This window comes from Ectothiorhodospira shaposhnikovii (genome assembly GCF_047222355.1).
In the GTDB taxonomy this organism is placed as follows: Bacteria; Pseudomonadota; Gammaproteobacteria; order Ectothiorhodospirales; family Ectothiorhodospiraceae; genus Ectothiorhodospira.
Map to the genome: position 1 here is coordinate 3,002,219 of NZ_CP178333.1, position 225,136 is coordinate 3,227,354.

Genomic DNA, 225,136 nt, shown 5'->3' on the forward strand with positions numbered 1-225,136 from the left:
AGCTGGAGGTGCCGTAGGAGATGATGCGCTCCTCCCCGGCGTACCGCACCTGCCCCGGCTCGAAGGGTTCGATCATGCCCTGCGCCGCCATGCGGCGGATCCACTTGTCCGATTTGATCGACATGAAACGACCTGCCTTTACTGGATGACGATGTTGGGGAACTTGGCGCTGTAGTCCCGGGCCTGGGCGGCTAGGCGCGCGGCGGTGCGGCGGGCGATCTCCCGGTAGATCTCTGCGATGCGGCTATCGGGCTGGGCAATCACGGTGGGGCGGCCACCGTCGGCCTGCTCACGGATATGGATATCCAGCGGCAGGGCGCCGAGGAACTCCACGCCGTAGTCCCGGGCCATGCGCTCGCCGCCGCCCTGGCCGAAGATGTATTCCTCGTGACCGCAGTTGGAACAGATGTGGATGCTCATGTTCTCCACCACCCCCAGCACCGGCACGTCCACCTTCTCGAACATCTTCAGACCCTTGCGGGCATCCAGCAGGGCGATGTCCTGGGGCGTGGTGACGATGACGGCACCGCTCACCGGAATCTTCTGGGCCAGGGTAAGCTGAGTGTCGCCGGTGCCCGGCGGCAGGTCGATGACCAGATAATCCAGCGCCTTCCAGTTGGTGTCCCGCAACAGCTGCTCCAGGGCCTGGGTGACCATGGGGCCACGCCAGATCATGGGGGTATCCTCATCGATGAGAAAACCGATGGACATGGCCTGGATGCCGTGGTTTTCCATCGGCTCCATGGTCTTGCCGTCGCGGGTCTCCGGCTTGCCGGAGATGCCCAGCATGCGGGGCTGGCTGGGGCCGTAGATGTCGGCATCCAGGATACCCACGCTGGCCCCCTCCCCCGCCAGGGCCAGGGCCAGGTTGACGGCGGTGGTGGACTTGCCCACCCCGCCCTTGCCGGAGGCCACTGCGATGATGTTCTTGATCCCCTGAAGGGGTTTGAGATTCTTCTGTACCGCATGGGAGACGATGCGAGTCTCCACCTGCACCTCCACTGCGGCGACGCCCGGGATGCGTCCCACCCGCTCGGTCACCGCCCGGCGCAGCGCATCGTGCCAGCCGGCGGCGGCATAGCCCAGGGTCAGCCGGATGCCGACCTTGTCACCATCCACCTGGATATCCTTGACGGCCTTGGTGGACATCAGGTCCTTGTCCATGTAGGGATCCTGGATCTCCTTGAGAGCCGTTTCAACCTGCAAGCGGGACACCTGGGACATCAAGCCTTCCTCGGGGAATTTCATTGGGGGGATTCATAGTGCAATCCTGGGATTCTACACCATGGGATCAGAGAAGGCTGAATCCCCCTGCCGATGAAGGGTTTGCCGTGGAGCGCGTCCACGTCACGGCCGTAACTGAAGTATCATTTCCCCCATGAACCCCCCCGAACTCCTCGCCCCCGCCGGCACCCTGAAGAACCTGCGCTATGCCCTGGCCTACGGCGCCGATGCGGTGTATGCCGGCCTGCCTCGCTACTCCCTGCGGGTGCGCAACAACGACTTTTCCACCCTGGAACGACTGCAGACCGGGATCGAGGCCACCCACGCCGCGGGCCGCCGATTTTTCCTGGCCGCCAATATTGCCGCCCATCCCACCAAGGTGCAGACCTTCCTCAAGGATCTGACCCCGGTGGTGGCCCTGGCACCGGATGCGCTGATCATGTCGGATCCGGGCCTGATCCTGATGGTCCGTGAAACCTGGCCGCAGATCCCGGTGCACCTGTCGGTGCAGGCCAATACGGTGAACCAGGCCTCGGTACGCTTCTGGCGGGGGCTGGGCCTATCCCGGGTGATCCTGTCCCGGGAGCTGTCCCTGGAGGAGATCAGCAGGATCCGTCAGGACTGCCCGGACACGGAACTGGAAGTGATGGTGCACGGGGCCATGTGCATCGCCTATTCCGGGCGCTGCCTGCTGTCGGGCTACTTCAATCACCGGGATGCCAACCAGGGGGCCTGCACCAATTCCTGCCGCTGGCGCTACCGCCTGCACCCCGCCCGGGCCGATGACACCGGCGACCTGCTGCCGATGGAGGAAGCCGCCGGGGGACGTCATCCACGGGCGAACGAGGCATTCCTGCTGGAGGAAGGGGAACGGCCCGGACAGCTCATGCCGGTGGAGGAGGATGAGCACGGCACCTACATTCTCAATTCCATGGACCTGCGGGCGGTGGAGCATGTGCGGCGACTGACGGAGATCGGGGTGGACGCGCTGAAGATCGAGGGCCGGACCAAATCCCACTACTACGCCGCCCGCGCCACCCAGGTGTATCGCCGTGCCATCGACGATGCGGCGGCGGGCCGGGACTTCGATCCGCGACTGCTGGATCACCTGGAGGGGCTGGCCAACCGGGGCTATACCGACGGCTTCCTCACCCGCAACAAGGACCGCACCGCACAGAATTATGAACGGGGACACTCGGAATCCGCCCGCCAGCTGTTCGTGGGAGAGATCCTGGGCTTTGATCCCGACACCGGGCTGGCGGAGATCGAGGTAAAGAACAAGTTTGCGGTGGGAGATCGTTTGGAGGTGATGACCCCGGCGGGCAGCCGCGAACTGATCCTGGAAGCCCTGTTCAGCCTTGCGGGAGAGGCAATGGCGGAGGCGCCGGGCGCGGGCTACCGGGTCCGGATCCCCCTGCCCGAGGGGGATTACCACCTGGGTCTGGTGGTACGGTACATGGACTCGCGGACCTCTCAAACACCTTGCGACGCCTCCTCCTTTCAATCCTGATCCTGCTGGCCGCGGGACTGGCCGGCCCGGCCCTGGCCCTGGACGGTCTGCGCCTGGGCATCGGGGACATTCAGGGCGACGGCTGGTCCATGGCAGGCGTCAGCCTGGACCTGAGCCTGGGGCAGCGGGACACCCTGGATCTCCAGGTGGAACGACTCCGGCTCCCGGAACCCCTGGGGGCACTGCGGCAGGTCCGGCTGCAGTGCCGGGGAGGCGGGCTGGACAACATCACCCTGGATTGCCCGCAATTGCAGGTCACATGGCGACACCCGGCATTGGGATATGGCAGCGGTACGGGCCGCATGGCCCTGCGCCTGGACGGTCGGCTGGATCTGGATCTGGCCCTTGAACTGGAACGGATGGACGGGCTTCGAGTACGCCTCTTGCTGGGTCCGGGACACTGGCAGGCGACGGCAACCCTGCAGGCCCTGCCCGTGGCGGAGTTGCCGGGTCTGCTCGCGGCCCTGTCCTCGCCCGCACCAGATATTCCCCTGGACGACCTTATGCTGCAGGGCGTCCTATCCGGCCACCTGCAGGCCACCGGTGGTGACGACGGCCTGGGGCATCTTTCATCCCGACTGTCCTGGCGCTCCGGCGCCTTCAGCGCCGCCGACGGCACCCTGGCGGGAGAAGACCTGGCCATGGACCTGGCCATGGAAGCCCGACAGCAGGCCGGTGGCTGGCGGGGCCGGCTGGATCTGACCTGGTCCGAGGGAGGCAGCTACATCCACCCGGTCTATGCCGAGTCCTCGCCCGAGGCCCCCGGCCGGGTGGGACTGACTTTCAACGGCTCACCGCAACGTGGCGAACTGCGGGTGGAACAGCTGGATCTGACCTGGGGGGAGGCCCTGCAGGTGGTGGGCAGGCTGCATCTGGATACCCGGCGGGATCCACCCCTGCGGGAGGCCGACCTGATCCTGAGCCGAGGGCGTCTGCCGGTCCTGTACGAAACCTTTCTCCAACCCTTTCTCCACGGCACGGTGCTGGAAGACCTGGAAACCCTGGGACTGGTCTCGGCCCGGCTGCAGGTCCGGGAGGGCGAGCTGTCCCAGGCGGCACTGACCGCCGTGGACGTCTACCTGGACGACCGACTGGGACGCCTGGGCCTCTACGGCCTGGACGGTCGCTTCCTGTGGAGCGCGGCACAGATCCCACCCACCAGCAGCCTGGGCTTTGTGGGCGGACACGTCTATCGCATCCCCCTGGGCAATACCCGCCTGCGACTGCAACTGGAACAGGACGGCCTGCGACTGCTGGAACCGGCCCGGATTCCGATCCTGGACGGCGCGCTGGAAGTGGAGACACTCAAGGCGCAGGCCCTCTCCACCGATGACCCGGTGATGGAATTCGATGGCCGGATCACCCCCATTGCCATGGAACTGCTGGCCGCCGCGGTGGACCGCCCCCTGTTCACCGGCACCCTGGCCGGGGTCATCCCCCGGGTGCGCTACCAGGGGGGCGAACTGAGCGTCGGCGGACGACTGCTGATCCATGCCTTCGACGGCCTGATCATGATGCGCAACCTGCGCCTGCGGGACCCGTTCGGCGTGGCACCGGTGCTCTCCGGCGACCTGGACATCAACCACCTGGATCTGGCCGCCATCACCGGCACCTTTGCCTTCGGCAGGATCGAGGGGCGACTGCAGGGCCACGTGCATGACCTGGTGCTGGTGAACTGGGAGCCGGTCCGTTTCGATGCCGCCCTCCACACCCCCCTGGAGGGTCATTTCCGGCGTCGCATCAGCCAACGGGCGGTGGACAATCTGGTGAGTCTGGGCGGCGGCGTGGGTGGGGCGCTGGGCACCGGCTTCCTGCGCTTCTTCGAGTCCTTCTCCTACCGCCAACTGGGCCTGTCCTGCCGCCTGCGCGGGGATGTATGCGAGATGAGCGGGGTGGCACCGGCGCCCATGGGAGGGTATTTCATCGTCCAGGGGTCGGGACTGCCCCGAATCCAGGTGGTTGGCTTCACCCGCCAGGTGGCCTGGCGGGATCTGGTGCACCGGCTGGTCAGCGCGGTGCAGTCCGGGGAGTTCTCGACGGGTGAGGACGATTGAAACCGAGGCTCAGCGATACCTGAACCGGTACCAGACCATGCCCAGATACTCGTGCAGGGCAAAGCGGGTGCGTTCCAGGGCAGCCGCCTGGGGAATCAGGCCCCGTCCGTCGAACCCCTCCGTCGACCGCGGGTCCGGGCGGCGGGAATAGGTCGGCATGGCGGATACGGTCAACCCGGTCTGCTCGAAGCACCAGCGCGCCCGGGGCACATGCACCGCGTGGGTGACAAGGACGGCATGCCCGATGCCTTCGGCCAGCAGCAGTTCGGCACTGAACAGGGCGTTTTCACAGGTATTACGGCTTCGATCCTCCACCCAGCGCACGGGCACGCCCCATTCCCCGGTGAGCACCTGCTGTATCAGCTCCGCCTCGCTCAGGGGTTCTTCCCCCCCCACCCGTCCACCGCTGACCAGGATCGGCAGACCGGTCTGTCGATGCACCCAGGCACCATACCTGGCCCGCTCCAGGGAAAAGTGGTTCACCGTGTCGCCGCCGTATTCCGGGGCATCCGCGCGCCTTCCACCGGCCAGGATGACGACAGCACCGGCCTCATCCGGTGCGGCCTGCACGGCACGGGCCCGGTCTTCAAGGGCACCGGTGAGCGCATGGGACACCATCGGCAGCGAGGCCAGATAAAGTAACAGCAGGCCCAGCACCACCAGGGTCCGCCCCATCCACGTCCGCCGGAACAACACCCCCGCCAGTACGAGCAGCAGGGGGCTTGCAGGCGGCATCAGCAACAGTTCCAGGGCCACGCTTCTCTCCACGGACTTGGCAAATCATCGGGCCGACGACCGGCAGCACGACGGCTTCGGCAGCGGCCTCCGGACACGGTATGATCAACACGGCATTCTACAGAAAAGGAGACCTCGCCCATGACCGCCCTCGATCCCGGTCGGCGTCGCGCCCTCAAGGCCCTGATGGCCGCCACCCTCGTGCCCGCCCTTGCCGGTCTGCCCGGTCCGGCCGCCGCGGGCCGGACACCCCGCGTCGGACTGGCGCTGGGCAGCGGCGGCGCCCGGGGCCTGTCCCATGTGCTCATCTTCGAAGTGCTGGAGGAACTGGGCGTGGTCCCGCACCGCATCGCCGGTTCCAGCATCGGCGCCATCATGGGGGCGCTCTACGCGGCGGGCCTGTCGTCCCGGGATATCCATGATGCCATCGACACCCTCACCGTGGCCCACGACGAATCCTGGTTCGAGTCCCTGCTGAACCGGGAATGGACTCGCTGGATCAAGTTCCTGGAGCCCTTCGGCGCCAAGGGCGGGCTGATGAAGTCGGACGCCTTCATCAAGTTCCTTAAGGATATCGCCGGCGTGGGTCGTTTCGAGGAACTCCAGATCCCCCTGCAGGTGGTGGCCACCGACTTCTGGGAACGGCGCATGGCGGTGTTCGACAGCGGTGATCTCTGGCCCGCCGTCCAGGGCAGCATGGCCATGCCCGGGCTGTTCAGCCCGGTCACCGTGGGCGACAGGGTGCTGGTGGACGGCGGTCTCACCAACCCCGTCCCCTATGATCTGTTGCTGGAGGATTGCGACATCACCATCGCCGTGGACGTGCTGGGCACGCGGGAGCCGAACCACGATAACGGTAACGGCGGCGTCAACGGTGCGGGCAACGGCAACCCGTCCTACTTCGACAACAGCTTCAACACCTTCCAGATCATGCAGTTCTCGATCCTGGAAGAAAAGCTCAGGCGGGTCCGACCGGACATCCTGATCCGCCCAAAGATCAGCAATGTGCGGGTATTGGAGTTCTACCGTTTCGAGACCATTTTCGAACAGTCCCGGCCGGCGGCGGAACAACTGCACAAGGAGTTGAAGGCGCTGCTCGGGAAGCACTGAACAGCAGCGGACCACCATGACCTCCCGACTCCCGATCCGTTATGATCAGAAGCCCCGAACCACGGATTGCCATTGATCAAATCATGACCCCAGAACAGGTACAAGCGCTCATCGCCGCCGGGCTGCCCGACGCCCAAGTCACCGTCAGCGGCCAGGAAGGCCATTTCGAGGCCGTGGTCATCTGCGAATCCTTCGCCGGACTCAGCCGCCTCAAGCGGGAACAGAGGGTCAACGCCACCGTCAGGCGGGAGATCACCAGCGGTGCCCTGCACGCCCTGTCCATTCGCCCCATGACCCCGGAAGAATGGGCGCAAAAGCACCCGAACGCCTGATTTTTCATCGACCGCCGAAAAACTTACGGAACCCCCCCATGAAATTCGAGACCCAGGCCATTCACGCCGGCTTCAGCCCCGACCCCACCACCAAGGCCGTGGCGGTGCCCATCTACCAGACCACGTCCTATGCCTTCGACGACACCCAGCATGGGGCCGACCTGTTCGACCTGAAGGTGGCGGGCAACATCTACACCCGCATCATGAACCCCACCACCGACGTGCTGGAAAAACGCCTGGCCGCCCTGGAAGGCGGCGTGGGCGCCCTGGCCCTGGCCTCGGGCATGGCCGCCGTCACCTATGCCATCATGACCATCGCCGAGGCGGGACATAACATCGTCACCACCAGTACCCTCTACGGCGGCACCTACAACTTGTTCGCCCATACCCTGCCCCGCTACGGCATTGAGGTCCGCTTCGCCGCCCCCGGCGACATTGATGGCATGCGCGCCCTGATGGACGACAACACCCGGGCGGTATTCTGCGAATCCGTCGGCAACCCGGCCGGCAACGTGGCGGACCTGCGGGCTCTGGCGGACATGGCCCACGCCCACGGCGTGCCGCTGATCGTGGACAATACCGTGCCCACCCCCTACCTGTGCCGCCCCTTCGAGCACGGTGCCGACATCGTGGTGCATGCCCTCACCAAGTACATGGGCGGACACGGCACCACCGTGGCCGGGGCCATCGTGGATTCGGGCAATTTCCCCTGGGCGGAACACAAGGATCGCTTCATCCGCCTGTGCGAGCCGGACCGGTCCTACCATGGCGTGGTCTACACCGAGGCCTTCGGTGCCGCCGCCTATATCGGCCGCGCCCGGGTGGTCCCCCTGCGCAACATGGGCGCCGCCCTGTCCCCATTCAACAGCTTCCTGATCCTGCAAGGCATCGAGACCCTGGCGGTGCGCATGGACCGGCACTGCGAGAACGCCTTGCGGGTGGCCCGATTCCTCAAGGCGCACCCCGGCGTGAGCTGGGTGCGCTTTGCCGGCCTGGAAGACCATCCCGATCACGCCCTGGCGCAAAAATACATGGACGGCCGCGCCGCCAGCATCCTGTCCTTCGGCATCAAGGGCGGCCGCGAGGCCGGTGCCCGCTTCATCGACGCCCTGAACCTGGCCGTGCGTCTGGTGAACATCGGCGATACGAAGACCCTGGCCTGCCATCCAGCCACCACCACCCATCGTCAGCTGTCGCCGGAAGAGCTGCAAAAAGCCGGCGTTTCCGAGGACATGGTCAGGCTTTCCATTGGCATCGAGCACGTGGATGATATCCTTGCAGACTTGGACCAGGCCCTGGCGGCCGCCGGCTGAATGCGGCTACCGGCCCGGTCCGCATCCAATCCGCCATCAGGAATCACGTCACCATGGCAGCCAGCATCGATGCCCCCCGCTTCGAGGATCTCGTCCCCATCAACGAGCTGTCAGAAGCCGGGCGCAACCAGCTCAGGATCCATCTGCGCAAGGGCGTCCTGCGCGCCGGCAACAAACTCAGCCCCGGCCATGACGCGGCGGATCTGGTGTACCTGCTGTCCGGTCGCCTGAGCCTGGTGTCCCGCGGCGTGCCCGAAGAGGTGCGCGGCGGGATGGAGCGGGCCTGCCAGCCCCTGTTCTCCGACCGTCACCAGGGGGAGTTTGCCGTGGCGGAAACCGACTGCATTCTCCTGCGCGTCAACCGGCAGGTCTTCACGGCCCTGCTGAGCCGGGAGCGCACGGCCGGCGTCGAGGTGGTGGACGTGGACGTGGACGAGACCCAGAGCTCCATCTTCCGGGATCTCTACCAGGCCACCATCAATGGCCGCCTGGAGCTGCCGCCGATGCCCGAAGTGGCCATGCGCATCCAGCGCATGGCCCAGGATCCGGACGTGGGGGTCAGCGAGATCACCCAGGTGATCCAGACCGACCCGGTGGTGGCGGGCGCCATCATGCACGCCACCAACAGCCCCCTGTTCCGGGCCGGCAAGCCCATCAACAACATCCGCGACGCGGTCATACGCTTGGGGTTCAACGCCACCCAGAAACTGGCGTTCAACATTGCCATGCGGCAGGCCTTCCAGGCCCGCTCCCCCAAAACCCGCCAACACATGCGCGAACTGTGGGACCGCAGCGTCGACATCTCCGCGATCGCCTATGTGCTGGGCAGACACCTCAAGGGTTTCGACCCGGACCGGGCCCAGTTGGCGGGCCTGATGCACGAGATCGGCACCATCCCGATCCTGAACTACCTGGACCGTCACGAGATCCATCTCAATGATGAACAACTGGAACACACCATCACCAAGCTGCGCGGCATGACCGGCGTCATGGTACTGAACTACTGGGGCATGGACCCTGAACTGGTGAGCGTGGCGGAACATGCGGGCAACTGGCAGCGGGAACACCCGAATCCCGGCGACTACTGCGATCTGGTGATCGTGTCACGCCTGCTCAGCGGGCGGGATGCCGGCACCGGCGCGGGATTGCCCCCCCTCGATCAGGTTCCCGCCTTCCAGAAACTGGATCTGGGCCCGCTCGACGATGACATGAGCCTGGGATTGCTCAAGGAAACCGAACAGGAAATCGCCGCCCTCAGGAACATACTCCATGGCTGACAGCATCTCCGCAGATACACTGACCGGCCTGCAGCCACTGCAGGAACTGGGCGAACAGTCCCGAGGCAGTCTGGCCAGCAAGGCCACCGTGAGAACCCTCAAACCAGGCACACGGATCACGGCCGCGGAAGAGAACCGCTGGATGCTCTACGTCCTGGCCGGACGCATCACCTTCGTGGCCAATGACAAGCCGATACTGATCGAGGCAGGCAGCCCGCGGGCGCAACACCCTCTGTTCAGCGCGAAAAACCTGCGGGAGTTTGCCGTATGCGCCACCCCGGCACAGATCCTGTGCATTGACCGCAACATGTACGAGTCCCTCAGCCAACAGCAACGGGATGCCAATTTCGAGGTGCAGGAAACCATTCTCAGCCCCACCGAGAGCGCCCTTTTCGCCAGGATCTACCAGCATATCGTCACCGGACGCCTGGATCTGCCGGCCATGCCCGAAGTGGCCGTCAAGATTCAGGGCGCGATCAATGCCTCCGACGCGGACGCCTACCGGCTGTCGCGGATCATCCAGATGGACCTGGCCGTGACCGGCGGCCTGGTCAAGGCCGCCAACAGCGCCCTTTACGGCGGTGCAAGCCCGGTCAGCAGCGTGCGGGATGCCATTGTCAGACTGGGTTTTGATGTCACCCGACAGTTGGTGATCAGCATCGCCATGAAACAGGTCTTCAGCACGGACATACCCGCCCTGAAAAAGCGCATGCGGACACTGTGGGACCGCAGCGTGCACGTCTCCGCCCTGAGCTACGTGCTGGCCCGCCACAGTCAGCGTTTCGATCCGGAACATGCCATGCTTGCCGGGCTGCTCTATCAGGTCGGCATGGTCCCCCTGCTGGACCATATCGGGCGCCGGTACAGCGACATCCCGGAAACCGAGATCGACAGCATCCTCACCCGACTGCATCCGGTGGTGGGGGAACTGGTGATCAATTACTGGGGGCTTGGTCCCGATATCTGTCAGGTGGTGCGGGAGTGCGGCAACCTGGAACGCAACGGCCACAACACCCCGGATTACTGTGACGTGGTGCTGGTCGCCGACCTCTACCGCAGAGCCCACGACCGCAACGACACCCATGCGCCGAGTTATCACCAGGTACCCGCCTACGAAAAGCTGGGACTCCCCGAACCCGACGACGATTTGAAGATCAACATCATCAGCGAGGCCGAGGAAGAAATCCGCGAGGTCATGGACTTCCTCAAGGGCATCAAAGTGGTCTGAGCACCTTGGTCAGTCGCACGCCCATCCCAGCCCTACAGGATATGCCATGAGTCATCCCCCCCAGCGCCCGGTTCAGGGTGAAAAGCTGCGCGCCGCCGACAAGGTGGCCCGCATCCCGGTCAAGGTGGCCCCCACCGTGCAAGTCCAGCGCAAGCCGCCGTGGATTCGCGCCCGGGCCCAGGGCAGCCCGGAAGTTCAACGCCTCAAGCGGGTACTGCGGGACAGTCACTTGCATACCGTCTGCGAAGAAGCCGCCTGCCCCAATCTGGGGGAATGTTTCGGCCACGGCACCGCCACTTTCATCATCATGGGTGACATCTGCACCCGGCGTTGTCCTTTTTGCGACGTGGCCCACGGCCGCCCCAATCCCCTGGATCCGGAAGAACCCGTGAACCTGGCCCGCACGGTGCGGGCCATGGGCCTGCGCTACGTAGTCATCACTTCGGTGGACCGGGACGACCTGCGGGATGGCGGCGCCGCCCATTTCGTCGACTGCATCCGCGAGACCCGCGCCCTGTGCCCCGAGATCCGCATCGAGATCCTGGTGCCGGACTTTCGCGGTCGTATGGAGATCGCCCTGGAGATCCTGGATCAGGCCCCGCCGGACGTCTTCAACCACAACATGGAGACCGTTCCACGACTGTATCGGCAGGCCCGTCCCGGCGCCGACTATGCCTGGTCCCTGGCCCTGCTCAAGGCCTTCAAGGCCCGACACCCGGACATCCCCACCAAGTCCGGACTCATGCTGGGGCTGGGTGAAACGTCGGCGGAAGTGGAAGCCGCGCTCAGGGACCTTAGGGACCATGACTGCGAGATGCTGACCCTGGGCCAGTACCTGCAACCTTCCCGGCACCATCTGCCGGTGAGCCGATTCGTCACCCCGGAGGAATTCGAGCGTCTGGCCCAGGTGGCCTACGGGCTGGGCTTCTCTCAGGTGGCCAGCGGCCCCATGGTGCGCTCCTCCTACCATGCGGACCAGCAGGCAGCCGCCTATGGCCTGGACGCCGGCGCCCGGGAACCCGCCGGTCATGGATGACCCGATTCTGCTGCGCTACAGTCGCCAGATCCTGTTGCCCCAGGTGGGCTACGAGGGTCAGGAACGGCTGGGGCAATCCCATGCCCTGATCATCGGCCTGGGGGGGCTGGGCAGTCCCGTGGCCCTGTACCTGGCCGCCGCCGGCGTGGGCCGGCTCACCCTGGTGGACTTCGACCGGGTGGATCTGTCCAACCTGCAGCGCCAGATCATCCATCGTACCGACCGCATCGGTCGGCCCAAGGTGACCTCGGCCGAGGAATCCATTGCCGGGATCAATCCCCTGGTGCGGGTGACCTGCATCGACCAGGCCCTGACAGGGGATGCCCTGGCCCAGGCCATGGCCGATGTGGACGTGGTGCTGGACTGTTCCGACAACTTCGCCACCCGCTTTGCGGTCAACCGGGCCTGTGTGGCCACGGGCACCCCCCTGGTATCGGCGGCGGTGATCCGGCTGGAGGGGCAGCTGTCGGTATTCGAGCCCCGGGTCGCGGACAGCCCCTGCTACCACTGTCTCTACGGAGAAGGCGAGGAGACCGCCGAGACCTGCAGCCGCAACGGGGTCCTGGCCAGCCTGCCGGGGGTGATGGGGACACTACAGGCCACCGAGGCCCTGAAACTACTGCTGGGCCTGCCCACGGTGCGGGGGCGGCTGCTGCTGCTGGATGCCCTGGCGATGGAGTGGCGCAGCATCCGGGTGAGGAAGGACCCGGGCTGCGCCGTCTGTGGGAAGGGGGGATGAGGGAGGAGGGGCGTCAGGACAGCTTCTGCTTGAGCAGATCGTTCACCTGCGCGGGGTTGGCTTTGCCGCCGGTGCGCTTCATCACCTGACCGACGAAGAAGCCGAACAGCTTGTCCTTGCCGCTGCGGTACTGCTCCAGCTGGGAAGGATTGTCGGCAATCACCTGATCGATCACTTGCTCGATGGCACCGGTATCGGTGATCTGCTTGAGCCCCTTGCGCTCGATCACTTGATCCGCATCGCCTTCACCGGCCCACATGGCCTCGAAGACCTCCTTGGCGATCTTGCCGGAGATGGTGTTGTCCTGGATGCGTCGCAGCAGTCCCCCCAGGGCCTCGGCGGAGACGGGGCTGTCGGTGATCTCCCGGCCTTCCCGGTTGAGAGCGCCGGTCAGTTCCCCCATCACCCAGTTGGCCGCCAGCTTGGCCTGACCTTCCACGGCGACCGCCACCTGTTCGAAGTATTCAGCCATTTCCCGGCTGGCGGTAAGTACGCCGGCATCATAGGCGGACAGGCCGTGATCGTTCATGAAACGGTGCTTCTTCTCGTCCGGCAGCTCCGGCAGGGAACCCCGGACCTGTTCGATGAAGGCGGGCTCGATGTCCAGGGGCAACAGATCGGGATCCGGGAAATAGCGATAGTCGTTGGCCTCTTCCTTGGAACGCATGGAGCGGGTTTCACCCTTGTCCGGGTCGAACAGGCGGGTCTCCTGCACCACCGCGCCACCGCCTTCCAGGATGTCGATCTGACGCTCCACCTCGAAGTGAATGGCCCGCTCCAGGAACCGGAAGGAGTTGAGGTTCTTGATCTCGGTCCGGGTGCCGAACTTCTCGGTACCCTTGCGGCGCACGGACACATTGGCGTCGCAACGGAAGGAGCCTTCCTGCATGTTGCCGTCACAGATCTCCAGATAACGCACCAGGGCGTGGATCTTCTTCATGTAGGCCACCGCTTCGCGGGCGGAGCGCATGTCCGGCTCGGAGACGATCTCCAGCAAGGGGGTGCCGGCACGGTTCAGGTCCACCCCGGTCATGCCGTGGTAATCCTCGTGCAGACTCTTGCCCGCGTCTTCTTCCAGGTGAGCCCGGGTGACACCGATGGTACGGGTCTCGCCATCTTCCAGCTCGATTTCCACCTGCCCACGCCCCACCACGGGCAGCTCATACTGGGAGATCTGATACCCCTTGGGCAGGTCCGGATAGAAGTAATTCTTGCGGGCGAAGATCGAGCGGGGCGCAATGGGCGCACCGATGGCCAGGCCGAACTTGACGGCCATGCGCACCGCTTCCCGGTTCAGCACCGGCAGCACGCCGGGCAGCCCCAGGTCCACCGCGCAGGCCTGGGTGTTGGGCTCGGCGCCGTAGGCGGTGGAAGCGCCGGAAAAGATCTTGGATTTCGTGGACAGCTGGGCGTGGATTTCCAGCCCGATGACCGTTTCCCATTCCATCATTATCAGACCCCAGGTCTAAACAGTTATTCAAAGCCCGCGGGGGCCATCTGATGCCACTCGGTGCCCAGCTGGTACTGGTGAGCCACTCCCAGCAGGCGAGCCTCGTCGAAATAGTTGCCGATCAACTGCATGCCCACGGGCAGTCCCTCCGAAAAACCGGCGGGCAGGGACATGGCCGGCAGTCCGGCCAGATTGACCGCGATGGTGTAGACGTCCGACAGGTACATGGTCACCGGGTCGGCGGTCTTCTCGCCCAGGCGGAAGGCCGTGGTCGGGGTGGTGGGCGCCAGGATCACATCCACCTGCTCGAAGGCCTGGCGAAAATCGTCGGCGATCAGGCGGCGGATCTTCTGGGCCTTGAGGTAATAGGCATCAAAATACCCGGCCGAAAGGGCATAGGTACCCACCATGATGCGGCGCTGCACCTCGGGTCCGAAGCCTTCCCCCCGGGAGCGCATGTAGAGGTCCATCAGGTCCTTGGGGTCCTCGCAGCGGTAACCGTAGCGAACGCCGTCAAAACGCGCCAGGTTGGAGGAACACTCCGCCGGCGCCACCACATAGTAAACCGGCACCGACAGACCGGAATGGGGCAACGCCACCTCGACGAACTCGGCCCCCAGCTTCTTGTAGAAATCAATGGCCTCATCGATCACCCGGGCCACGCCCGGATCCATGCCCTCACCGAAGAACTCCCGCGGCAGGCCGATCCTCAGGCCCTTGAGGGTGGTATTGAGGCGGGCATTGAAGTCTTCAGCCGGGCGCTCCAGGCTGGTGGAATCCCGCTCGTCGAAACCGGCCATGACGTTGAGCATCAGGCCGCAGTCCTCGGCGGTACGGGCCATGGGGCCGCCCTGGTCCAGACTGGAGGCAAAGGCGATCATGCCCCAGCGGGAGACCCGTCCGTAGGTGGGCTTGAGGCCGGTAATACCGGTCAGGGCCGCCGGCTGGCGGATGGAGCCGCCGGTATCGGTCCCCGTCGCCCCCGGGGCGAGGCGGGCCGCCACCGCGGCGGCGGAACCCCCGGAGGAGCCACCGGGCACCCGCTGGGTGTCCCAGGGATTGTTCACCGGACCGTAGTAACTGGTCTCGTTGGAAGACCCCATGGCGAACTCGTCCATGTTGGTCTTGCCCAGCACCGGGCAGCCGACGGCCTTGAAGCGCTCCACCACCCCCGCATCGTAGGGGGAGATGAAGTTGTCCAGCATGCGGGAGGCGCAGGAGGTGCGTACGCCTTCGGTGCAGAAGATGTCCTTGTGAACGATGGGCACGCCGGTCAGCGGCCCGGCCTCGCCTCTGGCCCGGGCGGCGTCGGCGGCCCGGGCCGTCTCAAGGGCCTGCTCCGCGGTGACGGTGATCAGGCTGTTGAGACGATTATCCAGGGATTCGATGCGCCGCAGAAAGTGCTCGGTGAGTTCAACACTGGACACTTTGCCGTCCCCGAGGGCGGCGGCAAGTTCAGCGAGGGTCTTGTCGTGCATGGGAAATTCCGTGTTTGAAGGCCGTTGTGCAGGTCAGGCTGGCCGCGGCGGGCGACCCACCCCTGATCATTCTATGACCCTGGGCACCAGGTAGAGGCCGTCCTCCACCGCCGGGGCGATACGCTGGAAATGCGCCCGCCGGTCCGGCTCGGTGGGCGCGTCGGCACGCAGGCGCTGGGACAGTTCCAGGGGATGGGCCATCGGCTCCACGCCCTCGGTATCCACGCCTTCCATCTGCTCCACGAAGTCAAGGATGTCCGACAGGGTGCGGGCGTAGGTGTCCAGGTCCTCTTCCCGCACGTTCAGACGTGCCAGGTGGGCGATCTTCTTGACCTGTTCTTGTGACAGGGACATGGCGCGCTCCGGAATGTGTCCGATATTCATTGTGAAGCCGATTAAAGTAGCATAGTCCATGCCTTGCCCAAAGCCTCCCCCGGTTGCTAGAGTAGCGCCTTTCGCAGGCGACGCCCAAAAACCATCATGCTCAGCCGCATACTCGGTCTCCTTTCCAACGACATCTCCATTGATCTTGGTACCGCCAACACGCTGATCTACATGCGCGGCAAGGGTATCGTGCTCAACGAGCCATCCGTCGTGGCCATCCGTCAGGACCGTGGTCCCGGCGGCCCCCGCTCCATCGAGGCGGTGGGCTCGGCGGCCAAGAAGATGATCGGTCGGACGCCGGAGAACATTCAGGCCATCCGCCCGATGAAGGACGGCGTCATCGCCGACTTCACCACCACCGAGAAGATGCTGCAGCACTTCATCCGCAAGGTGCACAGCAACCATCTGTTCCGGCCCAGCCCGCGCGTACTGGTGTGCGTGCCCTGCGGCGCCACCCAGGTGGAGCGACGCGCCATCCGCGAGTCCGCCGCCGGCGCCGGTGCCCGCAAGGTCTACCTGATGGAAGAACCCATGGCCGCCGCCGTGGGCGCGGGGATCCCGGTGGACGAGGCTCGCGGCGCCATGGTGCTGGACATCGGCGGCGGGACCTCCGAAGTGGCCGTGCTGTCCCTCAACGGCATTGTCTATTCCGCCTCCGTGCGCATCGGCGGGGACACCTTCGATGACGCCATCATTTCCTATGTGCGTCGCAACTACGGCATCCTCATCGGCGAGGCCACCGCCGAGCGCATCAAGCACGAGATCGGCTCCGCCTACCCGGGCAAGGAACTGCTGGAAATCGAGGTCAAGGGCCGCAATCTGGCCGAGGGCGTGCCCCGCGCATTCACCCTCAACAGCAACGAGATCCTCGAATCCCTGCAGGAACCCCTGCACGGTATCGTCAGTGCCGTGCGCACGGCCCTGGAACAGACCCCGCCGGAACTGGGTTCCGACGTGGCGGAAAGGGGCATCGTGCTCACCGGCGGCGGCGCCCTGCTGCGGGATCTGGACCGCCTGCTGATGGAGGAGACCGGCATCCCCGTGGTGGTGGCCGACGACCCGCTCACCTGTGTCGCCCGCGGCGGCGGCAAGGTGCTGGAGATGCTGGACGAACACGGTGCCGATTTCCTGTCCATCGAATAGTCCCGACACCCGGCGCCGCCACTCCCCCTTCACCCGGCGGACCCTGACGGGTCCGTCCCGTCGCACCCCATGGATTCATTGCCGCAGGAGGGCCTGCTATCAAACAGCCGCTCTTCAACCTGGGGCCGTCTCCCGCTTTTCGGCTGGCACTGTGTGTGATCCTGTCCCTGGTGATCATGACCCTGGATCATCGCCACGACCACCTGCAGCAGGCCAGGACCACCCTCGCCCTGCTGGTGTATCCCGTGCAGTATCTGGCGGACCTGCCGGTGCGGACCGGTGACTGGATACGGGAACAGTTCTCCACCCACCAGACCCTGATCGCCGAAAACCGCGCCCTGCGCGAAGAACAGTTCCGGATGCGCAGCCTGCTGCTGCGCTTCGAAGCCCTGGAAACGGAGAATGCCCGGCTACGGGAACTGCTCGACACTTCCACGCGCCTGCGGGAGGAAGTGGTGATCGCGGAACTGCTGTCCGTGGATCTGGACCCGTTCCGACAGCAGGTTCTGGTCAACAAGGGGCATTTTCACGGCGTCTACGCGGGCCAGCCCCTGATCAATGCCGCCGGCGTGGTGGGGCAGATCCTGGAAGTCAACGCCCTGCACAGTGTCGCCCTGCTGATCTCCGATCCCAGCCACGCCCTGCCCGTCCAGGTCAACCGCACCGGCCTGCGCACACTGGCGGTCGGCACCGGCAATCCCGAACGCCTGTCGCTGCGCTTCATCCCCCCCAGCGAGGACATCGAGCCCGGCGACATCATCAGCACCTCGGGGCTGGGCGGACGTTTCCCCGCCGACTATCCGGTGGCGCGGGTCGTCCGGGTCGAACGCCCTTCCGGCGAACCCTTCGCCGTGGTGGAGGCGAGGCCGATGGCCAGACTGGACCGCTCCCGGGAGGTGCTGCTGCTGTGGCCGGCCGACGGGGGGCGCCGGAACGGGCCGACCTCGCCCGCTGACACGGACACCCCGGCAGCCACGGAGGAGGACCATGGATAAAATCCGCGGCCTGCTGTTGGTCATCCCCCTGACCCTCCTTGCAGCCTTTGTGCTGACCATCCTGCCGCTGCCGGACTGGGCCATCCACTGGCGTCCGGAATGGGTGGCCATGACGGTCATCTACTGGAACATGGCTCTGCCGCGACGGGTGGGCGTGGGTACCGCCTGGCTCCTCGGCCTGCTGCTGGACGTGACCAAGGGTGCTCTGCTGGGTCAGCACGCCTTGGCCATGGCGCTGATCGCCTGGATCAGCATCCGCCTGCATCAGCGAATCCGGGTCTACCCCCTGTGGCAGCAGGCCATCACCGTCGGCGCCCTGCTGGCCCTGTTCAAGCTGATGGTGCTATGGGTCTACGGCATCACCGGACATGCGCCGGGCACCTGGCTGTACTGGGCCCCGCTGGCCGCCAGCATCCTGCTGTGGCCGCTGATTTTCGTGCTCCTGCGACGGATACGTCGCCGCTGGTGCCTGAGCCTGGCCTGAGTGCCCCGGGTCAACCCGACCGCATCCGCTCCAGTTGTTCACGAAAGTCATCACAGGGATCGGTGATGCGCAGCCTCGGCGTGAACCAGACCCAGTGATGGACCTGGGGCGTGGCGGAGGCATAGTCGGCCATCGACGCCGCCTCTTCCCTCACCTCCACAAAGGCAAGACTCAGCACCGTCCGCTCCGGGGCCTGCCGATGCAGATAGAGGGGCACCCCATGGTCCAGCCGGACATGACCACTGCCGGCAATGAGAATGGCCGGCCGCCCCGTCACGGCCGCCATGCGCCGGGCCATGTAGGCATCCCGGGCGCGCTGGGCGTTGACCATGCCCGCCGCCCGGGTCTCGGGCAGATAACCACAGTGTGCATCCAGGATGCGTCGGGTCAGGGTCGACAGGGCCTCATCGGGCAACGGTGCGTCCAACCCCAGATCCGACAGGGCCTCATCCAGCACCTGGAAGCCCTCGCGGGCCACCGCCAGGGCGGCACTGCCGGAGAGATTCCCGGCGATGATCGGCAGCCCGTGGTTCAGGGCATGCTGCACCAGCGCCCGGTACTCGTCCCAGGGCCATTGCCGCCCCATCACCCCGGTCCGCTCCGCCAGCCCATTCGCGTCACGCCCTCCCTCGGCCCGATAGGCATCGATGGCCGGCTGATCCTCCAGGTCGAAGATCTCGAACACCAGAGCCGGCTTGCGATCCGTCATCGCCTCCACCAGGGTCAGCTGCAGGCGGTGGTGATCCGGATTGCCGTGGACTTCTCCCAGCAGCAGGAAATCCGCCCGTCGCAGATCGTCGATCAGGTCCGCGCCGTCATCACCGAGTGAATCATGATGGGACCAGCGCTGCCCCACCAGCGGGTGATCCTGAAGATGGGGCGCCAGCCACGGCTGTCCGGACCAAGCCGGCAAGGGCAGGATCAGGGCGATCAGCAACAGGCAGTGGAACAACCATCGATGCAAAGACATGGGTGGGATCCTTGTGCAACCGAAGGGAGTGTGATGGTGTCAACGGTATACTATCGACCCGAAGGCCCGCCAGGCCAAGCCCACAGACCGGAGCCAAGACCCGCCTCCGGCAGGAGACCGTGACCCATCCATGGACCATGCACGCTTTATCGACACCCCCGAGGCCCTCGAAGCCCTTTGCCGCGACCTGGAGTCCTGCTCCTGGCTTGCCCTGGACACGGAGTTCATCCGCGAAAAGACCTACTATCCCCAACTCTGCCTGATCCAGGTCGCCACCCCCGATCTGGTGGCCTGCATCGACCCGTTGGCCCTGGAAGACCTGGCCCCGCTCGACAGGCTGCTCCGGCGGCCCGATCTGCTCAAGGTTCTGCACGCCGCGGGACAGGATCTGGAGATCTTCTACCACCGGGACGGTACCGTGCCCGCGCCGATATTCGATACCCAGGTGGCCGCCTCCCTGCTGGGTCATGGTGATCAGATCGGTTACGGCAAGCTGATCCAGGCCGTGCTGGGGGTGGAACTGGAAAAGGGCCATTCCCGCACCGACTGGGCCCGTCGTCCACTGGACCCCGAGCAACTGGCCTATGCGGCGGATGACGTCCGCTATCTGGCCCAGGCCTACCCCCGGATCCGTGACGCCCTGGAACGCAGTGGCCGCCTGACCTGGCTGGAGGAGGATTTCCGGCGCCTCGCCGATCCGGCCGGCTACGAGCCGGCTCCTGACGCCATGTGGCGCCGCCTGAAGGGCATCAACACCCTGCGCGGCATCCAGCTGGCGATCGCCCGGGAACTGGCCCGCTGGCGCGAGCAGGAGGCCATGCGGGCGGACCGGCCCCGCCGCTGGCTGCTGCAGGACGAGGTGATCCTGGATCTGGCTCGCCGCAAGCCCTCCACCCCGGCAGACCTGGAGCGCATCCGGGGCCTGCAGGAACAGACCCTGCGCCGGCACAGCCAGACCCTGCTGGATCTGGTGCGCGCGGGCCTGTCCTGCCCGCAAGAGGCATGGCCCGTATTGCCGCCCCGGGTCCAGCTGTCACCGGCCCAGGAGGCCTTGGCGGACGTGGCCATGGGACTGCTGCGCCATCAGGCCCAGCTGAACGATATCAGCCCGGCGGCCATCGCCACCCGCAAGGATGTGGAAAGCCTGGTCGCCGGCAATGCCGACTGCGCCCTGCTCAAGGGCTGGCGCGCCCGCCTGGCGGGCAAGACCCTGCTGCAATGGTTGCAGGGAGAACGCGCCATGCGGGTGGAGTCGGGACAATTGCACCTGGACTGACGGAGTTCTTGTGTTCCGCGGGTGATCTATACATGCCAGGCGCGTTAGACTGGCGCTTCATTCATAAAGAATCAGAGGATCGGCCTCATGCAGATCGGCAGCAACAAGGTAGTCAGCATCGCGTACACGCTTACCGACGAAGAAGGCCGCGTGATCGACCAGTCATCCGAACAGGCGCCTTTCGCCTATCTCCACGGTGCCAGCAACATCATTCCCGGGCTGGAAAAGGCCTTGGAGGGAAAGCAGGCCGGTGATGAACTGGAAGTGAAAGTGGCCCCCGAACAGGCCTATGGAGAGCGGGACGACAGCCTTGTTCACACCCTCAACCGCAGTCAGTTCCAGGGGGTGGATGAGCTGGAGGTGGGGATGCAGTTCCATGCCGGCGGTGACAATGGCGGCATGCAGGTGGTCACCATCACCGCCATCGACGGGGACGACGTGGTCATCGATGCCAATCATCCACTGGCCGGCGTCACCCTGAATTTCCAGGTGAAGATCCATGAGGTACGGGACGCCACCCCGGAAGAGCTGGACCACGGCCATGCCCATGGCCCTGGTGCCGCCAACGATCACTGAATGGCGAACACCAAGGGCGCAGGGAAGCGCCCTCGGCACTTTGCGGGGAGATGTTCAAAGGTACGGGAAGAACGTCCCTGTCCGGCGAAAATCAGAGGCGTGTCATCGGATGACTGCCGGTACAGGCCCGGAGGATAGCTGGAGAAAAGACCGAGCGGACGGGCCAAAAAAAAAGAGCTGGGACCCTCATGCAAGGATCCCAGCTCTAGCAGGGACAGAACTCAGGCGTCGATGGTCACATTGACGGCCTGCAGGCCCTTGGGACCCTGCTGAACCTGGTAGTTGACCTTCTGGCCTTCAGCCAGGGTCTTGAAGCCATCGGAGTTGATGGCAGAGTAATGCACGAACACGTCGGCACCACCGTCTGCAGGGGCGATAAAGCCAAAACCCTTCGTTTCATTGAACCACTTAACAGTACCGGTAGACATTGACTAAACCTCAATCTGATCTTTCAAGTTAACTACAGCTCCATGCAGCGGTTCCCGTGCCGACGTTAAACGGACAACCCGCACCACCACACAGGAGCCAGTCTATCCGCTTAGTGGCTCACATGCTATAGCGTTATGCATGCCCAACCCCGCCCGAGCCGGAAAAGCCCCTCGGGAAAAACGGGATTTTTTCCATTGCATCAAATCGTTGCCGAAATCAGGGCTGATCCGAAATACCTCCCGTGAAGGGCAAAAAAAATGCGCCGACGGCGGTCTCAAGCCCTGGGAAGGCCCTTGCGGGCACCCGTGACCGGGTGCCCGACAGTGCCGGAGCCTCAGGCGGCGGCGTAGATTCCCCGTCCGGTGTTGCGCAGGCGGCCGTTGCGCTTGAGGTAAGCCAGGGTCTGGCTGATGTTACGGGTTTCGACGCCCTGGGAAGCCAGTCGACTCTTCAATTCCTTGGTGCTCATCTCGCCCTGCTCGTTGATGATATCAACCACCATGCGACTGAGATTGGCATTGCCGTTGCCGGCGCCTGCACCGCCCTTGGCGGAAGCCTTGCGGCGTGACGCGGTACGACCGCCCAGCGCCTTGATTTCCTTGTCGATGGCGGCCAGCTCGGCGGCCTGGCGGGCCACCACTTCCTTGCGCCGGGCCTGCAGGGCTTCCAGCTGTTCGCGCCGGGCCTTGGCTTCACGCTCCTTCTCCTGCTCCTCCCGCTGACGGGCCAGCACATAGAGCTCTTCGGCAGACATGCTGTCCAGGATATTATTCATTCTTAACAACTCCCAAAAATTTCAGAGATTCAAATAACGTTTTTTTTGAAAACAAAAAGTGCATCGGGTTCCAAGAACCCGATGCACTTTGGGCATACATGATTAGTAAAGCCGGAAAGGACTCTTCCTGAGTGGCGCCATTTTCCGCGACCCCATTGAAAATGTCAAAACCACGAAATACTCAATTCAGTTCGGAAAAACCGGTGACCGCCTCGCAACGACACAGCTGTCAAAACTCAAGATGCGGGAGAGATACAGGATTAAGTCACCCCATGTTCCGGAACACGGACAACCCGCCGATGTCGAAACCAGTCGTTGCGATCCGACCAACCCCGCTTCACAATCGGTCCTCGAATCATCCGAATGCTGACTGCCCATGCCCCTCAATCCCGAACAACAACAAAACATCCAGGACAAGGCCCGAGAGCTGTACGCCCGCGCGGCACGACTCTACCGGCTTCAGGAAACACCTCCCGAAGTACGCCTGGATCTGCGTGGACGGGCGGCGGGTCAATGGCGGGTGACGGCGGGTCGGGAGTCGCTGCGTTTCAATCCCCACATCTTTGCCCTCGACTGGCACAATCATTTTCCAGACACCATCGCCCACGAGGTGGCCCATAGCGTGATCTACCGCCGTTTCGGCCTGGGCGCCGGACGTCGCCGCCCCCATGGCCCGGAATGGCAGGAAGTGATGACGAGACTGGGATTCGAGCCCCGTGTCACCCATGATACCGATCTCAGCCTGATCCCCACCCGCCAGGTCAGGACCTATCCCTACCGCTGTACCTGCCGGGTTTATGCCCTGGGGGTGCGACGACATGGCAACGCCCAGCGGGGAGAGCGGATCTACTACTGCCGCAGCTGTGGCGACAAGCTCCGGTTCGACCCCGACGCGAACACGGACACGCCGAAGAAGAAGTCGGCCTGATGCACACTATCCCCTGGAACGCCCTTCCAGGTCTTCCCAGCGGGCATAGGCGGTATTGAGTTCCGCTTCCTTGTCCGCCAGGGCCGACTGCATGGCGGCAATCTCGTCACCGCCGCGCTGATAGAAGGCGGGATCGCCCAGGGTGGTCTGAATCCCCGCCAGTTCCTCTTCCAGGGTCTCGATCCGCTGGGGCAGCGCCTCCAGTTCACGCTGTTCCTTGTAACTGAGTTTCACCACCCGTGGCGCCGGTTTCGATGCCGGCGCCGGGGCAGCCGCCGGCCGCGCCGGCTCGGCGGGCGCCCCCCTGGGAGCCGGGCGCTGGCGCAGCCAGTCACTGTAACCGCCCACATACTCCCGGAAACGCCCCTCCCCTTCCCAGGCGATGACGCTGGTGGCCACGTTATCCAGGAAGTCCCGGTCATGGCTCACCACCAGCACCGTGCCGTCAAACTCCACCAGGCGGGACTCCAGCATCTCCAGGGTATCCGCATCCAGATCATTGGTGGGTTCGTCGAGCACCAGCACGTTGGCGGGCCGGGTGAACAGCTTGGCCAGCAGCAGGCGGTTGCGTTCGCCTCCGGAAAGGGCCTTCACCGGCTGGCGGGCACGGGCCGGCTCGAACAGGAAATCCTGCAACCAGGACAGCACATGGCGACTCTCGCCGCCCACGGTGACCCGGTCACGACCCTCGCCCACGTTGTCCACCACGCTGGCCTCCTCATCCAGGGCGGACCGGTGCTGATCGAAATAGGCCACTTCCAGGTGTGTTCCCTGGCGCACCGTGCCCGCATCGGGCTGCAACTGCCCCAGCAAGAGCCGCAGCAACGTGGTCTTGCCGACGCCGTTGGGGCCGATGATGCCCACCTTGTCACCCCGCAGGATCAGGCTGGAGAAGTCACGGATCACCGGTTTCCCGGCGTAGCTGAAGCACAGGTTCTCGGCTTCCACCACGATGCGTCCGGATGGGGCCGCCGACTGGGTCTGCAGGCGGGCGGTGCCCAGACGCTCCCGACGTTCGGCCCGCTCCGCCCGCAGGGCCTTGAGGGCACGCACCCGGCCCTCGTTGCGGGTCCGCCGGGCCTTGATCCCCTGGCGGATCCAGACCTCCTCCTGGGCCAGTTTCTTGTCGAACAGGGCGTTCTGGCGCTCTTCCGCCTCCAGGGCCTCGGCCTTGCGCTGCAGGTAGGTGTCATAGTCGCCGGGCCAGCTGGTGAGCCGGCCCCGATCCAGCTCGATGATGCGGGTCGCCAGACGACGCAGAAAAGCCCGGTCATGGGTGATGAACAGCAGGCTGCCCTCGAACCCTAGCAAAAAACCTTCCAGCCACTGGATCGCATCCACGTCGAGATGGTTGGTGGGTTCGTCCAGCAGCAGAAGATCCGGCGCCGTCACCAGGGCGCGGGCCAGCAGCACGCGGCGCTTGAGCCCGCCGGAAAGACTGTCGAAGGGCGCCTCCCCCCGCAGTTCCAGGCGTGACAGCACCGTCTCCACCCGCTGCTCCAGGGTCCAGCCGCCCACCGCCTCCAGTTCATGCTGGCAACGCTCCAGGGCCTGCAACGCCTGGGGGTCGTCGGGCCGCTCGCCCAGGTCATGCACCAGCCGGTGATAGCGACGCACCAGTTCGCCCACATGGCCCAGCCCGTCGGCCACCACGTCGAAGACACTGCCGCCAAGCCCCTCCGGCACCGCCTGCTCCAGCATGGCCACCCTGAGACCGTCTCGACGCACGATCTCGCCGTCGTCGGCCTGCATGTCGCCGGTGATCAGGCGCATGAAGGTGGATTTGCCCACCCCGTTGCGTCCCACCAGGCACAGGCGCTCCCCCGGCTCGATGGACAGATCCACGCCGTCCAGCAGGTGATGCTGACCGAAACCGAGCTTGATATTGCGAAAGACGAGCAGAGGCATGGGGAATATCCGGTAAAATAAAGTCCCATTGTAACGCAGGGCAGATACGGGGATCGGGGCGGCGAGGATCGCCACTTTGCGGGCGTATCCCGTAAAATGCGGCCCGATCCATTCATCAATGACGGAATCCCCCCTTGAGACTCACGGCCTCCGAATACCGGCACTGGAAGAACAAGTCCATCACCCTGCTGGGCATGTCCGGCGTGGGCAAGACCCGCCTCGCCCACCAGCTCCGCCGCGCCCACTGGTTTCACTTCTCCGGGGACTACCGTATCGGCAGCCGCTATCTGGATGAGCCGATCCTGGACAACATCAAGCGCCAGGTGATGCACATTCCCTTTCTCAAGGAACTGCTGCGCTCCGACTCCATCAGCATCGTCAATAACCTGTCGGTGGACAACCTGCAGCCGGTCTCCAGCTTTCTCGGCAAGCTGGGCAATCCCGAACGGGGAGGCCTCTCCCTGAGGGAGTTCAAGCGCCGCCAGCGTCTGCATCATGACGCCGAAGTGGCCGCCATGCGCGATGTGCCCGAGTTCATCCTCAAGGCCCAGGATATCTATGGTTTCGATCACGTCATCAACGACGCCGGCGGCAGCGTCTGCGAACTGGATGACCCCGGTGTCATGGAACTGCTGGCGGAACACACCCTGATCATCTACATCAAGGCCACCGAGGCCAACGAGCAGGAACTGATCCGCCGCGCCGAGGAAAGCCCCAAGCCCCTGTATTACCGGGAAGACTTCCTGGACCGGGAACTGGCCCGCTATCTGGAAGAGAAGCAACTGGAATACGTGGCCCAGATGGATCCGGACGATTTTGTGCGCTGGACCTTCCCACGCCTGTTCCGGGATCGTCTACCCCGCTACGAGGCCCTGGCCAGGCGTTATGGCTACACCATCAATTCCGATGCCATCGCCCAGGTCCGCACCGAAGCGGATTTCAACAGTCTGATCGAACAGGCCCTGGACAGCCAGCGCCCGGAGCGCTGACGCCACGGCCTTCGACCCTTCCCGTCAAACCCGCAGTCAGGACACCCGCCATGCCGCTCGTTGCCCATTCGGAACTGCCCACCTTCTCGCGCCTGAAGCAGGAAGGTCAGACGGTACTGCCTTCGGACTATGCCCTCAAGCAGGACATCCGCGCCATGCACATCGGGCTGCTGAACATGATGCCCGATGCCGCCCTGGCGGCCACGGAGCGCCAGTTCTGCCGTCTGGTGGGGGAAAGCAACCAGATTGCCCAGTTCTACATCCATCCCTTCACCCTGGACGCCCTGGAACGGGGTCCCCAGGGTCGGGCGCACGTGGCCCGGTACTATGAGCCGCTGGAAAAGATCCAGGAACAGGGGCTGGACGCCCTCATCATCACCGGCGCCAATGTCACCCAGCCGGACCTGTCCCTGGAGCCCTTCTGGGAGCCGCTGGCCCAGGTCATCGACTGGGCCTACGCCAATGTCACCTCCACCCTGTGCTCCTGCCTGGCCACCCACGCGGTGATGCAGTTCCGCTACGGCCAGACCCGCAGTCCGCTGGGTTTCAAGCGCTGGGGGGTCTACCCCCACCGGGTGGTGGATCGTACCCACCCCCTGGTGGCCGGGGTCAATACCCGCTTCGACGTGCCCCACTCCCGTTTCAACCACATCTCACGGAAGCAGTTCGAGGCCGCCGGACTCAAGGTGCTGGTGGAAAGCGAGGAGGCCGGGGTGCATCTGGCGGTGAGCGAGGACGAGTTCCGCATCGTCTTCTTCCAGGGGCATCCGGAGTACGACATCATCAGCCTGCTCAAGGAATACAAGCGGGAGGTGGCCCGCTATGCCCGGGGCGAGCGCAAGGACTACCCGCCCTTCGTGGACAACTACTTCTGCCCCCGCAGCCAGGCGATCCTGGAAGAATACCGGGACCGCCTGGACCTGGCCCTGAAACGGGGCACCACACCCCCCGACTTCCCGGAACAGCTCATCTGCGAGCATCTGGACAACACTTGGCACGACACCGCCGAGGCCGTCATCAACAACTGGATGGGCAACGTCTACCAGTACACCCACATCGACCGCAAGAAACCGTTTCGCGACGAGGTGGACCCGGATGATCCGCTGGGGCGTGTGAAGGCCTGAGCCGTAGCCGCTCCCGGCTACGCCGCGCTCACCCGGCCCAGGGACTCGCGGGCCTCCGGCGCCGCCTGCAGGGCCGCCAGGTGTTCCACATCCCACAGCTTTTCCAACTGCCGGGCCAGCATCCCCGGGTCCCGCCGACCAGCCACCCGCAGGCGCACGTGGTAACGCCCGCCCTCCAGGCGCACGTTCATGTCCTGCACCTCGAACCCGCGGGCACGCACGGTGCGCAGGATCCGCTCAAGGCTGCCCTCGGCCGGGCGGGCGAACAACTGGAACTGATGGCTCATGCCACATCCTCCTGAATCATCTGGTCATTGGACATGCCCGGCCCGACGATGGGCCAGACATTCTGTTCACGTTCAATGGGCAGGTGCAGCAGCAACGGCCCGGGGGTTTCCAGACAGGCCCGGATGGCCGCCTCCATGGCATCCGCGCCCTCGAAGCGGCGGGCCGGAATGCCGAAGGCCCTGGCCACCTGAACGAAATCCGGGTTGTCGGACAGATCCACCGAGGACAGGCGGCCCTCGTAGAACAGTTCCTGCTGCTGACGCACCATGCCCAGGTACTGGTTGTCGAACAGCACGATCTTCACCGGCAGTCCGTAACGACCCAGGGTGGCCAACTCCTGCACGTTCATCATGAAGGAGCCGTCACCGCTGACGTTGATCACCCGGGCGTCGGGGTGGGCCAGCTGGGCACCGATGGCCGCCGGCAGGCCGAAGCCCATGGCACCCAGGCCACCACTGGTCAGGTGCCGGCGGGGATGATGGAAGCCGTAATACTGGGCCACCCACATCTGGTGCTGCCCCACGTCACAGGCCACATAGGTCTGATCCCCGGCCCGGCGGGACAGGGCATCCAGGAACCGCAGGGCCGGGAAACCGCCCTCGGGCCGCTCCGGCGGCAGCCTGAACCCTTCCGTCCGGCGGGAGCGGGCACACCGCTCGCGCCAGTCATCAATGGACAGCGGCAGGGCCAGGCGCGGCAGCCACTGATTGAGATCTCCCACCAGGGCCACTTCGGGCGCCCGCAGTTTTGCCATTTCCGCCGCATCCACATCCAGGTGGATCACCCGGGCGTCGGGGGCGAAGGCCGCCAGGCGGCCGGTGGCACGGTCATCGAAACGGGCACCCACCACCAGCAACAGGTCCGAGGCCTGCACCGCCCGGTTGGCACAGGGGGCGCCATGCATGCCCAACATGCCCAGGTTGAGGGGATCATCGGGCGGCAGCAGACCGACCCCCTTCAGGGTGGTCACCACCGGCGCGCCGGTACGGGCGACGAAATCACGAAATGCCGCCACCCCATGGCCCAGGGCGACACCGCCACCGGCATAGATCACCGGTCGCCGGGCGGCACCCAGCAGGTCGAGGGCGCGGGCCAGTGCCGCCTCGTCCGGTGTCTCGGCCTCGCCGGATGTCCGGTGCCCGAGAGCCGAACCGGAGGACAGCTGGGCGGGGGCCAGCTGCACATCCTTGGGGATATCCACCCACACCGGACCGGGGCGCCCTTCCTGCGCCAGATGAATGGCCTCTTCCAGGACGGCTTCCAACTCGTCCACATGACGCACCAGGTAGCTGTGCTTGGTGATGGGTAAGGTCAGACCCAGGACGTCGGTCTCCTGGAAGGCATCGGTGCCCAGCAGGCCGGTGGGTACCTGGCCGGTAATCACCAGCAGGGGAATGGAGTCCATGTGGGCGTCGGCCACGGCGGTGATGAGGTTGGTGGCACCGGGTCCGGAGGTGGCGATACAGACCCCCAGACGACCGCTGGCGCGGGCATGGCCGTTGGCGGCAAATGCCGCCCCCTGCTCGTGGCGGGTGAGAATATGGCGGATGGGGGCGGCATCCTGGGCCATGGCATCGTAGAGGGGCATGATGGCGCCGCCGGGATAGCCGAACACCGTCTCCACCCGATGTCGCTTGAGCACCTCCAGAACCACCCAGGCACCATTTCGGGTGGGGCTGTCCGACATTGGGTGGGGTGAAGCGGTGTCGGCGTCGGCGGGCATGGGCGATATCTCCTGCGGTGATGTCGGTTGACGAAAAAGTCATGGGCAATAAAAAACCCCGGGTTTCAAGGCCCGGGGTTTTTTGGATTCTGATCAGTGTTGCTGGATCGTCAGCGCAACAAGCCCCCGGGCCGTGGTGTGTCCACGACTACCAGTACCAGGAAGCTGACTACGCTGTGAATCATGTGTCTGGAGTGCTCGGGGTTTGTTGAGAGCTTGAGTCCGATATTAGGCAGACGCGACGAAGATCGCAAGAAAAAATCCGCCGCTCAACCATCATCAGGCAGACCGGCGACGGCACGGCGCAGCACCGTGATCACCGGCTTGCGTCCGGACACCCCCAGATGCCGTGCCACCGTTTCCCAGGGGCGCTGCTGGATCACCCGCATCACCAGGGCATCCCTGTGGTCTTCCTCCAGGGATTTGGTGGACGCCGCCAGGCCGCGAATCACACCGGCATGCAGGGCGGGCAGGCAGGCCTCATAGACCCGCCGCCCCCGGGCAAAGGCGGCAATCACCCGGCGATCCTCACCGGACAGGGGCGGAAGCTTCAGGCCCTGGAACAGGCCGGCCGCCAGATCCGGCGCCATCCCCCGCAGGGGATCGGACAACAGCATCGGCAGGGTGCGGCCAAACCCGGCCCGCACCGGGTCCAGCACCCCCTGCCCCTCCGTGGTCAGGGCCTGCAGCACGGTCACCGCCCAGCCCCCGCTGCTCACTTCCGGCTTCACCCCCACCCGCACCGGACAAAAACCCTGCCCGGTCCAGAAACGCAGCAACGGGTCCGTTCCGCCGAAACCGGCCCCGATCAGGTCGATGCCCGCCTCCCGTGCCTCCTCGACCAGGGCCTGCAACAGGGCAGTGCCCAACCCCCGTCCCTGGGCGGCGGGATGGACGGCGATACGCACCACGCGGCGATAGCGCAGCATCCCCCCCGAGGGCGGCATGTCGCCGTAAAGCATCAGACTCACGGGCAGAAAATGCCCCTGGGGACGACGCTCTCCCGCCCAGACGGACCGGCACAGCCCCGCCACCAGTTCACCTTCATCCGCCAGCAGGGCCACGGCGGCCACCCGCCCCCGGTGCATCAGGCCGACCACCTTCAGGGCCGGGTCATCCAGCATCCGCTGCAGATCCGACGGACGGGTGCGGTAATGGGCCAGGCTCAGCAGACCGAAAATATCGCCAAGCAGGGCCTCGTCCCCGGCCAGCCGCCCGCGGGAAAAGGCTTTGCGCTCACAGGTCACGGGCCGGGCGTCGGTCATGGACGCATCCTCCGCCGCCTCCGCGTCCAGCATCAGACCGCGGGCCATGAGGGCCTCCAGCGGATCATCCACGGCCCAGCGCACCGGGGTTTCCAGATGCAGATAACGGGTATCGGGCACGCGCCGCGCCAGGGTGCGGCGAAAGCGCACGGCAAATCCCCGCCCTCCCCCCTCGTAGCCGTGAATGGTCCCCGTGAAGGCGATGGGGCGGCGGGCCGCCAGACAGGCGGTGAGCCACTGATCCAGCCACTGCATGGGGATGCCCGCGGCCTCGTCCACCAGCATCAGATCCGGGACCGGGTCGGGGACGCCATCGGGCGGGACATATTGCAGCGTCGACGCCCCCAGGCGCAGTCGCCCCGGCTCGTGTACCGCAACGGGGGGAAGCAGCCCCCTGGCCTGCTCGAACAGCGGTCCCAGGGCCGAGAGCCGGGGTGCGGTCACGCCGATATGAATGCCATCGCCATCGGGCCGGGAGGCCGTCATGAGTCGTGCCGCGGCAATGCCCAGAGCCGCGGTCTTGCCGCGGCCGCGATCGGCCGTGATCACCAGCACGGGCGCGGCCCGTCCTTCGGCAAGATCCCTGACGGCCTGCACGGCATCGCGCTGATCTTCGGTCAGGCAGGGGTCCCCAGTCGGATCTGGAGGTGGCCGGTCCCGGGGCACGGGCCATGATGACACCGCCGTATCCGGTCCAAGGAACGGCACGGCGGCACGTTGCAGTTGTTGCCGGAAACGGTGCAGGAACAGGGAGTCTGGAGGGTTCTTGGCGGCAGGCAGGATCAGCAGCAGGACGCCCCCACCCCGCAGTGCCCCGGAGGCGGCGCCCAGGGCATCGGCGGACAGCCCGGCGGCGGCATCGAAGACCAGGGCATCCAGATCCCTGCCCAGCAGGCTGTCGGCCCGGGACAGCGGCACATGCTCGACAGCCACCGGAGGCGCCCCCCCGACCCAGGCCACCCGGCTGCCGGCAGGCAGGTCGGCGCACCACTGCGCCACCTTGACATTCCCTGAAACCTCAAGGGCTTCCAGGCAGATCAGGCGGCGATGGAGAATAAAAGTTGGCGGCATGGGAACAGTTCCGGTGAAGCAGGAAGCAACGGGGTAACCGTCCTGTTTGTGACGGAGTTTGCAATTTCCGCACATACATCACGAAATTGAAAAACAATCAGGGCAAATTAGTGATGGCGCCCCGCCAAGGCCGGGCGTATGATGAGAGGCGCAGTTGCCCTGTTAATCACCATGCACGGAAGTCCGCCTGTCTTTTCAAGGCAATCGACCGCCGCCGGTTTCAGCAGGAACGCTGCGAGTATATTTTTTCCTACGAGGTAATACGCAGTGCTGACCGGTACCGTGAAGTGGTTCAATGAAGGCAAGGGCTTTGGTTTCATCACGCCCGACGACGGTGGCAAGGATATCTTTGTCCACTTCTCCGCAATCGAGGGGAGCGGTTTCAAGACCCTGGCCGAAGGCCAGAAGGTGACCTTTGAAACCCAGAAGACCCCGAAGGGGTTGGCGGCTTCCAACGTCAAGCCCGCCTGACGTCAGGGATGGCTGGATCCTGATCCGTACGGGTCCCGTTCGACCCGTCGGGTTGGCATGCACCGAATCCGCAGACAGGAACCCCGCCATCGGCGGGGTTCTTTGTATGTAGCTTATCGATTCAGCAGCTTCTCGATCTGGGCAAAGCTCTGCACCGGCCCCTCGGCGGAGATCTCCACCCCCAGCTGACGCCCGATCTGGGTCAGCGAGAACACGCCACGCACCACTTCGCGGCCATTCTCGAATTCCACCACCAGACCATGCTGACGCCCGGCCTCCCGCAGGGTGGCAACGATGTCCCCGACCCGGGCCAGCACCACGTCGTAATGATCGATGGCGCTGATGTCGTTGCGGTGAGTCATCACGTGCTTGACCGCCAGCGCGTTGTGGGCGATGCGCTCGTCGGACACCACCTTCACCGGGCGCTCGCCCAGGATGTCACGGGCGGTGACCACACCCTGGATCTGATCGTCGTCGGAGACCACGATCAGCAGACGCACCCCGGAGTGGATCATCTTCTGCAGCGCGGCATCCATGGCGGTTTCGGGAGAGACGGTGACGGCCTCCACCCGACGAAAGTCCGTCATCACGTCCACGGCCGGGTCTTCCATGGTGACCCGCTGCGGTAGCCCCTGACGGAAGCGATGCACCACCGCATCGTCGGTGAGGGCATGGGAGGGAACGAGAGTGTATCGAGCCATCAAAACCTCCTGATCATGGGGCGGGAAACCCGACCTTGTTGTTATGTCGCCTGTCACAGCGAGTCTAGCACGGCCCCGGGATCAGGCATCGAACAGGGCACTCAGCTGAAGACCCGGGTCCGGCGCCTTCATCAGGGCCTCGCCCACCAGGAAGGCATGCACCCCGGCCCGGCGCATCCGCGCCACGTCCTCCGTCGTGTGGATGCCGCTCTCCGTCACCACCAGTCGATTCTTCGGCATCATCGCCAGCAGACCCAGCGTGGTTTCCAGGCGGGTTTCAAAGGTCCGCAGGCTGCGATTGTTGATACCGATGATGCAGGCATCCAGGGCCAGGGCACGCTCCAGTTCGGGGGCATCGTGGACCTCCACCAGGACATTCATGCCCAGGTCATGGGAGAGCTTGAGCAATTCGGACAACTGGGTATCGTCCAGGGCGGACACGATCAGGAGCACACAGTCTGCGCCCATCACCCGAGCCTCGTAGACCTGGTAGGGGTCGATGATGAAGTCCTTGCGCAGCACCGGCAGGGCGCAGGCGGCGCGGGCATCTTCCAGATAGGCCTCATGCCCCTGGAAAAAGTCATGATCCGTCAGCACCGACAGACAGGCGGCACCGTGCTGCTCATAGGTGCGGGCGATGGCCACCGGGTCGAAGTCCTCCCGCAGCAGGCCCTTGCTGGGGCTGGCCTTCTTGATCTCGGCGATCACCGCGGGGCGCCCGGCATTCACCCGATCCTCCAGGGCCCGCAGGAAGGGACGCACCGCCGGCGCGGCGTCCACGAAACGGGCCAGATCCTCCAGGGAGGTCCGGGCGCTGCGCTCTGCCACCTCCTCGCGCTTGCGGGCCAGGATCTTCTTGAGGATATCGGGGGTATCGGTCATGGGGTTCACGCCTTCAGGGATTGGGAGACACGGGCCAGTTCGTCCATGCGGGCCGCGGCGGCTCCGCTGTCGATCACCTCGCCGGCGCGGCGGATTCCCGCCTCCATGGAGTCCGCCAGGCCCGCCACGTGGATGGCGGCCCCGGCATTGAGCATGACGATGTCACGGGCCGGACCCGGCTCGCCGGCAAAGATCCGACGGATCAGGGCCAGGCTCTCCTCGGCGCCATCCACCCGGATGGCATCCAGGGGGGTGCGCGGCATGCCGAACTGCTCGGGGGCGATGATACGGCTGGTCACCTCGCCGTCGCGCAGTTCCGCCACCCGGGTCGGTGCGCCGATACTGATCTCGTCCAGGCCGTCCTCCGCGTGCACCACCATCACATGCCGGCTGCCCAGCAGCTTGAGTACCTGGGCCAGGGGCTCCAGCCAGTGGGTGCTGAACACCCCCAGCACCTGATTGGGGGCACCAGCGGGATTGGTCAGCGGTCCCAGCACATTGAACAGGGTGCGCACTCCCATCTCCCGGCGGGGACCCACCGCATGCTTCATGGCACCATGGTGCCTGGGAGCAAACAGGAAACCCACGCCCACCTGGTTGATGCACTGGGCCACCTGCTCCGGCCCCAGATCCAGATTGACCCCGGCCGCCTCCAGCACGTCGGCACTGCCGGACTTGCTGGACACGGAGCGGTTGCCGTGCTTGGCCACCCGCCCACCGGCGGCCGCCACCACGAAGGCGGAGGCGGTGGAGATGTTGAAGCTGCCGGAGGCATCCCCCCCGGTGCCGCAGGTATCCACCAGATGCCCGGCCTCCACCTCCACCCGGGTGGCCAGTTCCCGCATCACCGAGGCGGCGGCGGCCACTTCATCCACCGTCTCCCCCTTCATGCGCAGGCCCACCAGGAAGCCGCCGATCTGGGCCGGAGTGGCCTCGCCGGTCATGATTTGGCGCATCACATGGACCATCTCGGGTCCGGTGAGATCACGCTGCTCGGTGACTGCGCGAATGGCTTCCTGCATGTTCATGGTATGGCCCGCCCCCTGTCGTCGTGTGTGATCGGATTGTTGCGGCCACCCGGAGAGGGGTCAACCCTCGGCGGGGCCTCCAGGAAATTCCTCAGCAGGTCGTGGCCATGTTGGGTGAGGATGGATTCCGGGTGGAACTGGACGCCCTCCACGTCCAGGGTGCGATGACGCACCCCCATGATCTCGTCCAGGGTCCCATCCGGGGTCTCGGTCCAGGCGGTAACCTCCAGACAGTCCGGCAGGGAGGACTTCTCGATCACCAGGGAGTGGTAGCGGGTGGCCTCGAAGGGATCGGTCAGACCCCGGAACACCCCCATGTCCTTGTGGTGAATCAGGGAAGTCTTGCCGTGCATGATCTCGCGGGCATGGACGATGCGGCCACCGAAGGCCTGGCCGATGGACTGATGCCCCAGACAGACCCCAAGGATTGGGACCCTGCCGGCAAAATGGCGGATGGCGGCCAGGGAAATGCCCGCCTGATCCGGGGCGCAGGGACCGGGGGAGATGAAGATCCGCTCCGGCGCCATGGCCTCGATCTCGTCCAGGGTGATGGCGTCGTTGCGCCGCACCTCCACATCGGCCCCCAGCTCACCCAGATACTGGACCAGGTTGTAGGTGAAGGAGTCGTAGTTGTCGATCATCAGGATCATGTGTGCCGTACCGTAATGAGGTTGGCTGGACTCGGGAAAAGGCCGCGGGAAGCGGCGTCAGGATCGCCCCTTCCCGCGCAACGAGGCAGGCTGTATCTCCAGTCCCGACTCCGCCATGGCCACGGCGCGAAACACGGCGCGGCCCTTGTTCATGGTTTCCGCCCACTCATTGTCGGGCACGGAGTCATGGACCACCCCGGCACCGGCCTGGATATGCAGGGTCTGGTCCTTGATGACAGCGGTGCGGATGGCGATGGCGGTGTCCATGTTGCCCTGCCAGGACAGGTAGCCCACGGCGCCGGAGTAGATACCCCGCTTCACCGGTTCGAGCTCGTCGATGATCTCCATGGCGCGGATCTTGGGGGCGCCGCTCACGGTGCCCGCCGGGAAGGTGGCCCGCAGCACGTCCATGGCGGTCATGCCGGGGCGCAACCGGCCCACCACGTTGGAGACGATGTGCATGACGTGGGAGTAGCGCTCCACCACCATGCGCTCGGTGAGTTGCACACTGCCGACGCGGGAGACCCGGCCGGCGTCGTTGCGGCCCAGGTCGATCAGCATGAGGTGTTCGGCGATCTCCTTGGGATCGGCCAACAGGTCCTGCTCCAGGGCCCGGTCGCTGGCCTCGTCCTCGCCCCGGGGCCGGGTGCCGGCGATGGGACGCACGGTGACCACTTCGTCCTCCAGACGTACCAGGATCTCCGGCGAGGAACCCACCACATGGTGGTCGCCCAGGTCCAGGTAGAACATGTAGGGGGAAGGATTGAGACTGCGCAGGGCCCGATAGAGGTCCAGGGGACGGGCGCCGTAGGGGATGGATAGACGCTGGGACAGCACCACCTGCATCACGTCGCCGTCGACGATGTACTGCTTGCAGCGATCCACCGCCGCCTTGAAGCCTTCCTCGGTGAAGCCGGAGATGAAATCCGACTCGCTGACCTTGCGGGGGGCGGGATGGGCCGGTGGCAGATGGGTGATCCGGCGCAGTTGATCCTGCAGTTCATCCAGGCGACGCTCGGCGGACTCGCGCTCACCGGCACCAGCATGGACCACCAGGTAGAGCCGTCCCGCCAGGTTGTCGTAGACCACCACCTCGTCGGACACCATGAGCAGGATGTCGGGCACGCCCAGGGGATCGGGTTTTTCACCGCCACCCAGGCGGGGCTCGATGTAGCGGATGGTGTCATAGCCGAAGTAGCCCACCAGCCCCCCGGTGAAGCGGGGCTGATCCGGCAGGTCCGGTACCCGGAAACGGGTCTGGAAGGTCTCGATCCAGGCCAGCGGGTCATCCACCCGGGCCTCTTCCACCACCCGGCCGGACTCCTCCACGCAGATCTGGTGTCCACGGACCCGGACCACGGTACGGGCGGGCAGACCGACAAAGGAATAGCGGCCCCATTTCTCGCCCCCCTGTACGGACTCCAGCAGGTAGGAATAGGGACCGGAGCCCAGCTTCAGGTAGGTGCTCAGGGGGGTGTCGAGATCGGCCAGCACTTCACGGACCAGGGGGATGCGGTTGTAGCCCTGGCGGATCAGATCATCGAATTGTTCGGGACTCATGGGACGTTTCCGGTGGACAGATTGGCACGGCGGGTGAACGGGCTGCTGTCACCCACGCCATCGCGTCGACCGGACTAGAATGAGAATCCCAGGCATCAGGCTATCTGCTCCATGAGCCCCGGCAGTTGTTCGAGGCTGTCGATGACCGAATCCGGCTTTTGCTCCCGGATATCCTGGCCGTGATTATAACCATAAGTGACGCACACAATGCCAAATCCGGCAGCCCGGGCGGCCTTCACGTCGCTGCGGGAGTCCCCCACCATGAGGGCATCCTTGGGATGGACGTCGAACTGATGGGCGGCGTACAGCAGAGGGGCCGGATCGGGCTTCTTCCGCGGCAGGGTATCACCGGCCACCACCAGTTCGAAGAAGTGGTCGATGTCCATGGCCCGCAGCAGGGGCGCCGTGAACCGGGCCGGCTTGTTGGTCACGCAGCCCAGGCGCATGCCGGCTTCCGCCAGGGCCTCCAGGCCTTCGCGCACCCCCGGATAGAGCCGGCTACGGCCGGTATTGTTGTCCCGGTAGATGTCCATGAACAGGGCCAGCGCCCGTTCATACAGGTCCGGCTCGGGCTCGGCCTCCATGTCGCCGGTGAGGGCGCGCTTGACCAGGCGCTCCACCCCGTTACCTACCCAGAGCCGCACATTGGCCTCGCCCCGGGTGGGCATGCCCAGGGCCTCCATCATGCGGTCCACACTGAAACTCAGGTCCGGCACGCTGTCCACCAGGGTACCGTCCAGGTCGATGAGCACCATCTTGGGCTGCGGAATCGTCATCGGCTTCACACCTTGGCCAGTTCAGCCCGCATGGCGGTGACGATGCTGTCATAGCGGTTGGGATCTTCCGCCCGGGCGGCACCGAAGATGGCGGAACCGGCGACGAAGGTATCGGCGCCGGCGGCCTTGATCTCGGCGATGTTGTCCACCTTCACGCCGCCATCGATCTCCAGACGGATGTCCAGCCCGGATTCGTCGATGCGACGGCGGGCCTCCCTGAGTTTGTCCAGGGTGGCGGGGATGAAGCTCTGACCGCCGAAACCCGGGTTCACGGACATGAGCAGGATCATGTCCACCTTGTCCATCACATAGTCCAGATAGGACAGCGGGGTGGCGGGATTGAACACCAGGCCGGCCTTGCAGCCCTCGTTGCGGATCAGTTGCAGGGTGCGGTCGATGTGCTCGGAGGCCTCCGGGTGAAAGGTGATGTAGTCGGCACCGGCCTTGGCAAAATCGGGAATGATGCGGTCCACCGGCTTGACCATCAGATGGACGTCGATGGGGGCGGTGACGCCGTGCTTGCGCAGGGCCTCGCACACCAGGGGGCCGATGGTCAGGTTGGGGACATAGTGATTGTCCATGACATCGAAATGGACGATGTCCGCGCCGGCGGCCAGCACCTGAGTGACTTCCTCGCCCAGCCGGGCGAAATCGGCGGAGAGGATGGAGGGCGCGATCAGATCAGGTTTTGCCATGGGTCTTTGCCTCGTTATTGTCGGCCATCCCGGCACCCGGCGGGAGCCGGGGCGGAGATAACGTTATTCGGTTTGCTTCCTTGGGTGGTGGAGGCAATGTAACCCAAGGCGCCGGGAAAATTAAGCATGGGGTGATACGGTGGGAGTCCATGCCGCCACCCGGAAACCGCTCAATCAATACTCCCCGCCCGACGGCCACATCTCCGGCGTGAAGCGCACCACCTGATTGCGGCCGTTCTCCTTGGCGGCATACAGTGCCACATCGGCGTATTTCAGCACCTGCCAGAAGGCCTGGGCATCATCCGGATAGGCGGCCAGGCCGATGGAGAGGGTCTTGTGAAGCTCTGCGCCGGCCACCCTGAAGGGATGGGCCTGCACCGCCTCGCGGATCTTGTTGGCCACGTCCAGCGCCGCCTCCGCGCCGGTGTCCAGCAGGATGATCATGAACTCCTCGCCACCATAGCGGATGACCAGATCGGATTCACGCAGATGGGCCTGGAAGATGCCGGCCAGTTCCCGCAGGATCTGGTCGCCCACATCGTGCCCGTAGGTGTCGTTCACGGTCTTGAAGTAGTCCAGATCCAGCATCATCAGGGTCATGGGCATCTGACGGCGCTTGCACTGCGCCACCAGGCTGTCGGAATACTCTTCCAGAAAACGGCGGTTGCGCAGGCCGGTCATGGCGTCCTTGAGGCTGGATTCGCGCAGGCTGGCCATCAGGCCCTTGGCCTGCAGTACCGGCGCCGCTTCCCGCAGATAGGCGCTGATCAGGGGACGGGCACGGATCAGCGCCGGTATGTTCTGGGGCGGCACCACCAATTGCACCACACTGCCCACGCCGCCGGACTGGATGATGGGCAGGCACAGATAGCTGCGCCCGTCGGCCAGGGCCTCGCTGTCGAAGGCACGACACAGGTGACGGTTCTCCAGGCCATCGATGGCGTGGCCGGTGCGCACCGCCCTGCAAATGGTGCTCTGTTCCAGGATGTCGGGACGGCACCAGCGGATCTCCTCGTGAAGCACCCCGTCCACTACCACCGTATCCATCAGACGCTTGTCCCGGTCCACCTGATAGATGGAGAAATGCGCCATGCCGAACTCGGTACGCAGGACTTCGCTGATGCGGAAGAAAACTTCCTCGGTGGTCTGGTCCTCCTCGATGGCCTGCTTGAACTGGGCCACCTTCACCAACCCCGAAACCGTGGTGGCGGTCTCCTCCAGCAGATTGGCCCTGGGGTCGGGCGCGGTATTCACCAGCCGGGCCACATGGTCGCGGATCTCGGTCAACTTGTGGGTGATGGCGTCGGCCATTTCATTGAAATGGTTTGCGATCTGCCCGATCTCGTCGCGACTGCGACTGTGAACCCGCTGGCTGAAATCCCCGCCGCTGGCCAGTCTGGCGGCCTTGCGGACTTCTTGGGTGGTCTCCACCAAAGGGCGAAGCAGACGCCCCAGAAAGACCATGGACAGCACGCCGAACAGCCCCATGATGACCACCAGGAACAGGGCCGTGACCATGCCGGCGGTCTTCATGTGGCCCACGGAGACGGTCAGTGTGACGGCGCCCAGGGCGACACCCTCGGGGGCCTGATGGCAGGCCATGCAGTTGATGTCTCCGTTGGAGGAGGCGATGTAGGGAATGGTGGCGCGGAACTCCTCGCCGAACAGTCCGCCGACCAACCCGAAGTAGGGCTCGCCGCTTGCCAGCACCTGCCGGTCGATGTCATCGGCCGGTGTCTCCATCGGCAGGCCTTCGCCGTGCTGCGCGATGACCCGTTCCCCGCGGATCACCCGCGCCTCGTTGAGGCTGTTCACCTCCGCCAATCGCCGCAACATGGAGGCCCGACGGTCAATGGTGTCGTTGAGCATGGCCTCGGTGAGGGAAACACGGATCATCTCCGCCGCCGTGCGGGTATGTTCCGTGGCCGAACGGACTGAAAAATCCCGGATCAGCGCCATGCTGGACAGGCCGACGACCAGCATCATGGTGAGCATGACCACAAGCAGTGCGCCCATGGCCTTGGTTTGCAAGCGGCTGCTGCTGGTCACTGGAAACCTCGCGACCCCATAGCGGGGTAAATCCCCACATTGTACGCCCTCAAGGCCCGGTTGGCCCGGGGCTGTCGGAATCGCAAGCCGGAGTATAGGACGAATAAACGCCGTTTTTCCGTCCGGGCCAGGGCCTGTCCAAGGTCCAATACATTCTACCGCCGTGACAGCGGTCGCCCCAGTCGTGCTTCAGGTGTCCAAGCGGAAATAAATAAAGGGGGTTAAAAGTTGTTGCAAGGCCCTTAACCTACCATTCCAGTCGGATATGGCGCGGAATGCCTGCTATACTCGGAATGAAGCCACCGCACCGACTCCCTCACCGGGGGAATAATTCGCTCCGAATCGGGCGGTGATCAGCGATTAGGGGTGGGAAACAACAGTATGGGTTGAGGAACTACCGGAAAAAACTGGACGAAGCCTTGAAGAAGGACGCGACACATGACGTACCGGATTGAATCAGGCTATCCGCTGGAAAGCGATTGGCTGCCCGCCAGTGTTTTCGCGCAACACCACGAAATCCTATCGGCTGCGGTGGCGATCGCCATAGAAGGCGTAGACGATCCTGAAGCACAGGAAGTTCGCGTAATTTGCGTGGAAACCGGCGAAGTGGTCTGGCGTTCGACCGAAGAACGATATGAGTGACGTGCCATGCAACTAACCCACAAGATCGCGCTGTGCCCGACACCGGAACAGACCGACTACTTCAAGCGTGCCTGTGGTACCGCGCGGCGCGTCTGGAACTGGGCGCTGGCCGAGTGGAACGGGCAATATGCGGCCGGTCTCAAGCCCGAGGCGATGGCGCTCAAGAAGCAGTTCAACGCTATCAAGTACCGTGACCCGCAATGGCTGGACAAAGACGGGCAGCCGTGGCTCAAGACCATCCATCGCGACGCCCATGCCCAGCCGTTTGCGCATCTGGCCAGGGCATGGGATCGGTTCTTCAAGGACACCAAGGTAGGCAAGCCGGCCCATGCGCCCAGGTTCAAGAAAAAAGGGCGCTGCCGTGATAGCTTCTATGTGGCCAACGACAAGTTTCGCATGACAGACAAGACGATCCGGCTACCCAAGGTCGGGGACGTAGCGATGGCCGAAGCGTTGCGCTTTGAGGGCAAAATCCTGGGCGCGACCGTCTCGCGCACGGCTGATCGCTGGTTTGTTGCGGTGCAGGTCGAAGTCAAAGACAGCGACTTTTACCGCCAGTGCACAGGCGATGGTGTGGTTGGGGTGGATGTCGGCGTCAAGGCCGCTGCCACGCTGTCTACCGGCGAAGTGATTGAGGCGCCCAAGCCGCTCAAACGCGCACTACGACGGCTCAAGATTCGCAGCCGTCGGCTCAGCCGCAAGCTCACGGCGGCCAAGATCAAGGCCGGACTTAAGCCGAACCAATCCATCCCTAAAGGCACGAAGCTGCCAGCCTCGAACAACCGTCAGAAGTCTGCTGCGACATTGGCAAGGCTGCACAAGCGCATTGCCAATATCCGAGCGGATTTCACCCACAAGCTCACCACGCGGCTCTGCCGCGAGAACCAAGCGGTGGTGATCGAGGATTTGCACGTCAAGGGCATGCTGGCCAACGACCGGCTGGCGCGTGCCATCAGCGACGTGGGCTTTGGGATGTTCCGCTCGCAGATCGAATACAAGACGGTGCGCTACGGCACCCAGCTGATCGTGGCGGATCGCTGGTATCCGAGTAGCCGCCTGTGCTCGGTCTGTGGTTGGAAGCATGAGGCGCTGACGTTGAAGGATCGGGAATGGACGTGTCCGCAGTGCGGAACACGCCATGACCGTGATCACAACGCAGCGCTCAATCTTGAACGGCTGGCAACCGCAACTGCCCTACCCGTGGCGAGTCCGTCCGGCAACGGTGGCGCTATGTCTGGAATGGTTCCAGACGTAGTCGGGAAAGTCACGCCTGTCAGATACGATTCCGGTAAGGGTTCGGGGCAGGAAGGGAACAGTGCGCACTTTCGCGCACGTTTTTGATAGCAGACCGAGGATCAAGTGGATTCCCTGAGGCGTTACCACTGCGACGAGTTGCAGGGCTTCCTGATCAGCCGGCCGTTGCCAGCAGAACAAGTGCCGGCGTTTCTGCACAATCGCTGCTCAGAACCCTCCACCGCCCCAAACTCGTACGGGTAGCCCGCCGCGTCATATCTATCCCGGAATTCCGAGGCTCCGATCGACGACGCGAGCGTCGGCTGTCCGGCCGGTTTTCGCCCTGGAGACCGTGGTCTCCCTTATTCGGGCTTGACGGCCATGGCCACCGTGTATTCCCGCCCCTGCTTGACCTTGTCGTAGTTGCCGAAGACTTCCTTGAAGGCCCGCTCGATGAAGCGCCGTAATCCGGTGATGGTCACCACGTAGATCCGGCCGCCGGGGTGCATGTGATTGAGGGCATCGTACAGATACAGGTACAGCATCTCCTTGCCCACCTTGGCCGGCAGATTGGAGGTCACCAGATGGAAGCGGCGATCGCCGACGGCGGAAAAGCCGTTGCTCAGGAAGGCCTCGGTGTTCACGATGCCGTTCAGGCGGGCATTCCTTGCCGCATACTCCACCGCGACGAAGTCCTTGTCCACCAGGCAGGTATGCCCCCGGGGCGCCAGACGGGCCAGGGTCAGGCCGATGGGGCCGTAACCACAGCCCAGATCCAGGCAGTCATCGGTCTCGTTCACTTCGATGAAATCCAGCAGCAGATGGGTGCCGGCATCGATGCCCCGGGGTGAGAACAGACCCCAGGTGGTGTGGAAATTCAGGGACTGGCCCCGCAGGGTATCGGCAAAGACGATGTCTTCCCGCAGAGAGCGGATGTAGGCGTCACGTTCCATGGGTCAGGATCCCGGTTCCAGCGCGGCAAACAGGGTCTCGGCATCGGCGATGGCCTTTTCCGGATCATCGTCCAGCACGCAAAAATGGCCCATCTTGCGACCGGGTCGGGCCTCGCTCTTACCGTAGAGATGCAACTTGGCGCCGGGATGATCCAGTAATTCGGCCCAGCGGGGCTCCCCTCCGGCCCACAGGTCGCCCAGCAGATTCACCATCACCACCGGTGACAGCAACCGCGTGTCGCCGAAGGGCAACCCGCAGACCGCCCTCACCTGCTGTTCGAACTGGGAAGTGACGCAGGCGTCCAGGGTGTAATGGCCGCTGTTATGGGGACGAGGTGCGATCTCGTTCACCCGCAACTCACCGGCCGTGGTGATGAAGAATTCCACCGCCATCACACCGCAGTAATCCAGGGCATCGGCCAGGTGGGTGGCGGCACGGCGGGCCGCCTCCGCCATCTCTCCAGGGATGCGCGCCGGCACAATGCTCATGTGCAGGATGCCGTGCCGGTGGATATTCTCGGCCACGGGGTAGCAGAGGGTTTCGCCCTCGGCACTGCGGGCCAGCACCACGGAGATCTCCCGCTCCAGGTCAAGACGCCGTTCCAGCACACAGGGCACCTGCCCCAGCTGGTCGAAGGCATCACGGGCCGCCTGTGCCGAATCCACGCCGATCTGGCCCTTGCCGTCATACCCTAGCGCGGCACGCTTGAGGATGGCCGGCCCGCCCACGGCCGCGAAGGCAGACTCGACCTCGTCCAGGGCCGTCACCACCCGGAAAGGGGCCGTATCCAGACCGCAGGACTGGATCATGGCCTTTTCCCGCGCCCGATCCTGGGTACGCTCCAGGGCCTCGGCACCGGGACGGACCGGAATGAAGCCGGCCAGGGTACGCAGGGTGTCCGCCGGGATGTTCTCGAACTCGGTGGTGACGACGGCACAACGGGTGGCCATCTGCTCCAGCGCCCAGGCATCCCCGTAGGCGGCATGCAGATGCTCGTCGGCCATGCGGCCGGCGGGACTGCCTGTGTCCGGATCCAACACCAATACCCGGTAACCCAGGGTACGGGCAGCCACTGTAAACATACGGCCCAGCTGGCCGCCTCCCAACATTCCCAGAGTATTACCCGGCAGGATCATGACGGTTCAGGCAGGCTCATGGCCAGTACCGAGTCGCGCTGGCGACGACGGAACTGTTCCAGTTGATCGGCAAGGGCGGCATCCTGATTGGCCAGCATGGCCACCGCGAACAGACCCGCGTTGGCGGCCCCGGCCTCGCCGATGGCGAAGGTGGCCACGGGAATGCCCTTGGGCATCTGCACGATGGACAGCAGCGAATCCTGCCCCTTGAGATACCGGGACGGCACGGGCACGCCCAGCACCGGCACGGTGGTCTTGGCCGCCAGCATGCCCGGCAGATGGGCGGCACCGCCGGCACCGGCGATAATGCAGCGGATACCCCGCGCGGCCGCCTGTTCGGCATACTCGAACAACAGGTCCGGAGTACGGTGAGCCGAGACCACGCGAGCCTCGAAGGGCACGCCGAAGTCTTCCAGTTGCGAGACGGCGTGCTGCATCACGGGCCAGTCGCTCTGACTGCCCATGACCACGCCTACGAGAGGGGATTGATTTTTCATCGGCGAAGCTTAAGTGAAGCGGCCATGGGGGACAAGTTCACAGGGTGTGAAAGCCCCTGTCTATAGTAGAATGACCGATTGTTCAGCCATTTTTCGGTAGCCTGCCATGACCGCCGCCCTCTTTGAAAGCCAGATCAAGAGCCTGCCCCTGATCCACCGGGGCAAGGTGCGGGATATCTATGCCGTGGACGAGCAGCACATGCTCATCGTCACCACCGACCGGCTCTCGGCCTTCGACGTGATCCTGCCCACCCCCATCCCGGACAAGGGCCGGGTCCTGACGCAGATCTCCCAGTTCTGGTTCGAGCGGCTGGCCCATGTGGTGCCCAACCAGCTCTGCGACCTGACCCTGGCCGACGTGATCCCCGATCCGGTGGAGCGGGCGCCGCTGGAGGGTCGCAGCATCGTGGTCAAACGCCTCAAGGCCCTGCCGGTGGAAGCCGTGGTGCGAGGCTATCTGATCGGCTCCGGCTGGAAGAGCTACCAGGCCGACGGCAGTGTCTGCGGCATCGCCCTGCCTCCGGGCCTGCGCATGGCCGATCGCCTGCCGGAACCCATCTACACCCCCTCCACCAAGGCCGCCGTGGGCGAACACGACGAAAACGTGGACTTTGCCCATACCGAGCGCACGCTGGGTCCGGCGGTGGCGGCACAGGTCAGGGATACGGCCCTGCGTCTGTACCAGGAGGCCGCCGCCTACGCCCTGGAGCGAGGCATCATCATCGCCGACACCAAGTTCGAGTTCGGCCTGGACGAGCGCGGCGTCCTGCACCTGATTGACGAGGCGCTGACCCCGGATTCCTCCCGCTTCTGGCCGGCTGACACCTATGCCCCCGGGATGAGTCCACCCTCTTTCGACAAGCAATACCTGCGGGATTATCTGGAGACCCTGGACTGGAACAAGGCCGACCCCGGCCCGGCACTGCCGGAAGACGTGGTGAGGCAGGTGGCGGATAAATACCGGGAGGCCCTGGAACGCCTCACCGGCTCGGGCCTGAGCTGATGTCCGCCTCCCCATCCAGCGGCCTGTTCATCACGGGGACCGACACCGGCGTCGGTAAGACCGTGGTGGGGTGTGCCCTGGTCCGTGCGCTGGCGCGGGAGGGCCGGAAGGTGATCGTGCGCAAGCCTGCCGAGTCCGGCTGTGAGCGGCGCGACGGGGCGCTTTGGCCCGCCGACGGGGCCCACCTGATGGCAGCGGCAGGCGGGCAGGGACTGGACCGGATCACCCCCTATCGTTTCGAACACGCCCTGGCTCCGGACCGGGCGGCCCGGCTGGCGGGCAATCCCTTGTTCCTGGCGGATCTGATCAGGGCCTGTCACGCCCCGGATGAGGATAGGAAGGGAGACTGTCTGCTGGTGGAAGGCGCCGGCGGGTTCTACTCTCCCCTGACCGAAGACGGGCTGAACGCCGACCTGGCCCAAGCCCTGGCCATGCCCGTCGTGCTGGTGGCGCCGGACCGTCTGGGGGTCATCAACCATGTCCTACTGATCGCGGAGGCCATCCGGCATCGGAACCTGTCACTGGCGGCGGTGGTACTCAATCACAGCGAAGGCCCCGCGCCCGTCGGCATGGACAACGCGGCCGACATCGGCAGGCGCCTGCCGGTGCCCGTCCTGGGTTTCCCGCGGGAAACGGATCCGGAGGCCGAAACGTCCGCCGACCGGATCGCCCAGGCCGTCATGCCCCGGATTCGCAAGGCGTGAACAATTCCTCCAGACGTCGCCCCAGCGCCCGATAGATCTCCAGAGCGGCCTTTTCCTGCAGGCAACGGGCAAACCGTGGCACCCAGCCGCACAGATGCTCCCACAGGTCACGCCAACCGTAGGGTGAGTTGGGCAGATCCTGCTCCAGGTACCAGGCCGCATAGATGAGCTGCATGGCCAGGGAGTCCGGCGCCCGCCCCTGAAGGGCGATGCCGGCCTGCCGGTACAGGACCAACAGATTGTGAGTACCGCCCGCCATCACCTGATCGGACCAGGCCGACTCCCGGGCCGGACACGCCTCATCAGTGAAGAGCCGCTGATATTCATGACGCAGCACCGGCAGTCCCAGCATCCGCAGTTCCGGCAGGGCCGGCTTGAGCCAGCTCCAGCTGTCCGCCATCTCCTCCATCGCTTCCAGCGTATCCATGGTGGGAGGTGACAACAGCCCGCTCAGAATGCAGAGCTCATCGACATCAAGCTGATCTCCTGGCAAGGGATTTTCCATGACAGCCCCGATTGATACGCCCCCAAATCGCAATTTCATTGTCTCAGCATCTTCACAGGATTGGACTATGACCTCGGGGATGGGCTCAAGAAACGGAAAATCTTCGCTAAGTTGAGCCGAGTCAATTAAAACCTTCACCCCGGAAACAGGCTCGGAAAAACCACGCTCAGGGCAGCGGTCGCCAGAACTCCACATAGGCATTCCCCAGCCCCTGAATCGCCTTGATGCGCTGGTTACGCTCCAGCTCCCAGGCATCGGGAGGATACCGGTTGTTCCAGGCGTAATAGCGGCGTTCATCCCAGCGGCTCAGGTGAAAACCGTAGGTATCGCGCATGTAGAGCATGGTGCGGGCGATGCTGCCCTTGGCCGCATCGGGCGGCTCGGCACGGCGCAGCCAGCGACTGATGCGGATCTCGCAGTCTCCATAGCGGTCCCCGAACCAGAACACCCGCCCCCAGTCGTAATTGGATCGGCGCCCATTGATGTAGCCGACGCTGGGATAGAGATTGTGCAGATCATTGTGGGCCGCCAAAAAACCGGGATCGACCCGCTGACAGCATTCACGCCCCGACAGGGTCCGCCCCGATGCGGAACGGCAGGCCTCATAACGCTCCGGCTCCTGCCAGCAACGCCGGAACTGACCGAACCAGGAGGCGGGAAAGACATGCTCGGCCTCGACCCTCAAGGCCCGTGACTCGGTCACCAGGGACTCAAGGCCGCAACTGCCCAGATCCACACGCAGGTCGCCGTCATACCGACAACCGCAGTAGAAGGTTTGGGGCTGGTCCGCATGGACGCGCTCATAAAGGGCTCTGCGGGCCAGGCTCCAGTTGGCTGCCGTCACGGGCAGCACCTCCGCCGGCACCGGGTCGCGGCGGTAACGCCAGGCCTCCGGCAGCAGGGGCTCCACCATGGCTCGGGTCTGATGGATACCCTGACGCAACTCCGGCGGCAGCAGATCCAGCGCCCAGTGGGGCATCTGGAACACGCCCAGCAAGGATGCACAGGCCAGGACCGCGCCCAGCAACCAGAGCCGGGAGCGGCGCGGGACGGGACGGGACCCGGCGGACTTGCGCGGAGAGGAATGACGGCGGGTCATGGATCAGAAATCAGACGAAGCGGAAAACGACGCACGCGAAACACCGGCATCAATCCTGGGCAGCCTCGGAACAAGGCTGCCCGTGATAATGCCGGGATCATGCCGCGACTGCATCACATGCAGACCCGGACGCCCGCGGGGCAGACCCGAAGGCCGTGCCACGACAGCGGATTACTTGGCGGCGGCAGCCTGTTCGATGGCCTCGAGCAGCTGGGCATCCAGCTCGGGCAGCGCCGGGGCTTCGTCGCCGGCGGCGCCCTTGGCCTGGTCCAGCAACTGCTCGGAAACCTTGCGCAGCTCCCGATACTGCTCCACCAGCTTGGCGCTGCTTTCCAGGGCGGCCTGCAGGGTACTCACCTTTTCATCCAGTTCACGCTTTTCCTTGCGCAGACCGGAAAGCTGGGTTTCCAACTGCTTGCGGGCGGTGGCTTCGTCATGTTTCTGCTTCTTGAGCTGCCGCAGTTTCTTCATGACGTTTTCAGGCGTATCGGCCAGGGCCTTGTTGATGGCCTTGAGGGCCTTGTCCTTCTCGGCCAGCTGCTCCTTGATGGATTTCATTTCCTTGGTGTGAGCCACGCGCTCCGCGGCCATGTCCTGCTCACCGCTCTGCAGCCGGGAAAGGGCCTCTTCGCGGGCGGCATCCGCCAGGATCTGCGCCTTCTCGCTGGCCTTGACCTTCTTTTCCATGGCGTCGATGGCCTGCCGGGCCTGCTCGTTGGCCTGCTTGATCTTTACATCCGCCTCGTTGCCCCTCTGGATGGCAACGTCAAGGGCAGCCTTGAGTTCCTCGGTGCTGCACTCAGGGTCCAGACCCAGGGCATCCGTGGCCCCCTTCATCAGCATCTGCTTGCTGATGGCAAGTTCTTTCCAGACCTTCAACTGCAGTTCTGCTTCAGCTTGATTCACATATGACTCCTGCACGGGTATTTCAGATGGTAGGGGTAGAGATTTTGGGCGCGCATTCTACATGACTTGAGGACCAAATGCTGCACCCAAAGTCAAGCGCCCGCGAATGGCATCGCGGGCACGGGAAAGGCAGGGCCCTCAACAAGAAGGACGAGATGCCGGGAACACCGTTCAGGCGGCCCGATAGACACCGCGCCGGGGCGAGTCCAGACGCCCCTGCTTTTTGAGGTAACCCAGGGTTTGGCTGATGTTCTTCACATTCAGACCTGCCGCTGCGGCACGTTCCCGAATCTCACCGATGGACATCTCGGGCTCGGAGGCCACGATCTCACAAATCACCTGACTGGGGCCGGCATCATCGACGGTACGGGAGGCACGCCCCGCGGACACCTTGCCGCCCAGCTTGCTGATCTCGCGATCCAGGGCCGCCAGTTCCTTGCGATGCCGACGCACCAGTTCCCGACGTTGTTCACGCAGGGCCTGGCGCTGCTCACGCACCGCCTCCTCCTTGGCCGCGGCCTCCTGCTCTTCCCGCTTGCGCGCCAGGGCATAGAGTTCCTGGGCGGACATTTCCATAGGGTTTTTCATGGTCTCGGTCATTCATCTCTCCGGAAAATCATACGGCAGGCCGATGATTCTAAATATTGGCCCACACACTTCTATTATTTTGACGACAAAACAATCCATACCGGAAACAACCACCCCATCGCATCACGGCCATGCAGCGGTGAAGTTACGACGGGAACCGGAATACGGATATATTCAGCCCACACCCTGAATGAGGCAAATCACACATACTACGTGTGTCGTGATTATGACATAAGCGCAGCATGGTTTTCACATCGCTCAAGGAAATTATTGTATATTTCGCCATTCCGGATTCGGCCTTGAAAGAGGATCTTCCGCCGTCTCCGGATCGGCATGTACTTATCAGCATCAGACAAAAGAATGCACATCCAGGCCCGCGACTACCGATCTCGCCCGGCAGTCCGACACACATCAACAATTCACTCCACGCCACATGCAAAGACCTGGATAAACAGTTTTCAGGACAGAGACTTGCAAAGCCACTTCGACCAGGCCCGAAGAATCGAGCCCATCCGCCAAATCCCGCAAGCACCGTAAAGATGATGAGGGATCACCGGCGAACCGAGCCTGAACTCCCGCGCCATACTCAACCGGCAGTGCAAGCCGGCCCAGAGCAGAGTCAACAGATTCAAGGCCGAAGATCCGTCCGCATCCCCAGCCCCCGCGGACGACCTGACTCAAAGCCGACCCGAACCAAACATCAGCAGATACTCATGATTTAGATATGAGTCAAACCGCGGATCATTCATGCCCAGGAAACTTCATACCCGGATCACCATGATCCGATACGGGCCCGGGTGAAAAGGAAAAAGGGCCGATCGGCCATACCGAACCATCGCCAGGGCATGAATCGACCGCGCCCGACCCAGATTGAATCCGGTCGACGGAGCAGAACGGCGAGGGAGCGGGCACACATGCCACCGATGCAAAGCCCCGACGCTTCCCCTATAATACCCAGTTCAGTCTGAGGAGCGCTGCAACGGACCCTTCGGTCCGCCAGGCTCAGACACCTCCTAAAACGGCGCTCGCTGTATCCGCGATGGCGGTCGGCGAGTTGCGTTATTTCCCCCGGCCCCATCGCACCCTCGCCCCAACGCTTTTTGAGGAGTGTGTTGAATGAATGCCGTGGTAGATACCAAGAACCAGGATTTCTTTGTCAAGGACATGTCCCTGGCCGACTTCGGTCGCAAGGAAATCGCCATCGCCGAGACCGAAATGCCCGGTCTGATGGCCACCCGGGAGGAATTCTCCAAGTCCCAGCCGCTCAAGGGCGCCCGCATTGCCGGCAGCCTGCACATGACCATCCAGACGGCGGTGCTGATCGAGACCCTCCAGGCCCTGGGCGCCGATGTGCGCTGGGCCTCCTGCAACATCTTCTCCACCCAGGACCACGCCGCCGCCGCCATCGCGGCCACCGGCACGCCCGTGTTCGCCTTCAAGGGTGAAACCCTGGAAGAGTACTGGGACTTCTGCCACCGGATCTTCGAGTGGTCCGACAGCGGCACTCCCAACATGATCCTGGACGACGGCGGTGACGCCACCCTGCTGATCCACCTGGGCGCCCGCGCCGAGCAGGACCTGTCCGTGGTGGAAAACCCCACCAACGAGGAGGAGCAGGTACTGTTTGCCCAGATCAAGGAGCGGGTCAAGCAGCAGCCCGGCTGGTACTCCAACATCCTGAAGAACATCAAGGGTGTCACCGAGGAAACCACCACCGGCGTGCATCGTCTCTACCAGATGGCCAAGGAAGGCGCCCTGCCCTTCCCCGCCATCAACGTCAACGACTCGGTCACCAAGTCCAAGTTCGACAACCTCTACGGTTGCCGCGAGTCCCTGGTGGATGCCATCAAGCGGGCCACCGACGTGATGATCGCCGGCAAGACCGCCGTGGTCTGCGGCTATGGCGACGTGGGCAAGGGTTCCGCCCAGTCCCTGCGCGCCCTGTCCGCCGAGGTATGGATCACCGAGATCGACCCCATCTGTGCCCTGCAGGCGGCGATGGAAGGCTACCGGGTGGTCACCATGGACGAGGCCTGCGACAAGGCCGACATCTTCGTCACCGCCACCGGCAACGTGAACGTGATCACCGCCGAGCACATGGCACGCATGCGTAACCAGGCCATTGTCTGCAACATCGGCCACTTCGATTCCGAGATCGACGTGGCCGGCCTGCGCAAGTATCAGTGGGAAAACATCAAGCCCCAGGTGGATCATGTGATCTTCCCCGACGGCCACCGCATCATCCTGCTGGCCGAAGGCCGTCTGGTGAACCTGGGCTGCGGCACCGGCCATCCCAGCTTCGTCATGTCCAACTCCTTCACCAACCAGGTGATGGCCCAGATCGAGCTGTGGCAGCACGGCGACAAATACCAGAACGACGTCTACGTGCTGCCCAAGCACCTGGACGAGAAGGTGGCCTCCCTGCACCTGAAGAAGATCGGCGCCCAGCTGACCCGCCTCACCGAGCAGCAGGCCAAATACCTGGGCCTGTCGGTGGACGGACCGTTCAAGCCGGAACATTACCGGTACTGATCGGACGGGGTTGACCCGCCCCTCTCCCCCGGGAGAGGGGTTTTTTGCGCCCATCGGATCACGCTTCCCGCAATCCCTTGCGGAGGACCCATGAAATCCCAACTTCGACACGAACGCACCTTCAGCTTCGAGTTCTTCCCGCCCAAGAATGAAGAGGGCGCGGAAAAGCTGCGCAAGACCTGGACCCGGCTGGCCAGGCTGGAACCGCGCTTTTTCTCCGTTACCTACGGCGCCGGCGGCTCCACCCAGGCCCGCACCCTGGAGACGGTGCTGGACATCCACACACATTCGGGCATTGCCGCCGCGCCCCACCTGTCCTGCATCGACTCCACGGCGGAACAGATGCGATCCATCCTCAAGACCTACATGGACAACGGGCTGCGCCATATCGTCGCCCTGCGCGGGGATCTGCCCTCCGGCATGCGCGAGCCCGGCGAGTTCCGCTACGCCAACGAACTGGTGGAATTCATTCGTCGCGAGACCGGCGATCACTTCACCCTGGAAGTCGCCGCCTACCCCGAGTTCCATCCTCAGGCCCCCAGCGCCTTCAAGGACCTGGAGAACTTCAAGCGCAAGGTGGAGGCCGGCGCCGACTCGGCCATCACCCAGTATTTCTATTCGGCGGATGCCTATTTCCGCTTCGTCGACGACTGCGAGCGCATGGGCATCAACATCCCCATCGTGCCGGGCATCATGCCCATCACCAACTACAAGCAGCTGGCCCGCTTCTCCGACGCCTGCGGCGCCGAGATCCCCCGCTGGATCCGCAAGCGCCTGGAAGCCTACGGGGATGACCTGGACGCCATCCGTGCCTTCGGTGAAGAGGTGGTAAGCCGCATGTGCGATCAGCTCCTGCACGAAGGCTCGCCGGGGCTGCACTTCTACACCATGAACCAGGCCGGCCCCGTCTCGGCCATCTGGAAGAACCTGGGCCTGACCCCGCAACCGGAATGAGAGTCCCCCGCTGCTATCTGGATCACCCCCTGGCCGTCGGCCGGGAAGTCGCCCTGGACGAACGGGCCCACCGCCATGTGGTGCAGGTCCTGCGCCTGCGCACCGGTGCCCCGCTGATCCTCTTCAACGGCGACGGCGCTGAATACACGGCCACGCTGATCCAGGCCGAACGACGGGCCTCGGCGGCGCGCATCGAGGCCCGTGTCCCCCGGGATACCCGGCCGACCCTCCCGGTCACCCTGGCGCAGGGCATCGCCAAGGGGGATCGCATGGATTACGGCCTGCAGAAGGCCACGGAACTTGGGGTGTCCCGGATCCAGCCGGTGATTACCCGCCGCACCGTGGGCGGCGACGACGAGCGACGCCTGGACAAGCGCATGGCCCATTGGCGGGGAGTGATCATCAGCGCCTGTGAACAGTGTGGACGCAACGATATTCCCGAACTGTTGCCGCCCATGCCCCTGACGCACTGGCTGGGGGCGTACCGAAGCGGCCCGGGGGCGGAGGAACAGGCACTGGGGCTGGTGCTGGACCCGAGGGCCACCCACGGCCTCACCGGCATCAGGAACCGACCGGCATCGATCCACCTGCTGATCGGCCCCGAAGGAGGACTGGAGGAAAACGAGATCGGCCAAGCCGTCCATGAAGGCATGACGCCGGTGCGGCTGGGACCGCGAATCCTGCGCACCGAAACCGCCGGCGTGGCGGCCCTGGCGGTGATTCAGGCCCTTTGGGGCGACCTGGGAGACTGATTGGTTCAGAGCCGGCTCAATACGTCCTTAAGCATGCGCTCGATGCCCTCGAAGGCGGGGATCATGCACAGTACCCCGCTGGCCCTGACCCGGGCCGCCACCGCCGCCGGGTCATCCTCCCGCCGGGGCAGATTCTGGATGTCGGCCGGGTTCAGCGTCACCGGATGGGGAATGCCCCGTACCTGCAGGGCGTAGTACTCCAGCCCGGGCAAGCGCTCGATTCCGTGCATGACCACAAAACGATTGATGCGGGTCTGACGCTCCCTGGGCACACCCAGCAGGGTGTCCAGGGAGACGATAGGCACCTGGGACTGACGCCATTCAAACACGCCCCGCAACCAGTCCGGCGCGCTCGCCACTTCCCGCACCACCTGCTGGGTCACCACCTCGACCACGGCGGACTGGGGCAGGAGCAGGTTCTGCTCCTGCAGGGAAATGATGAAGGCATGGACACTGTCGCTGATGGACTCGCTCATGCCGCCCCCCCGCTGCCTTGATGCTCATCGAGCACTTCCCGAATCTGCGTCAGCAGATCCATCTCCTGATAGGGTTTGCCCAGATAGCGATTAACACCGATCTCCATGGCCCGTTGCCGGTGCTTGTCGCCGGTACGGGAGGTGATCATGATGATGGGCATGCGGCGCAGACGGGCGTCATTGCGGATATGAGTGGCCAGTTCAAAGCCATCCATGCGCGGCATCTCGATGTCCAACAACATCAGGTCCGGCACCTGCTCCTGCAACTGGGCCAGCGCGTCCACCCCGTCCCTGGCGGTCAGCACCTGGTAGCCCTGGCGTTCCAGGGCGCGGGCGGTGACCTTGCGGATGGTGATGGAGTCATCCACCACCATGACGGTGGCACGCCGGCGCTCGCTCGCCGTATCCGGCTGCACGCCGTGATAGGCCAGTCGGACACCGGCCCCCGCCCGCACCAGGGCCGGTACATCCAGGATCATCACCACGCGACCATCCCCCAGGATGGTGGCGCCGGCAATCCCCTTCACCCGGGAAACCTGAGGCCCCACCGGTTTGATCACCACCTCGCGACTGCCCATCAAGGCATCCACATGCAGTGCGATGCGATGATCGCCCGAACGCACCAGCAGGACCGGACACATGGCGTCCGGGGATGGTATCAGGGGACGGGATACCTTGAGCAGGGCACCCAGATGCTTCACTTCATAGGCGTTGCCCGCATACTCGTAGACGGGATCGTCGGCGGCATGGAACGCCGCCAGGTCACGCCCCTGCATGCGCAGGATGCCCTCGATGCTGGAAAGGGGAACGGCAAAGATCTCGTCACCGGTCTGCACCAGCAGGGCCTGACTGATGGCCAGGGTGAAGGGCAGGCGGATGGTGAAGCGGGTCCCCCTGCCTCGGGTGCTATCGATGGACAGCACGCCGCCGAGCTGCTTGATCTCGCTGTTGACCACATCCATGCCGACACCGCGACCGGAGATCTGGCTCACCTGACTGGCGGTGGAGAACCCGGATTCCAGGATGAACTGCATCAGGTCCTGCTCGGTGAGCAGAGACGGATCACTGGACAGGCCCAGCCGCGTCACCTTGGCCCGCACAGCATCCAAATCCACGCCCGCCCCATCATCGGCGACTTCCAGCACGACTTCCGAACCTTCACGACGCATGTGCAGGCGCACCTGCCCGGTCTCGTCCTTGCCCTGGGCACGGCGCCGGTCTGGCGCCTCGATGCCGTGGGAGATGGCATTGCGGAGCATGTGCTCCATGGGGGCCAGCATGCGTTCCAGTACCGAGCGATCCAGCTCACTGCCCTCGCCCTCGACTTCCAGTTCCACTCGCTTGCCCAATTCCGAGGCGGTCTGTCGGACGATTCGGCGCAACCGAGGCACGATGGTGGCGAACTGCACCATGCGGGTGTGCATGAGTCCTTCCTGAAGGTCGGTGGACACCCGGGTCTGCTGCAGTAACAGGGTTTCCGTGTCCTTGACCTGATCCGCCAGCAAACCCTGGATACTGGACAGGTCGCTGACGCTTTCCGCCAGGGCCCGGGACAGCTGCTGGATATTGGAATAGCGATCCAGCTCCAGAGGATCGAAGTCCTCCTGCCATCGGGCCGCGCCCTGCTCCTGTTCATGACGGAACAGGATCTGGGCCTCGGTTTCCATTTCCAGCTTGCGCAACTGCTCGCGCAGGCGCTGGATGGTCTGTTCCAGCTCACCCAGGTTGAAGCCGAAACTGGTGATCTGCTGCTCCATGCGGGCATGGTAGATGTTCACCTCGCCGGCGTAGTTCACCAGGCTGTCCAGCACGTCGGCACGGACACGCACCACATCCTGCCCGGCGGCACCGGCACGGGCCGGCTCAGGGGCGGGCCGAGGCGGTTCGGCTTCCACGCGCAGGGGAATCACCGGCTCGGCGGCACGCTCCAGGACCGGCCGGCGGCGGATCTCGGTATCCGCCTCGGGCTCCACTGCCGGCGGCGGGGACGGCTCGGCGATGGAGACGGCCTCGCCTCCCTCGATCAAGGCATGCAGACGCGCCACCAGCCGAGGCACGGGGACCACCGTCTCGCCCTGCCGGGCCTGTTCCACCATGGTGTTGAGTTGATCCAGGGCCTGTCGCGCCACCTCGATCATGGGGGATTCCGGCGCCCGTTCCCCCTCGGTCAGGGCGATCATGAGGCTTTCCAGGGCATGGCTCAGATCGCCGATGGGGGTCATGCCGGCCATCCGGGCACCACCCTTGAGGGTATGGAGCTGACGCTGGAAGGCCTGTACGGGGTCTGGATTACCCAGGGATTCGGACCAAAGATCCAACGAGGCATCGGCGGCATGGAGAATGTCCACCGCCTCCTCCAGGAACAGTGCCACCAGCTCCGGATCCGGCTCGTCCGTGACCGACTCCAACTCCAACTCCGGCGCTGGTTCGGGTTCGGGTTCGGGTTCGGGTTCGGAGTCAAGGATATCCAGGTCCGCGCGCGCTTCCGGCGACGCGACATCGGCCGGCTCGGCAGCCTCGAGGTCCCATGCCTGGCGCAGGGCCTCCTGATGGGCCTGCTCCTGCTCGTGAAGCTGTCGGAACCGGGCTTCCAGCGCCTCCGCCGTGGGCAGGGAGGCATCCCCCCGCTCCAGGGCATCCAGAACCCCATACACATGCACGGTCAGGGCGCGCAAATCCGGCAAGGCTTCCGGGGGCACCGATGGCTCCGCTTCCGCGCGCAGATTCAAATAACGCTCACAGGTGCCGCAGACCGCGGAGATCTCGGGCACCTCGGCGGTACGGGCACTGCCGTTGAGGGTATGCATCGCCCGCAGCAGCTCGGACTGGATGGGAAGGCCCGCGGCCCCCGGCGGCACCTCGTCCAGCAGGGCCTCCAGGGTCCGCAGGTGCTGGCGGGTTTCCGCGCCGAAAATGGACAGCAGCACCGGATCCATGCGTGACACGGGTCCAGACTGCTCCGGCGGCTCCGCCGCAAGAGGCATGTCGACCGGCTGCGGTTCCACCAGGGCCTGCAATCGCAGGATCAGGGACTGGGCCTCGGCGACGGAACAGGGTTCACCCCGGATCTGGGCCACCAGACGGGGCAGCATCCCGCTGGAAGCTTCCATGGCGGCCAACACCTCCGGCCCCGGCGCGACCTGACCATCGATCAGATGATTGAGCAGGTTTTCGTTGGCCCAGGCAAATTCACCCAGCAACTGCGCACCGACCAAGCGGCCGCTGCCCTTGAGGGTGTGGAAGGACCGACGGAGCGTGACCAGGGCATCCTGATTGTCCGGATGTGCGCACCAGCGCGGCACCTGCTCACCGATCCGGATCACTTCCTCGTCGGCCTCTTCCAGGAACACCTCCAGGATGTCCGGGTCCAGGTCTTCGACCAGCGCGACGAGGCCGCCTCCGGCCTCGTCGTCGTCATCCTCCGTTGCCGGCACGACCGACGCCGCCGGGGGCGGCTCCAGATCTTCAAACTCCGGAACCCGCCGCGGAATCACCAGTGTACGGTCATCTTCCAGATCATCCTCCGACGGCTCCAGCCGCGGAGTGTGATCCGACACGTCCTCGTCATGGTCCGCTGACGGTTCGAGCCCGGGTAACGGCTCCCACTGAATGTCGTCGGGCGGCTCCGGCAGCGGCTCCCAGCGAATGTCCTCCTCGGGCAGGTCCGGCAAGGGTTCAAGCTCGGGCAGGTCATCCAGGGGGGGCGCATCCGGGAACGGCGACGCCTCAACCGCATCCACGGCCCCGCCAAGCCTTGCCAGCGCGGCATGCCCGCGGGCCAGCAGGTCATCGGCATTGCCATGGCCGCTCGTGCGTGCCTCCAGGGCGCATTCGAGGGCGGTCAGCACATCGGCCAGCAGGGTTTCCTCATCCGACTGCAGCGGCCGGGGGTCATCGATGCAGCGGGCCTGGATCACGTCCCGCAGTCCGTGCAAGAGGGTCACTTCGTCCGCCAGATTCAGCCAGGCCAGCACACCCGACAGACCATCCAGGGTGCGGGGCACCTCGCCCACCACGGCGGTATTTCCGGGGTCATGCACGAAGGTATTGAGGGCGTCCTTGACCCGGGCAAGATCGGCCAGCGCCTCTCCCATGAGGGAGTGCATGAGGGCGCGTGACTCCGTCGGCGACAGGGCCCCGAGCGTGCCGGGCAGCCCCTCCTCCCCCCCTTCGTCTCCCCGACCTTCCGCCGCGGAACGGATCGCCGCTTCCATGTTGAGCATGTCGGCGGCGGCCTGCATCAGGACCGTCTCTTCCGGGGCGGCATCGCCGTTCATGATGGCTTCAAGAATGTCCGCCTCGCGCAATGCAATCTCGCGGGGCTCCGCCATCCCCACCATGGCCAGGGTGTCGGCCATGCTGCGCAGCTTGCCCACCAGGGGCCGCAGAGCCTCCCGCTGTCGTCCGCCGGTGTGCATGAACACGTCCAGGTTGTCCTTGACGTCCGCCAGATCCTCCCGAATGGCGCGGGATACGGTCAGCATGAGTTCCCGGTTGGGTGCGCTGAGCCCTTCCTGGGCGGCGCGCAGCTCCGCCTCGTCGGGCAGCAGTTCCCCGAGACGATATGCCTCCCGCACGGCGGTGACCAGGGGGCCGCGGGAAGTGGCCCGCCCCGCGTAATACAGCAGATTGCGCAGCAGATCGTCGGGAATCCCCGCCGCCATGGCGGCTTCATCGTTCTCGATCAGGAAACGTATCTGGCGATCCACCTGCCCCAGCAACTGCTTGACGGCAGCGCCGGGCTCCAGCCCGCCGGAGCGGAGTGCCTCGCTGATCGCTCCCACCACCCAGAAGAAACGTTGCACCTCGGCCCGCCGGGCACAGCGGCGCAACCCGGCCACGGCCTTGTCGATACGCTGCGCCCCCGCCTCGATCTGCGCCCCCCTGAGCAGGCTGACCAGGCCGAGTTGATACTGATGCCGATAGACACGGGCCAAGGTCTGGATATCCACCCCTTGCTCGGTCGGCAGGAGCGGTTCTTCCAGCGGCTTGGCGCTGATCGAGGCCAGGTCAGGGAAGAAGAAGACGGTTTCGCTCAGCAGCGATGCCTTGCGGACGGTGCGCAGGTCATTGAGCAAGGGCAGCAGGACCAGCGGCACATCCCGGTGGCCGGTCCGCAGGTGTTCCAGATAATCCGGCAGCTGGAGCATGGCCCTGGTCACGGTTTCCAGGGCCTCTTCCCGCCCGGTCACCTCGCCGGCGAGCAGTGCCCCGACCAACGCGGACATCTCCCGTGCCAGCATGGCGGCACCGTGGAGATCCAGCATCCGTAGGGTGCCTTCCACCTGATCCAGCAACCTGCGGGCCTCTTCCAGGCTGTCCGTCCGCCCGGCATCATCGCTGAAGGTCTCAAGGGCAGCCCGTGCTTCCGTCAACAGGGCATCCAGTTCCTTCTTGACCCAGCGCAGTGCAGTAAGTTGTTGGCTGTCTACTGTCATGGTCCACCCTGTGCCCATGATCATGGGCCTATGCCGATCCAGACCTCAAGTTCAGGACTTGCCGGAAGCGGCGGTATCCGTCGGCCCGAGCACCACCGTTTCCAGCTGTTCGGACTGCGGCAGCTTGAAACCGGAGACCGACTTGCGCAATTCCGAGGCCAGATTGGCCAGATTGCCGATGGAGACCGCCGTCTCGTTGGTGCCGTCGGAGGTCTGCATGGTGATTTCCTGGATGACCGTCATGGTATTGGAGATGTTCTGGGCCGCTTCGGCCTGCTGACGGGCAGCCTTGGAAATGGTGGCGATCAGCTCCGCCAGCTGATGGGACACCCCTTCGATTTCGGCCAGGGCATCGCCGGCATCAAAGGCCAGCTTGGCGCCACTGACGACGTTGGCGGTGGAATGCTCCATGGAGATGACCGCCTCGTTGGTATCGGCCTGAATGGTCTTGACCAGGGCCTCGATCTGCCTGGAAGCATTGGAGGAACGCTCGGCAAGCCGCTGAACCTCGTCCGCCACCACCGCAAAGCCGCGTCCCGCCTCGCCGGCGGAGGAGGCCTGGATGGCGGCATTGAGGGCCAGGATATTGGTCTGGTCGGCGATGTCGGTGATCAGACTCACGATATCCCCGATCTCCTGGGAGGACTCACCCAGCCGCTTGATGCGCTTGGAGGTCTCCTGGATCTGCTCGCGGATGGTGTCCATGCCATCGATGGTCTTGCGCACCGTCAGGGCGCCCTTGGAGGCAATGGCCACGGACTTCTTCGCCACGTCGGCGGAGGATTCCGCGGAGCGGGAAACCTGCTCGATGGAGTCGGCCATGTCGGTGATGGCGCCGGAGGCGGAAGCGATCTCACGGGCCTGGAGATTGGAGGCATCCGCCAGGCGCAGGGCGGTGGCCTGGGTCTTGACGGCGGAGCCGGAGACCTGCATCGCGGTCTGGTTGATCGTGGTCACCAGGCTGCGCAGGGCGTCGATGGCATAGTTGACCGAGTCGGCAATGGCACCGGTGATGTCCTCGGTCACCGTGGCATGGACCGTCAGATCCCCCTCAGCCAGGTTGGTCATCTCGTCCAGAAGACGCAGGATGGCCCGCTGGTTGCGCCGGTTCTGCTCCGTGGTGACCGCCAGGCGGCGCTGGGCATCCTGGTAGAACAGGTAGGCCAGCAGGCCCAGCACCAGCACGGCGGCCAGGGCGAACAGATAGCCGGCATACATCCAGAGGCTGCCGCTCCTGGCCCGCTGATCCAGATCCTGCTGCAGCGCCGCAACGGCATTGAGCAGGGCCGGCGACTGCGCCTGAATGCGACGGGAGGCCTCGGCCACCTGGCCCAGCCGGCCCGTCTGGGCCAGCAGGGCCTCCACGTCGGGACGCACGCCGCTGAACACGGCGGCAATCTCCTGCACCAGGTCCCGCACGTCGGCCGGCAGACCGGCCCCGGTCTGCAGTCGGCCAAGTCCGGTCTGGAAATCGGCGGCATCCCGCTCCAGGCGGCCGGCGGTCACGGCCAGGTCGTCACCGGCCAGGATCCGGTTCAGATCCCGCTCCATGCGCTGGGCCAGGATGGCCTGTCGCGCGGCCAGATGGACCAGCCGGGCATCAATCCCCGACTCCGCCAGCCGGTCGGTCAGGGTATCGGCACGGAGCTGCAGCCGGGGCAGTCCCTGCGCCAGGGCGGCGGCATGGGTGGTGACGGCGGCAATGACGGTTTCATTATCCACCAAGACATTGACATGGCCCCGATACGTGCTCCAGGCGGATTCGGCGTTCCGCAAGGCATCGGCCACGGCCTCCGGTGCCGGTGGCAATCCCCGCCCGGAATCTCCCTCGCGCAAGTAGGTCAATCCCAGATCCAGTCGATCCCGCAGCCGGCGCAGCTCCACAAACACCGCCGGCTGGCCCGTCATCGCATCCCGCGACAACGCCGCCAGTCGCTGGGACATCAGTCGTTGTTCGGAGGCCAAGGCGGCATGCTCGCGGCTGTTGCCCACCTGCCCCGTATGCAGCACGAAAGCCATCACGGTCAGCAGCATCAGGACGACCAGCAGGCCGGCAAGCAACAGCATCCCCCGGCTGATTCCCAGCCGACCTGTCGCGTCACTTGAAGACGATTTCATCAGATTGATTCCTCGACCCATTGCGCCGCGGAAGACGGCTCAACACCCTGCATGTATCCGCGGCTACGCGGAGATGTTCATGAAATCCGGATCATCCACCAGCTTCCAGGGGCTGAACACGGCCAGATGCTCGGCACCTCGCCGGCATGCCCCCGTCAGGTAGGGCCTGAACGGCTCGTCCACCAGCGGCAGATCTTCCGTGCGCTCCTGTTTCCAGTAATGCTTCATTCCCAGCACCGCCTCCACCATGAGACCGGCATACACGCCCTGATGACTCATCACCAACAGACGGTGACGCCGCGTTTCGCCGGCAAGGTTCTCGCCGAACAGGAAACCGTGCAGGTCCATCATAGGCAGCAGATTGCCGCGCATGTTGGCGACGCCCAGGGCCCAGTGCTTGACGCCCGGCACACGGGTGCAGGGAGGCGGGGTCACGATTTCCGCCACCTGATCCATGGGCGCCAGCAACAACCGGCCATGCAACTGGAACATGACGCCTTTCCAAGCACCGCGCAGCTCGTCCTGGATCGGAAACTGCCCGCCCAGGGAACGCCCCTTGCGCTCCACTTCGAGCAGATAGGAGAACGGGTCCGTCATCGCGTTCGTGGTCACGCCGCCCCCTTCAGGACAGGATTTCCTTGAGGCTTCTGATCAGTTCCTTCTCGCGTACCGGCTTGACGATGTAATCCCGAGCCCCCTGCCGCATGGCCCAGACCTTGTCGGTTTCCTGATCCTTCGTGGTCACCATGACGATGGGAATATCGGCGGTGAGCGGATCCTGGGAAAGCTGGCGGGTGGCCTGGAATCCGTTCAGGCCCGGCATGACCACATCCATCAGCACCAGATCGGGCTTGATCTCCCGGGCGCGGGACATGCCTTCCTCACCGGAGGAGGCCGTGACCACCGTATAGCCATGCCTTGCCAGCATGGTGCTGATCACATGAAGTTCGGTGGGGGAGTCATCGACCACCAGGATGCACGTCATGACAACGTCTCCGAATTGAAATTCCGCCCCGGATCAGGTTACGCGGGGCCTGTACATGCATGAACCTTTACTGTTTCCGGACGTGCTGGCGAATGGCCCCCAGCAGATCATCCCGGGTGAAGGGCTTGGTCAGGTACTGCTCCGAACCCACGATCCGGCCCCGGGCCTTGTCAAAGATGCTGTCCTTGCTCGACAGCATGATCACGGGCGTCTGCCGAAATACCCGGTTATGCTTGATCAGCGCGCAGGTCTGATAGCCGTCCAGGCGGGGCATCATGATGTCCACGAAAATGATGTCCGGCTTATGCTCGGCGATCTTGGCCAGGGCCTCGAAACCGTCCGTGGCGGTCACCACCTCGCAGCCGTGTTTCTTCAGCAGCGTCTCGGCGGTGCGACGGATGGTCTTGCTGTCGTCGATCACCATGACCTTGAGGCCGGAAAGATCCTCTTGGCCGGCATTGTCATCCTGGGTGTATTCGTTCACACCGCCCCCGATACATCAATGTTTGCAGACAGGGTCTTGAATTTACTCCATGGTCTGGAGGGTATCAAACAAAACTGCCGGCGTGGATCACGGGGCCAGGTGGTGAGAAATCCCGCTCAGTCATTTATCTTGTGCGCATGTCGAACGAATTGCACCCACTCCCCCCCAGATCGTGCGAGGTTGCCCGATGAACGGCTCTCAGGTCCGCCTGGGCGTGGTCATGGACCCCATCCAGACCATCCAGGTCAAGAAGGACTCCACCCTGGCCATGCTGTTGGCCGCCCAGGCAAGGGGCTGGCAACTGCATTACATGGAACCGCAGGACCTGTGGCTGACCGATGGCCGGGTCCATGCCGCCTCCCGACCGCTGACGGTCAGGGACGACCCTCGCCGCTGGTTCGAACTGGGCAGTCCCGAAGAACATCCCCTGGCGACACTGGACGTGGTGCTGATGCGCAAGGATCCCCCGTTCGACATGGAGTATGTCTACAGCACCTATCTGTTGGACCTGGCGGCTGCCGAGGGTTGCCTGGTGGTGAACCGACCCGCCAGCCTGAGGGATGCCAACGAAAAGCTCTATACCGCCTGGTTTCCCCAGTGCTGCCCCCCCAGCCTGGTCACCCGCAACCCGGCCCGCATTCGCGACTTCATGGCCCGGCAGGGCGAGATCGTGGTCAAGCCCCTGGACGGCATGGGTGGGGCATCGGTATTCCGCCTGATCCCCGGCGACACCAACATCGGGGTGATCCTGGAAACCGTCACCGACCATGGGCGTCGCAGCGTCATGGCTCAGCGTTTCCTGCCCGAATATCGCCAGGGCGACAAGCGCATCCTGCTGGTGGATGGCGAACCCGTGCCCTATGCCCTGGCCCGCATTCCGGCGGAGGGCGAGGGGCGCGCCAACCTGGCCGCCGGCGGCCGGGGCGAAGGGGTGCCGCTGACCGAGCGGGACCGCTGGATCTGCAGCCAGGTGGGGCCGACCCTCAGGGAAAAGGGGCTGATGTTCGTGGGTCTGGACGTGATCGGCGATTATCTCACGGAGATCAACGTCACCAGCCCCACCTGCATCCGGGAACTGGATGCCCAGTTCGGACTCGATATCGGTGGCCAACTGATGGACGCCATCGCCGGCCACCTGGGGGCCCGTACATGAGCCCTCGTCACGCACTGTCAGCCGGCATGCACGGCCTCCGGGCACTGGCGATCCTGGGCCTGATCCTGCTGCTCGGCGCCTGCGAGCGTCCGGAGATCCATCGGGACCGATTCATTGCCTTCGGCACCCTGGTGGAACTGAACATCTATACATCGGACCGGGATCTGGCTGCCCGGGCCGCCGAGTCGGTTCGGGCCGACCTGGAGTACATGCACCGGGCCTGGCATGCCTGGGAACCCGGTCCCATGGGCCGGACCAATGAACTGCTGGCCACCGGCCTGCCGTTTTCCGCCAACCCCTCCGTCCTACCCCTGATCCTGGACGCCCAGCGCCTGTATGCAGCCAGTGATGGCCTGTTCAATCCGGCCATGGGCGCCCTGTTCGCTCTCTGGGGCTTCCAGACGGACGAACCCCAGGGGCCACCCCCGGCGCCGGAACAGATCCGGGCCATCCTGGAGCAGGCGCCGAGCATGGCCGATATCGAGATCGACGGCATCCGCATGCGCAGCCACAACCCGGCGGTACGGCTGGACCTGGGCGCCTACGCCAAGGGCTACGGCATCCATCAGGCCATGGAACACTTGCGCGGGATGGGCGTGGAAAACGCCATTCTCAATGCCGGCGGCGACCTGCGGGCCATCGGCCGTCCGGGTAACCGTCCCTGGCGCATCGGTGTCCGCGCCCCGGACGGACAGGGCGTACTGGCCTCCATCGAGACCCGGGGAGACGAGGCGATCTTCACTTCAGGAGATTACGAGCGCTACTACCTCCACGAGGGGGAGCGCTACCACCATATTCTGGACCCCCGCAGCGGACAGCCGGCCCGCGGCACCCATTCCGTGACCGTCATCCATGACAATGCCGCCGAGGCCGATGTCGCCAGCACCGCCCTGTTCATTGCCGGCCCCGGGGACTGGCCCCGGATCGCCGCGCAACTGGGCGTCGACAAGGTGATGCTGATCGATCACGCCGGCATCGCCCACCTGACGCCGGCCATGGAGAAGCGGGTGAAATTCGAAGGGACGCCGCCGGAGATCCGCGTCACTCCGCTGCCATGATGACCCGCGCCGATGCCTTCGTGATCCTGATGGCCGTCCTGCTGGTGGCGGGCAGTTATGCCTGGCTGTGGACGCCGGCCACCCCCGCCACCCAGGTGCGGGTGGTGGCCGGCGACCGGGAAATCGCCCGCCTGCCCCTGGATCAGCCCCGGCAACTGGAAGTCTCCGGACCCGCCGGCATCACTGTGGTGGAAATCCGGGACGGCGCCGCCCGCTGCGCCGCCTCCCCCGGCTCCCAGGGCATCTGCCAGCAGGCCGGCTGGCTGCGCCAGGCCGGCGACATGGCCGTGAGCCTGCCCAACCGGGTCATCATCGAGGTGCTGGGAGACGAGTGGGTGTTCGACAGCGTGAATTATTGATGCAACTGCCGACCACCCGGGAAGATCATCGCATTGCCTGGCTGGCCGCACTGGCCATCGCCGTGCACATCCTGGAGGCCGCGATTCCAAGCCCCCTGCCCGGCGTCAAGCCGGGGCTGGCCAACGTCATCACGGTGCTGGTGCTGATGCTGTTCGGCTGGCGCATGGCGGTCTGGGTCACCCTGCTGCGGGTACTGGCGGGCAGCCTGGTGATCGGCACTTTCCTCAGCCCCACCTTCCTGCTCAGTGCCGCCGGCGCCGGATGCAGCCTGGCCGTGCTGGGCCTGGCCCATCGCCTGGCGGGCGCCCGGCTCAGCCCCCTGGGCCTGTGCGTGCTGGCGGCGCTGGCCCACATGACGGGGCAGTTCCTGCTGGCCTGGTGGTTGTTCATCCCCCACCCGGCCTTGCTCAAGCTACTGCCGGTGCTGCTGAGCTTTTCCCTGGTGTTCGGCCTGGTGAGCGGTACAATAGCCGCCATGATGTACCAGCAGGTGTCCCGATCCCCGTGAACGCCATGACGGCCAACGCCGCTCCCATCACCGCCACCGACCGACTGGGCCTGGCCCTGTTCGTGGCCGCCGCCCTCCACGGCATCCTGATCTTCGGTCTGGGGTTCCAGTTTTCCCCCGGTCAGCCCCAGGTCCACAGCCCCGCCGTGGATGTGGTCCTGGTCCGGACCCGGTCGGAGACACCACCGGATACGGCGGAACTGCTGGCCCAGGCGGACCAGCAGGCCAGCGGCAGGGAAGATCCCGAAGGCCGCCCCGGTAGCCCGGTCACCGCGCCCCTCCCCCTGCCCACCGACGGCCTGGCCCAGGAGCAGATGCGGGCGGCCGCGCCCGATCCGGTACCCTTGGAGCAGACCGAGGTGATCATGACACCCGCCCCCCAGGCCCCGCCGCAGCCCGAACAGATCACGCAAGCCCCCATGCCCGAACAGCCCCTGAGTGCGCGGGAGCTGATGGAACGCAGCCTGGAGATGGCCCGGCTCAGCTCGGAACTGACCGAACGGGACCGCTACCAGGCCCCGCGTGCCCGCACCCACTATGTGGACGCCCTGAGCGCCAAGTCGGCGGTGGAGGCCGCCTATGTGGATGCCTGGGTACGCAAGGTGGAACAGGTCGGCAATCTCAACTACCCGGACGAGGCCCGCCGTCAGCGCCTCAACGGCTCCCTGGTGCTGAGTGTCCTCATCGACCAGGAAGGCCGGGTCCTGAGCATCGAGGTCGGCGCCAGTTCCGGTGAGCGGGTCCTGGATGACGCCGCCCGCCGCATCGTGGAACTGGCAGGCCCCTACGCCCCCTTCCCCGCCGAGATGCGCAGGGCCTACGACCAGCTGATGATCACACGCACCTGGGTATTCCAGGGCAACCAGGGGGTCAGAACCCGCTAAGACAACCGGCGCAACGGACTAGATCCGGAATCGCCCTACCCGATCCTGTAGTTCCGCGGCAAGCCGGGCCAGCTCGTCGCTGGCGGCGGCGATCTGGGTGGAACCATCCGCCGCCTGTTCCACCCCGCTACTGATGCGGACCAGGGAGCGGTTGACATCCTCCGCCACCGCCGACTGCTCCTCGGCCGCGCTGGCGATCTGGGTGTTCATGTCATTGATGGTGCCGATGGTCTGAGTGATGGTCCGCAGGGCCTCGGCGGCCCGCTCGGCCGAGGCCACACCGTCACTGGCCTTGGCATGCCCCGCATCCATCACCCGGGCGGCGGCCCGGGCGGCGGACTGGAGCTTTTCGATGATCCCATGGATCTCCTGGGTGGAAGCCTGGGTCCGGGTGGCCAGGCTGCGTACTTCGTCCGCCACCACGGCGAACCCCCTTCCCTGCTCCCCGGCCCGGGCCGCTTCGATGGCGGCGTTCAGGGCCAGCAGGTTGGTCTGTTCGGCAATGCCGCGGATCACTTCCAGCACAGTGCCGATGGACTCGGCATCGTCCTGAAGGTGATGGATCACCGCCGCCGCCTCCTGGACCTCCCGAGCCAGTTCCCCCACCTCCCGGGCGGTCTGCCGCACCACCCGGGCGCCATCCTGGGCGGCCCGGTCCGAAGACGAGGCCGCATCCGCGGCCAGGGAGGCGTTGCCTGCCACCTGGGTGACGGTGGCGGCCATCTGGGTCATGGCGGTGGCCACCTGCTCGGTCTCCGACTGCTGCCGCAAAACCTGCTCGCTGGTCTGGCGACTGGACACCGCCAACTGCTCCGCCGCCGCGCCCAACTGGCCGGTGGCCACGGAGACCTGCCTCACCAGGGTATGCACCCCGCTCACGAAGGTGTTGAAGCTGCGCGCCAGATCGCCGAATTCATCGTGGCGGTTGTCCCGCAACCTCTGGGTCAGGTCCCCATCTCCGGCGGCAATCCGGTCCAGAGCCAGCCGGGTTTCCGTCACCGGGCTGACAATCATCCGCGCCACCAGAAGAATGATGCCCGCCAGTAACAGCAATGTGATCACGAATACCAGCGCCAGGGTCAGCGTCAGCTCCCGGGCCGTGGCCATCAGGTAGTCGGCGGGAATGGCCACGGCCATGGACCAGCCCGGCGTATGGGGAATCGAGTGATAAGCGACCTTATAGGCACGCCCGTCATGCAACGCCAGGTCCGCCAACCCCTGCTCACCGTCCACCATGCGCCGGGCCAACCCCGCATAGTCCTGTCGGCGGGACTCCAGGGCATTGGAGGTCATGCGCAGATCGGCATCGGGGTGGGCCATGTAAACGCCCTGGGAACCCAGCGCCCAGGCAATGGCGCCGGGCTGATCCACGGCGCCACCGACGATATCCGTCAGGGTATCCAGTGTCACCGTCACCGCCACCAGACCGATGACTTCACCCCGGTCATCCTTGACGGCGTGAGCAAATACCGTGATGGCATTCCCCGTGCTGCGGGAGTAGACCGGATCGGTCACCAGCGCCTCGCGGGCCCTGTCACGCACGATCTGCTGAAAATAGGCCCGATCGGCCAGATTGGAGCGGTGACGATTGTGGTAAAAGGCTTCCCCTTGCGTGTTCACGAAGAACAGCACCTCGTACTCATCGCTCATATGCGCGCCGAAATGTTCCAGCAGCCGCGAGATGGCGTCCGTATCTCCCGTACTCAGAATTTGAGTCCGGGCCAGGGTGCGCACCACCGCCATGTGGGATTCCACCCACCAGCCCACGCTTTCGGCACCCCCCGACGCCATGCCCGCGGCAGAGTCCTCCATGATCGCCACCACCCGGTGATTAACCTGGGAAATGACGATGACCGCCACCAGTCCAAAAGCCAGCGCCATCGGCACACCGAAAAGAACCAGCATTTTGGGCAAAAGCCGGAGTCGATTAAGCATGTCACCATCCTGAAAAAAAGCGCCGCTCAACACATGGCGGCACCAGGGCCGCGGATACCATCGAACATCCTTAGTGACACTGTCGGCCCCACGACCGGAATCTTGAGATTCGGGCAATATCCTCGTCGAACGTCAAGAGGGGACACGCCGTGGCCGACGGCGTCGAGCCGAACCGGACCGGCCGACAATCATCGGTGACGCTACGACCGGACATGGGGAAAGTGTACACTAGGTGTCGTACTCAGCCGCGACACCCGACTCATGCGTAGCGCGAACTTCACAGACCAGTTCCTGATCGCCATGCCCACCCTGGCGGACCCCAATTTCCACCATGCCGTCACCTACCTGTGCGAACACACGGACGAGGGGGCCATGGGCATCGTCATCAACCATCCCACGGACCTCACCCTGGAGATGGTGCTGGACCACATGGGCATCAGTCCCAAGGTGCCCACCGACCGGATTCCGGTCTATAACGGCGGCCCGGTACAGCCGGACCGGGGCTTCATCCTGCATCCGGCCGACCGCCTGTGGACCTCCACCATGCAGGTCAGCGAACACATCGCCGTCACCACCTCCCGGGACATCCTGGAAGCCATGGCCGAGGGCAGCGGTCCCGACGCCTACCTGATCGCCCTGGGCTATGCCGGCTGGGGTCCGGGACAGCTGGAACAGGAGATCGGCGACAACGCCTGGCTCACCTGCCAGGCGGATGCGGACATCCTGTTCCGGCAGCCGGCGGAAAAGCGCTGGCAGGCCGCCGCCGGCCAGTTGGGGGTGGACCTGTCCCTCATGAGCGGCCAGGCAGGTCATGCCTGATACCCGCGCCCGGCGCGGCAAAAGGGAGCGGGACATCGGCATACCGGACACGGTCCTGGCTCTGGACTACGGGGAAAGACGGATCGGCGTGGCCGTGGGCAACGGCATCACCCGCACCAGCACCCCCCTGGAGACTCTGACCGCCGGCAACGGCATCCCCGACTGGCAACGTCTGGACGCCCTGATTCGGGAATGGCGGCCGGCCCTGCTGGTGGTGGGCCTGCCCGGCACCCCGGATGGCAGCGAGCACCCCCTGGCCCGCCGCATCCAGGCCTTCTGTGATCGCCTGCGGGCCCGTTATGCCCTGCCGGTACGGCAGGTGGACGAACAGTTCAGCTCCGCCGAGGCGGAGTCCCATCTCAAGTCCCGGCGCCGGGAAGGCCGGCGCGGGCGCATTCGCAAGGAAGACATCGACGCCGTCGCGGCGGCCGTCTTCCTGGAACACTGGCTTGCCCAAGAGACCGCTTCATGACCGAACCTGTCAGCACCCTTCTGGACCGCATGGCCGATGCCCTGCGCCACCACCTGTCGGAGCAGCACGTCACCGACCCCGCCCTGGTGGGTATCCATACCGGCGGGGTCTGGGTAGCCGAGCAATTGCACCAGCGCCTGGGTCTGAACGAGCCCCTGGGAAAACTGGACATCTCCTTCTACCGGGATGACTTCAGCCGCATGGGCATGCATCCCCAGGTGCGCCCCTCCTCCCTGCCCTTCGCTGTGGATGGCCGCCACATCCTGCTGGTGGACGATGTGCTGTTCACCGGTCGCACCATCCGCGCCGCCATGAACGAACTGTTCGACTACGGTCGCCCGGCCTCGGTGGTGCTGGCCGTGCTGGTGGAACGGGACGGACGGGAACTGCCGATCCAGGCCCAGGTGGTAGGCCGGCATCTCGAACTTCGAAGCGACGAGCAGGTGAAGCTGCGGGGACCCGATCCCCTGCGTCTGGACATCGTCAAACTGGAGCCCGAGTCATGATCGATCAGGATAGCCCGGCCAGATCCCGGCTCGCCGCCGGTCCCCTGCCCCCCTCCCTGCAGTTCAATGCTCAGGGACGGCTACGGCATCTGCTCACCATCGAGGGACTCTCCGGTGCCCTGATCACCGAGATCCTGGACACCGCCGAGTCCTTTGCCGGCATGAATGCCCAGGCGGTAAAGAAGGTGCCCCTGCTGCGTGGCAAGACGGTGATGAACCTGTTCTTCGAGGCCAGCACCCGGACCCGCACCACCTTCGAACTGGCGGCCAAGCGTCTGTCGGCGGACGTGCTGAACATCAACATCAGCACCTCGGCCACGGTCAAGGGCGAGAGCCTGCTGGACACCCTCAGAAACCTCCAGGCCATGTATGTGGACATGTTCGTGGTGCGTCACGCGGACAGCGGCGCGGCCCACTTCATCGCCCGCCACGTGGCGCCCCATGTGAGCGTGCTCAACGCCGGCGATGGTCGCCACGCCCACCCCACCCAGGCCCTGCTGGACATGTTCACCATTCGCCGCCACAAGGGGGACTTCACCCGCCTGAAGGTGGCCATCGTGGGCGACATCCTGCATTCCCGGGTGGCTCGCTCCCAGATCCATGCCCTCAACCTGCTCAATACCGGAGAAGTCCGGGTGATCGGCCCCAAGACCCTGCTGCCCGCCTACGTGGAGGACCTGGGGGTGCATGTGTTTCACGACATCCGCGCCGGCCTCAGGGACGTGGACGTGATCATCATGCTGCGGCTGCAGAAGGAACGCATGGAAAGCGGCCTGCTGCCCTCCGAGCACGAATTCTTCCAGCTCTGGGGACTGACCGAGGAACGCCTGGCCCTGGCGGCGCCGGACTGCATCGTCATGCATCCGGGCCCCGCCAATCGCGGGGTGGAGATCGACTCCCGGGTGGCGGACGGTCCCCAGTCGGTCATTCTGGAACAGGTCAGCAACGGTATCGCCGTGCGCATGGCGGTCATGTCCACCATCATGGGCGGCAGTATGAATCAGGGGTCTGGCGCATGAAACTGCTGATCGAACAAGGCCGGGTGATCGACCCGGAAAACGGCGTGGACCAAGTCACGGACCTCTACATCCAGGGCGAGGAGATCGTCGCCCTGGGCGCCCCCCCCAGCGAGGATTACAGCCCGGACCGGCGCATCAACGCCCGCGGCCGCTGGGTGCTGCCCGGCTTGGTGGATCTGTCCGCCCGCCTGGGAGAGCCGGGGCACGAACAGAAGGCCACCATCGCCTCGGAAACCCGCGCCGCCGCCAGCGCCGGCATCACCACCCTGGCATGCCCACCGGACACCAGCCCGGTGGTGGACTCCCCGGCCCAGATCGAGTTGATCAACCGCCGCGCCCGTCAGGCCTGCGGCGTCCGGGTCCATGCCCTGGGCGCCCTGACGGCGGGCCTCAAGGGGCAGCAGCTGTCCGACATGGCGGCCCTGAAACGGGCCGGCGCCCTGGGCATGAGCCAGGCCCTGCGGCCCATGGGCAGCCACCTACTGCTGCGCCGAGCCCTGGAATACGCCGCCAGCCACGACATCACGGTCTATCTGCACCCCATCGACTGGTCCCTGGCGGGCCAGGGTTGTGCCCACGAAGGTGCCGTGGCGACCCGTCTGGGCCTGCCGGGCATCCCGGAAGCCGCGGAAACCGCCGCCCTGGGCGTGCTGCTGGCCCTGGCGGCCCAGACCGAAGCCCGCATCCATGTCTGCCGGCTGTCCACGGCGCGGGGAGCCGCCATGGTGGCCCGGGCCGTGGAGGACGGCTTGCCGGTCAGCGCCGATGTCTGCGCCCATCAGCTGTTCCTGACCGAAATGGACGTGGCGGATTTCAACAGCCTGTGTCACGTGATCCCCCCCCTGCGCACCCTGCGGGACCGGGACGGGCTGCGCAAGGCCGTGGCGGAAGGGGCCATCGAGGCGGTCTGCTCGGACCATCAACCCCATGAGGCGGACGCCAAGCTGGCCCCTTTCCCGGCCACCCTGCCGGGTATGTCCACCCTGGAGACCCTGCTGCCCCTGGTATTGCGACTGGCGGAAGAAGGGGTGCTGCCCCTGCCCGAGGCGGTGCGCCGGGTCACCGCCGGTCCGGCCCGCATCCTGGGCCTGAAGGTGGGTACCCTGGGTGTGGGTGCCCGGGCGGACATCGCCATCGTGGACCCGGAACGAGGGCATGCGCCAGGGCCGGACAACTGGCTCAGTGCCGGGCGTAACAGCGCCTTCTTCGGCTGGGACTTCCGGCCCCGGGTAACCCACACCCTGGTGGCGGGACGGGTGATCTTTGAATTGCAGGCCCGGCAGATCTGAGCAGGGCCTTTTGCGGAGAAACATGATGAACAAATCCCATCGCGGCACCATCTTCGTGGAAGATGCCCCGATCCTGTCCCATACCGCCCACCCGGGCGACCAGCACATCCTGCGGGTCCAAGCCCCCCAGTGCGCCGCCCACGCCCGGCCGGGCTGCTTCGCCCATCTGCAGTGCGACCCCCAACTGCCCATGCGCCGCCCCCTGTCCCTCATGCGGGTGGACCCGCATGAGGGCTGGGTGGAATTTCTCTACAAGGCGGTGGGCAAGGGGACGCGTCTACTGGCCCGGCGCCAGGTGGGCGAGAAGATCAACCTGATGGGTCCCATCGGCAAGCCCTTCACCCTGCCCCATGGGGACCGCCCCCGCGCCCTGCTGCTGGGCGGCGGCGTGGGTATCCCGCCCATGGTATTCCTGGCGGATGCCATGCGCAGGGATCCGGTGAGCGAGCCGTTCGTGATCATGGGATCGGAAGTGCCCTTTCCCTTCAAGGCCTCGCCCTCCCGCATCCTGGTGCCGGGCATGCCGGACGGGGTGATTGCCGCCATGCCCCTGCTGGAGGACTGGGGGGTGCCCTCCCGGCTCACCAGTCTGGCGGGCTTTCCCGGTTGCCATGAGGGCTATGTGACCGATCTCGCCCGTCACTGGCTGGACGCCCTGTCACCGGAACAGCGGCGCCAGGTCCAGGTCTATGCCTGCGGCCCCCATGCCATGCTGGACGCCTGTGCCGCCCTGGCTCGGGAGTACCATCTGCCCTGCCAGGTCTCCCTGGAGGAGTACATGGCCTGCGCCGTGGGCGGCTGCGCCGGTTGCGTGGTCAAGGTGCAAACGGATCAGGGCAGCAGCATGAAACGGGTCTGCGTGGACGGACCGGTATTCGAGGCGGAATCCGTGTTCGGCTGAACGGGACCCTGTCGCCGCCACCCGCTAGTCCTTGATCTTGGTTTCGGACAATGGCCGCAGGGTTTCTTCAAAGCCCTTGCGGCCATCGTTCCTGCCGCGGACGGCGGGATCGGCGTCTCCCGGCAGCAACAGGTCATCATCTTCCTTCTTGAGGCTCTTCACCCCGCCACCGAAGTGGATGCGCCACTCCAGATCACCGCGGGAGTCGGCCTTGGCCAGGGCTTCGGGCAGGGTCACCAGTCCGGCCTTGTAGAGCTCGAACAGAGACTGGTCAAAGGTCTGCATGCCCACCGAGCCCCCTTTTTCCATGACATGCTTGATGGCGTTGATCTCTCCCTTGCGGATGAGTTCGGAGATGTAGGGGGTGTTGACCAGCACCTCCACCGCCGGCAGCCGGTTGCCATCCTTGCCCACCAGCAGACGCTGGGACACGATACCCCGCAGGTTGAGGGACAGATCCATCAGGATCTGCTGCTTGGACTCCGGCGGGAAGAAGTTGATGATGCGATCCAGGGCCTGGTTGGCGTTCACGGCGTGCAGGGTGGACAGGGCCAGGTGACCGGTATCGGCATAGGCGATGGCGGCCTTCATGGTATTGAGATCCCGCACCTCGCCGATCATGATCATGTCCGGGGCCTCGCGCATGGCTTCGCGCAGCGCATTGTCATAGGACAGTGTATCCAGGCCCACTTCCCGCTGACCGATAATGGACTTCTTGTGGGTGAAGCTGTATTCGATGGGGTCCTCGATGGTCAGGATGTGACCGGAAACCATGGTGTTGCGATGATCGATCATGGAGGCCAGGGTGGTGGACTTGCCCGAGCCGGTGGCCCCCACCACCAGGATCAGGCCGTTGTCATGCATCACCAGCTCCTTGAGCACCGGCGGTAGCTTGAGCTGCTCGATGGTGGGGATCTCGCTCTTGATGAAGCGGATCACCATGGAGACCTCGCTGCGCTGCACGTAGATGTTCACCCGGAATCGTCCCAGCCCCTCCACCGAGATCCCCAGGTTCATTTCCTTTTCCCGCTCGAAGGTCTCGATCTGGCGCTCATCCATGATGTCGTAGGCCATCTCCTTGACGGCCCCCGGCTGCAGGGGTTGCCGACTGATGGGCCGGATGTCCCCTTCGATCTTGACGCTGGCGGATGCCCCCGTGGTGAAGAACAGATCGGAGGCGTTTTTCTGGGCCATCAACTTCAGATAGGGTTCGATCAGCATGGTCTTTCAGGCACCGTTCATTTGAGCAGCCCGGACTCCTCCGGGGTGGCCTCCATCTCCAGACCTTCGGTGTCGTCCAGCAGGTTCTGGCTGCGGGCGCGCTTGCTGTCCAGCTTGATGCGCAGACGCAGGTCGTTGACGGAGTCGGCGTTGCGCAGGGCATCCTCGTAGGTGATCCTGCCGGTCTCGAAGAGCTGGAACAGGGCCTGGTCGAAGGTTTGCATGCCCGCCTCGTTGGACTTGGCCATCAGCGCCTTCATCTCGTGGATCTCGCCCTTGAAGATCAGATCCGACATCAGCGGGCTGTTGATCATGATCTCCACCGCCGGCACCCGCCCCTTGCCGGTGGCCAGCGGGATCAGACGCTGGGACACCACCGCCTTCAGGTTCAACGACAAATCCATCAGCAGCTGCTGGCGGCGTTCCTCGGGGAAGAAGTTGATGATGCGGTCCAGGGCCTGGTTGGTGCTGTTGGCATGCAGGGTGCTCAGGCACAGGTGACCGGTCTCGGCGAAGGCAATGGCGTAATCCATGGTTTCGCGGTCGCGGATCTCGCCGATGAGGATCACGTCGGGGGCCTGGCGCAGGGTGTTCTTGAGGGCGATCTCGTAGTTTTCCGTATCCACCCCCACCTCCCGCTGGGTCACCAGGCAGTTGACGTGGGAGTGAACGAACTCGATGGGATCCTCGATGGTGACGATGTGCCCGTAACTGTTCTGATTGCGATAACCCACCATGGCGGCCAGGGAGGTGGACTTGCCGGAACCGGTCCCCCCCACGAAAATGACCAGACCGCGCCGGGTCATGGAGATGTCCTTGAGCTGCATCGGCAGACCCAGATCGTCCAGAGACGGGATCTCCGAGGTGATCACCCGCAGCACCATGCCGGAAGAACCCCGCTGGGTGAAGGCATTCACGCGAAAGCGGGAAATCCCGGGCAGACTGATGGCGAAGTTGCACTCCTGGGTCCGTTCGAATTCCGCCGCCTGGCGGTCATTCATGATGGAACGCACCAGCACCTGGGTATGGGCCGGCGACAGCGGCTGATTGGTGATGGGGGTCATCTTGCCGTCGATCTTCATGGACGGCGGCGCACCCACGGTAATGAACAGGTCGGAGCCCTTCTTGCTCAGGAGGGTCTTGAGCAAGTCGTGCATGAAGCGTATGGCCTTGTCGCGATCCATGGAACTGCACCTCGTGCGATCAATTGCGGGTGGCCGGGGCGGGTTGCTACAGGTTGTCCGGGTTGGCGGCCTTGCGGCGGGCCTCTTCCTTGCTGATCAGGCCCCGCTGCAGGAGCTCCTTGAGACTCTGATCCAGGGTCTGCATGCCCACGCCCTGGCTGGTCTGGATGGCGGAATACATCTGCGCGATCTTGTTCTCGCGGATGAGGTTTCGCACCGCCGGGGTACCCAACATGATCTCGTGGGCGGCGCAGCGACCGCCGCCGATCTTCTTCATCAGGGTCTGGGAAATGACCGCCCGCAGGGATTCGGACAGCATCGCCCGCACCATGTCCTTTTCCGCCGCGGGGAAGACGTCGACGATACGGTCGATGGTCTTGGCGGCGGAACTGGTGTGCAGGGTACCGAAGACCAGGTGACCGGTCTCCGCTGCCGTCAGGGCCAGACGGATGGTTTCCAGATCCCGCATTTCCCCCACCAGGATGGTGTCCGGGTCCTCGCGCAAGGCGGAGCGCAGGGCCTCGTTGAAACCCAGGGTATCCCGGTGCACTTCGCGCTGGTTCACCAGGCATTTCTTGGACTCGTGGACGAACTCGATGGGATCTTCCACCGTCAGGATGTGGCCGTACTCGGTCTCGTTCTTGTGATTGATCATGGCCGCCAGGGTGGTGGACTTGCCCGAACCGGTGGGGCCGGTCACCAGCACGATGCCGCGGGGATATTCGGAAATCTTCTCGAAGATCTTGGGACAGCCCAACTCTTCCAGGGTGAGGATCTTGGTGGGAATGGTACGGAAGACGGCGCCGGCGCCCCGGTTGTGATTGAAGGCATTGACACGGAACCGGGCCAGCCCCGGAATCTCGAAGGAGAAGTCGGTTTCCATCCGCTCCTCGTAGTCCTTGCGCTGCTTGTCGTTCATGATGTCGTACACCATGCCGTGGACGTCCTTGTGCTCCATGGCGGGCACATTGATGCGGCGAACATCGCCGTCCACGCGGATCATGGGCGGCAGGCCCGCGGACAGGTGCAGGTCGGAGGCACCGTTCTTGACGCTGAACGCCAGCAATTGGGTGATATCCATCCAGCCCTCCATGTAGGATTCGACGCCCCGTGCCGCACCGTATCCGCGAGGCCCGATCACGGACCCTTCGGGACCCGACAGGTGCAGTGCAACAGGTGACGCAAGTTTCAGGCGAATATAGCATAGCCCCATGAACCAGATATGCGAACGTATCCAGGCCATGCATGGCCGTATTCAGACAGCCGCCGAACGGTTCGGACGGCGCCCCGAGGACATCCGGCTGCTGGCGGTGAGCAAGACCCAGCCGGCGGAGGCAGTGGCCGCCGCCCTGGCCTGCGGACAGCAGGCCTTTGGCGAGAACTACGTCTCGGAACTGACGGACAAGGCCCGCGCCCTGGCGGACCGGGGCGTGACCTGGCATTTCATCGGCCCGATCCAGGGCAACAAGACCCGCGCCATCGCGGAGACCGCCCAGTGGGTCCACTCCGTGGATCGGGAGCGGATCGCCCGTCGCCTCAACGATCAGCGCCCCGAGTCGCTCCCGCCCCTGCAGGTCTGCATCCAGGTGAACATCAGCGGTGAAGCCACCAAGTCCGGTGTCGACGAAGCGGCCCTGCCGGCCCTGGCCGAGACGGTGGCCGGCCTGCCCCGGCTGCGGCTGCGCGGCCTGATGGCCATCCCCGCCCCCAGTGACGACTTCGACACCCAGCGACGGGCCTTTGCCCGCCTGCGAGAGGCCCGGGAAGACCTGATACGGCGTGGTCACACCCTGGACACGCTCTCCATGGGCATGAGTGACGACCTGGAGGCCGCCATTGCCGAAGGCGCCACGCTGGTGCGCGTGGGAACGGCGATCTTCGGCAGCCGTTCAGGTTAACATTGCCCCACACCCATCCCGCGGTCCAAGGAAACAATGAACGAAAACATCGCCTTTATCGGGGCCGGCAACATGGCCCGCAGCCTGATCGGCGGACTGGTGGCGGACGGCTGGAACCCCAGTGCCCTGTGGGCCGCCGATCCCAGCGAAGATCAGCGCGCCCTCGTCGGCCGGCACTGGCCGGACATCCACGTCACGGACGTCAATGCGGAGGCCATCGCCCACTGCGAGGTGCTGGTACTGGCGGTCAAGCCCCAGGTCATGGCCGAGGTGGCCCGGGCCATGGCCCCCCAGGTACAGGCCCGCAAGCCGCTGGTGGTCTCCATCGCCGCCGGCGTGCGCAGCGAGGATATCGAGCGCTGGCTGGGCGGCGACCTGGCCGTGGTTCGTTGCATGCCCAACACGCCGGCCCTGGTGGGCAGCGGTGCCACCGGACTGGCGGCCAATACCCGGGTGGATGCCCGGCAGCGGGATCTGGCGGAATCCCTGCTGCGCGCCGTGGGCATGACCGTATGGCTGGAGGATGAAGCCCAGTTGGACGCCGTCACCGCCCTCTCCGGCAGCGGCCCGGCCTATTGCTTCCTGTTCATCGAAGCCCTGGAAGACGCCGGTACGGCCCTGGGCCTGCCCCGGGAAACGGCTCGCCTGCTGGCCCTGCAGACCGCCTTCGGCGCCGCCAAACTGGCGCTGGAATCCGATGAGGACGCCGCCACCCTGCGCGCCCGGGTGACCTCCAGGGGCGGCACCACCGAGCGGGCCCTGGCGGTGCTGGAAGCCGGCGAACTGCGCGAACTCATGCAGCGCGCCCTCACCGCCGCACGGGACCGTTCCCATGAACTGGCCGACCAGTTGGGTCGGGACTGAGGATCATCCATGTCACACGCCTTTCAAAACGCCGCCGTCTTCCTGATCGGCACCCTGTTCAGCCTCTACATCCTGGCCCTGATGCTGCGCACCCTGCTGGCGCTGTCCCGGGCGGATTTCTACAACCCCATCTCCCAGTTCCTGGTGACCATCACCAATCCGCCGCTGCGCATCCTGCGCCGGTTCATCCCGCCCATCGGTCCGGTGGACAGTGCGGCCCTGGTGCTGATCCTGGTCCTGAAAATGCTGGAACTGTTCATCGTCGGCGTCATCCTCGGCGTGATGATTCATCCCTTCACCCTCTTCATCGCCGGCATCCTGGCCATCCTGCGGCTGGTGATCTGGATCTACATCATCAGCATCATCATCCAGGCGGTGATGAGCTGGTTCCAGGCCGGCGGCATGAGTCAGAACCCGGTGGCAGGCCTGGTCTACAGCCTGAACCGCCCCCTGCTCAACCCCATCCGCAAGGTGATGCCGCAGACGGGCATGGTGGATCTGTCTCCCCTGGTGGCCATCATCGGCCTGAACGTGCTGCTGATCTTCATCAGTGCACTCTGAAGCGGCAGGCAGCAATCGCTGGTGGCAGTGGCGGCACGACACCTTGGTGCTGCGGCTGAAGCTGCAGCCCCGGGCCTCCCGGGACAAGCTGGGAGAGCCCCTGGGTGACCGGCTCAAGGTCTACGTCACCGCCCCGCCGGTGGAGGGGGCCGCCAACGAGCGGCTCCTGAAACTGATCGCCCGCCACTGCGGCGTGGCCCGGTCCCGGGTCACGCTGGAGGCAGGCGCGACGAGCCGGGAAAAAAGCGTCGCCGTGGATGCCCCCGAACACCTGCCGCCGCCACTGGATGTCTGCCGCCCCGCTACCAGGTAACCAGCAGCATGTAGATCCCGTAACCGGCCACGGCCGCCCCCGCCAGCCCCCGCACCCAGGCCTTTTGCACCACCGTTGCCAGACGGGCCGCAAACACACCCATCAACAAAAGGTTGGGCAGGGTGCCCACGCCAAAGGCCAGCATCAGGGCCGCCCCCTGGGCGGCACCACCGGCGGCCAGGGACCAGAACAGCACGCTATAGACCAGACCGCAGGGCAACCAGCCCCAGACCAGCCCCAGGCCCAGGGCCTGAGCCGGGGAACGCACCGGCATCACCCGTCGCCCCAGGGGTTCCAGTCGCCGCCACAGCAGGCCGCCGGCCCGCTCCAGGTACACCAGCCCGTGCCACCAACCGGCGAGATACAACCCCAGTGCGATCATGAACAGACCCGCCAGGACCTGCAGCACCTGCTGCGCCTGGTTCACGTCGGCAAGGTGAGCGGCAAACCAGCCCACACCGCCGGCCAGGGCACCGGCCAGGGTATAGCTTGTCATCCGCCCCAGGTTGTAGGCCAGCAAAAAGGGCGCGGGCCGGGCCCGCTCACCGGGCACTGGACCACGAATCCCCAGGGTGAGCGCGCCGACGATGCCGCCGCACATCCCCATGCAGTGCACCCCGCCCAGCAGGCCGATGACGAAAGCGGCAATCAAAGTCCCCGCTTCCATGCCCCTCTACTCCGGCATCAGGTCGCGAAAATCCCGGATGGCGGCAAACTCACCGGTATCCACCTCCGCGGCCCGGGAATCCGGACGACGCACCGCCCGCAAATGCGCAATCCCGTAGCGCTCCGCGGACCGAAGCACATCCAGATTGTCGTCCACGAACAGGGTACGACGGGGATCGAAAGGCTCCCGCCCCTGCAGACAATCCCAGAAACGGGGGTCTTCCTTGGGGCGTCCCAGTTCATGGGCGCAGATCACCCGATGAAAATGTCCCTCCAGGGCAGTCAGGGTCAGCTTCAGGTCCAGCCCACCCCGATGGGCATTGGTCACCAGCACCAGCCGCCGCCCCAGGCGCCGCACGGCGGCCAGAAAATCCGGCACATGCTCGTGGACGGCGATCAGATGGGCCATCTCCCGTTTCAGGGCGATGATGTCCATGTCCAGTTCATGACGCCAGTAATCCAGACAGTACCAGTCGAGGGTACCGCGAACGCCGGCATAGCGCGCCATCAGCTCGGACCGTGCCCGGGCGGGTTCCAGTCCACGAATGTCCCCGTAGCGCCGGGGCAGGTACTCCAGCCAGAAATGATTGTCGAAGTGAAGATCCAGCAGGGTGCCGTCCATGTCCAGGAAAACGCTGTCCACCGACTCCCACGCCAGGGGAGCGGCCGAGGGTGATCTGCTTGTCATCATCATTGATGTCCATGGTGTCTGAAAAACCTGACCTTGGGTGATTCTTCCCAAGCCGGACTGAGATAGTACAATCCCCAGGATATCCCGTTCCCGACGGAGGGCGACAGCATGCCGATCCACCCCCGCCAGCCGCGGCTCGCCCGAGCCCCGAGCCTGCCCAGCCGGTATTGCCGTCATGCCTGAAAAACCCAGCATCCTCACCCGCCGCACCGTGGCCCGCAGCCGACTCTTCCACGTGGAGGAGATGGAACTGCTGTTCGCCAATGGCGCCCGGCGCTGCTTTGAGCGGCTGGTGGGCTCCGGGCATGGCGCGGTGCTGATCGTGCCCATGCTGGACCCGGACACGGTACTGATGATCCGTGAATATGCCGCCGGCACCCAGCGCTATGAACTGGCCCTGCCCAAGGGGCTGGTGGAACCGGGAGAGGACCTGCTCGACGCCGCCAACCGGGAGATCATGGAAGAAGTGGGCCACGGCGCCCATCAACTCACCCATCTGACGTCCTTCAGCATTGCCCCGGGCTACCTCAGCCACACCACCCACATCATCCTGGCTCAGGATCTCTATCCGGAGCGCCGGCCGGGAGATGAACCCGAGGATATCGAAGTCGTTCCCTGGCGTCTGAGCGATCTGGACAGTCTCGTCGGCCGGGAAGATTGCACTGAAGCCCGTTCCATCGCCGCCCTGTACCTGGTACGCGACCGACTCAAGAGATAAGCCATGTCCCTGGATGACCTGAACCTGGAATACCTGCTCAACAATGCCTGCCGCATCGCCCGGGAAGCGGGCGACCGCATCATGGAGATCTACGACGAAGGGTTCCAGGTGGAGCAGAAGTCCGACCGTACCCCCCTCACCGAGGCCGACATGGCCGCCCATCGCCACATCGTTGCCGGTCTGCGGGACCTGAGTCCCTGCCTGCCCATCCTGTCGGAAGAATCGGACCGGATTCCCTTCAGTGAGCGCGCCCGCTGGCAAACCTACTGGCTGGTGGACCCGCTGGACGGCACCCGGGAATTCATCAAGCGCAACGGCGAGTTCACGGTGAACATCGCCCTGATCCACGAGCATGAACCGGTGCTCGGTGTGGTGGCGGCCCCGGCTCTGGATCGGCTTTACAGTGCCGCCCGGGGCCTGGGGGCCCATCGCCATGAACCGGCGGCGACCGTCGGGGAACGGATCCAGGTCAACCGGGACCGGCGCACGAAACCGGTCATTGCCGGCAGCCGTTCCCACGGGACCGAACGCATGCAGCAGTTCCTGGAGCGGGTGGGTGAACACGAACTCGTCAGCATGGGCAGTTCGCTCAAGTTCTGCCTGGTGGCGGAAGGCAAGGCCGATCTCTATCCCCGACTGGGTCCCACCAGCGAGTGGGATACCGCCGCGGCCCAGTGCGTGGTCCACGAGGCCGGTGGGGTGGTCACGGATCTCCACCTGAGCCCACTGCGGTACAACACCCATGAAGGCATACTCAATCCGGAGTTCCTGGTCATGGCCGACCCGACACGGGGCTGGGAAAGACATCTGCCGGATTGAAAAGCGCCCCGTGGGAGCGGCCCCTGGCCGCGAAGGGATGTGTCGGCCCTGACGGCACGGAGCAATAACAGCCTCAGATACGCCGCATCAGCGCCGCCTGCTGCATCAGCTGGGCGGCGATCTCCTCCACGGACATCTGAGTGATGTTCAGGCAGGGAATCCCCTCCCGCTTGAGCATCCGCTCCACCGCCTTGAGTTCCTTGTTGCACTGCTCCACGCTGGCATACTGACTATTGGGGCGACGCTCGGTGCGAATCTGATGCAACCGCTCCGCGTCCACGGTCAACCCGAACAACTTCTTGCGATAGGGTTCCAGGGAGGCCGGCAGCGTGCCCCGGTCAAAATCATCATCCGCCAGGGGGTAATTGGCCGCCCGGATGCCGTAATTGAGTGCCAGGTACATGCAGGTCGGGGTCTTGCCGGTCCGGGAGACGCCCATCACCACCACATCGGCGTTGGGATAGTCCCGGGTGGTCGCGCCGTCATCGTTCTGGATGGCGAAATGCAGGGCATCCATGCGCTCGGCATAGGTCCGCATGTTGCCCATGCCATGGGAACGCCCGGCCACATGCTGGGCGGTCACCCCCAGTACCTCTTCCAGGCGGGGCGTAAAGGCATCGAAGAAATCGAAGATCAGACCCCGACAGTGGGCCAGTTCTTCCCGACGCCGGGCATCCACCAGGGTCGAAAACACCAGGGGCGGCTCGCCGTCACTCTGGGCGGCCCGGTTGATGCGCTGCACCGCCCAGTCCATCTTCTCCTTCGAGTTGATGAAGGGCAGGCTGACGGTGTTGAAGTGAATCTGCTCGAACTGGGTCAGCAGGGTGTGTCCCAGGGTCTCGGCGGTGATGCCGGTCCCATCGGAGACATAGAAGACGGAGCGGGTCATGGAACGAAACGGGCCTCGTCAAGGACCGGGCCTTAAGGCCCGATCCCGGAAAGATGCGGGCATCCGGTGCCCGGCTGAGCCGGGAGCCGGATGCCCTGGGGACGTACTCAGGCGTCCTGACGACCGTTGGCATCCCCGGCCAGACGCAGCCAGGTTTCCACCACGGTGTCCGGGTTCAGGGAGATGGACTCGATCCCCTGCGCCATCAGCCACTCGGCCAGATCCGGGTAGTCGGACGGTCCCTGACCGCAGATACCCACATACTTGCCGGCCTTGCGGGCCGCCTGGATGGCCAGGGACAGCAGCTTCTTCACCGCCGGATCCCGCTCGTCGAAGGTGGCCGCCACCAGGCCGGAATCCCGGTCCAGACCCAGGGTCAGCTGGGTCAGGTCGTTGGAGCCGATGGAAAAACCGTCGAAGAACTGCAGGAACTCGTCGGCCATCACCGCGTTGGAGGGGATCTCGCACATCATGTAGACCTTGAGGCCGTTCTCGCCCCGCTTCAGGCCCATCTCGGCCAGCAGGTTGATCACGCCCTCGGCCTCGGCCAGGGTCCGCACAAAGGGCACCATGACCACCACGTTGGTCAGGCCCATCTCGTCACGCACCCGACGCACGGCACGGCATTCCAACTCGAAGCAATCGCGGAAATCGTCGGACAGATAACGGGAGGTGCCCCGGTAGCCGATCATGGGGTTCTCTTCGTCCGGCTCGTAGCGCTCGCCCGCCAGCAGGTTGGCGTACTCGTTGGACTTGAAGTCGGACAGGCGCACGATCACCGGCTCGGGATGGAAGGAGGCCCCCAGGGTGGCGATGCCTTCCGCCAGCTTGTCCACGTAGAAGCTGACCGGGTCCGGATAGCCGGCAAAGCGCCGGGCCACTTCATCCTTCAAGTCCGCCGGCAGGGTGTCGAAGTTGAGTAGCGCCTTGGGGTGCACGCCGATCATGCTGTTGATGATGAACTCCAGACGGGCCAGACCCACCCCGGCGTTGGGGATGTTGCGGAAGTGGAAGGCGCGACCGGGGTTGCCCACGTTCATCATCACCTTCACCGGCACCTCGGGCATGGAGTCGGTACGGGTACGCAGCACCTCGAACTCCAGCTCACCCTTGTAGATGCGGCCTTCGTCGCCTTCGGCACAGCACACGGTCACGGCATCGCCTTCCTTGAGGCGGGCCGAACCATCGCCGCAGCCCACCACTGCCGGGATGCCCAGTTCACGGGCGATGATGGCGGCATGGCAGGTGCGGCCACCGCGGTCGGTGACGATGGCGGCGGCCCGCTTCATCACCGGCTCCCAGTCGGGGTCGGTCATGTCGGTCACCAGCACGTCGCCGGGCTGCACCCGGTCCATCTCGTCCAGGTTCATCACCACGCGCACCTTGCCGGCGCCGATCTTCTGGCCGATGGCACGGCCGCGCACCAGCACTTCGGTACGGGGGGAGCGGATGCGATAGCGCTCGATCACCTGACCGTCGGCCCGGCTCTCCACGGTCTCGGGACGGGCCTGCACGATGTAGAGCTGGCCATCCACGCCGTCCAGGGCCCATTCGATGTCCATGGGACGGCCGTAGTGCTGCTCGATGATCATGGCCTGACGGCCCAGCTCTTCCAGCTGCGCGTCGGTAATGCAGAAACGCAGGCGGTCATCCTCGCCGACCTGTACGGTGCGGGTGGACTGCCCGTTCTCGCCGAAGACCATCTTGATGGCCTTGCTGCCCAGATGACGGCGCAGCACGGCGGGGCGGCCGGCCTTCAGGGCCGGCTTGTAGAGATGGAATTCATCCGGGTTGACGGAACCCTGCACCACGGTCTCGCCCAGGCCCCAGGAGGCGGTGACGAAGACCACGTCGCGGAAACCGGACTCGGTGTCCAGGGTGAACATCACGCCGCTGGCGCCGATGTCCGACCGGACCATGCGCTGGACGCCGGCGGACAGGGCCACGTCGGCGTGATCAAAACCCTGATGAACCCGATAGGAAATGGCGCGGTCGTTGTAAAGGGAGGCAAACACCTCATGGATGGCCTTGAGAACGCCGTCCAGCCCGCTGACATTGAGGAAGGTTTCCTGCTGCCCCGCAAAGGAGGCATCCGGCAGGTCTTCCGCGGTGGCGGAGGAGCGCACGGCGACGGTGAACTCGCCCTCGGTCTCGGCCACCATTTTATTCCAGGCCTCGGTGATGGCCTCGTTCAGGGCCGGCGGGAACGGGGTTTCCACCACCCAGCGGCGAATCCGGGCACCGGCTTCCCGCAGGGCGCTGATGTTGTCCACGTCCAGATCGGCCAGCAGGCCGTTGATGCGATCCGCCAGGCCCTCATGCTGGAGAAACTCGCGGAAGGCGTGGGCGGTGGTGGCAAAACCACCCGGGACGCGAACCCCGGCTTCGGACAGGCCATGAATCATTTCGCCCAGCGAGGCATTCTTGCCGCCCACGCGGGGGACATCGTTCATTCCCAGGTCCTGAAACCAGATAACGTACTTATCCATACTCCTGCCCTATGCATACGTGAAACGGCAATTGTAGCCGGGACCATGGCCTCAAGACGAGTATTCAGCGAAGCTATCAGCCCCAAAAAGACACTTTTGACCTTTAATACTAACAATCGACCGGGGAAGATTCATGGGGTCCGTCCCGAATCTCTATTACAAGCAGAATCGCCTCAAACAGCTCAGGGCCTTCTGCCGTGCCGCCCGCCTGGGCAGCATTTCCATGGCGGCGGAGTCCCTCTTTCTAAGTCAGCCCGCCGTCTCCCTGCAGATCCAGGCCCTGGAACGGGAGTTCGAGACCGTGCTGTTCGAGCGGCGCGGCCCTCAGATCCGGCTGACCCCCGAAGGCGAGACCCTCTACAAACTGGCCGACCCCTTGGTGGAAGGCATCGACAGACTCCAGGAAACCTTCGCCGCCAGCTTCGGTCGCCTGGAGTCGGGAGAGCTGAACGTGGCAGCCGGGGAGTCCACCATCCTCTATGTGCTGCCGGAACCCCTGCGCCGTTTCGCGGAGGTCTATCCGCACATCCGCATCAAGCTGCATAATGTGACGGGCCGTGACGGTCTGGCCATGCTGCACCGGGATGAGGTGGACTTCGCCGTGGGCTCCATGCTGGAGGTTCCGGAGGACATCACCTACCAGCCCATCGTGACTTACCACCCCAAGCTCATCACCCCGAAGAACCATCCTCTGGCGTCCCTGGGTGAGCGGATCGAGCTGGAGGACATCAGCCCCTATGGACTCATCCTGCCGCCCCGCCATCTGTCCACCTGGCGTATCGTGGACCTGGTGTTCCGGCAGCATAACGTGGACTACCACGTTTCCCTGGAGGCCGGCGGCTGGGAAGTGATCAAGAAGTATGTGGAACTGGGTCTGGGCATTTCCATCGTCACCGATGTCTGCCTGACGGGCAAGGAACAGCTGGCGGCCATACCGCTGGACCGTTTCTTCCCGGCCCGCAGCTATGGGGTCGTGCAGCGGATCGGTCGGCACCTGTCCCCCCAGGCCAAGCGCTTCATCACCATGATGGAAGCCGCCTATGCCGGCCCGAAAATGGGGTCCTCGTCACCGTCCGGGCGGGGAGAGAGCGTTTAAAATTGTGAACCATTACCGAAATTACCGGAGGCATTCATGCATTACCCCCTGCTCCCCGCACTTGCCGCCCTGCTCCTGTTCCTGATACCGGTACAGGCCCCGGCCGACGCAGAGCAGGTCCACCCGACACAACAGCAGATCATGGGCTGGGTGGAGCGGGTGGAGATTTTCCCCGAAGGTATCCAGCTCAAGGCCAAGATGGACACCGGCGCCACCACATCCTCGCTCAACGCCCTCAACAAGAAGATCTTCGAACGGGACGGTCGGGAGTGGATCGCCTTCGACATCATCGACCCGGAAAACGAGCAAAACACCGTTCGCATCGAACGCGAGATCAGCCGCTACGTGCGCATCATCCGCCACGACGGCAATCATCAGCGTCGCCCCGTGGTCCGCATCGGCCTGTGCATGGGCGAAGTCTACCGCGAGGCGGAGATGAGCCTGATCGATCGCACCCAACTCACCTACCAGGCCCTGGTGGGCCGCAACCACATGCGGGGGGCCATCCTGGTGGATTCCTCCCGCACCCGCACCCAGCCGCCGGCCTGCGTACCGCCGGACTTGCCGACCACGGACGAACCATCGGACGAAGACACCCCAGACATGGATATGGACATCGAGCAGGATGAAGAAGACCCTGAAGACCGCTGATCACAACAAGGACCGCCCATGTTGAAGCGTTTCCACCTCCCCCTGGTGATATTGGTGCTCTGCAGCGCCAGCCTGGGCATGTTTTTCCACAAGGTCTACAATCTCGGCTTCCCCCTGCTGCCGGCGCAGACCGCCGATAACTGGATTGTGGAGGCGCGCGTGAGCTTCGAGCCCACCGGCGGGGCCGTGACCGCCCGGGTCTTCATCCCCAACGAGCCCAAGCGTTTCGCCCTGCTGGACGAGAACTTCATCTCCCGGGGCTACGGCCTCACCACGGATCTCTCCGGCGAGAACCGGGAAGCCATCTGGACCACCCGCCATCCCAGTGGCCGCCAGACCCTGTACTATCGCACCACGGTGTCCCAGCTGGAACGCGAACGTCGGATGGAAGCGCCCTACCCCGGCCCGGTCAGCATGCCCAACCTGGAAGAACCCTATCGCTCCGCCGCCGACGCCGTGGTCCAGCGGGTGAGGGAACGTTCCGCCGACATCACCAGCTTTGCCACGGTGCTGATCCGGGACATGAACAACACCCCGGACGAGAACATGGCCCTGTTCGTCTCTCGCGCCGATACGGATCGGGACAAGGTCCGGACCGCCATCCAACTGCTGGCCGGCGCCCGCATTCCCGCCCGCATGGTGCACGGCATTCCCCTCACCGACCGTGCCCGCGACCTCCAGCCCCAGGTCTGGCTGGAAGTCCACAATACCCGGCAGTGGGTGGCCATCAATCCCAATACCGGTGCCGTGGGTTACCCCCCCAACTTCCTGGTCTGGTGGTACGGGGATCAGGATCCGGTCCGCCTGCAGCGGGCCCGCAACCCCCAGATCAGCTTCGCGGTGACGCAGAACTTCCAGGATGCCGTGGACGTGGCCCAGCAACGGGCCCAGATGATGGACTCCCGGGTGGTGGACTTCTCCCTGTTCGGCCTGCCGATCCAGACCCAGAACATGTACCGGGTGCTGCTGCTGGTGCCCGTCGGGGCCATGCTCATCGTCCTGCTGCGCAACATCGTCGGTGTCCAGACCTTCGGCACCTTCATGCCCATCCTCATCGCCCTCTCCTTCCGGGAAACGCAGCTGCTGGGAGGGGTGATCCTGTTCACCCTCATCGTCTCCCTGGGACTGGCCATCCGCTTCTACCTGGAACGGCTCAAGCTGCTCCTGGTGCCACGACTGGCGGCGGTGGTGATCGTGGTCATCATGATCATGCTCGCCCTCAGCATCCTCAGCCATAACCTGGGCATCGAGCACGGCCTGTCCATCGCTCTGTTCCCCATGGTCATCCTGGCCATGACCATCGAGCGCATGTCACTGGTGTGGGAAGAACACGGCCCCTCGGATGCCATCCGGCAGGGCATCGGCAGCCTGGCGGTGGCGGTGGCAGGCTACCTGCTGATGATCAACCCCTACATCGATCATCTGTTCTTCGTCTTCCCCGAACTGCTGCTGATCGTGCTGGCCGTGACCCTGCTGCTGGGCCGCTACACCGGCTACCGGCTCTCGGAACTGCTGCGCTTCCGGGCCCTGTCCGGCAGGGGTAACCCATGAAGTGGTTCATCAGCCCGAAGGAACTGCGACGGCGTGGGGTCGTCGGCATGAACCAGCGCAACGCCTGGTTCATTGCCGAACTCAATCCCCGCCGCAACTACCCCCTGGTGGACGACAAGCTCCTCACCAAGAAGCTGGCACTGGACGCGGGCATCGCGGTGCCCGAACTCTACGGCGTGATCGAGACCAACCACGACATCCGCAATCTGGCCAGGATCGTGGGTAAACATGACGACTTCGTCATCAAGCCGGCCCACGGCTCCGGCGGTAACGGCATCATGGTGATCGTCGGCCGCATGCGGGGGCATTTCCGCAAGGCCAGCGGCCAGATCGTGGATCAGGCCAGCATGGCTCACCATGTCTCCAACATCCTCAGCGGCATGCACAGTCTGGGGGGGCAGCCGGACAAGGCGATGATCGAGTATCGGGTGCACTTCCACCCCATGTTCGAGGAAGTCAGCTTCCAGGGCGTGCCCGACATCCGCACCGTGGTCTACAAAGGCTACCCGGTGATGGCCATGGTACGACTGCCCACCCGGGACTCGGACGGCAAGGCCAACCTGCACCAGGGCGCCGTGGGGGCCGGCATCGACATGGGTAGCGGGCGCACCGAACACGGGGTCTGGCACAACCAGATCATCGACCTGCACCCGGACACCGGCGCCCCCATCGGCGGACTGGAAATTCCGGGCTGGGACCGTCTGCTGGAACTGGCCGCCGGGTGCTTCGAACTGACGGGTCTGGGCTATCTGGGCGTGGACCTGGTGCTGGACCGGGATCGCGGCCCGCTGATGCTGGAACTCAACGCCCGCCCCGGCCTGGCGGTCCAGCTGGCCAACGGCATCGGCCTGGGCCACCGCATTGCCATGATCGATGCCGCCATCGGCAGGGACGGTAAGCCGACCGCCTCGCCGGCGGAGCGGGCGGCCTTTGCCCAGGCCCGCTTCAGCGCCGAAGCCGCCCGACACTTCACCCCCTGAGTCGGCCTAAAATTCACCGTGGCCCAAGACCGAAGCCGCCGGGCAGGCTATCATGTGCCCACCCCGCCATCTGCGTGCCATCGGAGATCGCGGGCAGGGTCCGGTCTGGCGAGGCACTTTTGCGACGTCAGGAAGGCTTGTACCTGACAGCAACGCTCAAGTATGTTAAGGCCGTGTCCACCCGGCAGGGACCCTCCCTGCCGTTTCCGCGGCCGTTCTAAGGTGAATCCATGTCCTCGACCAACGTGATGAACATCAAGGAACTCAAGCAGGCGTGCAAGGCCTGCAGCCTGCGCGACCTGTGCCTGCCCCTGGGTGTGTCCGTGGAAGACCTGTCCATGCTGGAAGGCATCATCAGTCGCAAGCGCCCGGTGCAGCGGCGAGACGTGATCTACCAAGCCGGAGATCCACTGACCTGCCTCTACGCGGTGCGAACCGGCTCGGTCAAGACCTTCGTGCTGACCAACGACGGCGAAGAACAGGTCACCGGCTTCCACCTGCCCGGCGAGTTGCTGGGCCTGGATGCCATCAACGACGGAGTTCATCCCTGCACGGCCCTGGCACTGGAGACGGCCAGTGTCTGCGAGATTCCCTTCGACCGACTGGAAGAACTGGCCGGGCGCACCCCCGGTCTGCAGCATCAGCTGCTGCGCATCATGAGCCGGGAAATCCAGACCGACGAACACCTGATGACCCTGCTGGGACACCGCACCTCCGATGCCCGGCTGGCGGCCTTCCTGCTGAACCTGTCACGGCGCTTCGGCATGCGGGGCTTCTCCCGCCATGAATTCAACCTCACCATGTCCCGCTGCGAGATCGGCAACTACCTGGGCCTGGCGGTGGAAACCGTGAGTCGCATGCTCAGCCGGTTCCAGGAGCAGGGGCTGATCCAGGTACAGCGCAAGTTCATCACCATCCTCGATGCCGACGGCCTGCGGGAGATCGCCGGCATCCATGGCCATGATGCCCGTCACCAGGAACAGGCGTCAGGTCACTGAACCGATGGCTCAGTCCAGGCTGGAAGCCAGCACCTGCCAGGCGATGTTGCCGAAGGCCACTTCATACTCCAGCAACATGCGCCCCCGGATGTGGCCGTCCTCGAAGGCGGCCAGCACCCAGCGGTCACTGAGCACATGGATTTCCTCCGGCACGAAGTGCATGCTCCCCCCGAGCACGCCCCCGTGACCGATCAGCTCGGGCTGGGCGGCCAGATCCGCCACCAGCTGCACCCGGGGATCATTCAGACCCAGGCGTTGCAGCCGCCTGACCTCGCCTTGCGTCAGCCCCACGGGCGCGGATTCAAGCACCTGCCCGGCGGTCAGGGAGGCCAGACGCATCTGCAGCGCCAGCACCTCCTGATTGGCGGCCGACACATCCCGCTCCAGGCCGAAGCCCCGGTAGATGTGGATCATGGCAACGATGAGCAGGAACAGCATGAAGCCGAACCAGACCAGACGTTCGGCATGGGGCAGGAAGCGAGAGGACGTTGTCATGGAATTTCCCTATGGGGTCAACGAGTCGGGAAAGCGGATCTCCAGCTGACGCCTGGCGCGGCCGGCCGCATCGGATTGACCCAGGGCTTCATGGGCCTCCACCATCACGGCCAGGGCACCGGCCAGGGCCTGCGTACCACCGAAATGCTCGCGCACATACTCCGCCCGCGCCAGGGCCTGGCGGGGATCTCCCTGGGCCAGCTGTGATCGGGCCTGGCGGATCTCGGCTGCCGCCATGCCCTCGCGCAAGGCCATCAGATAGGCGGCCACTTCGTCACGGTAACGGGAATCAGGGAAACGCTGCACCAGCTCCCGGAACAGGATGAAGGACTCCCGCGCCAACGCAATGTCCTGCCGGGGTTCCGGCGGCATCTCACCCTCCGCGTGCAGCGCCTTCCAGCTGCCGTAACGGGCCATGGCCCGCAGATAGAACCCGTAATCCAGATCCGGATGGGCGGGGAACGCCTGAATGAAACGACGGCTTTGCTCGTAGGCCGGATCCAGCATGTCGGATACCAGGCACAGGAATGCGGTCTCCAGACGGGCTCGAGCCAGCCCATCACCCGGCGGATCATGACGAGCCAGCCCATCCACCGCCTCCTGAGCTGCCGCACAGTCCTGGCCTGCCAGTGCCCTTTGCAACGCGAGCCGATCCCCATCAGGGTCGGGGCCGGCGGGCAGCGAGGCACAGCCCGACAGCATCACGATCGAGACAAGCAAAGTCGACGCTGGATATTTGAGCAAGCGGATGTATGGTGTCATAAGATTCATCGGTGTCGGAACATCATCATGCAAACGTTATCATGCCTGGGGCTTGATGACGCCGGACTATCCACCCCGAAGGTGCATCAAACTCCCCGCGGATAGCAGACTGCCGCCCTCAAGTCATGCAAAGATATCTCTCCCGACGCAAGCATTCATTCGGCCCTCTCGTCACCAAGGGACCTCCAGCCTTGACAAGACCCCTGCAATGCCTGGCCCTGTGTCTGGGTCTGCTGGCACCCGCCCTTTCCGGACAGGTGTCGCAGCCTCCGCACCACTTGGATACCTCACATCCCCCGCAGGCCCGGGATGGCATAAGGATCGAAGCCGAGGATATCCTCATCCAGCTCAAGAATGATCCCGACGCGGCCTTTGTCATTGCCACCCGCAAGGATGGCCTCGGCCCCAGAACCCTGCGCCGGGGATGGCGTCGGGCGCATATCCCCCCCGGCATGGATCTGGAATCGGCAATCCTCTGGTACCGCCAGCAACCCGGTGTCGCCCATGCCGAACCCAACTACCGTGTTCGCCTGACCTCCCTGTATCCCAATGACCCCCTGTTCAATGAGCAGTGGGCCCTGCTCGACAGTGACAATCCTCATCATATCCGGGCACCGGAAGCCTGGGGCCTGTCCACGGATGCGGCGCGGATCGTGGTCGGTGTGCTCGACTCAGGGATCGACTACGAACACGAAGACCTGCGCGACAACATCTGGCAAAACCCGAATCCACAGACCGAATTCGACTGCCCCGGACGTCGGGCCGAAGGCCTGGGGTGCTATCCGGATGACCGCAACGGCTGGAACTTCGTCAGCAACCGTTCAGCCACCCCTCCCGGCAACGATCCAATGGACGACAACGGGCATGGCACCCATGTCGCCGGCATCATCGGCGCACGGGGCGACAACGCACAGGGGATCACCGGCATCAACTGGCGGGCAAGCCTGCTCCCACTCAAATTCCTCGCGGCGGACGGCACCGGCCTGGTCTCCGACGCAATCGAAGCGATCTACTATGCCGCCGAGAACGGCCGAACGCACATCATCAACGCCAGCTACGAGTATCGCGGTAGCTCTCAGGCCGAATATGAGGCCATCGCCTACGCCCGCGAACAAGGGGTCATCCTGGTGGCGGCGGCCGGCAACAGCGGCCTGGATCTGGATCGGAGCCCCGTCTTCCCCGCCGCCCACCGACTGGACAACATCATCGTGGTTGCAGCCAGCACACGGGATGGCGCCAGGCTACGCTCCAGCAACTACGGCGCCGGCACCGTCCACCTCTCCGCGCCCGGCCAGGACATCCTCAGCACCTGGCCGGTGACAAGAAGCTGCGGCAACTCACCGGCACCGGGCTACTGCCGCCAGACCGGCACTTCCATGGCCGCCCCCATGGTCACCGGCGCGGCTGCCCTGCTCTGGGCTCATGACCCGGCGCTGACCCGGGCGGACTGGAAGCTGGTGCGGGAGCGGGTATTGCTGACGGTCGCGCCCATGGCCCCCCCGCATCCCACCCTGAGCGGCGGCCTGCTTGATCTCTCCGCACTGCTCCACACCGATCCTGCCACCCTGCCCCCGTTTCAACCCACCCACCTGCAAGGTGCCGGTACCTCGTCGGGCATACAACTGGAATGGCTGACTAACAGCACGCGGGCGGATCACCTGGAAATCCAGCGCTGCCTTCGTCATGGGACAACCGAGGGTCGCTGCGAAACCAACGATTTTCTGCCCCTGGTGACACATGCAGATGGTCAGATGACACACTACCTTGATCCATCCGCCCAACTCTCGGAAGCCACCGCCTACGAATATCGGATACGTGTCGGGAACAACGCGGGCCTGTCGGACTGGTCCCCGGTCCTGAGCCTTGAAACGCCGCCCCTGCCCCCCTCCGCATTGACGGTGGAACCCACCCGTGACGGCATTCGGTTGCGCTGGCGCAACCATTCCGAACACGCCCAGTGGCTGCAAGTGGACCGACGCATCGGGAACGGTGCCTATCAGGCGCTGGCCCGCCTCTCACCCCGAAACGACACCTACCTGGATCCAGCGGGCGACATGGGCGATGTCCAGTTACGCTACCGACTCTGTGCCGGCCATGACGCCACCGGCTGCTCCGAATACCTGTTCAGCCGTTCCGTTTCCACCCTGCACGGTGAAGACGGTAAGGGCAGTGATAACCGCGGTGATGATCGCCAGCGATGCCTGGCATCCGCCGCGCTAGGAGGTAGTCAGCATGCCCGGGCGGAAGCCACATTGACCGAGCTTCGCAACTTCCGGGATGAAAGACTGGCCTCGACAGCCTGGGGTAGACGGATCATCGCGGAGTACTATCGCATCAGCCCGACGCTGGTCCGCTGGATGGGCAGACATGAGACCCTGGAAACCCTGGTCGGCGGCGGACTCATCGCGGCAGGAGTCAGCCTTAGTAAAATTCCCTGAATTTTCAAAACCCTGCCCCATGGGTTTACAAAAGGTTGACGCCCTGAGCCATCAGGGTGACACCCAGTCGACTATCCGGATTTGCCGACCAGGCCCATAGTCATGAGTGATGATCATCTTCCATGGCATCAAGGGGGGCATACCGATTCGGATCGGCACCAGGCCGGCTTCGAATATCTGCCTGTCGTCCTCGCATACCCCGCCAACAGCACCGTTTATCGGTATGCCACCCCCTTTTGTCCACAGTTCATGGGGATATGGGGAACTCGGTGCTAGCTATTTAGCAGAGTCCGGCTTTTTCGGCGCTTTTTCACGCTCGCTCCCGCGCTTTTCTCAAAGACACCCGCTTTCGCCAGACAAAACCGGGTGTCGTACATGCCTCGGCCATTAAGGAGACACACCCGATGACCGTACCTAATCAAAGAAACAGGGCAAGATTCACGCCCCATGGCGCGATCACCGCGCTCAAGATCAGCAGCTCACTGGCGCTGATGGTCACACTGGCCGCGTGTGGCGGCGGTGGTGGTAATGACCCAAAACCAGAGACCCCCACTCCGGGAGAACCGCCGGTATCATCGGCCGGCACCGCATTCCAGGTATCCGGCCAGATCATCGCGGGGGATGATCGCAGTGGTGCCGCCGGCGCCACCGGTGCCATTGCCTCCCAAGCCACGATGGGCGCGCGCAATCTGCGCGCGGCGCCCATCGAGGATGCCACCATCCGCGTCTGGCTCTACAACGGCTCCACCAGGGATCCGGCCAATCGGCTCAACGATGAGCCCGTCACCGGCACCACCGACGAGAACGGTCGCTTCACCCTGATCGTACCCGAAGCGTTTGGCAACGCCGACCGGATCCTGGCGGAAGTCGTTCGTGAAGGCTACATCCAGACCAGCCGAATCTTCCGCGACCTGCAGCCCGGCACCCAGGTCACCCTGGATCTGGCACTGGCGGCGGAGCAGGTGGCCGTGCAGGCCGTGGACAACGTGGTCTTCAATGCCAGCGGACAGGCCGTCCTGCAGTTCGGCGTGGTACGCCGGGGTGACGGCAGTCGTGCCGTCGTGGCCGGCGGGGCCTTGGCCGCCGCCAGCGACGATGATGTCGAGGTACAGCTGGAAATTCCGGCAGCCCGAGTGGGTGAGGGTACCAGCGCGGTGACCGCCGCCATGGCCTACTTTGATCCCAGCGTGGCCGCCGACGCGGAGGCCTTCCCCGGCGACTTTGTCGGCACCGGTAATTTCGGGGCCGGACTGGACGGCGTCACCCTGGACCCGGACGCCATCGGCAGCGGTAGCGCTTCCGGGGCACAGGAAGTGCCTGAAGAGTATCGTCTGATTTCCACCGCCTTCACCCAGCTGCGTCTGTCGGATCAGGACGGCAACAATCTGGCGGTGGACTTCGGCAACAACGACCCGGCCATCGCGTCGGAGGGCAACCCGTCGGTGCTGCTGCGCGTCCCCCCCGGCACCTACAACACCATCACCCAGGACCATGATGAAGACATGGCAGGCATCCAGGTCCCCATCTACCTGTACACCGGCGGAAGCTGGAAATATGCCGGGCCGGCCACCCTGGAGACGGACCGTGACGGCACCCTGTACGACGGTGGCGTCGATCCGGTGGCCTTCGATGGCACCCTCTACGCCCGCCTGGAGATCAACGACGGCAACAGCTGGGTCAGCTGGCTGAACATCGACTGGCCCATCGTGGTCGGTGATGTCACCGATTACTGCGCCGCGGCCGACATCCGCTTTGGCCAAGGCGATGCCACCACGCCCTTCAGCGGCACGGTGAACATCTCGCTGCCGGATGGGGGCCGCCAGTGGACCCATGTGAGCAACGGGCAGCTGCGCTTCACCACCCTGGCCGCCGACAATCTCTCCCTGAGTGGCTGGGAGTTCACCCTCTGGAACCCCAGAGCCCTGCGGACGGAAACCCTGGCGATCACGCCGATCCAGGGTACTGACTGCGCAGCGTCGACCATCACCCTGGAAAACCCCTATACCTGTCGTCTGGAAGGTCAGGTCCTGCGAGGGGACACACCGGTCGCCAACCGCTCCGTCACCGCCCAGGGCGGCCGTTTCTGGCAATCCACTCGTTCCGGTCAGGATGGGGGATTTGACTTTGATGTGCCCTGCGGCGTGGACATGAACGTACGTACGGGCAATGTCCAGGCAGACTTCAACGTCAACGGCACACTCACCAATCCGGAGCTGACCGACGACGGCATCACCGTCGAAGTGGCCCTGGAGGTGCCCAATCAGGCGCCGACCCTGAGCATGTCCGCTCCCGCCACGGGCATTGTGGGCCAGTCCCTTGGCCTGCAGGTGACCGCCTGGGACGCCGACGGCGACACGATCACTCTGACCTGCGTCAGCAATAATTGCGGTGATTTCACCTCGCAGACCGCGGAAGGCGGCTACCTCAGCCGTACCATCCGGTTTGCACCAGACGCGGCGGGTGGACTGGATGTGGTGCTGGAAGCCACCGACAGCCAGGGCGCCAGCTCCGGCGAACTCAGCCGCACGATCCAGATCGATCCAGTGGGTAACCGCACCCCGCGCATCACCCGAGTCAGCCGGACCGTCGACGGACAGACCGCGGACCTGCGCTGCAGCGGCACCAGCTTCAACCTGAGCTGTGTGGACAACGGCGTCCGTGAAGGCCGCGATGTCACCTACACCGCCTATGCCCATGACCCGGATGGCGACACCCTGAGCTTTGACTGGACTCAGGGTGAACAGCCCATGGCGGTTTCGGTTCAGAGCGATGCCTTCACGATCATCGATGCCGCCAGCGGACGGATCACGGTGACGGCCAACGATGGCCAGGCTACCGCCACGGCCAACATCAACCTCACCGTAGTAGAAAATCAGCCACCGGAGATCCTCTCCGCCTCGGTCACCCCCAACACCGTTCCCGCCACGGAAACGGCGCCCGAGCGCAACGCACAGGCCATCCACCTGCGGGCACGGGCCATTGATGACTTCACCCCGGATGACGCCCTGGACTACTTCTGGGACGTGATGCTGGATGACGTCGTGGCCTGGCAGGGTGAAGGCGCCGAAACCACTATCCCGACCGGAGAACTGGCGCCGGGTCGTTACACCGTCAGACTCACCGCGGTCGACGGCGACGAGGCCGAAACCACCCGCGATCTCAGCCTGCGGGTCACCGCCGACCGGGCCGATGTGGAGGTGATCATCCAATGAGCATCCATACACAGACACCGCCCACTCTGAAAGCTCAGAACAAGGAGACAAGGGCCATGCAGACGCAGATCCCTTTCCGCAAGACCCTGCTGGCCACCCTGGTGGCCGCCGGGATCGGCCTGACCGGGTGCAACTCCGACACCGGCAACACCCAGGCACAGTCAAACGCCAACCTGCCGGGCAGTGCCGTGGTGGCGGTCAGCGCCAGGCTGCCGGACAGCGGCGATGCCCAGGCAAGCTACATCGATACCACAACCCAATTGATCGAGGTCCGTGCCTTCCCCTTCCCCTACGGCTCCTGGGATGAACTGGCGGAGCGCCTCGGCGACTTCGACCATGGCTACCATGGTGATCAGGAAGGGCTTTGGATAGACTGGGAAAATCCGGTCAACAGCACGACCCTCACTGCCGACAACCCCCGAGGCGAGATCGCCCTTACCCCGGGTACCTACCTGATCGTGGCCGGCAGCTGGTCTGATGGCGACACATCGGGCGACCCCCTCTCGGGCAGCGCGACCCTGGTGAACCTGGACAAGGGCGAGCATCAGGTGGCGTTGAACATGCTGCGTGCCACCTGGGACATCGACGGCACCCTCAACCTGCAGGAACTGAACAATGCCCGGGGGTTTGACTGGGCGCCGGGCCGGGCAGGCACCCAGAGCCCGGCGGCGATGCTGGGCCTGGGCAACCGGCTCACCGGAGTGCACATCCTGTTCAAGGGCGGAGACGAGCACCATTACGACTGGGAAGACAGCTTCTTCGGCCTGGGATTCCTGCCGGGCCTGTCCCAGGGCGTGGTCTGGGGCACCAACACCGACCAGGGCTGGGTGACACCCGGCTGGGGCTGGGATGAGGCATGGGACGAAGACGACGAATTCAACGATGAAGAATCCGTCGGAATCGACTGGTACGTGGGCAGTACCGGCGCCCTGCTCCAGGACTATGCCCCGGAATCCGGCAACCGGGCCTTCGTGGTGCTGCCCGAGATGTATATCGAGGCCTATCGCGACAACTGGCAAGAGGATGAATGGCAATGGCGGGAAGCCGGCCTGTTCGCCCTGAGCCTCCCCATGCTGGAAATGCTTGATGGAGACAACGAGTACTCCAGTACCTACCAGACCCAGGTCTGCGACCCGGACGGTCTCAACTGTGAATTACGCTGGGTCGCCTGGCAGTCGGTGGATCAGGACCTGTCGGATCTTCCCTTCGATCCGGCCACCTTGCCGGCAGGGGCCATCACCAATGGTGACACCATCGAGGTGACCTTGGTCGAATGGCAGGACCTTGACTGGGTCACGGACGGAACATGGGTGGAAAGGGACGCCCCCCCCACCCTGGATCGGGATGCCCCGAGCCCTGCCCGGGCCACGGCCGCCGCCCAGCGCCAGGCCCATCAGGCAGACAAGCAGACGCGTCTTGGCCAGGCCCTACAACGGGCCAGGTTTGCCCAACAGCAGACCCCCGGCAGTGCCGTCACCACCAATTGCTATACCATCGCGTTCGAGGACCTTTACTGGAACGCGCAGTTCATCTGGGACGAGGAACGTGGCCAGTGGATACCCGGCACACTGGAGTGGACATCCTTCGGTCAGGCTTTTTTCCATGAAAACCAGTTCCGTGACCCGGAAACCGGTGAACTGCAGGACACGTTCTTCGCCGAGACCAGCAGTGGCGAGACCCGTGCCTGTGTCCACGAAGTCACCCTCAAGGCCAGACAGCTGGATGCCGGCTTCCAGGAGAGCTTCCCCGGATTTTTCGGTGACGGCTCTGACACCACCCCGATACTTCGGTGACGCCGCCCCTGAAACCTCACGGGGCTAGCCACTGACATTCCGACGACACCAGGCCCGGCTCAGTCCGGGCCTTTTTTGCGCCTGAATTCACGCATGAAAAAAGCCCCGACACTTTCGTGTCGGGGCTTTTTCGATACTGGTCGGAGTGAAAGGATTCGAACCTTCGACCCCCGCCTCCCGAAGACGGTGCTCTACCAGGCTGAGCTACACTCCGTAAACTGACTCTCGGGCCGTTGGCCCCGGGAAGCTGCGTATTCTGCTACGAGATGCGTAAAAAGTCCAACATCTCATTCAATGCTAGAACACACGCCCCACGGAAAAATGGGCCAGGGCAGCCATGGCATCCCGGTGGGGGCTGGGGGGCAGCACCGACAGGCTCTCCACCGCCCGCCGGGCCTCGGCCTCGGCCACCTGGCGGGTGTAGTCGATGGAGCCAGTGGACTGGATGACTTTCAGCACCCGGTCCGCATGCTCCCGCCCGCCCTGCTCGATGGCTTCGCGGATCACGGCGGCGTCTTCGGCATTGCCCACTCGCATGGCATGGATCAGCGGCAGGGTGGGCTTGCCTTCGGCCAGGTCGTCGCCCATGTTCTTGCCCATCTCCTCCTTGCTGCTGCTGTAGTCCATCACGTCGTCGATGAGCTGGAAGGCGGTACCCAGATGCATGCCGTAGGCCGCAAGGGACGCTTCCGCCGGATCCGGCAGCTCCGCCAGCACCGGCCCCAGACGACTGGCGGCATCGAACAGCTTGGCCGTCTTGGACTGGATCACGTGCATGTAGCGCGCTTCCGTGGTGTCCGCGTCGTGGCAGTTGATGAGCTGCATCACCTCGCCCTCGGCGATGGTGCTGGTGGTATGGGAGAGGATCTGCATGGCGCGCATGTTGCCGATGGCCACCAGACGCTCGAAGGAACGGGAATAGAGATAGTCCCCCACCAGGACGCTGGCCTCGTTGCCGAACAGGGCGTTGGCCGTCTCGCGCCCCCGGCGCAGTTCCGAGGCGTCCACTACGTCGTCATGCAGCAGCGTGGCGGTGTGAATGAACTCGATCACCGCCGCCAACTCGATGTGATGTCGGCCCTGGTAGCCACAGGCACCGGCGGAAAGCAGCACCATCATGGGCCGCAGCCGCTTGCCGCCGCCACTGATGATGTAGTGGCCCAGCTGGTTGATGAGCACCACCGGAGAGGACAGCAGCTCCAGGATGCAGGCATCCACCGCCTTCATGTCATCGGCGATCAGGTCGCGAATCTGGTTAAGGTCCATGGGTGGTAATCGTTCGCTCGGGCAGGAAACCTCGGGCATGCTAGGAAGCGAGCTGTTCAGTGTCAAGGCGTGTCCTGGGGTTTTGGTGTTTTCAGTATTTGACCACTGCTTGCGGTCAAGGTAAACTTCCGCGTCTTTGGATTCGACCCTTTCTGGAGATCAACAAGATGTACGCGGTTATCGCTACCGGTGGCAAGCAGTACCGGGTTGCCCAAGGTGACGTGATCCGGGTCGAGAAGCTCGACGCGGAATCCGGCGCCTCAGTGGAATTCGACAACGTCCTGCTGGTCGGCAGCGGCGAAGACGTCAAGGTTGGCGCACCCTTCGTGGAAGGCGGCAAGGTGACCGCGTCCGTCAAGTCCCATGGACGTGCCGACAAGGTGGAAATCATCAAGTTCCGTCGTCGCAAGCACTCCCGCAAGCGCATGGGGCATCGCCAGCATTTCACCGAGGTGGAGATCACTTCCATCTCCGGTTGATGAAGAGGTAACTTGAAATGGCACACAAGAAGGCAGGCGGCAGCACTCGTAACGGCCGCGACTCAGAAAGCAAGCGCCTTGGCGTCAAGCGCTTCGGCGGTCAGATCGTGCTCGCGGGCAACATCCTGGTCCGTCAGCGCGGCACCCAGTTCCACCCCGGCGTGAACGTGGGCTGCGGCAAGGATCACACCCTGTTCGCCAAGACCGACGGCAAAGTGGTGTTCGAGACCAAGGGTCCGAAGAACCGCAAGTTCGTGAGCGTGGTACCGGCCTGACCGGTCACCCGCAGGGTCGAGACATACCCTCGAAAAGCCCCGGTTTCCGGGGCTTTTTTCGTCACGGACCTCGACCCGACGGCCTGACAGGACCGGCCGATGGGACTATCATCCCGACTCAAGTATCGCGCCTTACCCACCCAACCCAACCGGTCATGCCATGAAATTCGTCGACGAAGCCACCATCAAGGTCAAAGCCGGTGACGGCGGTAACGGCTGCGTCAGCTTTCGCCGTGAAAAATACGTGCCCTTCGGCGGCCCCGACGGCGGCGACGGCGGCGACGGCGGCTCCGTCTACCTGGTGGCCAGCCACGACCTGAACACCCTGGCGGACTTTCGCTTCCAGCGCTTTTATGAAGCCCAGCGGGGCGAGAACGGCCGCAGCCGCAACATGACCGGCCAGTCCGGCGCCGACCTGGAGGTATCCGTCCCCGTGGGCACCCTGTGCCACGACGCGGAAACCGACGAGCTCATCGGCGACCTGGTGGAGCACGGCCAGCGCCTGCTGGTGGCCCAGGGCGGCTTTCACGGCCTGGGCAATGCCCGCTACAAGAGCTCGGTGAATCGCGCCCCGCGCCAGTCCAAGCCCGGCACTCCCGGAGAGTTGCGCCAGCTGCGCCTGGAGCTGAAGGTACTGGCGGACGTGGGCCTGCTGGGTCTGCCCAACGCCGGCAAGTCCACCCTGATATCCCAGGTCTCCGGCGCCCACCCCAAGGTGGCCGATTACCCCTTCACCACCCTGCACCCCAACCTGGGCGTGGTGCGGGTGGGCCCCCTGCAGAGCTTCGTCATGGCCGACATCCCCGGCCTGATCGAAGGCGCCGCGGACGGGGCCGGCCTGGGCATCCAGTTCCTCAAGCACCTGTCCCGCAATCGGCTGTTGCTGCACCTGGTGGATATCGACCCACCGAACCCGGACGATACCCCGGAGCGGGCCGTCCGGATCATCGAGCACGAGATGCAGCAGTACGACCCGGAATTGCTGGAACGCCCTCGCTGGCTGGTGATCAACAAGGTCGACCTGATCCCCGCCGAAGCGCGGGAGGCACGCTGCCGGGCACTGGTGGAAGCCCTGGAGTGGACCGGCCCGGTATTCACCCTCTCCGCAGCCACCGGAGAGGGCACCGAAGCCCTGATTCAACATGTCATGAGATACCTGGAAGAACATGGCACCGACACGTCAACAGCTGGGTAAGGCCCGCCGCTGGGTCGTCAAGATCGGCTCGGCCCTGATCACCGATGAAGGCCGGGGCCTGGATCTGCCGGCCCTGGAAGACTGGGCCGAGCAGGTGGCCCGGCTGACCCAGGCCGGCCACGAAGTGGTGCTGGTGTCATCCGGCGCCGTGGCCGAAGGGATGAGCCGCCTGGGATGGATCGAGCGCCCCCACGCCCTGCACGAACTGCAGGCCGCCGCCGCCGTGGGCCAGATGGGCCTGGTGCAGGCCTACGAAAGCCGCTTCCAGCGTCACGGCCTGCATGCCGCCCAGGTGCTGCTCACCCACGAAGACCTGGCGGATCGGCGCCGCTACCTCAACGCCCGCAGCACCCTGCGCACCCTGCTGCGCCTGGGGGCCATTCCGGTGGTGAATGAAAACGACACCGTGGCCACGGAAGAAATCCGCTTCGGTGACAACGACACCCTGGCGGCCCTGGTCTGCAATCTGGTGGAAGCCTCGCTGCTGGTGATCCTCACCGATCAGCAGGGCCTGTATGACCGTGACCCCCGCACCCGGCCCGACGCCCAGCTGGTTTCCGAGGGGCTGGCTTCGGACCCGGAACTGCTCAAGCTGGTGGCCCCTACCTTCGGTCGCCTGGGCCGGGGCGGGATGGCCACCAAGCTCACCGCCGCCTCCCGCGCCGCCCGCTCCGGCACCCACACCCTGATCACCTCCGGCCGCAACCCGGCGGTGCTGGAGCGGATCGCCGCCGGCGAGGCGCTGGGCACCCTGCTGCGTCCGGACCGGGAGCCCATGGCGGCCCGCAAGCAGTGGATTGCAGGGCAACTGGTGTCCAAGGGTGAGCTGATCCTGGATGCCGGGGCCGCCCGGGTGATCCGCGAAGCCGGTCGCAGCCTGCTGCCGGTGGGCGTGACCCATGTGAAGGGTCGCTTCTCCCGGGGAGACGTGGTGACCTGCCTGGACCCGGATGGGCGGGCGGTGGCACGCGGGCTGGTGAACTATGCCGCGGACGAGGCGCGCCGGATCATGCGCCGCAAGGCGGAAGAGATCGAGTCCATCCTGGGCTATGTGGATGAGCCGGAGCTGATCCACCGGGACAACCTGGTCCTGGTTTAGGGCGGGCCGAAGGAAGAAGAGACAAAGAAAAAGCCCGGCATCAGCCGGGCTTTTTCCGAGAGACCCATCGTGACGGCCGGTAGAAACCGGCCCGCCGGCATCACATCTGGCGGATGCGGGCGTTCAGGCGGCTCTTGTGACGCGCAGCCTTGTTGGCATGAATGATACCCTTGGTGACGGTCTTGTCGATCACCGGCACGGCGGCCTGGTAGGCGGATGCCGCACCGTCCTTGTCGCCGGCACGCACGGCCTTCAGCACCTTCTTGACGGCGGTGCGGAAGCGCGAACGCGTAGCCATGTTGCGCTGGCGATTGGTCTCGGCCTGGCGGGCACGCTTGCGAGCGGAGGCGATGTTAGCCAAGGTGAATCTCCTGAAAAATCGGGTCAGTTCCGGAAAAGGACGGAAGTTTGCATGGAATGCAAGGGGATGTCAACCGCGAGCCATGCTGGGCGGGGTTATCGCGGCAGCATAACGCAATCACGGGCGGCATGGCTATCGTCCCGATGCCCGCAAGCCGACATGACCCGAACCTGAACCAAGGACAACAACACCCATGGAAGGTCATCACCACCAGAGGAGCACATACATGTCATACACCCTGTCATCCCCGGCCACCCGGCACCGGCGCGCCATCCCGGCCTGGCTGCTGCTCGGCCTGCTGGTCATTCCCCTGGCATTACCGACCTGGCAGGCCCGGGCGGCGGAGCCGGAGGCCCGCGTGGTCTATCACGCGGATTTTGCCGATCCGCGCCGCTTCAGCGCCATGCTCACCAGCATCAACAACATGGCGGTACATTATGAAAATCAGCTGACCGATCACGACATCCGTATCGTCTTCGTCGCCCACGGCATCCGCTTCCTCACCGACGATCCCATGACCGACACCCCGTTTGCCGAGGACGAGGCCCTGGCCGCCCAGCGGGAGAACCTGAAGGGACGGCTGGGCAGCCTGGTGGCGGTGCATGGGGTCAAACTGGAGCTGTGCGACATCACCCGATCCTCGGTGAACCTGCATCGTGACGCGCTCCACGAAGGCGTCACCCTGGTGCCTTCCGGCGTGGTGCGGATCGTCGAACTGCAGAACCGCGAGGGATTTGCCTACCTCAAGATCGAATGACCGGCTGACCGGGTGTGCCCCGCGTCCCGCGGGCGCACCCGACACACCGAACCCGTGATCCTGTATCGTATCGCCCCGGTCCCAGCCACCCTCCACCCCGATGAGCCGACTCCTCAAATCCACCGCCGTGGTCAGCGGCATGACCCTGATCTCCCGCCTGTTCGGCTATCTGCGGGACATGGTGCTGGCGGTGAATTTCGGCGCCAGCGGGGCCACCGACGCCTTCTTCGTCGCCTTTCGCATCCCCAATTTTCTGCGCCGCCTGTTCGCGGAAGGGGCGTTTTCCCAGGCCTTCGTGCCGGTGTTCGCCGAATACCGGGAAAAGCGCGGGGCCAGGGAACTCAAGGATCTGCTCGATCATGTCAGTGGCGCCCTCACCCTGGTGCTGTTCCTGGTCACCCTGCTGGGCGTGCTGGCGGCACCCTTGCTGATCAGCCTGTTCGCCCCGGGGTTTCACGGCGAAGACGGACGCCATGCCCTGGCCTCGGAGATGCTGCGCATCACCTTCCCCTACCTGCTGTTCATTTCCCTCACCGCCATGGCCGGCGGCATTCTGAACAGCGTGGGTCGCTTTGCCGTGCCCGCCTTCACTCCCGTGTTCCTGAACCTCTCCCTCATCGCCGCCGCCATCTGGGGCGCCCCCCTGTTCGCGGAACCGGTGGTCGCCCTGGCCTGGGGTGTATTCATCGCCGGCGCGGTACAGCTGGCCTTCCAGATCCCGTTCCTGATGCGCGTGGGCCTGCTGCCCCGCCCTCGCCTGAAACGGGCCCATGACGGGGTCCGGCGCATCGGCCGGCTCATGTTGCCGGCCATCTTCGGTACTTCGGTGGTGCAGATCAACCTGCTGGTGGACACCCTGATCGCCTCCTTCCTGGCGGCCGGTTCCATCACCTGGCTGTATTTCTCGGACCGGTTCGTGGAGCTGCCCCTGGCCCTGTTCGGCATCGCCATCGCCACGGTGATCCTGCCCCGCCTGTCCCGGGAGCATGCCGGGGAGGACCCCATGGCCTTCAGCCGCACCCTGGACTGGGCACTGCGGCTGTCGCTGCTCATCGCCATCCCCTGTGCCCTGGGCCTGATCCTGCTGGCGGCGCCGATCCTGTCCAGCCTGATCCAGTACCAGGAATTCCTGGAGAGCGACACCCGCATGGCGGCCATGTCCCTGATGGCCTACGCCGCGGGCCTGCCGGCCTTCATCCTCATCAAGATCCTGGCCCCGGGCTATTTTTCCCGGCAGGACACGAAGACACCGGTGAAGGTGGGCATCATTGCCATGGTGGCCAACATGGTGCTGAACCTGGTCATCGTGGTGCCCTGGGTCTGGATGGACTGGCCGGGTCCCCATGCCGGCCTGGCCCTGGCCACCGCTCTGTCGGCTTACCTGAACGCCGCCCTGCTCTATCGGGGCCTACGGCGGGACAAGGTGCTGCACATCCTGCCGGGCTGGACGGGGCTGTGGTGGCGGTTGCTCCTGGCGACGGGTCTGATGACGGGGCTGCTGCTGATGTTCACCCCGGAGTTGTCCCAGTGGAGTGCCTGGATCGCCCGGGAACGGGTGCTGATGCTGCTGGGCCTGATCGGCCTGGGTGCGGCCACCTATGGCGCGGCACTGCTCGCCATGGGGGTCCGACCCAGGGCCTTCCTGCTGAAATGACCGCGCAAGCCTGTCAAAGCCCGGCCGCTCCTGAGTATACTCAGCACTTTTGCGACCAACTCCCATGGAACTGATTCGCGGTGCCCACAATCTGAGGCCCCGCCACCGGGGCTCAGTAGTCACCATCGGCAATTTCGACGGCGTCCACCTGGGGCACCAGGCCGTGCTCGGGCAACTGGCCGAGAAGGGGGCGGAACTGGGCCTGCCCACCACGGTGGTGAGCTTTGAACCCCTGCCCCGGGAATATTTCACGGGCGGCGGCGCGCCGCCCCGGCTGCAGCGTTTTCGGGACAAGCTCCTGGCCATGCGGCGCTTCTCCGTGGACCGTCTGCTGTGTCTGCGCTTCAATGCCGCCCTGGCGCGGATGTCCCCGGAAGATTTCATCCGCATCCTGCTGGTGGAAAAACTGGGGGTGCGCTACCTGGTGGTGGGAGACGATTTCCGCTTCGGCAGGCAGCGCGGTGGGGATTTCCAGACCCTGAAGGATGCCGGCAAGGTCCATGGCTTCGAGGTGGCTCACATGCACACCTTTCACATCGACGGCGAACGGGTCAGCAGCACCCGCATCCGGCGGGCGCTGGAACTGGGCCGGATGGCGGAGGCGGAAAAACTGCTGGGGCGCCCCTACCGCATCAACGGCCGGGTGATCCACGGCGACAAGCGAGGCAGGCCCCTGGGCTTTCCCACCGCCAACCTGCGCCTGGGACCAAGCCCCATGGCGGTGCGTGGAGTCTACGCGGTCGAGGTCTTCGGCCTGCCGGGGGAACCCCTGCAGGGGGTGGCCAACGCGGGCACCCGCCCCACCCTGGGCGGGGTACAGAACCGGCTGGAGGTCCATCTGTTCGATTTCGACGGGGATCTCTACGGCCGTCACCTGCACGTGGATCTGCTGCACCGCCTGCGGGACGAACAACGCTTTCCTTCACTGGATGCCCTGCGCGCGCAGATCACCCTGGACGCGGCACGGGCCCGGCAATTCTTCGCGGCCCCCACATCACCGGCGCCACGCGGGACCGACTGAGGTAATACGACATTGGCTGACTACAAAGACACCCTGAACCTGCCGCAGACCGACTTCCCCATGCGGGGCAACCTGGCCCAGCGGGAACCCAAGATGCTGGCGGACTGGCAGCAGCAGGATCTGTACCGGCAGATCCGCCAGGTCAGCGCGGGGCGTCCCCGCTTCGTCCTGGCGGACGGCCCGCCCTACGCCAACGGCGACATCCACATCGGCCACGCGGTCAACAAGATCCTCAAGGACATCATCGTCAAGAGCCGCACCCTGGCGGGTTTCGACGCCCCCTACGTCCCCGGTTGGGACTGCCACGGCCTGCCCATCGAACTGCAGGTGGAACGCAAGCTGGGCAAGACCGCCCGCGGCGCCGATGCCGCCAGCTTCCGTCAGGCCTGCCGCGCCTATGCCCATGAGCAGGTGGATCGCCAGCGGGAGGACTTCAAGCGCCTGGGCGTGCTGGGCGACTGGGACAACCCCTATCTGACCATGGACTATCCGGTGGAAGCGGACATCATCCGTGCCCTGGGGACGATCATCGAGCGGGGGCACCTGCTCAAGGGCGACAAACCGGTGCACTGGTGCGTGGACTGCGGCTCCGCCCTGGCCGAGGCGGAAGTGGAATACGAGGACAAGACCTCCCCCGCCATCGACGTGCGGTTCCGCACCCTGGACGACGAGGACGTCCTGCGGCGCCTCACCGTGCTGGATGACGCCGCCACCGGCCCTGTCTCGGTGGTGATCTGGACCACCACCCCCTGGACCCTGCCCGCCAACCAGGCGGTGGCCCTGCACCCGGAACTGGAATACGCCCTGGTGGCGGTCAACGGCGAGCGCCTGCTGCTGGCCAGAGACCTGGTGGAAACCGCCATGGGGCGCTACGGCTTCGAAGACTGGCGCATCGTCGGCCATGCCCGGGGCGCCCTGTTCGAGGGGATGCTGCTGCAACACCCCTTCTATGACCGCCAGGTACCGGTGATCCTGGGCGATCACGTCACCCTGGAAGCGGGGACCGGCGCCGTTCACACCGCCCCCGGCCATGGTCAGGACGACTACGTGGTGGGCAGTCGCTACAACCTGCCGGTGGATAACCCGGTGGGCGGCGACGGTCGCTTCCTGCCCACCACCGAGCTGTTCGCCGGTCAATCCGTGAACGAGGCCAACGGCCACATCCTCCAGCTGCTGCAAGACCGGGGCATGCTGGTGAAGATGGAGAAGATCCGCCACAGCTACCCCCATTGCTGGCGCCACAAGACCCCCATCATCTTCCGCGCCACCCCCCAGTGGTTCATCAGCATGGACAAGGCGGAGCTGCGGGAAACCGCCCTGACCGCCATCGACAAGGTGCGCTGGGTGCCCGACTGGGGCCGCGCCCGCATCGAGGGCATGGTGGCCAACCGCCCCGACTGGTGCATCTCCCGTCAGCGCAACTGGGGCGTGCCCATCCCCCTGTTCGTCAACAAGGAAACCGGCGCCCTGCACCCGGATACCCCTGCCCTGATCGAGGCCGTGGCCCGGCGGGTGGAACAGGCCGGCATCGAGGCCTGGTTCAGTCTGGACCCGCGAGAGCTGCTGGGTGAGGACGCGGACCGCTTCGACAAGCTTGGCGACACCCTGGACGTGTGGTTCGACTCCGGCGTCACCCACGCCACCGTCACCGAGCGCCGGGCCGGGCTGGGACTGCCGGCGGACCTCTACCTGGAAGGCTCCGACCAGCACCGGGGCTGGTTCCAGTCCTCCCTGCTCACCGCCGTGGCCATGCGGGGCGAAGCCCCCTACAAGGCGGTGCTGACCCATGGTTTCACGGTGGACGCCCAGGGCCAGAAGATGTCCAAGTCCAAGGGCAATGTGGTGGCGCCGCAGAAGGTGATGGACACCCTGGGGGCGGACATCCTGCGCCTGTGGGTGGCAGCCACCGACTACAGCGGCGAGATGGCGGTGTCCGACGAGATCCTCAAGCGTACCGCCGACGCCTACCGGCGCATGCGCAATACCACCCGTTTCCTGCTGGCCAACCTCAACGGCTTCGATCCGGCCCGGGATCTGCTGCCGCCGGAACAGATGCTGCCGCTGGATCGCTGGGCGGTGGACCAGGCCCTCAAGGTGCAGCGGCACGTGACCCAGGCCTACGAGCGCTACCAGTTCCACCAGATCTACCAGCGGGTCCACAACTTCTGCTCGGTGGAGATGGGCAGCTTCTACCTGGACGTGATCAAGGACCGCCAGTACACCACCCAGGCGGACAGCCGCGCCCGCCGTTCGGCCCAGACCGCCATGTACCACGTGGTGGAGGCCATGACCCGCTGGCTGGCCCCCATCCTGAGCTTCACCGCCGAGGAGATCTGGCAGCACATCCCCGGGGAGCGTCCGGCCTCGGTGCTGCTCACCACCTGGTATGAACACCTCTCCCCACTGCCGGAGGACGGCCCCCTGAGCGCTGCCGACTGGCACCGGGTGCTGGAAGTGCGTCAGCTCGTCAGTCGGGAACTGGAGAAGCTGCGGGCCGACGGTGGCATCGGCGCCTCCCTGGATGCCGAGGTGGACCTGTACTGTGACGGCCCCCTGGGGGAGATCCTGTCCCGTCTGGGCGATGAACTTCGGTTCGTGCTGATCACCTCCTATGCCCGGGTACAGGGCCGCGACCAAGCCCCCGCGGATGCCGTGACCACCACCCTCCCGGAGGGAGACGACCTGGCCATCCGGGTATCCCGGTGCGAACATCCCAAGTGCCCCCGCTGCTGGCATCACCGGGCAGATGTGGGAGCCGATGCCGGGCATCCCGAACTGTGCGGACGCTGCGTGGAGAATGTCGCGGGCGCAGGGGAACGCAGGACCTTTGCCTGATCGACACATCAGCCCTCACCCCACCCCCTCTCCCGCCCGCGTGAGAGGGGCGCCAACGGAAAGCGGAAAAAACATGATCAAATGGCTATGGCTGTCTTTTGCCGTGATCGTCCTGGACCAGATCACCAAGCGGATCGCGGAATACCAGCTGGTGCAGTTCGCACCCATGGAGATCTTGCCATTTTTGAACTTCACCCTGGTCTACAACCAGGGGGCGGCGTTCAGCTTCCTTAGTGACGCCGGCGGCTGGCAACGCTGGTTCTTCACCGTGCTTGCCATCGGCGTCAGCGTGATCCTGGTGTGGTGGATGGCCAAGCTCAAGCGGGAGGAAGTCGGAACCGCCGTGGGCCTGGCTCTGGTGGTCGGCGGCGCCATCGGCAATGTCATCGACCGGATCTGGCATGGTCATGTGATCGACTTCATCGACATGCACTATGCCGGCTACCACTGGCCCGTGTTCAACATCGCCGACAGCGCCATCACCGTGGGCGCCGTCTGGCTGATTGCCGCCAACCTGCTGCAGGGGGTCAAGCCTCCGCCCAAGGCCTCATGATCCGCCCCGGCAGCCGGGTCCGCATGCATGTCCGCCTGTGTCTGGACGACGGCACCGTGGCGGACGATACCCGCGCCGACGGGGATGAACCGGTCACCTTTACCGTGGGCGCGGGCGAACTGCTGCCGGGCCTGGAGGCCGTGGTCATGGGTCTGGCCACCGGTGACCGCCACACGGTCACCCTGCCCCCGGAGCAGGCCTACGGCTTTGCCTCGCCCCGGGCGGTGCAGACCCTGCCCAGGAATGATTTCCCCCCGGACCTGGCCCTGGCGGAAGGGCTGATCGTGGGTTTTGACACCCCCACCGGGGAGCAGATCCCCGGACTGATCCGCCGGATCGGGGAAGACGGCGTCACGGTGGACTTCAATCACCCACTGGCGGGACAGGCCATGACGGTGACGGTGGAGATCCTGGCCGTGGACCCGCCATAGCCATTTCCCCGGGGGAAAAGAGGCCATTCGAAGCCCATGGGGCAATGTTGTACACTCATCCCCCTGCCAACACACCCACCGGGTCTGACCATGCATATCCTCCTCGCCAATCCCCGCGGATTCTGCGCCGGCGTCGACCGGGCCATCGAGATCGTCGAACGGGCCCTGGATCTGTTCGGCACCCCCATCTACGTTCGTCACGAAGTGGTCCACAACCGCTACGTGGTCAATGAACTACGGGAAAAGGGCGCCATCTTCGTCGAGGAACTGGATCAGGTCCCGGATGGGGCCACGGTCATCTTCAGCGCCCACGGCGTACCCCGCACCGTGCGCGACGAGGCCCGTCGCCGGGGCCTGCGGGTCTTCGACGCCACCTGTCCGCTGGTGACCAAGGTCCACATGCAGGTGGCCCGTCATGCCGCCCGGGGCGAGGAAGTGGTCCTTATCGGCCATGCCGGTCATCCCGAGGTGGACGGCACTCTGGGCCAGTATGACCGCAGCCAGGGCGGCGAGATCTATCTGGTGGAAAACGTGGAGGCCGCCTCCCGGCTGGACGTGAAACACCCCGAAACCCTGGCCTACGTGACCCAGACCACCCTGTCCATGGACGACACCCAGGGCATCGTGGACGCCCTGCGGGCGCGCTTTCCCCACATCCAGGGCCAGCGCCGGGACGACATCTGCTACGCCACCCAGAACCGGCAGGACGCCATCAAGGCCCTGGCCGCCGAATGCGACCTGATCCTGGTGGTGGGTTCTCCCAACAGTTCCAACTCCAACCGGCTGCGGGAGATCGCCGAAAAGCTGGGGGTGGAGGCCTACCTGATCGACGGTGCCGAAGACATCCAGCCCCAGTGGCTGGAAGGCCGTCGGCGGATCGGCGTCAGTGCCGGCGCCTCCGCGCCGGAGCTGCTGGTGCAGCAGGTGCTGGATCACCTGCGGCCCCTGGGGGTGGAGACCATCGTGGAACACGAGGGACGCCCGGAAAAGGTGACCTTCTCCCTGCCCAGGGAACTGCGTCTCAAGGAGGGCTGAGGGCAGGTTACCGCCGATGCCCGGCCCGGCACCATGAAAAAAAGCGGGCGCCGATGGCGCCCGCGATCACTACACTGCCTGCAGGGATGGGACGGTTACTTGCGTCCGGCGGTGAACTCCGGATAGGCCTCCAGACCGCACTCGGCGATGTCCACGCCCTTCAGTTCGTCTTCCTCGCTCACCCGGATACCCATGGTGTACTTGAGGATCAACCAGAAGAGGATACTCATGGTGAAGACGAAGGCGAAGATGGACAGGATGCCCACCAACTGGGCCACGAAGCTGGCGTCCGGGTTGGACAGCAGCACCGCGAACACACCCCAGATACCCGCCGTACCGTGGGCGGAGATGGCGCCGGCCGGATCGTCGATCTTGATCTTGTCCAGCAGGACGATGGAGAACACCACCAGCACGCCACCGATGAAGCCGATGGTGGTGGCCAGCAACGGATGGGGCATCAGCGGTTCCGCCGTGATGGCCACCAGGCCGGCCAGGGCGCCGTTCAGACCCATGGTGAGGTCGGTCTTGCCGAACAGCAGACGGGAGGTGATCAGGGCCGCCACCACGCCGCCGGCGGCGGACAGGTTGGTGTTGGTAAAGACGCGAGCCACGGCGTTGGCGGATTCCACGTCGGACACCTTCAGCTCCGAGCCGCCGTTGAAACCGAACCAGCCCAGCCAGAGGATGAAGATACCCAGGGTGGCCAGGGGCATGTTGGCACCCGGCAGGGCGTTGATCTGCCCCTTGGGACCGTACTTGCCCTTACGAGCGCCAAGGAGCAGCACACCGGCCAGGGCCGCCACCGCACCGGTCATGTGCACGATGCCGGAACCGGCGTAGTCCAGGTAACCCAGTTCGTCCAGGAAGCCGCCGCCCCAGCTCCAGAAACCCTGGAAGGGATAGATGAAGCCGGTGAGGATCACGGCGAAGATGAGGAACGCCCAGAGCTTCATGCGCTCTGCCACGGCACCGGAGACGATGGACATGGCGGTGGCAACGAAGACCACCTGGAAGAAGAAGTCCGACAGATTGGAGTAGTAGATTTCCCCGTCGCTCAGCAGCACCTCTTCGACGGAGTTGTCCACGCTGCTCAGGATCGGCATGAAGCTCGGGATGAGGGAATTGAAGCCGTCTCCGTACATGATGTTGTAGCCGATCAGCATGTACATGATACAGGCGATGGAATACAGCGCGATGTTCTTGGTGAGAATCTCCACGGTGCTCTTGGAGCGGACCAGGCCCGCCTCCAGCATCGTGAACCCTGCGGCCATCCACATGACCAGTGCGCCGGATACGAGGAAATAGAACGTATCCAGGGCGTATGCGATTTCTATGACTTGGCTTTCCACGGTATGTCCCCCGCCGACGTTGATCGGCTTATGGTTTTACAGTGCGTCGGAACCGGTCTCTCCGGTACGGATGCGGATGGCCTGCTCCAGCGGGAAGACGAAGATCTTGCCGTCCCCGATCTTGCCCGTGTTGGCCGACTTGCTGATGGCCTCGATGACCTGATCCACCAGGGCATTGTCCACGGCCACTTCCAGCTTGACCTTGGGCAGGAAGTCCACCACGTACTCGGCCCCCCGATACAGTTCCGTATGACCCTTCTGACGCCCGAAGCCCTTGACCTCCGTGACGGTGATGCCCTGCACCCCGATCTCGGAAAGCGCCTCGCGCACGTCGTCCAGCTTGAACGGCTTGATGATGGCAGTGACTAGTTTCATGTCGGGTGCTCCCGGGAAACGGCCCGCGTCCGGCGGGCCGTGTCCTGATGTGATTGAGAGGTTCCTGGTTCTCAGAAGCTCATGACGAAGGAGACGTTGAAGCGCGGATCGTCGATATTGCTGTCGTCATCGATGTCGTTCTGGGTGTAGGCGAAGGTGAAGTCACCCATGGAGGTGGACTTGGTGAGGTAGAGGGACCACCAGGTGTAGTCTTTTTCGCCTTGATTGTTCTCGGCGTCCTTGTGGAAATCCACATAGCCCACGGCGGCACCCAGACTGATGGCGGGTACAACCTCAAACTCGTAGCCGATTTCGTAGGCCAGACTGCCTTCAAAGTCACTCTCATCGGCATTGGTCACATAGTTGATCATGCCGTACAGCCCCATGAAGTCCAGGGCGCCGTAGATCTCGCCCAGATCGGAGTCATCCAGGCTGGGATAGGCGTAGTAGATGTAGCCCACGTCGAACCCGACGCCGGAGGCACCGATTTCACCGGCAACACCGAAATAGGCGTCGATCTCGTAGCCGGAGTCGCCATCTCCGAAATCCACGTTGGAAGCCCAGGTTCCGATGTAGAAACCACCTTCATGTTCAAAATCCAGTCCACCCTGGACTGCCGCCTGATCGTCGGTCTGGGTCACGCCCCGGAACAGATAATTGCTGGTGAAGCCGATATTGGCGCTGATCTCGGCGGAAGCCGTGGACGTCACCAGCCCACCGGCCAGCAGGGCGGCGGTCACGGCGCTGGTGAGGGCGGCCTTCTTGAACGTGCTGTGCATGTGTCGATCTCCTGAGCAAGGGTTTTACTGTGGTTGAAAAACTGCTTCAACGGAGCAATAGCAGGGAGCATGCCAGTTTTTTTTGTGAGTCATTTCAAGAGATTGGCCACATACCTCAGAAAACAATCCCGGCAGGCGCGCCGTTTTGGGCAAATGCACCCCATGAGCGCACCAAAATGGGGCGCCCACCCACCACTCGCCCATCCCCTGCCGGGACGACTAGAATAGGGTTCAATACACAAAAGACCACGGAGGAAACGGCCATGATCGACAGCAAAAGCCTGGATGAGATGGCACGCAAGCTGAGCAGCATGATGCCCGAGTCGGTGCAGCACGTTCAGGCGGACATCGAGAAGAACCTAAAGGCGAGCCTGTCCGGTGCCCTGCAGCGGATGGATCTGGTGACCCGGGAGGAATTCGAGGTGCAGGCCGCCCTGCTGGAGCGCACCCGCGAGCGCCTCTCCGCCATGGAGGCCAGGGTCAAGGCCCTGGAGAAGGAATTCCTGGTCCCCCGCACCCGGGGGGACGACACCGTGGGCGAGGTGTAACGGCGGCGTTTTCCCCTCACCCCACCCCCTCTCCCCCAAGGGGAGAGGGGAACCCACCACTCATTTGTGGCCCTCCTGATACCCGGTCACCATGGACTTGAGATAGGCATACCAGGGATGACCGGTGGTGGAGGCCATGTAGATGTGGCCGATCAGGAACAGCATCAGGGCGAAGGTGGCCGCCACGTGGGCGTAGGCCACCCAGGCCAGGGGCAACAGATCGCCCATGAACGTCCCCTTCCAGGCGGCATAGGTCAGCAGCAGCAAACCGGATACCCACAACGCCGGTGCAATCGCCGCCTTGAAACCGAAATAGGCCAGTCGCTGCAGCGGATTATGCTTGCTGGACGGTGATGTCACGAAGGGCTTGGCTTCGCCGGAGAAGATCCCGTAGGCGTAGTACAGCATCACCGCCGGCAAGCCCCGGTGGGTGGGCACATACTGGCGCCACTCCCCCGTCACCACATGCCAGAAGATGGCAAAGGCCCACAGACCGATCAGGCTCAGGGCCATGACGATATGGACCTTGAGGGCCGTGTCATAGGCCATCAGGCCATGACTGCCGTGCAGTGCCAGCCCGGTGAACAACAGGCCGAAGATCAGGATCGTCTGCGCCCAGTGCCAGAAACGCTCGAACAGCGTGAAGATGCGTACCTTGTTCATGCAGCCCCCCTCATCCGGCGACGGTGGATCAGATAGCGTCCCAGGCCGTGAGCCACCACCGACAGCAGGGTCAGCCATACCGCGAGCCAGCCGAAGGGTTCCCAGGGATGCCGGTCACGGCCGGGGATATAGACCCCCGGCAGATCCGCCAGCCGACCGTCCACGCCGTGGCAGGATTCACAGCTCAGGGCATCCTCCCTGGGCGCCACCATGTGATTGACCGGCCAGTACATGCGGGTGTCCACAAATCCGTACTCGCCGCTGAACCCGGCCTCGGTCTGACCCGTCCGGCGGGCGGTGGCCATGCCCGATGCCAACGCCGCATCCCAGTCGTAACCCCGCCAGAAGGCGTTTTCGTCCCGTCCGAACAGGTGCGCCACCAACAGGGTGTTGTAGTGGGTATCGTAGGGTTGACGCCCCGCCATGATCTTGAAAGGCCAGATCCGGGCGCCGGGCTGCCCCGGTTCCCCCAGGGGCCGGTTCACGGGCACCGGCGCGGAGGGATCAATGGGATCCCCCAACAGGGTGTAGTGCATGTTGCCATCGAACCAGCGGTACTCAGGCACCAGATTTTCCTCCCACTGGAAGGCGCCCTTCATGCCGTCATAGACCACCAGACCGTCTTCCATTTCCACCACGGGGCGCCCCTGTTCGTCCCGGCGCCCGGCCACGGACCAATCCCAGAGGGTCTTGGTGGGCAGCCCGCCCCGGGCAATGGCCGGTACATGGCAGGTCTGACAGGCAATGAATTCGGCATGTTGGTTGAGCTTGTTGTGGATGCCGGTGTCATGGGGCGCGGCGCCGTGGCAGGATTGACAGGCCGGTCGGTCGCTCTCCCGCCCCGGCACCGCAACACCCGCCTCGGGGGCGGCCTTGAGCTGGTAGCGGCTGCCCTGCTGGATATGGCCGCTAAATTCATGGCAGGTGGCACAGGAAAAATTCAGGCCATCGGGATCCATGTGCACATCCACATGGCGGGGTGGCGCCAGCAGGGAGCTGTCCAGATCGCCGTGCTTGACCGCGTCGCCCCCGCCCCCTTCAAAGTGGCAGGTGCCACAGGTTTCCCGGCTGGATCGACCCACATGGCGGGCCACATGGGCCAGATCCGGGGCCTTGAACAGTCGACCCCGGAACGGGGTATCCTCGTAGGGGGGATGACCGGCCCCGGTGGGAAATTTCACATAGGTGCCCGTGGTGTCGTGACAGACCAGGCAGTCCACCCGATCCTCGGCGGTGAAATCGAAATGCTCGTCCTCCCAACCGTAGCCCACGTGGCAACTGCTGCAGCGCTCATAACTGCCGGCAATGCCCTGGCACAGATTGTTCAGGGCAAACCGCTTGCCCAGGGTCTGGCCGGTTTCCGGCTGCTCGAAGCGCCAGGTCCAGTGGATGCTGCGGTGAACCTGCAGCGCGGCTTCCGTGTGGCATTCCAGACAGGCCCGGGTGACTTCCGGGCCACTATGGAACGGACCGGCCAGTTGCTCGAACTTGCGATGATCCGCCGTGGAGGACAAGGATGTCTCCGCGGGCAGGGCGGGGATCTCGTCGGCCGGTATCTGCAAGGGGAGCAGTACCAGCGAAAGGATGAGAAGACCTGAGCGTATCGACACGTGTCACTCCGGGACGTGAATGGCAAACCGGAGACCATTAGCAGGCACTAATAATCTAAAGTGAGTGTGACACAACCTCCACGCCTGCGTCCTTGATAATCATCAGGACGCCCTCAGCCGGGCCGGCACCAGTCATCGCCGGCGGCATCCTCGCGGTTGCGTTCACGCACCACATAGGAGCGGATCCGCCCCGACTCGAAATAGGTCCGCGCCATCAGTTCGCTCAGCACCCCGGTGGTGAGCAGCTGCACCGAGACCAGCACGCACATCACCCCCACGAACAACAGCGGCCGGGTGCCGATATCCGCTTGCAACAGCACCTTGATCAGCAGCAGATAGCCCAGAATGGCCGAGCCCAGGGCGCCAAAGAACAGGCCGATGGAACCGAAGAAGTGTCCCGGGCGCGCCTTGTAGCGCATGAAGAAGTACACCGACAAAAGGTCCAGGATCACCCGGAAGGTGCGGGAGATCCCGTACTTGGAGTCGCCGTGGGCACGAGGGTGGTGGGTCACCACGTGCTCGCGGATGCGCCGCGGCGAGGTCTGGGTGGCGAACCAGGCCGGGATGAAGCGATGCATCTCGCCGTAGAGACGGACCCCCTTGAGAACCTGGGCCCGGAACACCTTGAGGCTGCAACCGTAGTCGTGCAGGTTCACCTTGGTGGTCCAGCGGATCAGCTTGTTGGCGATGCGGGACGGTACCTTGCGTTTCCACAGATCGTCATGGCGGTCCTTGCGCCAGCCCGCCACCATGTCCAGATCCTCGTCCAGCAGTCGGCGCACCATGACGGGGATATCCGCCGGATCGTTCTGCAGGTCGCCATCCAGGGTGGCGATGACGCTGCCGCGGGCATGGTCGATCCCCGCCTGCATGGCCGCGGTCTGGCCGAAATTGCGCTGTAACGTGAGTACCCGCACATGGCGTCCATACTGTTCCCGGGCCGCCAGCATGCGGTCCGGCGTGGCGTCGGCACTGCCGTCATCCACCAGCACCACCTCCCAGGGCATGGACAGGTCACCCAGGGCCTCATGGATACGGGCCACCAGGGGGGCCACGTTATCCTCCTCGTTGTACATGGGAATGACCAGGGACAGGCTCAGGGCCTCCTCGGTGCGGTAGACGGCGTAGCCCTGATCATCGGTGACGGCCTGCGCCGTCGCGGCATCGCCTTCGGGTTTGACGGACATGATGGTCTATTTCTCTTTGTTGGCCGCCGGCAGCCAGGGCAACAACAGCCCGCCGGCAAGCGTGGATCCAAGCAGGAAAAGATGCAGGTTGACGGCGCCCACCAGGGCCTGTTCCGCCGATACGCCGAAAGGCAGCAGGGCCGCCATCACACCGGCTTCATAGGTACCGGCCCCTCCGACCCCGTGTACCGGCAGGACACTGGTCAGATCACCGGCGATGACCGCCAGCCACAGGGCGGCGGCGGGGGCCTCCAGGAACAGGGCCAGCACCCAGACAAAGACGGCCAGTTTGACGCTCCAGTTCAGCGCCGTCCAGGCCCAGGCACGCCAGAAGTCCCGGGGAGAGGACGGCAAGGCCTCCAGGGCCCGCAGGACCCAGTCCCCCCATCGCCCCCGGACACGCGGCGCCAGCCAGTGCCGCAGCAGGGGCGAGACGCGGCGCACCAGCGGCAGGCCCGACAACCACAGGACCGTGGCCGCCAGGGCCGCCGGCCATCCCACCAGCCAGGTGCCGACCGCCGCCAGGCCGAAGGCGGCGAGCACATGCAGGTCCATGAGGCGAAACCAGAGCAGCACCGGCACGGAATGCACCGCCGGTACCTGGAAGTAGCGTGCCATCAACACCGGAAAGCTCAACTCGCCGGTACGCATGGGCAGCAGATTGTTGAGCAGATTGTGAATCAGCGTCAGGCGCAGACAGGCCGGGAAACGGCCCCGCATCGCCGACCGGTAAAAGTCATAAACCCGCCAGGCACGCAGGGCATAGGTGAGCAGGGTGAGCAGACCGGCCACCAGCAAGGCCATCGGCGACAGATCCCGCCAGGGCGCCAGGATGCCCCCCCAACCGTAGAAGACTTCCACCAACCCGACAAAGACCAGGAAGATGGCGATGGAAACGAGGGTTCTGGCGCGAGGCCTCAACATCCGGAAATATCCCAACACACCCGCCACCCGTCGACAAAGCAAAACCCTGCCGCCGACACCACGACCGGGTTACACTGCGCACATTCCATCCAAGCCCCGCAAGCCGACATCGTGCCACGCATCCATACCTATTACCCGACGGACCTGCAGGAACTGTCACCCCGCATCCTCTGGGCCTTCCTGACGGCGGCCCTGTTCACGGCCTTCTTCTACAACCTGCACGGCGTGCCGCTATTCGACCTGGACGAAGGGGCGTTCAGTGAAGCGACCCGGGACATGCTGGCCCGGGGTGACTTCATCGCCACTTACCTCTATGGCGAGCCGCGGTATGATAAGCCTATCCTGATTTACTGGCTACAGGCCCTGAGCGTGAGCGCCTTCGGGCTCAACGAACTGGCCCTGCGACTGCCCTCGGCCCTCGCCGCCACCGGCTGGATGCTGCTGATATTCGCCTTCGTGCGGCGGGTCTGTGACCGTCATACCGCCCTGGCGGCCGCCATCATCGGCGCCACGTCCCTGGGGGTGATCATCATCGGCAAGGCGGCCATCGCCGATGCCGCCCTGCATCTGTTCATCGTCGGCGCCATGTTCGCCATCTACCTGCATTTCAAGGAAGGCGGGGTTCGCTGGGTCTATCTGGCATTCCTGTGCATGGGCCTGGGCTTTCTGACCAAGGGACCGGTGGCGGTGGTGATCCCGCTGGCGGTCAGCCTGATCTTCTATGGTCTCAAGGGCGAGTGGCGGTCCTGGCTGCGGGCGGCCTTCAATCCCCTGGGGATCATGCTGTTCCTGCTCATCGTGCTGCCCTGGTATCTGGCCATCACCTGGCGGGAAGGGCCGGGGTTCCTGATGGGCTTTTTCCTGGAGCACAACCTGGGCCGTTTCCAGGCCCCCATGCATGGCCATGCCGGTCCCTTCTACTTTTATTTGCCGGTGCTGCTGGTGGCCCTGCTGCCCTATACCACGGTGCTGATCCGGACCCTGTGGGAAGTGAGGGAGAGCTTCCGCGAGGACCTGCACGGGTATCTGCTGACCTGGTTCCTGTTCGTGCTGGTGCTGTTCTCGGCGGCCGGCACCAAGCTGCCCCATTACATCTTCTACGGCATCACCCCCCTGTTCATCCTGATGGCCCTGCACCTGGACCGGGTCCGCAGCCGGTTCTGGCTGTTCCTGCCCCCGGCCCTGCTGTTTGCCGGGCTGCTGGCCCTGCCCCATCTGGTGGACCTGATCAAGCCCCATCTGGACGACCCCTTCATTCTCGCCCTGCTGACGGACCACCATGTGCATTTCGGCCCCCTCTGGCATGCCTTCTTCGTCATCGCCCTGGCGGCCTGCCTGTTCTTCATGCTGGATCGACGCATCCAGCGCGGCTATCGCCTGTTCCTGATCGGCCTGACCCTGAACGTGGGCGTGGCCGGGCTCCTGCTGCCGGCGGTGGCCGGTGTACAGCAGTCCCCCATCCGCGATGCCGGCCTGGCGGCCAGGGATCTGCCGGAAACGGTGGTGATGTGGCGCCTGAACAACCCCAGTTTCAGCATCTATGCCAACCGGGGCGTGGAGCGGCGCATGCCGGAGCCGGGAGAAGTGGCGGTCACCAAGGAGGACTCCCTGGACAGGCTGGCGCACCTCCCCCATGAAGTGCTGCACGCGCGCAACGGGGTGATCCTGGTGCGGATACTCGAAGCCCCATAGGGAGTTCGCTCGGGTACCGGCTTTGGGTTATAGTCCGGGCATCAGGGACGAGCCCCATGGAAGGAGCCATGCAACTTGCCGTCATCCGCAGCCGTGCCCAACTGGGCATCCAGGCCCCGCCGGTTCACATCGAAGTCCATCTGGCCAACGGGCTGCCCAGCTTTGCGATGGTGGGCCTGCCGGAAGTGGCCGTGAAGGAAAGCCGCGACCGGGTCCGGGCCGCCATCCAGACCAGCGGCTTCGAATTTCCGGCCCGCCGCATCACCGTCAACTTGGCACCGGCGGACCTGCCCAAGGAGGGCGGTCGCTTCGACCTGGGAATCGCCCTGGGCATCCTGGCGGCCTCCGGACAGGTCCCTCTCAAGGCCTGCAATGGCCTGGAATTCCTGGGAGAACTGGGCCTGACCGGTGAGCTGCGCCCGGTGCGCGGCGTACTGCCCGCGGCCATGGCGGCGGCGCGGGCGCAGCGAACCCTGATGCTGTCCCGGGGCGATGCGGACGAGGCGGTGCTGGTGGACGGTGTGGTCGTGATACCGGCGGACCATCTGCTGGAAGTCTGTGCCCACCTGCGCGACGAAGCGCCCCTCTCCCCCCATGCACGGATCCCCTCGACCACGGATGACCCGTCCACGCAACCGGATCTGACGGACGTGCGCGGCCAGCCCCAGGCCCGACGCGCCCTGGAAGCCGCCGCCGCCGGCGGCCATCACCTGCTGATGATCGGACCACCCGGCACCGGCAAGACCATGCTGGCCAGCCGCTTGCCGGGACTGCTACCGCCCATGAGCGAAACCGAAGCCCTGGAAACCGCGGCCCTGCATGCCATCAGTCACCACGGCATCGACCCCGCCCGATGGCGGACCCGTCCCTTCCGTACCCCCCATCACACCTGTTCGGGGATTGCGCTGGTGGGTGGTGGTTCACGCCCCAAACCCGGAGAGATTTCCCTGGCCCATAACGGAATTCTGTTCCTGGACGAACTGGCGGAGTTCGATCGCAAGGCCCTGGACGTGCTGCGTGAACCCCTGGAGACCGGCCGCATCTCCATCTCCCGCGCCGCCCGGCAGGCGGAGTTTCCGGCCCGTTTCCAGCTGGTGGCGGCGATGAATCCCTGCCCCCAGGGCTATGACTGCGACCTGGGACCCCACTGCCGCTGCACGCCGGAACAGCGTCGGCGGCACCGGGGGCGCATCTCGGCCCCGCTGCTGGACCGGATCGACCTGTCCATCGAGGTGCCCCGGCTGCCGCGGGATGTGCTGATGGATCCGGGACCGCCCCCGGAATCCACCGAGCAGGTCAGGTCGAGGGTGGCCGCCTGCCGGGACCGGCAACTGGCACGGCAGGGGAAACTGAACGCGGCCCTGTCCGGGCGGGAAGCGGAAGGAATCTGTACGCTGGCCCCGGCCCACCAACAGTTGCTGGAAACGGCCATGGACCGTTTCAGGCTCTCGGCTCGGGCCTATCACCGCATCCTGAGGGTCGCCCGCACCCTAGCGGACATGGATGGCGCGCCCCGGATCGAGGCGCACCACCTGATGGAAGCCCTGAGCTACCGGGCCATGGACCGCTGGCGGGCCAGTGAGGCCTGAGCATTCACGGCCGGGACTGGACGGATCAGCCGCCGCTGGCGCGGGAGGCGCGCTTGCGCTCGTGCTCCAGCAACAGCTTCTTGCGCACCCGGATCGCCTTGGGGGTGACTTCCACCAGTTCATCGTCCTCGATGAATTCCAGGGCCTGCTCCAGGGACAGGCGCAGGGGCGGCGTCAGGATGATGTTCTCGTCGGAACCGGCGGCGCGGATGTTGGTGAGCTGCTTGGCCTTGAGGGGGTTCACCACCAGGTCGTTGTCCCGGGTGTGGATGCCGATGACCATGCCCTCATAGACCTCTTCACCGGGGCCGATGAACATGCGGCCACGCTCCTGCAGGTTGAACAGGGCAAAGCCCAGGGCCTTGCCGTTGCCGTTGGCGATCAGTACCCCGTTGTTGCGGGGGGCCACCGCGCCGGCGCGGAACTCGCCGTAACTGTCGAACACATGATGCAGGATGCCGGTGCCGGAGGTGGCGGTCAGGAATTCGGTCTGGAAACCGATCAGGCCGCGGGAAGGCACCCGGTAGTCCAGACGCACCCGGCCCTTGCCGTCGGGGATCATGTCCAGCAGTTCGCCGCGGCGGCTGCCCAGCTTTTCCATAATGCCCCCCTGGTGCTGCTCCTCCACGTCCACCGTCACCATCTCATAGGGCTCTTCCTTGATTCCGTCGCGGGTGCGCACGATGACTTCCGGGCGGGACACGCCCAGCTCGTAGCCCTCGCGGCGCATGTTCTCGATCAGGATGGACAGGTGCAGCTCTCCCCGGCCGGACACCCGGAACTTGTCCGGATCGTCGGTCTCTTCCACCCGCAGGGCCACATTGTGCTTGAGCTCCTCCATCAGACGCTCGCGCAGGTTGCGGGAGGTGACGTACTTGCCGTCACGTCCGGCGAAGGGCGAGGTGTTGACCTGGAAGGTCATGCTCACGGTAGGCTCGTCCACCGTCAGGGCCTTGAGGGGCTCCACCGCAGCCGGGTCGCAAATGGTATCGGAGATATAGAGTTCATCCATGCCGGTGAAGGCGATGATGTCACCGGCACGGGCCTCGGGCACTTCCATCCGGTCCAGCCCCCGGAAGCCCAGGATCTGGAGCACGCGCCCGTTACGCACGTTGCTTTCCCGGTCCATGACCTTGACGGCGGTATTGGTCCTGATCTTGCCGCGGGTGATACGGCCGATCCCGATCAAACCCTGATAGGTGTTGTAATCCAGGGAGGACACCTGCATCTGGAACGGGCCTTCCGGGTCCACGCTGGGGGACGGCACCTTGTCGATGATGGTCTGGAACAGAGGATCCATGTTGCCTTCGGTCACACCCGGCTCCAGGCCGGCGAAACCCTTGAGAGCGGAGCAATACACCACGGGGAAGTCGAGTTGTTCCTCGCTGGCGCCCAGGCGGTCGAAGAGGTCGAAGATCTGATCCACCACCCAGTCGGGACGGGCGCCGGGGCGGTCGATCTTGTTCACCACCACGATGGGGCGAAAGCCCATGGCGAAGGCCTTGGCGGTGACGAAGCGGGTCTGGGGCATGGGGCCGTCGACCGCATCCACCAGCAACAGCACGGAATCCACCATGGACAGCACCCGCTCCACCTCGCCGCCGAAATCGGCGTGGCCGGGGGTATCCACCACATTGATCCGGTAGCCGTTCCACTCCAGGGCGGTGTTCTTCGCCAGGATGGTGATGCCCCGCTCCTTTTCCAGCGCGTTGGAGTCCATCATCCGCTCCACCACCTGAGCCCGGGCGTCCAGGGTCCCCGAATGCTGCAGCAGCTTGTCCACGAGGGTGGTCTTGCCATGGTCCACGTGGGCGATGATGGCGATGTTGCGAAGCTTGTCGGTCATGGGGAAAACGGCCTGCCGCCGGGGGATTGTTGGGCAAAGGGGGCGAGGATTATACAGCCCGCGGGGTTGCGCGGATATGGCAAGGCCATGGATTATCCGCACGAAAACGGGTATTCCGCGGGGAAATTGGGCATCATGAGGCCCTGCAACCCCTGTGCACAGGAGGCCTTCCCATGAAGACCCGTTATCAGGACATTGCCCCCTATCAGACGCTGGACGGATCGGAAATCCGGGAACTCATGCATCCCCGCCTGAATGGGGAGGGCGCGCTGAGCCTGGCGGAAGCCTTGGTACAGCCCGGCGCCGACACCCGCCTGCACCGCCACATGCAGACCGAGGAGCATTATCACTTCACCCAGGGCGAGGGGATGATGTATCTGGGAGATCAGGCCTTCCCGGTCAATGCGGGAGATACGGTCAGGATACCGCCCGGGGTCGCCCACAAGGTCCGGAATACCGGTGATGTGCCCCTGCGCATCCTGTGTGCCTGCGCGCCCCCCTATCGCCATGAGGACACGCAGGTTCTGGACTGATCAGGCCGGTGTCTCGTTCTCCGCCGGCATCTGCAGATGAAATCCCCGGCTTCTGAGGTTTTCCATTACCTGGACGGCATCCTCCCGGGCCAGCCTGCGTTCGGGGGTCAGTTCGAACTCCAGGGCAAACACCGGCGCGCCGAACACCCTCATCAGGGCCTCCGGCAGGGATGAAAAATCATCCTTGGCGGGCAGGTAGAGATAGGTATCCTGCTTGCGGCTACTGCGATAGACGTAGCATGGCATGCCGTGGGTGTCGTGACTCAAACCATGTTCTCCTTCGCTCAAGCATCAATACGTTGGCAATCATACATTGGCAATCCCGCAACCGCCCGTCATTCCCCCCCGCATCTGACCCGGCGCAAATTCCGTGCAAACCACGACAAGGACTCAATCCGCCTCGAAGATCACATCAGGCTCATCGGACGGGGGCTGCACTTCAGCCGGCGGCGGTAACCGGGGCGCGGCGCCCACCCGGTCCCAGACCTCCATGCGCTGAATATCCCGGCGCCGGTACTCAAAGGCCACGTGGCCGCCCATGACGACCTGCTGCAGGTAGAGACTGGTGGGGGTGGTCGCAATCAGATTGCCCTCCCGAACCACCCCGTCACCCAGTACCAGCCGCATGCGCGCGCCCTCAAGCCGGGGCAGTTCGGCCGGCAAGGCCGTGCGATAGGCCCTGGGCACGGGCGCGGGATCGGCCTCCAGCCGGAAGCTGGAAGCCGGCGGCAGGGGCTGGACCGGTGCAAAGGGGTCGTACTCGGCAATCTCCAGCGGTTGCCCGATTTCTTCCTCAATCCGACGGATCAGGGCCTGATTGGGTAACTCCACATCCCAGGGGCGGGTGACGGGCATCTGGATTTCCACCCCCACGCCGAACCGATCCAGGGTTTGCTCCACGGTCCGATCCGCACCGCCGTACAGGGCTCCACCGAGTACCAGCAGCCCCATCACCGACACCAGAAAGCCGGTCCGGGCCCGACGCCAGTGCAGCAACACGAAGGCCAGCGAGACAATAGGGACGAGATTGATCACGCCCCAGATGAATTCCCGGCGAAATCCGGCCCGGACCACCAGCAGGTAACCCAGGAGCACCAGTGCCGACCCTGCCAACAGGGCGCCGTCCAGTACCGTCATGCGCAGACCCTCGAACCGCCACTCAATCGCAGGATTATAACAGCGCCCATACCGGCCATTGTCGCTTGTCCCTACCACCCGCCCGGGTTAAGCTGCCGATCAGCGGTCAGAACCTCAAGGAGAGAGGCGCATGTCCAGGGAATACGGCCTGACACTCACCGAACTGCTCATCACGCTCGCCGTTGCCGCGGTGCTTGCCACCCTTGCCATCCCCGGTTTTGCGGGCATGGTGCGGGAGCAGCAGTTGATCACCACCACCAACACCTTCATCAGTGCCCTCCACACGGCCCGCTGGGAAGCCGTGAAGCGAGGTCGCCACGCCCTGCTCTGCCCGTCCACGGACGGGCAGCAATGTACCGACACCTCCTATGCGGAAGGCTGGATCGTCGGCGTGGTGGAACACCCGGTCACCGGACCGATGATCCAGCCCGCCACGGTCATTCGTCATTTTGGCCCCGTGCCCGCGTCGGTGACCATCCACACCAATGGCACAATGGGGGAATACATTGCCTATCGCAACGACGGCCAGACCCGTCGTCTGAACGGCGCGCTGCAGATGGGGTCGGTGTGGCTATGCCATGGGGAGACGGGGCGGCGGATCGTCATCAGCCGAACCGGACGGGCGAGAGTGGAAATCACGTCCTGCTAAGTGAGGCAGGGTCATCGGAACCGCCCGGGCCTTGGGCCGGGCGGTTCCTGTCGGGGATTTAACGGGCCACCCAGGCGGTGCACCAGCCGTTGGCGGATACCAGTTTGCCGGGGAATACGGAGCAAGGACCCCAGTCCTGGGCGCTGGCATCCGTGTACAGCAGGCAGTTCAGGCAGGTCTGCCCCTCCTCATAGGCGGGATGGCCAGCTGCGGCGGAGGCATCATGCACGTAGTTCAGGGCCTGAGCAGCGGGATCATCCTCGCTCAGGCGCTCCATGGCCTTGGCCGTCGTGGTCCAGCCCAGGCCTGCCACTGGCACGGCCAGCAGACCATAACTGCCGAACTTCAGAAAACGGCGCCGACTCAGGGTATTGTCGCGATCTTTCATCGTCTCTTCTCCTGTGTGTTCGTCGTGTCAGTCTCGCAGCATGCCCCTGGCATTCGAGTCCCGCGCCGGTCCCTGATATTCTGTTGTCCCGCCTTGGCAGCGCAGGCTTACCACCTACATAAGCTGGGGGCACCGGATTCACCCTAGCGAACCCCGGCCATGGGCGCAAGTCTCCCGGAGACCACCTTCACGACCCTTATAATGAATCGATTTCGCTCCTCGGAACCTCATCCCTCCCCTACCCTCACGGAAGATTCGCCGGACACGCCCTTGCTGCTCCAGATCCAACAACTTCACACCCCCCAGGTCGGCCCCCTGGACCTCGCCCTTGGCGCCGGAGAACTGGCCCAGGTGGCCGGTCCGTCCGGTGCCGGCAAGTCCCTGCTGCTGCGCGCCATCGCCGACCTGGATCGCAATGAAGGCCTGATCCGACTGGAAGGACAACCCCGACAGGCCCTGAGCGGGTCCGACTGGCGACGCCGGGTGGGCTACCTGCCGGCGGACCCGGCCTGGTGGGCGGACACGGTGGGTGAACATCTGCAACCGGGCGGTGAACACTGGCTGGAAGCCCTGGGTTTCGGCCCGGATGTGCGCACCTGGACCGTGGACCGGCTCTCCAGCGGAGAACGGCAACGCCTGGCGCTGGTGCGGGTACTGCAGAACCGGCCCCGGGTCCTGCTGCTGGACGAACCCACCGCCAATCTGGACCCGGACAACACCCTGATCATGGAAGGCCTGATCCGGGATTATCTGCGCGACAGCGATGCCGCCGCCCTGTGGGTCAGCCATGACGCGGAGCAGCGTAGCCGCCTGGGTGGCCGCCTCCTCCTGATGGAAAGCGGTCAACTGATGGAGTCAAACGGATGAACGTCATCGCCCTGTCACCCCTGGACCTTACTCTGGCGGCCCTGCTGGTGATTGCCCTGGCGGCGCTGACCAGCCGGGTGGGCATGGGGCTGTCGAAGAGCCTGCTGGTCTCGGCCGCCCGCACGGTGGTGCAACTGCTGCTGATCGGCCTGGTGCTCAAGACCCTGTTCGAGCATGCCGCCCTGCACTGGGTGGCCATCATGGCACTGGTGATGCTGCTGGTGGCGGGCCGGGAAGTGGTGGCCCGACAGGGGCGACGATTCACCGGCTGGTGGGCCTACGGCATCGGTACCCTGGCCATGTTCGCGTCCGCCTTCACCGCCACGGTGTTTGCGTTGACCGTCATCATCGGCCCGGCACCCTGGTGGGAGCCCCAGTACGCCATCCCCCTGCTGGGCATGCTGCTGGGCAACACCATGACCGGGATCGCCCTGGGCCTGGACCGTCTCACCCAGTCCGCCTGGCAACAACGCCGGGTGATCGAGGGCCGCCTGATCCTGGGGCAGACCTGGACCGAGGCGATTCGGGACATTCGCCGGGATGCCGCCCGCAGCGGCCTGATGCCCATCATCAATGCGATGGCGGCGGCGGGCATCGTCAGTCTGCCCGGCATGATGACCGGTCAGATCCTGGCGGGCACACCGCCCATGGAAGCGGTGAAATACCAGATTCTGGTGATGTTTCTCATCACCGCGGGCACCGGATTCGGTACCCTGGGGGCCATTTGGCTGGGATCCCGGCGCCTGTTCGACGAGCGGGAGCGACTGCGGCTGGACCGCCTGAAGGCCGGATGAAACCCATCGAGCCACCGGCTGTCGAAAAGCCCGTTGCAGGCTCCCCGGCGGCACGGCATAGGGAGTATCATACGCCCGCTTTACCGGGTCGGCGTCCCAGCGAGGCCGCCCCTTCATTCGCGCTGATCGACAAGGCCCATCATGACAGATTGGACGACGGATAACGCCCGCCAGACCTACAATATCCCCCACTGGAACGGCGACTACTTTCACATCAATGAGCAGGGCCGCGTGATCGTCCGGCCGCCCGCCCATGCCCGGCATCCGGGCGTGGACCTGTTCGAACTGGTGAACCATGTATCCGGCCTGAACATCGACGTGCCGGTGCTGGTGCGCTTTCCGGACATCCTCTGCGACCGCGTGAAGCGACTCACCGAGGCCTTCGATCAGGCCATCGAGGACAACGAGTTCCCCGGCCGCTACACCGCCGTCTATCCCATCAAGGTGAATCAGCAACGCAGCGTGGTGGAGCGCATCCTCACTTGTGGCGGCGAGCGGGTGGGCCTGGAGGCAGGCAGCAAGCCGGAACTGATGGCGGTGCTGGCCCTGGCCCGCCCCGGCGGGGTGATCGTCTGCAACGGCTACAAGGACCGGGAATACCTGCGTCTGGCCATGATCGGCCAGCTGCTGGGACACCGGGTCTACATCGTCATCGAAAAACCCTCGGAGCTGAACGGCGTCATCGAGGCCGCCCGCGACCTGGGGGTCCGCCCCTCCCTGGGCATGCGGGTGCGGCTGGCCTCCATGGGCAAGGGCAAGTGGCAGAACACCGGTGGCGAAAAGGCCAAGTTCGGCCTCTCCGCCGCCCAGGCCCTGAAGCTGCTGGACCAGCTGCGGGACCACGACATGCTGGACTGCATGCAGCTGCTGCATTTCCACATGGGTTCCCAGATCGCCAACATCCGCGACATCCAGTCAGGCATGTACGAAGCCTCCCGCTTCTTTGCCGAACTGCATCGTCTGGGCGCCCCCATCCAGGTGGTGGACGCCGGCGGCGGCCTGGGGGTGGACTACGAGGGCACCCGCTCCCGCAACCTGTGTTCCATCAATTACAGCCTGCAGGACTATGCCGACAGCCTGGTGCGCATCCTGGCCAACACCTGCCGGGAATACGACCTGCCGCCACCGGAGATCTTCACCGAGTCCGGTCGTGCCATGACCGCCCATCACGCGGTGCTGATCACCAATGTGATCGACACCGAGCGTGCGCCGGTGGCCGCCGACATCCAGCCCCCCGACGAGGAGGCCCCGGCGGTACTGCTGGACATGTGGAGCCTGTTCGAACGCACTGCCGAGAGTGCCCCCACCGAAGTCTTCCACACCATGGTGGACTGGCTGCGGGAAGTGCAGTCCATGTTCACCCACGGCCTGCTGGACCTGGAGCACCGGGCCTTGGCGGAGCAGATCTACTTCGCCACCTGCCGACGCCTGCTGACCCGGCATGCCCAGCGCCTGCCCCGGGATATCGCCGACGAACTCACGGAAAAGCTCTCGGACAAGTATTTCTGCAACTTCTCCGTGTTTCAGTCCATCCCGGACGTCTGGGCCATCGACCAGATCTTCCCCATCATGCCCCTGCACCGGCTGGACGAGCGCCCCACCCGGTTGGGGGTGCTGCAGGATCTCACCTGCGACTCCGACGGCCACGTGGACCGCTACGTGGACGGCGAGACCATCGTCCCCAGTCTGCCCCTGCACGAGTTCCGCCCCGGGGAACAATATCTGCTGGGGATCTTCATGGTCGGGGCCTACCAGGAAATCCTGGGCGACCTGCACAATCTGTTCGGCGACACCGACGCCATCAACGTGGTGCTGACCCGGGACGGCGGCTACGAGGTGGTGGAACCGGAACAGGGAGACACGGTGGAGGAGCTGCTGCGCTACGTGCACTTCGACACCGAGTTGCTGGCGAGCGCCTATCGCACCAAGGTGGCGGCCGCGGGCCTGGACGAAGCCACGCAGCGGCAGATCCTCCAGGAACTGGACAACGGCCTGTCCGGGTACACCTACCTGGAAGACTGATCCGGCGCGGGACACCCCCCGTCAGTGGGCGGTCATGCCCCCGTCCACCAGATAATGGGCACCGGTGATGCCACTGCCGGCGTCGGACAGAAGCAGCGCGGCCACGGCGGCGATCTCCTCGTTGGTGGAATAGCGCCCCAAGGGGATGCGGGTGACGAAGTCGTGCTTGACCTCGTCGCCGTGTCCCGGGTTTGCCTGCTCCTCGATGGAGCGCATCATCCGGTTGTCCACCGGACCGGGGTTGACCGTGTTCACCCGGATGCCCTCCGGCCCCAGTTCCACGGCGGCGCAGCGCATCATCCCCATCACCGCGTGCTTGCTGCTGACATAGGGCGCCAGCCCGGCCGCTCCCCGTACTCCGGCCACGCTGGCGGTGATCAGGATGGCGCCCCCTCCGGCCCGACGCAGCGCCGGTACCGCCGCCTGCAGGCCATGACGCACCCCGTGCAGATTGACCGCGAAGACCCGCTCCCAATCCTCATCGGTGGTGGATGCCAGCGGCCCCACACGGCCCTCGATGCCGGCATTGAGGAATACGCCGTGCACCGCCCCGAAACGCTGTTCCGCCGCCTGGATCATGGCCTGGTTCTCCTCCCGTCGACTGACATCCACGGCCATCCCCGCCGCCCGCTCCCCCAGCGCCGCGGCCAGCGCCTCCACCCCATCCGCCTCCCGGTCCGTCAGCAGCAGCCTGGCCCCCTGGGCGTACAGCAGACGGGCGGTGGCCTCACCGATGCCCCCCGCCGCGCCGGTGATGACGATAACCTTGTCATTGAATTGGCTCATGGTGATGCCTCCTCCGTTGAACGGTCTGTGTTGAGTCCTGACGCCTCATGCACTAAACTTAGCAGCCTTTCCACGCACCTGCCGCGCCCCTTCCGGCGGTCTGTGCAAGGATCCAACCGGTTTCGGTGCCCGCCGGCATAGCTCAGTTGGTAGAGCAGCGCATTCGTAATGCGAAGGTCGTAGGTTCGACTCCTATTGCCGGCACCATTTGCAGTGATGAAAAGCCCGGCAATGCCGGGTTTTTTTTCGCTTCGTGGCCGGGATATGCTGCGGGAAACCCATGCCTTTCCCCCTCTCTCACGGAGCGCTCCCCATGGCCGCCGCACCCGGCACTGTCCATACCTTCGAGGCCGACGACATTCAGGGCCGGACCCGCGCCCTGTCAGAATTCCAAGGCCGCGTCCTGCTGATCGTCAACGTCGCCAGCCACTGTGGATTCACCAAACAGTACAACGGCCTGCAGGCCCTGCAGGATCGTTTCCATGACCGGGGATTCGACGTACTGGGCTTTCCCTGCAATCAGTTCGGCAACCAGGAACCGGGCAACGAGGCCCGGATCGCCGACTTCTGCACCACCCGCTTCCAGGTGAGCTTTCCCATGTTCGCCAAGGTGGAGGTCAACGGCGCCGGCGCCCATCCCCTGTTCCGTCACCTCAAGGCCGCCGCGCCAGGTCTGCTGGGCTCCCAGGGCATCAAGTGGAACTTCACCAAGTTTCTGGTGGACCGCCACGGCCGGACCGTCCGGCGCTATGCCCCCAATGTGCCGCCGGAAGCCATCGCGGGGGACATCGAGCGACTGCTCGAAGCGCCACCGACCTAGTCGGCGCGAGGTTGTCACGCGCAACCGGTTTGGTTCATATTCCAAAAAACAACATCACAATGAACCCACCACCGAGGAGCATCAAGGCCATGTCCATCAAGCGTCGTGATTTTCTCAAGGCCGGCACCGCCGTGGCCACCGGAGCCGCCATCATCGGGGCACCGGCCATCGTCAAGGCCCAGGAGCGTTTCAACTGGCGCATGACCACCACCTGGCCCGCCGGCCTGCCCTTCTTCCAGACCGGCCCCGGCAGCGCCACCGACTTCGCCCGACGGGTGGAGGAGATGTCCAATGGCCGTATCCGCATCCGGGTCTATTCCGCCAATGAACTGGTGCCCGCCTTCGAGGGCTTCGATGCCGCGTCCTCCGGCCGCCAGGTCCAGCTCAATCACGGCTGCGCCTATTACTGGGCCGGCAAATCCTTCGCCGCCCAGTATTTCACCACCGTCCCCTTCGGCATGACCTTCCAGGGTCACAACGCCTGGCTCAACGAGGGGGGCGGCTATGAACTGTACGAGGAAGTCTACAAGCCCTTTGACCTGGTCCCCCTGGTGGTGGGCTGCACCGGGGTGCAGCCGGTGGGCTGGTTCCGGCGCCCGGTCGAGGGTCTGCGGGATTTTCGCGGCCTGAACATCCGCATGCCGGGACTGGCCGGAGACATCTACAACGCCATCGGCGCCAATGCCCGCCTGCTGCCGGGCGGTGAGCTGTTTGCCGCCCTGGAGCGGGGCGCCATCGACGCGGCGGAGTGGGTGGGTCCCTACTCCGATCGTGAACTGGGGCTGCACCGGGCCGCCAAGTTCTACTATTCCTCCGGCTGGCACGAACCGGCCACCAGCACCGAGGTGGTGGTCAACCGCCGTGCCTGGGAGTCCCTGCCCAAGGACCTGCAGGCCATCATGCGCAATGCCGCCGCGGCCTGCAACATCACCTCCCACACCTGGCTGGAGGCCAGAAACGCCGATGCCCTGGACGACCTGGTGACCAATCACGGGGTGCAGTTCGGACCGCTGCCCGACGACGTGATTCAGGCCTTGCTGGAGGCCACCCGGGACATCCTCGGCGACCGGGCAGCCAGGGATCCCTTGGTGCGCAAGGTGCACGAGAGCTATTTCCGCTTCAAGGCCCGCCATGACCGCTGGCAGCAGAACTCGGAAACGGCTTTCCAGACCCAAATCCGGGACCTGGGAGGAAAGATCCTGGCCTGAGCCTGCTCCGGAGCCCCACCCACGGGGTGGGGCTCCTCCGACCCACTGACGGGATCATCGGAGATCGTCATGTCCCGCCTCCTCCTTCGCTTCGAGCATGTGCTGTACCGGATCACCAGTCTGGCCGGTGGAATCTCGGCCATCGCCATGGCTGCCATGATCCTGCTGATCTTCGGCAACATGACCGCCCGCTACGCCCTCGGCACCGGCGCCGTGTGGCTGCAGGAACTGGAGTGGTATCTGCTCTCCCTGAGCGTGATGACCGGCATTGCCTATGCCATGCGTTCCGATGAACACGTTCGGGTGGACGTCTTTTCCCATCGTCTGAGCCGCGTGGGCAAGCTGTGGCTCAACGGCATCACCATGGTGCTGGTGGCCATCCCCATCGCGGCCCTGGTCCTGTTCTACACCTGGCCCTTCGTCAGCATCTCCTATGTACGCGGCGAGGGCTCGCCCAACGCCGGCGGCATGCCCTGGCTGTTCCTGCCCAAGGCCATGATCCTGCTGGGCTTTGCCCTCATTATCAGCGAGGCCCTGCGGCAGACCCTGAGCATCGGCCGCCGCCTGCTTTTCCATTACCGTCGCCCCGGGTCCCGCCGGAGGATTGCCCATGCCCCTTGAGTACATCGCGCTGATGATGGTGGGCGCCTTTTTCATCCTGGTGCTCACGGGGATGCCGGTGGCCTTCGCCATTGCCGCCGTGGGGTTCGTGTTCGGCTTCATCGGGTTCGAGGGCTGGCTATTCGAGCTGCTGCCCTCACGGATCTTCGGCACCATCACCAACTACACCCTGCTGGCCATCCCGCTGTTCGTGTTCATGGGGGTGATGCTGGACAAGACCCGGGTGGCGGAACGCATGCTGGAAGTGATCGGCCATGCCAGCGGCGCCCTGCCCGGCGGCATGGCCCTGGCGGTGATCCTGGTGGGCGTGCTCATGGGCGCGGCCACGGGCATCGTCGGGGCGGCCATCGTTACCCTCACCCTCATGGCCCTGCCCACCCTGATCCGACGGGGCTACAAGCCGTCGGTGGCCTGCGGCACCATCTGTGCCTCGGGCACCCTGGGGCAGATCATCCCCCCCAGCCTGGTACTGCTGGTGCTGGCGGATACCATGAACCTGTCCGTGGGCAGCCTGTTCGCCGCCGCCCTGGTGCCGGGCCTGCTGCTGGCCGGACTCTACGTGCTCTACCTCCTGTTCCTGGCCTGGTACAACGCGGCGGACGTACCGGCCATTGACGCCGCGGAACGGGCCACCATGAGCAAGGCCCAGCTCTGGAAGGATCTTTTCACCTCGGTACTGCCGCCCCTGGCCCTGGTGGGGGCGGTGCTGGGGGCCATCATCGGCGGCATCGCCGCCCCCACCGAAGCCGCCGCCGTGGGAGCCGTGGGCGCGGTGGTGGTGGCGGCGCTGATGCGGCGCCTGAGCCTGCCGGTGTTCAATGAGGCACTGATCATCACGGTGCGCATCACCGCCATGGTGTTCTTCGTGCTGATTGCCTCCCAGGTGTTCGCCCTGGCGTTCCGGGGGCTGGACGGGGAGTTCCTGGTGGAGGCCATGTTCGACTGGGTGCCCGGCGGCCCCTACGGCACCCTGCTGTTCATGATGCTGCTGATCTTCCTGCTGGGATTCTTCCTGGAGTGGATCCAGATCACCTACATCGCCGTTCCCCTGTTCATGCCCTTCCTGGCCGGCTATCCGGAATTCTCCATGGTGTGGATTGCCATCCTCATCGCCATGAACCTGCAGACCTCGTTCCTGACACCGCCCTTCGGGTGGTCGCTGATCTTCATGAAGGGGGTGGCGCCCAGGGGGATACGAACCGCGGACATCTACCGGGGGGCGATCCCCTTCGTGATCATCCAGCTGCTGGCCCTGGGGCTGCTGATCCTGTTCCCGGGAATCGTGCTGTGGCTGCCGGGGGCGATCGGGTGGTAGGCCGCGGTTTGACGTCGAATCAATGTAAAAAGAACAGCACCGTGGTCACCGTGCCGACCACCACGATGCCGTTGCGCAGGAGTGCCGGCGGCAGTACCCGGCCGATGCGGGCACCGGCCAGGCCACCCAGGACCGCCGCCAGGGCCATGGGGGGGATCTCGGGCCAGGAGATGGCGCCGCCCCAGGCATAGATGACCACCGCCATCAAGGTGAGCACGGCGGAGAGCAGGTTCTTCAGCCCGTTGGCCACGTTCAGGTCATTGACCCCCAGCAGGCGGAACATGGCCAGCATGACAATGCCCATGCCGCCGTTGAAATAGCCGCCGTAGCCGCACACGCCCAGCACGCCGAGTCGCCCCCAGAAGCCGCCGGTGCCGTGGCTGCGTCGCGCCAGGTACTGGTTCAGACGCGGCCCGAAGGCAAACAGCAGGGTGGCAAAGAGCAACAGCCAGGGCACGATCACCCGGAAGGCCTCGTTGGAGGTCGCCAGCAGCAGCAAGGCCCCCACCGCGCCCCCGGCCGTACCGATGAGCACCACCCCCAGCACGGTCATTCCCCGGGGCGCCCGGATCAGGTCCCGGTAGGCCCAGGCGCTGGCCAGATAACCGGGCAACAGCGCCGCCGTGCCGGTGGCGTTGGCGGCCACCGGGGGCACGCCGGTAAAGACCAGGGCCGGCAGGGTGAGAAAACTCCCCCCTCCCGCCAGGGCGTTGATGATGCCGGCCACAAAGGCGGCGATCACGATCAGGGCAAGATCAAGCAGTTCCAGTGTCACGGGAATGGACATCCTTCAGGGGGCGGCGGCGGCCGGGAGGGAACAACGCCCGGCAAGATGCGCTCCAATGATAACAAGCCCGGAGGACCTTCCCATGGACATCCCCCTGTTGATCATCGGCGCCCTGCTGCTGGGCACATTGACGGCCTGGTACGTGGGGATGTTCCCCTACCCGGTCGGCTGGCTGCTGCTGAGCGTGTTCTTCATCGCACGCTTGATCCAGATCAGCCAGGGCTGAACCCGGTAAACGGGCAAATCTTCCGCAAAGCCTTTATAATCATCCACAATCACCCGCACGGCCTTTCGTCTGTCAAGCAGGCCATACTGCCGGTCAGGCCTTGAAAGACCACGGACAAGGCACCATGAATCATCAGACCGTCGAGTCCCGGACCCGACGGTGATGCGGCCCCGCCTTCCCGGACGGGAAATGCTGTATTGCCGCCCGGGCGGCGTTAGGCGGATCATGACGTCCGCATACCGGTGACACCGGCACCCCAACAGAATCTCCCAGTCGGACCCGGCCCTGTCCGGGATAACGGGGTGTCAGCCCAGCCGATGGGCACCGTTCGTCCACATCATGAATGGCGACACGATGAACCCTTGTACCACCCAACCAGCCCCTGGAGCGATGCCATGTCCCTGAGCCGACGCCGTTTCAACCAATTGCTTGCCGGTGGCCTGGGGGTCGCCCTGGCGCCCAACGTCCTGGCGGGACTGGTGGAAGGACAGGACTGGCGCGCCATCGCCCGGCCCCAGTCGGAAGCCCCCGAAGGCAAGATCGAGCTGGCCAAGTTCTTTTCCTACGGCTGCCCCTTCTGCGGCCAGCTGGCCCGGGTGATGAAGCCTTGGCTGGCGGAACTGCCCGACGACGTGGTGTTCCGACGCATCCCCATCTCCTTCAACCGTGCCGCCTGGGCCAATCTGGCCCGCCTGGCACTGGCCCTGGAGGAAACCGGCCTGGCCGCTGAACTGGATCAGGCGGTATTCGACGCCGTCGGCGTGGACCGGGAACCCCTGTTCACCGAAACCGCCATTCTGGACTGGCTGGCGGACAAGGACGTGGATACCGAGGCATTCCGCCAGGTGTTCAATGCCTCCCATATTCGTGCCCAGGTGGCCCGCAACGATCGCCTGCAGGCCCGCTTCGGCATCAACAGCGTCCCCACTCTGGTGGTCGACGGCCGTTTCGTCGTGGTCGGCGAACAGGCCCGCAGCTTCGACGACATCCTTGAGATTGCCGGGGAACTCATTGACAAGGCCCGGGCCTGACCCGGACCGCTCTTCCTCCGATGAACAGGAGTCATGACCATGACAGATGCCCTGTCCCAGTCTTTTCCCGCAGCGCCCCAGGCGCCCAACCCCATGATGTCCTAGCCATGAACGATACTTCCCAAGCGATTTCACCCCGTCGACGCCTGCAGACCCTGCTGGCAATCCCCGACAACCAGCGCACTGAGGAGCAATGGGACGAGATCATCGAACTGGAGATCTCCCTGGCGCCCGTCAACCAGGTCTCCGGCGGTGAGAAGCAAGCCGCCGAAACACGCGGCAGCAGTCCGCGTCAGGCCCGCGGGGCCAGACAGCCAAGATCAGGAAGCAGCGGGAACGGTCCTCGCGCCAAAAAGACCTTCAAGAAGCCGGCGGGCGCCTCCAAGGGCGCGGCCCGAGGCGCCGTCAGCAGCGAATGACGGCTGGGTGACAGCCAGCGGGGCCAGGACACCCTGCCCGGCCCCGAAAACCCCGCCCTCATCTCGCCCGGCTCGTCAGCCTCTGGCGCGAGCGATGCGCAGGACCTCGGGAATACGCCTCAGGCGACGCATGATGTCCGCCAAATGCTTGCGGTTGCGGACGCTCAGGGTGAAGGTGATGGTGGTGGCGTGACCATCCCGTTCGTCGAAGGAAACGTGCTCGATATTGGAGCCCATGTCCGCGATCCCCGCCGCCAGACTGGCCAGCACGCCCCGCTTGTTGGCGGTCTGGATACGCACGCTGGCGGCATATTCCTGGCTGCCGTCCGGCGCCCACTCCACCGTGATCCACTTGTCCGGCTTGTCCCGGTAATCGGCCACGTTGCGGCAGTGTTCCCGGTGGACCACCAGGCCGCGCCCGGTGCTCATGACCCCGACGATGGGATCGCCGGGGATGGGATTGCAGCACTTGGCAAAGGACAGCACCATGCCTTCGGTGCCCTTCACGGCCAGGGGCCGCCCCATGCCCGCCGGAGTGGTTTCCATGGCCGAGGCATCGGCATCCTCCGTCACGGACAGGCGTCGGGCCACCAAGGCGGCCATGCGATTGCCCAGCCCCACGTCCGCCAGCAACGCCTTGACGTCCGGTAGCTGTAATTCTTCGAGCAACGCCCTCAGGCGTTCCTCGGGCACCTGTTCCAGGGACAGTTCATAGACCGACAAGGCCTTTTCCAGCAGCCGGCGGCCAAGGCCGACCGCCTCGTCCTGCTGCAGGTTCTTGAGGTAATGCCGAATGGCCGTGCGGGCCTTGCCGGTGACCACGAAGTTCAGCCAGGCGGGATTGGGGCGAGCACCGGGAGCGGTGATGATCTGTACCGTGCGACCACTCTCCAGCGGGGTGGAAAGCGGTGCCAGGCGACGGTCGATCTTGGCCGCCACGCAGGTGTTGCCCACGTCGGAATGTACGGCGTAGGCAAAATCCACCACGGTGGCGCCCCGGGGCAGTTCCATGATGTCTCCCTGCGGGGTGAAGATGTAGACCTCCTCGGGGAACAGGTCCACCTTGACGTTTTCCAGGAACTCCATGGAGTTGCCGGCGGCCTGCTGGATCTCCAGCACCCCCTTGAGCCACTCCCGAGCCCGGTCCTGGGCGGTGGCGGAGTGCCGGTCCCCGGCCTTGTAGAGCCAGTGGGCGGCGATGCCGGTCTCCGCCACCCGGTCCATCTCCTCGGTGCGGATCTGCACCTCGATGGGGATGCCGTGAGGCCCGAACAACACCGTGTGCAAGCTCTGATAACCGTTGGCCTTGGGAATGGCGATGTAGTCCTTGAAGCGCCCCGGTACCGGCTTGTAAAGATTGTGCGCCACCCCCAGGGCCCGGTAACAGGTATCCACGTCGGCGACGATGATGCGGATGGCGAAGACGTCATAGACCTCCGAGAAGGACAGACGTTTCTGCTTCATCTTGCGGTAGATGCTGTAGAGGTTCTTTTCCCGGCCGACGATGCGGGCCTCGATCCCCACTTCCTCCATGCGACCGCAGATGGCGGTCTCGATCTTCTGCATCACCTCCTTGCGATGGCCCCGGGATTTCTTGACCGCGGCATCCAGCACCTTGTGGCGCATGGGATAGTGGGCGGCAAAACCGAGCAGCTCCAGTTCCCGGCGAATGGCATTCATGCCCAGGCGCTGGGCGATGGGGGCGTAGATATCCAGGGTCTCCCGGGCCACCCGCCGGCTCTTGTCCGGCCGCAGTGCGCCCAGGGTGCGCATGTTGTGCAGACGGTCGGCCAGCTTCACCAGGATCACCCGCAGGTCGCGGGTGATCGCCAGCATCATCTTGCGGAAATTCTCGGCCTGGGCCTCGGCCTTGGAGCGAAACTTGAGGTGGGTGAGCTTGGAAACACCATCCACCAGCTCGGCCACGTCCTCGCCGAACTCCTCGATGATGCGTTCCTTGCTGATGTGGGTATCCTCCATGACATCATGGAGGATGGCGGCGATGATGCTCTTGTAGTCCATCCGCATCTCGGCCATGGTCTTGGCCACGGCCAGGGGATGGAAGATGTAGGGCTCGCCGCTCTGACGGGTCTGCCCTTCGTGGGCCTCCGCTCCGAACAGATAGGCCCGATAGACTTCCTTGATCTGCTCCGGCTCCAGATAGCATTCCAGATACGCGCACAGGTCGCCGGCCATGAATCGGGTGGAATCCAACGGCTGCGGGCTGGGTATCGTGGGGGTGGGGGCGCTCTCGACCATGGCGGCTGTCACGCGGAGTGGCCCTGTTGCGGTTCCCGGAGCAATCCGCAGACGGGGCTAGATCTCCGAGTTGACCTCCTCGTCACTGATCTTGGACTGTGCGGCGTGGTCACGGGCGGCCACTTCGTCCAGGACTTCCGGCCCCACCAGACCGGCGGCGATCTCCCGCAGGGCGACCACGGTGGGCTTGTCGTTCTCCCACTCCACCTGGGGGTTGGTGCCTCCGGCAAGCTGACGGGCACGCTTGGCGGCCACCAGTACCAGGTGGAAACGGTTTTCCACGTTGTCGAGACAGTCTTCTACGGTCACTCGTGCCATGGCCGGCAGTACTCCTGAAAAAACGGCGGGAAAACGTTCAATATTAGGGGTTCGGGCACCGGGATGCCAGCAATTCGCTCAGCAACGCCCGTTTGCTGTGGTGCTGGGGCCACATGCGCAGCCGGTTGGCGGTAAAGATGGCCTTCAGGTCCGCCAGGGCATCCTCGAAGCAGTCGTTGACCACCAAGTAGTCGTATTCCACATAGTGAGTCATTTCTTTGACCGCGTCCTGCATGCGCCGTTCGATCACGGCGGCGCTGTCCTTGCCCCGGGCCTGGAGTCGGGCACGCAGGGTGTCCCGGGAGGGCGGAATGATGAAAATGGACTGGCAGTCGGGCATCAGCTGACGGACCTGCTGGGCGCCCTGCCAGTCGATCTCCAGGATCACGTCCCGGCCCTGATCCAGTTCCGCCTCCACCGCGGCCCGGGACGTGCCGTAATAATGGTCAAAGACCCGGGCATGCTCCAGAAAGGCCTTGTCCTCGATCATGCCCAGGAACTGCTCCGCATTGACGAAGTGATAGTGGGTACCGTCCACCTCCCCCTGCCGGGGCGGACGGGTGGTGTGGGAGACGGACACCACCAGATCCGGACGGGCCTCCAGCAAGGCAGCCACCAAGCTGGTCTTGCCGGCCCCGGAGGGTGCGGACACGATGAAGAGGGTTCCCTTGACCAAGATGCAGACTCCCGGCTTGACGACTGGATGACCCGCTAGGGTAACTCAAGGCGGGGGACCGATGCAGCCCGGACAGGGATCAGTCCATCAGATCCACCTCGATCCCCTGCTCATAGAGGGACTGGGCGCGCCGGTCCAGGTAGCGCTGCAGCTCCGGCTCGTCCCGGTAGGCGCCGGTGAGCACATATTCCATCAGGGATTGCACATGGAAGGTCCGCAGATAGCCTTCGGCCCGGATCACCTCGCCGTCCTCGGGGGTGTAGAAAGCCAGCGTGGGGGTGTAGAGCACACCGCTGTCCCGTGCCCAGGCCGCCGCGCTGGTCTGCTCGCCCTCGGGGGTGATGACCCTGTCACGGCCGGCGACATCGATCTGCGCCACCTGGAACCGGGCCAGCAGCGCCTCGCTGTCGGGGCGGGCCAGGATATCCAGGTGCAGTTCATCGCAGGCGGAGCACTGGGCCTGCTCGAACAACACCAGCAGGGGCCGGCCATCCTCTCTCAGGGCCGAGGCCAGGTCATGGGGCGGCTGCAGCCAGCCGTCGCGGGCATGCAGCACCCCCGTGGCGGGCTCCGGCGACAGTTGTTCGAAATACGCCTGGAAGCTGATGTCGTTTTCCCGCCGCTCCCCGATCCAGGATAGCGCCGCGCGGAATCGATGGGGCTCGAAATAGCCGTTGATCCGTCCGACCACCTGGAACTCCTCGTTGAACATCAGCAGGGTGGGGGTGAACTGGACATTCAGATCCCGGGCAAAATCCTTCTCGGTGGTGTCGTGCCCGGCCATGTCGGTGACTTCCCGATCCCCCCACATGTTGATGGCAATGACGTTGAAATGCCGCCGGGTCAAGTCGGCGATGTCGCGCTGGCCGAAATTGTCCCGCACCAGCTTTTCGCAGTAGGGACAACCGTCCTGATAGAAATACAGCATGAGTCGCCGACCGGCATCCGTGGCCTCCTGAACGTCTTCCCGAATATCCAGAAAGGACTCATGGAACCAGGGCGGCGGTTCAACCCAGCCCGGGTTGACCATGCCCGGCTCCAGACGGGCTTCCTGGGCCGGTGCGACGCTCCAGGCGGACAGCGCGACCAGCAGCAACACCGGGATGAGCGTGAACGATCGAACAGGGTTCATGGCAACCTCCTGACCCGCTCGGGGCCGCTACGGTGGATGTTCCCCAAAACGGCGGGACCCGGCAAAAGCCGGGTCCCGGTGACATCATTCGTGGTGATAGGCGGTCACCCGCTCCACCTCGTGGCGCGACCCCAGCACCACCGGCACCCGCTGGTGGATGTCCTCGGGGTTCAGGGACATGATGCGCTCCCGTCCCGTGGTGGCGGCGCCTCCGGCCTGCTCGATGATGAAGCCCATGGGATTGGCCTCATACATCAGGCGCAACTTGCCGCCCTGGCCCTTGGCCTGAATTTTGGTATCCATGGGGTACATGAAGATGCCGCCCCGGGTGAGGATGCGATGCACCTCGGCCACCATGGAGGCGATCCAGCGCATGTTGAAGTCCTTGCCGCGGGGACCGTCCTTGCCTTCCAGGCACTCGCTGATGTAGCGCTTCACCGGCGCCTCCCAGAACCGCATGTTGGAGGTGTTGATGGCAAATTCCTGAGTATCCGCCGGGATCTGCACGTTGGAATGGGTGAGCAGGAATTCACCGAAATCCCGGTCCAGGGTGAACATGTTGGTACCCCGCCCCGTGGTCAACACCATCATGGTGGAAGGGCCGTAGAGACAGTAACCGGCGGCCACCTGCTCGGTGCCGGGCTTGAGGAAGTCCTCCTTGGAAGGATTCTTCACCCCCGGCGGGGCCTTGAGGATGGAGAAGATGGTCCCCACCGAGACATTGACGTCGATATTGGAGGAACCGTCCAGGGGATCGAACAGCACCAGGTACTTGCCCCTGGGGGCGCTCTCCGGCAGGTGATGGACATCATCCATCTCCTCCGAGGCCAGGCCGGCCACATGGCCGTTGTGGGCCAGGGCCTCGATGAAGATCTCGTTGGAGATGATGTCCAGCTTCTTCTGCTGCTCCCCCTGGACGTTCTCGGACCCGGCGGTGCCCAGCACCCCCACCAGATCCCCCTTGTTGACGAGATCGGAGATCTTCTTGCAGGCCACCGCGATGTCGTTCAGAAGGCCGGTGAACTCGCCGGTGGCCCCCTCGAACTGGCGCTGGGTCTCGATGATGAAATTGGTCAGCGTGGTACCGATATACATGGATGGTGTTCCCTTGGTGGTGTTGAAGCCGTCCGGCGCGGCACTATTGTGGAGATTCTGAAACACGTCATTCTCGCGTACGCGGGAACCCAGCCTTGGACTGGAAACTCCGTCACTCCCGCCTTCGCAGGAGTGACGGAAGGGGACGTGTTCAGCGTGCCCTTATTGTGATGTTCCCCTACCGGGGAGCCGCACCTTTGTGACGGTTATACTATCAGAACCATCCGGGTTTACGCCTATTCCACGGTCACCGTGATCTGCTCGGACACCACCGGCGGATCAAAGCTGGCATGGCGATAATCCATGAACAGCAACTGCAGGGTATGCCGGCCCGGCGGCAGACTCACCTCGGCCTCGGTCTGCCCGCCGCCGAAATGCAGGGTGTGGTCGGTGAACGGCAGCGGCATGTCCAGATTCACCGCGTCCAGATCCTTGTTGACCAGCAGATGGTGATGACCGGTATCGGGACGATCCACACCGGCGGGCGCCACGCCGGCCCCCTTGAGCCCCATGCGCACGGTAAAGGGCGAAGTGACCGTATCGCCGTCGGCCGGGCTGATGAAGTAGACCGCGGCCCCTTCAGGCGGAGCGATGCGCCCCAGGTCCGCCTGGGCGGTGCCCAGTGTCAATAGAGCCGGTATCGACAAGATGATCAATGCGGTCAGGATTTGACGATGCATGGAGAAAACCTCCCGGGATTGATGAACCATCAAAAGTTGATCATGCCGCCAGGATTATAGCCCTTCTCCTGATTTTGGCCGACGTCGCTTGAGAAACCCCCGGCACCCATGGATACTCCCAGGCTTCAAGAAGATCATTGATGAGGGGATCCCCCCTCGGTCAGCCAACGCATCCGCAGGAGTTGCCGCCATGTCCAGGACGATCACGTCACAGCCCTCGATCCAGTTTGCCCAGGCCGTCACGGGCGCTGCCGACAAGACCGGCACCCAGGCCCCACCGTCCCCACTGCCGTCGGCCCTGAGCGGCGAGCGGCGCACCCTGGACAGCAAGGCGGGCTTGCTCTGTTACTACCAGGGTGGCCCGGCCCGATCCGAGGCACAGCACACCGTGCCCCTGCTGCTCATTCACAGCGTGAATGCCGCCGGCTCCGCCTACGAAATGAAACCCCTCTATGACCACTACAGCCGCCTGCGGCCCGTCTTTGCCCTGGATCTGCCCGGCTTCGGCGGCTCGGACCGCAGCGACCGGCCCTACACGCCCCGCCTCATGACCGATGCCGTTCATGCCATGGTGCAGGAGATCCGCCGGCTGATGGGCGACGGCCCCATCGATGCCATCGCCCTGTCCCTGGGCTCGGAGTTCCTGGCCCGGGCCGCCGCCGAATCCGCCGACGATTTTCGTACCGTGGCCCTGGTCAGCCCCACCGGCTTCCGGGGTACCGGCCGCCTGGACGGCCCACCGGAAAGCACCCGGGGCATGCCCTGGCTGCACACCCTGCTCACTCGGGGTCCCTGGAACCAGGGCCTGTTCAACGCCCTGACCAAGCGCAGCGTGATCCGCTACTTCCTCAACAAGGCCTGGGGTTCCCGTCGCATCGACCTGGGCCTGCTGGAGTACAGCGTGGCCACCACCCGCCAGCCCGGCGCCCAGCATGCGCCCTATCATTTCCTGGCGGGCAACCTGTTCAGCAAGGACATCACCCGGGTCTACGAATCCCTGACCCTGCCGGTGTTCATGTGCCACGGCGAGCGGGGCGACTTCGTGGATTATCGCGGCAAGGCCGCGGTGGAACGCCTGCCCAACTGGCAGGTGGAAGAACTGCCGACCGGCGCCCTGCCCTTCTATGAACTGCCCGACGAGTTCACGCAGAAGTATGATGCCTTCGTGGAAAAGACCCTGGGCACCACGGGCGAAGCCTGATCGGGACTGAGCACCGATGGAATTCCTGTACGAGTACGGCCTGTTCCTGGCCAAAGCGGTCACCTTCGTGGTGGCCGCCCTGATCCTGCTGGGCAGCATCACCGCCGCCGCCGGCGGATCCCGGGAACGGGGCCAGGAACACCTGAACGTCCGGCATCTCAACCAGCGCTACCGGGACATGGAAAAGACCCTGGGCGAGCATCTCAAGACGCCCCGCAGCCTGGGTCAGCGCCTGCGGCGACTGGGCCGGAAACAGGATGACAAGAAGCCCTCCCCGCCGCCGGACCCGGATCGCAGCCGCATCTTCGTGCTGCGCTTTCACGGCGACATTCGCGCCTCCCGGGTGGAAAACCTGCGGGAAGAGGTGTCCGCCATCCTGACCCAGGCCCGCAAGGACCTGGACCAGGTGGTGGTCTGCCTGGAGAGCGGCGGCGGCATGGTGCCCCACTACGGCCTGGCGGCCTCCCAGCTGGTCCGGCTGCGGGACGCGGGACTGCATCTCACCGTCACCGTGGACCGGGTGGCCGCCAGCGGCGGCTATCTGATGGCGGCGGTGGCCCACCGCATCGTCGCCGCGCCCTTCGCCATCGTCGGCTCCATCGGCGTGGTGGCCCAGCTACCCAACCTGCACCGCTGGCTCAAGCGCCGGGAGGTGGACGTGGAACTGCTCACCGCCGGCGAATACAAGCGCACCCTCACCGTCCTGGGTCAGAACACCCCGGAGGGACGGGCCAAGTTCCAGCAGGAGCTGGACGAGGCCCATGCCCTGTTCAAGGCATTCCTGGGCCGTTACCGGCCCCAGCTGCACCTGGAAACAGTGGCCACCGGGGAGCACTGGTACGGGGAGCAGGCCCTGCCCCTGAATCTGGTGGACGCCCTGAGTACCAGCGACGATGAACTCATGCGCCTGTCCAGGGAGTTCGACCTGTACGAGGTCACCTACCGCCGCAAGCAGCCCCTGGGCAAGCGCTTCAGCGGCGCCGTGGACGGGGCGCTGGACCGCGTGATGCGGCTTCTCGGCAGAACCTGAGATTCCAACCAACCCATGACCCAGACCAGCAACCCACCTTCCGCGGTGAAAACCCACCGGATCGGTCCCATCTATCTGGCACCGGGCATCCTGCCCCTCCACGGCTGGACCTTCTTCTACGGTGGCTTCGTCTCCATCGGTCTGCTGGTGTTCATCACCATCGGCCAGACCTACATCCTCAACGAGCACCTGAACATCCCCCTGGACCAGCAGGGCACCCTCACCGGGGATCTGGTGTTCTGGACCGAGGTGGTGGCCCTGCTGCTGTTCATACCGGCGGGGATCCTCATCGATCGCATCGGCCGAAGGCCCATCTTCATTGCCGGCTTCATGCTGCTGGCGGCCACCTATGTGCTCTATCCGCTGGCGGGCTCCAGCGATGACCTGTTCCTGTATCGGGCCATCTATGCCATGGGCATCGTCGCCATTGCCGGCGCCCTGTCCACGGTGCTGGCGGATTACCCGGCGGAGCGTTCCCGGGGCAAGCTGGTGGCCATCATCGGCATGCTCAACGGCCTGGGGATCGTCATGATCGGCCAGATGTTCGGGGTGCTGCCGGAGGTGTTCACCGCCCGCGGGGTCAGCGGCACCGATGCCGGGCTCTACACCCATCTGCTGGTGGCGGGGCTGGCGGTGGTCTCCGCCATCATCATCGGCTTCGGTCTCAAGGGCGGGGTGCCACCCACCCGGGAGGCCCGCCCGCCGGTGCGCAAGCTGCTGGTCACCGGGGTGACCGAGGCCCGCAACCCTCGCATCCTGCTGGCCTACGGCGCGGCCTTCATCGCCCGGGGCGACCAGTCCATCAATGCCGCCTTCGTCGTGCTCTGGGGCACCACGGTGGGCATCGGCATGGGCATGAGTTCGCCCGAGGCCATCAAGCAGGCCACCCTCATCTTCGTCATCACCCAGGTGGCGGCCCTGCTCTCGGCGCCGCTGCTGGGGCCGCTGGTGGATCGCCTGAACCGGGTCACCGCCCTCGGCGTCTGCATGGGCCTGGCGGCCCTGGGCAACCTGGCGGTGATCTTCATGGACAATCCCCTGGGCGGCGGCACCACCTGGATCTTCTTCGTGCTGCTGGGCATCGGCCAGATGAGCGTGTTCCTGGGCGGGCAGTCCCTGATCGGCCAGGAAGCCCCCAAGGCCACCCGCGGCTCGGTACTGGCCATGTTCAACATCAGCGGCGCCCTGGGCATCCTGCTGATCATGATGATCGGCGGCCGCCTGTTCGACCACATCGATCCCCGCGCCCCCTTCGTCCTGGTGGGCGTCATCAACATCCTGATGATGCTGGCCAGCTTCTATGTCCGGGCCAAGGCCCCCGGCATGAGCATCTCCCAGGTGGAAGCGGAGCGGGACGGCATGACCTCCATGGAGTCCCAGGACCCATGGATCGACCCGGCCCACCGGCCGCGGGATCGCAAGACCTGACCTTTTTCGGAGCACTTTCCATGAGCATCACCCAACAGTTCGACAACGTCACCCTGAACACCCAGGCCAATGTGTACTTTGACGGCAAGTGCGTCAGCCACGGCTTCACCCTGGCGGACGGCACCCGCAAGTCGGTGGGGGTGATCCTGCCCGCCCGCCTGACCTTCAACACCGGGGCGCCGGAGATCATGGAATGCGTGGCCGGTGCTTGCCGGGTCCGCCTGCCGGGAGAGGATGCATGGCGCAGCATCGCTGCCGGAGAGTCATTCTCGGTGCCCGGCGACGCCAGCTTCGATATCGAAGTGGACGGCGAGCCCTTCCACTACATCTGCCACTTCGGATAATCGTTGCCGCGACGGCGGCTCAGAAGCGTCCGGACAGGTTCAGGGGAACCCTGCCTTCCGCGTCCGGCCGCCCCATGAAGCCCAGGGCCTGGGACAGCTCCCGACGGGCGCCTTCCCGCGTCCCCAGGCGCAGACGCAGCTGGTAGGCCCCGTCCGGGGCCAGTCCCGCCGTGCCTTCCGCGAACAACGGCCCGCCCTGATCGCGGATGACGGCCTCCAGATGACCCGCCTCGGTGGCGGTCAGGGTGGCCCGCAGATCCCCCAGGGGGAGGGGTTCGGGCAGTCCCGAGGCGGCATTGAGCCAGCCCACCACGCCCTCCACCTGACTGAAACGCCCCTGCCGGTCAAGCCGCAGGCTGGGGATGTCCGCCAGTACCCGCCCCTGCACGATCACCGGCAGGGTCAGATAGGCCTCGGCCAGTGCCGCCGCCGGCAGGTCGGCCCGCAGATCCCGCAGGCGCAGGCCCGAAGGGTGAAGACCCAGGCGGCCAGCGGCCGTCCCGCCCGCTGGCCGCAGGGTGACATCCACCCGCAACTCCCCACGCAGCCCCGCCAGGGGACGTACCCGCCACTGCAGATCCGACAGCATCAGTTCATCCAGCCGGACCTGTCGCGCCTGACCCTGCCAGAGGGTGCCGGACATCCCCGCCGGCTCCACCCCGTCAGGCACCAGTCCCCGGTCCCGGGCCAGTTGCCAGGCGAAGGATGCCGGCAGGGTCACCAGCAGGAAGATCAGATAGGCGATTCCCCCCAGTACCAGGTAATGCCACGACTTCAGACCCGACTTCACGCCCCCTGCCCCTCCAGCACCAGTCGTGCATTGACCCGGCCGGCGGCCGGCTGGCGGTCCACGACCAGACCGCTGACCTGAATCCCGTACTGCTGCCCCAGCCCGTCCAGCCAGCGCAACAGGTCATCGAAGGCGACATTCTCCATCCACACACGGACCGTCCCCGTCCCCTCCGGCTGGACCCGCCGCAGACTGGAGGCCAGGTTCGCCTGCCTGGCCGTGGCATCCACCAGCCCCAGCAGGGACTGGGTGCCCTGGGCCGCGGGCGCGGGACCGGACTGCCCCCTGGCGGCCCGCACCTGCGCCGAGGCCGCCTCCATCCAGCCCAGATCCCCCTGCAGTCGCTCCACCGTTCGCGCCGTGGCCTCCACCCGGTCATTGAGAGGTAGCCAGATCAGGCCGTAGGGCAAGATCAGCGCCAGGCACAGACCTCCCAGGGTCAGGATCCGCCGGTCGCGGGATGAGAGTGTTTGCCACCACGGGATCATGACTCGTTGCTCCGGATCAGGATGCGGCTGTCCACCCGGTCTTCCCGGGTGCTGGCGGACTGGATCTCCACGCTCCAGCCGGGATTCGACTCCAGTTGCCGTCGCAGGCGGTCCAGACTCTGGAGGTCGGCCAGATGCAGGTCCAGATCCAGTCGACCCGGCTGGTAGCGCAGACTCTGGATCATCAGCCCCTGCTCGGCGGCCAGGGCCGGGCCGGCCACCGTCAGCAGGGCCTCCAGGCCGGAGGCTGTCGGGCCGCCGCCCTGGCCCTGGTGCAGGCTGTTGAGGGCGCTCTGCATCTGGCGCCGGGGGTCCACCACGCGGCTGCCGGGGAAAGTCCGCTCAAAAACCTGAGTGATCTCCCGCTCCAGCCGGTCCCGCTCCGCCTGCAGGGTGTGCAATTCCCACCCCAGGGCAATGAACTGGACCACGACCAGCGCCAGCAACAGGGCCGCCGCCGGACGCCAGGGGCGCCACCACCGGCCCAGGCCGTCGCGGGGACTGAAGGCACCACTGGCCAGATTGAAGGGTGCCGATTTCGGCCAGGCTTCGACAATGGCGGCCGCCAGACCCGCGGCGGCAACAGGGCGTGCGACCGGTATCCCGAGCGCCGGCTCCAGGCGTTCCAGGGCCTGATCCTCGGGCAGTGCCGATCCATGACGGCGGATCTCCAGGCGCTCGGGACGCCGCTCCGGCGGGGTTTCATCCCAGTGCAGTTGCAGCAGGAAGGCAGCGTTGTCCCGCTCCATGGCCATGCCGTCGCCCTCGGCCGTGGCCAGCCAGGCCAGGCTTCCTTCCAGCCAGATCGTCCAGGCATCCGGCGCCGTGGGCAGGACGGCGGTCTCGGGCACCATCAGCCGAGGTTCCAGCCCCTGCCCGCGCAAGGCTTCCCGCCAGGCCTGCATGTCCTCCACGGACACCACGGCCACCCGCAGGCGTCCATCCGGGTCCCGGGCGCCGGGGACGAAATGCAGGCTTTCCACATCGTCCGCCAGCTGGTCCTCCAGGGCATAGGGCAACGCCTTCATCATCGCCCGGCTGTTGCGAGTGGGCATTTCCACGCGGGTGAGCAGGACCCGTGATCCGGGAACCAGCATGATCAGACGACCGGCCGGGAGCTGCCCCGCCAGCACCTCCAGCCCCGCCGGGGACAGGGCCTGCACGGTGCCGTCCGTCATCTGCAGCAGGGCTTCCCAGGGCGCCCCGGGATTGCCGGCATCGGTGGGTCTCAAAAAGACCTGGCTGGGGTTCACGGATCGTCTCCGGTGATCGGGCAAGAAGGCATCATCATGGCAAATTTCATCAGGATCTGCAGGGGGCTTCAGGGCCCGCAGGCGGTCTGCTCCCGCAACACCACCCGCTGTTCCCGGGTATCCAGCACACTGCAGAGCAGGAAACGCCGCCCGGCCAGCTCCGTGCGAACCGCCAGACGGAAGTACCGGGACTCCACCGTCGTGTCCTCGGCGGTGCCGAAGGCCCGCTGCAGGATTTCCGGGGCCTCGTGCAGATTCATGATGGAGGTGGTCTCCGGCAGGGCGGTCACATAGGGGGCCACGGCCCACCAGACCGGTGTCGTCACCCCCAGCACCAGCCGCAGTTCGCTGGGGCTGAGCATGGAGCGGTTCCCGCTCAGGTAGGGCGGGTCCAGGGCCCGATAGGCGGGGTCATCGGTCTCCGGATCGAGCCAGTCGGTGAGATGGACCAGCAGGCGTTCGGGATCCAGGCGCAGGTCCGGGGTTTCCCGGGCAATCTCCTCCAACAGCCGGACAAACCCCTGCCGCAGTTCCTCGTCTTCCCGGGCCAGGGCATTGAGATTGAAGCGGCAATGCAGGTCTTCCAGCAGGACGACCAGCTCCGCCCCTTCCAGATAGACGGGAATCGCCGGAGACACACACCCCTCCCAGGGCAGTTCATCATCCTCGTCGCGCTCCCCCAGCAGGCGCAGGGCATAGGCTTCCGCCCCCAGGGAGAGCTGATAGGCCTGGTCATGGGTGAAGACATTGGTGGTCCGGCGGATATCCAGATGCTGCCGGGTGGCCATGGAGACGGCGGCGATGGTGGCCAGGGCCACCACCAGCAGTGCGGTGATCAGGGCGACGCCCCGTTGACGGCGATACATGGCGGCGGTCACCGGCGGGTCATGAATGGGTCACGGGAAACAGCCGCGATACCCGGCCGATCCCTTCCAGGTCCAGGATGATCTCCACCGCCAACGGCAGGGCCATGTCCTGTGAGTCCCCCCCCAGGGGCGGCCAGAAGGCCGATGTGGTCAGGCCCTCGATCCCGTCCCGATGATGGAAGCGCAGCTCCCAGTCCCGCAACCCGAACCCCTCCCGGCGCAGGATCACGGGCATGCGGCCGACGGGAGTCTCCCCGCCCCCGTCCAATGCGGACCAGTAAAGCCGATACAAACTGCCCTCATCCATCTCCCAGGCCACCCGCTGCAGGCTGCTGCGACCGGCACCGCCCCGCACCCCGGCGCGGATCACCTCCAGCCGCGGCGGCACCCGGAGGCCGTCATGACGGATCGGCGGCTGGAACTCTCCCAGGCCGTCCCGGGCCGGGCGACGGGCCACCTGCTCCAGATCCCGCCCCAGCAGGGTCATGGCCATCTGCACCTCCGCCAGACGGGCGGCGGACTCATCCGTCAGGGCCCGCGCCTCCAGTACCGCCCGCAGGCCGCCGTAGGCCATCACCGAGACCAGGGCAAACACGGCCAGGGAGACGATCAGCTCCAGCAGGGTGAAACCGCGTCCGTAGCGTGCAGAAGGGGGGCGACGGAGGCTCATTGCCAATTCAGGTACCCCACCAACCGGGCCAGGGGGGAGGTGTCCGGATCATCCCGGTCACGGACGCTGATCTCGATCCGGGGCACGGGTCCCAGTTCAAAACCGCCCACATCCAGCATGGCCGGATCCAGACGCGCCTCCCAGAACCATTCCCGTTCCGCCATCATGCTGCTCCCCCGCACCACGGCCTCGGCCGGGGCATCCAGCCCGGCCCGATAGCGGGCCATGACGTTGGAGGCCACCCAGTGGGCATAGGTGCGGTCACGCAGTTCGGCGGCGATGCGGGCGTTGTCACTGCCCAGCTTGATCACCGCGCCCAGGGCCACCGCCAGGATGGTGACCGCCACCAGCACCTCCAGCAGGGTGAAACCCTGTTGCGGCCTCAGCGCCATGGCCGCAATTCCCTGCCGTGAGGGTCCGCCGGTTCCAGTATCTCGATCCGCCCCCCGGGATGACCTCGAATGACGAAGCGGGGTGTGCGGGCCTGATCGGTCAGCCACTGCAGTTCAAAGGGGGTGATCTCGCCGCTGATGCCCAGGTATACATGGGGCGCCGGATTGGCCGGCTCCCGCTCCAGGCTCACCGGCTGCCCCTCCAGAGACAGGGCCAGCTCGATGCCCAGCCCCCCGAGCTCGCGCCATTGCAACGGTCGATCCCCCGGCACCGGGAGCCACTCGTAGCTGCGGGCATCCACCTGATATTCGCGCAGAAAGCCGTACCCGTGCCGACCCACGCTCAGGGCGGTCTCCTCGGCGGTGAGGATGCCCTCGTCCCGGGCCAGGTCGACCAGGGCGACAAAGCGGCGCATTTCCTGTTCGATGTGACGATCGCGGCCGCCGTCGCCCACCGCGATCACCGCAAAGGTGACCATGATGCCGACGATGAACAGCACCACCACCACCTCCAGCAGGGTGAAGCCGCGACAGGAATGGTCGGGGCCGGACGGGGACATCCGGATCACTGACCCCAGTTGCCGATCTCTGCGTTGATGCCTTCACCGCCCGGACGGCCGTCGGCGCCGAAGCTGTAGAGATCGAAATCGCCCCGGGTACCTGGATGCAGATACTGGTAAGGGTTGCCCCAGGGGTCCATGGGCAGGCGGTCGATATACCCGCCCTGGCGCCAGTTGCGCGGTTCCGGCTGGCCCGAGGGCCGCTGCACCAGAGCCTGCAGGCCCTGATCCGTGCTGGGGTAGACGAAATTGTCCAGACGGTAGAGGTTGAGGGCACTCTCCAGGGCGCGAATGTCGTTCTGCACCTTGGTGATACGGGCCTCGTCGGGACGATCCATGATCCGGGGCACGACGATGGCCGCCAGGATCCCCAGGATCACCACCACCACCATGACTTCGATGAGGGTGAAACCGCCTTGTCTGCGTGGATGGATGTTCATGCGCATGCAATCCCCTTGTTGAATATGACCACTAATTGACCAGCTGGTTGAGTTCGAAAATGGGCAACAGGATGGCCAGCACGATGACCAGCACCACCAGCCCCATCACCAGGATCAGCACCGGCTCCAGGATGCCCATGATCATGGCGATGCGGGTTTCCAGTTCCCGCTCCTGGTTCACCGCCGCCCGCTCCAGCATCTCGTCCAGGGAGCCGCCGGCCTCGCCGCTACGGATCAGGTGGACGGTCATGGGCGGGAAATAGCCGGACCGCTCCAAGGCCACGCCGATGCCGGAGCCCTCCCGCACCCGCTGGGCCACCGCCTGTACGGCTTCGCGCATGGGCCGATTGGAGATCACCTCGGCGGCGATGCGCAGGGATTCCAGCACCGCCACGCCGCTGGCCGAAAGAATGGACAGGGTGCGGGCGAAGCGGGCGGTATTCATGCCCCTGGTGAGGCGCCCCACCAGAGGCAGGCGCAGCAACAGGCGGTGCCAGGCCCGCAGCGGACCGGGCCGGCGCAGCAGATACCGAAACAGCAGACCGGCCGCCACCAGTGCCGCCAGCAGGATCAGACCATAATCCCGCAGGGCATCACTCACCGCGATCAGGGTGCGGGTGAGCCAGGGCAATTCCTGACCGATGCCGCTGAACACCTGGACCACCTCGGGGACCACGTAGGTGAGCAGGGCCACGGTCACCAGCACCGCCATGGTGGTGAGGATGGCCGGATAGAATAGGGCCAGCTGTATCTTCTGGCGCATCTGCTGACGATTTTCCGTGTAGTCGGCCAGACGCTCCAATACCACATCCAGGTGCCCGGACTGCTCCCCGGCGGCGACCGTGGTGCGATAGATATCGGGAAAGACATGGGGGAAATCCCCCAGGCCGCGGGCCAGGGAATGGCCTTCCATCACCCGGGTGCGCACGGCCATGAGCATGCTGCGAATGCGGGCCTTCTCACTCTGGCGGGCCACCGTGCCCAGGGCCTCCTCCAGGGGCAGCCCCGAACGCACCAGGGTGGCCAGCTGACGGGTGAGCAGGGCCAGATCCATGGCACTGATGCCCCGAGACAGGCCCGGCAACCGTTGCCGCCGGCGTTCCCGCAACTGCACCGCCTCCACCGACAGCGGGGTCAGACCGCTCTCCCGCAGTTGCTGGCGGACCTGGCGGGGGGTATCCCCTTCCAGCACCCCGCGGACCTGACGTCCGGTGGGTTTCAGGGCTGTATATTCAAAGGCGGGCATGATTCGGTACGGGTATCCAGGGACGCATCGGCGGTCAATCTTCCTTGGTGACCCGCAGGACCTCCTCCGGCGTGGTGTGGCCGGCCAGGATGCGACGAATGCCGTCCTGGCGGATGCTGGCCGTACACTGGCGGGCGTGGCGTTCCATGGCCTGCTCGCCGGCGCCGTCATGGATCAGGGTGCGGAGGGTCTCGTCCACCTCCACCAGTTCGTAGATGCCGGTACGGCCCCGGTAGCCCAGGTGATTGCATTCGGGGCAACCCACGGCACGGAACAGGGTGTGTTCCCCCGGCGGCAACCCCAGCAGACGGCTGTCGGCCGCGGAGGCCCGGTACGGGGCCTTGCAGTGATCGCAGAGCAGGCGCACCAGGCGCTGGGCCAGCAGGCCCACCAGGGTGGAGGACAGCAGGAAGGGCTCCACGCCCATGTCCCGCAGCCGGGTCACCGCCCCCACCGCGGTATTGGTATGCAGGGTGGAAAAGACCAGATGGCCGGTGAGACTGGCCTGGACGGCGATGTGGACCGTATCCACGTCACGGATCTCCCCCACCATCACCACGTCCGGGTCCTGCCGCAGGATGGCCCGCAACCCCCGGGCGAAGGTCATGTCCACCTTGCTGTTGATCTGGGTCTGACCGATACCGTCCAGATAGTATTCGATGGGATCTTCCACCGTGAGGATGTTGCGCTTGCGGTCATTGAGCTGGGACAGGGCCGCATAGAGGGTCGTGGTCTTGCCCGAACCGGTGGGGCCGGTGACCAGGATGATGCCGTGGGGCCGTGCAATCACCCGCTGCATCACCGTCAGGGTGGCGGGGTCCATGCCCAGATGGCTCAGGTCAAGGCGCCCGGCCTGCTTGTCCAGCAGGCGCAGCACCACCCGCTCGCCGTGGCCGCAGGGCAGTGTGGAGACGCGCACGTCCACCGCCCGGCCCGCCAGCTTCAGGGAGATGCGCCCATCCTGGGGCAGACGTTTTTCCGCAATGTCCAGACGGGCCATGACCTTGATCCGCGAGGTGATCAGCGGTGCCAGGACCCTGGGCGGTTCCAGCACTTCACGCAACACCCCGTCCACCCGGAAACGCACGGTAAGACGGTTCTCGAAGGGCTCGATATGGATGTCCGAGGCGTTTTCCTTGATGGCCTCGGTGAGCAGGGCATTGATAAGACGAATGATGGGGGCGTCATCTTCCGTCTCCAGCAGATCTTCCGGTTCGGCCAGGCTCTGGGCGACGCTGTCCAGGTCCTCGTCTTCTCCCATGCCTTCCATCAGCTGCATGGCGTCGTTGCTGCTGCTCTCGTAGCGGGTGCGCAGCAGGAGGTCGAACTGTTCCGCCGGCACCGTTTCCAGGATCAGGGGGCGCCCCAGATGGCGACGCAGCTCGGCCAGGGTCTGACTGGCGACACCCGGTCGACAGACCACCCGCGGGACTCCGCCCGAGTCTTCCATGACCACGACCCCGTGACGCCGGGCAAAGCCGAAACTCACCCCCCGCACCGGGGACGGAGCCGAGGCATCCCCGTCCAATGGGGTGACGGACAGCGCGTCCATGGCCTCCAGCGCGCCGCGGGCGTTCATTGACGCCCCGGTGGCGGCTGGATGGACAGGCCCCGCACCGTGGCGGCCGCGGAGGCCTCGAAGGGCGGTGGCAGATGCAGCAACGCTTCCCAGTCAGGCAGCACCGGCACCGTGTCGTCGGGCATCATCAACACCCCCTGGGCACGGGACCGCAGCTGCTCGGCCCGGATGTAGTTGTACTTGGCCGCCGTCTGTCCGGTCATGTCATTGTGGTCCCGAATGATCACCGGATGCAGGAAGACCATCAGATTGCGTTTTTCCTTGCTGGAGGTGTCGTAACGGAACAGCCGCCCGAGGCCGGGAATGTCGCCCAGGCCCGGCACCTTGTTGCGGGTCTGTACCAGGACATCATCGATCAGCCCGCCCAACACCACCATCTGCCCGTCGTCCACCATCACGCTGGTGCGCAGGCTGCGTTTGTTGGTGATCAGATCCGCGGCATCCTGGCCGCTGATCCTGGGGGCCACCTGGGAGACTTCCTGCTCGATCTCCAGTTTCACCGCATTGCCCTCGTTGATCTGGGGACGGACCGTGAGCTTCACCCCCACGTCCTGGCGCTGGATGGTGTCGAAGGCCTGACCGGACTGTTCGATGGCCCGACCGGAACGAAAGGGGACGTTCTGGCCGACGATGATCTCGGCCTCCTCGTTGTCCATGGTCAGCAGGCTGGGGGTGGAGAGGATGTTGCTGGCGGAATCTCCGGCCAAGGCCCGGATCAGGGTGGCGATGGTGGTCCCGCCGGACTGGCCGATGCCCCCCAGGGTCAGGCCATCCCCCAGGCTGGGCAGGTCCGTGCCGCCGGCCAGGAAACCCCGGGTCAGCTGATAAAGCCCGGAACCGGAGCTGCCGAAGTTGATGATCCCGACGCCGTCGCGCTCGGAGCCGATACCCCACTGAACCCCCAGTTCCCGGGCGCGCTCGGTGGACACTTCGGCGATGATCGCCTCCACCAGGACCTGGGCGCGGCGCACGTCCAGCTGCTGGATCACCGCGCGCATGTCCCGGATCACATCCGGCGGCGCACTGATCACCACCGCATTGGTGCTCTCATGGGCTTGCACATGAATGCTGCCTCCTCGCCCGGCACCGGCGGCACCGCCGCCGGCCGCCTCCATAGAGGCGGCCAGCCCCCGAAGGACCTCGGCCACGTCCTCGGCCTTGGCGTAGCGCAGATAGATGACCCGGGTGTTGCCTCCCTCCATGGGAATATCCAGATGGGAAATCACCGCCCGCACGGGGATGCGGCGCTTGGGATCGCCGCTCAGCAGGATGCTGTTGGTGCGCTCGTCCGCCATCACCTGCAGGCGCGAGCCGGGGCGTTGACGACCTTCGGCCCCCTCCATGGTACTGATGATCCGCGCCACCTCCGCGGCGGCGGCATGCTGAAGCGGAATCACCTCCATGTCCTCCCGGCTTTCCTGGTCGATCCGGCCGATGATGCCCACCAACCGATTGACGTTGGCGGCGGTATCGGAGATGACCAGGGTATTGGATTCCGGGGACGCGGCCAGATGACCGCTCTGGGGGATCAGGGGCCGAAGGATGGGTACCAGCTGGGCCGCGTCCACGTGGGTCACCGAAATCACCCGGGTGACGTACTCATCCCCCTGCAACGGACTGCGCTCGGAGGCGGTGGGGACTTCCGCCTGCTTGGCGATGGCATCGGGTACCAGCTTGATCACTCCGTCGGTCTGGACGGCGGCAAAGCCATGAACCCGCAGTACCGACAGGAAGATCTCGTACAGTTCCGCGCGACTGACCGGACGACCCGAGACCAGGGTGACCCGACCGCGGACCCGGGGATCCACGATGAAATTGGTCTGGGTCTCCTCGGAGACGTAGTTGATCAGGGCCTGGATATCCACGTCCCGGAAATTGAGGGTGGCGCCGTTTTCCTCGGCCACCGGCACGACCGGCAGCAGGCAGGTGATCGCCAGCAGGCACAGGATCAAACACTTTCGGCAACGTCCACTCATGTAATGCAGCTCTCCATCACTGCCCGATGGGCAGGGTCAATGACATGGCACGGCCCTGACGCTCAAGGTCCAGGGTGACCTCGGTGACCTGTGCCAACTCGGCCATCAGGGCCTGGGGATCGCTGATGGCGTTGACCGGGGTGCCGTTGATCCCGGTTACCACATCGCCGGGGCGAAGTCCCGCCTGGCGGAACAGGGCCGGATCCCTGCGGGGGGAAACGGCAAACCCCTTCATCACCCCCTGCTCCATCACCGGCCGCACCCGGATGCTTTCCATGAACTGGGAAGGTTCCTGCAACCAGGTATCCCGTCGCGTTGCCAGGCTGGCCGCCAGCCCCGCATCCCGCAACGGCGGTGCCGGCGCGGCGGTGGCGACCTGGGCGGGTTGAGAGGCCGGCACCACCGCCGCACTGTCCAGGGTCTCTCTGGGCAGGCGCAGCATTTCAAAGCGGCCTTCACGGGAGAGGATCACCCGATCACTGAAAATCTGTTCCAGCCGGGCACCTCCCGGCAACTCCGCGCCCACCCGGTAATGCCGCTCATTCTGGCGATCATCGGCGATCAAGGCCACGCCCAGGACGGGCTCGGCAGAGGAGGCCACCACGCCCTTCAGCGTCAGGCGCAGGCGGGTTTCCGGTGCCTCCGTGGGCACCACCGGGGCTTCGGCCACGGCTTGCGCATGGCCGAACAGTTGCAAATCGGCCACGGCGGCCAAGCGGTGGACCTCATCGGCTCGGGACGTCGCGGCAAGGGGGTATGAAGGCAAGTCCCGCGCCACCGGCAGGGGCCCCGTCTCCCGCGGCGCAAACAAGGTCCAGGTGAGCTGCGCCAGTGTCCAGGCCAACATCACCACCAGCAACAGGGCCAGCCACTTCCCCAGGCGAGCCATGACCTCCGGGGTCGGGCCGGCGCCGTGTGCGGAAATGATCCTGGATGCGCTCAACATGGCGATAACCTGATGAGAAATAAGGCCAAGTGCAGCCGATCCTAGCATGGGGACGGACCCTGCCACCATGCCAAGTCCGTGACAGCGCCCCAGGTTTGCCCACGGACGATTGGTTTATACTGAGACGGTTTACATCTTGTCGCGGAGCACACGGGCATGGATCTCAGAAGAAAGGGAGAGCGACGTCGCTACGAAAGACGCCCCAACTACCCGTTTCGGGACAGCTCCGGTGAATGGGTCACCAAGAATCGGCGCCGTCTGGTGGATCGCCGCAGCGGTGACGTCACCGAGGATCGGGAACACACAACAGCCCCAGTCAGTGCCCCCAAGCCCTCAAAGTCCGCCGAACAGCCGTCCGGCGGCAGCCTGCTCCTGCATTACCGTGACGCGGTGGTCAATCTCCAGCCCACGGATGAGAGTTTCATGATGGGACGGAACCGGCAGTGCGACCTGGTCGTGCCCAAGGAATTCGTCTCCCGCCGCCATGCCCGGGTCGAATGCCGCGATGGCGGGTTCGTACTCATTGACCAGAGCCTCAACGGCACCTACCTGCAGGACAAGACCGGCAAGATCCGTTTCCTCCACCAGGATGCCGCCCCCCTCACCGGATCCGGCTATCTGAGTCTGGGCTCTCCACTGACGGAAAACGCCGACAACCTGGTGTATTTCTACTGTCGGGAAAGCGCGCTCGTCACCTGACGAAGGTATCGAGCAGCAACGACCTGCCGGTCATCTCCCGGGGCTGATCCAGCCCCATGAGCTGCAGCACAGTGGGTGCGATGGCGCTCAGGCCCGCGCCGGTCAGCAGATGCTTGACTCCGCTGTCGATGATCAGACAGGGCACCGGATACATGCTGTGCTGGGTGTGGGGTTCGCCGGTGGCGGGATCGATCAATTCCTCGCAGTTGCCGTGGTCGGCGGTGAGGATCACGGAATACCCCTTTGCCACGGCCACGTCCAGCACCCGTCCCACGGCGGTATCCAAGGCTTCCACCGCGCTCACCACCGCTTCATAGACCGCGGTATGCCCCACCATGTCGCCATTGGCGAAGTTCACCAGGATGAAATCGTACTGACCGCTTTCCAGGGCCTGGATGGTGGCGTCGGCCACCTCGGGGGCACTCATCTCCGGCTTGAGATCGTAGGTGGCCACCTTGGGCGAAGGGATCATGACATGTTCTTCACCTTCAGCGGGGGCCTCCACGCCACCATTGAAGAAGAAGGTGACATGGGCATATTTCTCCGTCTCGGCGCAATGAAACTGTTTCAGGCCCGCCTCGCTCAGGACCCGTGACAGGGTCACCCGGGGACGCTCGGGCAGAAAGGCCACCGGCAGTTCATAGCGGGCATCATAGAGGGTCAGGCAGGTCACGGCGGCCGGGGTGAAATCGCCCCGATCGAAGTGGGCGAAATCCGGGCCGCTCAGGGCTTCCGTGAGCTGGCGGGGACGGTCATTGCGGAAGTTGAAGAACAGCACCGGGTCGCCGCCGCGAATCAGACCACTCTTGTCGATGACCCGGGGCTTGATGAATTCATCGGTTTCGCCCGCCTCGTGGGCGGCGGACAGGGCCGCGGCCGCACTGGAGGCCCGCGCACCCTTGCCGTGCACCATGGCATCAAAGGCCAGCTGGGTACGGTCCCAGCGCTTGTCGCGGTCCATGGCGTAATACCGGCCCGTCACGGTAGCGATCTGACCACCGCAGGATTTCAAGGCCTTTTCCAGCGCGGGAACATAACCGGGAGATGACTTGGGCGCGGTATCGCGGCCGTCGGTGATCATGTGGATCGCCGGTCGGGCACGATGGCGGGCGCACAGATCGATCAGGGCGTGCAGGTGACGAAGGTGGCTATGTACCCCACCGTCGGACACCAGCCCCACCAGATGCAGGGGACGGCCGGCAGCGGCGGCGGCCTTTGCGGCTGCCGTCAGGGCCTCATTGTCCATGAAACTGCCGTCCTCGATGGCATCATCGATGCGCACCAGGTCCTGCCGGATGACGGCGCCGCAACCCAGGGTCAGGTGCCCCACCTCGGAATTGCCCATCTGCCCGTCCGGCAACCCCACGGCCCGGCCCGACGCCTCCAGCAAGGTATGGGGGTGGTTGGCGAAATACTGATCCAGCCGGGGCGTGGCGGCATCGTGATAGGCGTTGTTGAGCTTGCCCGGATTGACCCCCACCCCGTCCATGATGACCAGCAACGTGGGACGACGGGGGGTGTTGAGGGAAGGCTGCGTCATTCAGTTGTCCTGTTTTGGCTTGGGATTATCCGAACCACCCCGTAGCCGACGCTCCTCCGCCTCGGCCTGATCCAGGGCTTCATCCATCTCAGACGCCGAAAGTGGCTGATCGGTTTCATTTCCGCGACCTTGGCGGGCACGGGCGGCGGCGGTGGCGGCCTTGGCGCGGGCCTTGGCGGCGGCCGCCGCGGCCCTGGCCGACAGGTCGGATGCCTCTTGCGCGGCGGCGGGGCGACCCGGCGGATCATCGGCGGGCGGAGGGTCTTCCCCTTCCGCTGCCTCCCGGGCTGCCTTCTTCTTGACCAGAATCTTCGACAACACGATCCCGATCTCGAACAGCAACCACATGGGCAACGCCAGCAGGGTCTGGGAAATGATGTCCGGCGGGGTGAGGATCATGCCGACCACGAACACGCCGACGATGACATAGGGCCGCTTGGCCGCGAGCTGCTGAGGCGTGGTCAGCCCCATGGCCACCAGCAGGATGGTGGCGATGGGCACTTCGAAGGCGATGCCAAAAGCCAAAAACAGCAGGATGACAAAATCCAGGTAGCGGGAAATGTCCGTCATCACCGCGACCCCTTCCGGGGCCGAGGCGGTGAAGAAGGCGAAGATCAGCGGGAAAACCACGAAATAGGCAAAAGCCATCCCCAGATAGAACAGGATGGTGCTGGAGATGAGCAGGGGCATGGCCAGCCGCTTCTCGTGCCGGTACAACCCCGGGGCGATGAACGCCCAGGCCTGATACAGCAGGAAGGGCACCGAGATCACGATCGCCAGCATCAATACCAGCTTGAAGGGGATCAGGAACGGCGCCGCCACCTCGATGGCGATCATGCTGCTGCCTTCCGGCAGGTGCACCATCAGCGGCCCGGCCAGGAAGGTGTAGATGGGATTGGCAAAGGGGAACAGCACCAGGAAGACCAGCAGGATTGCCAGCACGCTGCGCAGCAGCCGGGTACGCAGTTCCACCAGATGGGACAGCAGGGTCCCCTCGGCCTCATTCCCGGCCTGGGGGGACTCGGAATTATGATTCATGGTCTGATTTCCGGGTCTGATCGGACTCGGGGGGCGTCGACGAGGCGGGAGGTTTACCGGCCCCGGCATCACCAGACGCCGCCGGAGCGTTGCCTTCCTTGACCTCATCCTCCACGGACCTGACCCGATCCCGGGTCTTGTCCACCGACCGACGCAGATCCTGCTCCGTATCCTGCATCATGGTCTTGAGGCGGCCGATCTCCCGCTCCTGGTCCTCAAGCATCTTCTTGAGTTCTTCGGTCCGCAACTCCTGTTCGATATCGGAGCGCACGCTGCTGACGAAACGACGGATCTTGCCGACCCAGCGACCGATTTCACGGGCCAGCTTGGGCAGGCGTTCCGGCCCCACGACCAGAAGCGCCACCAGGCCGATGACGATGAGTTCCCAGAATCCGAAATCGAACATGCGTCCGTATCAACCGCCGCGGTTATGAGGATGGGTCGGGCGGGGCCTGACGGCCGCCGCCCGGCATGAAGACCTGTCGGGAATCAGGAGTGACGCTCGCCTTCCCGGGTCTTGTTCTCGGTGGTGGCCTCGGCCTCGAATACGCGACCGGGCTTGTCTTCCAGGGGCTTGTGCTGCGTATCTTCATTACCCTTGTCGGCCTCGGCTTCGCCTTCACGGACCGATTGCCGGAAATTCTTGATGGCGCTGCCCAGATCGCCGCCCATGTTGCGCAGCTTCTTGGTCCCGAACAGCAGGACCACGATGACCAGGATGATGAGCAATTGCCAGATGCTGATGCCGCCAAAACCCATGAGATGCCTCCAGATGTGTCAGTAATGTATCCGCTGTGATCCGTATCGTGAGCGGCGGACTAGCGGGCGCCGCGCGCCGCCTTCTCCTCCAACCCCGACAGACCGAAACGCCGTTCCAGTTCCGCCAGCACCTGGCCCGGACCCAGCCCCTGCTGCGCCAGCATCACCAGGGTGTGGAACCACAGATCGGCGGTCTCATGGATCAGCTGCTCGGGATCGCCGTTCTTGGCGGCCACCACCGTCTCGGTGGCTTCCTCGCCCACCTTCTTGAGGATGCTGTCCAGCCCCTTGGCATACAGACTCGCCACATAGGAACTGGAGGCATCCGCGCCCTTGCGGGACTCCAGCACCCGAGCCAGCTGTTCGAGGATGCGATCATCGGCCATGGGAAGGGGCCTCCTCACCGTAGATGGCCGCCGGATCCTTGAGAACCGGATCGACTTCCACCCATTCACCGTCCCGATACTGATGATAGAAACAATGGCGCCGACCGGTATGACAGGCGATGCCGCCTTTCTGCTCCACCTTCAGCAGGATCACGTCGCGATCGCAGTCCAGCCGCAGGTCATGCACCACCTGCACATGCCCCGAGCTTTCCCCCTTGTGCCACAGCCGGGCCCGGGAGCGCGACCAGTAGACCGCCTCGCCGATTTCCAGGGTACGGGCCAGGGCCTCGCGGTTCATCCAGGCGACCATCAGCACGCAGCCATCGGCATGGTCCTGGGCGATGACGGGGACAAGACCGTCGGCATTCCATCGAATCATGTCCAGGGGAGTTTTCAGGGTCATGCACCAAGTCTGGGGATATAGGTATCGGGCATGTACTTTAAACCGTTGGCGGGGGAATTTACCAGCAACCGGGGAACATGCCCCCAAGGAAGTTCTACCCCGAAGGCCCTTTTGCCGTCCTCCCGCGAAGGCGGGAGTCCAGGATGTTCAATCCGCCGCTGGATTCCCGCTTTCGCGGGAACGACATGCCCAGAGGCGCCGATGACCTGCCCCGAAACGAAAATGACCTCTTCAGGTCACCCTACAGGCGAATCTCGACACCCCGTTCGGCCATGTATTGCTTGGCCTCGCCCACGGTGTGCTCACCGAAATGAAAGATGCTGGCGGCCAGTACCGCGTCCGCGTGCCCCTCGGTGACCCCCTCCACCAGATGCTGAAGATGCCCCACGCCGCCGGAGGCGATCACCGGTACCGTCACCGCGTCGGCGATGGCCCGGGTGAGCGGCAGGTCGAAGCCCTGACGGGTGCCGTCCCGGTCCATGCTGGTGAGCAGGATCTCGCCCGCTCCGTTGTCCACCATGCGCCGGGCCCAATCGATGGCATCCAGCCCGGTGGGCTTGCGACCGCCGTGGGTGAAGATCTCCCAGCGCAGGGGCTCCCCCGGCGCGGACACCTGCTTGGCGTCGATGGCCACGACGATGCACTGGGAACCGACCCGGTCCGCCGCCTCGCGCACGAAATCCGGGTTGAAGACCGCGGCGGTATTGATGGACACCTTGTCCGCCCCCGCATTGAGCAGGCGCCGGATGTCTTCGACCCGGCGAATGCCGCCCCCCACCGTCAGGGGGATGAACACTTGTTCGGCCACCTGCTCCACCACGTGCACGATGGTTTCGCGCTCATCGGAACTGGCGGTGATGTCCAGGAAGGTGAGTTCATCGGCCCCTTCGGCATCATAGCGCCGGGCGATCTCCACCGGATCACCGGCATCCCGGATCTCGACGAAGTTGACGCCCTTGACCACGCGGCCACGGTCCACGTCCAGACAGGGGATGATTCTCTTGGCAAGCATGGTCGACCCTGGGCTCAGGCGGCGTTCTGGTCCGCCAGGGCCTGGGCCTCGGCAAGACTGAGGGTACCTTCGTAAAGGGCGCGCCCGACGATGACGCCAGTGACTCCCTCGTCTTCCACCGCGCACAGACGGCGGATATCCTCAATATTGGTGACGCCGCCGGAGGCGAATACCGGGATGTTCACCGAACGGGCCAGGCTCACGGTGGAGTCCACGTTCACCCCCTGCATCATGCCGTCGCGGGAGATGTCGGTGAAGATGATGCCGGCCACGCCGTCCTGCTCAAAGTGCCTGGCCATGTCTTCCACGTCGTGATGGGACAGCTTGGACCAGCCGTCGATGGCCACCTTGCCGTTCTTGGCATCCAGCCCGACGATGATGCGTCCGGGAAACTCCAGGCACAGGTCATTGACGAAGTGGGGAGCGCTGACGGCCTTGGTGCCGATGATCACCCACTGTACGCCCGCATCCAGATAGGCCTGCACCGTGTCGTCGTCACGGATGCCGCCACCCACCTGCACCGGCAGGTCGGGGAAGCGCGACACGATCTCGCCGATGATGTCCGCGTTGCGGGGACGGCCGGCGATGGCGCCGTCCAGATCCACCAGATGCAGCCTTCTTGCACCTTCGTCCACCCAGCGCGCCGCCATCTCCACCGGGCTTTCGGAAAATATCGTCGAGTCATCCATGCGCCCCTGGCGCAGCCGCACACACTTGCCGTCCTTGAGGTCGATGGCCGGGATCACCAGCATGATCTAATTCCCCTGATTGACTGATTTCAGACGCCGCCGGTCCAGTGCATGAAATTGCGCAGCAGGGTCAGACCCGTGGCGGCGCTCTTTTCCGGATGACACTGGATGGCGAAGATATGGTCCTTGGCGATGGCCGAGGTGAACGGCATCCCGTAGTCCGTGGTACCCGCCACCACCTGGAGGGCGGCCGGCTCGACATAATAGCTGTGCACAAAATAGAAACGACTGTCCTGCTCGATGCCGGCCCACAGTGGATGGGCATGGACCTGGTGGACCCGATTCCAGCCCATGTGGGGGATCTTCAGGCGCTCGCCCCGGGCATCGGTCAGATCGACGCCAAACCAGCGCACCCGCCCCGGGACGATCCCCAGGCACCGGGTACCCCCGTTTTCCTCACTGTGATCCATGAGCACCTGCATGCCCATGCAGATGCCCAGGAACGGCCGGGTCAGCGCCGTCTCGCGCAATACCCCCGACAATCCCCGCTGATCAAGGGCCTGCATGCAGTCACGGGCCGCCCCCTGGCCGGGGAAGACCACCCTGTCCGCTTCCAGGATGTCAGCGGGGCGATCCGTAAGCAGCACCCGGGTGCCGGCCGGGGCCGCGTGCTCCAGGGCCTTGACCACGGAGCGCAGGTTGCCCATGCCGTAATCCACCACCGCAACAGTATTCATAAAGGGTTCTTCGAAAGTCGGGCCGGGAAGACGGATACGTTCAGAGCACGCCCTTGGTGGAGGGCATCACCCCCTGCATGCGGGGGTCCGGCTCCAGCGCCATGCGCAGGGCGCGGCCGAAGGCCTTGAACAGGGTTTCGGCGATATGATGGGCGTTCCTGCCCCGCAGACAGTCCAGGTGCAGGGTGACGCGGGCATGATTGACGAAGCCCTGGAAGAACTCCTCGAACAACTCCACCTCGAACCGGCCGATGCGATCCCTGGGGTAGGTCACGTGATACTGCAGGCCCGGGCGACCGGAAAAGTCGACAACCACCCGGGACAGGGCTTCATCCAGGGGCACATAGGCATGGCCGTAACGGCGTATCCCCTGCTTGTCCCCCACCGCCTGGGCCATGGCCTGCCCCAGGGCGATACCGATGTCTTCCACCGTATGATGGTCATCGATATGGCGATCGCCGTCCGCCTGAATGGACAGGTCGATACAGCCGTGGCGGGCCACCTGATCCAGCATGTGGTCCAGGAAGGGGACGCCGGTGGCGAATTCGCCGCGGCCCTGGCCGTCCAGGTTGAGGGTGACCTGGATCCGGGTTTCCAGGGTATCGCGCGTGATCTGGGCTGTACGGGAAGTCATGGGCGCTGAAGCACTAATGAAGATTCAATGGGCCATCCTACCACAGCCTTGCGCCCACGGTGAGTCCTGCCGGCTTGTCTCCCGGCCCGGCTTTGGGTAAGGTGCCGAGTCAGTGCGTACCGAACCTCGGCAATGAGCTGGCGGCCGAAAGGCTGCAGGAGTGGTTGAACCCGCATGTCCGCCCCGAAGATCCTTGATCTAGGCAGTCTCAAGCAAGCCTGCAAGAGCTGCAGTCTCCACGATCTGTGCCTGCCCCTGGGGGTCGGCGATGAAGAGCTGCAGTTGCTCGAACGGATCATCAACCGAAAACGACCCCTGCAGCGCAAGGATCACCTCTATCGCCCCGGCGACCGTATGACATCCATTTACGCCGTTCGTTCCGGCACGGTGAAGACCTACACCCTCACCGATGACGGCCAGGAACAGATCACGGGCTTTCACCTGCCCGGCGAACTGCTGGGCCTGGACGCCATCAGCGACGGCGTCCATCCCTGCGCCGCCCGCGCCCTGGAAACCACCAGCATCTGCGAAATCCCCTTCGACCGTCTCGAGGAGCTTTCGGTTCGCATCCCGGGACTCCAACACCAGCTTTTTCGCATCATGAGCCGGGAAATCCAGACCGACGAGCACTTCATGATGCTGCTGGGCAAGAAGGCCTCCGATGCCCGGCTTGCCGCCTTCCTCCTCAGCCTTTCCAACCGCCTGGGCATACGTGGGTTCTCGCGCACGGAATTCAACCTCACCATGTCGAGAAACGACATCGCCAACTACCTGGGCCTGGCGGTGGAGACGGTGAGTCGACTCTTCACCCGCTTCCAGGCCGCCGGACTGATCCAGGTACGACGCAAGTTGATCACCATCTACGACCTGGATGGACTCTATACCGTGGCAGGCACCCAGCCGGTGGAAGACCTGCGCAACCACCACAACGGTAACGGCAAGTCGCCCCCGGCATGAGGGACGGCCAACGGCTCAAGGTGATCTAGCGGGCCTCGATCCAGAAGGTCACGGGGCCGTCGTTGGTGAGGGATACGGCCATGTCGGCGCCGAACCGGCCGGTGGCCACCCGCGGCCAGACTTCCCGCGCCCGGACCACCAGTTGATCGAACAGAACCTCCCCGGCCCGCGGATCCGCCGCCGGGGTAAAGCTGGCCCGCATGCCCTTGCGGGTATCCGCCGCCAGGGTGAACTGAGGCACCAGCAACAGGCCGCCCCCGGTCTCCCGCAGACTCAGGTTCATGCGCCCCTGCTCGTCCTCGAACAGGCGATAACCCAGCATCCGCTCCAGCAGACGCTCCACCTGGGCGGGACCATCCTCCCGCACCACCCCCACCAGGGCCAGGATGCCGGGGCCGATCTCGCCGACGGTCTCGCCGCTCACCACCACCCGGGCCTGACTCACCCGCTGCAGCAGGGCGATCATGTCAGGCGATCCGCCAGCGCCTGGGTTGCCCTCACCAGCGCCTGGGCAATCCCCGGCTCACCGGCGGAATGGCCGGCGTCCGGCACGATGGTGAACTCCGCCCGGGGCCAGGCATGGTGCAGAGCCCAGGCCTGATCCACCGGGCACACCACGTCATAACGTCCATGGACGATGTAACCCGGAATCTCCGCCAGACGATGGGCGTCGCGCAGTAGCTGCCCCGGCGCCAGGAAGGCCTGATGCCGGAAATAATGGCACTCGATGCGGGCCAGACTCAGGGCGGTGAAAGGGTTCTGAAAATGCCCCACCGCGGCGGGATTGGTGATCAGGGTCGCCGTGCGCCCTTCCCACTCCGACCAGGCCTTGGCGGCCGCCATGCGGGCCACCTCGTCCGCACCGGTCAGACGCTGGTAATAGGCGGCCACCATGTCACTGCGCTCCGCTTCGGGAATCGGCGTCAGATAGTCGGCCCAGTAGTCGGGGAACAGGCGTCCGGCGCCCTCCTGGTAGAACCATCGGATATCCTCGTCACGGCACAGGAAGATGCCCCGCAACACCATGCCCAGCACCCGCTCGGGATGGGTCTGCGCATAGGCCAGGGCCAGGGTGGAACCCCAGGAACCGCCGAACAGGACCCAGCGATCGATCCCGAGCGACTCGCGAATGCGCTCCATGTCCGCCACCAGATCCCAGGTGGTGTTGCTTTCCAGGCAGGCATGCGGCGTGGAACGTCCGCACCCCCGCTGATCAAACAACACGATGCGATAACGGTTGGGGTCGAAGAAACGCCGATGCCAGGGTTCACACCCGGAGCCGGGTCCCCCATGAAGAAACACCACCGGCAAACCCGCTTCAGACCCGCACTCTTCCAGATAGAGACGATGGGGAGGATCCACATCCAGATGCCGGGTGCGATAGGGGCGAATGTCGGGGAACAGGGAATCAACGGACATGGGCACAAACCTTCTCCGGGTTCAGAGGGAGGCTCAAGGCACGCGTGTAAGAAAATCCCTACAGGTTTTCCGCCCTGAACCTCGTTTTTCATGGCTTTTGGGGAGTGTTCGCCGCCCCCGCCATTGTGAAATCATATACCCATGGTGCACGAAGCGCCTCCCAGGGATCCTGGGTTGATGGGGTAAGGGATGTCTCCGGACCAGGCGTGGAATGGATCCACCAGGCAGGCAGGGAGCGCCGCTTCAATCACCGGACCCGGGATGGTCTCGCTCCCACCAGGGATGGTGGGAGTTTTTTTTCCCACGGAAAGACTTGCCATGGATTCCGCCCAGTGGGTATCTTCGGCGGCCATGTCCAGCCCGATTCAACCCCCTCGTTCCCTGATCCGGGATACCGGTCGCGCCATCGGCGATTTCCGCATGATCCGGGACGGCGACCGCATTCTCCTTGGCCTGTCCGGCGGCAAGGACTCCCTGACCCTGCTGCACCTGTTGTTGTATTTCCGGCAACGGGCACCGGTTCGTTTCGAGGTCGGTGCCGTCACCATCGATCCCCAGACAGGTCTGACCGACAAACGCGCCCTGATCCCCTACCTCCAGGCACTGGGCGTACCCTATGCCTATGTGAGCGAGCCTATCCTGGCGCGGGCCGAAAAGCACCTGGACAACCACTCCTACTGTTCCTTCTGCTCCCGCATGCGGCGGGGCCTGATTTACCGCACGGCCCGGGAACAGGGCTACAACGTCATCGCCCTGGGACAGCACCTGGATGATCTGGCGGAGAGCTTTCTCATGAGCGCCTTCCACGGCGGCCGACTCAAGACCATGAAGGCCCATTACCGGATCGAGGCCGGAGACCTGCGCGTGATCAGACCTCTGGTCTACGCCCGGGAGCGGCGGATCCGCGACTTTGCACACAAGGCGGGACTGCCCATCATGGAGGAAAACTGCCCCACCCGATTCGGCAAACCCACCCAGCGGCCCCACATGAAGGCCCTGCTGGCCCGTGAGGAGCAGGACAATCCGGGACTGTTCAAGAGCCTGATCCGCACCCTGACGCCGCTCATGTCGGTGGGACTGGAGGATGTCCCCGACACCGCCGGGGCTCTTGCGAACGCCCCCCAGGCGGAATCGCCATGGAATTCCTGATCCGCCTCCTGTTTGCCCTGCTGGCCCGCATGCCCTTGCGGATGAACCATGCCCTGGGCGCCCTGCTGGGCTGGCTGGCCTGGATACTGAGAACCGAGCTACGCCGCATCTCCCTGATCAACGTGGCCGCCTGCTTCCCGGAACAGGATGCCGACTGGCATCACCGCATCGCCCGTCAGAGCCTCATGGAAACCGGCAAGGCACTGACGGAGGCCCCCTGGCTCTGGCATGCCGGCAGCGCGCGGGTACAGGCCCTACTGAGGGGGGTGGAGGGCGAGGAACACCTGAATCAGGCACTGGCACGGGGCCGGGGCGCCTTCCTGGTCTCGCCCCACCTGGGGAGCTGGGAGTTCGCGGGGCTGCACGCGGCCGGCTTCGGCACCATGACCAGCCTGTTTCGCCCCCCCCGACTGGCCGCCCTGGACCGCCCCCTGAGGGAGGCCAGGGCAGCCACCGGCGCCCGCCTGGTGCCGACGACGATGGCCGGCATCAAGGAAATCCAGCGGTCAGTCGCCCGCGGTGAGCTCATCGGCATGCTGCCGGACCAGACACCCAAGGGCGCCCGCGGCATCTTTGCCCCCTTCTTCGGGCGCCCCGCCCTCACCATGACCCTGCTCAACCGGCTGGCAGGGCCACGACGGGTGCCGATCGTGTTCGCGTTTGCGCAGCGCCTGCCGGCCGGAAAAGGATACCGCTATCGCTGCATTCCGGTGCCGGAAGCCGTGTACGCAGCGGATCCGCAAGTCGCGGCCCGCGCCATCAACGAGGCCGTGGAAACGTTGATCAGGCTGTGTCCCGAACAATACGTCTGGAGCTACAAGCGCTTCGCCACCCGCCCGCCCGGAGTGGACCGAATCTACTAGGGAAGGAACTCCACCGCCACCCCTTCCGGCAGGCGCCTGACCACCCGGGCGTTGACCAGAGGCGGCGCCTCGCCATCCCCGAGCTGCCCGCAGACCCTCACCTTCACTTCGGCCCCTTCCGCGGGAACCGATCCCTCCGGGATCAGCAGCATCACGCCGCCACCACTCAGATCAATGGTCTGCACGCGCCGGGGCGGTTCATCATCACAGTGAAGCTCCACCGTGATTTCCATGGGTACCCGTGGGTGTCTGCGCTGATCATGACTCATGGGTAGGCGTCTCTTGCATCCGCGGTCTGTGGAAAACTCATGCCCATAGGTTCTTATATCCGGATTATTGTGTATTAGCGGTATTTACCAGAGCAAATATATATTGCCCTTGAAGCCGTCCGCCGCCGGGACCATGACCCCGCATCAGTTGACACAAATCAATTCCCAAATACCATGAAAGATTAAGTATATGTCTCGAAGTTATCATCAAGGAACGGAAGCGGATACACGGAGCCCGCCACCTTACATAAGGAGGACACTGAATTCCATGAAACAGACCGTTTTGCGCCACACAGGCCGCGCCCTCGCAATCTTCCTGGTCGGCATGGGGCTGACCCAGACAGCAACCGCCGAAATCTCCCGCGGGGCCCTCATGGCCACCACATGCTATGCCTGCCACGGCACCGACGGACACAGTGCCGGCAGCATCCCCAGCATCTACGGGTATCCTCCGGAGATCATGATCTCGCAGATGAAGGCATTCCGGGACGGCACCCGGCCCGCCACCGTCATGGATCGCCATGCCACCGGTTACACGGATGAGGAAATCAAGCTCATCGCCGAATATCTCAGCACCCTGCGCTAGGAGAGGCACAGCGACCATGAGACAGATGTCACGCAGAAATTTCCTCCGCGCCCTGGGCGCCGGCGGTGCCGCCACCGCCCTGGCCGCCTGCGGCACCCTCCCGGACAGCCGCAAGGCCAAGGCCCAGGTAGTGGTGATCGGTGGTGGCTCGGGGGGCGCCACGGCCGCCAAGTATCTGAAGCGATTCGAGCCCAGCCTCAGGGTTGTGCTGATCGAACCCAATGCCCGCTATTTCACCTGCTACGGCTCCAACTGGTATCTGGGCGGACTGACCCGCATGGAAGACCTGGAGCAGACCTACGGGGCTCTGCGCGACCGGCACGGTGTCGAGATCATCCATGACACCGTCACCGCCATCGACCGTGATACCCGCACTGTTCATCTGGCCGGTGGAGAACAACTGAACTACCAGAAACTGGTGGTCTCACCGGGCATCGACTTCCGCTACGATACCTTGGAAGGGTACAGTCAGGCCGTGGCGGAAGAGATCCCCCATGCCTGGAAGGCCGGCCCCCAGACCGTAACCCTGCGCCGTCAACTGGAAGCCATGCCGGATGGAGGCGTGTTCGCCATGGTGGTGCCGGGCAACCCGTTCCGCTGCCCGCCCGGGCCCTATGAGCGGGCCGGCATGGTGGCCCACTATTTCAAGCATCACAAACCGCGATCCAAGATCATCATCCTGGACAATAAGGAGGCCTTTTCCAAACAGGGCCTGTTCATGGACGGCTGGAAGCAGCTTTACGGCGACATGATCGAGTGGGTGCCCAGCTCCCAGGGCGGGCAGGTGGAGCGGATGGATCCGGCCACCCGGACCGTCTATTCGGACGGCGGTCTTACCCGCTTTCGGGCGGACGTGCTGAACTTCATCCCGCCCCAGATGGCGGGCAGCATCGCCAGGGAGGCGGGCCTGGCCGACGCAACCGGCTGGTGCCCGGTCAACCAGCTCAATTTCCAGTCGGCGATGGATCCGGACATTTTCGTGATCGGGGATGCCTGTATCGCCGGGCAGATGCCCAAGTCCGGTCATTCCGCCAACACCCAGGGCAAGACCGCCGCCGCCGCCATCGTGCGCGCCATGGCTGACCAGGACATGCTGGCCCTGTCAACGGTGAATACCTGCTACAGCCTGGTAGGGCCGGACTACGGCATCAGTATTGCCGCCGTCTATCGCTACACGAACGGGGAAATCACCGGCGTGCCCGGCTCAGGCGGCGTCAGTCCCGCCGATGCCGGCCCGAATTTCCGCCGCCAGGAGGCCCGCTATACGCAGGGCTGGTACGACAGCATCACCGCGGACATATGGGGATAACATCTCAGCCCGGCGGGTTACCCCGTCGGGCCCTGTCAGGCGTTGAGATCGGGTATCAAGCGGCTCTCCAGCCGCGAGATGGCGTCCTTGAGAAGTAACTTGCGTTTTTTCAAACGGGTAAGTCGAACCTGATCCACAAAAGGCCCTTCGGCCAATCGATGAATCGCCTCATCCAGGGCACGATGCTCTTCAATGAGTTCAGCAAGACGGGTGCGAAGCGGATCCCTGTTTGTTGTGCTCAAACCGTTTCTCCGGCGACTGGGTTCCCCGCATCATCCCAAAACACGCACCGGCACGACAACTTCAGCCATTCAACCGGCTCAGAGTCTCCGCGAAACAACCTTCGGCGTGTCCTATCCATGATTCGGCCCTATCCGCCTCCACCGCCGGAGAGAACAGGTAGCCCTGCCCATTAGCGCAACCAAGATCCAGCAGACAGGCCACCTGCTCCGGTGTTTCCACACCCTCGGCCACCAGGGATTTGTTCAATTCCCGAGCAATCGCCGTCACCGCCCGAACAATGCCCACATGCCTTGAATCCGTGGTCAAGCGATGGACAAAGGACCGATCGATCTTCACGACATCAAAGGGCAGATCCTTCAACTGGCTCAAGGAAGAGTATCCGGTACCAAAATCATCCATGCACAGATCGATGCCGGCATCCTTGAGGGACGCCATCACCGAAAGGGCCTGCGCAACATTTTCCAGCACCGCACTTTCGGTGATCTCCACTTTCAGGTATCGACCGGTCAGACCATGGCGCTTCAACGCCTGCTCCATGACGGGCAGTAGTTCAGGATCACGAAACTGCTTTCCTGAAACATTGATGTTGATCGGGAGACAGACATCAGGGCACAGGCGCTTCCAGCGCGCAGCCTGTTCGATCGCCTGTTCCGCCACCCATCTCCCAATGGGAATGATCAGTCCGGTCTGCTCCGCCAAGGGAATGAAATCCGCGGGAGAGATCGGCCTGTCTCCCAGGGGTTGCCATCGCAACAATGCCTCGAACCCCAACAGATCGCCTTCGCGCAGAGAGACCACAGGCTGATAGTGCAACACGAACTCCTGGCGTTCGAGGGCGCGGCGCAAAGCCGTTTCCAGGGTCAGACGCTTGAATGCACTGACCCTCATGCCGCCGTGAAAGAACATGCTGCTCCCGGGGTTGTGCAGCTTGGCCTGGTACATGGCGGTATCCGCATTACGCAGCACATCCTCCGCACAGCGATCCTCGGGACGACCCAGGGCGATACCCACGCTGAAACTGACAAATATTTCCTGATCACCCACGCTCACGGGTGTTTCCATGGCGGAGCGCAGCCGTGTCACCACCTGCTGAACCTCCTCCTCCGAAGAAACATCCTCCAGCAGCAACACGAATTCATCTCCGCCAAAACGGGCCACGGAGTCTCCCGGACGGAGGCGCTCCCTGAGCCGCAAGCCCATTTGATGCAGCATCTGATCTCCGATCAGGTGCCCCAGGCTGTCGTTGACGGTCTTGAAATTGTCCAGATCCAGAAACAGCACGGCGAAACCACTGCCGGAACGCTGGAAACGGGTGATGGCCTGCTCCAGGCGATCCACCAGTAGTGTCCGGTTGGGTAACTGGGTCAGGTGATCATGAAGGGCATCATGGCGCAATTGCTCCTCGATCCGCCGCCGCTCGGTCACATCGCTCATGGAACCGGCGATGCGATGGGCCTTGCCCTGGGCGTTACGGACAGCAAGCCCCCTGAAGTGCATCCAGCGGTAGCCGTCCGCCCCATGACGCATTCGCTGCTCCGTTTCCAGCCACGGGCTATGCCCTTCGATATGCGCCTGCAGTTCCCTCTGCAGTCTGGGGAGATCGTCAGGATGCAGCCGGTCAAACCACTCATGGGGACTGGAAGTGATCTCACTCGACTCGCAACCCACCATGGCCTTCCAGCGGGGGGAATAAAAAATTTCATTGGTTTCCAGGTTCCAGTCCCACAGTCCGTCATTGGTTCCGGCGGCCGCCAGAGCATAACGTTCCCGTTCAATGGACAGTTCCAGTACCTTCAGGTCCAGAGATTCACGCTGACGACGCACGTCGGCCTCAAGCCGTTCCAGCCGGTCCGCAAGCCGCAACGTCGTGCGTTCCAGCAAGCTCAGTTCATCCGGAAACAACTGGCGCACGGGCTCATTCAGCTCGTTTCGCACCACGGAAAAACGGCGCTCGGCCAGCAATGGCAACAACCGAGCCACCCGGCGCAGGCGAAAAAGCGGCACACGGGTCATCGCAACGACCACCATGGCGAACAGCAGCATGCCGGCCACACCCATGAGCACATTCTGGCGCTGGGCAATGGCAATCTGTCGACGTACCGTGGTCACATCAGTGATGACCACGGAAAGGATCTGATGATCCGAGGCATCATCCAGCAGCAGGAAAGGCATTAATTCAAGCTGCAAGCCACCGTCAAGATGCACTACCCGGGCCTGGTTCGGTGCCATGTTTTCCAGTTCCTGGGAGTCCAGCAGGGAAGTCAGTCGATCACGGCGCGTAATTCCGATCAGTTTTCTCTCATCGGCCCCGGGAACCAGACTGAACATGGCCACATCCAGCGCAGAAAGCTCATGAAAGGACACGACCAGATGGGAAACCGGGCGCGCGAGTACCACCACGCCCACCGTCTGACCATTGGCCAGGACCGGGGCCACGGCATAGCTCAGGCAGGGCGACCGGCAATCGGTGAAGGTACTGGGTGTTTCCCTGAGCAGGGCATGATCCACCGCAGACCACAGGCGCTCAGGCGGCTCATAACCCGCTTCCAGAATCTGTATTTCCAGCAGGAAGCGCCCATGGAGATCGAGAAATCCCGCCAGCACAAGATCCGTATCCACCTGCAGGCTTGCCCACTGGGGAGCAAACAACCGTCCCAGTTCCCCGGCATCTCCCCGCTTCAAGGCCTGACGAAGCCCTGACAGGGAGGGGACCAGATGCGCGGTATTGAGCAGATCAGCATGGGACTGTCGCAGCAGCCCCTGAAGCTGCTTCTGGGAACGTGCCTGCTCCACTGCCCGCAATTCATCATACTGCCCTTGCAGATTGCCATGATTCATCACGGCAAATGCGGTAAAAAGCCCCCCAAGAAGCACCCCGAACACCAGGAGCAGCTTCCACTTCAGACTGAAGACCTGGCTGTCCTTTCTGTTGGTCAGGGGATGCATGCTCAAAAGGTGAAGGAGGCCTGCAGACCAAAGAGATCCCAGCGGGCTTTGCCGCCAGCCTGATCAAATGCGGGATTATCGGCCAGGGGGGTCAGGGCGGTCCCGTGGATATGGTGCCACTCGGCGCGCAGCAACCATTGAGGCGTCATACGCCAACCCATACCCAGAGTCCACTGATGCTGAAAGAATCGATGAGGTGCCTGTGGTGCCAGTGACTGGGACCCTCTTGAAGCCTCGGACTGTTGTTCGCCGCCGCGGTCATCACGGTCGTTCCAGTGGCTGTCATGACGCAGGAATGCCTCCCAGCCCCGAGCAAACCGGTAGGTTGCCTGGACGTAGTAACCTTGCTCATATCGGGTGGCGTCCGGCGCCAAGGGGATGAAGCCGCTGCGGCCGATACGGCGATGGGCCGCCTCCGCGACAAGACTGAAATCTTCACGGTTCCATTCCATGCTGAAAACCAGAGCGTCCACCGGAGCCTGCCCTCGGACCAGAAAGTCCTGCCCGCCAGGCCGGTATTCGGTGCGAACCCGTGAATAGGTCGCGGCCAACCTCAATAGGCCACCATCATGTTCGTAGAGCAGACGGAGGTTCTGGCCCGATGTCAACCGCAGATCACCGGGTGCGGATACCGTGCGCAGGAAAGCGGCCTGGGTCTCGTCCTGAAGCGTGGTGGGCAAAGCGAGCCCGAGATCCATCTGCAGACTCGACCGCTCGTGGAACCATTCCCAATATGCCGCCATACCATCGACGCCGATGTAAAAATCCCGGATGCCCAGACCTTCGACATAAACGGACTGGGGAAGCAGAATGCCGGGCCGGGTCGTGGCCACATCACGGGTTTCATTATGAAACCCGATGGGAATCTTGACTCGCCCCAAACGCACGCCGCCGTAGCCATCCGTGGAGGAATGGAGACGGTAATCCATGAAAGCATAGTCCATGCGAGGCGTGCCATCGTAAAGTTCTCCCGCCCTGCGACTGACCAGTTGGGCCGCCAGGGAGAGAGACGCCGTAGGGGCAAGAAATGCATTCACACCCAGTTCCGTCAGGTCGAAGCTGCCCTGGGTGCTGGAACCGTAATAGTTGTTATGGGTGGAGTGCAGATACCCCTGACTGATGAAACCATGCAGATGCAGCGGGGCGTCCAGGGCATGAAGCTGGGGCGACAACCAAAACAACGCGGCAAACAGGTACGCCGAAGCCCACGCTATCGCCTTCCGATGGCCGGTCATGGATTCCCCCCCTGAATGTTCAGAATGCGCATACCTTCCTGGGCCGCAGGCAGGCTCAGGTAGCCTATACCGCCCGCAGTAGTGGACACGCGCCGCAACATTTCGGTTTCGGAATTCACAACCACAGGACCGCTACTGGACCCGGAAAAGACACTCCGGTCCCAGGCTGACTGAAGCTGATACGGGAAGACACCGAGCACATCCTTGCTGAAGCTCGCATGGACCGGGTCTCGGGGATCCAGCACGAAGACCGTGAGTTTCTGTCCATCCAGGGCCTGCACCCGCAGGCTGAAAATTGCACGGATAGTTGCGATAGGTAGTGCGGTTTCAGCGATGGAATCATTGATCACCACCACTTGGGCACCAGCAGGAACGGATGAAAACAGAGCCGTCACAACCCACAGTGCAAGCGCCAGGGTTACCTGACGATAGCCGAAGATACCCGCTCCCCCAGGCCTCCGAAAGAAAGAGTCCCGCATTCTCCTGTCTACCCCTCGGCACGCAATTCCATCACTCCTTTTGCAAATACCAGGCTCCTGATCACGGCCACTCAAGGAAACACTGGATCAGTCCCTCGCCGTTACCCACGCGAAGATGGAAGTTCGGAACTCCAGGCCCATGATTGAATTCCCGCTGGCACGGGAATGCTCATTCAGAGCATCCTTGAGACATATGTAGCACCAAAATAGCCCAGGCTCCCAATCGAGTCCATAGCGGACATCTCCGGCCTCAACGCCTGCATCGCGTATTCTATGATATGAGTCCAGATACCGGGCCACCCTGCCGAGGCTCAAACAGGTAAAACTTGATGTGCAGACACAAAGCAGACATCTCCAATCCCGCGCACAATCACACGGCCTGCATCACTTCCGCCCTCAGCTCTGCGGAACGCCTGTGCCAGAACCGGGGGGTGAGACTGACCCCCCTGCGACGTCGGGTACTGGAAAAGATCTGGCAAAACCATGAGGCCATCAAGGCCTACGAATTGATTCATCAACTCAGCTCTGCCGACCATACCGTGAAGCCGCCCACGGTCTATCGCGCCCTGGACTTCCTGCTGGCTCAAGGCCTGATTCACCGTATCGAGAGCCTGAATGGCTTTGTGGGCTGCACCAATCCCGACCATGAGCATGACTGCCTGATGCTGATTTGCCGGAAATGCGGCGTGGTGACAGAGATGGAAAACGGGACGATCAGCCAGGAAGTGGCCGCGCAGGCCAGCCGTCAGGGCTTCATGCTGGAAAGGCAGATCATGGAAGGACGAGGGCTATGCGCCCATTGCAGGGATGACGACGAGGCACGGGACACCGGCCAGTGAGAACAGACATCCGGAGCCGTTCATCCGGCCAGGTCACCCGCGGCCGGCTACCAGTAATTCTCCGTGGTGATGTGTCCGGGTTCCCGACGCCGGTTTCTGGTCATGCCCCGTGCCTTGAGTACCTCGCTGGTATCGCGGACCATGTCCGGATTGCCGCAGATCATCACCTGGGCCGCATCCGGGCCCAGTGGGAGACCCACATGGCGCTCCAGCAGACCTGTCTCTATGGCCGCAGGGATTCTCCCGGGCAAGGCCTCGGGCATATCCTCACGACTGACGAAGGGCACGAACCGGAACCGGGAACCATGGTCACGAAAGGTATCGATGGTGTCCTGGTAGGTCAGCTCCTCCCGGGTTCGCACGGCATGTACCAGTACGATGTGCTGGAAACGCTGCCAGGGTGCTTCCGTCTTGAGGATGGACAGATGGGGCCCCAGGGCGGTGCCGGTGGCGAACATCCACAGCACATCGGCATCGGGCACTTCATCCAGGGTGTAGAAACCATTGGCCTTGGCCATGACATCCACGGTGTCGCCAGGCCCCAGGGTGACCAGATGATTGGTCAGGGGACCTTCGGGGACGGTGATGAAATAAAAATCCAGCGGGCGCTCATCCGGTGCGTTCACATAGGAATAGGGACGCGCCACCCTCTCACCATCCACCATCACGGAGAGCCGGTTAAACTGCCCTGCCTTGAAGGGATCCACCGGTGCCTCCACTCTCAGGGAATAGAGCCGCTGGGTCCAGCGCTTGAGTTCCACCACTTCGCCAGTGAGCCATCCAGCCATGTTGTCTTCCTTACTCCGCCGGAACAATGTGTGACGGGATGATCCGGTCGGAGGCGATACGCCCCAAGACACGCTGACAGCAACCGAACAACCCAATGCACATAAGGTGACGCCGACGACAGGATTTTTCAACACCACGGGGAGTGCGACTTTGCCTATCCAACGGGAGTGTGATGCCTTGATCATCGACAGTCATTGCCATTTCGATGTCCCGGCCTTTGACAGGGATCGGGATACCTGCTGGCGCAATGCCTGGAATGCCGGGGTCCGTGCCCAGATATTGCCGGCCATCGACCGGGACGGATGGCCCCGAATCAAACAGGTGGCGGCCTCCCTGCCCGGCCTCTATCCCGCCTACGGCCTGCATCCGGTCTATCTGCACGCCCACCAACCGGCGGACATTGATGCACTGGACCAGTGGCTGCAACGGGAACCGGCCGTGGCCGTGGGGGAATGCGGCCTGGACTTTTATGTCGAAGGGCTGGACGAGCAGACACAGCAGACCTATTTCAGGGCACAACTGGATCTGGCCCTGACCCATGACCTCCCGGTCATCATCCATGCCCGGCGAGCCATGGACCAGGTCACCCAGGCATTGCGGCAACGGCCGGGCCTCAGGGGCGTCGTGCACAGCTTTTCCGGCAGCCGACAGCAAGCGGAAAAACTACTCGATCTGGGATTTTTCATCGGTATCGGCGGGCCGGTGACCTACCCACGGGCACAACGTCTGCGAAAGTTGGCGAGCTGGTTGCCCGCGGAGGCCATGCTGGTGGAAAGTGATGCCCCCGATCAGCCCGGCCAGGCTCACCGGGGGGACCGCAATCAACCTGCTTGGCTACCGGAGGTGATCGAGACACTGGCTGCCTTGCGGCACGAATCTCCGGAAGAAATCGCGAGCATCACCCGTGAAAACGCCATCCGTCTGTTTCGCCTGGGCAGCCTGCACCATATCCCCGATGATCCGGACCAGGCGCGGGTCATTCACAGTCCGATTCCGTGAAGGCAGACACAGTAGATGGTGATGACTTCAAGATGACGGTTGTGCATTATAGTGACGACAGGTGAATCTGGAGCCAGTCGCCGGAAAGCGCGTTGAGGCGGGCAGTTCCAATATGTTGCAAAGGACATGATGCAGCCCCCACCATCCCCGGATATCAGGCATCCCGACGTTGTACAGTTGGCGCAGCGCCTGAATCAGTTACTCGATCACGCCCCCTCACCCCTCTTTGCGGTAGATGATCAGGGGCGAATCACCTATGTCAATCAGGCGGCCCTGACATTCCTCGGTTATTCCCGTCCCGCCTTGCTGGGGCAATCGGCCCATACCCTGCTGATGAAGGCCGCCGAGGACGGCACACCCGTTCAATGGGAAGACTCCCCCATCCGTCAGACGCTCCTGGATGGACAGGCCCGGGACCACCTTGAAACCGTGCTGTGGCGCAAGGACCGCCACCCCCGGCATGTCCTGCTTTCCATCTCACCGCTGCGTCAGGCCTCCCGCATCAGTGGCGCGGCCATCGGTTTCAGTGATGCCACCGAATACCGCTCCCTCGCAACCCAACTGCACTACCTGGCCAGCCATGACCCCCTCACGGGACTGCTGAACCGCCGCGAAATGATGTTCCGACTGGAGCGGGCCATTCACGATGCCAGGAAAAACGACCATCGACACGCCCTGATCTACATGGATATTGATCAATTCAGGCTCGTCAATGACACCTGCGGCCATGAGGCGGGAGATGAACTGCTGCGGCAGATCGGCAACCTGCTGAGCGAGAGCATGCATCCCGGGGATTCCCTGGCACGGCTGAGCGGCGATGAATTTTCTCTCCTGCTGCTGAATGTTTCCCTCGAACAGGGCCTGGACCGGGCGGAAACCCTGCGCGAAGTCCTGCAGGGATTCCAGTTTCGCTGGGAACAACGGGACTTCAGCCTGAGTGCCAGCCTCGGTGTCGTGCCCGTCACTCCGCTCAGCAACCGCGGCATCGCCCTGATGGCGGCCGCGGACACCGCCTGCAATGCCGCCAAGGACAAGGGGCGCAATCGGGTCAGCGTTTTCAAGCAAAACGATACCGGATTACTGCGGCTGCAGGGAGAGATGCAATGGGTAAGCCGAATTCAATCGGCCATCAGGGACTCCCGGCTGATCCTCTTTGCACAACCGATCCAGGCGCTTTCGGAAGCCGAAGACAAGGGCACACATTTTGAAGTCCTGATCCGCATGAAGGAGGATCAAGATCAGCTGATCAGTCCAGGCGAGTTTCTGTCCGTGGCGGAACGATACAACCTGGCCACAGCCATTGACCGATATGTGATCCGGCAAAGCCTTGCCTGGCTGGCAGACCACCGGCCGTTACTGGAACTGCTTGATGCCTGCTCCATCAACCTCTCGGGACACTCGGTGGGTGATGCTCCTTTTCTCGACTTCCTGCTTGAAACCCTTGAACGCGTCAACGTTCCACCCGGGAAGATCTGTTTCGAAGTCACGGAAACCGTCGCCATCGCCAACCTCGACAATGCCAGCCAGTTGTTTTTTCACCTCAGCCAGATGGGCTGCCGATTCTCACTGGATGATTTCGGCAGCGGGATGTCTTCCTTCGGCTACCTCCGCACCCTGCCGGTCACCTATCTGAAGATTGACGGCACCTTTGTGCGTGACGTGGCTCAGGATGCCACCGACCGGGCCCTCGTCAGCTCCATCAACGACATTGCACACCTCATGGGCAAACAGACCATCGCCGAATACGTTGAGTCGGAGGCCATCCTGAAGATACTCAGGGAAATCGGGGTCAACCATGTACAGGGGCATTTCATCGGGGCACCCAGGCCACTGGAATCCATGGTGCTCGGGCGCTGACTACTCCCTGCGCAATACCCGGTCAACCAGGGCGTTCACGACCGGCTGGTGCCGAAAGGCCTTTTTCAGCGCCTTGCGATCGTAGCAGGTATCCACCCACTCCAGCAGGGGCATGGATGACTCCGCCGTGTCCTGAAGATAGGCCTCGAAGAAATGATCCAGCAGGCCGGTCTTGGCCCAGCGGTAATGAAAATAAGGCCACAGGCGCAACTGCCCTGTCTGCGTCAGGGGGACCCCCTCCATCCAGTGCAGATACAGGGTACTCATCAGCCCGGCCCGGTCCGCCCCGGACTTGCAATGAAACCAGACGGGATAGGCGATGCGATGGAGCAGGTCATGGGCCTCGTGAATCACCTCCGGGGTGGGCAGGTCCCGGGAGTGGAGCTTCAGATGATGCAGCGCCGCCCCCAGCCGTTCACAGGCGTCCGCCTCCAGGGCCAGCATGGGGTTGTCCGGCTCGTCCCCCCTCAGATTGATCACGGTGCGGATGCCATGACGGGGGATGCGCTGATACAGATGCCGGGGTGACGGCTGTCCCGAGCGCCAGGCCTGACCGGAAATCCGGTGAAAATTGGACAGACCGTACTCCCTCACCCAGCCGTCGTCCAGCCACAGGGCCCACAGGTAGGCCCGGCGCCGCCCGGATCGTGTGCCCGGATCCCAGCGCGGAGGCGCCTCATCCATGGGGTTGCCCTGCATCCGGCCCGGGCAATCCGCACAGCACCGCCGTACGGGACTCGATCCAGGCCTGGACATCCTTCATGATGGCCTCGGGCTTTCTGCCCTCGGTGGGGATGGGCGGCCCGACCTCCACCTGGATGGTCCCCGGATACTTGAGGAAGCTGTTGCGGGGCCAGAACAGGCCCGCATTGTGGGCCACCGGGATCACCGGCCGACCGCTGCGGGCCGCCAGCACCGCCCCGCCCACCTTGTAACGGCCCTGGTGGCCGGGCGGCGTCCGCGTTCCCTCCGGGAACAGGACCACCCACAATCCCCGGTCGAGCCGGTCCAATCCCTGAGCCACCAGCTGATCCATGGCCTTGCGGCCGGCGGCCCGGTCCAGGGCAATGGGTTCGAGCATGCCGATGGCCCAGCCGAAGAAGGGAATGCGCAACAGCTCCTGCTTGAGCACCCACACCTGGGGCGGGATGAACTGCTGCAGGGCGAGGGTCTCCCAGGCCGACTGGTGCTTGCACATCAGCACCCGGGCCTCGCCTCCCAGATGTTCGGTCCCGGTCACGGTATAGCGTAGCCCGCAGGTCAGCGTCAGCCACCACAGATTGAAGCGGGTCCACTGGGACAGCACCCGGAAACGGCCATGCCATTTCAGCGGCAGCAGCAGGGGGCTGAAGAGGGCGAACAGGACCGTGGACAGGGCCATGCCGACCCAGAACAGGCCCGCCCGCAGATACAACTCCGGTTTTGAAGAGGCAGGTTCAGTCATGAACTTGATCCGTTTCAGTCAGCAGATGTTCCACCACCTCGGCCAGGTCCGCAAAGACCAGCGTGCCCGCGGGTACCCGTCCTTCGGCGAGGGCCTTGAGGCCGTTGCCGGTCCGGACCAGGACCGGGGTACAACCGGCGGCGGCGGCGGCCTGGAGATCGCGCGGGGAATCACCCACGGCAGGAACCCCGGCCAGGGGCACGCTGAATGCCCGGCCGATGCGTTCGAACAGACCCGGCAGGGGCTTGCGGCAGTCGCAACCCTCATCCGGACCGTGGGGACAGTAGAAGATCCCGTCGATGCGCCCCCCCAGGGGCGCCAGGGTCGCCTCCATGTGCCGGTGGATGGCCCGCAGGGTGGGCAGATCGAACAGGCCCCGGGCCAGGCCCGACTGGTTGGTGGCCACCGCCACGCACCAGCCGGCCCGGGTCAGACGGGCGATGGCCTCCAGGCTTCCGGGCAACGGTACCCATTCCGCCGGCGACTTGATGTAGTCGGGGGAATCCCGGTTGATGACCCCGTCCCGATCCAGGATGACGAGCTTCACGGCAGCCGGGACAGGTCCGCTACCCGCAGGAACAGCCCCGCCAGGCGATTGAGCAACGCCACCCGGTTATCCCGCAGGGCCGGATCCTCGGCCATCACCATCACCTGATCGAAGAAGGCGTCCACGGGACCGCGCAGGGCCGCCAGCCGTGTCAGGCCCTCGGTGTACTCGCCCGCGTCCAGATGAGCGGCCACCGCCTCCCGTAACCCCTCCAGGTGGCGATGCAGATCCTGCTCCGCCGGCTCCGCCAGCAGGCCGGTCTCCACCCGGTCGGGCAGGCCGCCCTCCACCTTGCGCAGGATGTTGTGAATGCGCTTGTGCGCCGCCGCCAGGGCCTCGGCTTCCGGCAGTCCCAGGAAATGCTCCACCGCCCGCACCCGACGGTCGAAATCCAGGGGGCGGGTGGGCCGTACCGCCAGCACCGCCTCGAACACCTCGGGGCGGATGCCCCGGTCCAGGTAATAGGCCCGCAGACGCTCCATCACGTACTCCAGCACCTGGGGCACGGCCGGGACGGCGGGCACCCGGCCCTCGTAGCCTTCCGCGGTCTGTTGCAGCAGGGTTTCCAGATCCAGGGGCAACTCCAGTTCCACCAGGATGCGCAGCACCCCCAGGGCGGCCCGGCGCAGACCGAAGGGGTCCTTGGCGCCGGTGGGCTTCTGGCCGATGGCGAAGATCCCCACCAGGGTATCCAGACGGTCCGCCAGGGCCAGCACCCGACCCACCGGATCGGCCGGCAGGGCATCCCCCGCGTGGCGGGGCAGATACTGCTGCTCCAGGGCCGCGGCCACCGCCTCCGGCTCGCCGTCATGGGTGGCGTAGTAGCGCCCCATGGTGCCCTGCAGTTCGGTGAACTCGAACACCATCTGGGTCTGCAGGTCGCACTTGCTCAGCAGGGCGGCCCGGCGGGCCTGATCGGGATCGGCTCCCATGTCCCGGGCCAGCAGCCCCGCCAGACGGACCACCCGCAGGGTCTTGTCGTGCAGGCTGCCCAGCTTGTGCTGGAACACCACCGTCTTGAGGGCCTCCAGATGGCTCTCCAGGGGACGGCGACGATCCTGGTTCCAGAAGAATTCCGCGTCGGCAAAGCGGGGCCGGATCACCCGTTCGTTGCCCTCCCGCACCCGCTCCGGCGCCCGGGAGTCCACGTTGCTGATGGTGATGAAGTGGGGCATCAGGCGCCCTTCCCCGTCCACCACCGGGAAGTATTTCTGGTTGTCCTGCATGGTGGAGATCAGTGCCTCCTGGGGCACCTCCAGGAAACGGGCCTCGAAATGGCCCACCACCGCCACTGGCCATTCCACCAGAGCGGTCACCTCATCCAGCAGATCCGCCTCGATCACCGCCCGACCGCCCAGCTCGGCGGCGGCGGCCTCCACCTGGCCGCGAATGGCGGCGCGTCGGGCCTCGAAGTCCACCTTCACCCAGCCCTGGTTCTCCAGCAGCGGGGCATATTCGGACGGCGCGGACAGGGTCAGGGCCGCAGGGTGATGGAAGCGATGCCCCCGGGTCTCGCGCCCTGCCGGGATGCCCAGGATGGGGGCCTGAATGACTTCGGAACCCAGCAACATCACCACCCAATGCACCGGACGCACGAATTCCGCGTCACCATCGCCCCAGCGCATGCGCTTGGGAATGGGCAGGGCCGCCAGGGCGGCCTCGACGATGGCGGGCACCAGGGCGGCGGTGTCACGCCCCGGCTCCAGGTGACGATGCACCAGCCAGGCGCCCTTGTCCGTTTCCAGGCGCTCCAGGTCGGTCACCGCCACGCCGCAGGAGACGGCAAACCCCTGGGCGGCACGGGTGGGGTTACCCTGGGCATCGAAGGCGGCGGCCAGGGCCGGCCCCCGGCGCTCCATGGCCTGATCCGCCTGGCGCGGCGGCAGGCCCCTGACCCACACCACCAGACGGCGGGGCGCGGCATAGGCCACATGGTCAACGGGGTCAAGGCCGGCATCCGCCAGTCCCTTGACGACGCCGTCCGCAAAGGCATCCCGCAACCCCTTGAGGGCCTTGGGCGGCAGCTCTTCGGTGCCGATCTCGATCAGAAGATCCTGTGTCTCGCTCATGATATTGATCCAGTCCCAGGTCAGGTGCGTTCGGCCTTGGCCGCGTCGGGGAGCATGGGGAAACCCAGCTGTTCACGGGCGGCGTAGTAGGCCTCGGCGACGGCGCGGGCCAGTTCACGCACCCGCAGGATGTAGCGTTGCCGCTCGGTGACGGAGATGGCGCGCCGGGCATCCAGCAGGTTGAAGGTATGGGAGGCCTTGAGCATCTGCTCGTAGGCCGGCAAGGGCAGACCCTGGGCGATGAGGTGCTTGCTCTGTTGCTCGCAGGTTTCGAACCAGCCGAACAGGGAAGCCACATCGGCATGTTCGAAATTGTAGGTGGACTGTTCCACCTCGTTCTGGTGGTAGACGTCACCGTAGGTGACCACACCCTGGGGACCCCGTGTCCAGACCAGGTCGTAGACGCTCTCCACCCCCTGCAGGTACATGGCGATGCGCTCCAGACCGTAGGTGATCTCGCCGCTCACCGGCCGGCAGTCCAGGCCGCCCACCTGCTGGAAATAGGTGAACTGGGTCACCTCCATGCCGTTGAGCCAGACCTCCCAGCCCAGGCCCCAGGCGCCCAGGGTGGGGGATTCCCAGTTGTCTTCCACAAAGCGGATGTCATGGACCAGGGGGTCGATGCCCAGGGCCTGCAGGGAACCCAGATAGAGCTGCTGGATGTCCGGCGGCGAAGGCTTGAGCAGCACCTGGAACTGGTAATAGTGCTGCAGCCGGTTGGGGTTTTCCCCGTAGCGGCCGTCGGTGGGACGGCGGGAGGGCTGCACATAGGCGGTGCGCCAGGGTTCCGGGCCGATGGCCCGCAGGAAGGTGGCGGAATGGAAGGTACCCGCTCCCATTTCCATGTCGTAGGGCTGGAGCAGCACGCAACCGTGGCCCGCCCAGTAGTCCTGCAGGGCCAGGATGAGGCCCTGGAAGGTAGAGACGTCGTGAGAAGACATGAGGATCGACCCGAGTGATTCGTGGATGGCGCGACCCCGATCATGGGTCGTGCAAAGCCTGACAGTATAACGGTGGCCGGTGGCGGGCGCCCAGTCCCGTGCGTGACCGGATCGGCCCCGCGGCTCCCTGCTCGCCGACAGAGCCTCAATGGGAGATGGGGCTGGGCGCCCATGTCACCAGGGTTTACAATCTCGCTTCCCGAAGCCGTGCCCACCCGGGCCCATCCCTGCACGAGACTCCCCATGTCAGCCGGGCTCCCCAGCGAACAGCGTTATCAGGCCATGCGCCGTGTCACCCTCATCGGCGCCATGACCAACCTGAGCCTGGCGACGGCACAGATCATCGGCGGCTGGATCAGTCACTCCCAGGCCCTGATCGCCGACGGCGTCCACACCCTCTCCGACCTGATCAGCGATATCATGGTCCTGTTCGCCGCCCGCAAGGCCAACGAAGCCGCCGACACCAATCATCCCTATGGCCACGGCCGCATCGAGACCCTGGCCACCGTGGCGGTGGGACTGATCCTGGCCGGCGTGGCCGTGGGCATCATGACCGATGCCGCCCGACGCCTGCTGAACCCGGAAGAACTCCTGAGCCCCACCCCCCTAGCCCTGATCCTGGCGGCGATCGCCATCATCAGCAAGGAGGCCCTGTACCACTACACCATGCGCGTGGCCAAAAGGGTTCGCTCGCGCATGCTGGAGGCCAACGCCTGGCACCACCGCTCCGACGTGGTCTCGTCGGTGGTGGTGCTGGTGGGCGTAGGCGCCACCCTGGCCGGCCTGCCCTTCATGGATGCCGTGGCGGCCATCCTGGTGGCCCTGCTCATCGGCCACATGGGGGGCAAGCTGATCTGGAACAGCGCCCGGGAACTCATCGATACCGGGGTGGAGGCGGAGGAGCAGGAACGCATGCTGGAGGCGGTGCGCCGCCTGGACGGCATCCAGGGGGTTCACGGCCTACGCACCCGGCGCATGGCGGGCACCCTGCTGGCGGATATCCATGTTCAGGTCGCGCCCCGCATCAGCGTCTCCGAGGGCCATCACATCGCGGATGCCGTCTGCGTGGCCATGCACGGGGTCCAGGACGAACTGGGGGACATCCTGGTCCATATCGATCCGGAAGACGATCAGCAAGAAGCCCCGAGCAGCCATCTGCCCAATCGCACCGAGATGCTCGAACGCCTGCGGGCGCAATGGCATGACGTACCGGCATCCCGGCATGTGGACCCGGTGATCATCCATTATCTTCAGGGGAAGGTGCACCTGGAGCTGCAGTTGCCCCTCGGGCTTTTCAACAACCTGGCGGAGGCCCAGGCCGTTGCCCGTCAACTGGTGACGGCGAGCCTGCGTGCAGAGGATGTGGGTCAGGTAGAGGTGCTGTTCCGGCACTGACAGGCACCGCTGACGGGCATTGTTCACGAAAAGACACACACCAAACGCCCCAAAACAGCGCAAAATACCTAAAAACGCACTAAGATTGCGCATGCGATCATTGAGCAAGCCCAAAAATTCGCACCAAAAGGCCTCCGCAACCCAGCTCAACACCATGGCACGCTTCATGCTTCCCATGGTTCGACCGAATTGAACGCCCGCACCGCGCGGGAATCCGTTTCAACAGGCCTCTCTCATTCAAGCCCTGGAGGAGTACGCATGTCAGCAGCAGACGTTCTGAATATGATCAAGGAAAACGGCGCCAAATTCGTCGATTTCCGTTTTGTGGACAGCCGCGGCAAGGAACAGCACGTGACCGTGCCCGCCCACACCGTCGATGAGGACGTGCTGGAAGGCGGCAAGATGTTCGACGGCTCCTCCATCGCCGGCTGGAAGGGCATCAACGAATCCGACATGATCCTCATGCCCGATGTGGATACCGCCGTCATGGATCCCTTCTTTGACGAGCCTACCCTGAACCTGCGCTGCGACGTGGTGGAACCGGCCACCATGCAGGGCTATGACCGCTGCCCCCGCTCCCTGGCCAAGCGCGCCGAGGCCTATCTGGCCAGCACCGGCATCGCCGACACCTGCCTGTGGGGTCCGGAAAACGAATTCTTCGTCTTTGACGACATCAAGTGGGGCAACTCCATTCAGGGCGCCTTCTTCAAGATCGACTCCGACGAGGCCTCCTGGAACTCCGAAAAGGTGTTCGAAGACGGCAACATCGGTCACCGCCCCTCCGTGAAGGGCGGCTACTTCCCGGTTCCCCCGGTGGACAGCCTGCAGGACCTGCGCTCCGCCATGTGCCTGGTGCTGGAGGAAATGGGCCTCAAGACCGAAGTGCACCACCACGAAGTGGCCACCGCCGGCCAGTGCGAGATCGGTGTCGGCGCCGGCACCCTGACCCGCAAGGCCGACGAGGTACTGATCCTCAAGTACGTGATCCAGAATGTGGCCCACAACTACGGCAAGACCGCCACCTTCATGCCCAAGCCTCTGGTGGGCGATAACGGCAGCGGCATGCACGTGCACCAGTCCCTGGCCAAGGACGGGCAGAACCTGTTTGCCGGCGACAAGTACGGCGGCCTGTCCGAAACCGCCCTGTACTACATCGGCGGCATCATCAAGCACGCCCGCGCCCTGAACGCCTTCACCAACGCCTCCACCAACAGCTACAAGCGTCTGGTGCCCGGCTTCGAAGCCCCGGTGATGCTGGCCTACTCCGCCCGCAACCGTTCCGCTTCCATCCGGATTCCGTGGGTGTCCAGCCCCAAGGCCCGCCGCATCGAGGTGCGCTTCCCGGACTCCACCGCCAACCCCTACCTGGCCTTCTCCGCCATGCTGATGGCCGGCCTGGACGGCATCCAGAACAAGATCCATCCCGGCGAGGCCATGGACAAGAACCTGTACGACCTGCCTCCCGAAGAGGAAAAGCAGATCCCGCAGGTCTGCCATGCCCTGGACCAGGCTCTGGAAGCCCTCAACAAGGACCGCGCCTTCCTGACCGCCGGCGGCGTATTCACCGACGACATGATCGATGCCTACATTGATCTGAAGATGGAAGAAGTGACCCGCCTGCGCATGACCACCCACCCGGTGGAGTTCGATCTGTACTACAGTCTGTAAGTACAAGACGGGCCACGGTCCAGAACGCAAAACCCCCGGCTTGCCGGGGGTTTTGCTTTTCTGTATTACAGACCACAAGACCAGAGCGGAAACACAGGACGACATCATGCCCCTGCTGCCATTGCTGTTGCTGTTGCTGCTACCGGCCCAGCCCGCCCATGCCCAGATCTACCACTGGATCGATGAACAGGGCCGCACCACCTTCGGTGACACGCCGCCGGAAGGCGTGGAGGCACGCCCCGTCCATGTTGAGCAGCCCACAACCACCCCCGGGCTACCCGAAATCCGGCGCACGCCCACCGCACCCGATGAAACCGCCGAGCGGGAAGCGGCGGAAACCTACCAGCAACTCTCCATCAGCAGCCCCGAAAATGCCGGGGTCGTACGCACCAATATTGAACAGGTATCGGTTGCGCTTCACCTGACCCCGGAACTTCAGACCGACAAGGGCCACCGCATCCGCATCCGCCTGGACGGCAACGCCACCACCATCACCCAGACCCCAAGAACCACGCTGCAGAACGTGACCCCGGGGACACACACACTGCAGGCGGAGATCCTGGATCGCGACGGGAACGTCCTGATCCGCTCCGAAACAACCACATTCCATCTTTTGCGCACCACTGTGCAGCAGCAATCCCGCCCCCGCGCACCCTGACGATGTCATCAGGGCAGTCCACGGCAGCATGTCCGGGCCCGGAAAAGTCACTTGACCACGCCATTGCACCACCATGGTGCGTGCTATGATCCCAGGATGCCCACACGCCCGACGGGGATATTCCGGCCCAGACATGAATAGCTGAAGCCTGCCGCCGACTTCCTGGACAACCTCGCCGGCCCCCTTGTGCCCGCCCGCACTGGCCCGATTTTTGCATTGGGGAGTCTGTATGCCTCAAGATCACAACCTGCATCGACAGTTACTGGAAACCCTGACCACCGCCGTCCTGGTAACGGACGCCCGATTGTGTCTGGTCTACATGAACCCGGCGGCGGAAATGCTGATGGAGATGAGCCTGAACCGGATTCAGGGACTGTCCATCCAAGGGCTGTTTCGTGAGGACGAAACCTTCATCACCAGCCTGCGACAGTCCCTTGAAACCGGCCACCCCTTCACGGAACGGGAACGACTTCTAGGGCTGCACTACGCCCGTGAAGTCACCGTGGATCTGACCGCTTCCCCCATCTCCGAGCCGGGGCACCCCCGCCAACTCCTGGTGGAACTGATCCAGGTCGACCGGCAGCTGCGCATCACCCGGGAAGAACAACTCCTCAACCAGCAATCCGCCACCCGGGCACTGGTTCGCGGCCTGGCCCATGAGATCAAGAATCCCCTGGGCGGACTTCGCGGCGCGGCCCAACTGCTGGAACGGGAACTGCCGGACCCGGAGCTAAGGGAATACACCCGCATCATCATCGGCGAGGCGGACCGCCTGCAAAATCTGGTCAACCGCATGCTGGGTCCAAACAGCCTGCCCCAGTGCAGGCGCCTGAACATTCACAGGGTACTGGAGCATGTGCGCAGCCTGGTGAGCGTGGAGGCCCCGGAAGGCATTCAGATCCAAACCGACTATGACCCCAGCATTCCCGACGTCAACGCCGACCAGGACATGCTGATCCAGTCGGTACTCAATATCGTGCGCAACGCGGTGCAGGCCATGGGTGACACCGGGAAAATCAGACTGAGGACCCGGGTGCGACGCCAGTACACCATCGGCCAGATCCGCCACAAGCTGGTGGCCCTGATCCAGGTGATCGACGACGGGCCGGGCATCAGCGAGGACATCCGCGAGCGCATCTTTTTCCCCATGGTCTCGGGTCGCGCCGGCGGCACGGGACTCGGGCTCTCCATCGCCCAGTCACTGCTCAACCAGATGGGCGGCCTGATCGAATGCACTTCCCGTCCTGGGCAGACAGTATTCTCACTGCTGATCCCCGTGGAGCTTATGGATGACTAGACGCGAACACATATGGGTCATTGATGACGACCGCTCCATCCGATGGGTGCTGGAACGGGCGATGAACAAGGCGGGCATCGAAGTCACCTCCTTCGCCTCCGCCTCGGAGGCGCTGGAGTGCTTTGAACGTGATGCCCCCGATGCCCTGGTGACCGACATTCGCATGCCGGGCATGGATGGCCTGGAACTGCTCAGCCGGCTGCAGCGCGAACACCCCGAGCTGCCCGTCATCATCATGACCGCCCACTCGGACCTGGAAAGCGCAGTCTCTGCGTATCAGGGCGGCGCTTTCGAATATCTGCCCAAGCCCTTCGACGTGGACGATGCCGTCTCGCTGGTGAAGCGGGCCTGCCAGGCCCGCAGGGAACGCGGCCGGGAAGAGCCGTCGGGCAACAGCAAGACCCCGGAGATCATCGGCGAGGCGCCGGCCATGCAGGAGGTGTTCCGCGCCATCGGACGGCTGTCCCGCTCCAACATCACCGTCCTCATCAACGGTGAGTCGGGCACCGGCAAGGAACTGGTGGCCCATGCCCTGCACCGCCACAGCCCCCGTGCCCACATGCCCTTCATCGCCCTGAACACCGCCGCCATCCCCAAGGATCTGCTGGAATCAGAGCTGTTCGGTCACGAGAAGGGCGCCTTCACCGGTGCCCAGAGCGCCCGGCGCGGACGCTTCGAGCAGGCGGACGGCGGCACCCTGTTCCTGGACGAGATCGGCGACATGCCGGCTGAGCTGCAGACCCGCTTGCTGCGGGTATTGGCGGACGGCGAATTCTACCGGGTCGGCGGACACATGCCGGTGAAGGTGGATGTGCGCATCATCGCCGCCACCCACCAGAACCTGGAAAGCCGGGTCCAGGAGGGCCTGTTCCGGGAAGACCTGTTCCATAGGCTGAACGTGATCCGCATTCACGTCCCGGCCCTGCGGGAACGGCGCCAGGACATCCCCCTGCTGCTGAATCACTTCCTGGGCACGGCGGCGGCCGAGCTGAACGTGGAACGCAAGGTGCCGCTGCCGGAGGTACTGGATTATCTTTCGGCCCTGGACTGGCCCGGCAACGTGCGACAACTGGAGAACCTGTGCCGCTGGCTCACGGTCATGGCCTCGGGCCGTGAAATCCATACCAACGACCTGCCACCGGAGCTGCACGAGCGCTCCGGCAACACCCATGGCGGCGGCTGGGAGGAAGAACTGGCCCACTGGGCCGAGCAGGAGCTGGCGCGGGGCAATGCCTCACTACTGGATCGCGCCACCCCGGCCTTCGAACGCATCATGATCAGGGCCGCCCTGAAAAAGACCGGCGGGCGGCGCCAGGATGCGGCAAGACTGCTGGGCTGGGGACGCAATACGCTCACCCGCAAGATCAACGAACTGAACATGGATGAAGGCGAGGACCTGGGGGCCTGAAGAACCGGCCCCCACCCCTTCATGCCGGATTGACTTGAATCAGCAGGTGACGCAACCCGGACCCGGCGTGGATTCAATTGAGCTGCAGGGAGCCGGTCAACTCGGACACATGGCCAAAACCATGGCGCCGCAGGTAATCCTGGATACCGGCATTGATCTTCTGGCACAGCAGCGGATCATAGAACAGCCCCGTTCCCACCCCGACCGCGGTGGCGCCCGCCAGCAGGAACTCGATGGCGTCGGTGGCGCTGGCCACCCCGCCCTGACCGATGATGGGCACCCCGTGGGGCCTGGCTACCTGATAGACCTGATGGACCCGCAGCAGGGCCACCGGCTTGATGGCCGGACCGGACAGGCCGCCCTGATTGTTGCCGATCACGGTGCGGCGGCGCTCGGCATCAATGGCCATGCCCATCAGGGTATTGATGGCGGAAAAGGCATCGGTACCGGCCTCAATGCAGCGACGGGCATTGGCCGCGATATCCGTCTGATTGGGTGACAGCTTGGTGATCAGCGGCTTGCCGGTAGCCTTGCGGCAGGCCTCCACCACCCGGGCGGACATGTCCGGATCATTGCCGAAGGCCACGCCGCCTTCCTTCACGTTGGGGCAGGAGATGTTGATCTCGATGGCATCCACCGGAGAATCGTCAAAACGGCGGGTGACCTCAATGTATTCCTCGATGGTGGAACCTGAGACGTTGGCGATGAAGCGGGTCTCGTCATAGTCCAGACCGGGCAGGATCTCGTCCACCACGAAGTCCACCCCGGGGTTCTGCAGGCCGATGGCATTGAGCATGCCGCCGGGGGTCTCGTAGACCCGGTGAGGGGCATTGCCCGGACGGGCCTGACCCGTGGTGCCCTTGAGGCAGATGGCGCCCACATGGCGATTGGAGAAACCCGCCACACGGGTATACTCCTCGCCGAACCCCACGCAGCCCGAGAGCAGCACCAGGGGGGAGGCCATGGAAAGCCCGCAGAAATCGATCGCAAGGGCCTGTTTAGGGGAAGTGTCGACTGGCATGTTTCACATCGTCCTGTATCAACCGGAGATACCGCCCAACACGGGCAACGTCATGCGCCTGGCGGCCAATAGCGGCTGCCGGCTGCACCTGATCCACCCGCTGGGGTTCACGCTGGATGACGCGCGCCTGCGGCGCGCAGGGCTGGATTATCGGGATCTGGCTCCGGTGACGGAGTATGACAGCCTGAAGGCCTTCTCGGAAGCCGTACAGCCACGACGGGTGTTCGCCCTGTCCACCCGAGGCAGCCGGATTTACAGCGAGGTGGCGTTCCAACCGGGGGATGCCTTCCTGTTCGGCCCCGAAACCCGGGGCCTGCCGGATGCGGTGCTGGAGCACCTGCCCGGGGAGCAACGCCTGCGCATCCCCATGGTGCCGGGAAGCCGCAGCCTCAACCTGTCCAACTCGGTGGCCGTGGTGGTAATGGAGGCCTGGCGGCAACTAGGCTACCCCGGTGCCGCCACCTGAGGATGTGCAGGAAGAGTCATTTCCGCGCCCCACCCGTCATTCCCGGCGCGAAGATGACGGTGTTATTCCCCGCGAAGATGACGCTGTTTCACCACGGGAGCGGCGGTGTTTTCCTGAACGTCTCCTGACACGACATGCGCAATCCCGAATCAAAGGGGTCGCCGGAAGACGGCTCTAGAACTCCGGCTTGGGATCCCGGCTCAGCAGCTCTTCCACCGCCGCCATCGGCGCCAGACCCTCATAGAGAACCCGGTACACCTGCCGGCAGATGGGCATGTCCACTTGCAGGGCAGCCGCCTTGGCCACCGCCACACGGGCCGTGCGCACCCCCTCCACCGCCTGACCAATGGCGGCCACCGCCTCCTCCATCCCCTGCCCCTGCCCAAGGGCCAGGCCGAGGCGACGGTTACGGGACTGGTTGTCGGTACAGGTCAGCACCAGATCCCCCAGGCCAGACAACCCCATCAGCGTCTCGTTGCGGGCGCCGGTGGCGGCCCCCAGGCGCATCAGTTCGGCCAGCCCCCGGGTGATCAGCGCGGCACGGGCATTGGCACCGAAACCCAGACCGTCGGAAACACCCGCGGCAATGGCCAGCACATTCTTGAAGGCACCCCCCAGCTGTACACCCACCACGTCGTCGCTGGTGTACACCCGCAGCGTGCCCCCGGCCAGCCAGGCACGTGCATCTTCGGCAAATACCGGATCCGGCGCGGCCAGAGTCAATGCGGTAGGCAGGCCACGCCCCAGCTCGGAAGCGAAGGAAGGACCGGAAGCCACCCCCCAGTGCACATCTCCGGGAAGTTCTTCCAGCACCAGCTCATGCAGCCAGCGGGTGGTTTCCAGATCCAGACCCTTGGTGGCCCACACCAGCCCTCGCCCCGGCAGATGCGGGGCGATACGGCGCAGGATGTCGTGAAAGCCACTGCTGGGCACGGCCAGCAACACCCGGTCAGCCTCGGACACCATGGCATCCAGATCATCGCCGGGTGTCAGGGTCGCGGGGAACGGGGCATCCGGCAGATAGCGGGCATTGCGACCGGCGGCCCTCATCTCCGACATCCGGCCGCCGTCACGGCCCCACAGGCCGACCTTCAGCCCCTTGCGGGCAAGATGGATGGCCAGCGCCGTCCCCCAGGAGCCGGCGCCAAGGACCGCCACATGACGCACGTCACGCATGAATGCTGAAACTCAGTTCAGGGGCGTCGGCGCGGCATTGGCATCACCGCCCTGGGCCGCCTGCTGCTCGTTTCTCAGTTTCTGCGCATACAGGGCATCAAAATTGACCGGGGCCAGCAGCATTTGCGGGAAACCACCGCGGGTGACCAGATCGGAGATCGCCTCGCGGGCAAAGGGGAACAACAGATTGGGGCAGTAAGCCGCCAGCAGCGGACCCATTTGATCCTGGGGGATCCCCCGCAGCACAAAGGCGCCAGCCTGCTTCACCTCCACCAGATAGGCTGCCTTGTCCTGGGACTTGGTGGTCACAGTCACCGTCAGCTCCACCTCGAAGAGACCATTCTCATCCAGGGGGCGGGCCTGGGAATTCAGCTGCACCTGAGTCTCCGGCTTCCACTCGCGGGTAAAGACGGCGGGGGAGTTGGGCGATTCGAAGGAAATGTCCTTCACATAAATCTTCTGCAGCCCGAACTCCTGCTGCGGCTGTCCCTGGGCAGCGCCATCGGCGTTGGGTTTGGGTGCCATATTTTCCGTCATGGTGACTCCAGTGACTGGTTGGGTAACAAGATGATCCGACGGGCAATGATAGGGGGAGCGCCCCAGGGCTGCAAATCAGGCGGAAACCGCCGGTACCTGGACACCCGGAACCCTGTCTTTCAACACAGCCAACACAGCTGGGCCAGTCCGGGCAGGCATCGCTCCAAACCGGGCATCAACGGGATCCGCGCAGCCCCCAAAGTGGGAAAGTCACCTGACGGGAGAAGAAACCGGGCCGGCAGGGCCCGCCTCAATCACTCACCAGACCCAACAGGACATCCAGCTCGCCCCGGCGATCAAGCTCCACCAGATCGGTGTACCCACCCAGATGCCGGTCTCCGACAAACACCTGAGGCACCGTTTCCCGCCCTGATCGTCGCTCCATCAGCTCGCGCTGTGCCGGATCCTGATCCACCCGTATCTCATCGAAGGACACACCCTTGCCCTTGAGCAGTCGCCGGGCCAGCATGCAGAAGACGCAGGAACCCGTGCCGTACATCACCACGTCATGGCCGGGGGAAGACGATGAATCCAACGCGGGAGCCCTTTATTTCTTGCTCAGGGGCAGACTGGCTGACTCCCATGCCAGGACGCCACCCTGGAGATTGACCACGTTCTGGAAACCGTCCTTGACCAGGGTGTTGCAGGCCTGACCGGAACGGGCGCCGGTCTGGCAGTAAACGATGACGGTCTTGTCCTTGAACTTGCCGATCTCGGTGACACGGTCCTTGAACTTGGTCAGGGGAATGTGGCGGGCACCGGCAATCTTGCCGGTCTGGCGGGCCTCGGCCTCCTCGCGGACATCCACCACGACGGTCTGATCCTGATTCATGATCCGGACCACTTCAGCCGGCCCGAGCACCTTGTACTTTCTCGTAAGACGGGTGTATTCGGTGTAGCCGATGGCACCAATGACAGCCGCCAGCAGACCGAACAGGAGGGGATGATTGGCAATAAACTCCAGGTATTGGTCCATGGATCGCTCAAGACTCGTGAATCATTGGAAAGGGCGCATTCTGAAGCCATGCGCCCCCGCGGGCAAGTCGGCCGATCCCGCGCATGAGCCGAAAGACCTAAAGGGAACGACAGAACACCTCCTGCATCATACCGATCAGACGCAGGGTCCTGGCATCACTGACCCGGTAATAGACACGGTTGGCATCCTTGCGGGAGGCCAGAATGCCCTTGTCGCGCAGAATGGCCAGGTGCTGGGATATATTGCTCTGGGAGGTCCCCACATGATCGACGATCTCCTGCACGCTCACCTCCCTGTCACCCAGGACACAGAGGATCTTGAGGCGCAGGGGATGGGCCATGGCCTTGAGGGAGCGGGAGGCACGCTCGATATCTTCCTCCTTGCTCAAAAGATCGGGAATCATGTCGGATACTGTGTTCATGGAGGCTTGAGGCCGGTCAGGTTGCCACCTTGGCCATGGACCTGATGGCGATATATTAGTATTGGATGATTAGATTATGATCTTTATCAAAAATATTTCAACGATTTTACGTATCTGCCACCCATGATACCCCGGCCACGCCACCTCGTTATGGCCCTGCTCATCCCCTTGCTGGGTCTTCCCTCCCATCTTCCGGCCGGCACGGAGCGGGAAGAGGCCGTGCGGCGCCTGGAGCAGGTGCAACGACAGATCCAGCAGGTCCGGGGGCGTCTGGAAGCGGCCCGAGGGGAGCAGGGCCGGCTGGAGGCACAGTTGCGGGAAATGGAACGCGCCATGGCGCAGACCGCCCGGGATCTGGCCACCAGCGAAGAGGCCCTCAAGACCACGGAGGCCCGTCTGCGGGAACTGGAACGCCGGCAACGGGACGAGATGGCCAGACTGGAGGCCCATCGCACCGCCCTGGCCACCCAACTCCGCAGCGCCTACCAGGCCGGCAGGCAGGATCATCTGAAGCTGCTTCTCAACCAGGAAGACCCCGCCCGGGTCGGGCGCATGCTGGTGTATTACGAGCACTACAACCGTGCCCGGCATGCCCGGATCGAGGCCGCCACCCAGGCCCTGGCGGCACTGGCCGAGACCCGCCACCAGCTCGACCTGACCCGCCTGCAACAGACCGAACAGCGTCGCACCCTGCTGGCGCACCAGGACCAGCTGGAACGGCAACGCCGGGAACGGGCCCAGGTCCTGGAGAAACTGCGCCGGGAAATCGCCCAGGCGGGTACGTCACTCTCCCGCCTGCAGACGGACCAGGAGAGCCTCGAAGAACTGCTCAAGACCCTGGACCGGGTCCTGAGCGACATTCCCGACGATGCCCTGCCGAACCAGGCCTTTGCCGACCGGCATGGCAAACTGCCGTTCCCCGTCCAGGGGGAGGTCATTCACCGTTTCGGCAGCACCCGGGACAGCGGCACCGGGCGCCGCTGGCAGGGTCTGGTCATCGGCGCCCGGGAGGGAGAACCCGTCAAGGCCATTCACCACGGCCGGGTCGCCTTCGCCGACTGGATGCGGGGGTTCGGCATGCTGCTGATCATCGACCACGGCGGTGGCTACATGACCCTGTACGGGCATAACCAGGCGCTTTACAAGTCACCGGGAGACTGGGTGCAGGCCGGCGACCTGATTGCCCGGGTGGGGGACAGCGGCGGCAGTGAACGGGCGGGCCTGTATTTCGAGATTCGTCATAAAGGCAGTCCGGTGAACCCCTCCCAATGGTGCGACTCTAAGCTCCCAGTGGTAGGCTCTCGCTAACAAGCGCAACATAGGGGCCATCCGGTCAGATGATCCGCATCGATCAAGCCCTCAATCGCCCCCCCAATACAGGGAGCATGATTTGGAGTTCAAGGCTATGAGTACCCAAACCCGCGTCGGCGCCGGCCTGTTGATGGGCCTGATTCTGGGCGTTGCACTGAGCGTCTCCTTCGGCGTCATGGCGGATCGCCAGCAACACGAGGCCGACGCCCTGCCGCTGGAGGACCTGCGCGCCTTCACTGATGTCTACATGCGCATCAAGCGCAACTACGTGGAAGAAGTCGAGGATTCCAAGCTGCTGGAGAACGCCATTCGCGGCATGCTCTCGGGGCTGGACCCACATTCTTCCTATCTCACCCCCAGCGAATTCTCGGAACTCCAGATCGGCACCAGTGGCGAGTTCGGCGGCCTGGGCCTGGAAGTGGGCATGGAGGATGGCTTCGTCAAGGTCATCTCCCCCATCGACGATACACCCGCCAGTCGTGCCGGCATCCAGTCCGGTGACCTGATCATTCGCCTGGATGACAACCCGGTGAAGGGCATGACCCTGAATGAAGCGGTCAACAAGATGCGCGGCCCCCGGGGCAGCAAGATCACCCTCACGGTGGTCCGTGAAGGCGTGGATCGCCCCTTTGAAGTCACCCTGACCCGTGACACGATCCGTGTGCGAAGCGTGCGCAGCGAGATACTGGAGCCAGGTTTCGGCTACCTGCGCATCACCACCTTCCAGTCCAAGACCGCTCAGAACTTGGTGGAGGAAATCCGCAAGCTGCAGCGGGAAAGCGGCGGACTCAAAGGACTGGTGCTGGATCTTCGCAACAACCCCGGGGGCGTGCTCAACGGAGCCGTGGGCGTGTCCGACGCCTTCCTCACGGAAGGCCTGATCGTATACACCGAGGGCAGAGTGAGTGATGCCCAGTTCCGCTATACCGCCTCGCCCGGCGACGTGCTCAAGGGCGCGCCGCTGGTGGTGCTGGTGAACCAGGGCTCCGCCTCCGCCTCGGAAATCGTCGCAGGAGCCCTGCAGGACCACCAGCGCGGCATCATCATGGGCACCTCCACATTCGGCAAGGGTTCGGTGCAGACCATCCTGCCCCTGAACCAGGGCAAGGCACTCAAGCTGACCACCGCCCGTTACTACACGCCGTCGGGCCGCTCCATCCAGGCGGAAGGCATCGAGCCTGACATCAAGCTCGAACCGGTCACCGTAGCCCGGGCGGAAACCCCGGACGTTCGCCCCATCACCGAGGCCCAGCTCAACCGTCACCTGCAGGGCCGCGAGGGTGCCACCGAAACCAGCGCCCAGGATGATGACGACAAGGAACCGCTGGCCCAGCGGGATTTCCAGCTCTACGAGGCCCTGAACCTGCTCAAGGGCCTGGATATCCTCCAGGCCCGACGGTAAGGCCGGGCCCCGTGCGCATCCCGGGCCTGGGCGCCCTGGCACTGTGCCTGTGTCTGTTCACCGGCCCCCTGTGGGCCGGTGAACGCACGCCCTTCATTGCCATCATCATTGATGATCTGGGCAATGACCCGCGGGAGGCCCGACGCACCACCAACCTCCCGGGCGCCGTCACCTGCGCCGTGCTGCCTCATCTCCGTTTCTCCGCGGCCTCGGCGGAAATGGCCCATCAGCGGGGCAAGGAAGTGATGCTGCACCTGCCCATGGAAGCGGACAACGGCAGTGATCCGGGGCCAGGTGCCATCCTGAGCCATCTGGATGAAGAAGAAACCCGCCTGCGCGTTCGCCGGGCCCTGGACTCGGTGCCCCATGTACGAGGCGTGAACAACCACATGGGCAGCCGCCTCTCCAGGGAATATCATCACCTGGCCTGGGTGATGTCTGAACTACGGGGCCGTGACCCCGATCTCTACTATGTGGACAGCCGCACCCATGTGGAAACCCTGGGGCGTCATGTGGCCGAGTGGGCGCGCCTGAACGCCACGCAGCGGGATGTCTTTCTGGATTCCCGTCCCCATGACCTGGAGTTCGCCCACATGCAGATGCAGCACTTGATCCGGCTGGCCCGGACCCAGGGGCACGCCCTGGCCATCGGCCATCCCTACCCGGCCACCCTGCAGATGCTGGAAGAAATGCTTCCCACCCTGGCGTCCCGAGGGATACGCCTGTTACCGGTCAGTGAATATCTCAAGCAGAAGGAGGAAGTTCGCCAATGGCACGCATCCTTATCCCCCTCGCCAACGGCTGCGAGGAACTTGAAGCCGTTACCCTGATCGACCTGCTGCGCCGGGCCGACTTCGAGGTGGTCACCGCCGGCCTGGAGCCCGGCCCCGTCACCGGCGCACACGGTATCGTACTGGTGCCGGACACGGAACTGGAACAGGCTCGGCACGAGTCGTATGACCTGATGGTGCTGCCCGGCGGTCTGCCCGGCTCGGACCATCTCAATGATGATCCCCGCATCCACGCACTGCTGCGCAAGCTCCATGATGAAGGGCGCTACGTCGGGGCCATCTGCGCCGCACCCAAGGTGCTGGCCAAGGCCGGGTTGCTGGCGGATCGTCGGGCCACGGCCTACCCCACCGTCCTGGAAGGCATGGGGCTTGCCGATACCCGACTCACCGGACAGCCGGTGGAAGTGGATGGCAACGTGGCCACTTCCCGTGGCCCGGGTACCGCCATGGAGTTCGCCCTCGCCCTGATCGAACTGCTGGCCGGCGCCGACAAGCGCAAACAGGTGGAAGACCCCCTCTGCCGTTGCTGACGAATCCATGGGGGGCCGCCCCGGGGATTGATCGCGGGGCGGCCGCCCGCGCCGCCTTTCTTGCACCGCGACATGGCAAGGGGTAGTGTGGGGAAGGATCATTCTTCGGTAAACGTCATGTCTCGCCTTTTTATTGCCTTCATCCTGCTGTCCATCCCCGCGCTAACCCTGGCACAGGCACCGGAACCACCCCCGGACCACAGACACCTGGTGGAAATGCCCACGCTGCAAAGGGAACTGCTCAGGGAGGAAATGCAGGAACACCTGATTGCCTATCAGCGCATCCTTGATCTGCTGGCTCGGGGAGAACTGGCACAGGCGGGGGAAATGGCGGAGAACACCATGGGCATCAGTACCATGGGCAAGCATGCCGCCGCCACGCGAGGCCTGGGGGGACCGGGACGATTCATGCCCGACGCCATGCGGCAGATGGGGTTTGCCATGCATGAGTCCGCCACCGAATTCGCCAAGGTGGCCGAACAGGGGGAGCTGCAGGAGGCCTTGAAGGCCCTGCACGAACTCACGGCCACCTGCGTGGCCTGTCACATGTCCTTCCGGACGCGTTGAAAGCTGCGGGATTGCCGAGTATCCCACCGGCACTCCCAACCTTAACGGCACTTTCAACCTTAACGTCGCTCCCGCGAAAGCGGGAACCCAGGGGTTGCCACTGCCTGCCCGGATTCCCGCCTGCCAGGGAATGACGCAGGCAGAAAACCCGGGCTCCCCCTTGCGAGGGAATGACAGCGGCACTACGCAGCTTAAGGCTTACTTGATGACCTTGCGGGAGACGGACAGATACTCTTCACCCTTGGCCTTCACCAGAGCAAAGTCATTCTCCTCGGAAGCCACGTGCAGCTCTTCCAGGGTCTCTGCCAGTTCTTCCAGCTCATCATTGATCTTTTCCAGCGCCACTTCCAGGGTATAGGTCAGCTCATGGACCTCGGCCACCTTTTCGAAGGTCAGCTCGCCGGCCAGCACGGCCTCCAGCTTGGCGTTGTATTCACTGAAATTCTTGACCGCCTGCTCCAGAGTTTCCGAAGGCGTCCCCTTGAAGTGCTCGACGCGGTCGGCCATGACACTGCCGGAAGCCAGACCCAGGCCGGCGGCCAGGGCAACGGTGAGGAAGGTCTTTTTCATGATTTGCTCCAAAAGCTCACAAATTGAAATGGATTGAAAGGGTGCAGGTCGAGGCCTGCGGACTTAGAACTCTGCCGCCAGTTGCACCACGAAGGCATTGGCGGAGTCACCGGTACCACCATCGCGCTCACGGTAATCGCGGTCATGGCTGTACTCGAAGGAAAGGGACAGCTGATCCATCAGGGCGACGGATACACCGGCCAGATAGCGGTAGCGCGGCAGTTCCAGTCCATCCTCAATGAATGCCTCGCTGCTGCCCTGGGCGGCGGCGGCCAGGGTCACCGGGCGCTGCAGACCATCCAGTTCCCAGGCCAGTTCCACGCCCCAGACGCTGGGACGGGCGCCCTTGCCATTGAACTCAAGCTGTTCGGCATCAAAGCGCTTTTCCGCCACCACATACTCGGCGGCCAGGGTGAAGGGACCATGGACGGCGGTAGCATAGGCGTTGTAACCACCCACACGCTTGCCTTCGACCACCTCGTCCACTTCCTGCAGAGTGTCGGAATCCCCGAGGGCGCTGGTGTAGGCCACGCCGAGATCCATTTCCACGGGACCGGCATCGAATGCCATCCCCAGATTTACGCCCACGCCGGTCAGGTTGTCCCGGGTATCGCCACTGAACACCCAGGCGGCCCCGTAGAACTGATCGCCCTCCCAGCCCAGCAGGGCGGCGGTCTCGCGGGTTTCAGCCAGATCCAGGGCCAACGGGTCGGAAACCAGGGCGGTTTCGAATCGGCCGAAGGGCACGTATTGGCGCCCGACTTCCAGGTAAGCGCCCGGCATGGCCGGCAGCCCCAGGGAGATCACGGCCTCGTCCACCTCCACCTCGGAGTCTTCGCCGTCATCTTCGTAGAGCAGCAGCACGCGGGCGGACAGAAGCTCATTGAAGCGGGCCTCCAGGCCCAGTTCCACGGTCGCCAGATTCAGATCACTCCCGGAACCGCCTTCGTAGTCCTCGGCCCAGCCTGCCTCGATCTCCAGCAGACCGGACCAGGTCAACTCCGGCATCTGCGCCTGGGCGCCTGTCACGGTCATGGCCAATGCACCCCCCAGTGCCAACGCCACACCGCGGGCCAGCCCGTTTTGTCCATGCCGTTTGATGATTTCACCCTTCATGAAATTTCCCCCATTTCAAGACTGAATGTCGCCACAAAATGAACGCCGTTGTTTACGGAAGTTAAAGCCGTCATTCCCGCGAAAGCGGGAATCCAGCAGCGGACTTTCACCAATTCGAAAACATAATCGCACCGGAGTGTAGCAATAAAAAATGCAAACTTGAACGATAATCCATCTTATTAGCGCTATATTACTGAGCGTTAACTCGTTATGCCTGAATCGTCGACAACCGGCCCGGGCGAAGTTCCTGCTACACTGCCCTCCCCCACCAAACCATCACGCCCATGAGAGAATTCCTGCTGATCGGCATCGGTGCCGGTGATCCGGATTACCTGACCCTGCAGGCCATCAAGGCCATCAACCGCGTGGATGTCTTCTTTGTCCTGGACAAACGGGCCGAAACAGCGGAACTGACCCGTTTTCGCCGACAGGTCTGCGAGCAGTTCGCCACCGACCGCCCATGGCGTTTCGTCACCCTGCAGGACCCGGTACGGGATCAGGGCCAGGAGAGGTACACCTCGGTGGTGGAAGATTGGCACGATGCCAGGGCACGCCTGCTGGAACAGGCCATCAGAACCGAACTGGAAGAAGGCCAGTGCGGTGCCCTGCTGCTGTGGGGCGATCCCGCCCTTTATGACAGCGCCATGCGGCTCATGGAGATCATTCAGGCACGGGGCAATCTGGCGCTGGACTACCGGGTCATCCCCGGCATCACCAGCGTGCAGGCACTGGCGGCAGGCCACCGCATCCCCCTCAATCGCATCGGTGAGCCGGTACATGTCACCACGGGCCGGCAACTCGCCAAGGGCTTCCCCGAAGACCTGGACGCGGTCCTGGTGATGCTCGACGGGGATCTGAGCTACCGAAAAGTGATGGAAGAGGACATGGAGATCTTCTGGGGGGCCTATCTGGGGACCGAGGACGAGATCCTGATCTCCGGTCCGGCCAAAGACGTCACGCCGCGGATCGAACAGGCGCGCCTGACGGGCAGGGCCGCCAAGGGCTGGATCATGGATACCTACCTGCTGCGTCGCACCCGACGATCGGATTAGGAGCCCAAGGCCACCACCCGATTGCGCCCGGCGTGCTTGGCCTGGTAGAGAGCCCTGTCCGCCCGGGCGAACAGGGTTTCCACCGTGTCGCTATCCGATGCCGGGGAAATCCCCACGGAGATGGTGAAACCTTCCACCACCGTATCGTCCTGGCGGTTCACCAGCCTGAGGCGTTCCACCATTTCCCGTGCCTGCTCGGCAAGGGCCACGGCATCCTGTACGGAATGCCCCGACAACAGGGCAACAAACTCTTCGCCCCCAAAACGCACCAACACCGCATCCGGTGGCAGGACACGTCGCAAGGAAGCGGCCACCTTGCGAATGACCACGTCACCGACCGCATGACCATAACGGTCATTGATGGATTTAAAATGATCAATATCCATCACCAGCATGACATTGCAGATCTCATCCGAAACCTTCAGGACACGGGCCATCTCCGTTTCCATGCCGCGACGATTGAGCAACCCCGTCAGGGGATCGGTAATGGAGGCTTTCCGATGCTTTTCCAGTTCAAGACGCAGATGCCGGGCCTCCTGCTCCGCCTCTTCAAGGTTCCTTTGCAGCGCCAGGTTGTCGGAACTGGCCGTGACCACCGCAGCTGCCAGACATTGGGCAATGGCCTTGAGACCTTCGGGATTTTCCGCCTGATCCAGGGCCTGAAGATTGTCCGTCAGACATGCCTGGAATCCCGCCGTAGTGCGTTCGGCATTCCTGAGCAGGCTGATGATCCCGCTCAGCAGCGCCTCCAGATCATCTCCCATGTCGTTGAAACGGGACAGGCTCTCACCGGCCACATAGCGCTCGAACAGATCATGCAGGACGAAGGAATCCAGCTTCCTGCCCGCACTGAGCCGCTCACTGACCGCCTGTACCAGTGCTTCATTGGACGCCTGAAGATAATCGTGAAAGATCCAGTAATGAATGGGAGATGGCGCCAGACCATGCCCTTCCAGCAACCGGAGAATGCGATACCCGAAATCGGCCTGCAGATCCGGGCGGGAATCAACACGGGATTTTCCTGAAGTCATGGACTGGGTCGATTCCTCTGCACCGTCGGGATACGGCATCAAGACAGCGGTCTGCTAAAGTAGCCCCTCCGGTCTTGCAGAACAAGATCATGGGCACGGCATCCCGTGCTCCGCATCAACCAGGATCATCATTGATGGGCAAAGTGTATGTGGGCGTGGGCTGCACCCCGGGCCTCCACCCCGATGTCATGATGGCCGCGGTACTCCGGGCGCTGCACAAGGTGGGTCTTGCGCCGGATGCGGTCGGCGGCCTGGCCACCATCGAGCATCGCCGGGACGAGCCGGCCATTCTCCTCCTGGCGCGGCACCATGGCTGGCGCATTCAGGTGTTTTCCGCCGACGCCTTGTCCCGGGTGCCCGTTCCCAACCCCTCCGAACGGGTCAGACAGATGACGGGAACACCGGCCGTCGCCGAGGCGGCCGCCCTGCTGGCGGCCGGGACACGGGACCCGAAGCACCTGCTGCTGGAAAAACTGGTACATCGTGACGGTGAGCGCAAGGCCGCCACGGTTTCCATCGCCCGTCAACCATCACATACGAAAGCGCAGCACCAGCCCCTGTAACTGATCCGCCAGACTGGAAAGGTCTTCCGCGGCTCGGGACGTCTCATCCATACAGTGCCGGGTTTGTTCAGAGACCGCATGGATCTGCTGCATGCCGCCATTGATGACCCGGGCCGTGGCGCTCTGCTCCTCGGCGACGCTGGCGATCTGCCGGATCACGTCGCTGATATGGGTCACGGAGGCGGTGATCCGGTCCAGGGAATCCCCCGCACGAACCGCCTCATCCACGCTCCGCACTGCCTGCTCACGGCTGGCCACCATCACCTGGGCGGCATTCCTGGCACTGTTCTGCAACCGATGAATCATGCCCTGAATGTCGGCCGTTGATTTCTCCGTACGCCCCGCCAGCGTCCTGACCTCGGCGGCCACCACGGCAAACCCTCGCCCCTGGTCCCCCGCCCGGGCCGCCTCGATGGCCGCATTCAGGGCCAGCAGATTGGTCTGCTCCGCCACGTCGCGGATCACCTCCAGCACAGTGCCGATGCGCTCGGCATCCTCCCGAAGGGACTCCATGGCCTGGGCCGAATCAGTGACGTTTTCCGCCAGTGATTCGATGTTGGCCATGCTGCGCCCCACTTCCGTCTTGCCGGCCTGCACCTGGTCCAGGGTGTCCTGGGCCAGGTGGGCGGCCGACTGGGTATTCCTGGCCACCTCGTCCACGGTTGCCACCATCTGGTTCATGGCCACCACCGCACCATCCACCTGTTCCGTCTGCCGTCTCAATCCTTCGTCCGTATCCACGTTCACCCGGGAAAGGCGTGAGGCGGCGGAAGTCAGTCGCCGGGAGACATCGACGATCTCACCCACCATTTCCCGGAGCCGGGCCTGCATGGCGCCGATACCGGCCGCAAGGCTGAACGAGCCGCCCGTCCGCCCCCTGACCGGTACACTCAGATCCCCCCCGGCCACCCGCCGTACCGCCCCGGCCACATCGGCAGGCTCGCCGCCGATGATGGCATTGATGGTACGCACCACCAGAAGGGTCAACGCCATGGACACGACTATCATCAGACCGGCGATGACGACCAGGCGAACCAGCATGGCGTGCATCTCGGCAAGGGCGGGACCTGCCTCCCGCTCCAGGATCAGGCCCCAGCCCAGCAACGGTATATGGGTGTAACTGCCGATCACATCCGTCCCCAACCCATTGGGATAGCGACCCACACCACTTCTGCTCTCCCGGATGGCCCGGGCCGCCTCGGTATCCAGAGGCGCGTCGGCATCCCGAACGGAACGTATCGGGGTCACCGGTCGACCATCGGCGCCGTCCACGAGAAAGATCTCCCCATCCGTGTCCGAGGACAGCGCCCGCACCCGCTCAAACACGCTCTGCAGCCGCACCGCGCCGCGCACCACCCCCACCACCTGACCATCCCGACGAATGGGGACTGCCACGGGGCTGACGTGATAACCGGTGAAACGGGAATGCACCGGCTTGCCGATCACCTCCGTCCCGGCCACCACCTGGATGAACCAGGGGCGGTTGTCCAGACGGAAACCGGCCACCTGTTCCGCCAGCAACGCCCGGACCTGGCCGTCATGGGATACCCCGGCAATGCCATGCCCCCTGGGATCCACCACCATGATGGTGTCGTAGTAGCCGTTGGCCGCCATGGCCAGCAGCAGCGGGGTGAGGCCGACCGGATCCATGTTCACGGCCTCTTCCAGACTGGCCAGATAACGCATCTCGTCCTGACGCACATGAAGCCAGTCCATGAAGGACTGGGTGTTCATGGCCGCGGTGGACTGGAGCTGTTGCAATGTCCCCTGAACCTGGGCCTCCCGGTACTGCATGAAGACCATCCCGGTCACCACCAGGATGCTGGTCAGGACCAGTGTTCCCATCAGCATGGTCAGCCCTACGGCAAGACCGGTCCGTTCCAGCAAAACTCTCATAAAGACACTCCTATGGAGCAGGGTGTTATGCCATTTCAAATCATTAAGCGAGAATAATACTGGATATCGGTTTTAAGGCGATGACTCAGCGATGCACGTCCACCCATCGCCCCGCCGGACCGATCATCCGAACCGGTCGGGCCAAGGTGCTTGCCCGCCCCCGGCGGATGTGCCAGCATCTTCCCATGCTGCGCGTCCGTGCCATCGTCCTGCTGGTCATCGCATCCCTTCTGGCGATGCCGATGCACCATGTGCTGGCGGCCTCGCCTGCCGCCAAGGGCGATGCCTGGATGCACCAGGGTCATCATCAGGATCACATCCCCGCTGCCGCCACGGGCCATTGCGGTGAAACCGGGGACGAGCAGGCCGAAACCAGCCAGGATCAGTGTGCCTTCTGTGCCGCCTGCGCCCTGGCAATGACCCAGGAACCCTCCGCCGAACAGCGTACCTGCCCGCCCACCCCGGCCGGCATCATTCATGGCCTGCACTCCCGGATTCCCCAGCTGGAACACCGACCTCCCAAACCCCACCTCGCCTGACCCCCGGGCGGCCACGGGCCGCCGGATACCGGTCGTCCCTCCCGCCTTCGTCACAGGCCGCTGGCCCATGCGGGCGCCGCCCCGTGCCTGAAGGCCGCCGGGTCGACCCGATGCAACGGGGTCGCTCACGACCCCACGGCGAGGACATCGATTCATGCCATCCCAGAGTCCCGGCAGACTGCCCGGCCTGCTGCTGCTTCTGTTGCCGGGGGTGCTCCCGGCAGCCCCTCCACTTTTGCCCCTGGGCCCGGCAGAGGCCGAAACCCTGGCCCTGGACCAGGACCCCCTGACCGCCCGTTATCGGGAGCAGGCGACGGCACGGGAGGAGTCCGCCATCAGCGCCGGTGCCCTGCCGGATCCCATGCTGATCATCGAATGGATGGATCTGCCCGCGGAGCGCCCGCGACTGGAAGGCGATGACATGACCCAGTTCCGGCTGGGCCTGCGCCAGACCTTCCCCCGGGGAGACAGCCGGGCGCTGCGCAGTGAACAGGAACGGCTGCGCGCCATGGTCTTCCACGCCCGGGCGGAGGCGGCCATGCGGGAAACCCGCGCCCAGGTCTGCCAGGCCTATGTGGAACTGCATTACCAGCGCCGGCTCCTGAGTCTGCTGGAGGCCAGCCGGGATCAGCTGCGCGAACTGCTGGAAGTCACCGAACGGGAATTTGCCGCCGGACGGGGGACACACCAGACGCTCCTGGAGACCGAACTGGCGCTGGAAAACCTGGCAGACCGCCTTGACGCCGGCCTGGCCGAGGCCGCCGGGGCACAGGCCCGCCTGGCCCGATGGATCGGCGCGGAGGCCGTCCGCCGTCCACTCCCGGACAATCTGCCCGAACTACCGACCCCGAACCTGACCGGCGACATCGATCAACACCCCCTGCTGCGCGCCCAGGACCTGATGGTCACCGAGCAGCAACGGGGCGTGACCCTGGCCAGACAGGGCTATCGGCCAGAATGGTCGGTGGAACTCACCTACGGTACCCCTACCCGCTCAGGCATGAACGACGCGGACCGGCTCTCGGCCATGGTGATGCTGGATCTCCCCCTGTTCACCCGCAATCGCCAGGACCGGGATGTGGCCGCCAGCCTGCGGGAGGCGGCCGCCGCCGGGCACGACCGGGAAGCCCAACGCCGCGAACTGCGTCAGTCTCTCACGACCGATCACGCCGCCTGGCAACAACTGGCTGAACGGGAACGGCGCTACCGGCAGCGCCTGCTGCCCCTGGCCGAAGAATCCATTCGCGCCGCCGAAGAGGCCTACGCTGCCGGTACCGGGGACCTGCCCGGCCTGGTGCGCGCCCGCATCAACCACCTGGAGTTGCAGATCACCGCCGCCGCCGTCACCCGGGACCGGTGGATCGCCCAAGTCCGTCTGCTGTCCCTGCTGGGGGAGGACCCATCATGAAAATCATGCCCCTGCTGCTGAGCCTGTCCCTGGGCATCGCCCTGGGTGCCGGCGCCATCCTCTGGCACCACGGGGGGACCGCCTCCCGGGCCGAAAACGGTGACGGCCGGACCGTGCTCTACTACCGCCACCCCCACAACCCCGCCATTCGTTCGGACGAACCCCGCAAGGACGAGATGGGCATGGACTTCATCCCCATCTACGCCGGAGACACGGACCCGGCGGATGAGGGGAGCGTGCGCATCAGCCCCCGGGTGATGCAGAACATGGGAGTGCGCACCGTCGCCGCGGAACGGGGCGCACTGACCCCGGAGATCCGCACCGTCGGCTTCGTAACCGAGGATGAAGCCGGCCTCGCCCACGTCCACCTGCGCACCGAAGGCTGGATCGAGGACCTGCGGGTGCGTACCACCGGCGAGGCGGTGCAAGCCGGTCAGGTGCTGTTCCGGATCTATTCCCCCCTGCTGGTGAACGCCCAGGAAGAACTGCTGCAGATCCTGCGCCGGGGCGGCCCGGCGGAACCGGCCCGGGAACGGCTGCGGGCCCTGGGGCTGAGCCGGGACACCATCCGCGAGGTGGAGTCCCGGGGACAGGCATTGACACGGGTGCCGATCACGGCCCCACGGGACGGCATCGTCACCGCCCTGAATGTCGCCGAAGGGATGTTCGTCACCCCGGGCACCGAGGTGATGCGGATCAGCGACCTGTCCCGGGTCTGGGTCATGCTGGACCTGTTCGAGCCGCAGGCCGCGGCCGTCTCCCCGGGAAGCCATGTCACCCTGAGACTGCCCACCCATCCGGACAGGGTCCTGGAAGGCCGCCTGGACTACCTCTACCCCACCCTGGCCCAGCCCACCCGCACGGTGCGCGCCCGCCTGGGACTGGATAATCCGGACGGCATCCTCAGGCCCGGCGCCTGGGTGGAGGCCCGTCTCGCGGCCACCCCCACCGGCGAGGTGGTCCATGTCCCGGTGGAGGCGGTGATCCGCACCGGCCACGAGGACTGCGTCGTCATCGCCCTGGAAGAAGGCCGTTTTCAGGTCAGGCAAGTGGCGTTGGGGCAACGCGCCGGGGACCGCAGGGAGATCCTGGCGGGCATCGAAGCGGGGGACAATGTGGTGGTCTCGGGCCAGTTCCTCATCGACTCGGAGGCCGCCGTGAGCGTGGCCCTGGCCCGCCTGGAGACGCCCGATGACAGCGGCGACGCCCACGACGACGGCGTTCCCGCCGAAGGCCGCATCAACCGGGTGGACCGGGAGGCCCAGCGGGTGAACCTGTACCACGAACCCATTCCCGCCCTGGGCTGGCCCGCCATGACCATGGACTTCGAGGTGGCGGACGGGGTCAGTCTGGAAGGGCTGTCCCCCGGCGATGCCGTGCACATCCGCATTCGGGAACGGGAGGAATACGTCTATGAACTGACCCACATCGCCCCCCGCCAGGGAGATGCGCCATGATCGATCGCATCATCCAGGCCTCCCTGGACAACCGCCTGCTGGTCCTGCTGCTGACGGCGATCTTCATCACCTGGGGCCTGTTCTCCCTGCGGGACATGCCCCTGGACGCCATCCCGGACTTATCGGACGTGCAGGTGATCGTCCATACCGGCTATCCGGGCCAGGCCCCCCAGATCGTCGAGGACCAAGTGACCTACCCCCTGTCCACCGCCATGCTGGCGGTGCCTGGCGCCCGGGACGTACGGGGCTTTTCCATGTTCGGGGATTCCTACGTCTACGTGATCTTCGAGGACGGCACCGATCCCTATTGGGCCCGGTCCCGGGTGCTGGAATACCTGAGCCAGGTCGCCCCGGATCTGCCGGACGGGGCCCGTCCGGCCCTGGGGCCGGACGCCACCGGCGTGGGCTGGGTCTACCAATACGCCCTGGTGGATCGGAGCGGCACCCATGACCTGGCGGATCTGCGCAGCCTGCAGGACTGGTTCCTCAAATACGAGCTGCAGTCGGTGCCCGGCGTGGCCGAGGTGGCCACCCTGGGGGGCATGGTGAAGCAGTACCAGGTGGTGCTGGACCCGAACCGGGCCCGGGCCTTCGACCTCACCCTGGAACAGGTCCGCAGCGCCATCCAGGCGGGTAATCGGGAGGGGGGCGGCTCGGTGCTGCAGATGGCCGAGGCCGAATACATGGTGCGGACCCGGGGCTATCTCACCGGCGTTGAGGATCTGGCCGGCATCCCCGTGGGTCGGACCGCTGATGGCACCCCGCTGCTGCTGGAGGATGTGGCCGAGATCCGCCTGGGCCCCGAGGCCCGGCGCGGCCTGGCGGACCTGGACGGGGAAGGCGAAGTGGTAGGGGCACTGGTGGTGATGCGCCATGGGGAAAACGCCCTGGCCACCATCGAGCGGGTGAAGCAGCGCCTGGACGAACTGCGTCCCAGCCTGCCGGCGGGGGTGGAGATCGTCGAAACCTATGACCGCTCCACCCTGATCCGGGCATCGGTGCACAACCTGTCCACCAAGCTGTGGCAGGAATTCCTGATCATCGCCGCCGTCTCCCTGGTGTTCCTGCTGCACCTGCGCTCGGCCCTAGTGGCCATCGTCAGCCTGCCCATCGGCATCCTGGCGGCCCTGATGATCATGCAACAGCAAGGCATCAACGCCAACATCATGTCCCTGGGGGGCATCGCGGTGACCATCGGTGCCATGGTGGATGCCGCCATCGTCATGGTGGAGAATCTGCACAAGCGCCTGGAACGGGTCCGCCCCGATGAGGACCGCTGGGCGGTGGTGGCCGAGGCGGCCAAGGAGACCGGCCGCCCCCTGTTCTTCGCCCTGCTCATCATCACCGTGAGCTTCCTGCCCCTGTTCGTGCTGGAAGGACAGGAAGGCCGCATGTTCAAGCCGCTGGCCTTCACCGGCACCTATGCCATGGCGATCGCCGCCGGGCTGGGCATCACCCTGGTGCCCGTGTTGATGGGCTACCTGGTGCGGGGGCGCATCCGGCCCGAGGCCCGGCATCCCCTGAGCCGACTGCTGATCGCCCTCTACCGCCCCCTGCTGCAGGTGCTGCTGCGCCATCCCTGGACCACCGTGGCGGCGGCCCTGCTGCTGGCCCTCACCCTGCTGTGGCCCGGCACCCGACTGGGCAGCGAGTTCATGCCCGAGCTGGACGAGGGCGACCTGATGTACATGCCGTCCCTGAACCCCGGGGTCTCCCTGGACAAGGTGCGGGAGTTTCTGCAGCAGACCGACCGTCTGATTGCCTCGGTGCCCGAGGTGGAGCAGGTATTCGGCAAGGCGGGCCGGGCGGATACCGCCACCGACCCGGCCCCCATCGGCATGCTGGAGACAGTGATCCGCTTCAAGCCCCGGGATCAGTGGCGGGAAGGCATGACCAAGGCGGACATCATCCGGGAACTGGACGCGGCGGTGCAGTTTCCAGGCGTAGCCAATGTCTGGGTGCCTCCCATCAAGACCCGCATCGACATGCTCTCCACCGGCATCCGTTCCCCGGTGGGGGTGAAGATCTCCGGCCCGGACCTGGCCGGGATCGAGCGCCTCGGCCGGGAGATCGAGGCAGTGCTGACCCAGGTGCCCGGCACCGCCTCGGCCTTCGCCGACCGGGCCGCCACCGGCCGCTACGTGGAAGTGGAGATCCATCGGCAACGGGCGGCACGCCATGGGGTGAGCGTGGCCGAGCTGCAGTCCCTGGTGCAGACGGCGGTGGGTGGCATGAATATCACCGAAACCGTGGAAGGCCGGGAACGCTATCCGGTGAACCTGCGTTATCCCCAGGACTGGCGGGACAGCCCCGAGGCCCTGGAGGCGCTGCCCGTGGTCACCGCCGGCGGCGCCCATGTCCCCCTGGGCAGTCTGGCCACCATCCGCATCGTGGACGGCCCGGCCATGATCCGCACCGAGAATGCCCGCCTCAATGGCTGGGTGGTGGTGGACATCCGCGACCGGGATCTGGGTTCCTACGTGGCCGAGGCCCGTCGGCTGGTGGCCGAACAGGTGACGCTGCCCCCCGGCTACGCCATCGCCTGGTCCGGCCAGTACGAGCACATGGAACGGGCCCGGGAGCGTCTGGGTTACCTGATCCCGGTGACCCTGGTGCTGATCTTCCTGCTCCTGTACCTGTGCTTTCGCAGCGGCCCGGAGGCGCTGATGCTGATGGGCGCCCTGCCCTTCGCCGCGGTGGGGGGAATCTGGCTGGTGTACTGGCTGGGCCACGACCTGTCGGTGGCGGTGGCGGCGGGCTTCATCCTGCTGATGGGGCTGGCGGCGGAGTTTGCGGTGGTGATGCTCATGTACATCCGCAATGCCGTGGCCCGGCAACGGCCCACCGACCGGCAGGCACTGGAGGAAGCCATCATCGCCGGGGCGGTGATGCGGGTGCGCCCCAAGGCCATGACCTCGCTGACGGTGGTGCTGGGGCTCTCCCCCCTGCTCCTGGACAGCGGCCCCGGCTCCGAGGCCATGCAGCGCATCGCCGCCCCGGTGATCGGCGGCATGATCACCGCCCCCCTGGTCTCCCTGCTGCTGATTCCGGTGCTGTACTGGCTATGGCAACGCGGGCCTCTGCCCGACAACCCCGCCCCGGCAACGGGGCGGACCCATGACGTCAATCCATGAACCATTGCATGAAACCAAGAAGGAGTTCCATCATGTCCCACGCACGTCCCGTATCCACCCTCATCCTGACCTGTGCCCTGGGCCTGTCGGTCCCGCTGCTGTCGGCCGCCGACAACCACCACCATCATGGCCATACCGGCCACGCCGCCCTGACCGCCCAGGCGGAAGGGGTGCTGGAAGCCATCGACCAGGATGCGGGCACGGTCACCCTGAGTCACGGCCCCATCCCGGCCCTGCGCTGGCCGCCCATGACCATGGACCTGCGTCTGCGGGATGCCGCGCTGGCAGACGGCGTGGCGGCCGGTGACCGCATTCGCTTCACCCTGGAGCAGGTGGGACCGACGGACTATGAAATCATTGAGCTGAAGGCCCTGGATTAACGGTACCGAAGCTCAGGTGGACGGGCCGGGCATGTCGGAAGACATGTCCGGCGCCACCTCCCGCTGCCAGCCCCCGCCCAGGGCCTTGTACAGATCCACGGCGGCCACCAGGCGGGACAGACGCAACTGGACCGCCTGCTCCTGGGCCTGGAACAGGGTGCGCTGGGCATCCAGCACGCTGGTGAAATCCCCCGCCCCTTCCCGATAGCGCAACTCCGCCAGCCTCAGGCTGCGCTCGGCCTCCTGAATGGTGGCCTCCTGCACCAGTTCCTGCTCCCCATGACGGGCCACGTCCCCCAGGGCGTCCTCCACCTCCCGAAGGGCGGTGAGCACGGTGCGCCGATAGCTCTCCAACCCCTCCCGTCGCCGGGATTCGGCGCTGCCCACCTGGGCCCGCAGGCGGCCGCCGTCGAACACCACCTGGGCCAGGCTGGCCCCCAGGCTCAGGCTCTGGGTGGGATCGGCAAGGGAAAACAGCGCCGTACTGGCCAGTCCGCCGGAGCCCGTGAGGCGAATGCTGGGCAGCAGGGCTGCCCGGGCAACCTGCAGGTTGGCGTCGTTGGCCAGCAACTGCGCCTCCGCGGCGGCGATGTCCGGGCGCCGGACCAGCAGTTCCGAGGGCAGCCCCGGTCCCACCTCGGGGACCGCCAGTCCCTGGATGGACTCGGGTTCCACCTCAAACCCCTGGGGTGCCCGGCCACTGAGCACCGCCAGCGCCGCCAGGGCCTGCCGGGCCTGTACCTCCAAAGGCACCAGGGCCGCCTGCTGGCTGAGCACCGCCGTGCGCTGGCGACTCACGTCCAGGGCCGTGGCCACCCCATGGCGGTGACGGGATTCCACGATGTCCAGCAGGCGCTCGGCGGTTTCCAGGTTCCGGCGGCCGATGCGTAGCCGCTCGTTCAGGGACAACCACTGGAAATAGCCGCTGGCCACCCCCGCCACCAGGCTCAGGCGCACGGCTTCCTGGTCATGGCGGGTGGCCTGCAGACCGGCCTGGGCGGCGTCCACGCCGGCACTCAGCCGACCCCACAGGTCCACCTCGTAACCCACCCCCAGGGACAGACTGCTGGAACGGCTGGTGGCGGTATCGCCCCCATCCGTCCGCGTCTCGCGGAAGGTGCTGCCGCCGGACAGGTCCACCGACGGGAACAGGGAGGCGCCGGTGCTGCGCAGTTGCAACTCCGCCTGCACCACCCGTTCCCGGGCAATGGCCAGGTCGGGACTGTATTCCAGGGCCTCCAGCACCAGGGATTCCAGCAGCGGAGACTCAAAGGTCCGCCACCAGTCGGGCTGGACCTGGGCCGCCTCCGGGGCATCGCGGCCGTAGACCTCGGGCATGTCCAGAACCGGCCCCGTCAGCGGCGCCGTGGTGGCGCAACCACCCAGAAGCAGCCCGACCACCACCATCGCGCCCGCGGCAAAACGTTTATCGGTATTGATCGTCATGAAGTTCACTCCGAGGCCAGGGCCACCACCGGGTCCAGCCGGGCGGCCTTGCGGGCGGGCAGGTAACCGAACACCAGACCGGTGGCAAAGGCACAGCCGAAGGCCAGCACCACCGGTGTCGGACTGTATTGGATGGGCGTGCCCATATATCCGATCAGGGCCGCCACACCCAGCCCGATCACCACCCCGATGGCCCCGCCCAGGGCGGAGACCGTCACCGCCTCGATCAGGAACTGCTGCTGGATGTTGCGCATGCGCGCCCCCGTGGCCATGCGGATGCCGATCTCCCGGGTCCGCTCGGTGACGCTCACCAACATGATGTTCATCACCCCGATCCCGCCCACCAGCAGGGAGATGGCGGCAATGGAGGCCAGCAGGATGGTGAGGGTATTCTGGGTTTCGCTGGCGCTGTCCAGCAGGGAGGCCATGTTGCGGATCTGGAAGTCTTCCACCCCATGGCGCTGCAGCAGCAGGGCGTGCACCGCCGTCTGGGTCTCATCGATGCGGGAGACATCCTCCACCGCCACGGTCACGTTGCGCAGATTGCGCTGGCCGAACACCCGCAGGCTGCCGGTATGAAAGGGCATGAACACCACATCATCCTGGTCCTGCCCCATGGGCGAGGCGCCCCGTGGCGACATCACGCCGATCACCTGAAACAGGATGTTGTTCACCATCACGAACCGGCCCAGGGGATCCTCCCCGGGAAACAGCGCCCGGGCCACGGTATCGCCCAGCACCGCCACGGTGGCATAACTCTGCTCATCCATCTCATCAAAGAAGACCCCCTGCGCCACCGGCCAGTTGCGGGCCGCGACAAAGCTTGCGGAGGTGGCCGTCACCGAGGTGGACTGATCCCTGCCGGCGTATCGCAAGGTCACATTGCCCGTCAGTTCCGGCACCGCGGCAATGATGTTGTCCAGCTCGTTGATGGCCACCACGTCCTCGTGGACCAGGGTGGTGATGCCGAAACCGCGCATGTTCGGCGCCCAGGGGCGCACCAGCAGCAGGTTGGTGCCCATGGCGCTGATGCGGTCCACCACCACCTGTTTTGCCCCGTCGCCGATGGCCAGCATGGAAATCACCGAAGCCACGCCGATGACGATGCCCAGCAGGGTGAGGATGGAACGGAACAGGTTGGCGCTCAGGGCCCTGAAGGCGGTACGGGTGGCCTCGAACACTTCCCCCGGGATGGAGGACTGCCCATTGATCACGGGCTCCGGCAAGGCTCCGGCCACCCGGGATGCGCCGGTATCGGACAGCACCCTACCATCACGCACCTCGATCACCCGGTCCGCATAGGCGGCCACTTCCGCCTCATGGGTGATGAGGATGATGGTATGGCCCTGGGCCGACAGATCCTTGAGCAGTTCCATCACCTCCTTGCCGCTGCGGCTGTCCAGGGCCCCGGTGGGCTCATCGGCAAGGATGATGCGGCCCCCGTTCATCAGCGCCCGGGCGATGGATACCCGCTGCTGCTGACCGCCGGACAACTGGGCGGGACGGTGTTCCAGACGCTCTCCCAACCCCAGCCGGGTGAGCAGGGATTCGGCACGCTCATGGCGTTGCGCCGGAGCCAGACCCGCATACAGGGCGGGCACCTCCACGTTCTCCCGGGCGGACAGCCCCTGGATCAGGTTGTAGCTCTGGAACACGAAGCCGAAGGCCTCCCGGCGCAGGGCCGCCAGATCATCCGGTTCCAGCCCGGAGACGTCCTCTCCCATGAAGTGGTAATGCCCCCCGGAAGGCCGGTCCAGGCAACCGATGATGTTCATGAGGGTGGACTTGCCGGAACCGGAGGCGCCGACGATGGCCACGAATTCTCCGGCCTGGATCTCCAGGTCGATGCCATGGAGTACCGGCACCTCCAGATCCCCGTTGACGAAGCAGCGGGTGACGCCGGAGAGGCGGATGAGCGGGGACGAGGTGTCAGCCGACATCAGCGCAGCCCCGGACCCATGCCGGTGGGGCCGCCCAGACCCGGAATGCGGTCATTGCCGGCCTGACGGGCGGTGGCAGACGAGGATGTAGCGGCGCGACCGGCCAGCACCACCGTCTCGTCCTCCTCAAGGCCGGACAGCACCTGGGCCTGCACCCGGTTGCTGACCCCGATCTCGACCACCCGTTCCTCAATGCGTCCATCGTCCTTGAGCACCTTGACCAGACCGCGACGCGCCCGGACGACGGGGGGTTCTTCGTTCCCGGACCCGGAACGGGCCTCCCGCATCCCCGGGGGGCCCTCGCGTCCTTCGGGACGGCCCGTGCGACCCGCGGCCGGACCGGTCAGGGTCAGCGCCGACATGGGCACCAGCAGGGTGTCCCGCGCCGCCGATTCGATGAAGAAGACCTGCGCCGTCATCTGGGTCATGAGGAAGTGGCGCGGATTGGGCACATTGAACAGGGCGTTGTAGAGCACCACGTTGTTGGTGACCGTCGGCGTGGGCTCGATACGTTCCAGACTGCCGTACCAACGACGTTCCCCCCCGCCCAGGGTGGTGAAATAGACCGCCATGCCAGGTTGCAGACGGGAGATATCCGCCTCCGAAACCTCGGTCTGCACGGTCATGGTGGAGAGTTCCGCAATCCGCAGGATGATGGGGGCCTGCTGGTTGGCATTGAGGGTCTGCCCCTGACGGGCGGTGATGGACACCACCGTACCGGCCATGGGGGCCAGGATCCGGCTGTACTCCAGATTGGCCTCGTCGGCCCGCAGGCTGGATTCGGTCTGCTCGATCTGGGCCTTGAGCATCTCGATCTGGGCCTGGGCCGACTTCAGGCCGGCCTCGGCGGTCTGCAGGGACTCCAGGGTGGTGGCGTCCTCCGCATACAGGTTGCGTTGCCGGGTGTGGGTGATTCGGGCCAGGGCCAGCTGGGCCTCCCGGTCCTGCAGCTGGGCACGCTGGTAGCGGAGCTGGGCGCGGCTGGCATCCACCCGGGCCAGATAGACCGTGGGATCGATCTCCGCCAGCAACTGCCCCTCCTCCACCTGGCTGCCCACCTCCACAGGGATGGCCATCACCTGACCGGAGATCTGCGCCCCCACATCCACATAACTCCTGGGCTGCAGGGTGCCGGTGGCGGTCACCAGATTCTCGATGTCACCCCGACTGACCTTGGCGGTCAGCCGGGTGGTTTCCTCGTCCTTGCCGCCGCCGAGCCAGTTCCAGGCACCATAGGCCCCTCCGGCCAGCAGGAGCAGAACCATCAGCAGAATGAGGGCGCGGCGTCGCGGCCGACGCCGCCGGGAACGGTTGGGCGGATTCATGGGGCGGTTCAGGCTCCGGATGGCTACTGGGTCATCGACTGGGGGGGAGAATCCCCCCTTCAGTACACATCACGCCGATAGCGGGCATCCGTTGACAGGGTTTCGAACCTTTCTTCACCCAGGATCTCCCGGAGGGCCTCATCCACCGCCGGCGCCATGGTCAGGGCACTGCCGCAGACCAGCACCACCGCCCCCTCGTCCACCCAGCGGACCACCTCATCGGCACAGGCCCGCAACTGATGCTGGACATACTCCCGCTGCTCCCCGTCCCGGGAAAAGGCCAAAGACAGGGCGACCAGACCACCCTGGGCCTGCCAACTCCGGATCTCGTCCTCATAGTAGAAATCATGGGCACGCTGGCGCTCCCCGAAGACCAGCCAGTTGGCGTGATGACCGGCGGTGATCCGCTCCACCAGATGGGCACGCAGGGCGGCCAGACCGGTGCCGTTGCCGATCAGGATCAAGGGACGGGTCTCCTGGTCGAGACGGAAATTGCGATTGGGGCGAAGGCGCAGGGACACCGACTGCCCCGGCTCCAGCGTGGCGGTGAGATAGCCCGAACCCAGGCCCAGCCGGCCGTCCTCACCGTGGACCTGCCGCACCAGCAGATTCAGACAGCCTTCGGCGGGCACGGAGGCGATGGAATACAGGCGAGTGACTTCATGCCCCCCGGTGACGGCGGCGGGGGCATGCACCTCCACCAGATCGCCGGCCTGCCAGTGTGCATCCACACCCTCGCCCGGCCTGAAGGACAGGTGAAAGGTGGAACCACCCAGGGACCCCGGGTTGAGCACCCGTCGCTCCACCAGTGTCCAGGGGGCCGGCGGCGACATCTCGCCATTCAAATCCATTTCCGCAGCCCCCAGGGAACGCAGCAATACCTGCCACTGGCCCAGGGCGGCAGGCTCGGTGCTGTCCACCTCCACCCGGGGTGCCACGGCGGTGGCGCCGCAGGATCGCAGCCATTCATCCAGGCTTCGACCGAAGGCGCAGAAGTGGCAGTAGCCCCGGTCACCCAGGGCCAGCAGGGCATATTCCATCGTGCTCAGATCCGGATGTTGCCGTTCCATGAGGCGGGCAAAGGGACGGGCCGGATCGGGGGGCTCCCCTTCCCCGTAGGTGGAGGCGATGAACAGCACGCGCCCCATGTCCTTGAGGTCATTTGGGGTCAGCGTGCCCAGCGGATGGACTGCCACCGCAAGGCCGGCAGCCTGGAACGCCCCCGCCGTCTTCCAGGCCTGGGTCTCGGCGTTGCCGGTCTGGCTGGCGAAGACCACATGGATACGCTCTCCCTCCCCGGTCCCGCGCTCGCCCGTGGGCTTCAGCCCGGCCTGAAGCAGGGCCGACCGGGCCACCTGGGCCTTGCGGCGGCGATCGATATACAGCACCAGCCCCGTGATGGCGAACAGGGGCATGATCAGACTGGCCACCATCATGGCGATGCGGCCGGGCATGCCGAAGAACGAGCCGCTGTGCAGCGGCAGCATGCTGGACATGA

General features: G+C 64.8%; 220 protein-coding genes, 2 tRNA genes, 1 pseudogene and 1 riboswitch (2 of these 224 cut by a window edge). Of the genes and pseudogenes, 108 read left to right on the forward strand and 115 right to left on the reverse strand.

Translation table 11 applies throughout. The features are described from left to right. A protein-coding gene (dcd, locus tag ACLF6L_RS13760; protein WP_412851900.1) for a dCTP deaminase crosses the window boundary here: on the reverse strand, positions 1-124 show its 5' portion. It extends 440 nt beyond the left edge of the window; the window shows 124 of its 564 coding nt (coding positions 1-124); its start codon is at positions 122-124; the stop codon falls past the left edge of the window. 14 nt (positions 125-138) lie between these two features. Next, the gene (gene apbC / locus ACLF6L_RS13765; RefSeq protein WP_238616308.1) at positions 139-1,224 is read right to left on the reverse strand and encodes an iron-sulfur cluster carrier protein ApbC; all 1,086 of its coding nucleotides are present in this window, start codon (positions 1,222-1,224) and stop codon (positions 139-141) included. Between the two features lie 154 nt (positions 1,225-1,378). Here apbC and yegQ point away from each other — a divergent pair, with 154 nt between their 5' ends. Together yegQ and ACLF6L_RS13775 are read left to right on the forward strand one after the other, a co-directional pair. Beyond that, entirely contained in the window at positions 1,379-2,734 is a 1,356-nt protein-coding gene (yegQ, locus tag ACLF6L_RS13770; RefSeq protein WP_412851901.1) for a tRNA 5-hydroxyuridine modification protein YegQ, read from the forward strand. Continuing rightward, a complete protein-coding gene (locus ACLF6L_RS13775) occupies positions 2,707-4,788 on the forward strand; it encodes a hypothetical protein (protein ID WP_412851902.1) in 2,082 nt (693 codons plus the stop codon). Before yegQ ends, ACLF6L_RS13775 begins: the two co-directional genes overlap by 28 nt. A 9-nt stretch (positions 4,789-4,797) precedes the next feature. Here the strand turns inward: ACLF6L_RS13775 and ACLF6L_RS13780 are convergent, their stop codons facing one another. Then, positions 4,798-5,544: a YdcF family protein gene (locus tag ACLF6L_RS13780; protein ID WP_412851903.1), complete on the reverse strand. Its 747-nt coding sequence runs from the start codon at positions 5,542-5,544 to the stop codon at positions 4,798-4,800. A gap of 120 nt (positions 5,545-5,664) precedes the next feature. On the opposite strand from ACLF6L_RS13780, the gene ACLF6L_RS13785 reads away from it, so the two are divergent. The 7 genes from ACLF6L_RS13785 (at position 5,665) to ACLF6L_RS13815 (ending at position 12,558) form a co-directional block, all read left to right on the forward strand. Next, a complete protein-coding gene (locus ACLF6L_RS13785) occupies positions 5,665-6,633 on the forward strand; it encodes a patatin-like phospholipase family protein (RefSeq protein ID WP_238616313.1) in 969 nt (322 codons plus the stop codon). Positions 6,634-6,716: 83 nt separating this feature from the next. Next, positions 6,717-6,965 (forward strand): BolA family protein, encoded by a 249-nt coding sequence (locus ACLF6L_RS13790; RefSeq protein WP_040405667.1) that lies wholly within the window; start codon positions 6,717-6,719, stop codon positions 6,963-6,965. Positions 6,966-7,003: 38 nt separating this feature from the next. After that, on the forward strand, positions 7,004-8,278 hold the full coding sequence (locus tag ACLF6L_RS13795; protein ID WP_238616314.1) for a bifunctional O-acetylhomoserine aminocarboxypropyltransferase/cysteine synthase: 1,275 nt from the start codon (positions 7,004-7,006) through the stop codon (positions 8,276-8,278). A 53-nt stretch (positions 8,279-8,331) separates the two neighbouring features. Beyond that, positions 8,332-9,555 carry an HDOD domain-containing protein gene (locus ACLF6L_RS13800; RefSeq protein ID WP_412851904.1) on the forward strand — a complete coding sequence of 408 codons (1,224 nt, stop codon included), beginning with the start codon at positions 8,332-8,334 and terminating at the stop codon, positions 9,553-9,555. After that, positions 9,548-10,783, forward strand: coding sequence for an HDOD domain-containing protein (locus ACLF6L_RS13805; protein WP_238616316.1), 1,236 nt, complete (start codon positions 9,548-9,550; stop codon positions 10,781-10,783). Before ACLF6L_RS13800 ends, ACLF6L_RS13805 begins: the two co-directional genes overlap by 8 nt. Positions 10,784-10,829: 46 nt before the next feature. Further along, entirely contained in the window at positions 10,830-11,819 is a 990-nt protein-coding gene (gene lipA / locus ACLF6L_RS13810; RefSeq protein WP_238616317.1) for a lipoyl synthase, read from the forward strand. Further along, complete coding sequence (locus ACLF6L_RS13815) at positions 11,812-12,558, forward strand: HesA/MoeB/ThiF family protein (RefSeq protein WP_238616318.1); 747 nt, start codon at positions 11,812-11,814, stop codon at positions 12,556-12,558. The genes lipA and ACLF6L_RS13815 overlap by 8 nt, the downstream gene beginning before the upstream one ends. A gap of 13 nt (positions 12,559-12,571) precedes the next feature. On the opposite strand, the gene gatB is transcribed toward ACLF6L_RS13815, so the two are convergent. The 3 genes from gatB to gatC form a co-directional block, all read right to left on the reverse strand. Then, positions 12,572-14,005, reverse strand: a complete 1,434-nt coding sequence (gene gatB / locus ACLF6L_RS13820; protein ID WP_412852793.1) for an Asp-tRNA(Asn)/Glu-tRNA(Gln) amidotransferase subunit GatB — start codon at positions 14,003-14,005, stop codon at positions 12,572-12,574. A 26-nt stretch (positions 14,006-14,031) separates the two neighbouring features. Further along, the gene (gene gatA, locus ACLF6L_RS13825) at positions 14,032-15,486 is read right to left on the reverse strand and encodes an Asp-tRNA(Asn)/Glu-tRNA(Gln) amidotransferase subunit GatA (protein ID WP_238616319.1); all 1,455 of its coding nucleotides are present in this window, start codon (positions 15,484-15,486) and stop codon (positions 14,032-14,034) included. Between the two features lie 66 nt (positions 15,487-15,552). Then, complete coding sequence (gene gatC / locus ACLF6L_RS13830) at positions 15,553-15,840, reverse strand: Asp-tRNA(Asn)/Glu-tRNA(Gln) amidotransferase subunit GatC (protein WP_008932435.1); 288 nt, start codon at positions 15,838-15,840, stop codon at positions 15,553-15,555. A 126-nt stretch (positions 15,841-15,966) separates the two neighbouring features. On the opposite strand from gatC, the gene ACLF6L_RS13835 reads away from it, so the two are divergent. The 3 genes from ACLF6L_RS13835 to mreD all read left to right on the forward strand — a co-directional run bounded on the left by ACLF6L_RS13835 (position 15,967) and on the right by mreD (position 18,492). Beyond that, on the forward strand, positions 15,967-17,013 hold the full coding sequence (locus ACLF6L_RS13835) for a rod shape-determining protein (protein ID WP_238616320.1): 1,047 nt from the start codon (positions 15,967-15,969) through the stop codon (positions 17,011-17,013). Positions 17,014-17,168: 155 nt separating this feature from the next. Continuing rightward, positions 17,169-18,008, forward strand: coding sequence for a rod shape-determining protein MreC (gene mreC / locus ACLF6L_RS13840; RefSeq protein ID WP_238616321.1), 840 nt, complete (start codon positions 17,169-17,171; stop codon positions 18,006-18,008). After that, on the forward strand, positions 18,001-18,492 hold the full coding sequence (gene mreD, locus ACLF6L_RS13845) for a rod shape-determining protein MreD (RefSeq protein WP_238616322.1): 492 nt from the start codon (positions 18,001-18,003) through the stop codon (positions 18,490-18,492). The genes mreC and mreD overlap by 8 nt, the downstream gene beginning before the upstream one ends. Before the next feature lie 10 nt (positions 18,493-18,502). On the opposite strand, the gene ACLF6L_RS13850 is transcribed toward mreD, so the two are convergent. Beyond that, positions 18,503-19,462: a ChaN family lipoprotein gene (locus ACLF6L_RS13850; protein ID WP_412851905.1), complete on the reverse strand. Its 960-nt coding sequence runs from the start codon at positions 19,460-19,462 to the stop codon at positions 18,503-18,505. A 130-nt stretch (positions 19,463-19,592) separates the two neighbouring features. Here ACLF6L_RS13850 and rnd point away from each other — a divergent pair, with 130 nt between their 5' ends. Both rnd and ACLF6L_RS13860 read left to right on the forward strand, forming a co-directional pair. Beyond that, the gene (rnd, locus tag ACLF6L_RS13855; RefSeq protein ID WP_412851906.1) at positions 19,593-20,738 is read left to right on the forward strand and encodes a ribonuclease D; all 1,146 of its coding nucleotides are present in this window, start codon (positions 19,593-19,595) and stop codon (positions 20,736-20,738) included. A gap of 87 nt (positions 20,739-20,825) precedes the next feature. Beyond that, the gene (locus tag ACLF6L_RS13860; RefSeq protein ID WP_008932429.1) at positions 20,826-21,314 is read left to right on the forward strand and encodes an FKBP-type peptidyl-prolyl cis-trans isomerase; all 489 of its coding nucleotides are present in this window, start codon (positions 20,826-20,828) and stop codon (positions 21,312-21,314) included. Between the two features lie 221 nt (positions 21,315-21,535). Here ACLF6L_RS13860 and ACLF6L_RS13865 read toward each other — a convergent pair whose 3' ends face one another. Together ACLF6L_RS13865 and ACLF6L_RS13870 are read right to left on the reverse strand one after the other, a co-directional pair. Then, positions 21,536-21,742: a cold-shock protein gene (locus ACLF6L_RS13865; protein WP_008932428.1), complete on the reverse strand. Its 207-nt coding sequence runs from the start codon at positions 21,740-21,742 to the stop codon at positions 21,536-21,538. A 335-nt stretch (positions 21,743-22,077) separates the two neighbouring features. After that, positions 22,078-22,518, reverse strand: coding sequence for a hypothetical protein (locus ACLF6L_RS13870; RefSeq protein WP_238616325.1), 441 nt, complete (start codon positions 22,516-22,518; stop codon positions 22,078-22,080). A 376-nt stretch (positions 22,519-22,894) separates the two neighbouring features. Here ACLF6L_RS13870 and ACLF6L_RS13875 point away from each other — a divergent pair, with 376 nt between their 5' ends. Further along, complete coding sequence (locus tag ACLF6L_RS13875) at positions 22,895-23,446, forward strand: SprT-like domain-containing protein (protein WP_008931340.1); 552 nt, start codon at positions 22,895-22,897, stop codon at positions 23,444-23,446. Between the two features lie 6 nt (positions 23,447-23,452). On the opposite strand, the gene ACLF6L_RS13880 is transcribed toward ACLF6L_RS13875, so the two are convergent. Then, on the reverse strand, positions 23,453-25,354 hold the full coding sequence (locus ACLF6L_RS13880) for an ATP-binding cassette domain-containing protein (RefSeq protein WP_238616326.1): 1,902 nt from the start codon (positions 25,352-25,354) through the stop codon (positions 23,453-23,455). 134 nt (positions 25,355-25,488) lie between these two features. Here ACLF6L_RS13880 and ACLF6L_RS13885 point away from each other — a divergent pair, with 134 nt between their 5' ends. Together ACLF6L_RS13885 and metA are read left to right on the forward strand one after the other, a co-directional pair. Beyond that, positions 25,489-26,343, forward strand: coding sequence for an ATPase (locus ACLF6L_RS13885; RefSeq protein WP_238616327.1), 855 nt, complete (start codon positions 25,489-25,491; stop codon positions 26,341-26,343). Between the two features lie 50 nt (positions 26,344-26,393). Continuing rightward, complete coding sequence (gene metA, locus ACLF6L_RS13890) at positions 26,394-27,467, forward strand: homoserine O-succinyltransferase MetA (RefSeq protein ID WP_412851907.1); 1,074 nt, start codon at positions 26,394-26,396, stop codon at positions 27,465-27,467. Positions 27,468-27,484: 17 nt separating this feature from the next. Here the strand turns inward: metA and ACLF6L_RS13895 are convergent, their stop codons facing one another. The 3 genes from ACLF6L_RS13895 to ACLF6L_RS13905 all read right to left on the reverse strand — a co-directional run bounded on the left by ACLF6L_RS13895 (position 27,485) and on the right by ACLF6L_RS13905 (position 31,814). Then, complete coding sequence (locus ACLF6L_RS13895; RefSeq protein WP_200175604.1) at positions 27,485-27,754, reverse strand: ACT domain-containing protein; 270 nt, start codon at positions 27,752-27,754, stop codon at positions 27,485-27,487. Continuing rightward, a complete protein-coding gene (gene ilvG, locus ACLF6L_RS13900) occupies positions 27,751-29,478 on the reverse strand; it encodes an acetolactate synthase 2 catalytic subunit (RefSeq protein ID WP_338081466.1) in 1,728 nt (575 codons plus the stop codon). Before ilvG ends, ACLF6L_RS13895 begins: the two co-directional genes overlap by 4 nt. A 269-nt stretch (positions 29,479-29,747) precedes the next feature. Then, a complete protein-coding gene (locus ACLF6L_RS13905) occupies positions 29,748-31,814 on the reverse strand; it encodes a tRNA(Met) cytidine acetyltransferase TmcA (protein WP_412851908.1) in 2,067 nt (688 codons plus the stop codon). A 267-nt stretch (positions 31,815-32,081) separates the two neighbouring features. Here ACLF6L_RS13905 and ACLF6L_RS13910 point away from each other — a divergent pair, with 267 nt between their 5' ends. Further along, on the forward strand, positions 32,082-32,285 hold the full coding sequence (locus ACLF6L_RS13910; protein ID WP_200175598.1) for a cold shock domain-containing protein: 204 nt from the start codon (positions 32,082-32,084) through the stop codon (positions 32,283-32,285). Positions 32,286-32,398: 113 nt separating this feature from the next. On the opposite strand, the gene ACLF6L_RS13915 is transcribed toward ACLF6L_RS13910, so the two are convergent. From ACLF6L_RS13915 to ACLF6L_RS13950, 8 genes are all read right to left on the reverse strand, one after another. Next, positions 32,399-32,986, reverse strand: a complete 588-nt coding sequence (locus tag ACLF6L_RS13915; RefSeq protein ID WP_008931348.1) for a CBS domain-containing protein — start codon at positions 32,984-32,986, stop codon at positions 32,399-32,401. Positions 32,987-33,067: 81 nt separating this feature from the next. After that, positions 33,068-33,868 (reverse strand): indole-3-glycerol phosphate synthase TrpC, encoded by an 801-nt coding sequence (gene trpC, locus ACLF6L_RS13920; protein ID WP_238616330.1) that lies wholly within the window; start codon positions 33,866-33,868, stop codon positions 33,068-33,070. A 5-nt stretch (positions 33,869-33,873) separates the two neighbouring features. Then, positions 33,874-34,896: an anthranilate phosphoribosyltransferase gene (gene trpD, locus ACLF6L_RS13925; protein ID WP_238616331.1), complete on the reverse strand. Its 1,023-nt coding sequence runs from the start codon at positions 34,894-34,896 to the stop codon at positions 33,874-33,876. Continuing rightward, positions 34,893-35,546, reverse strand: a complete 654-nt coding sequence (locus ACLF6L_RS13930; protein WP_238616332.1) for an anthranilate synthase component II — start codon at positions 35,544-35,546, stop codon at positions 34,893-34,895. Before ACLF6L_RS13930 ends, trpD begins: the two co-directional genes overlap by 4 nt. A 57-nt stretch (positions 35,547-35,603) precedes the next feature. Beyond that, positions 35,604-37,106 carry an anthranilate synthase component I gene (gene trpE, locus ACLF6L_RS13935; protein WP_412851909.1) on the reverse strand — a complete coding sequence of 501 codons (1,503 nt, stop codon included), beginning with the start codon at positions 37,104-37,106 and terminating at the stop codon, positions 35,604-35,606. A gap of 95 nt (positions 37,107-37,201) precedes the next feature. After that, positions 37,202-37,882 (reverse strand): phosphoglycolate phosphatase, encoded by a 681-nt coding sequence (locus ACLF6L_RS13940; protein WP_238616334.1) that lies wholly within the window; start codon positions 37,880-37,882, stop codon positions 37,202-37,204. A gap of 5 nt (positions 37,883-37,887) precedes the next feature. Next, a complete protein-coding gene (rpe, locus tag ACLF6L_RS13945; RefSeq protein ID WP_008931354.1) occupies positions 37,888-38,577 on the reverse strand; it encodes a ribulose-phosphate 3-epimerase in 690 nt (229 codons plus the stop codon). A gap of 174 nt (positions 38,578-38,751) precedes the next feature. Further along, positions 38,752-40,626: a diguanylate cyclase gene (locus ACLF6L_RS13950; RefSeq protein WP_412851910.1), complete on the reverse strand. Its 1,875-nt coding sequence runs from the start codon at positions 40,624-40,626 to the stop codon at positions 38,752-38,754. Between the two features lie 438 nt (positions 40,627-41,064). On the opposite strand from ACLF6L_RS13950, the gene ACLF6L_RS13955 reads away from it, so the two are divergent. Both ACLF6L_RS13955 and ACLF6L_RS13960 read left to right on the forward strand, forming a co-directional pair. Beyond that, positions 41,065-41,268: a hypothetical protein gene (locus tag ACLF6L_RS13955; protein WP_238616336.1), complete on the forward strand. Its 204-nt coding sequence runs from the start codon at positions 41,065-41,067 to the stop codon at positions 41,266-41,268. 6 nt (positions 41,269-41,274) lie between these two features. After that, positions 41,275-42,609 (forward strand): RNA-guided endonuclease InsQ/TnpB family protein, encoded by a 1,335-nt coding sequence (locus ACLF6L_RS13960; RefSeq protein ID WP_238616337.1) that lies wholly within the window; start codon positions 41,275-41,277, stop codon positions 42,607-42,609. Between the two features lie 254 nt (positions 42,610-42,863). On the opposite strand, the gene ACLF6L_RS13965 is transcribed toward ACLF6L_RS13960, so the two are convergent. Genes ACLF6L_RS13965 through purE form a run of 3 tightly spaced genes read right to left on the reverse strand, consistent with a single transcriptional unit; the run spans position 42,864 to position 45,088 of the window. Beyond that, positions 42,864-43,454: a class I SAM-dependent methyltransferase gene (locus ACLF6L_RS13965; RefSeq protein ID WP_238616338.1), complete on the reverse strand. Its 591-nt coding sequence runs from the start codon at positions 43,452-43,454 to the stop codon at positions 42,864-42,866. Positions 43,455-43,457: 3 nt separating this feature from the next. Beyond that, complete coding sequence (locus ACLF6L_RS13970) at positions 43,458-44,591, reverse strand: 5-(carboxyamino)imidazole ribonucleotide synthase (RefSeq protein WP_238616339.1); 1,134 nt, start codon at positions 44,589-44,591, stop codon at positions 43,458-43,460. After that, positions 44,588-45,088, reverse strand: a complete 501-nt coding sequence (gene purE / locus ACLF6L_RS13975; RefSeq protein ID WP_040405058.1) for a 5-(carboxyamino)imidazole ribonucleotide mutase — start codon at positions 45,086-45,088, stop codon at positions 44,588-44,590. The genes ACLF6L_RS13970 and purE overlap by 4 nt, the downstream gene beginning before the upstream one ends. Before the next feature lie 106 nt (positions 45,089-45,194). Here purE and ACLF6L_RS13980 point away from each other — a divergent pair, with 106 nt between their 5' ends. Together ACLF6L_RS13980 and bioD are read left to right on the forward strand one after the other, a co-directional pair. After that, the gene (locus ACLF6L_RS13980; protein ID WP_412851911.1) at positions 45,195-46,091 is read left to right on the forward strand and encodes a phosphoribosylaminoimidazolesuccinocarboxamide synthase; all 897 of its coding nucleotides are present in this window, start codon (positions 45,195-45,197) and stop codon (positions 46,089-46,091) included. Further along, complete coding sequence (gene bioD, locus ACLF6L_RS13985; protein ID WP_238616341.1) at positions 46,091-46,795, forward strand: dethiobiotin synthase; 705 nt, start codon at positions 46,091-46,093, stop codon at positions 46,793-46,795. The genes ACLF6L_RS13980 and bioD overlap by 1 nt, the downstream gene beginning before the upstream one ends. On the opposite strand, the gene ACLF6L_RS13990 is transcribed toward bioD, so the two are convergent. The 4 genes from ACLF6L_RS13990 to ACLF6L_RS14005 all read right to left on the reverse strand — a co-directional run bounded on the left by ACLF6L_RS13990 (position 46,770) and on the right by ACLF6L_RS14005 (position 49,905). Next, positions 46,770-47,288 (reverse strand): molecular chaperone, encoded by a 519-nt coding sequence (locus tag ACLF6L_RS13990; protein ID WP_238616342.1) that lies wholly within the window; start codon positions 47,286-47,288, stop codon positions 46,770-46,772. The two genes, bioD and ACLF6L_RS13990, sit on opposite strands and share 26 nt — an antisense overlap. Positions 47,289-47,466: 178 nt before the next feature. Continuing rightward, positions 47,467-48,399 (reverse strand): endonuclease, encoded by a 933-nt coding sequence (locus ACLF6L_RS13995; protein WP_238616343.1) that lies wholly within the window; start codon positions 48,397-48,399, stop codon positions 47,467-47,469. 171 nt (positions 48,400-48,570) lie between these two features. Continuing rightward, positions 48,571-49,305 (reverse strand): hypothetical protein, encoded by a 735-nt coding sequence (locus ACLF6L_RS14000; RefSeq protein ID WP_238616344.1) that lies wholly within the window; start codon positions 49,303-49,305, stop codon positions 48,571-48,573. Between the two features lie 171 nt (positions 49,306-49,476). Next, positions 49,477-49,905, reverse strand: a complete 429-nt coding sequence (locus tag ACLF6L_RS14005; RefSeq protein ID WP_238616345.1) for a hypothetical protein — start codon at positions 49,903-49,905, stop codon at positions 49,477-49,479. A 948-nt stretch (positions 49,906-50,853) separates the two neighbouring features. After that, a riboswitch (S-adenosyl-L-homocysteine riboswitch) is annotated at positions 50,854-50,927 on the forward strand. A gap of 82 nt (positions 50,928-51,009) precedes the next feature. Here ACLF6L_RS14005 and ahcY point away from each other — a divergent pair. From ahcY to ACLF6L_RS14020, 3 genes are all read left to right on the forward strand, one after another. Beyond that, on the forward strand, positions 51,010-52,425 hold the full coding sequence (gene ahcY / locus ACLF6L_RS14010; RefSeq protein ID WP_412851912.1) for an adenosylhomocysteinase: 1,416 nt from the start codon (positions 51,010-51,012) through the stop codon (positions 52,423-52,425). Between the two features lie 90 nt (positions 52,426-52,515). Next, positions 52,516-53,379: a methylenetetrahydrofolate reductase [NAD(P)H] gene (gene metF, locus ACLF6L_RS14015; RefSeq protein WP_238616347.1), complete on the forward strand. Its 864-nt coding sequence runs from the start codon at positions 52,516-52,518 to the stop codon at positions 53,377-53,379. Beyond that, positions 53,376-54,131: a 16S rRNA (uracil(1498)-N(3))-methyltransferase gene (locus ACLF6L_RS14020; RefSeq protein WP_412851913.1), complete on the forward strand. Its 756-nt coding sequence runs from the start codon at positions 53,376-53,378 to the stop codon at positions 54,129-54,131. Before metF ends, ACLF6L_RS14020 begins: the two co-directional genes overlap by 4 nt. A 5-nt stretch (positions 54,132-54,136) precedes the next feature. On the opposite strand, the gene ACLF6L_RS14025 is transcribed toward ACLF6L_RS14020, so the two are convergent. From ACLF6L_RS14025 to ACLF6L_RS14050, 6 genes are all read right to left on the reverse strand, one after another. Continuing rightward, positions 54,137-54,607, reverse strand: coding sequence for a chemotaxis protein CheW (locus ACLF6L_RS14025; RefSeq protein ID WP_238616349.1), 471 nt, complete (start codon positions 54,605-54,607; stop codon positions 54,137-54,139). Next, positions 54,604-60,045, reverse strand: coding sequence for an Hpt domain-containing protein (locus ACLF6L_RS14030; protein WP_412851914.1), 5,442 nt, complete (start codon positions 60,043-60,045; stop codon positions 54,604-54,606). Before ACLF6L_RS14030 ends, ACLF6L_RS14025 begins: the two co-directional genes overlap by 4 nt. A gap of 51 nt (positions 60,046-60,096) precedes the next feature. Further along, a complete protein-coding gene (locus ACLF6L_RS14035) occupies positions 60,097-62,163 on the reverse strand; it encodes a methyl-accepting chemotaxis protein (protein WP_238616351.1) in 2,067 nt (688 codons plus the stop codon). Between the two features lie 63 nt (positions 62,164-62,226). Beyond that, complete coding sequence (locus ACLF6L_RS14040; protein WP_238616352.1) at positions 62,227-62,775, reverse strand: chemotaxis protein CheW; 549 nt, start codon at positions 62,773-62,775, stop codon at positions 62,227-62,229. Between the two features lie 10 nt (positions 62,776-62,785). Then, positions 62,786-63,148, reverse strand: coding sequence for a response regulator (locus ACLF6L_RS14045; RefSeq protein ID WP_238616353.1), 363 nt, complete (start codon positions 63,146-63,148; stop codon positions 62,786-62,788). 67 nt (positions 63,149-63,215) lie between these two features. Next, positions 63,216-63,572 carry a response regulator gene (locus ACLF6L_RS14050; protein ID WP_050814207.1) on the reverse strand — a complete coding sequence of 119 codons (357 nt, stop codon included), beginning with the start codon at positions 63,570-63,572 and terminating at the stop codon, positions 63,216-63,218. Between the two features lie 247 nt (positions 63,573-63,819). On the opposite strand from ACLF6L_RS14050, the gene gshB reads away from it, so the two are divergent. Genes gshB through ACLF6L_RS14075 form a run of 5 tightly spaced genes read left to right on the forward strand, consistent with a single transcriptional unit; the run spans position 63,820 to position 67,595 of the window. Then, positions 63,820-64,785 carry a glutathione synthase gene (gshB, locus tag ACLF6L_RS14055; RefSeq protein ID WP_412851915.1) on the forward strand — a complete coding sequence of 322 codons (966 nt, stop codon included), beginning with the start codon at positions 63,820-63,822 and terminating at the stop codon, positions 64,783-64,785. Then, positions 64,782-65,843, forward strand: coding sequence for an FAD:protein FMN transferase (locus tag ACLF6L_RS14060; RefSeq protein WP_412851916.1), 1,062 nt, complete (start codon positions 64,782-64,784; stop codon positions 65,841-65,843). The genes gshB and ACLF6L_RS14060 overlap by 4 nt, the downstream gene beginning before the upstream one ends. Beyond that, on the forward strand, positions 65,840-66,202 hold the full coding sequence (locus ACLF6L_RS14065) for a NusG domain II-containing protein (protein ID WP_008931375.1): 363 nt from the start codon (positions 65,840-65,842) through the stop codon (positions 66,200-66,202). The genes ACLF6L_RS14060 and ACLF6L_RS14065 overlap by 4 nt, the downstream gene beginning before the upstream one ends. After that, positions 66,202-66,711 carry a Gx transporter family protein gene (locus ACLF6L_RS14070; protein ID WP_238616355.1) on the forward strand — a complete coding sequence of 170 codons (510 nt, stop codon included), beginning with the start codon at positions 66,202-66,204 and terminating at the stop codon, positions 66,709-66,711. Before ACLF6L_RS14065 ends, ACLF6L_RS14070 begins: the two co-directional genes overlap by 1 nt. Before the next feature lie 5 nt (positions 66,712-66,716). Continuing rightward, positions 66,717-67,595 carry an energy transducer TonB gene (locus tag ACLF6L_RS14075; RefSeq protein WP_238616522.1) on the forward strand — a complete coding sequence of 293 codons (879 nt, stop codon included), beginning with the start codon at positions 66,717-66,719 and terminating at the stop codon, positions 67,593-67,595. Positions 67,596-67,613: 18 nt separating this feature from the next. Here ACLF6L_RS14075 and ACLF6L_RS14080 read toward each other — a convergent pair whose 3' ends face one another. Further along, complete coding sequence (locus ACLF6L_RS14080) at positions 67,614-69,530, reverse strand: methyl-accepting chemotaxis protein (RefSeq protein WP_238616356.1); 1,917 nt, start codon at positions 69,528-69,530, stop codon at positions 67,614-67,616. Between the two features lie 261 nt (positions 69,531-69,791). Between ACLF6L_RS14080 and ACLF6L_RS14085 the strand changes: the two genes are divergently transcribed. The 6 genes from ACLF6L_RS14085 to ACLF6L_RS14110 are packed head-to-tail and all read left to right on the forward strand — an operon-like array spanning position 69,792 to position 74,536. Then, positions 69,792-70,349, forward strand: a complete 558-nt coding sequence (locus ACLF6L_RS14085) for a YqgE/AlgH family protein (RefSeq protein WP_238616357.1) — start codon at positions 69,792-69,794, stop codon at positions 70,347-70,349. Further along, a complete protein-coding gene (ruvX, locus tag ACLF6L_RS14090) occupies positions 70,342-70,821 on the forward strand; it encodes a Holliday junction resolvase RuvX (RefSeq protein WP_238616358.1) in 480 nt (159 codons plus the stop codon). Before ACLF6L_RS14085 ends, ruvX begins: the two co-directional genes overlap by 8 nt. Continuing rightward, positions 70,818-71,327 carry a bifunctional pyr operon transcriptional regulator/uracil phosphoribosyltransferase PyrR gene (pyrR, locus tag ACLF6L_RS14095; RefSeq protein WP_238616359.1) on the forward strand — a complete coding sequence of 170 codons (510 nt, stop codon included), beginning with the start codon at positions 70,818-70,820 and terminating at the stop codon, positions 71,325-71,327. Before ruvX ends, pyrR begins: the two co-directional genes overlap by 4 nt. Beyond that, the gene (locus ACLF6L_RS14100; protein ID WP_008931381.1) at positions 71,324-72,346 is read left to right on the forward strand and encodes an aspartate carbamoyltransferase catalytic subunit; all 1,023 of its coding nucleotides are present in this window, start codon (positions 71,324-71,326) and stop codon (positions 72,344-72,346) included. The genes pyrR and ACLF6L_RS14100 overlap by 4 nt, the downstream gene beginning before the upstream one ends. Beyond that, positions 72,343-73,635 (forward strand): dihydroorotase, encoded by a 1,293-nt coding sequence (locus ACLF6L_RS14105; RefSeq protein ID WP_238616360.1) that lies wholly within the window; start codon positions 72,343-72,345, stop codon positions 73,633-73,635. Before ACLF6L_RS14100 ends, ACLF6L_RS14105 begins: the two co-directional genes overlap by 4 nt. 25 nt (positions 73,636-73,660) lie before the next feature. Beyond that, complete coding sequence (locus tag ACLF6L_RS14110; protein ID WP_412852794.1) at positions 73,661-74,536, forward strand: dihydroorotate dehydrogenase electron transfer subunit; 876 nt, start codon at positions 73,661-73,663, stop codon at positions 74,534-74,536. 24 nt (positions 74,537-74,560) lie between these two features. On the opposite strand, the gene ACLF6L_RS14115 is transcribed toward ACLF6L_RS14110, so the two are convergent. The 3 genes from ACLF6L_RS14115 to ACLF6L_RS14125 are packed head-to-tail and all read right to left on the reverse strand — an operon-like array spanning position 74,561 to position 78,022. Further along, entirely contained in the window at positions 74,561-75,757 is a 1,197-nt protein-coding gene (locus tag ACLF6L_RS14115; RefSeq protein ID WP_238616361.1) for a PilT/PilU family type 4a pilus ATPase, read from the reverse strand. 17 nt (positions 75,758-75,774) lie between these two features. Continuing rightward, positions 75,775-76,941, reverse strand: coding sequence for a PilT/PilU family type 4a pilus ATPase (locus tag ACLF6L_RS14120; RefSeq protein WP_238616362.1), 1,167 nt, complete (start codon positions 76,939-76,941; stop codon positions 75,775-75,777). A 46-nt stretch (positions 76,942-76,987) separates the two neighbouring features. Beyond that, a complete protein-coding gene (locus ACLF6L_RS14125; RefSeq protein WP_238616363.1) occupies positions 76,988-78,022 on the reverse strand; it encodes a type IV pilus twitching motility protein PilT in 1,035 nt (344 codons plus the stop codon). A gap of 130 nt (positions 78,023-78,152) precedes the next feature. Here ACLF6L_RS14125 and ACLF6L_RS14130 point away from each other — a divergent pair, with 130 nt between their 5' ends. Genes ACLF6L_RS14130 through ACLF6L_RS14145 form a run of 4 tightly spaced genes read left to right on the forward strand, consistent with a single transcriptional unit; the run spans position 78,153 to position 80,577 of the window. After that, the gene (locus ACLF6L_RS14130) at positions 78,153-78,839 is read left to right on the forward strand and encodes a YggS family pyridoxal phosphate-dependent enzyme (protein WP_238616364.1); all 687 of its coding nucleotides are present in this window, start codon (positions 78,153-78,155) and stop codon (positions 78,837-78,839) included. 36 nt (positions 78,840-78,875) lie between these two features. Further along, positions 78,876-79,703: a pyrroline-5-carboxylate reductase gene (gene proC, locus ACLF6L_RS14135; protein ID WP_238616365.1), complete on the forward strand. Its 828-nt coding sequence runs from the start codon at positions 78,876-78,878 to the stop codon at positions 79,701-79,703. 9 nt (positions 79,704-79,712) lie between these two features. Then, positions 79,713-80,264, forward strand: a complete 552-nt coding sequence (locus tag ACLF6L_RS14140; protein WP_238616366.1) for a YggT family protein — start codon at positions 79,713-79,715, stop codon at positions 80,262-80,264. Further along, positions 80,254-80,577 (forward strand): DUF167 domain-containing protein, encoded by a 324-nt coding sequence (locus ACLF6L_RS14145; RefSeq protein WP_008931390.1) that lies wholly within the window; start codon positions 80,254-80,256, stop codon positions 80,575-80,577. The genes ACLF6L_RS14140 and ACLF6L_RS14145 overlap by 11 nt, the downstream gene beginning before the upstream one ends. Here the strand turns inward: ACLF6L_RS14145 and ACLF6L_RS14150 are convergent. Then, entirely contained in the window at positions 80,567-81,244 is a 678-nt protein-coding gene (locus ACLF6L_RS14150; protein WP_238616367.1) for a sulfite exporter TauE/SafE family protein, read from the reverse strand. The genes ACLF6L_RS14145 and ACLF6L_RS14150 overlap by 11 nt on opposite strands. A gap of 6 nt (positions 81,245-81,250) precedes the next feature. Then, positions 81,251-81,937: a GMP/IMP nucleotidase gene (gene yrfG / locus ACLF6L_RS14155; protein ID WP_238616368.1), complete on the reverse strand. Its 687-nt coding sequence runs from the start codon at positions 81,935-81,937 to the stop codon at positions 81,251-81,253. A 172-nt stretch (positions 81,938-82,109) separates the two neighbouring features. On the opposite strand from yrfG, the gene nudE reads away from it, so the two are divergent. Together nudE and cysQ are read left to right on the forward strand one after the other, a co-directional pair. Further along, positions 82,110-82,652, forward strand: coding sequence for an ADP compounds hydrolase NudE (nudE, locus tag ACLF6L_RS14160; protein WP_008931393.1), 543 nt, complete (start codon positions 82,110-82,112; stop codon positions 82,650-82,652). Between the two features lie 3 nt (positions 82,653-82,655). Beyond that, complete coding sequence (gene cysQ, locus ACLF6L_RS14165) at positions 82,656-83,471, forward strand: 3'(2'),5'-bisphosphate nucleotidase CysQ (RefSeq protein ID WP_412851917.1); 816 nt, start codon at positions 82,656-82,658, stop codon at positions 83,469-83,471. A 73-nt stretch (positions 83,472-83,544) separates the two neighbouring features. Here cysQ and ACLF6L_RS14170 read toward each other — a convergent pair whose 3' ends face one another. Next, complete coding sequence (locus tag ACLF6L_RS14170; RefSeq protein ID WP_008931395.1) at positions 83,545-84,360, reverse strand: pyruvate, water dikinase regulatory protein; 816 nt, start codon at positions 84,358-84,360, stop codon at positions 83,545-83,547. Between the two features lie 107 nt (positions 84,361-84,467). Beyond that, complete coding sequence (gene ppsA / locus ACLF6L_RS14175) at positions 84,468-86,849, reverse strand: phosphoenolpyruvate synthase (protein WP_238616371.1); 2,382 nt, start codon at positions 86,847-86,849, stop codon at positions 84,468-84,470. A gap of 133 nt (positions 86,850-86,982) precedes the next feature. On the opposite strand from ppsA, the gene ACLF6L_RS14180 reads away from it, so the two are divergent. The 5 genes from ACLF6L_RS14180 to fnr (ACLF6L_RS14200) all read left to right on the forward strand — a co-directional run bounded on the left by ACLF6L_RS14180 (position 86,983) and on the right by fnr (ACLF6L_RS14200) (position 92,125). Beyond that, positions 86,983-87,945 (forward strand): LysR family transcriptional regulator, encoded by a 963-nt coding sequence (locus ACLF6L_RS14180; RefSeq protein ID WP_238616372.1) that lies wholly within the window; start codon positions 86,983-86,985, stop codon positions 87,943-87,945. Positions 87,946-87,981: 36 nt separating this feature from the next. Then, a complete protein-coding gene (locus ACLF6L_RS14185) occupies positions 87,982-88,596 on the forward strand; it encodes a RimK/LysX family protein (RefSeq protein ID WP_238616373.1) in 615 nt (204 codons plus the stop codon). 21 nt (positions 88,597-88,617) lie between these two features. Next, positions 88,618-90,147 carry an inactive transglutaminase family protein gene (locus tag ACLF6L_RS14190; protein ID WP_238616524.1) on the forward strand — a complete coding sequence of 510 codons (1,530 nt, stop codon included), beginning with the start codon at positions 88,618-88,620 and terminating at the stop codon, positions 90,145-90,147. After that, positions 90,144-91,127, forward strand: a complete 984-nt coding sequence (locus ACLF6L_RS14195; protein ID WP_238616374.1) for an alpha-L-glutamate ligase-like protein — start codon at positions 90,144-90,146, stop codon at positions 91,125-91,127. The genes ACLF6L_RS14190 and ACLF6L_RS14195 overlap by 4 nt, the downstream gene beginning before the upstream one ends. A 230-nt stretch (positions 91,128-91,357) precedes the next feature. After that, the gene (fnr, locus tag ACLF6L_RS14200) at positions 91,358-92,125 is read left to right on the forward strand and encodes a fumarate/nitrate reduction transcriptional regulator Fnr (protein ID WP_008931401.1); all 768 of its coding nucleotides are present in this window, start codon (positions 91,358-91,360) and stop codon (positions 92,123-92,125) included. A gap of 9 nt (positions 92,126-92,134) precedes the next feature. On the opposite strand, the gene ACLF6L_RS14205 is transcribed toward fnr (ACLF6L_RS14200), so the two are convergent. Then, positions 92,135-92,620, reverse strand: coding sequence for a hypothetical protein (locus ACLF6L_RS14205; protein WP_412851918.1), 486 nt, complete (start codon positions 92,618-92,620; stop codon positions 92,135-92,137). Positions 92,621-92,629: 9 nt separating this feature from the next. Further along, positions 92,630-93,322 (reverse strand): outer membrane protein assembly factor BamD, encoded by a 693-nt coding sequence (gene bamD / locus ACLF6L_RS14210; RefSeq protein ID WP_412851919.1) that lies wholly within the window; start codon positions 93,320-93,322, stop codon positions 92,630-92,632. Between the two features lie 251 nt (positions 93,323-93,573). Between bamD and ACLF6L_RS14215 the strand changes: the two genes are divergently transcribed. The 3 genes from ACLF6L_RS14215 to ACLF6L_RS14225 all read left to right on the forward strand — a co-directional run bounded on the left by ACLF6L_RS14215 (position 93,574) and on the right by ACLF6L_RS14225 (position 100,825). Then, positions 93,574-95,820 (forward strand): S8 family serine peptidase, encoded by a 2,247-nt coding sequence (locus ACLF6L_RS14215; protein ID WP_412851920.1) that lies wholly within the window; start codon positions 93,574-93,576, stop codon positions 95,818-95,820. 404 nt (positions 95,821-96,224) lie between these two features. Continuing rightward, positions 96,225-99,032 (forward strand): hypothetical protein, encoded by a 2,808-nt coding sequence (locus tag ACLF6L_RS14220; protein WP_412851921.1) that lies wholly within the window; start codon positions 96,225-96,227, stop codon positions 99,030-99,032. 56 nt (positions 99,033-99,088) lie between these two features. After that, on the forward strand, positions 99,089-100,825 hold the full coding sequence (locus ACLF6L_RS14225; protein ID WP_412851922.1) for a hypothetical protein: 1,737 nt from the start codon (positions 99,089-99,091) through the stop codon (positions 100,823-100,825). Positions 100,826-100,962: 137 nt separating this feature from the next. Here the strand turns inward: ACLF6L_RS14225 and ACLF6L_RS14230 are convergent. Beyond that, positions 100,963-101,039 (reverse strand) — tRNA-Pro (locus tag ACLF6L_RS14230). 83 nt (positions 101,040-101,122) lie between these two features. After that, positions 101,123-102,091 carry an octaprenyl diphosphate synthase gene (ispB, locus tag ACLF6L_RS14235; protein WP_238616380.1) on the reverse strand — a complete coding sequence of 323 codons (969 nt, stop codon included), beginning with the start codon at positions 102,089-102,091 and terminating at the stop codon, positions 101,123-101,125. Positions 102,092-102,258: 167 nt separating this feature from the next. Between ispB and rplU the strand changes: the two genes are divergently transcribed. From rplU to proB, 4 genes are all read left to right on the forward strand, one after another. Continuing rightward, entirely contained in the window at positions 102,259-102,570 is a 312-nt protein-coding gene (gene rplU, locus ACLF6L_RS14240) for a 50S ribosomal protein L21 (protein WP_090207490.1), read from the forward strand. Positions 102,571-102,587: 17 nt separating this feature from the next. Continuing rightward, positions 102,588-102,845, forward strand: a complete 258-nt coding sequence (gene rpmA / locus ACLF6L_RS14245; protein ID WP_412851923.1) for a 50S ribosomal protein L27 — start codon at positions 102,588-102,590, stop codon at positions 102,843-102,845. Between the two features lie 160 nt (positions 102,846-103,005). Next, positions 103,006-104,040 carry an Obg family GTPase CgtA gene (cgtA, locus tag ACLF6L_RS14250; protein WP_238616382.1) on the forward strand — a complete coding sequence of 345 codons (1,035 nt, stop codon included), beginning with the start codon at positions 103,006-103,008 and terminating at the stop codon, positions 104,038-104,040. Beyond that, complete coding sequence (gene proB / locus ACLF6L_RS14255; protein ID WP_008931408.1) at positions 104,012-105,139, forward strand: glutamate 5-kinase; 1,128 nt, start codon at positions 104,012-104,014, stop codon at positions 105,137-105,139. Before cgtA ends, proB begins: the two co-directional genes overlap by 29 nt. A gap of 100 nt (positions 105,140-105,239) precedes the next feature. Here the strand turns inward: proB and rpsT are convergent, their stop codons facing one another. After that, positions 105,240-105,500 (reverse strand): 30S ribosomal protein S20, encoded by a 261-nt coding sequence (gene rpsT / locus ACLF6L_RS14260; RefSeq protein WP_008931409.1) that lies wholly within the window; start codon positions 105,498-105,500, stop codon positions 105,240-105,242. Positions 105,501-105,726: 226 nt separating this feature from the next. Between rpsT and ACLF6L_RS14265 the strand changes: the two genes are divergently transcribed. The 7 genes from ACLF6L_RS14265 (at position 105,727) to ispH (ending at position 113,786) form a co-directional block, all read left to right on the forward strand. Beyond that, positions 105,727-106,257: a DsrE family protein gene (locus ACLF6L_RS14265; protein ID WP_412851924.1), complete on the forward strand. Its 531-nt coding sequence runs from the start codon at positions 105,727-105,729 to the stop codon at positions 106,255-106,257. A 100-nt stretch (positions 106,258-106,357) separates the two neighbouring features. Next, positions 106,358-107,911 (forward strand): murein biosynthesis integral membrane protein MurJ, encoded by a 1,554-nt coding sequence (gene murJ / locus ACLF6L_RS14270; RefSeq protein WP_412851925.1) that lies wholly within the window; start codon positions 106,358-106,360, stop codon positions 107,909-107,911. 64 nt (positions 107,912-107,975) lie between these two features. Next, on the forward strand, positions 107,976-108,932 hold the full coding sequence (ribF, locus tag ACLF6L_RS14275) for a bifunctional riboflavin kinase/FAD synthetase (RefSeq protein ID WP_412851926.1): 957 nt from the start codon (positions 107,976-107,978) through the stop codon (positions 108,930-108,932). Positions 108,933-108,944: 12 nt separating this feature from the next. Next, positions 108,945-111,767 (forward strand): isoleucine--tRNA ligase, encoded by a 2,823-nt coding sequence (ileS, locus tag ACLF6L_RS14280; protein ID WP_238616386.1) that lies wholly within the window; start codon positions 108,945-108,947, stop codon positions 111,765-111,767. A gap of 73 nt (positions 111,768-111,840) precedes the next feature. Further along, the gene (lspA, locus tag ACLF6L_RS14285; RefSeq protein WP_238616387.1) at positions 111,841-112,320 is read left to right on the forward strand and encodes a signal peptidase II; all 480 of its coding nucleotides are present in this window, start codon (positions 111,841-111,843) and stop codon (positions 112,318-112,320) included. Then, complete coding sequence (locus ACLF6L_RS14290; protein WP_412851927.1) at positions 112,317-112,751, forward strand: FKBP-type peptidyl-prolyl cis-trans isomerase; 435 nt, start codon at positions 112,317-112,319, stop codon at positions 112,749-112,751. The genes lspA and ACLF6L_RS14290 overlap by 4 nt, the downstream gene beginning before the upstream one ends. A gap of 90 nt (positions 112,752-112,841) precedes the next feature. Continuing rightward, a complete protein-coding gene (gene ispH, locus ACLF6L_RS14295; RefSeq protein ID WP_008931416.1) occupies positions 112,842-113,786 on the forward strand; it encodes a 4-hydroxy-3-methylbut-2-enyl diphosphate reductase in 945 nt (314 codons plus the stop codon). Positions 113,787-113,881: 95 nt separating this feature from the next. On the opposite strand, the gene ACLF6L_RS14300 is transcribed toward ispH, so the two are convergent. The 3 genes from ACLF6L_RS14300 to ACLF6L_RS14310 form a co-directional block, all read right to left on the reverse strand. Next, positions 113,882-115,135 carry an ammonium transporter gene (locus ACLF6L_RS14300; RefSeq protein ID WP_238616392.1) on the reverse strand — a complete coding sequence of 418 codons (1,254 nt, stop codon included), beginning with the start codon at positions 115,133-115,135 and terminating at the stop codon, positions 113,882-113,884. Between the two features lie 36 nt (positions 115,136-115,171). Then, a complete protein-coding gene (gene glnK / locus ACLF6L_RS14305) occupies positions 115,172-115,510 on the reverse strand; it encodes a P-II family nitrogen regulator (protein ID WP_008931418.1) in 339 nt (112 codons plus the stop codon). A gap of 71 nt (positions 115,511-115,581) precedes the next feature. Next, complete coding sequence (locus ACLF6L_RS14310) at positions 115,582-116,289, reverse strand: TorF family putative porin (RefSeq protein WP_412851928.1); 708 nt, start codon at positions 116,287-116,289, stop codon at positions 115,582-115,584. A 263-nt stretch (positions 116,290-116,552) separates the two neighbouring features. On the opposite strand from ACLF6L_RS14310, the gene ACLF6L_RS14315 reads away from it, so the two are divergent. Then, positions 116,553-116,837 (forward strand): accessory factor UbiK family protein, encoded by a 285-nt coding sequence (locus tag ACLF6L_RS14315; protein ID WP_008931420.1) that lies wholly within the window; start codon positions 116,553-116,555, stop codon positions 116,835-116,837. A gap of 60 nt (positions 116,838-116,897) precedes the next feature. On the opposite strand, the gene ACLF6L_RS14320 is transcribed toward ACLF6L_RS14315, so the two are convergent. From ACLF6L_RS14320 to ACLF6L_RS14335, 4 genes are all read right to left on the reverse strand, one after another. Then, on the reverse strand, positions 116,898-117,500 hold the full coding sequence (locus ACLF6L_RS14320; protein ID WP_412851929.1) for a cytochrome b/b6 domain-containing protein: 603 nt from the start codon (positions 117,498-117,500) through the stop codon (positions 116,898-116,900). Beyond that, the gene (locus ACLF6L_RS14325; protein ID WP_412851930.1) at positions 117,497-119,110 is read right to left on the reverse strand and encodes a tetrathionate reductase family octaheme c-type cytochrome; all 1,614 of its coding nucleotides are present in this window, start codon (positions 119,108-119,110) and stop codon (positions 117,497-117,499) included. Before ACLF6L_RS14325 ends, ACLF6L_RS14320 begins: the two co-directional genes overlap by 4 nt. Positions 119,111-119,223: 113 nt before the next feature. After that, positions 119,224-120,186, reverse strand: a complete 963-nt coding sequence (locus ACLF6L_RS14330; protein WP_238616526.1) for a glycosyltransferase family 2 protein — start codon at positions 120,184-120,186, stop codon at positions 119,224-119,226. A 117-nt stretch (positions 120,187-120,303) separates the two neighbouring features. Further along, entirely contained in the window at positions 120,304-121,221 is a 918-nt protein-coding gene (locus tag ACLF6L_RS14335) for a lysylphosphatidylglycerol synthase transmembrane domain-containing protein (protein ID WP_412851931.1), read from the reverse strand. 111 nt (positions 121,222-121,332) lie between these two features. Between ACLF6L_RS14335 and ACLF6L_RS14340 the strand changes: the two genes are divergently transcribed. Together ACLF6L_RS14340 and ACLF6L_RS14345 are read left to right on the forward strand one after the other, a co-directional pair. Continuing rightward, positions 121,333-122,913: an ArnT family glycosyltransferase gene (locus ACLF6L_RS14340; RefSeq protein WP_412851932.1), complete on the forward strand. Its 1,581-nt coding sequence runs from the start codon at positions 121,333-121,335 to the stop codon at positions 122,911-122,913. Positions 122,914-122,981: 68 nt separating this feature from the next. After that, positions 122,982-124,502, forward strand: a complete 1,521-nt coding sequence (locus ACLF6L_RS14345; protein ID WP_412851933.1) for a YifB family Mg chelatase-like AAA ATPase — start codon at positions 122,982-122,984, stop codon at positions 124,500-124,502. Positions 124,503-124,527: 25 nt separating this feature from the next. Here the strand turns inward: ACLF6L_RS14345 and typA are convergent, their stop codons facing one another. Further along, entirely contained in the window at positions 124,528-126,348 is a 1,821-nt protein-coding gene (gene typA / locus ACLF6L_RS14350; protein WP_238616411.1) for a translational GTPase TypA, read from the reverse strand. 173 nt (positions 126,349-126,521) lie between these two features. Here typA and ACLF6L_RS14355 point away from each other — a divergent pair, with 173 nt between their 5' ends. After that, complete coding sequence (locus ACLF6L_RS14355) at positions 126,522-126,881, forward strand: cupin domain-containing protein (protein WP_238616412.1); 360 nt, start codon at positions 126,522-126,524, stop codon at positions 126,879-126,881. Here ACLF6L_RS14355 and ACLF6L_RS14360 read toward each other — a convergent pair whose 3' ends face one another. Together ACLF6L_RS14360 and ACLF6L_RS14365 are read right to left on the reverse strand one after the other, a co-directional pair. Further along, on the reverse strand, positions 126,882-127,127 hold the full coding sequence (locus tag ACLF6L_RS14360) for a YcgL domain-containing protein (RefSeq protein ID WP_412852795.1): 246 nt from the start codon (positions 127,125-127,127) through the stop codon (positions 126,882-126,884). It abuts the gene before it with no gap. A gap of 144 nt (positions 127,128-127,271) precedes the next feature. After that, positions 127,272-128,018: a hypothetical protein gene (locus ACLF6L_RS14365; RefSeq protein ID WP_238616413.1), complete on the reverse strand. Its 747-nt coding sequence runs from the start codon at positions 128,016-128,018 to the stop codon at positions 127,272-127,274. A gap of 130 nt (positions 128,019-128,148) precedes the next feature. Here ACLF6L_RS14365 and ACLF6L_RS14370 point away from each other — a divergent pair, with 130 nt between their 5' ends. Continuing rightward, on the forward strand, positions 128,149-128,667 hold the full coding sequence (locus ACLF6L_RS14370; RefSeq protein WP_412851934.1) for a GspH/FimT family protein: 519 nt from the start codon (positions 128,149-128,151) through the stop codon (positions 128,665-128,667). 58 nt (positions 128,668-128,725) lie between these two features. On the opposite strand, the gene ACLF6L_RS14375 is transcribed toward ACLF6L_RS14370, so the two are convergent. Next, positions 128,726-129,055, reverse strand: coding sequence for a high-potential iron-sulfur protein (locus ACLF6L_RS14375; protein WP_412851935.1), 330 nt, complete (start codon positions 129,053-129,055; stop codon positions 128,726-128,728). 270 nt (positions 129,056-129,325) lie between these two features. Between ACLF6L_RS14375 and ACLF6L_RS14380 the strand changes: the two genes are divergently transcribed. The 3 genes from ACLF6L_RS14380 to speA all read left to right on the forward strand — a co-directional run bounded on the left by ACLF6L_RS14380 (position 129,326) and on the right by speA (position 132,738). Then, positions 129,326-129,922: an ATP-binding cassette domain-containing protein gene (locus ACLF6L_RS14380; RefSeq protein WP_238616416.1), complete on the forward strand. Its 597-nt coding sequence runs from the start codon at positions 129,326-129,328 to the stop codon at positions 129,920-129,922. After that, positions 129,919-130,716 (forward strand): ABC transporter permease, encoded by a 798-nt coding sequence (locus ACLF6L_RS14385; protein ID WP_412851936.1) that lies wholly within the window; start codon positions 129,919-129,921, stop codon positions 130,714-130,716. Before ACLF6L_RS14380 ends, ACLF6L_RS14385 begins: the two co-directional genes overlap by 4 nt. A gap of 141 nt (positions 130,717-130,857) precedes the next feature. After that, on the forward strand, positions 130,858-132,738 hold the full coding sequence (speA, locus tag ACLF6L_RS14390) for a biosynthetic arginine decarboxylase (RefSeq protein ID WP_238616418.1): 1,881 nt from the start codon (positions 130,858-130,860) through the stop codon (positions 132,736-132,738). Between the two features lie 21 nt (positions 132,739-132,759). Here speA and ACLF6L_RS14395 read toward each other — a convergent pair whose 3' ends face one another. Next, positions 132,760-133,524 (reverse strand): SDR family NAD(P)-dependent oxidoreductase, encoded by a 765-nt coding sequence (locus ACLF6L_RS14395; protein ID WP_238616419.1) that lies wholly within the window; start codon positions 133,522-133,524, stop codon positions 132,760-132,762. Positions 133,525-133,655: 131 nt separating this feature from the next. On the opposite strand from ACLF6L_RS14395, the gene ACLF6L_RS14400 reads away from it, so the two are divergent. The 5 genes from ACLF6L_RS14400 to ACLF6L_RS14420 all read left to right on the forward strand — a co-directional run bounded on the left by ACLF6L_RS14400 (position 133,656) and on the right by ACLF6L_RS14420 (position 137,488). After that, a tRNA-Thr gene (locus ACLF6L_RS14400) sits at positions 133,656-133,731 on the forward strand. Positions 133,732-133,837: 106 nt separating this feature from the next. Further along, positions 133,838-134,344 carry a glutathione peroxidase gene (locus ACLF6L_RS14405; protein ID WP_238616420.1) on the forward strand — a complete coding sequence of 169 codons (507 nt, stop codon included), beginning with the start codon at positions 133,838-133,840 and terminating at the stop codon, positions 134,342-134,344. Positions 134,345-134,433: 89 nt separating this feature from the next. Beyond that, the gene (locus ACLF6L_RS14410) at positions 134,434-135,552 is read left to right on the forward strand and encodes a TRAP transporter substrate-binding protein (protein WP_008931438.1); all 1,119 of its coding nucleotides are present in this window, start codon (positions 134,434-134,436) and stop codon (positions 135,550-135,552) included. Positions 135,553-135,621: 69 nt separating this feature from the next. Beyond that, on the forward strand, positions 135,622-136,173 hold the full coding sequence (locus ACLF6L_RS14415) for a TRAP transporter small permease subunit (RefSeq protein ID WP_008931439.1): 552 nt from the start codon (positions 135,622-135,624) through the stop codon (positions 136,171-136,173). Further along, positions 136,163-137,488 carry a TRAP transporter large permease gene (locus ACLF6L_RS14420; protein WP_008931440.1) on the forward strand — a complete coding sequence of 442 codons (1,326 nt, stop codon included), beginning with the start codon at positions 136,163-136,165 and terminating at the stop codon, positions 137,486-137,488. The genes ACLF6L_RS14415 and ACLF6L_RS14420 overlap by 11 nt, the downstream gene beginning before the upstream one ends. Before the next feature lie 19 nt (positions 137,489-137,507). On the opposite strand, the gene ACLF6L_RS14425 is transcribed toward ACLF6L_RS14420, so the two are convergent. Continuing rightward, on the reverse strand, positions 137,508-138,275 hold the full coding sequence (locus ACLF6L_RS14425; protein ID WP_412851937.1) for a sulfite exporter TauE/SafE family protein: 768 nt from the start codon (positions 138,273-138,275) through the stop codon (positions 137,508-137,510). 82 nt (positions 138,276-138,357) lie between these two features. Between ACLF6L_RS14425 and ACLF6L_RS14430 the strand changes: the two genes are divergently transcribed. The 3 genes from ACLF6L_RS14430 to ACLF6L_RS14440 all read left to right on the forward strand — a co-directional run bounded on the left by ACLF6L_RS14430 (position 138,358) and on the right by ACLF6L_RS14440 (position 139,951). Then, the gene (locus ACLF6L_RS14430) at positions 138,358-138,501 is read left to right on the forward strand and encodes a hypothetical protein (RefSeq protein WP_008931442.1); all 144 of its coding nucleotides are present in this window, start codon (positions 138,358-138,360) and stop codon (positions 138,499-138,501) included. Between the two features lie 395 nt (positions 138,502-138,896). Continuing rightward, the gene (locus tag ACLF6L_RS14435) at positions 138,897-139,532 is read left to right on the forward strand and encodes a thiol:disulfide interchange protein DsbA/DsbL (RefSeq protein WP_238616423.1); all 636 of its coding nucleotides are present in this window, start codon (positions 138,897-138,899) and stop codon (positions 139,530-139,532) included. A 107-nt stretch (positions 139,533-139,639) separates the two neighbouring features. Continuing rightward, positions 139,640-139,951: a hypothetical protein gene (locus ACLF6L_RS14440; RefSeq protein ID WP_238616424.1), complete on the forward strand. Its 312-nt coding sequence runs from the start codon at positions 139,640-139,642 to the stop codon at positions 139,949-139,951. Positions 139,952-140,026: 75 nt separating this feature from the next. Here the strand turns inward: ACLF6L_RS14440 and spoT are convergent, their stop codons facing one another. From spoT to ACLF6L_RS14470, 6 genes are all read right to left on the reverse strand, one after another. Beyond that, positions 140,027-142,210, reverse strand: a complete 2,184-nt coding sequence (spoT, locus tag ACLF6L_RS14445) for a bifunctional GTP diphosphokinase/guanosine-3',5'-bis pyrophosphate 3'-pyrophosphohydrolase (RefSeq protein WP_238616425.1) — start codon at positions 142,208-142,210, stop codon at positions 140,027-140,029. Positions 142,211-142,267: 57 nt separating this feature from the next. Then, on the reverse strand, positions 142,268-142,528 hold the full coding sequence (rpoZ, locus tag ACLF6L_RS14450) for a DNA-directed RNA polymerase subunit omega (RefSeq protein WP_238616426.1): 261 nt from the start codon (positions 142,526-142,528) through the stop codon (positions 142,268-142,270). A gap of 43 nt (positions 142,529-142,571) precedes the next feature. Next, complete coding sequence (gene gmk, locus ACLF6L_RS14455) at positions 142,572-143,204, reverse strand: guanylate kinase (RefSeq protein WP_008931447.1); 633 nt, start codon at positions 143,202-143,204, stop codon at positions 142,572-142,574. A gap of 79 nt (positions 143,205-143,283) precedes the next feature. Further along, complete coding sequence (locus ACLF6L_RS14460; RefSeq protein WP_238616427.1) at positions 143,284-144,336, reverse strand: thioredoxin family protein; 1,053 nt, start codon at positions 144,334-144,336, stop codon at positions 143,284-143,286. Positions 144,337-144,420: 84 nt separating this feature from the next. Beyond that, positions 144,421-145,431, reverse strand: coding sequence for a class 1 fructose-bisphosphatase (locus tag ACLF6L_RS14465; protein ID WP_008931449.1), 1,011 nt, complete (start codon positions 145,429-145,431; stop codon positions 144,421-144,423). A gap of 236 nt (positions 145,432-145,667) precedes the next feature. Further along, positions 145,668-146,111, reverse strand: coding sequence for a DUF4399 domain-containing protein (locus ACLF6L_RS14470; RefSeq protein WP_412851938.1), 444 nt, complete (start codon positions 146,109-146,111; stop codon positions 145,668-145,670). A 190-nt stretch (positions 146,112-146,301) separates the two neighbouring features. Here ACLF6L_RS14470 and ACLF6L_RS14475 point away from each other — a divergent pair, with 190 nt between their 5' ends. From ACLF6L_RS14475 to ACLF6L_RS14490, 4 genes are read left to right on the forward strand one after another with little or no spacing between them, the layout of a single operon-like run. Then, positions 146,302-147,312 carry an alpha/beta fold hydrolase gene (locus tag ACLF6L_RS14475; RefSeq protein ID WP_238616428.1) on the forward strand — a complete coding sequence of 337 codons (1,011 nt, stop codon included), beginning with the start codon at positions 146,302-146,304 and terminating at the stop codon, positions 147,310-147,312. Positions 147,313-147,328: 16 nt separating this feature from the next. After that, complete coding sequence (sohB, locus tag ACLF6L_RS14480; RefSeq protein WP_238616429.1) at positions 147,329-148,342, forward strand: protease SohB; 1,014 nt, start codon at positions 147,329-147,331, stop codon at positions 148,340-148,342. 15 nt (positions 148,343-148,357) lie between these two features. Then, a complete protein-coding gene (locus tag ACLF6L_RS14485) occupies positions 148,358-149,770 on the forward strand; it encodes an MFS transporter (RefSeq protein WP_238616430.1) in 1,413 nt (470 codons plus the stop codon). A 20-nt stretch (positions 149,771-149,790) separates the two neighbouring features. Continuing rightward, the gene (locus ACLF6L_RS14490; RefSeq protein ID WP_412851939.1) at positions 149,791-150,114 is read left to right on the forward strand and encodes a pyrimidine/purine nucleoside phosphorylase; all 324 of its coding nucleotides are present in this window, start codon (positions 149,791-149,793) and stop codon (positions 150,112-150,114) included. Positions 150,115-150,133: 19 nt separating this feature from the next. Here ACLF6L_RS14490 and ACLF6L_RS14495 read toward each other — a convergent pair whose 3' ends face one another. The 12 genes from ACLF6L_RS14495 to gspC form a co-directional block, all read right to left on the reverse strand. Further along, entirely contained in the window at positions 150,134-150,904 is a 771-nt protein-coding gene (locus ACLF6L_RS14495) for a type II secretion system protein N (protein WP_238616431.1), read from the reverse strand. Further along, positions 150,901-151,392, reverse strand: a complete 492-nt coding sequence (gspM, locus tag ACLF6L_RS14500) for a type II secretion system protein GspM (protein WP_008931456.1) — start codon at positions 151,390-151,392, stop codon at positions 150,901-150,903. Before gspM ends, ACLF6L_RS14495 begins: the two co-directional genes overlap by 4 nt. Further along, positions 151,389-152,645: a type II secretion system protein GspL gene (gene gspL, locus ACLF6L_RS14505; protein ID WP_412851940.1), complete on the reverse strand. Its 1,257-nt coding sequence runs from the start codon at positions 152,643-152,645 to the stop codon at positions 151,389-151,391. Before gspL ends, gspM begins: the two co-directional genes overlap by 4 nt. Positions 152,646-152,713: 68 nt before the next feature. Further along, positions 152,714-153,511 carry a type II secretion system minor pseudopilin GspK gene (gene gspK, locus ACLF6L_RS14510; protein ID WP_040405118.1) on the reverse strand — a complete coding sequence of 266 codons (798 nt, stop codon included), beginning with the start codon at positions 153,509-153,511 and terminating at the stop codon, positions 152,714-152,716. 19 nt (positions 153,512-153,530) lie between these two features. Continuing rightward, positions 153,531-154,181, reverse strand: coding sequence for a type II secretion system minor pseudopilin GspJ (gene gspJ, locus ACLF6L_RS14515; RefSeq protein WP_238616433.1), 651 nt, complete (start codon positions 154,179-154,181; stop codon positions 153,531-153,533). Beyond that, complete coding sequence (gene gspI, locus ACLF6L_RS14520; protein WP_412851941.1) at positions 154,178-154,573, reverse strand: type II secretion system minor pseudopilin GspI; 396 nt, start codon at positions 154,571-154,573, stop codon at positions 154,178-154,180. The genes gspJ and gspI overlap by 4 nt, the downstream gene beginning before the upstream one ends. After that, positions 154,564-155,133: a type II secretion system minor pseudopilin GspH gene (gspH, locus tag ACLF6L_RS14525; RefSeq protein ID WP_238616435.1), complete on the reverse strand. Its 570-nt coding sequence runs from the start codon at positions 155,131-155,133 to the stop codon at positions 154,564-154,566. Before gspH ends, gspI begins: the two co-directional genes overlap by 10 nt. Positions 155,134-155,138: 5 nt before the next feature. Beyond that, positions 155,139-155,573, reverse strand: a complete 435-nt coding sequence (gene gspG, locus ACLF6L_RS14530) for a type II secretion system major pseudopilin GspG (RefSeq protein ID WP_412851942.1) — start codon at positions 155,571-155,573, stop codon at positions 155,139-155,141. A 31-nt stretch (positions 155,574-155,604) separates the two neighbouring features. Beyond that, positions 155,605-156,819: a type II secretion system inner membrane protein GspF gene (gspF, locus tag ACLF6L_RS14535; RefSeq protein ID WP_238616437.1), complete on the reverse strand. Its 1,215-nt coding sequence runs from the start codon at positions 156,817-156,819 to the stop codon at positions 155,605-155,607. Positions 156,820-156,853: 34 nt separating this feature from the next. After that, entirely contained in the window at positions 156,854-158,371 is a 1,518-nt protein-coding gene (gene gspE / locus ACLF6L_RS14540) for a type II secretion system ATPase GspE (protein WP_412852796.1), read from the reverse strand. A 23-nt stretch (positions 158,372-158,394) separates the two neighbouring features. Continuing rightward, complete coding sequence (gene gspD / locus ACLF6L_RS14545; RefSeq protein WP_412851943.1) at positions 158,395-160,374, reverse strand: type II secretion system secretin GspD; 1,980 nt, start codon at positions 160,372-160,374, stop codon at positions 158,395-158,397. Positions 160,375-160,390: 16 nt separating this feature from the next. Continuing rightward, on the reverse strand, positions 160,391-161,320 hold the full coding sequence (gene gspC, locus ACLF6L_RS14550; protein ID WP_412851944.1) for a type II secretion system protein GspC: 930 nt from the start codon (positions 161,318-161,320) through the stop codon (positions 160,391-160,393). A gap of 156 nt (positions 161,321-161,476) precedes the next feature. On the opposite strand from gspC, the gene ACLF6L_RS14555 reads away from it, so the two are divergent. Beyond that, entirely contained in the window at positions 161,477-162,019 is a 543-nt protein-coding gene (locus ACLF6L_RS14555; RefSeq protein ID WP_008930913.1) for an FHA domain-containing protein, read from the forward strand. On the opposite strand, the gene gpmI is transcribed toward ACLF6L_RS14555, so the two are convergent. From gpmI to hisB, 10 genes and pseudogenes are all read right to left on the reverse strand, one after another. Continuing rightward, positions 162,012-163,559 (reverse strand): 2,3-bisphosphoglycerate-independent phosphoglycerate mutase, encoded by a 1,548-nt coding sequence (gene gpmI / locus ACLF6L_RS14560; RefSeq protein WP_412851945.1) that lies wholly within the window; start codon positions 163,557-163,559, stop codon positions 162,012-162,014. The genes ACLF6L_RS14555 and gpmI overlap by 8 nt on opposite strands. Beyond that, entirely contained in the window at positions 163,560-164,597 is a 1,038-nt protein-coding gene (gene tatC, locus ACLF6L_RS14565; RefSeq protein WP_238616442.1) for a twin-arginine translocase subunit TatC, read from the reverse strand. Between the two features lie 118 nt (positions 164,598-164,715). Continuing rightward, positions 164,716-165,003 (reverse strand): annotated as a pseudogene (tatB, locus tag ACLF6L_RS14570) (Sec-independent protein translocase protein TatB); the annotation flags it as partial. Between the two features lie 83 nt (positions 165,004-165,086). After that, the gene (tatA, locus tag ACLF6L_RS14575; RefSeq protein WP_238616443.1) at positions 165,087-165,356 is read right to left on the reverse strand and encodes a Sec-independent protein translocase subunit TatA; all 270 of its coding nucleotides are present in this window, start codon (positions 165,354-165,356) and stop codon (positions 165,087-165,089) included. Between the two features lie 59 nt (positions 165,357-165,415). Then, positions 165,416-165,742 carry a phosphoribosyl-ATP diphosphatase gene (locus ACLF6L_RS14580; protein ID WP_008930908.1) on the reverse strand — a complete coding sequence of 109 codons (327 nt, stop codon included), beginning with the start codon at positions 165,740-165,742 and terminating at the stop codon, positions 165,416-165,418. Then, on the reverse strand, positions 165,732-166,145 hold the full coding sequence (gene hisI / locus ACLF6L_RS14585) for a phosphoribosyl-AMP cyclohydrolase (protein WP_238616444.1): 414 nt from the start codon (positions 166,143-166,145) through the stop codon (positions 165,732-165,734). Before hisI ends, ACLF6L_RS14580 begins: the two co-directional genes overlap by 11 nt. Before the next feature lie 241 nt (positions 166,146-166,386). Continuing rightward, positions 166,387-167,157, reverse strand: coding sequence for an imidazole glycerol phosphate synthase subunit HisF (hisF, locus tag ACLF6L_RS14590; protein ID WP_238616445.1), 771 nt, complete (start codon positions 167,155-167,157; stop codon positions 166,387-166,389). 14 nt (positions 167,158-167,171) lie between these two features. Beyond that, positions 167,172-167,909: a 1-(5-phosphoribosyl)-5-[(5-phosphoribosylamino)methylideneamino]imidazole-4-carboxamide isomerase gene (gene hisA, locus ACLF6L_RS14595; protein WP_238616446.1), complete on the reverse strand. Its 738-nt coding sequence runs from the start codon at positions 167,907-167,909 to the stop codon at positions 167,172-167,174. Between the two features lie 26 nt (positions 167,910-167,935). After that, the gene (gene hisH / locus ACLF6L_RS14600; RefSeq protein WP_412851946.1) at positions 167,936-168,583 is read right to left on the reverse strand and encodes an imidazole glycerol phosphate synthase subunit HisH; all 648 of its coding nucleotides are present in this window, start codon (positions 168,581-168,583) and stop codon (positions 167,936-167,938) included. A 40-nt stretch (positions 168,584-168,623) separates the two neighbouring features. Then, a complete protein-coding gene (gene hisB, locus ACLF6L_RS14605; RefSeq protein WP_238616448.1) occupies positions 168,624-169,217 on the reverse strand; it encodes an imidazoleglycerol-phosphate dehydratase HisB in 594 nt (197 codons plus the stop codon). 174 nt (positions 169,218-169,391) lie between these two features. On the opposite strand from hisB, the gene fnr (ACLF6L_RS14610) reads away from it, so the two are divergent. Further along, positions 169,392-170,174, forward strand: a complete 783-nt coding sequence (fnr, locus tag ACLF6L_RS14610; protein WP_238616449.1) for a fumarate/nitrate reduction transcriptional regulator Fnr — start codon at positions 169,392-169,394, stop codon at positions 170,172-170,174. Positions 170,175-170,199: 25 nt separating this feature from the next. On the opposite strand, the gene dtd is transcribed toward fnr (ACLF6L_RS14610), so the two are convergent. Together dtd and pip are read right to left on the reverse strand one after the other, a co-directional pair. Beyond that, positions 170,200-170,640 carry a D-aminoacyl-tRNA deacylase gene (dtd, locus tag ACLF6L_RS14615; protein ID WP_238616450.1) on the reverse strand — a complete coding sequence of 147 codons (441 nt, stop codon included), beginning with the start codon at positions 170,638-170,640 and terminating at the stop codon, positions 170,200-170,202. Beyond that, entirely contained in the window at positions 170,637-171,593 is a 957-nt protein-coding gene (pip, locus tag ACLF6L_RS14620; protein WP_412851947.1) for a prolyl aminopeptidase, read from the reverse strand. Before pip ends, dtd begins: the two co-directional genes overlap by 4 nt. Before the next feature lie 318 nt (positions 171,594-171,911). Here pip and ACLF6L_RS14625 point away from each other — a divergent pair, with 318 nt between their 5' ends. Further along, the gene (locus ACLF6L_RS14625) at positions 171,912-172,742 is read left to right on the forward strand and encodes a tRNA 2-thiocytidine biosynthesis TtcA family protein (protein WP_412851948.1); all 831 of its coding nucleotides are present in this window, start codon (positions 171,912-171,914) and stop codon (positions 172,740-172,742) included. After that, a complete protein-coding gene (locus ACLF6L_RS14630; protein ID WP_238616452.1) occupies positions 172,730-173,605 on the forward strand; it encodes a lysophospholipid acyltransferase family protein in 876 nt (291 codons plus the stop codon). The genes ACLF6L_RS14625 and ACLF6L_RS14630 overlap by 13 nt, the downstream gene beginning before the upstream one ends. Here the strand turns inward: ACLF6L_RS14630 and ACLF6L_RS14635 are convergent. Next, positions 173,602-173,874 (reverse strand): PilZ domain-containing protein, encoded by a 273-nt coding sequence (locus ACLF6L_RS14635; protein ID WP_238616453.1) that lies wholly within the window; start codon positions 173,872-173,874, stop codon positions 173,602-173,604. The two genes, ACLF6L_RS14630 and ACLF6L_RS14635, sit on opposite strands and share 4 nt — an antisense overlap. Before the next feature lie 268 nt (positions 173,875-174,142). Here ACLF6L_RS14635 and ACLF6L_RS14640 point away from each other — a divergent pair, with 268 nt between their 5' ends. Together ACLF6L_RS14640 and ACLF6L_RS14645 are read left to right on the forward strand one after the other, a co-directional pair. After that, complete coding sequence (locus ACLF6L_RS14640; protein WP_238616454.1) at positions 174,143-174,460, forward strand: c-type cytochrome; 318 nt, start codon at positions 174,143-174,145, stop codon at positions 174,458-174,460. A 16-nt stretch (positions 174,461-174,476) separates the two neighbouring features. After that, positions 174,477-175,769 (forward strand): FCSD flavin-binding domain-containing protein, encoded by a 1,293-nt coding sequence (locus ACLF6L_RS14645; protein WP_412851949.1) that lies wholly within the window; start codon positions 174,477-174,479, stop codon positions 175,767-175,769. A gap of 35 nt (positions 175,770-175,804) precedes the next feature. Here the strand turns inward: ACLF6L_RS14645 and ACLF6L_RS14650 are convergent, their stop codons facing one another. The 4 genes from ACLF6L_RS14650 to ACLF6L_RS14665 form a co-directional block, all read right to left on the reverse strand. Then, positions 175,805-176,011 carry a YdcH family protein gene (locus ACLF6L_RS14650; RefSeq protein ID WP_200173665.1) on the reverse strand — a complete coding sequence of 69 codons (207 nt, stop codon included), beginning with the start codon at positions 176,009-176,011 and terminating at the stop codon, positions 175,805-175,807. Between the two features lie 61 nt (positions 176,012-176,072). Continuing rightward, positions 176,073-178,958, reverse strand: coding sequence for an EAL domain-containing protein (locus ACLF6L_RS14655; protein ID WP_412851950.1), 2,886 nt, complete (start codon positions 178,956-178,958; stop codon positions 176,073-176,075). A 2-nt stretch (positions 178,959-178,960) separates the two neighbouring features. Next, the gene (locus ACLF6L_RS14660; RefSeq protein ID WP_412851951.1) at positions 178,961-180,193 is read right to left on the reverse strand and encodes a hypothetical protein; all 1,233 of its coding nucleotides are present in this window, start codon (positions 180,191-180,193) and stop codon (positions 178,961-178,963) included. Next, on the reverse strand, positions 180,190-180,672 hold the full coding sequence (locus tag ACLF6L_RS14665) for a hypothetical protein (RefSeq protein ID WP_412851952.1): 483 nt from the start codon (positions 180,670-180,672) through the stop codon (positions 180,190-180,192). Before ACLF6L_RS14665 ends, ACLF6L_RS14660 begins: the two co-directional genes overlap by 4 nt. 329 nt (positions 180,673-181,001) lie before the next feature. On the opposite strand from ACLF6L_RS14665, the gene ACLF6L_RS14670 reads away from it, so the two are divergent. Then, positions 181,002-181,511, forward strand: a complete 510-nt coding sequence (locus ACLF6L_RS14670) for a transcriptional repressor (protein WP_412851953.1) — start codon at positions 181,002-181,004, stop codon at positions 181,509-181,511. A 47-nt stretch (positions 181,512-181,558) separates the two neighbouring features. Here the strand turns inward: ACLF6L_RS14670 and ACLF6L_RS14675 are convergent, their stop codons facing one another. Then, positions 181,559-182,299: a ferredoxin--NADP reductase gene (locus ACLF6L_RS14675; RefSeq protein WP_412851954.1), complete on the reverse strand. Its 741-nt coding sequence runs from the start codon at positions 182,297-182,299 to the stop codon at positions 181,559-181,561. Positions 182,300-182,477: 178 nt separating this feature from the next. Between ACLF6L_RS14675 and ACLF6L_RS14680 the strand changes: the two genes are divergently transcribed. Both ACLF6L_RS14680 and ACLF6L_RS14685 read left to right on the forward strand, forming a co-directional pair. Further along, positions 182,478-183,299 carry a TatD family hydrolase gene (locus ACLF6L_RS14680; RefSeq protein ID WP_412851955.1) on the forward strand — a complete coding sequence of 274 codons (822 nt, stop codon included), beginning with the start codon at positions 182,478-182,480 and terminating at the stop codon, positions 183,297-183,299. A 126-nt stretch (positions 183,300-183,425) separates the two neighbouring features. Further along, entirely contained in the window at positions 183,426-185,156 is a 1,731-nt protein-coding gene (locus ACLF6L_RS14685) for a putative bifunctional diguanylate cyclase/phosphodiesterase (RefSeq protein WP_412851956.1), read from the forward strand. Here ACLF6L_RS14685 and ACLF6L_RS14690 read toward each other — a convergent pair whose 3' ends face one another. From ACLF6L_RS14690 to glyQ, 5 genes are read right to left on the reverse strand one after another with little or no spacing between them, the layout of a single operon-like run. Further along, a complete protein-coding gene (locus ACLF6L_RS14690; protein WP_412851957.1) occupies positions 185,157-185,855 on the reverse strand; it encodes a fused DSP-PTPase phosphatase/NAD kinase-like protein in 699 nt (232 codons plus the stop codon). Continuing rightward, complete coding sequence (locus tag ACLF6L_RS14695; RefSeq protein WP_412851958.1) at positions 185,833-186,600, reverse strand: lysophospholipid acyltransferase family protein; 768 nt, start codon at positions 186,598-186,600, stop codon at positions 185,833-185,835. Before ACLF6L_RS14695 ends, ACLF6L_RS14690 begins: the two co-directional genes overlap by 23 nt. Further along, positions 186,593-187,147 (reverse strand): D-glycero-beta-D-manno-heptose 1,7-bisphosphate 7-phosphatase, encoded by a 555-nt coding sequence (gene gmhB / locus ACLF6L_RS14700; protein WP_412851959.1) that lies wholly within the window; start codon positions 187,145-187,147, stop codon positions 186,593-186,595. Before gmhB ends, ACLF6L_RS14695 begins: the two co-directional genes overlap by 8 nt. Beyond that, positions 187,144-189,216: a glycine--tRNA ligase subunit beta gene (glyS, locus tag ACLF6L_RS14705; RefSeq protein ID WP_412851960.1), complete on the reverse strand. Its 2,073-nt coding sequence runs from the start codon at positions 189,214-189,216 to the stop codon at positions 187,144-187,146. Before glyS ends, gmhB begins: the two co-directional genes overlap by 4 nt. A gap of 20 nt (positions 189,217-189,236) precedes the next feature. Beyond that, entirely contained in the window at positions 189,237-190,157 is a 921-nt protein-coding gene (glyQ, locus tag ACLF6L_RS14710; RefSeq protein WP_412851961.1) for a glycine--tRNA ligase subunit alpha, read from the reverse strand. A gap of 243 nt (positions 190,158-190,400) precedes the next feature. On the opposite strand from glyQ, the gene ACLF6L_RS14715 reads away from it, so the two are divergent. From ACLF6L_RS14715 to ntrC, 5 genes are all read left to right on the forward strand, one after another. After that, on the forward strand, positions 190,401-191,552 hold the full coding sequence (locus tag ACLF6L_RS14715) for a cation diffusion facilitator family transporter (RefSeq protein ID WP_412851962.1): 1,152 nt from the start codon (positions 190,401-190,403) through the stop codon (positions 191,550-191,552). Positions 191,553-191,810: 258 nt separating this feature from the next. Continuing rightward, positions 191,811-193,220 carry a glutamate--ammonia ligase gene (gene glnA, locus ACLF6L_RS14720; RefSeq protein WP_200173647.1) on the forward strand — a complete coding sequence of 470 codons (1,410 nt, stop codon included), beginning with the start codon at positions 191,811-191,813 and terminating at the stop codon, positions 193,218-193,220. 106 nt (positions 193,221-193,326) lie between these two features. After that, positions 193,327-193,878 (forward strand): DUF4124 domain-containing protein, encoded by a 552-nt coding sequence (locus ACLF6L_RS14725; protein ID WP_412851963.1) that lies wholly within the window; start codon positions 193,327-193,329, stop codon positions 193,876-193,878. A 229-nt stretch (positions 193,879-194,107) separates the two neighbouring features. Then, on the forward strand, positions 194,108-195,175 hold the full coding sequence (gene glnL, locus ACLF6L_RS14730) for a nitrogen regulation protein NR(II) (protein ID WP_412851964.1): 1,068 nt from the start codon (positions 194,108-194,110) through the stop codon (positions 195,173-195,175). Beyond that, complete coding sequence (ntrC, locus tag ACLF6L_RS14735; RefSeq protein WP_412851965.1) at positions 195,168-196,583, forward strand: nitrogen regulation protein NR(I); 1,416 nt, start codon at positions 195,168-195,170, stop codon at positions 196,581-196,583. Before glnL ends, ntrC begins: the two co-directional genes overlap by 8 nt. A gap of 73 nt (positions 196,584-196,656) precedes the next feature. Here the strand turns inward: ntrC and ACLF6L_RS14740 are convergent, their stop codons facing one another. Beyond that, positions 196,657-197,604 carry a dihydroorotate dehydrogenase gene (locus ACLF6L_RS14740; protein ID WP_200173640.1) on the reverse strand — a complete coding sequence of 316 codons (948 nt, stop codon included), beginning with the start codon at positions 197,602-197,604 and terminating at the stop codon, positions 196,657-196,659. Here ACLF6L_RS14740 and ACLF6L_RS14745 point away from each other — a divergent pair. Beyond that, positions 197,603-198,070 (forward strand): tRNA (cytidine(34)-2'-O)-methyltransferase, encoded by a 468-nt coding sequence (locus ACLF6L_RS14745; RefSeq protein ID WP_412851966.1) that lies wholly within the window; start codon positions 197,603-197,605, stop codon positions 198,068-198,070. The genes ACLF6L_RS14740 and ACLF6L_RS14745 overlap by 2 nt on opposite strands. A gap of 174 nt (positions 198,071-198,244) precedes the next feature. Here the strand turns inward: ACLF6L_RS14745 and ACLF6L_RS14750 are convergent, their stop codons facing one another. The 5 genes from ACLF6L_RS14750 to ACLF6L_RS14770 all read right to left on the reverse strand — a co-directional run bounded on the left by ACLF6L_RS14750 (position 198,245) and on the right by ACLF6L_RS14770 (position 201,180). Next, positions 198,245-199,246: an NAD(P)H-dependent glycerol-3-phosphate dehydrogenase gene (locus tag ACLF6L_RS14750; RefSeq protein ID WP_412851967.1), complete on the reverse strand. Its 1,002-nt coding sequence runs from the start codon at positions 199,244-199,246 to the stop codon at positions 198,245-198,247. A gap of 12 nt (positions 199,247-199,258) precedes the next feature. Then, positions 199,259-199,783 carry a protein-export chaperone SecB gene (secB, locus tag ACLF6L_RS14755; RefSeq protein WP_200173635.1) on the reverse strand — a complete coding sequence of 175 codons (525 nt, stop codon included), beginning with the start codon at positions 199,781-199,783 and terminating at the stop codon, positions 199,259-199,261. 250 nt (positions 199,784-200,033) lie between these two features. Continuing rightward, positions 200,034-200,318 (reverse strand): glutaredoxin 3, encoded by a 285-nt coding sequence (grxC, locus tag ACLF6L_RS14760; RefSeq protein WP_412851968.1) that lies wholly within the window; start codon positions 200,316-200,318, stop codon positions 200,034-200,036. A 12-nt stretch (positions 200,319-200,330) separates the two neighbouring features. Continuing rightward, entirely contained in the window at positions 200,331-200,759 is a 429-nt protein-coding gene (locus ACLF6L_RS14765) for a rhodanese-like domain-containing protein (RefSeq protein ID WP_200173633.1), read from the reverse strand. A gap of 97 nt (positions 200,760-200,856) precedes the next feature. Then, positions 200,857-201,180 carry an ArsR/SmtB family transcription factor gene (locus ACLF6L_RS14770; RefSeq protein WP_412851969.1) on the reverse strand — a complete coding sequence of 108 codons (324 nt, stop codon included), beginning with the start codon at positions 201,178-201,180 and terminating at the stop codon, positions 200,857-200,859. 150 nt (positions 201,181-201,330) lie between these two features. On the opposite strand from ACLF6L_RS14770, the gene ACLF6L_RS14775 reads away from it, so the two are divergent. The 5 genes from ACLF6L_RS14775 (at position 201,331) to ACLF6L_RS14795 (ending at position 205,781) form a co-directional block, all read left to right on the forward strand. Continuing rightward, the gene (locus tag ACLF6L_RS14775; protein WP_412851970.1) at positions 201,331-202,488 is read left to right on the forward strand and encodes a murein hydrolase activator EnvC family protein; all 1,158 of its coding nucleotides are present in this window, start codon (positions 201,331-201,333) and stop codon (positions 202,486-202,488) included. 97 nt (positions 202,489-202,585) lie between these two features. Next, on the forward strand, positions 202,586-203,893 hold the full coding sequence (locus ACLF6L_RS14780; protein ID WP_412851971.1) for a S41 family peptidase: 1,308 nt from the start codon (positions 202,586-202,588) through the stop codon (positions 203,891-203,893). A gap of 11 nt (positions 203,894-203,904) precedes the next feature. Beyond that, on the forward strand, positions 203,905-204,723 hold the full coding sequence (locus tag ACLF6L_RS14785; RefSeq protein ID WP_412851972.1) for a divergent polysaccharide deacetylase family protein: 819 nt from the start codon (positions 203,905-203,907) through the stop codon (positions 204,721-204,723). Further along, positions 204,663-205,214, forward strand: coding sequence for a DJ-1 family glyoxalase III (locus ACLF6L_RS14790; protein WP_412851973.1), 552 nt, complete (start codon positions 204,663-204,665; stop codon positions 205,212-205,214). The genes ACLF6L_RS14785 and ACLF6L_RS14790 overlap by 61 nt, the downstream gene beginning before the upstream one ends. 117 nt (positions 205,215-205,331) lie before the next feature. Continuing rightward, positions 205,332-205,781, forward strand: coding sequence for a cytochrome c (locus tag ACLF6L_RS14795; RefSeq protein WP_200173622.1), 450 nt, complete (start codon positions 205,332-205,334; stop codon positions 205,779-205,781). Between the two features lie 198 nt (positions 205,782-205,979). Here the strand turns inward: ACLF6L_RS14795 and ACLF6L_RS14800 are convergent, their stop codons facing one another. Together ACLF6L_RS14800 and ACLF6L_RS14805 are read right to left on the reverse strand one after the other, a co-directional pair. Further along, positions 205,980-206,351, reverse strand: coding sequence for a DUF6746 family protein (locus tag ACLF6L_RS14800; RefSeq protein WP_242467049.1), 372 nt, complete (start codon positions 206,349-206,351; stop codon positions 205,980-205,982). Between the two features lie 63 nt (positions 206,352-206,414). Further along, entirely contained in the window at positions 206,415-207,467 is a 1,053-nt protein-coding gene (locus tag ACLF6L_RS14805) for an LbtU family siderophore porin (RefSeq protein ID WP_412851974.1), read from the reverse strand. 284 nt (positions 207,468-207,751) lie between these two features. Between ACLF6L_RS14805 and cobF the strand changes: the two genes are divergently transcribed. Next, positions 207,752-208,519 (forward strand): precorrin-6A synthase (deacetylating), encoded by a 768-nt coding sequence (gene cobF, locus ACLF6L_RS14810; protein ID WP_412851976.1) that lies wholly within the window; start codon positions 207,752-207,754, stop codon positions 208,517-208,519. Here the strand turns inward: cobF and ACLF6L_RS14815 are convergent. Continuing rightward, the gene (locus tag ACLF6L_RS14815) at positions 208,516-209,550 is read right to left on the reverse strand and encodes a GGDEF domain-containing protein (protein WP_412851977.1); all 1,035 of its coding nucleotides are present in this window, start codon (positions 209,548-209,550) and stop codon (positions 208,516-208,518) included. The two genes, cobF and ACLF6L_RS14815, sit on opposite strands and share 4 nt — an antisense overlap. A 134-nt stretch (positions 209,551-209,684) precedes the next feature. Between ACLF6L_RS14815 and ACLF6L_RS14820 the strand changes: the two genes are divergently transcribed. Further along, the gene (locus ACLF6L_RS14820; protein ID WP_412851978.1) at positions 209,685-210,113 is read left to right on the forward strand and encodes a cobalamin biosynthesis protein; all 429 of its coding nucleotides are present in this window, start codon (positions 209,685-209,687) and stop codon (positions 210,111-210,113) included. Here ACLF6L_RS14820 and ACLF6L_RS14825 read toward each other — a convergent pair. Further along, positions 210,081-212,009: a methyl-accepting chemotaxis protein gene (locus ACLF6L_RS14825; protein ID WP_412851979.1), complete on the reverse strand. Its 1,929-nt coding sequence runs from the start codon at positions 212,007-212,009 to the stop codon at positions 210,081-210,083. The two genes, ACLF6L_RS14820 and ACLF6L_RS14825, sit on opposite strands and share 33 nt — an antisense overlap. An 80-nt stretch (positions 212,010-212,089) precedes the next feature. On the opposite strand from ACLF6L_RS14825, the gene ACLF6L_RS14830 reads away from it, so the two are divergent. The 5 genes from ACLF6L_RS14830 to ACLF6L_RS14850 all read left to right on the forward strand — a co-directional run bounded on the left by ACLF6L_RS14830 (position 212,090) and on the right by ACLF6L_RS14850 (position 218,927). Next, positions 212,090-212,548 (forward strand): hypothetical protein, encoded by a 459-nt coding sequence (locus ACLF6L_RS14830; protein ID WP_412851980.1) that lies wholly within the window; start codon positions 212,090-212,092, stop codon positions 212,546-212,548. A 154-nt stretch (positions 212,549-212,702) separates the two neighbouring features. After that, positions 212,703-213,956 carry a TolC family protein gene (locus ACLF6L_RS14835; RefSeq protein ID WP_412851981.1) on the forward strand — a complete coding sequence of 418 codons (1,254 nt, stop codon included), beginning with the start codon at positions 212,703-212,705 and terminating at the stop codon, positions 213,954-213,956. Further along, a complete protein-coding gene (locus ACLF6L_RS14840) occupies positions 213,953-215,413 on the forward strand; it encodes an efflux RND transporter periplasmic adaptor subunit (RefSeq protein WP_412851982.1) in 1,461 nt (486 codons plus the stop codon). The genes ACLF6L_RS14835 and ACLF6L_RS14840 overlap by 4 nt, the downstream gene beginning before the upstream one ends. After that, entirely contained in the window at positions 215,410-218,547 is a 3,138-nt protein-coding gene (locus ACLF6L_RS14845; RefSeq protein WP_412851983.1) for an efflux RND transporter permease subunit, read from the forward strand. Before ACLF6L_RS14840 ends, ACLF6L_RS14845 begins: the two co-directional genes overlap by 4 nt. 32 nt (positions 218,548-218,579) lie before the next feature. Next, positions 218,580-218,927: a copper-binding protein gene (locus ACLF6L_RS14850; protein WP_412851984.1), complete on the forward strand. Its 348-nt coding sequence runs from the start codon at positions 218,580-218,582 to the stop codon at positions 218,925-218,927. 12 nt (positions 218,928-218,939) lie between these two features. Here the strand turns inward: ACLF6L_RS14850 and ACLF6L_RS14855 are convergent, their stop codons facing one another. The 4 genes in view from ACLF6L_RS14855 to ACLF6L_RS14870 are tightly spaced (at most 59 nt apart) and all read right to left on the reverse strand, a layout consistent with a single transcriptional unit that may run on beyond the window. Next, entirely contained in the window at positions 218,940-220,373 is a 1,434-nt protein-coding gene (locus ACLF6L_RS14855; RefSeq protein WP_412851985.1) for an efflux transporter outer membrane subunit, read from the reverse strand. Positions 220,374-220,378: 5 nt separating this feature from the next. Then, a complete protein-coding gene (locus ACLF6L_RS14860; RefSeq protein WP_412851986.1) occupies positions 220,379-222,313 on the reverse strand; it encodes a MacB family efflux pump subunit in 1,935 nt (644 codons plus the stop codon). After that, positions 222,313-223,638, reverse strand: a complete 1,326-nt coding sequence (locus ACLF6L_RS14865) for an efflux RND transporter periplasmic adaptor subunit (RefSeq protein ID WP_412851987.1) — start codon at positions 223,636-223,638, stop codon at positions 222,313-222,315. The genes ACLF6L_RS14860 and ACLF6L_RS14865 overlap by 1 nt, the downstream gene beginning before the upstream one ends. A 59-nt stretch (positions 223,639-223,697) precedes the next feature. Further along, positions 223,698-225,136 carry the 3' portion of a PepSY domain-containing protein gene (locus tag ACLF6L_RS14870; RefSeq protein ID WP_412851988.1) on the reverse strand. It continues 1,048 nt past the right edge of the window, so the window shows 1,439 of its 2,487 coding nt (coding positions 1,049-2,487); its start codon lies beyond the right edge, outside the window; its stop codon occupies positions 223,698-223,700.

Excerpts from the sequence above, each read along its gene's own strand:
- gatC (WP_008932435.1), bottom strand. The coding sequence starts at position 15,840 with ATGTCCCTGTCACAAGAACAGGTCAAGAAGATCGCCCACCTGGCACGT.
- ACLF6L_RS14465 (WP_008931449.1), bottom strand. The coding sequence starts at position 145,431 with ATGTATATCGGTACCACGCTGACCAATTTCATCATCGAGACCCAGCGC.
- ACLF6L_RS14220 (WP_412851921.1), top strand. The coding sequence starts at position 96,225 with ATGACCGTACCTAATCAAAGAAACAGGGCAAGATTCACGCCCCATGGC.
- ACLF6L_RS14820 (WP_412851978.1), top strand. The coding sequence starts at position 209,685 with ATGGGCAAAGTGTATGTGGGCGTGGGCTGCACCCCGGGCCTCCACCCC.
- gatA (WP_238616319.1), bottom strand. The coding sequence starts at position 15,486 with ATGCACGACAAGACCCTCGCTGAACTTGCCGCCGCCCTCGGGGACGGC.
- gatB (WP_412852793.1), bottom strand. The coding sequence starts at position 14,005 with ATGGAATGGGAAACGGTCATCGGGCTGGAAATCCACGCCCAGCTGTCC.
- speA (WP_238616418.1), top strand. The coding sequence starts at position 130,858 with ATGACAGATTGGACGACGGATAACGCCCGCCAGACCTACAATATCCCC.
- ACLF6L_RS14745 (WP_412851966.1), top strand. The coding sequence starts at position 197,603 with ATGTTTCACATCGTCCTGTATCAACCGGAGATACCGCCCAACACGGGC.
- pip (WP_412851947.1), bottom strand. The coding sequence starts at position 171,593 with ATGTCCGTTGATTCCCTGTTCCCCGACATTCGCCCCTATCGCACCCGG.
- gspG (WP_412851942.1), bottom strand. The coding sequence starts at position 155,573 with ATGAACATCCATCCACGCAGACAAGGCGGTTTCACCCTCATCGAAGTC.
- glnL (WP_412851964.1), top strand. The coding sequence starts at position 194,108 with ATGCCTCAAGATCACAACCTGCATCGACAGTTACTGGAAACCCTGACC.
- gspD (WP_412851943.1), bottom strand. The coding sequence starts at position 160,374 with ATGAGTGGACGTTGCCGAAAGTGTTTGATCCTGTGCCTGCTGGCGATC.
- ruvX (WP_238616358.1), top strand. The coding sequence starts at position 70,342 with ATGCCTGATACCCGCGCCCGGCGCGGCAAAAGGGAGCGGGACATCGGC.
- gspC (WP_412851944.1), bottom strand. The coding sequence starts at position 161,320 with ATGTTGAGCGCATCCAGGATCATTTCCGCACACGGCGCCGGCCCGACC.
- glnA (WP_200173647.1), top strand. The coding sequence starts at position 191,811 with ATGTCAGCAGCAGACGTTCTGAATATGATCAAGGAAAACGGCGCCAAA.
- ACLF6L_RS13960 (WP_238616337.1), top strand. The coding sequence starts at position 41,275 with ATGCAACTAACCCACAAGATCGCGCTGTGCCCGACACCGGAACAGACC.
- ispH (WP_008931416.1), top strand. The coding sequence starts at position 112,842 with ATGCATATCCTCCTCGCCAATCCCCGCGGATTCTGCGCCGGCGTCGAC.
- ACLF6L_RS14825 (WP_412851979.1), bottom strand. The coding sequence starts at position 212,009 with ATGAGAGTTTTGCTGGAACGGACCGGTCTTGCCGTAGGGCTGACCATG.
- ACLF6L_RS14035 (WP_238616351.1), bottom strand. The coding sequence starts at position 62,163 with ATGAAATCGTCTTCAAGTGACGCGACAGGTCGGCTGGGAATCAGCCGG.
- ACLF6L_RS14410 (WP_008931438.1), top strand. The coding sequence starts at position 134,434 with ATGTCCATCAAGCGTCGTGATTTTCTCAAGGCCGGCACCGCCGTGGCC.
- ACLF6L_RS14315 (WP_008931420.1), top strand. The coding sequence starts at position 116,553 with ATGATCGACAGCAAAAGCCTGGATGAGATGGCACGCAAGCTGAGCAGC.
- ACLF6L_RS14115 (WP_238616361.1), bottom strand. The coding sequence starts at position 75,757 with ATGCTGATCGAACCCTATCTGAAGTTGATGGCCCAGAAAAACGCCTCC.
- ACLF6L_RS13970 (WP_238616339.1), bottom strand. The coding sequence starts at position 44,591 with ATGATCCTGCCGGGTAATACTCTGGGAATGTTGGGAGGCGGCCAGCTG.
- gspH (WP_238616435.1), bottom strand. The coding sequence starts at position 155,133 with ATGTCCCCGTCCGGCCCCGACCATTCCTGTCGCGGCTTCACCCTGCTG.
- gspI (WP_412851941.1), bottom strand. The coding sequence starts at position 154,573 with ATGGCGCTGAGGCCGCAACAGGGTTTCACCCTGCTGGAGGTGCTGGTG.
- glnK (WP_008931418.1), bottom strand. The coding sequence starts at position 115,510 with ATGAAACTAGTCACTGCCATCATCAAGCCGTTCAAGCTGGACGACGTG.
- ACLF6L_RS14830 (WP_412851980.1), top strand. The coding sequence starts at position 212,090 with ATGACTCAGCGATGCACGTCCACCCATCGCCCCGCCGGACCGATCATC.
- gspJ (WP_238616433.1), bottom strand. The coding sequence starts at position 154,181 with ATGAGCCTCCGTCGCCCCCCTTCTGCACGCTACGGACGCGGTTTCACC.
- ACLF6L_RS13980 (WP_412851911.1), top strand. The coding sequence starts at position 45,195 with ATGACCGCCGCCCTCTTTGAAAGCCAGATCAAGAGCCTGCCCCTGATC.
- gshB (WP_412851915.1), top strand. The coding sequence starts at position 63,820 with ATGAACGGCTCTCAGGTCCGCCTGGGCGTGGTCATGGACCCCATCCAG.
- rnd (WP_412851906.1), top strand. The coding sequence starts at position 19,593 with ATGGACCATGCACGCTTTATCGACACCCCCGAGGCCCTCGAAGCCCTT.
- ACLF6L_RS14780 (WP_412851971.1), top strand. The coding sequence starts at position 202,586 with ATGAGTACCCAAACCCGCGTCGGCGCCGGCCTGTTGATGGGCCTGATT.
- trpE (WP_412851909.1), bottom strand. The coding sequence starts at position 37,106 with ATGAGTCCCGAACAATTCGATGATCTGATCCGCCAGGGCTACAACCGC.
- bioD (WP_238616341.1), top strand. The coding sequence starts at position 46,091 with ATGTCCGCCTCCCCATCCAGCGGCCTGTTCATCACGGGGACCGACACC.
- hisA (WP_238616446.1), bottom strand. The coding sequence starts at position 167,909 with ATGCTGGTGATCCCGGCCATCGACCTCAAGGACGGCAAGTGTGTGCGG.
- nudE (WP_008931393.1), top strand. The coding sequence starts at position 82,110 with ATGCCTGAAAAACCCAGCATCCTCACCCGCCGCACCGTGGCCCGCAGC.
- ACLF6L_RS13965 (WP_238616338.1), bottom strand. The coding sequence starts at position 43,454 with ATGGAACGTGACGCCTACATCCGCTCTCTGCGGGAAGACATCGTCTTT.
- ACLF6L_RS14765 (WP_200173633.1), bottom strand. The coding sequence starts at position 200,759 with ATGGACCAATACCTGGAGTTTATTGCCAATCATCCCCTCCTGTTCGGT.
- ACLF6L_RS14345 (WP_412851933.1), top strand. The coding sequence starts at position 122,982 with ATGCAACTTGCCGTCATCCGCAGCCGTGCCCAACTGGGCATCCAGGCC.
- ACLF6L_RS14375 (WP_412851935.1), bottom strand. The coding sequence starts at position 129,055 with ATGAAAGATCGCGACAATACCCTGAGTCGGCGCCGTTTTCTGAAGTTC.
- ACLF6L_RS14405 (WP_238616420.1), top strand. The coding sequence starts at position 133,838 with ATGGCCGCCGCACCCGGCACTGTCCATACCTTCGAGGCCGACGACATT.
- gspE (WP_412852796.1), bottom strand. The coding sequence starts at position 158,371 with ATGGACGCGCTGTCCGTCACCCCATTGGACGGGGATGCCTCGGCTCCG.
- ACLF6L_RS14640 (WP_238616454.1), top strand. The coding sequence starts at position 174,143 with ATGAAACAGACCGTTTTGCGCCACACAGGCCGCGCCCTCGCAATCTTC.
- ACLF6L_RS13865 (WP_008932428.1), bottom strand. The coding sequence starts at position 21,742 with ATGTCTACCGGTACTGTTAAGTGGTTCAATGAAACGAAGGGTTTTGGC.
- tatC (WP_238616442.1), bottom strand. The coding sequence starts at position 164,597 with ATGAATCATAATTCCGAGTCCCCCCAGGCCGGGAATGAGGCCGAGGGG.
- ACLF6L_RS14430 (WP_008931442.1), top strand. The coding sequence starts at position 138,358 with ATGGACATCCCCCTGTTGATCATCGGCGCCCTGCTGCTGGGCACATTG.
- ACLF6L_RS14195 (WP_238616374.1), top strand. The coding sequence starts at position 90,144 with ATGAAGTGGTTCATCAGCCCGAAGGAACTGCGACGGCGTGGGGTCGTC.
- ACLF6L_RS14415 (WP_008931439.1), top strand. The coding sequence starts at position 135,622 with ATGTCCCGCCTCCTCCTTCGCTTCGAGCATGTGCTGTACCGGATCACC.
- ACLF6L_RS13800 (WP_412851904.1), top strand. The coding sequence starts at position 8,332 with ATGGCAGCCAGCATCGATGCCCCCCGCTTCGAGGATCTCGTCCCCATC.
- purE (WP_040405058.1), bottom strand. The coding sequence starts at position 45,088 with ATGAAAAATCAATCCCCTCTCGTAGGCGTGGTCATGGGCAGTCAGAGC.
- ACLF6L_RS14655 (WP_412851950.1), bottom strand. The coding sequence starts at position 178,958 with ATGCATCCCCTGACCAACAGAAAGGACAGCCAGGTCTTCAGTCTGAAG.
- ACLF6L_RS14625 (WP_412851948.1), top strand. The coding sequence starts at position 171,912 with ATGGATTCCGCCCAGTGGGTATCTTCGGCGGCCATGTCCAGCCCGATT.
- ACLF6L_RS13905 (WP_412851908.1), bottom strand. The coding sequence starts at position 31,814 with ATGCCGCCAACTTTTATTCTCCATCGCCGCCTGATCTGCCTGGAAGCC.
- ACLF6L_RS13835 (WP_238616320.1), top strand. The coding sequence starts at position 15,967 with ATGCTCAGCCGCATACTCGGTCTCCTTTCCAACGACATCTCCATTGAT.
- ACLF6L_RS14855 (WP_412851985.1), bottom strand. The coding sequence starts at position 220,373 with ATGACGATCAATACCGATAAACGTTTTGCCGCGGGCGCGATGGTGGTG.
- ACLF6L_RS14385 (WP_412851936.1), top strand. The coding sequence starts at position 129,919 with ATGAACGTCATCGCCCTGTCACCCCTGGACCTTACTCTGGCGGCCCTG.
- ACLF6L_RS14320 (WP_412851929.1), bottom strand. The coding sequence starts at position 117,500 with ATGAACAAGGTACGCATCTTCACGCTGTTCGAGCGTTTCTGGCACTGG.
- ACLF6L_RS14630 (WP_238616452.1), top strand. The coding sequence starts at position 172,730 with ATGGAATTCCTGATCCGCCTCCTGTTTGCCCTGCTGGCCCGCATGCCC.
- ACLF6L_RS14775 (WP_412851970.1), top strand. The coding sequence starts at position 201,331 with ATGGCCCTGCTCATCCCCTTGCTGGGTCTTCCCTCCCATCTTCCGGCC.
- ACLF6L_RS14170 (WP_008931395.1), bottom strand. The coding sequence starts at position 84,360 with ATGACCCGCTCCGTCTTCTATGTCTCCGATGGGACCGGCATCACCGCC.
- ACLF6L_RS14045 (WP_238616353.1), bottom strand. The coding sequence starts at position 63,148 with ATGACGTGCATCCTGGTGGTCGATGACTCCCCCACCGAACTTCATGTG.
- hisH (WP_412851946.1), bottom strand. The coding sequence starts at position 168,583 with ATGAATACTGTTGCGGTGGTGGATTACGGCATGGGCAACCTGCGCTCC.
- ACLF6L_RS14185 (WP_238616373.1), top strand. The coding sequence starts at position 87,982 with ATGCATTACCCCCTGCTCCCCGCACTTGCCGCCCTGCTCCTGTTCCTG.
- ACLF6L_RS14395 (WP_238616419.1), bottom strand. The coding sequence starts at position 133,524 with ATGAGCCAATTCAATGACAAGGTTATCGTCATCACCGGCGCGGCGGGG.
- hisI (WP_238616444.1), bottom strand. The coding sequence starts at position 166,145 with ATGACCCTGAAAACTCCCCTGGACATGATTCGATGGAATGCCGACGGT.
- ACLF6L_RS14805 (WP_412851974.1), bottom strand. The coding sequence starts at position 207,467 with ATGAAGGGTGAAATCATCAAACGGCATGGACAAAACGGGCTGGCCCGC.
- yrfG (WP_238616368.1), bottom strand. The coding sequence starts at position 81,937 with ATGATGATGACAAGCAGATCACCCTCGGCCGCTCCCCTGGCGTGGGAG.
- ACLF6L_RS14180 (WP_238616372.1), top strand. The coding sequence starts at position 86,983 with ATGGGGTCCGTCCCGAATCTCTATTACAAGCAGAATCGCCTCAAACAG.
- ACLF6L_RS14070 (WP_238616355.1), top strand. The coding sequence starts at position 66,202 with ATGCAACTGCCGACCACCCGGGAAGATCATCGCATTGCCTGGCTGGCC.
- ACLF6L_RS14075 (WP_238616522.1), top strand. The coding sequence starts at position 66,717 with ATGACGGCCAACGCCGCTCCCATCACCGCCACCGACCGACTGGGCCTG.
- ACLF6L_RS13795 (WP_238616314.1), top strand. The coding sequence starts at position 7,004 with ATGAAATTCGAGACCCAGGCCATTCACGCCGGCTTCAGCCCCGACCCC.
- ACLF6L_RS14225 (WP_412851922.1), top strand. The coding sequence starts at position 99,089 with ATGCAGACGCAGATCCCTTTCCGCAAGACCCTGCTGGCCACCCTGGTG.
- ACLF6L_RS13995 (WP_238616343.1), bottom strand. The coding sequence starts at position 48,399 with ATGACCCGCCGTCATTCCTCTCCGCGCAAGTCCGCCGGGTCCCGTCCC.
- sohB (WP_238616429.1), top strand. The coding sequence starts at position 147,329 with ATGGAATTCCTGTACGAGTACGGCCTGTTCCTGGCCAAAGCGGTCACC.
- ACLF6L_RS14060 (WP_412851916.1), top strand. The coding sequence starts at position 64,782 with ATGAGCCCTCGTCACGCACTGTCAGCCGGCATGCACGGCCTCCGGGCA.
- ACLF6L_RS14740 (WP_200173640.1), bottom strand. The coding sequence starts at position 197,604 with ATGCCAGTCGACACTTCCCCTAAACAGGCCCTTGCGATCGATTTCTGC.
- ACLF6L_RS14770 (WP_412851969.1), bottom strand. The coding sequence starts at position 201,180 with ATGAACACAGTATCCGACATGATTCCCGATCTTTTGAGCAAGGAGGAA.
- ACLF6L_RS13930 (WP_238616332.1), bottom strand. The coding sequence starts at position 35,546 with ATGATCCTGATGATCGACAACTACGACTCCTTCACCTACAACCTGGTC.
- ACLF6L_RS14815 (WP_412851977.1), bottom strand. The coding sequence starts at position 209,550 with ATGACTTCAGGAAAATCCCGTGTTGATTCCCGCCCGGATCTGCAGGCC.
- ACLF6L_RS14005 (WP_238616345.1), bottom strand. The coding sequence starts at position 49,905 with ATGACCGAGACCATGAAAAACCCTATGGAAATGTCCGCCCAGGAACTC.
- ACLF6L_RS14685 (WP_412851956.1), top strand. The coding sequence starts at position 183,426 with ATGATGCAGCCCCCACCATCCCCGGATATCAGGCATCCCGACGTTGTA.
- gspK (WP_040405118.1), bottom strand. The coding sequence starts at position 153,511 with ATGTATCGCCGTCAACGGGGCGTCGCCCTGATCACCGCACTGCTGGTG.
- cgtA (WP_238616382.1), top strand. The coding sequence starts at position 103,006 with ATGAAATTCGTCGACGAAGCCACCATCAAGGTCAAAGCCGGTGACGGC.
- ACLF6L_RS14835 (WP_412851981.1), top strand. The coding sequence starts at position 212,703 with ATGCCATCCCAGAGTCCCGGCAGACTGCCCGGCCTGCTGCTGCTTCTG.
- ACLF6L_RS14840 (WP_412851982.1), top strand. The coding sequence starts at position 213,953 with ATGAAAATCATGCCCCTGCTGCTGAGCCTGTCCCTGGGCATCGCCCTG.
- ACLF6L_RS13870 (WP_238616325.1), bottom strand. The coding sequence starts at position 22,518 with ATGAATAATATCCTGGACAGCATGTCTGCCGAAGAGCTCTATGTGCTG.
- ACLF6L_RS14645 (WP_412851949.1), top strand. The coding sequence starts at position 174,477 with ATGAGACAGATGTCACGCAGAAATTTCCTCCGCGCCCTGGGCGCCGGC.
- apbC (WP_238616308.1), bottom strand. The coding sequence starts at position 1,224 with ATGTCCCAGGTGTCCCGCTTGCAGGTTGAAACGGCTCTCAAGGAGATC.
- dtd (WP_238616450.1), bottom strand. The coding sequence starts at position 170,640 with ATGATCGCCCTGCTGCAGCGGGTGAGTCAGGCCCGGGTGGTGGTGAGC.
- proC (WP_238616365.1), top strand. The coding sequence starts at position 78,876 with ATGAACGAAAACATCGCCTTTATCGGGGCCGGCAACATGGCCCGCAGC.
- rpe (WP_008931354.1), bottom strand. The coding sequence starts at position 38,577 with ATGGCAAAACCTGATCTGATCGCGCCCTCCATCCTCTCCGCCGATTTC.
- ACLF6L_RS14025 (WP_238616349.1), bottom strand. The coding sequence starts at position 54,607 with ATGAGCGAGTCCATCAGCGACAGTGTCCATGCCTTCATCATTTCCCTG.
- yegQ (WP_412851901.1), top strand. The coding sequence starts at position 1,379 with ATGAACCCCCCCGAACTCCTCGCCCCCGCCGGCACCCTGAAGAACCTG.
- typA (WP_238616411.1), bottom strand. The coding sequence starts at position 126,348 with ATGACCGACAAGCTTCGCAACATCGCCATCATCGCCCACGTGGACCAT.
- gspM (WP_008931456.1), bottom strand. The coding sequence starts at position 151,392 with ATGATCCCGTGGTGGCAAACACTCTCATCCCGCGACCGGCGGATCCTG.
- tatA (WP_238616443.1), bottom strand. The coding sequence starts at position 165,356 with ATGGGTTTTGGCGGCATCAGCATCTGGCAATTGCTCATCATCCTGGTC.
- glyS (WP_412851960.1), bottom strand. The coding sequence starts at position 189,216 with ATGAGCGAGACACAGGATCTTCTGATCGAGATCGGCACCGAAGAGCTG.
- spoT (WP_238616425.1), bottom strand. The coding sequence starts at position 142,210 with ATGGTCGAGAGCGCCCCCACCCCCACGATACCCAGCCCGCAGCCGTTG.
- ACLF6L_RS14675 (WP_412851954.1), bottom strand. The coding sequence starts at position 182,299 with ATGGCTGGATGGCTCACTGGCGAAGTGGTGGAACTCAAGCGCTGGACC.
- ACLF6L_RS14085 (WP_238616357.1), top strand. The coding sequence starts at position 69,792 with ATGCGTAGCGCGAACTTCACAGACCAGTTCCTGATCGCCATGCCCACC.
- ACLF6L_RS14020 (WP_412851913.1), top strand. The coding sequence starts at position 53,376 with ATGAGAGTCCCCCGCTGCTATCTGGATCACCCCCTGGCCGTCGGCCGG.
- trpD (WP_238616331.1), bottom strand. The coding sequence starts at position 34,896 with ATGAACATGCAGGAAGCCATTCGCGCAGTCACCGAGCAGCGTGATCTC.
- glyQ (WP_412851961.1), bottom strand. The coding sequence starts at position 190,157 with ATGTCTTCTCACGACGTCTCTACCTTCCAGGGCCTCATCCTGGCCCTG.
- ACLF6L_RS14475 (WP_238616428.1), top strand. The coding sequence starts at position 146,302 with ATGTCCAGGACGATCACGTCACAGCCCTCGATCCAGTTTGCCCAGGCC.
- ACLF6L_RS14110 (WP_412852794.1), top strand. The coding sequence starts at position 73,661 with ATGAACAAATCCCATCGCGGCACCATCTTCGTGGAAGATGCCCCGATC.
- ACLF6L_RS14460 (WP_238616427.1), bottom strand. The coding sequence starts at position 144,336 with ATGAACCCTGTTCGATCGTTCACGCTCATCCCGGTGTTGCTGCTGGTC.
- ACLF6L_RS14490 (WP_412851939.1), top strand. The coding sequence starts at position 149,791 with ATGAGCATCACCCAACAGTTCGACAACGTCACCCTGAACACCCAGGCC.
- ACLF6L_RS14470 (WP_412851938.1), bottom strand. The coding sequence starts at position 146,111 with ATGCATCGTCAAATCCTGACCGCATTGATCATCTTGTCGATACCGGCT.
- ACLF6L_RS14100 (WP_008931381.1), top strand. The coding sequence starts at position 71,324 with ATGATCGATCAGGATAGCCCGGCCAGATCCCGGCTCGCCGCCGGTCCC.
- ACLF6L_RS14355 (WP_238616412.1), top strand. The coding sequence starts at position 126,522 with ATGAAGACCCGTTATCAGGACATTGCCCCCTATCAGACGCTGGACGGA.
- hisF (WP_238616445.1), bottom strand. The coding sequence starts at position 167,157 with ATGCTTGCCAAGAGAATCATCCCCTGTCTGGACGTGGACCGTGGCCGC.
- ACLF6L_RS14425 (WP_412851937.1), bottom strand. The coding sequence starts at position 138,275 with ATGTCCATTCCCGTGACACTGGAACTGCTTGATCTTGCCCTGATCGTG.
- ACLF6L_RS14670 (WP_412851953.1), top strand. The coding sequence starts at position 181,002 with ATGTGCAGACACAAAGCAGACATCTCCAATCCCGCGCACAATCACACG.
- rplU (WP_090207490.1), top strand. The coding sequence starts at position 102,259 with ATGTACGCGGTTATCGCTACCGGTGGCAAGCAGTACCGGGTTGCCCAA.
- bamD (WP_412851919.1), bottom strand. The coding sequence starts at position 93,322 with ATGCTGTCGGGCTGTGCCTCGCTGCCCGCCGGCCCCGACCCTGATGGG.
- ACLF6L_RS13850 (WP_412851905.1), bottom strand. The coding sequence starts at position 19,462 with ATGTCTTTGCATCGATGGTTGTTCCACTGCCTGTTGCTGATCGCCCTG.
- lspA (WP_238616387.1), top strand. The coding sequence starts at position 111,841 with ATGATCAAATGGCTATGGCTGTCTTTTGCCGTGATCGTCCTGGACCAG.
- ACLF6L_RS14860 (WP_412851986.1), bottom strand. The coding sequence starts at position 222,313 with ATGTCGGCTGACACCTCGTCCCCGCTCATCCGCCTCTCCGGCGTCACC.
- ACLF6L_RS14420 (WP_008931440.1), top strand. The coding sequence starts at position 136,163 with ATGCCCCTTGAGTACATCGCGCTGATGATGGTGGGCGCCTTTTTCATC.
- ACLF6L_RS14360 (WP_412852795.1), bottom strand. The coding sequence starts at position 127,127 with ATGCCATGCTACGTCTATCGCAGTAGCCGCAAGCAGGATACCTATCTC.
- ACLF6L_RS14130 (WP_238616364.1), top strand. The coding sequence starts at position 78,153 with ATGAACCAGATATGCGAACGTATCCAGGCCATGCATGGCCGTATTCAG.
- ACLF6L_RS14435 (WP_238616423.1), top strand. The coding sequence starts at position 138,897 with ATGTCCCTGAGCCGACGCCGTTTCAACCAATTGCTTGCCGGTGGCCTG.
- gspF (WP_238616437.1), bottom strand. The coding sequence starts at position 156,819 with ATGCCCGCCTTTGAATATACAGCCCTGAAACCCACCGGACGTCAGGTC.
- ACLF6L_RS13955 (WP_238616336.1), top strand. The coding sequence starts at position 41,065 with ATGACGTACCGGATTGAATCAGGCTATCCGCTGGAAAGCGATTGGCTG.
- ACLF6L_RS14635 (WP_238616453.1), bottom strand. The coding sequence starts at position 173,874 with ATGAGTCATGATCAGCGCAGACACCCACGGGTACCCATGGAAATCACG.
- rpmA (WP_412851923.1), top strand. The coding sequence starts at position 102,588 with ATGGCACACAAGAAGGCAGGCGGCAGCACTCGTAACGGCCGCGACTCA.
- ACLF6L_RS14140 (WP_238616366.1), top strand. The coding sequence starts at position 79,713 with ATGTCACACGCCTTTCAAAACGCCGCCGTCTTCCTGATCGGCACCCTG.
- cysQ (WP_412851917.1), top strand. The coding sequence starts at position 82,656 with ATGTCCCTGGATGACCTGAACCTGGAATACCTGCTCAACAATGCCTGC.
- ACLF6L_RS14030 (WP_412851914.1), bottom strand. The coding sequence starts at position 60,045 with ATGACAGTAGACAGCCAACAACTTACTGCACTGCGCTGGGTCAAGAAG.
- ACLF6L_RS14695 (WP_412851958.1), bottom strand. The coding sequence starts at position 186,600 with ATGACTGAACCTGCCTCTTCAAAACCGGAGTTGTATCTGCGGGCGGGC.
- secB (WP_200173635.1), bottom strand. The coding sequence starts at position 199,783 with ATGACGGAAAATATGGCACCCAAACCCAACGCCGATGGCGCTGCCCAG.
- ACLF6L_RS13815 (WP_238616318.1), top strand. The coding sequence starts at position 11,812 with ATGGATGACCCGATTCTGCTGCGCTACAGTCGCCAGATCCTGTTGCCC.
- ACLF6L_RS14865 (WP_412851987.1), bottom strand. The coding sequence starts at position 223,638 with ATGAATCCGCCCAACCGTTCCCGGCGGCGTCGGCCGCGACGCCGCGCC.
- ACLF6L_RS14690 (WP_412851957.1), bottom strand. The coding sequence starts at position 185,855 with ATGCAGGGCAACCCCATGGATGAGGCGCCTCCGCGCTGGGATCCGGGC.
- ACLF6L_RS13785 (WP_238616313.1), top strand. The coding sequence starts at position 5,665 with ATGACCGCCCTCGATCCCGGTCGGCGTCGCGCCCTCAAGGCCCTGATG.
- ACLF6L_RS14580 (WP_008930908.1), bottom strand. The coding sequence starts at position 165,742 with ATGGCCGATGATCGCATCCTCGAACAGCTGGCTCGGGTGCTGGAGTCC.
- ACLF6L_RS14205 (WP_412851918.1), bottom strand. The coding sequence starts at position 92,620 with ATGACAACGTCCTCTCGCTTCCTGCCCCATGCCGAACGTCTGGTCTGG.
- ACLF6L_RS14800 (WP_242467049.1), bottom strand. The coding sequence starts at position 206,351 with ATGAAAAAGACCTTCCTCACCGTTGCCCTGGCCGCCGGCCTGGGTCTG.
- ACLF6L_RS14105 (WP_238616360.1), top strand. The coding sequence starts at position 72,343 with ATGAAACTGCTGATCGAACAAGGCCGGGTGATCGACCCGGAAAACGGC.
- gpmI (WP_412851945.1), bottom strand. The coding sequence starts at position 163,559 with ATGACGCAGCCTTCCCTCAACACCCCCCGTCGTCCCACGTTGCTGGTC.
- ahcY (WP_412851912.1), top strand. The coding sequence starts at position 51,010 with ATGAATGCCGTGGTAGATACCAAGAACCAGGATTTCTTTGTCAAGGAC.
- ACLF6L_RS13940 (WP_238616334.1), bottom strand. The coding sequence starts at position 37,882 with ATGACGATTCCGCAGCCCAAGATGGTGCTCATCGACCTGGACGGTACC.
- ACLF6L_RS14555 (WP_008930913.1), top strand. The coding sequence starts at position 161,477 with ATGGATCTCAGAAGAAAGGGAGAGCGACGTCGCTACGAAAGACGCCCC.
- ACLF6L_RS14050 (WP_050814207.1), bottom strand. The coding sequence starts at position 63,572 with ATGGTGATCGACGACAGCAAGACCATCCGTCGCACCGCCGAGACGCTG.
- trpC (WP_238616330.1), bottom strand. The coding sequence starts at position 33,868 with ATGACCGATACCCCCGATATCCTCAAGAAGATCCTGGCCCGCAAGCGC.
- mreD (WP_238616322.1), top strand. The coding sequence starts at position 18,001 with ATGGATAAAATCCGCGGCCTGCTGTTGGTCATCCCCCTGACCCTCCTT.
- fnr (WP_238616449.1), top strand. The coding sequence starts at position 169,392 with ATGTCCGCCCCGAAGATCCTTGATCTAGGCAGTCTCAAGCAAGCCTGC.
- ACLF6L_RS13880 (WP_238616326.1), bottom strand. The coding sequence starts at position 25,354 with ATGCCTCTGCTCGTCTTTCGCAATATCAAGCTCGGTTTCGGTCAGCAT.
- ACLF6L_RS14370 (WP_412851934.1), top strand. The coding sequence starts at position 128,149 with ATGTCCAGGGAATACGGCCTGACACTCACCGAACTGCTCATCACGCTC.
- metF (WP_238616347.1), top strand. The coding sequence starts at position 52,516 with ATGAAATCCCAACTTCGACACGAACGCACCTTCAGCTTCGAGTTCTTC.
- ACLF6L_RS14665 (WP_412851952.1), bottom strand. The coding sequence starts at position 180,672 with ATGCGGGACTCTTTCTTTCGGAGGCCTGGGGGAGCGGGTATCTTCGGC.
- ACLF6L_RS14120 (WP_238616362.1), bottom strand. The coding sequence starts at position 76,941 with ATGGATCGCGACAAGGCCATACGCTTCATGCACGACTTGCTCAAGACC.
- proB (WP_008931408.1), top strand. The coding sequence starts at position 104,012 with ATGGCACCGACACGTCAACAGCTGGGTAAGGCCCGCCGCTGGGTCGTC.
- hisB (WP_238616448.1), bottom strand. The coding sequence starts at position 169,217 with ATGACTTCCCGTACAGCCCAGATCACGCGCGATACCCTGGAAACCCGG.
- ACLF6L_RS13915 (WP_008931348.1), bottom strand. The coding sequence starts at position 32,986 with ATGGCTCGATACACTCTCGTTCCCTCCCATGCCCTCACCGACGATGCG.
- ACLF6L_RS14440 (WP_238616424.1), top strand. The coding sequence starts at position 139,640 with ATGAACGATACTTCCCAAGCGATTTCACCCCGTCGACGCCTGCAGACC.
- ACLF6L_RS14725 (WP_412851963.1), top strand. The coding sequence starts at position 193,327 with ATGCCCCTGCTGCCATTGCTGTTGCTGTTGCTGCTACCGGCCCAGCCC.
- ACLF6L_RS13805 (WP_238616316.1), top strand. The coding sequence starts at position 9,548 with ATGGCTGACAGCATCTCCGCAGATACACTGACCGGCCTGCAGCCACTG.
- ACLF6L_RS14065 (WP_008931375.1), top strand. The coding sequence starts at position 65,840 with ATGATGACCCGCGCCGATGCCTTCGTGATCCTGATGGCCGTCCTGCTG.
- ACLF6L_RS14715 (WP_412851962.1), top strand. The coding sequence starts at position 190,401 with ATGTCAGCCGGGCTCCCCAGCGAACAGCGTTATCAGGCCATGCGCCGT.
- ntrC (WP_412851965.1), top strand. The coding sequence starts at position 195,168 with ATGACTAGACGCGAACACATATGGGTCATTGATGACGACCGCTCCATC.
- ACLF6L_RS14845 (WP_412851983.1), top strand. The coding sequence starts at position 215,410 with ATGATCGATCGCATCATCCAGGCCTCCCTGGACAACCGCCTGCTGGTC.
- ACLF6L_RS14265 (WP_412851924.1), top strand. The coding sequence starts at position 105,727 with ATGTCATACACCCTGTCATCCCCGGCCACCCGGCACCGGCGCGCCATC.
- ribF (WP_412851926.1), top strand. The coding sequence starts at position 107,976 with ATGGAACTGATTCGCGGTGCCCACAATCTGAGGCCCCGCCACCGGGGC.
- ACLF6L_RS13875 (WP_008931340.1), top strand. The coding sequence starts at position 22,895 with ATGCCCCTCAATCCCGAACAACAACAAAACATCCAGGACAAGGCCCGA.
- ACLF6L_RS14150 (WP_238616367.1), bottom strand. The coding sequence starts at position 81,244 with ATGGAAGCGGGGACTTTGATTGCCGCTTTCGTCATCGGCCTGCTGGGC.
- ppsA (WP_238616371.1), bottom strand. The coding sequence starts at position 86,849 with ATGGATAAGTACGTTATCTGGTTTCAGGACCTGGGAATGAACGATGTC.
- ACLF6L_RS14365 (WP_238616413.1), bottom strand. The coding sequence starts at position 128,018 with ATGACGGTACTGGACGGCGCCCTGTTGGCAGGGTCGGCACTGGTGCTC.
- ACLF6L_RS14335 (WP_412851931.1), bottom strand. The coding sequence starts at position 121,221 with ATGTTGAGGCCTCGCGCCAGAACCCTCGTTTCCATCGCCATCTTCCTG.
- ACLF6L_RS14660 (WP_412851951.1), bottom strand. The coding sequence starts at position 180,193 with ATGACCGGCCATCGGAAGGCGATAGCGTGGGCTTCGGCGTACCTGTTT.
- ACLF6L_RS14485 (WP_238616430.1), top strand. The coding sequence starts at position 148,358 with ATGACCCAGACCAGCAACCCACCTTCCGCGGTGAAAACCCACCGGATC.
- ispB (WP_238616380.1), bottom strand. The coding sequence starts at position 102,091 with ATGGACCTTAACCAGATTCGCGACCTGATCGCCGATGACATGAAGGCG.
- ACLF6L_RS14290 (WP_412851927.1), top strand. The coding sequence starts at position 112,317 with ATGATCCGCCCCGGCAGCCGGGTCCGCATGCATGTCCGCCTGTGTCTG.
- pyrR (WP_238616359.1), top strand. The coding sequence starts at position 70,818 with ATGACCGAACCTGTCAGCACCCTTCTGGACCGCATGGCCGATGCCCTG.
- ACLF6L_RS14795 (WP_200173622.1), top strand. The coding sequence starts at position 205,332 with ATGTCTCGCCTTTTTATTGCCTTCATCCTGCTGTCCATCCCCGCGCTA.
- ACLF6L_RS14310 (WP_412851928.1), bottom strand. The coding sequence starts at position 116,289 with ATGCACAGCACGTTCAAGAAGGCCGCCCTCACCAGCGCCGTGACCGCC.
- cobF (WP_412851976.1), top strand. The coding sequence starts at position 207,752 with ATGAGAGAATTCCTGCTGATCGGCATCGGTGCCGGTGATCCGGATTAC.
- fnr (WP_008931401.1), top strand. The coding sequence starts at position 91,358 with ATGTCCTCGACCAACGTGATGAACATCAAGGAACTCAAGCAGGCGTGC.
- rpoZ (WP_238616426.1), bottom strand. The coding sequence starts at position 142,528 with ATGGCACGAGTGACCGTAGAAGACTGTCTCGACAACGTGGAAAACCGT.
- ACLF6L_RS13790 (WP_040405667.1), top strand. The coding sequence starts at position 6,717 with ATGACCCCAGAACAGGTACAAGCGCTCATCGCCGCCGGGCTGCCCGAC.
- ACLF6L_RS13895 (WP_200175604.1), bottom strand. The coding sequence starts at position 27,754 with ATGAGCCATCAGTTCCAGTTGTTCGCCCGCCCGGCCGAGGGCAGCCTT.
- ACLF6L_RS14850 (WP_412851984.1), top strand. The coding sequence starts at position 218,580 with ATGTCCCACGCACGTCCCGTATCCACCCTCATCCTGACCTGTGCCCTG.
- ACLF6L_RS13860 (WP_008932429.1), top strand. The coding sequence starts at position 20,826 with ATGCAGATCGGCAGCAACAAGGTAGTCAGCATCGCGTACACGCTTACC.
- metA (WP_412851907.1), top strand. The coding sequence starts at position 26,394 with ATGCCGCTCGTTGCCCATTCGGAACTGCCCACCTTCTCGCGCCTGAAG.
- murJ (WP_412851925.1), top strand. The coding sequence starts at position 106,358 with ATGAGCCGACTCCTCAAATCCACCGCCGTGGTCAGCGGCATGACCCTG.
- ACLF6L_RS14125 (WP_238616363.1), bottom strand. The coding sequence starts at position 78,022 with ATGGATATCACCCAATTGCTGGCGTTCAGCGTCAAGAACGGTGCCTCC.
- ACLF6L_RS14330 (WP_238616526.1), bottom strand. The coding sequence starts at position 120,186 with ATGTACAACGAGGAGGATAACGTGGCCCCCCTGGTGGCCCGTATCCAT.
- ACLF6L_RS14790 (WP_412851973.1), top strand. The coding sequence starts at position 204,663 with ATGGCACGCATCCTTATCCCCCTCGCCAACGGCTGCGAGGAACTTGAA.
- ilvG (WP_338081466.1), bottom strand. The coding sequence starts at position 29,478 with ATGCCCGCCGACGCCGACACCGCTTCACCCCACCCAATGTCGGACAGC.
- ACLF6L_RS14750 (WP_412851967.1), bottom strand. The coding sequence starts at position 199,246 with ATGCGTGACGTGCGTCATGTGGCGGTCCTTGGCGCCGGCTCCTGGGGG.
- lipA (WP_238616317.1), top strand. The coding sequence starts at position 10,830 with ATGAGTCATCCCCCCCAGCGCCCGGTTCAGGGTGAAAAGCTGCGCGCC.
- ACLF6L_RS14080 (WP_238616356.1), bottom strand. The coding sequence starts at position 69,530 with ATGCTTAATCGACTCCGGCTTTTGCCCAAAATGCTGGTTCTTTTCGGT.